This window comes from Cognatishimia coralii (genome assembly GCF_037478305.1).
Lineage (GTDB): Bacteria > Pseudomonadota > Alphaproteobacteria > Rhodobacterales > Rhodobacteraceae > Cognatishimia > Cognatishimia coralii.
The window spans coordinates 1-222,921 of sequence record NZ_JBBGAZ010000006.1; the positions used below are offsets into that span (position 1 = coordinate 1).

The 222,921-nt window shown below is 56.0% G+C and carries 235 protein-coding genes, 2 tRNA genes, 1 other RNA gene and 2 pseudogenes (1 of these 240 only partly in view); 137 read left to right on the forward strand and 103 right to left on the reverse strand.

Features of this window, described 5'->3' with window-relative positions; translation table 11 throughout:
- Positions 1–660: 660 nt before the first annotated feature.
- A complete protein-coding gene (locus WG622_RS11520) occupies positions 661–1,698 on the reverse strand; it encodes a LacI family DNA-binding transcriptional regulator (protein WP_339403722.1) in 1,038 nt (345 codons plus the stop codon).
- A 182-nt stretch (positions 1,699–1,880) separates the two neighbouring features.
- On the opposite strand from WG622_RS11520, the gene WG622_RS11525 reads away from it, so the two are divergent.
- Positions 1,881–3,116 carry an ABC transporter substrate-binding protein gene (locus tag WG622_RS11525; protein ID WP_209357472.1) on the forward strand — a complete coding sequence of 412 codons (1,236 nt, stop codon included), beginning with the start codon at positions 1,881–1,883 and terminating at the stop codon, positions 3,114–3,116.
- Here the strand turns inward: WG622_RS11525 and WG622_RS11530 are convergent.
- Positions 3,113–3,274 carry a hypothetical protein gene (locus tag WG622_RS11530; RefSeq protein WP_339403723.1) on the reverse strand — a complete coding sequence of 54 codons (162 nt, stop codon included), beginning with the start codon at positions 3,272–3,274 and terminating at the stop codon, positions 3,113–3,115. The two genes, WG622_RS11525 and WG622_RS11530, sit on opposite strands and share 4 nt — an antisense overlap.
- On the opposite strand from WG622_RS11530, the gene WG622_RS11535 reads away from it, so the two are divergent.
- The 8 genes from WG622_RS11535 to WG622_RS11570 are packed head-to-tail and all read left to right on the forward strand — an operon-like array spanning position 3,261 to position 11,942.
- Positions 3,261–4,130, forward strand: coding sequence for a carbohydrate ABC transporter permease (locus WG622_RS11535; RefSeq protein WP_438839169.1), 870 nt, complete (start codon positions 3,261–3,263; stop codon positions 4,128–4,130). The genes WG622_RS11530 and WG622_RS11535 overlap by 14 nt on opposite strands.
- Positions 4,123–5,061: a carbohydrate ABC transporter permease gene (locus WG622_RS11540; protein ID WP_339403725.1), complete on the forward strand. Its 939-nt coding sequence runs from the start codon at positions 4,123–4,125 to the stop codon at positions 5,059–5,061. Before WG622_RS11535 ends, WG622_RS11540 begins: the two co-directional genes overlap by 8 nt.
- Before the next feature lie 48 nt (positions 5,062–5,109).
- The gene (locus tag WG622_RS11545) at positions 5,110–6,213 is read left to right on the forward strand and encodes an ABC transporter ATP-binding protein (protein ID WP_339403947.1); all 1,104 of its coding nucleotides are present in this window, start codon (positions 5,110–5,112) and stop codon (positions 6,211–6,213) included.
- Between the two features lie 25 nt (positions 6,214–6,238).
- Positions 6,239–6,988: a sugar phosphate isomerase/epimerase family protein gene (locus WG622_RS11550; RefSeq protein WP_339403726.1), complete on the forward strand. Its 750-nt coding sequence runs from the start codon at positions 6,239–6,241 to the stop codon at positions 6,986–6,988.
- 9 nt (positions 6,989–6,997) lie between these two features.
- Positions 6,998–8,116 (forward strand): Gfo/Idh/MocA family protein, encoded by a 1,119-nt coding sequence (locus WG622_RS11555; RefSeq protein ID WP_339403727.1) that lies wholly within the window; start codon positions 6,998–7,000, stop codon positions 8,114–8,116.
- Positions 8,117–8,128: 12 nt separating this feature from the next.
- Entirely contained in the window at positions 8,129–9,769 is a 1,641-nt protein-coding gene (locus tag WG622_RS11560) for a glycoside hydrolase family 43 protein (RefSeq protein WP_339403728.1), read from the forward strand.
- Positions 9,757–10,818 carry a sugar phosphate isomerase/epimerase family protein gene (locus WG622_RS11565; protein ID WP_339403729.1) on the forward strand — a complete coding sequence of 354 codons (1,062 nt, stop codon included), beginning with the start codon at positions 9,757–9,759 and terminating at the stop codon, positions 10,816–10,818. Before WG622_RS11560 ends, WG622_RS11565 begins: the two co-directional genes overlap by 13 nt.
- Complete coding sequence (locus WG622_RS11570) at positions 10,815–11,942, forward strand: Gfo/Idh/MocA family protein (RefSeq protein WP_339403730.1); 1,128 nt, start codon at positions 10,815–10,817, stop codon at positions 11,940–11,942. The genes WG622_RS11565 and WG622_RS11570 overlap by 4 nt, the downstream gene beginning before the upstream one ends.
- 950 nt (positions 11,943–12,892) lie before the next feature.
- Here WG622_RS11570 and WG622_RS11575 read toward each other — a convergent pair.
- Positions 12,893–14,092, reverse strand: coding sequence for an ROK family transcriptional regulator (locus WG622_RS11575; protein ID WP_339403948.1), 1,200 nt, complete (start codon positions 14,090–14,092; stop codon positions 12,893–12,895).
- A gap of 196 nt (positions 14,093–14,288) precedes the next feature.
- Between WG622_RS11575 and WG622_RS11580 the strand changes: the two genes are divergently transcribed.
- The 5 genes from WG622_RS11580 to WG622_RS11600 all read left to right on the forward strand — a co-directional run bounded on the left by WG622_RS11580 (position 14,289) and on the right by WG622_RS11600 (position 19,073).
- Positions 14,289–15,299: a sugar ABC transporter substrate-binding protein gene (locus WG622_RS11580; protein WP_339403731.1), complete on the forward strand. Its 1,011-nt coding sequence runs from the start codon at positions 14,289–14,291 to the stop codon at positions 15,297–15,299.
- A gap of 109 nt (positions 15,300–15,408) precedes the next feature.
- Positions 15,409–16,470: an ABC transporter permease gene (locus WG622_RS11585; protein WP_339403732.1), complete on the forward strand. Its 1,062-nt coding sequence runs from the start codon at positions 15,409–15,411 to the stop codon at positions 16,468–16,470.
- Positions 16,446–17,240, forward strand: a complete 795-nt coding sequence (locus WG622_RS11590; RefSeq protein WP_438839166.1) for an ATP-binding cassette domain-containing protein — start codon at positions 16,446–16,448, stop codon at positions 17,238–17,240. The genes WG622_RS11585 and WG622_RS11590 overlap by 25 nt, the downstream gene beginning before the upstream one ends.
- The gene (locus WG622_RS11595; RefSeq protein ID WP_339403734.1) at positions 17,237–17,881 is read left to right on the forward strand and encodes a nucleoside/nucleotide kinase family protein; all 645 of its coding nucleotides are present in this window, start codon (positions 17,237–17,239) and stop codon (positions 17,879–17,881) included. The genes WG622_RS11590 and WG622_RS11595 overlap by 4 nt, the downstream gene beginning before the upstream one ends.
- 883 nt (positions 17,882–18,764) lie before the next feature.
- Positions 18,765–19,073: a hypothetical protein gene (locus WG622_RS11600; protein ID WP_339403735.1), complete on the forward strand. Its 309-nt coding sequence runs from the start codon at positions 18,765–18,767 to the stop codon at positions 19,071–19,073.
- Between the two features lie 560 nt (positions 19,074–19,633).
- Here the strand turns inward: WG622_RS11600 and WG622_RS11605 are convergent.
- Both WG622_RS11605 and WG622_RS11610 read right to left on the reverse strand, forming a co-directional pair.
- Positions 19,634–20,182 carry a methyltransferase family protein gene (locus WG622_RS11605; protein ID WP_339403736.1) on the reverse strand — a complete coding sequence of 183 codons (549 nt, stop codon included), beginning with the start codon at positions 20,180–20,182 and terminating at the stop codon, positions 19,634–19,636.
- Positions 20,182–20,817, reverse strand: coding sequence for a cation efflux transmembrane domain-containing protein (locus WG622_RS11610; RefSeq protein ID WP_339403737.1), 636 nt, complete (start codon positions 20,815–20,817; stop codon positions 20,182–20,184). Before WG622_RS11610 ends, WG622_RS11605 begins: the two co-directional genes overlap by 1 nt.
- A 73-nt stretch (positions 20,818–20,890) precedes the next feature.
- On the opposite strand from WG622_RS11610, the gene WG622_RS11615 reads away from it, so the two are divergent.
- On the forward strand, positions 20,891–21,307 hold the full coding sequence (locus WG622_RS11615; RefSeq protein ID WP_339403738.1) for a MerR family transcriptional regulator: 417 nt from the start codon (positions 20,891–20,893) through the stop codon (positions 21,305–21,307).
- Between the two features lie 24 nt (positions 21,308–21,331).
- Here WG622_RS11615 and WG622_RS11620 read toward each other — a convergent pair whose 3' ends face one another.
- Together WG622_RS11620 and merF are read right to left on the reverse strand one after the other, a co-directional pair.
- Entirely contained in the window at positions 21,332–21,556 is a 225-nt protein-coding gene (locus tag WG622_RS11620) for a GDCCVxC domain-containing (seleno)protein (RefSeq protein WP_339403739.1), read from the reverse strand.
- Positions 21,532–21,900, reverse strand: a complete 369-nt coding sequence (gene merF / locus WG622_RS11625) for a mercury resistance system transport protein MerF (RefSeq protein ID WP_339403740.1) — start codon at positions 21,898–21,900, stop codon at positions 21,532–21,534. Before merF ends, WG622_RS11620 begins: the two co-directional genes overlap by 25 nt.
- Positions 21,901–22,173: 273 nt before the next feature.
- On the opposite strand from merF, the gene WG622_RS11630 reads away from it, so the two are divergent.
- The 6 genes from WG622_RS11630 (at position 22,174) to WG622_RS11650 (ending at position 28,303) form a co-directional block, all read left to right on the forward strand.
- Positions 22,174–22,569: a MerR family transcriptional regulator gene (locus tag WG622_RS11630; RefSeq protein WP_339403741.1), complete on the forward strand. Its 396-nt coding sequence runs from the start codon at positions 22,174–22,176 to the stop codon at positions 22,567–22,569.
- 404 nt (positions 22,570–22,973) lie between these two features.
- Positions 22,974–23,732, forward strand: coding sequence for a hypothetical protein (locus WG622_RS11635; protein WP_339403742.1), 759 nt, complete (start codon positions 22,974–22,976; stop codon positions 23,730–23,732).
- 73 nt (positions 23,733–23,805) lie between these two features.
- The gene (locus WG622_RS19225) at positions 23,806–24,003 is read left to right on the forward strand and encodes a helix-turn-helix domain-containing protein (RefSeq protein ID WP_369077069.1); all 198 of its coding nucleotides are present in this window, start codon (positions 23,806–23,808) and stop codon (positions 24,001–24,003) included.
- 2 nt (positions 24,004–24,005) lie between these two features.
- Positions 24,006–26,171 (forward strand): VapE domain-containing protein, encoded by a 2,166-nt coding sequence (locus tag WG622_RS11640; RefSeq protein ID WP_339403743.1) that lies wholly within the window; start codon positions 24,006–24,008, stop codon positions 26,169–26,171.
- An 87-nt stretch (positions 26,172–26,258) separates the two neighbouring features.
- Positions 26,259–26,594, forward strand: a complete 336-nt coding sequence (locus tag WG622_RS11645; RefSeq protein WP_339403744.1) for a hypothetical protein — start codon at positions 26,259–26,261, stop codon at positions 26,592–26,594.
- A 470-nt stretch (positions 26,595–27,064) separates the two neighbouring features.
- Positions 27,065–28,303 carry a tyrosine-type recombinase/integrase gene (locus WG622_RS11650; RefSeq protein WP_339403745.1) on the forward strand — a complete coding sequence of 413 codons (1,239 nt, stop codon included), beginning with the start codon at positions 27,065–27,067 and terminating at the stop codon, positions 28,301–28,303.
- A gap of 435 nt (positions 28,304–28,738) precedes the next feature.
- Here WG622_RS11650 and WG622_RS11655 read toward each other — a convergent pair whose 3' ends face one another.
- Positions 28,739–29,080, reverse strand: a complete 342-nt coding sequence (locus WG622_RS11655) for a helix-turn-helix transcriptional regulator (RefSeq protein WP_339403746.1) — start codon at positions 29,078–29,080, stop codon at positions 28,739–28,741.
- Positions 29,081–29,202: 122 nt separating this feature from the next.
- Between WG622_RS11655 and WG622_RS11660 the strand changes: the two genes are divergently transcribed.
- Positions 29,203–29,826: a hypothetical protein gene (locus WG622_RS11660; protein WP_339403747.1), complete on the forward strand. Its 624-nt coding sequence runs from the start codon at positions 29,203–29,205 to the stop codon at positions 29,824–29,826.
- A gap of 203 nt (positions 29,827–30,029) precedes the next feature.
- Here the strand turns inward: WG622_RS11660 and WG622_RS11665 are convergent, their stop codons facing one another.
- From WG622_RS11665 to WG622_RS11675, 3 genes and pseudogenes are all read right to left on the reverse strand, one after another.
- Positions 30,030–30,500 carry a type II CBASS E2 protein gene (locus WG622_RS11665; RefSeq protein WP_339403748.1) on the reverse strand — a complete coding sequence of 157 codons (471 nt, stop codon included), beginning with the start codon at positions 30,498–30,500 and terminating at the stop codon, positions 30,030–30,032.
- Entirely contained in the window at positions 30,500–31,705 is a 1,206-nt protein-coding gene (locus tag WG622_RS11670) for a nucleotidyltransferase domain-containing protein (RefSeq protein ID WP_339403749.1), read from the reverse strand. The genes WG622_RS11665 and WG622_RS11670 overlap by 1 nt, the downstream gene beginning before the upstream one ends.
- Positions 31,702–32,754: pseudogene (locus tag WG622_RS11675) on the reverse strand (CBASS cGAMP-activated phospholipase). The gene WG622_RS11670 and the pseudogene WG622_RS11675 overlap by 4 nt, the downstream one beginning before the upstream one ends.
- A 367-nt stretch (positions 32,755–33,121) precedes the next feature.
- Here WG622_RS11675 and WG622_RS11680 point away from each other — a divergent pair.
- The gene (locus tag WG622_RS11680) at positions 33,122–34,039 is read left to right on the forward strand and encodes an ImmA/IrrE family metallo-endopeptidase (protein WP_339403750.1); all 918 of its coding nucleotides are present in this window, start codon (positions 33,122–33,124) and stop codon (positions 34,037–34,039) included.
- 107 nt (positions 34,040–34,146) lie between these two features.
- Here WG622_RS11680 and WG622_RS11685 read toward each other — a convergent pair whose 3' ends face one another.
- From WG622_RS11685 to WG622_RS19230, 3 genes are all read right to left on the reverse strand, one after another.
- Positions 34,147–34,836: an HNH endonuclease gene (locus tag WG622_RS11685; protein WP_339403752.1), complete on the reverse strand. Its 690-nt coding sequence runs from the start codon at positions 34,834–34,836 to the stop codon at positions 34,147–34,149.
- A complete protein-coding gene (locus tag WG622_RS11690) occupies positions 34,836–36,137 on the reverse strand; it encodes an AAA family ATPase (protein ID WP_339403753.1) in 1,302 nt (433 codons plus the stop codon). Before WG622_RS11690 ends, WG622_RS11685 begins: the two co-directional genes overlap by 1 nt.
- Positions 36,138–36,586: 449 nt before the next feature.
- The gene (locus WG622_RS19230) at positions 36,587–36,916 is read right to left on the reverse strand and encodes a GIY-YIG nuclease family protein (protein WP_369077070.1); all 330 of its coding nucleotides are present in this window, start codon (positions 36,914–36,916) and stop codon (positions 36,587–36,589) included.
- Positions 36,917–36,998: 82 nt separating this feature from the next.
- On the opposite strand from WG622_RS19230, the gene WG622_RS11695 reads away from it, so the two are divergent.
- Positions 36,999–38,354: a hypothetical protein gene (locus WG622_RS11695; RefSeq protein WP_339403754.1), complete on the forward strand. Its 1,356-nt coding sequence runs from the start codon at positions 36,999–37,001 to the stop codon at positions 38,352–38,354.
- 230 nt (positions 38,355–38,584) lie between these two features.
- On the opposite strand, the gene WG622_RS11700 is transcribed toward WG622_RS11695, so the two are convergent.
- Both WG622_RS11700 and WG622_RS11705 read right to left on the reverse strand, forming a co-directional pair.
- Positions 38,585–38,660: transfer RNA gene (locus WG622_RS11700), tRNA-Ala, on the reverse strand.
- Between the two features lie 87 nt (positions 38,661–38,747).
- Positions 38,748–39,071, reverse strand: a complete 324-nt coding sequence (locus WG622_RS11705) for a TIGR02300 family protein (RefSeq protein WP_339403755.1) — start codon at positions 39,069–39,071, stop codon at positions 38,748–38,750.
- Positions 39,072–39,177: 106 nt separating this feature from the next.
- On the opposite strand from WG622_RS11705, the gene WG622_RS11710 reads away from it, so the two are divergent.
- Together WG622_RS11710 and WG622_RS11715 are read left to right on the forward strand one after the other, a co-directional pair.
- Positions 39,178–39,867 (forward strand): M48 family metallopeptidase, encoded by a 690-nt coding sequence (locus WG622_RS11710; protein WP_339403756.1) that lies wholly within the window; start codon positions 39,178–39,180, stop codon positions 39,865–39,867.
- Between the two features lie 31 nt (positions 39,868–39,898).
- On the forward strand, positions 39,899–40,549 hold the full coding sequence (locus WG622_RS11715) for a GntR family transcriptional regulator (RefSeq protein WP_339403757.1): 651 nt from the start codon (positions 39,899–39,901) through the stop codon (positions 40,547–40,549).
- On the opposite strand, the gene WG622_RS11720 is transcribed toward WG622_RS11715, so the two are convergent.
- Together WG622_RS11720 and WG622_RS11725 are read right to left on the reverse strand one after the other, a co-directional pair.
- Positions 40,546–41,508 carry an acetyl-CoA carboxylase carboxyltransferase subunit alpha gene (locus WG622_RS11720; RefSeq protein ID WP_339403758.1) on the reverse strand — a complete coding sequence of 321 codons (963 nt, stop codon included), beginning with the start codon at positions 41,506–41,508 and terminating at the stop codon, positions 40,546–40,548. The two genes, WG622_RS11715 and WG622_RS11720, sit on opposite strands and share 4 nt — an antisense overlap.
- Before the next feature lie 76 nt (positions 41,509–41,584).
- Positions 41,585–42,178, reverse strand: coding sequence for a LysE family translocator (locus WG622_RS11725; protein ID WP_339403949.1), 594 nt, complete (start codon positions 42,176–42,178; stop codon positions 41,585–41,587).
- A gap of 73 nt (positions 42,179–42,251) precedes the next feature.
- On the opposite strand from WG622_RS11725, the gene WG622_RS11730 reads away from it, so the two are divergent.
- Complete coding sequence (locus WG622_RS11730; RefSeq protein WP_339403759.1) at positions 42,252–42,704, forward strand: Lrp/AsnC family transcriptional regulator; 453 nt, start codon at positions 42,252–42,254, stop codon at positions 42,702–42,704.
- On the opposite strand, the gene WG622_RS11735 is transcribed toward WG622_RS11730, so the two are convergent.
- Together WG622_RS11735 and WG622_RS11740 are read right to left on the reverse strand one after the other, a co-directional pair.
- The gene (locus tag WG622_RS11735; RefSeq protein ID WP_339403760.1) at positions 42,701–43,321 is read right to left on the reverse strand and encodes a hypothetical protein; all 621 of its coding nucleotides are present in this window, start codon (positions 43,319–43,321) and stop codon (positions 42,701–42,703) included. The two genes, WG622_RS11730 and WG622_RS11735, sit on opposite strands and share 4 nt — an antisense overlap.
- A 119-nt stretch (positions 43,322–43,440) precedes the next feature.
- Positions 43,441–44,403, reverse strand: a complete 963-nt coding sequence (locus WG622_RS11740) for an L-malyl-CoA/beta-methylmalyl-CoA lyase (protein ID WP_339403761.1) — start codon at positions 44,401–44,403, stop codon at positions 43,441–43,443.
- Between the two features lie 302 nt (positions 44,404–44,705).
- On the opposite strand from WG622_RS11740, the gene dgcN reads away from it, so the two are divergent.
- From dgcN to WG622_RS11755, 3 genes are all read left to right on the forward strand, one after another.
- Positions 44,706–45,707, forward strand: coding sequence for an N-acetyltransferase DgcN (gene dgcN / locus WG622_RS11745; RefSeq protein ID WP_339403762.1), 1,002 nt, complete (start codon positions 44,706–44,708; stop codon positions 45,705–45,707).
- 86 nt (positions 45,708–45,793) lie between these two features.
- Positions 45,794–46,759: an N-acetyl-D-Glu racemase DgcA gene (gene dgcA, locus WG622_RS11750; protein ID WP_339403763.1), complete on the forward strand. Its 966-nt coding sequence runs from the start codon at positions 45,794–45,796 to the stop codon at positions 46,757–46,759.
- 17 nt (positions 46,760–46,776) lie between these two features.
- Positions 46,777–47,640: a D-amino-acid transaminase gene (locus tag WG622_RS11755; protein ID WP_303957422.1), complete on the forward strand. Its 864-nt coding sequence runs from the start codon at positions 46,777–46,779 to the stop codon at positions 47,638–47,640.
- A gap of 49 nt (positions 47,641–47,689) precedes the next feature.
- Here the strand turns inward: WG622_RS11755 and WG622_RS11760 are convergent, their stop codons facing one another.
- The 3 genes from WG622_RS11760 to WG622_RS11770 are packed head-to-tail and all read right to left on the reverse strand — an operon-like array spanning position 47,690 to position 49,760.
- Positions 47,690–48,676 (reverse strand): aldose epimerase family protein, encoded by a 987-nt coding sequence (locus tag WG622_RS11760; RefSeq protein WP_339403764.1) that lies wholly within the window; start codon positions 48,674–48,676, stop codon positions 47,690–47,692.
- A complete protein-coding gene (locus WG622_RS11765) occupies positions 48,669–48,983 on the reverse strand; it encodes a DUF1244 domain-containing protein (RefSeq protein ID WP_339403765.1) in 315 nt (104 codons plus the stop codon). The genes WG622_RS11760 and WG622_RS11765 overlap by 8 nt, the downstream gene beginning before the upstream one ends.
- Before the next feature lie 27 nt (positions 48,984–49,010).
- Positions 49,011–49,760, reverse strand: coding sequence for an N-formylglutamate amidohydrolase (locus WG622_RS11770; protein ID WP_339403766.1), 750 nt, complete (start codon positions 49,758–49,760; stop codon positions 49,011–49,013).
- 121 nt (positions 49,761–49,881) lie between these two features.
- Here WG622_RS11770 and pyk point away from each other — a divergent pair, with 121 nt between their 5' ends.
- From pyk to WG622_RS11820, 10 genes are all read left to right on the forward strand, one after another.
- Entirely contained in the window at positions 49,882–51,327 is a 1,446-nt protein-coding gene (gene pyk, locus WG622_RS11775) for a pyruvate kinase (protein WP_339403767.1), read from the forward strand.
- A gap of 30 nt (positions 51,328–51,357) precedes the next feature.
- Positions 51,358–51,582 (forward strand): hypothetical protein, encoded by a 225-nt coding sequence (locus tag WG622_RS11780; protein WP_339403768.1) that lies wholly within the window; start codon positions 51,358–51,360, stop codon positions 51,580–51,582.
- Positions 51,583–51,698: 116 nt separating this feature from the next.
- A complete protein-coding gene (rpmI, locus tag WG622_RS11785) occupies positions 51,699–51,899 on the forward strand; it encodes a 50S ribosomal protein L35 (RefSeq protein WP_209357451.1) in 201 nt (66 codons plus the stop codon).
- A gap of 12 nt (positions 51,900–51,911) precedes the next feature.
- Positions 51,912–52,277, forward strand: a complete 366-nt coding sequence (rplT, locus tag WG622_RS11790) for a 50S ribosomal protein L20 (RefSeq protein WP_209357450.1) — start codon at positions 51,912–51,914, stop codon at positions 52,275–52,277.
- A 150-nt stretch (positions 52,278–52,427) separates the two neighbouring features.
- Positions 52,428–53,315, forward strand: coding sequence for a fatty acid desaturase (locus WG622_RS11795; protein WP_339403769.1), 888 nt, complete (start codon positions 52,428–52,430; stop codon positions 53,313–53,315).
- A gap of 204 nt (positions 53,316–53,519) precedes the next feature.
- Positions 53,520–53,870, forward strand: a complete 351-nt coding sequence (locus WG622_RS11800; protein WP_339403770.1) for a YciI family protein — start codon at positions 53,520–53,522, stop codon at positions 53,868–53,870.
- 6 nt (positions 53,871–53,876) lie between these two features.
- Positions 53,877–55,124 (forward strand): RNA polymerase sigma factor, encoded by a 1,248-nt coding sequence (locus WG622_RS11805; RefSeq protein ID WP_339403771.1) that lies wholly within the window; start codon positions 53,877–53,879, stop codon positions 55,122–55,124.
- Between the two features lie 70 nt (positions 55,125–55,194).
- The gene (pheS, locus tag WG622_RS11810) at positions 55,195–56,265 is read left to right on the forward strand and encodes a phenylalanine--tRNA ligase subunit alpha (protein ID WP_339403772.1); all 1,071 of its coding nucleotides are present in this window, start codon (positions 55,195–55,197) and stop codon (positions 56,263–56,265) included.
- A 112-nt stretch (positions 56,266–56,377) separates the two neighbouring features.
- A complete protein-coding gene (locus WG622_RS11815) occupies positions 56,378–57,313 on the forward strand; it encodes a dimethylarginine dimethylaminohydrolase family protein (RefSeq protein WP_339403773.1) in 936 nt (311 codons plus the stop codon).
- A 9-nt stretch (positions 57,314–57,322) separates the two neighbouring features.
- Positions 57,323–57,718, forward strand: a complete 396-nt coding sequence (locus WG622_RS11820; protein ID WP_339403774.1) for a hypothetical protein — start codon at positions 57,323–57,325, stop codon at positions 57,716–57,718.
- On the opposite strand, the gene WG622_RS11825 is transcribed toward WG622_RS11820, so the two are convergent.
- Positions 57,715–58,101, reverse strand: coding sequence for a GFA family protein (locus WG622_RS11825; RefSeq protein ID WP_339403775.1), 387 nt, complete (start codon positions 58,099–58,101; stop codon positions 57,715–57,717). The genes WG622_RS11820 and WG622_RS11825 overlap by 4 nt on opposite strands.
- A 101-nt stretch (positions 58,102–58,202) precedes the next feature.
- On the opposite strand from WG622_RS11825, the gene WG622_RS11830 reads away from it, so the two are divergent.
- The gene (locus tag WG622_RS11830) at positions 58,203–58,982 is read left to right on the forward strand and encodes a type 1 glutamine amidotransferase (protein ID WP_339403776.1); all 780 of its coding nucleotides are present in this window, start codon (positions 58,203–58,205) and stop codon (positions 58,980–58,982) included.
- 3 nt (positions 58,983–58,985) lie between these two features.
- Here WG622_RS11830 and WG622_RS11835 read toward each other — a convergent pair whose 3' ends face one another.
- Positions 58,986–59,480 carry an SRPBCC family protein gene (locus WG622_RS11835; RefSeq protein WP_339403777.1) on the reverse strand — a complete coding sequence of 165 codons (495 nt, stop codon included), beginning with the start codon at positions 59,478–59,480 and terminating at the stop codon, positions 58,986–58,988.
- Positions 59,473–59,826, reverse strand: a complete 354-nt coding sequence (locus WG622_RS11840; RefSeq protein WP_339403778.1) for an ArsR/SmtB family transcription factor — start codon at positions 59,824–59,826, stop codon at positions 59,473–59,475. The genes WG622_RS11835 and WG622_RS11840 overlap by 8 nt, the downstream gene beginning before the upstream one ends.
- Positions 59,827–59,961: 135 nt before the next feature.
- Between WG622_RS11840 and pheT the strand changes: the two genes are divergently transcribed.
- On the forward strand, positions 59,962–62,373 hold the full coding sequence (pheT, locus tag WG622_RS11845; protein WP_339403779.1) for a phenylalanine--tRNA ligase subunit beta: 2,412 nt from the start codon (positions 59,962–59,964) through the stop codon (positions 62,371–62,373).
- Here pheT and WG622_RS11850 read toward each other — a convergent pair.
- Together WG622_RS11850 and WG622_RS11855 are read right to left on the reverse strand one after the other, a co-directional pair.
- Positions 62,370–62,870 (reverse strand): GNAT family N-acetyltransferase, encoded by a 501-nt coding sequence (locus WG622_RS11850; RefSeq protein WP_339403780.1) that lies wholly within the window; start codon positions 62,868–62,870, stop codon positions 62,370–62,372. The genes pheT and WG622_RS11850 overlap by 4 nt on opposite strands.
- Positions 62,867–63,772 (reverse strand): LysR family transcriptional regulator, encoded by a 906-nt coding sequence (locus WG622_RS11855; RefSeq protein WP_339403781.1) that lies wholly within the window; start codon positions 63,770–63,772, stop codon positions 62,867–62,869. Before WG622_RS11855 ends, WG622_RS11850 begins: the two co-directional genes overlap by 4 nt.
- Positions 63,773–63,876: 104 nt before the next feature.
- Between WG622_RS11855 and WG622_RS11860 the strand changes: the two genes are divergently transcribed.
- Positions 63,877–64,509, forward strand: coding sequence for a class I SAM-dependent methyltransferase (locus WG622_RS11860; RefSeq protein WP_339403782.1), 633 nt, complete (start codon positions 63,877–63,879; stop codon positions 64,507–64,509).
- 68 nt (positions 64,510–64,577) lie between these two features.
- Entirely contained in the window at positions 64,578–65,027 is a 450-nt protein-coding gene (locus tag WG622_RS11865; RefSeq protein ID WP_339403783.1) for a YtoQ family protein, read from the forward strand.
- Positions 65,028–65,081: 54 nt separating this feature from the next.
- Here WG622_RS11865 and WG622_RS11870 read toward each other — a convergent pair whose 3' ends face one another.
- Positions 65,082–65,402: a DnaJ family domain-containing protein gene (locus tag WG622_RS11870; RefSeq protein WP_339403784.1), complete on the reverse strand. Its 321-nt coding sequence runs from the start codon at positions 65,400–65,402 to the stop codon at positions 65,082–65,084.
- Between the two features lie 57 nt (positions 65,403–65,459).
- A complete protein-coding gene (locus WG622_RS11875) occupies positions 65,460–66,161 on the reverse strand; it encodes a glutathione S-transferase family protein (RefSeq protein WP_339403785.1) in 702 nt (233 codons plus the stop codon).
- A 146-nt stretch (positions 66,162–66,307) separates the two neighbouring features.
- Between WG622_RS11875 and mscL the strand changes: the two genes are divergently transcribed.
- Positions 66,308–66,742 carry a large conductance mechanosensitive channel protein MscL gene (gene mscL, locus WG622_RS11880; protein WP_209357434.1) on the forward strand — a complete coding sequence of 145 codons (435 nt, stop codon included), beginning with the start codon at positions 66,308–66,310 and terminating at the stop codon, positions 66,740–66,742.
- Positions 66,743–66,855: 113 nt separating this feature from the next.
- Positions 66,856–67,650 carry a mechanosensitive ion channel family protein gene (locus WG622_RS11885; protein ID WP_339403950.1) on the forward strand — a complete coding sequence of 265 codons (795 nt, stop codon included), beginning with the start codon at positions 66,856–66,858 and terminating at the stop codon, positions 67,648–67,650.
- A 27-nt stretch (positions 67,651–67,677) separates the two neighbouring features.
- On the opposite strand, the gene WG622_RS11890 is transcribed toward WG622_RS11885, so the two are convergent.
- Positions 67,678–67,959, reverse strand: coding sequence for a DUF1330 domain-containing protein (locus tag WG622_RS11890; RefSeq protein WP_339403786.1), 282 nt, complete (start codon positions 67,957–67,959; stop codon positions 67,678–67,680).
- A gap of 79 nt (positions 67,960–68,038) precedes the next feature.
- On the opposite strand from WG622_RS11890, the gene WG622_RS11895 reads away from it, so the two are divergent.
- On the forward strand, positions 68,039–68,935 hold the full coding sequence (locus WG622_RS11895; protein WP_339403787.1) for a LysR family transcriptional regulator: 897 nt from the start codon (positions 68,039–68,041) through the stop codon (positions 68,933–68,935).
- Here the strand turns inward: WG622_RS11895 and ald are convergent.
- Entirely contained in the window at positions 68,932–70,053 is a 1,122-nt protein-coding gene (gene ald, locus WG622_RS11900; protein WP_339403788.1) for an alanine dehydrogenase, read from the reverse strand. The genes WG622_RS11895 and ald overlap by 4 nt on opposite strands.
- A 138-nt stretch (positions 70,054–70,191) precedes the next feature.
- On the opposite strand from ald, the gene WG622_RS11905 reads away from it, so the two are divergent.
- A complete protein-coding gene (locus WG622_RS11905; RefSeq protein ID WP_209357430.1) occupies positions 70,192–70,650 on the forward strand; it encodes an Lrp/AsnC family transcriptional regulator in 459 nt (152 codons plus the stop codon).
- A gap of 116 nt (positions 70,651–70,766) precedes the next feature.
- Here WG622_RS11905 and yghU read toward each other — a convergent pair whose 3' ends face one another.
- The 3 genes from yghU to rpsU form a co-directional block, all read right to left on the reverse strand.
- Positions 70,767–71,636 (reverse strand): glutathione-dependent disulfide-bond oxidoreductase, encoded by an 870-nt coding sequence (gene yghU, locus WG622_RS11910; RefSeq protein ID WP_339403789.1) that lies wholly within the window; start codon positions 71,634–71,636, stop codon positions 70,767–70,769.
- Positions 71,637–71,697: 61 nt separating this feature from the next.
- Positions 71,698–72,207: a ferritin gene (locus WG622_RS11915; protein WP_339403790.1), complete on the reverse strand. Its 510-nt coding sequence runs from the start codon at positions 72,205–72,207 to the stop codon at positions 71,698–71,700.
- A 170-nt stretch (positions 72,208–72,377) separates the two neighbouring features.
- Entirely contained in the window at positions 72,378–72,584 is a 207-nt protein-coding gene (rpsU, locus tag WG622_RS11920; RefSeq protein ID WP_005614280.1) for a 30S ribosomal protein S21, read from the reverse strand.
- A gap of 111 nt (positions 72,585–72,695) precedes the next feature.
- On the opposite strand from rpsU, the gene WG622_RS11925 reads away from it, so the two are divergent.
- Together WG622_RS11925 and WG622_RS11930 are read left to right on the forward strand one after the other, a co-directional pair.
- A complete protein-coding gene (locus WG622_RS11925) occupies positions 72,696–73,364 on the forward strand; it encodes a COQ9 family protein (protein ID WP_339403792.1) in 669 nt (222 codons plus the stop codon).
- Positions 73,365–73,388: 24 nt separating this feature from the next.
- Complete coding sequence (locus tag WG622_RS11930) at positions 73,389–74,369, forward strand: NAD(P)H-quinone oxidoreductase (protein ID WP_339403793.1); 981 nt, start codon at positions 73,389–73,391, stop codon at positions 74,367–74,369.
- Between the two features lie 59 nt (positions 74,370–74,428).
- Here WG622_RS11930 and WG622_RS11935 read toward each other — a convergent pair whose 3' ends face one another.
- The 4 genes from WG622_RS11935 to WG622_RS11950 all read right to left on the reverse strand — a co-directional run bounded on the left by WG622_RS11935 (position 74,429) and on the right by WG622_RS11950 (position 77,124).
- Positions 74,429–75,715, reverse strand: a complete 1,287-nt coding sequence (locus tag WG622_RS11935) for a PepSY-associated TM helix domain-containing protein (RefSeq protein WP_339403794.1) — start codon at positions 75,713–75,715, stop codon at positions 74,429–74,431.
- Positions 75,716–75,751: 36 nt separating this feature from the next.
- Positions 75,752–76,135, reverse strand: a complete 384-nt coding sequence (locus WG622_RS11940; RefSeq protein ID WP_339403795.1) for a hypothetical protein — start codon at positions 76,133–76,135, stop codon at positions 75,752–75,754.
- Between the two features lie 62 nt (positions 76,136–76,197).
- Positions 76,198–76,479 (reverse strand): hypothetical protein, encoded by a 282-nt coding sequence (locus WG622_RS11945; RefSeq protein WP_339403796.1) that lies wholly within the window; start codon positions 76,477–76,479, stop codon positions 76,198–76,200.
- Positions 76,480–76,488: 9 nt separating this feature from the next.
- Positions 76,489–77,124, reverse strand: coding sequence for a ribonuclease T2 family protein (locus tag WG622_RS11950; protein WP_339403797.1), 636 nt, complete (start codon positions 77,122–77,124; stop codon positions 76,489–76,491).
- 133 nt (positions 77,125–77,257) lie between these two features.
- Here WG622_RS11950 and WG622_RS11955 point away from each other — a divergent pair, with 133 nt between their 5' ends.
- Positions 77,258–78,025 carry a DUF1013 domain-containing protein gene (locus tag WG622_RS11955; protein WP_339403798.1) on the forward strand — a complete coding sequence of 256 codons (768 nt, stop codon included), beginning with the start codon at positions 77,258–77,260 and terminating at the stop codon, positions 78,023–78,025.
- A gap of 46 nt (positions 78,026–78,071) precedes the next feature.
- Here the strand turns inward: WG622_RS11955 and WG622_RS11960 are convergent, their stop codons facing one another.
- The 5 genes from WG622_RS11960 to WG622_RS11980 all read right to left on the reverse strand — a co-directional run bounded on the left by WG622_RS11960 (position 78,072) and on the right by WG622_RS11980 (position 82,493).
- Positions 78,072–79,196, reverse strand: a complete 1,125-nt coding sequence (locus WG622_RS11960) for an NAD(P)/FAD-dependent oxidoreductase (protein WP_339403799.1) — start codon at positions 79,194–79,196, stop codon at positions 78,072–78,074.
- Between the two features lie 22 nt (positions 79,197–79,218).
- Positions 79,219–79,596 carry a VOC family protein gene (locus WG622_RS11965; protein ID WP_339403800.1) on the reverse strand — a complete coding sequence of 126 codons (378 nt, stop codon included), beginning with the start codon at positions 79,594–79,596 and terminating at the stop codon, positions 79,219–79,221.
- Positions 79,597–79,658: 62 nt separating this feature from the next.
- The gene (gene recR / locus WG622_RS11970) at positions 79,659–80,249 is read right to left on the reverse strand and encodes a recombination mediator RecR (protein WP_339403801.1); all 591 of its coding nucleotides are present in this window, start codon (positions 80,247–80,249) and stop codon (positions 79,659–79,661) included.
- A 56-nt stretch (positions 80,250–80,305) separates the two neighbouring features.
- Positions 80,306–80,650 (reverse strand): YbaB/EbfC family nucleoid-associated protein, encoded by a 345-nt coding sequence (locus WG622_RS11975; RefSeq protein WP_209357417.1) that lies wholly within the window; start codon positions 80,648–80,650, stop codon positions 80,306–80,308.
- Positions 80,651–80,741: 91 nt separating this feature from the next.
- Positions 80,742–82,493: a DNA polymerase III subunit gamma/tau gene (locus WG622_RS11980; protein WP_339403802.1), complete on the reverse strand. Its 1,752-nt coding sequence runs from the start codon at positions 82,491–82,493 to the stop codon at positions 80,742–80,744.
- 214 nt (positions 82,494–82,707) lie between these two features.
- Here WG622_RS11980 and WG622_RS11985 point away from each other — a divergent pair, with 214 nt between their 5' ends.
- Complete coding sequence (locus WG622_RS11985; RefSeq protein ID WP_339403803.1) at positions 82,708–83,235, forward strand: protein-tyrosine phosphatase family protein; 528 nt, start codon at positions 82,708–82,710, stop codon at positions 83,233–83,235.
- Here the strand turns inward: WG622_RS11985 and ffs are convergent.
- Positions 83,235–83,333: signal recognition particle sRNA small type (gene ffs, locus WG622_RS11990), an RNA gene on the reverse strand. The two genes, WG622_RS11985 and ffs, sit on opposite strands and share 1 nt — an antisense overlap.
- A 46-nt stretch (positions 83,334–83,379) precedes the next feature.
- A complete protein-coding gene (locus tag WG622_RS11995; RefSeq protein WP_339403804.1) occupies positions 83,380–85,203 on the reverse strand; it encodes a 5'-nucleotidase C-terminal domain-containing protein in 1,824 nt (607 codons plus the stop codon).
- 182 nt (positions 85,204–85,385) lie between these two features.
- Here WG622_RS11995 and nudC point away from each other — a divergent pair, with 182 nt between their 5' ends.
- Positions 85,386–86,345: an NAD(+) diphosphatase gene (gene nudC / locus WG622_RS12000; RefSeq protein WP_339403805.1), complete on the forward strand. Its 960-nt coding sequence runs from the start codon at positions 85,386–85,388 to the stop codon at positions 86,343–86,345.
- A 65-nt stretch (positions 86,346–86,410) separates the two neighbouring features.
- Positions 86,411–86,884 carry an SRPBCC family protein gene (locus tag WG622_RS12005; protein ID WP_209357412.1) on the forward strand — a complete coding sequence of 158 codons (474 nt, stop codon included), beginning with the start codon at positions 86,411–86,413 and terminating at the stop codon, positions 86,882–86,884.
- On the opposite strand, the gene WG622_RS12010 is transcribed toward WG622_RS12005, so the two are convergent.
- Both WG622_RS12010 and WG622_RS12015 read right to left on the reverse strand, forming a co-directional pair.
- Positions 86,881–88,344 (reverse strand): sulfatase-like hydrolase/transferase, encoded by a 1,464-nt coding sequence (locus WG622_RS12010; protein WP_339403806.1) that lies wholly within the window; start codon positions 88,342–88,344, stop codon positions 86,881–86,883. The two genes, WG622_RS12005 and WG622_RS12010, sit on opposite strands and share 4 nt — an antisense overlap.
- Positions 88,345–88,361: 17 nt before the next feature.
- Positions 88,362–89,201 carry a prephenate dehydratase gene (locus WG622_RS12015; protein ID WP_339403807.1) on the reverse strand — a complete coding sequence of 280 codons (840 nt, stop codon included), beginning with the start codon at positions 89,199–89,201 and terminating at the stop codon, positions 88,362–88,364.
- Positions 89,202–89,317: 116 nt separating this feature from the next.
- Between WG622_RS12015 and WG622_RS12020 the strand changes: the two genes are divergently transcribed.
- From WG622_RS12020 to WG622_RS12040, 5 genes are all read left to right on the forward strand, one after another.
- On the forward strand, positions 89,318–89,845 hold the full coding sequence (locus WG622_RS12020) for a c-type cytochrome (protein ID WP_339403808.1): 528 nt from the start codon (positions 89,318–89,320) through the stop codon (positions 89,843–89,845).
- 235 nt (positions 89,846–90,080) lie between these two features.
- The gene (locus WG622_RS12025) at positions 90,081–91,973 is read left to right on the forward strand and encodes an extracellular solute-binding protein (RefSeq protein WP_339403809.1); all 1,893 of its coding nucleotides are present in this window, start codon (positions 90,081–90,083) and stop codon (positions 91,971–91,973) included.
- A gap of 7 nt (positions 91,974–91,980) precedes the next feature.
- Complete coding sequence (locus tag WG622_RS12030; protein WP_339403810.1) at positions 91,981–93,060, forward strand: microcin C ABC transporter permease YejB; 1,080 nt, start codon at positions 91,981–91,983, stop codon at positions 93,058–93,060.
- Positions 93,060–94,169 carry an ABC transporter permease gene (locus WG622_RS12035; RefSeq protein WP_339403811.1) on the forward strand — a complete coding sequence of 370 codons (1,110 nt, stop codon included), beginning with the start codon at positions 93,060–93,062 and terminating at the stop codon, positions 94,167–94,169. The genes WG622_RS12030 and WG622_RS12035 overlap by 1 nt, the downstream gene beginning before the upstream one ends.
- The gene (locus WG622_RS12040) at positions 94,166–95,746 is read left to right on the forward strand and encodes an ABC transporter ATP-binding protein (RefSeq protein ID WP_339403812.1); all 1,581 of its coding nucleotides are present in this window, start codon (positions 94,166–94,168) and stop codon (positions 95,744–95,746) included. The genes WG622_RS12035 and WG622_RS12040 overlap by 4 nt, the downstream gene beginning before the upstream one ends.
- 76 nt (positions 95,747–95,822) lie before the next feature.
- Here WG622_RS12040 and WG622_RS12045 read toward each other — a convergent pair whose 3' ends face one another.
- The gene (locus tag WG622_RS12045; RefSeq protein ID WP_438839167.1) at positions 95,823–97,199 is read right to left on the reverse strand and encodes a D-alanyl-D-alanine carboxypeptidase family protein; all 1,377 of its coding nucleotides are present in this window, start codon (positions 97,197–97,199) and stop codon (positions 95,823–95,825) included.
- A 188-nt stretch (positions 97,200–97,387) separates the two neighbouring features.
- Complete coding sequence (locus WG622_RS12050) at positions 97,388–98,095, reverse strand: HAD family hydrolase (RefSeq protein WP_339403813.1); 708 nt, start codon at positions 98,093–98,095, stop codon at positions 97,388–97,390.
- An 89-nt stretch (positions 98,096–98,184) separates the two neighbouring features.
- Here WG622_RS12050 and clpS point away from each other — a divergent pair, with 89 nt between their 5' ends.
- From clpS to hemF, 4 genes are read left to right on the forward strand one after another with little or no spacing between them, the layout of a single operon-like run.
- The gene (gene clpS / locus WG622_RS12055) at positions 98,185–98,523 is read left to right on the forward strand and encodes an ATP-dependent Clp protease adapter ClpS (protein ID WP_339403814.1); all 339 of its coding nucleotides are present in this window, start codon (positions 98,185–98,187) and stop codon (positions 98,521–98,523) included.
- A gap of 30 nt (positions 98,524–98,553) precedes the next feature.
- Positions 98,554–99,537, forward strand: a complete 984-nt coding sequence (locus tag WG622_RS12060) for a class I SAM-dependent methyltransferase (RefSeq protein WP_339403815.1) — start codon at positions 98,554–98,556, stop codon at positions 99,535–99,537.
- A 37-nt stretch (positions 99,538–99,574) separates the two neighbouring features.
- A complete protein-coding gene (locus WG622_RS12065; RefSeq protein WP_339403816.1) occupies positions 99,575–100,372 on the forward strand; it encodes an SDR family NAD(P)-dependent oxidoreductase in 798 nt (265 codons plus the stop codon).
- 14 nt (positions 100,373–100,386) lie between these two features.
- Positions 100,387–101,280 carry an oxygen-dependent coproporphyrinogen oxidase gene (hemF, locus tag WG622_RS12070; protein WP_339403817.1) on the forward strand — a complete coding sequence of 298 codons (894 nt, stop codon included), beginning with the start codon at positions 100,387–100,389 and terminating at the stop codon, positions 101,278–101,280.
- Here hemF and hemC read toward each other — a convergent pair.
- Complete coding sequence (gene hemC / locus WG622_RS12075) at positions 101,277–102,233, reverse strand: hydroxymethylbilane synthase (RefSeq protein WP_339403818.1); 957 nt, start codon at positions 102,231–102,233, stop codon at positions 101,277–101,279. The genes hemF and hemC overlap by 4 nt on opposite strands.
- Before the next feature lie 101 nt (positions 102,234–102,334).
- Here hemC and hemE point away from each other — a divergent pair, with 101 nt between their 5' ends.
- A complete protein-coding gene (hemE, locus tag WG622_RS12080; RefSeq protein WP_339403819.1) occupies positions 102,335–103,369 on the forward strand; it encodes a uroporphyrinogen decarboxylase in 1,035 nt (344 codons plus the stop codon).
- Positions 103,370–103,439: 70 nt separating this feature from the next.
- On the opposite strand, the gene WG622_RS12085 is transcribed toward hemE, so the two are convergent.
- A tRNA-Met gene (locus tag WG622_RS12085) sits at positions 103,440–103,516 on the reverse strand.
- A 199-nt stretch (positions 103,517–103,715) separates the two neighbouring features.
- Here WG622_RS12085 and WG622_RS12090 point away from each other — a divergent pair.
- The 8 genes from WG622_RS12090 to moaE all read left to right on the forward strand — a co-directional run bounded on the left by WG622_RS12090 (position 103,716) and on the right by moaE (position 111,447).
- Positions 103,716–104,648: an ABC transporter ATP-binding protein gene (locus tag WG622_RS12090; RefSeq protein WP_339403820.1), complete on the forward strand. Its 933-nt coding sequence runs from the start codon at positions 103,716–103,718 to the stop codon at positions 104,646–104,648.
- Positions 104,645–105,406, forward strand: coding sequence for an ABC transporter permease (locus WG622_RS12095; RefSeq protein WP_339403821.1), 762 nt, complete (start codon positions 104,645–104,647; stop codon positions 105,404–105,406). The genes WG622_RS12090 and WG622_RS12095 overlap by 4 nt, the downstream gene beginning before the upstream one ends.
- 123 nt (positions 105,407–105,529) lie before the next feature.
- Entirely contained in the window at positions 105,530–106,327 is a 798-nt protein-coding gene (locus tag WG622_RS12100; RefSeq protein WP_369077072.1) for a S49 family peptidase, read from the forward strand.
- Positions 106,328–106,501: 174 nt separating this feature from the next.
- Positions 106,502–107,470 (forward strand): calcium/sodium antiporter, encoded by a 969-nt coding sequence (locus tag WG622_RS12105; RefSeq protein ID WP_339403952.1) that lies wholly within the window; start codon positions 106,502–106,504, stop codon positions 107,468–107,470.
- Positions 107,471–107,842: 372 nt separating this feature from the next.
- Positions 107,843–109,717, forward strand: coding sequence for an excinuclease ABC subunit UvrC (gene uvrC, locus WG622_RS12110; protein ID WP_339403823.1), 1,875 nt, complete (start codon positions 107,843–107,845; stop codon positions 109,715–109,717).
- A 376-nt stretch (positions 109,718–110,093) separates the two neighbouring features.
- Positions 110,094–110,753, forward strand: coding sequence for a CDP-diacylglycerol--glycerol-3-phosphate 3-phosphatidyltransferase (gene pgsA / locus WG622_RS12115; RefSeq protein WP_339403824.1), 660 nt, complete (start codon positions 110,094–110,096; stop codon positions 110,751–110,753).
- A 2-nt stretch (positions 110,754–110,755) separates the two neighbouring features.
- Entirely contained in the window at positions 110,756–111,001 is a 246-nt protein-coding gene (gene moaD / locus WG622_RS12120) for a molybdopterin converting factor subunit 1 (RefSeq protein WP_339403825.1), read from the forward strand.
- A 2-nt stretch (positions 111,002–111,003) separates the two neighbouring features.
- Positions 111,004–111,447 (forward strand): molybdopterin synthase catalytic subunit MoaE, encoded by a 444-nt coding sequence (gene moaE / locus WG622_RS12125; protein ID WP_339403826.1) that lies wholly within the window; start codon positions 111,004–111,006, stop codon positions 111,445–111,447.
- Between the two features lies 1 nt (position 111,448).
- On the opposite strand, the gene WG622_RS12130 is transcribed toward moaE, so the two are convergent.
- The 3 genes from WG622_RS12130 to ubiA all read right to left on the reverse strand — a co-directional run bounded on the left by WG622_RS12130 (position 111,449) and on the right by ubiA (position 114,681).
- Positions 111,449–111,739 carry a hypothetical protein gene (locus WG622_RS12130; RefSeq protein ID WP_209357391.1) on the reverse strand — a complete coding sequence of 97 codons (291 nt, stop codon included), beginning with the start codon at positions 111,737–111,739 and terminating at the stop codon, positions 111,449–111,451.
- Positions 111,726–113,654 (reverse strand): OmpA family protein, encoded by a 1,929-nt coding sequence (locus tag WG622_RS12135; RefSeq protein ID WP_339403827.1) that lies wholly within the window; start codon positions 113,652–113,654, stop codon positions 111,726–111,728. The genes WG622_RS12130 and WG622_RS12135 overlap by 14 nt, the downstream gene beginning before the upstream one ends.
- A 61-nt stretch (positions 113,655–113,715) precedes the next feature.
- Positions 113,716–114,681 (reverse strand): 4-hydroxybenzoate octaprenyltransferase, encoded by a 966-nt coding sequence (ubiA, locus tag WG622_RS12140; protein WP_339403828.1) that lies wholly within the window; start codon positions 114,679–114,681, stop codon positions 113,716–113,718.
- Positions 114,682–114,693: 12 nt separating this feature from the next.
- Between ubiA and WG622_RS12145 the strand changes: the two genes are divergently transcribed.
- The 3 genes from WG622_RS12145 (at position 114,694) to WG622_RS12155 (ending at position 117,393) form a co-directional block, all read left to right on the forward strand.
- A complete protein-coding gene (locus WG622_RS12145; protein ID WP_339403829.1) occupies positions 114,694–115,452 on the forward strand; it encodes a 16S rRNA (uracil(1498)-N(3))-methyltransferase in 759 nt (252 codons plus the stop codon).
- Positions 115,449–115,958: a hypothetical protein gene (locus WG622_RS12150; RefSeq protein WP_339403830.1), complete on the forward strand. Its 510-nt coding sequence runs from the start codon at positions 115,449–115,451 to the stop codon at positions 115,956–115,958. Before WG622_RS12145 ends, WG622_RS12150 begins: the two co-directional genes overlap by 4 nt.
- Positions 115,959–116,022: 64 nt before the next feature.
- Positions 116,023–117,393 (forward strand): glutamate--cysteine ligase, encoded by a 1,371-nt coding sequence (locus WG622_RS12155; RefSeq protein WP_339403831.1) that lies wholly within the window; start codon positions 116,023–116,025, stop codon positions 117,391–117,393.
- Here the strand turns inward: WG622_RS12155 and WG622_RS12160 are convergent.
- The 6 genes from WG622_RS12160 to WG622_RS12185 form a co-directional block, all read right to left on the reverse strand.
- Positions 117,383–118,012, reverse strand: a complete 630-nt coding sequence (locus WG622_RS12160) for a hypothetical protein (protein WP_339403832.1) — start codon at positions 118,010–118,012, stop codon at positions 117,383–117,385. The two genes, WG622_RS12155 and WG622_RS12160, sit on opposite strands and share 11 nt — an antisense overlap.
- A 127-nt stretch (positions 118,013–118,139) precedes the next feature.
- Complete coding sequence (gene plsY, locus WG622_RS12165; protein ID WP_339403953.1) at positions 118,140–118,745, reverse strand: glycerol-3-phosphate 1-O-acyltransferase PlsY; 606 nt, start codon at positions 118,743–118,745, stop codon at positions 118,140–118,142.
- Positions 118,746–118,768: 23 nt separating this feature from the next.
- A complete protein-coding gene (gene pyrC, locus WG622_RS12170; protein WP_339403833.1) occupies positions 118,769–120,043 on the reverse strand; it encodes a dihydroorotase in 1,275 nt (424 codons plus the stop codon).
- A gap of 88 nt (positions 120,044–120,131) precedes the next feature.
- Positions 120,132–120,689, reverse strand: coding sequence for a hypothetical protein (locus WG622_RS12175; RefSeq protein WP_339403834.1), 558 nt, complete (start codon positions 120,687–120,689; stop codon positions 120,132–120,134).
- Positions 120,682–121,179, reverse strand: coding sequence for a hypothetical protein (locus tag WG622_RS12180; protein WP_339403835.1), 498 nt, complete (start codon positions 121,177–121,179; stop codon positions 120,682–120,684). Before WG622_RS12180 ends, WG622_RS12175 begins: the two co-directional genes overlap by 8 nt.
- Before the next feature lie 112 nt (positions 121,180–121,291).
- A complete protein-coding gene (locus WG622_RS12185) occupies positions 121,292–122,248 on the reverse strand; it encodes an aspartate carbamoyltransferase catalytic subunit (RefSeq protein WP_339403836.1) in 957 nt (318 codons plus the stop codon).
- A 149-nt stretch (positions 122,249–122,397) separates the two neighbouring features.
- Here WG622_RS12185 and WG622_RS12190 point away from each other — a divergent pair, with 149 nt between their 5' ends.
- The 5 genes from WG622_RS12190 to WG622_RS12210 all read left to right on the forward strand — a co-directional run bounded on the left by WG622_RS12190 (position 122,398) and on the right by WG622_RS12210 (position 129,395).
- Positions 122,398–123,174, forward strand: coding sequence for a uracil-DNA glycosylase (locus WG622_RS12190; protein ID WP_339403837.1), 777 nt, complete (start codon positions 122,398–122,400; stop codon positions 123,172–123,174).
- 4 nt (positions 123,175–123,178) lie between these two features.
- Positions 123,179–123,796: a LysE family translocator gene (locus tag WG622_RS12195; protein WP_339403838.1), complete on the forward strand. Its 618-nt coding sequence runs from the start codon at positions 123,179–123,181 to the stop codon at positions 123,794–123,796.
- Complete coding sequence (gene moaB / locus WG622_RS12200) at positions 123,796–124,344, forward strand: molybdenum cofactor biosynthesis protein B (protein ID WP_339403839.1); 549 nt, start codon at positions 123,796–123,798, stop codon at positions 124,342–124,344. Before WG622_RS12195 ends, moaB begins: the two co-directional genes overlap by 1 nt.
- A gap of 188 nt (positions 124,345–124,532) precedes the next feature.
- Positions 124,533–125,993 (forward strand): efflux RND transporter periplasmic adaptor subunit, encoded by a 1,461-nt coding sequence (locus tag WG622_RS12205; RefSeq protein ID WP_339403840.1) that lies wholly within the window; start codon positions 124,533–124,535, stop codon positions 125,991–125,993.
- A gap of 3 nt (positions 125,994–125,996) precedes the next feature.
- Positions 125,997–129,395: an efflux RND transporter permease subunit gene (locus WG622_RS12210; protein ID WP_339403841.1), complete on the forward strand. Its 3,399-nt coding sequence runs from the start codon at positions 125,997–125,999 to the stop codon at positions 129,393–129,395.
- Here WG622_RS12210 and WG622_RS12215 read toward each other — a convergent pair.
- Positions 129,383–130,168, reverse strand: coding sequence for a protein-disulfide reductase DsbD domain-containing protein (locus WG622_RS12215; RefSeq protein ID WP_339403842.1), 786 nt, complete (start codon positions 130,166–130,168; stop codon positions 129,383–129,385). The genes WG622_RS12210 and WG622_RS12215 overlap by 13 nt on opposite strands.
- Before the next feature lie 243 nt (positions 130,169–130,411).
- Here WG622_RS12215 and WG622_RS12220 point away from each other — a divergent pair, with 243 nt between their 5' ends.
- The gene (locus tag WG622_RS12220) at positions 130,412–130,927 is read left to right on the forward strand and encodes a YqgE/AlgH family protein (protein WP_438839168.1); all 516 of its coding nucleotides are present in this window, start codon (positions 130,412–130,414) and stop codon (positions 130,925–130,927) included.
- Here the strand turns inward: WG622_RS12220 and WG622_RS12225 are convergent.
- Positions 130,924–131,886 (reverse strand): L-threonylcarbamoyladenylate synthase, encoded by a 963-nt coding sequence (locus WG622_RS12225; RefSeq protein ID WP_339403844.1) that lies wholly within the window; start codon positions 131,884–131,886, stop codon positions 130,924–130,926. The two genes, WG622_RS12220 and WG622_RS12225, sit on opposite strands and share 4 nt — an antisense overlap.
- A gap of 107 nt (positions 131,887–131,993) precedes the next feature.
- Between WG622_RS12225 and WG622_RS12230 the strand changes: the two genes are divergently transcribed.
- From WG622_RS12230 to WG622_RS12250, 5 genes are all read left to right on the forward strand, one after another.
- The gene (locus tag WG622_RS12230) at positions 131,994–133,712 is read left to right on the forward strand and encodes an acyl-CoA dehydrogenase family protein (RefSeq protein ID WP_339403845.1); all 1,719 of its coding nucleotides are present in this window, start codon (positions 131,994–131,996) and stop codon (positions 133,710–133,712) included.
- A complete protein-coding gene (locus WG622_RS12235; RefSeq protein WP_339403846.1) occupies positions 133,709–134,749 on the forward strand; it encodes an MBL fold metallo-hydrolase in 1,041 nt (346 codons plus the stop codon). Before WG622_RS12230 ends, WG622_RS12235 begins: the two co-directional genes overlap by 4 nt.
- A gap of 18 nt (positions 134,750–134,767) precedes the next feature.
- Positions 134,768–135,217, forward strand: a complete 450-nt coding sequence (locus tag WG622_RS12240) for a DUF6173 family protein (RefSeq protein ID WP_339403847.1) — start codon at positions 134,768–134,770, stop codon at positions 135,215–135,217.
- A 95-nt stretch (positions 135,218–135,312) separates the two neighbouring features.
- Positions 135,313–135,447 (forward strand): aa3-type cytochrome c oxidase subunit IV, encoded by a 135-nt coding sequence (locus WG622_RS12245; protein WP_209357369.1) that lies wholly within the window; start codon positions 135,313–135,315, stop codon positions 135,445–135,447.
- 22 nt (positions 135,448–135,469) lie between these two features.
- Complete coding sequence (locus tag WG622_RS12250; RefSeq protein ID WP_339403848.1) at positions 135,470–136,087, forward strand: hypothetical protein; 618 nt, start codon at positions 135,470–135,472, stop codon at positions 136,085–136,087.
- 1 nt (position 136,088) lies between these two features.
- Here WG622_RS12250 and WG622_RS12255 read toward each other — a convergent pair whose 3' ends face one another.
- Both WG622_RS12255 and WG622_RS12260 read right to left on the reverse strand, forming a co-directional pair.
- Positions 136,089–136,415, reverse strand: a complete 327-nt coding sequence (locus WG622_RS12255; protein ID WP_339403849.1) for an AzlD domain-containing protein — start codon at positions 136,413–136,415, stop codon at positions 136,089–136,091.
- Positions 136,412–137,125, reverse strand: coding sequence for an AzlC family ABC transporter permease (locus WG622_RS12260; protein WP_339403850.1), 714 nt, complete (start codon positions 137,123–137,125; stop codon positions 136,412–136,414). Before WG622_RS12260 ends, WG622_RS12255 begins: the two co-directional genes overlap by 4 nt.
- Before the next feature lie 52 nt (positions 137,126–137,177).
- Between WG622_RS12260 and WG622_RS12265 the strand changes: the two genes are divergently transcribed.
- Genes WG622_RS12265 through WG622_RS12280 form a run of 4 tightly spaced genes read left to right on the forward strand, consistent with a single transcriptional unit; the run spans position 137,178 to position 140,426 of the window.
- On the forward strand, positions 137,178–138,065 hold the full coding sequence (locus tag WG622_RS12265; RefSeq protein WP_339403851.1) for a formate dehydrogenase accessory sulfurtransferase FdhD: 888 nt from the start codon (positions 137,178–137,180) through the stop codon (positions 138,063–138,065).
- Positions 138,062–138,676 (forward strand): molybdenum cofactor guanylyltransferase MobA, encoded by a 615-nt coding sequence (gene mobA, locus WG622_RS12270; protein ID WP_339403852.1) that lies wholly within the window; start codon positions 138,062–138,064, stop codon positions 138,674–138,676. Before WG622_RS12265 ends, mobA begins: the two co-directional genes overlap by 4 nt.
- Positions 138,673–139,173 (forward strand): molybdopterin-guanine dinucleotide biosynthesis protein B, encoded by a 501-nt coding sequence (mobB, locus tag WG622_RS12275; RefSeq protein ID WP_339403853.1) that lies wholly within the window; start codon positions 138,673–138,675, stop codon positions 139,171–139,173. Before mobA ends, mobB begins: the two co-directional genes overlap by 4 nt.
- The gene (locus WG622_RS12280) at positions 139,170–140,426 is read left to right on the forward strand and encodes a molybdopterin-binding protein (protein ID WP_339403854.1); all 1,257 of its coding nucleotides are present in this window, start codon (positions 139,170–139,172) and stop codon (positions 140,424–140,426) included. Before mobB ends, WG622_RS12280 begins: the two co-directional genes overlap by 4 nt.
- 49 nt (positions 140,427–140,475) lie before the next feature.
- Here the strand turns inward: WG622_RS12280 and WG622_RS12285 are convergent, their stop codons facing one another.
- On the reverse strand, positions 140,476–141,486 hold the full coding sequence (locus WG622_RS12285) for a hypothetical protein (protein WP_339403855.1): 1,011 nt from the start codon (positions 141,484–141,486) through the stop codon (positions 140,476–140,478).
- Between the two features lie 28 nt (positions 141,487–141,514).
- Entirely contained in the window at positions 141,515–141,985 is a 471-nt protein-coding gene (gene greA / locus WG622_RS12290; protein WP_209357361.1) for a transcription elongation factor GreA, read from the reverse strand.
- 288 nt (positions 141,986–142,273) lie between these two features.
- Here greA and WG622_RS12295 point away from each other — a divergent pair, with 288 nt between their 5' ends.
- Entirely contained in the window at positions 142,274–143,923 is a 1,650-nt protein-coding gene (locus tag WG622_RS12295; RefSeq protein WP_339403856.1) for an electron transfer flavoprotein-ubiquinone oxidoreductase, read from the forward strand.
- Positions 143,924–144,204: 281 nt separating this feature from the next.
- Here WG622_RS12295 and WG622_RS12300 read toward each other — a convergent pair whose 3' ends face one another.
- The gene (locus WG622_RS12300) at positions 144,205–144,678 is read right to left on the reverse strand and encodes a metal-independent carbonic anhydrase family protein (protein ID WP_339403857.1); all 474 of its coding nucleotides are present in this window, start codon (positions 144,676–144,678) and stop codon (positions 144,205–144,207) included.
- 134 nt (positions 144,679–144,812) lie between these two features.
- A complete protein-coding gene (locus WG622_RS12305; protein ID WP_339403858.1) occupies positions 144,813–145,415 on the reverse strand; it encodes a pyridoxamine 5'-phosphate oxidase family protein in 603 nt (200 codons plus the stop codon).
- A 157-nt stretch (positions 145,416–145,572) separates the two neighbouring features.
- On the opposite strand from WG622_RS12305, the gene WG622_RS12310 reads away from it, so the two are divergent.
- Entirely contained in the window at positions 145,573–147,285 is a 1,713-nt protein-coding gene (locus tag WG622_RS12310; protein WP_339403859.1) for a tetratricopeptide repeat protein, read from the forward strand.
- The gene (locus tag WG622_RS12315) at positions 147,275–148,141 is read left to right on the forward strand and encodes a 4-(cytidine 5'-diphospho)-2-C-methyl-D-erythritol kinase (RefSeq protein ID WP_339403860.1); all 867 of its coding nucleotides are present in this window, start codon (positions 147,275–147,277) and stop codon (positions 148,139–148,141) included. The genes WG622_RS12310 and WG622_RS12315 overlap by 11 nt, the downstream gene beginning before the upstream one ends.
- A gap of 50 nt (positions 148,142–148,191) precedes the next feature.
- On the opposite strand, the gene WG622_RS12320 is transcribed toward WG622_RS12315, so the two are convergent.
- Positions 148,192–149,193: a polyprenyl synthetase family protein gene (locus WG622_RS12320; protein ID WP_339403861.1), complete on the reverse strand. Its 1,002-nt coding sequence runs from the start codon at positions 149,191–149,193 to the stop codon at positions 148,192–148,194.
- A 55-nt stretch (positions 149,194–149,248) separates the two neighbouring features.
- On the opposite strand from WG622_RS12320, the gene WG622_RS12325 reads away from it, so the two are divergent.
- The 3 genes from WG622_RS12325 to WG622_RS12335 all read left to right on the forward strand — a co-directional run bounded on the left by WG622_RS12325 (position 149,249) and on the right by WG622_RS12335 (position 150,560).
- Complete coding sequence (locus tag WG622_RS12325) at positions 149,249–149,467, forward strand: putative signal transducing protein (RefSeq protein WP_339403862.1); 219 nt, start codon at positions 149,249–149,251, stop codon at positions 149,465–149,467.
- Entirely contained in the window at positions 149,464–150,219 is a 756-nt protein-coding gene (locus WG622_RS12330) for a tRNA1(Val) (adenine(37)-N6)-methyltransferase (RefSeq protein WP_339403863.1), read from the forward strand. The genes WG622_RS12325 and WG622_RS12330 overlap by 4 nt, the downstream gene beginning before the upstream one ends.
- A gap of 176 nt (positions 150,220–150,395) precedes the next feature.
- Complete coding sequence (locus WG622_RS12335) at positions 150,396–150,560, forward strand: YdcH family protein (protein ID WP_209357352.1); 165 nt, start codon at positions 150,396–150,398, stop codon at positions 150,558–150,560.
- Between the two features lie 42 nt (positions 150,561–150,602).
- Here WG622_RS12335 and yddG read toward each other — a convergent pair whose 3' ends face one another.
- Entirely contained in the window at positions 150,603–151,460 is an 858-nt protein-coding gene (gene yddG, locus WG622_RS12340; protein ID WP_339403864.1) for an aromatic amino acid exporter YddG, read from the reverse strand.
- A complete protein-coding gene (locus WG622_RS12345) occupies positions 151,461–152,399 on the reverse strand; it encodes a transcriptional regulator GcvA (RefSeq protein ID WP_339403865.1) in 939 nt (312 codons plus the stop codon). It lies immediately after the preceding gene.
- A gap of 110 nt (positions 152,400–152,509) precedes the next feature.
- Between WG622_RS12345 and WG622_RS12350 the strand changes: the two genes are divergently transcribed.
- A complete protein-coding gene (locus WG622_RS12350; protein WP_339403866.1) occupies positions 152,510–152,671 on the forward strand; it encodes a hypothetical protein in 162 nt (53 codons plus the stop codon).
- An 82-nt stretch (positions 152,672–152,753) separates the two neighbouring features.
- On the opposite strand, the gene phbB is transcribed toward WG622_RS12350, so the two are convergent.
- From phbB to WG622_RS12370, 4 genes are all read right to left on the reverse strand, one after another.
- A complete protein-coding gene (gene phbB / locus WG622_RS12355; RefSeq protein ID WP_339403867.1) occupies positions 152,754–153,476 on the reverse strand; it encodes an acetoacetyl-CoA reductase in 723 nt (240 codons plus the stop codon).
- A 183-nt stretch (positions 153,477–153,659) separates the two neighbouring features.
- Complete coding sequence (locus tag WG622_RS12360) at positions 153,660–154,838, reverse strand: acetyl-CoA C-acetyltransferase (protein ID WP_339403868.1); 1,179 nt, start codon at positions 154,836–154,838, stop codon at positions 153,660–153,662.
- Positions 154,839–154,997: 159 nt separating this feature from the next.
- Positions 154,998–155,831 carry an EAL domain-containing protein gene (locus WG622_RS12365; RefSeq protein WP_339403869.1) on the reverse strand — a complete coding sequence of 278 codons (834 nt, stop codon included), beginning with the start codon at positions 155,829–155,831 and terminating at the stop codon, positions 154,998–155,000.
- 68 nt (positions 155,832–155,899) lie between these two features.
- On the reverse strand, positions 155,900–156,466 hold the full coding sequence (locus WG622_RS12370; RefSeq protein WP_339403870.1) for a TlpA family protein disulfide reductase: 567 nt from the start codon (positions 156,464–156,466) through the stop codon (positions 155,900–155,902).
- Positions 156,467–156,487: 21 nt separating this feature from the next.
- Here WG622_RS12370 and argH point away from each other — a divergent pair, with 21 nt between their 5' ends.
- From argH to WG622_RS12395, 5 genes are all read left to right on the forward strand, one after another.
- Positions 156,488–157,879: an argininosuccinate lyase gene (gene argH, locus WG622_RS12375; protein WP_339403871.1), complete on the forward strand. Its 1,392-nt coding sequence runs from the start codon at positions 156,488–156,490 to the stop codon at positions 157,877–157,879.
- Positions 157,876–158,049, forward strand: coding sequence for a hypothetical protein (locus WG622_RS12380; protein ID WP_209357343.1), 174 nt, complete (start codon positions 157,876–157,878; stop codon positions 158,047–158,049). Before argH ends, WG622_RS12380 begins: the two co-directional genes overlap by 4 nt.
- 71 nt (positions 158,050–158,120) lie before the next feature.
- Positions 158,121–158,462: a DUF2834 domain-containing protein gene (locus WG622_RS12385; RefSeq protein WP_339403872.1), complete on the forward strand. Its 342-nt coding sequence runs from the start codon at positions 158,121–158,123 to the stop codon at positions 158,460–158,462.
- 90 nt (positions 158,463–158,552) lie between these two features.
- The gene (gene lysA, locus WG622_RS12390; RefSeq protein ID WP_339403873.1) at positions 158,553–159,818 is read left to right on the forward strand and encodes a diaminopimelate decarboxylase; all 1,266 of its coding nucleotides are present in this window, start codon (positions 158,553–158,555) and stop codon (positions 159,816–159,818) included.
- 45 nt (positions 159,819–159,863) lie between these two features.
- The gene (locus WG622_RS12395) at positions 159,864–162,431 is read left to right on the forward strand and encodes a TIGR02302 family protein (protein ID WP_339403874.1); all 2,568 of its coding nucleotides are present in this window, start codon (positions 159,864–159,866) and stop codon (positions 162,429–162,431) included.
- Here the strand turns inward: WG622_RS12395 and WG622_RS12400 are convergent, their stop codons facing one another.
- Positions 162,432–163,598 (reverse strand): zinc-ribbon domain-containing protein, encoded by a 1,167-nt coding sequence (locus tag WG622_RS12400; RefSeq protein ID WP_339403875.1) that lies wholly within the window; start codon positions 163,596–163,598, stop codon positions 162,432–162,434.
- Between the two features lie 147 nt (positions 163,599–163,745).
- Between WG622_RS12400 and WG622_RS12405 the strand changes: the two genes are divergently transcribed.
- From WG622_RS12405 to WG622_RS12415, 3 genes are read left to right on the forward strand one after another with little or no spacing between them, the layout of a single operon-like run.
- Positions 163,746–164,423 (forward strand): cell division ATP-binding protein FtsE, encoded by a 678-nt coding sequence (locus WG622_RS12405; RefSeq protein ID WP_339403876.1) that lies wholly within the window; start codon positions 163,746–163,748, stop codon positions 164,421–164,423.
- Positions 164,420–165,325: a cell division protein FtsX gene (locus WG622_RS12410; protein WP_339403877.1), complete on the forward strand. Its 906-nt coding sequence runs from the start codon at positions 164,420–164,422 to the stop codon at positions 165,323–165,325. Before WG622_RS12405 ends, WG622_RS12410 begins: the two co-directional genes overlap by 4 nt.
- Entirely contained in the window at positions 165,325–166,098 is a 774-nt protein-coding gene (locus WG622_RS12415) for a lysophospholipid acyltransferase family protein (protein ID WP_339403878.1), read from the forward strand. Before WG622_RS12410 ends, WG622_RS12415 begins: the two co-directional genes overlap by 1 nt.
- Before the next feature lie 228 nt (positions 166,099–166,326).
- Here WG622_RS12415 and lpdA read toward each other — a convergent pair whose 3' ends face one another.
- The 6 genes from lpdA to mdh all read right to left on the reverse strand — a co-directional run bounded on the left by lpdA (position 166,327) and on the right by mdh (position 175,844).
- Positions 166,327–167,727 carry a dihydrolipoyl dehydrogenase gene (lpdA, locus tag WG622_RS12420; protein WP_339403879.1) on the reverse strand — a complete coding sequence of 467 codons (1,401 nt, stop codon included), beginning with the start codon at positions 167,725–167,727 and terminating at the stop codon, positions 166,327–166,329.
- Between the two features lie 87 nt (positions 167,728–167,814).
- Positions 167,815–169,308, reverse strand: coding sequence for a 2-oxoglutarate dehydrogenase complex dihydrolipoyllysine-residue succinyltransferase (odhB, locus tag WG622_RS12425; RefSeq protein WP_339403880.1), 1,494 nt, complete (start codon positions 169,306–169,308; stop codon positions 167,815–167,817).
- A 5-nt stretch (positions 169,309–169,313) separates the two neighbouring features.
- On the reverse strand, positions 169,314–172,271 hold the full coding sequence (locus WG622_RS12430; protein WP_339403881.1) for a 2-oxoglutarate dehydrogenase E1 component: 2,958 nt from the start codon (positions 172,269–172,271) through the stop codon (positions 169,314–169,316).
- A 245-nt stretch (positions 172,272–172,516) separates the two neighbouring features.
- Positions 172,517–173,404 (reverse strand): succinate--CoA ligase subunit alpha, encoded by an 888-nt coding sequence (sucD, locus tag WG622_RS12435; RefSeq protein ID WP_339403882.1) that lies wholly within the window; start codon positions 173,402–173,404, stop codon positions 172,517–172,519.
- Positions 173,405–173,408: 4 nt separating this feature from the next.
- Complete coding sequence (gene sucC / locus WG622_RS12440) at positions 173,409–174,602, reverse strand: ADP-forming succinate--CoA ligase subunit beta (protein ID WP_339403883.1); 1,194 nt, start codon at positions 174,600–174,602, stop codon at positions 173,409–173,411.
- A gap of 279 nt (positions 174,603–174,881) precedes the next feature.
- A complete protein-coding gene (mdh, locus tag WG622_RS12445; protein ID WP_339403884.1) occupies positions 174,882–175,844 on the reverse strand; it encodes a malate dehydrogenase in 963 nt (320 codons plus the stop codon).
- Positions 175,845–176,011: 167 nt separating this feature from the next.
- Between mdh and WG622_RS12450 the strand changes: the two genes are divergently transcribed.
- From WG622_RS12450 to WG622_RS12510, 13 genes are all read left to right on the forward strand, one after another.
- Positions 176,012–176,749 (forward strand): sulfite exporter TauE/SafE family protein, encoded by a 738-nt coding sequence (locus WG622_RS12450; protein ID WP_339403885.1) that lies wholly within the window; start codon positions 176,012–176,014, stop codon positions 176,747–176,749.
- Entirely contained in the window at positions 176,746–177,183 is a 438-nt protein-coding gene (locus WG622_RS12455) for a GNAT family N-acetyltransferase (RefSeq protein ID WP_339403886.1), read from the forward strand. Before WG622_RS12450 ends, WG622_RS12455 begins: the two co-directional genes overlap by 4 nt.
- A gap of 88 nt (positions 177,184–177,271) precedes the next feature.
- Positions 177,272–178,126, forward strand: a complete 855-nt coding sequence (locus tag WG622_RS12460; RefSeq protein ID WP_339403887.1) for an HpcH/HpaI aldolase/citrate lyase family protein — start codon at positions 177,272–177,274, stop codon at positions 178,124–178,126.
- Between the two features lie 33 nt (positions 178,127–178,159).
- On the forward strand, positions 178,160–178,708 hold the full coding sequence (locus tag WG622_RS12465) for an NnrU family protein (RefSeq protein ID WP_339403888.1): 549 nt from the start codon (positions 178,160–178,162) through the stop codon (positions 178,706–178,708).
- A 4-nt stretch (positions 178,709–178,712) separates the two neighbouring features.
- Positions 178,713–178,916 (forward strand): DUF1737 domain-containing protein, encoded by a 204-nt coding sequence (locus WG622_RS12470; RefSeq protein ID WP_339403889.1) that lies wholly within the window; start codon positions 178,713–178,715, stop codon positions 178,914–178,916.
- Complete coding sequence (locus WG622_RS12475) at positions 178,916–179,947, forward strand: MaoC family dehydratase (protein ID WP_339403890.1); 1,032 nt, start codon at positions 178,916–178,918, stop codon at positions 179,945–179,947. Before WG622_RS12470 ends, WG622_RS12475 begins: the two co-directional genes overlap by 1 nt.
- 53 nt (positions 179,948–180,000) lie before the next feature.
- Complete coding sequence (locus WG622_RS12480) at positions 180,001–180,666, forward strand: DUF1194 domain-containing protein (RefSeq protein WP_339403891.1); 666 nt, start codon at positions 180,001–180,003, stop codon at positions 180,664–180,666.
- Positions 180,667–180,951: 285 nt separating this feature from the next.
- Positions 180,952–181,338 carry a succinate dehydrogenase, cytochrome b556 subunit gene (sdhC, locus tag WG622_RS12485; protein WP_339403892.1) on the forward strand — a complete coding sequence of 129 codons (387 nt, stop codon included), beginning with the start codon at positions 180,952–180,954 and terminating at the stop codon, positions 181,336–181,338.
- A 14-nt stretch (positions 181,339–181,352) separates the two neighbouring features.
- The gene (gene sdhD, locus WG622_RS12490) at positions 181,353–181,724 is read left to right on the forward strand and encodes a succinate dehydrogenase, hydrophobic membrane anchor protein (RefSeq protein ID WP_209357323.1); all 372 of its coding nucleotides are present in this window, start codon (positions 181,353–181,355) and stop codon (positions 181,722–181,724) included.
- 19 nt (positions 181,725–181,743) lie between these two features.
- Entirely contained in the window at positions 181,744–183,555 is a 1,812-nt protein-coding gene (gene sdhA, locus WG622_RS12495; RefSeq protein ID WP_339403893.1) for a succinate dehydrogenase flavoprotein subunit, read from the forward strand.
- An 18-nt stretch (positions 183,556–183,573) separates the two neighbouring features.
- Positions 183,574–184,455 carry a hypothetical protein gene (locus tag WG622_RS12500; protein ID WP_339403894.1) on the forward strand — a complete coding sequence of 294 codons (882 nt, stop codon included), beginning with the start codon at positions 183,574–183,576 and terminating at the stop codon, positions 184,453–184,455.
- Positions 184,456–184,525: 70 nt separating this feature from the next.
- Positions 184,526–185,308, forward strand: a complete 783-nt coding sequence (locus tag WG622_RS12505; protein WP_209357320.1) for a succinate dehydrogenase iron-sulfur subunit — start codon at positions 184,526–184,528, stop codon at positions 185,306–185,308.
- 92 nt (positions 185,309–185,400) lie between these two features.
- The gene (locus WG622_RS12510) at positions 185,401–185,604 is read left to right on the forward strand and encodes a hypothetical protein (protein ID WP_339403895.1); all 204 of its coding nucleotides are present in this window, start codon (positions 185,401–185,403) and stop codon (positions 185,602–185,604) included.
- Here the strand turns inward: WG622_RS12510 and deoD are convergent.
- Positions 185,584–186,288, reverse strand: coding sequence for a purine-nucleoside phosphorylase (deoD, locus tag WG622_RS12515; RefSeq protein ID WP_209357319.1), 705 nt, complete (start codon positions 186,286–186,288; stop codon positions 185,584–185,586). The genes WG622_RS12510 and deoD overlap by 21 nt on opposite strands.
- A gap of 52 nt (positions 186,289–186,340) precedes the next feature.
- Between deoD and WG622_RS12520 the strand changes: the two genes are divergently transcribed.
- Positions 186,341–186,871 (forward strand): DUF4329 domain-containing protein, encoded by a 531-nt coding sequence (locus tag WG622_RS12520; protein WP_339403896.1) that lies wholly within the window; start codon positions 186,341–186,343, stop codon positions 186,869–186,871.
- A 3-nt stretch (positions 186,872–186,874) separates the two neighbouring features.
- On the opposite strand, the gene WG622_RS12525 is transcribed toward WG622_RS12520, so the two are convergent.
- Both WG622_RS12525 and WG622_RS12530 read right to left on the reverse strand, forming a co-directional pair.
- Positions 186,875–188,845, reverse strand: a complete 1,971-nt coding sequence (locus tag WG622_RS12525; protein ID WP_339403897.1) for a protein meaA — start codon at positions 188,843–188,845, stop codon at positions 186,875–186,877.
- 93 nt (positions 188,846–188,938) lie between these two features.
- On the reverse strand, positions 188,939–190,108 hold the full coding sequence (locus tag WG622_RS12530) for an endonuclease/exonuclease/phosphatase family protein (protein WP_339403898.1): 1,170 nt from the start codon (positions 190,106–190,108) through the stop codon (positions 188,939–188,941).
- Positions 190,109–190,407: 299 nt separating this feature from the next.
- On the opposite strand from WG622_RS12530, the gene ccrA reads away from it, so the two are divergent.
- The 4 genes from ccrA to WG622_RS12550 all read left to right on the forward strand — a co-directional run bounded on the left by ccrA (position 190,408) and on the right by WG622_RS12550 (position 194,406).
- Positions 190,408–191,700 (forward strand): crotonyl-CoA carboxylase/reductase, encoded by a 1,293-nt coding sequence (gene ccrA, locus WG622_RS12535; RefSeq protein ID WP_339403899.1) that lies wholly within the window; start codon positions 190,408–190,410, stop codon positions 191,698–191,700.
- A gap of 150 nt (positions 191,701–191,850) precedes the next feature.
- On the forward strand, positions 191,851–192,051 hold the full coding sequence (locus tag WG622_RS12540; protein WP_339403900.1) for a hypothetical protein: 201 nt from the start codon (positions 191,851–191,853) through the stop codon (positions 192,049–192,051).
- Positions 192,052–192,151: 100 nt separating this feature from the next.
- Positions 192,152–193,675, forward strand: a complete 1,524-nt coding sequence (locus tag WG622_RS12545) for an ATP-dependent DNA helicase (protein ID WP_339403901.1) — start codon at positions 192,152–192,154, stop codon at positions 193,673–193,675.
- A complete protein-coding gene (locus tag WG622_RS12550; protein WP_339403902.1) occupies positions 193,672–194,406 on the forward strand; it encodes an SDR family oxidoreductase in 735 nt (244 codons plus the stop codon). Before WG622_RS12545 ends, WG622_RS12550 begins: the two co-directional genes overlap by 4 nt.
- 5 nt (positions 194,407–194,411) lie before the next feature.
- On the opposite strand, the gene WG622_RS12555 is transcribed toward WG622_RS12550, so the two are convergent.
- From WG622_RS12555 to trpS, 11 genes are all read right to left on the reverse strand, one after another.
- The gene (locus tag WG622_RS12555) at positions 194,412–195,176 is read right to left on the reverse strand and encodes a TIGR02186 family protein (RefSeq protein ID WP_339403903.1); all 765 of its coding nucleotides are present in this window, start codon (positions 195,174–195,176) and stop codon (positions 194,412–194,414) included.
- Positions 195,176–196,093, reverse strand: a complete 918-nt coding sequence (locus WG622_RS12560; protein ID WP_339403904.1) for a sulfite exporter TauE/SafE family protein — start codon at positions 196,091–196,093, stop codon at positions 195,176–195,178. Before WG622_RS12560 ends, WG622_RS12555 begins: the two co-directional genes overlap by 1 nt.
- An 86-nt stretch (positions 196,094–196,179) precedes the next feature.
- Complete coding sequence (locus WG622_RS12565; protein ID WP_339403905.1) at positions 196,180–197,145, reverse strand: ABC transporter permease; 966 nt, start codon at positions 197,143–197,145, stop codon at positions 196,180–196,182.
- Positions 197,145–198,242 carry an ABC transporter permease gene (locus tag WG622_RS12570; RefSeq protein WP_339403906.1) on the reverse strand — a complete coding sequence of 366 codons (1,098 nt, stop codon included), beginning with the start codon at positions 198,240–198,242 and terminating at the stop codon, positions 197,145–197,147. The genes WG622_RS12565 and WG622_RS12570 overlap by 1 nt, the downstream gene beginning before the upstream one ends.
- Positions 198,242–199,819, reverse strand: coding sequence for an ABC transporter ATP-binding protein (locus WG622_RS12575; RefSeq protein ID WP_339403907.1), 1,578 nt, complete (start codon positions 199,817–199,819; stop codon positions 198,242–198,244). Before WG622_RS12575 ends, WG622_RS12570 begins: the two co-directional genes overlap by 1 nt.
- An 8-nt stretch (positions 199,820–199,827) precedes the next feature.
- On the reverse strand, positions 199,828–200,826 hold the full coding sequence (locus WG622_RS12580; protein ID WP_209357306.1) for a BMP family lipoprotein: 999 nt from the start codon (positions 200,824–200,826) through the stop codon (positions 199,828–199,830).
- A gap of 184 nt (positions 200,827–201,010) precedes the next feature.
- Complete coding sequence (locus WG622_RS12585; RefSeq protein ID WP_339403908.1) at positions 201,011–201,427, reverse strand: GNAT family N-acetyltransferase; 417 nt, start codon at positions 201,425–201,427, stop codon at positions 201,011–201,013.
- Positions 201,424–202,011, reverse strand: coding sequence for a tRNA (adenosine(37)-N6)-threonylcarbamoyltransferase complex dimerization subunit type 1 TsaB (gene tsaB, locus WG622_RS12590; RefSeq protein ID WP_339403909.1), 588 nt, complete (start codon positions 202,009–202,011; stop codon positions 201,424–201,426). The genes WG622_RS12585 and tsaB overlap by 4 nt, the downstream gene beginning before the upstream one ends.
- Complete coding sequence (locus WG622_RS12595) at positions 202,001–202,564, reverse strand: NifU family protein (RefSeq protein WP_339403910.1); 564 nt, start codon at positions 202,562–202,564, stop codon at positions 202,001–202,003. The genes tsaB and WG622_RS12595 overlap by 11 nt, the downstream gene beginning before the upstream one ends.
- 100 nt (positions 202,565–202,664) lie before the next feature.
- Complete coding sequence (locus WG622_RS12600) at positions 202,665–203,120, reverse strand: universal stress protein (RefSeq protein ID WP_339403911.1); 456 nt, start codon at positions 203,118–203,120, stop codon at positions 202,665–202,667.
- Positions 203,121–203,426: 306 nt separating this feature from the next.
- Positions 203,427–204,461, reverse strand: coding sequence for a tryptophan--tRNA ligase (gene trpS, locus WG622_RS12605; protein WP_339403912.1), 1,035 nt, complete (start codon positions 204,459–204,461; stop codon positions 203,427–203,429).
- An 87-nt stretch (positions 204,462–204,548) separates the two neighbouring features.
- Between trpS and WG622_RS12610 the strand changes: the two genes are divergently transcribed.
- Complete coding sequence (locus tag WG622_RS12610; RefSeq protein WP_339403913.1) at positions 204,549–205,235, forward strand: rhomboid family intramembrane serine protease; 687 nt, start codon at positions 204,549–204,551, stop codon at positions 205,233–205,235.
- A 60-nt stretch (positions 205,236–205,295) separates the two neighbouring features.
- Here the strand turns inward: WG622_RS12610 and murJ are convergent, their stop codons facing one another.
- The 3 genes from murJ to WG622_RS12625 are packed head-to-tail and all read right to left on the reverse strand — an operon-like array spanning position 205,296 to position 210,770.
- Positions 205,296–206,834 (reverse strand): murein biosynthesis integral membrane protein MurJ, encoded by a 1,539-nt coding sequence (gene murJ / locus WG622_RS12615; RefSeq protein ID WP_339403914.1) that lies wholly within the window; start codon positions 206,832–206,834, stop codon positions 205,296–205,298.
- Entirely contained in the window at positions 206,831–209,638 is a 2,808-nt protein-coding gene (locus tag WG622_RS12620) for a [protein-PII] uridylyltransferase (protein WP_339403915.1), read from the reverse strand. The genes murJ and WG622_RS12620 overlap by 4 nt, the downstream gene beginning before the upstream one ends.
- Positions 209,598–210,770, reverse strand: coding sequence for a penicillin-binding protein activator (locus WG622_RS12625; protein WP_339403916.1), 1,173 nt, complete (start codon positions 210,768–210,770; stop codon positions 209,598–209,600). The genes WG622_RS12620 and WG622_RS12625 overlap by 41 nt, the downstream gene beginning before the upstream one ends.
- A gap of 113 nt (positions 210,771–210,883) precedes the next feature.
- Here WG622_RS12625 and rsmI point away from each other — a divergent pair, with 113 nt between their 5' ends.
- The 3 genes from rsmI to gshB all read left to right on the forward strand — a co-directional run bounded on the left by rsmI (position 210,884) and on the right by gshB (position 213,219).
- The gene (rsmI, locus tag WG622_RS12630; RefSeq protein ID WP_339403917.1) at positions 210,884–211,744 is read left to right on the forward strand and encodes a 16S rRNA (cytidine(1402)-2'-O)-methyltransferase; all 861 of its coding nucleotides are present in this window, start codon (positions 210,884–210,886) and stop codon (positions 211,742–211,744) included.
- A gap of 19 nt (positions 211,745–211,763) precedes the next feature.
- A complete protein-coding gene (locus tag WG622_RS12635) occupies positions 211,764–212,225 on the forward strand; it encodes a YraN family protein (protein ID WP_339403918.1) in 462 nt (153 codons plus the stop codon).
- A 61-nt stretch (positions 212,226–212,286) separates the two neighbouring features.
- A complete protein-coding gene (gshB, locus tag WG622_RS12640; RefSeq protein ID WP_339403919.1) occupies positions 212,287–213,219 on the forward strand; it encodes a glutathione synthase in 933 nt (310 codons plus the stop codon).
- A gap of 24 nt (positions 213,220–213,243) precedes the next feature.
- On the opposite strand, the pseudogene WG622_RS12645 reads toward gshB, so the two are convergent.
- A pseudogene (locus WG622_RS12645) lies at positions 213,244–214,149 on the reverse strand (YifB family Mg chelatase-like AAA ATPase); the annotation flags it as partial.
- 52 nt (positions 214,150–214,201) lie between these two features.
- Between WG622_RS12645 and WG622_RS12650 the strand changes: the two are divergent.
- Complete coding sequence (locus tag WG622_RS12650; RefSeq protein ID WP_339403920.1) at positions 214,202–216,028, forward strand: recombinase family protein; 1,827 nt, start codon at positions 214,202–214,204, stop codon at positions 216,026–216,028.
- 40 nt (positions 216,029–216,068) lie between these two features.
- Here WG622_RS12650 and WG622_RS12655 read toward each other — a convergent pair whose 3' ends face one another.
- A complete protein-coding gene (locus WG622_RS12655; RefSeq protein WP_339403921.1) occupies positions 216,069–216,665 on the reverse strand; it encodes a tyrosine-type recombinase/integrase in 597 nt (198 codons plus the stop codon).
- 356 nt (positions 216,666–217,021) lie between these two features.
- Between WG622_RS12655 and WG622_RS12660 the strand changes: the two genes are divergently transcribed.
- A complete protein-coding gene (locus WG622_RS12660; protein WP_339403922.1) occupies positions 217,022–217,381 on the forward strand; it encodes a hypothetical protein in 360 nt (119 codons plus the stop codon).
- A 62-nt stretch (positions 217,382–217,443) separates the two neighbouring features.
- Here the strand turns inward: WG622_RS12660 and WG622_RS12665 are convergent, their stop codons facing one another.
- The gene (locus WG622_RS12665; protein ID WP_339403923.1) at positions 217,444–217,764 is read right to left on the reverse strand and encodes an Imm53 family immunity protein; all 321 of its coding nucleotides are present in this window, start codon (positions 217,762–217,764) and stop codon (positions 217,444–217,446) included.
- Between the two features lie 132 nt (positions 217,765–217,896).
- On the opposite strand from WG622_RS12665, the gene WG622_RS12670 reads away from it, so the two are divergent.
- From WG622_RS12670 to WG622_RS12705, 8 genes are all read left to right on the forward strand, one after another.
- Positions 217,897–218,403, forward strand: coding sequence for a hypothetical protein (locus WG622_RS12670; RefSeq protein WP_339403924.1), 507 nt, complete (start codon positions 217,897–217,899; stop codon positions 218,401–218,403).
- 97 nt (positions 218,404–218,500) lie between these two features.
- The gene (locus WG622_RS12675) at positions 218,501–218,800 is read left to right on the forward strand and encodes a hypothetical protein (protein ID WP_339403925.1); all 300 of its coding nucleotides are present in this window, start codon (positions 218,501–218,503) and stop codon (positions 218,798–218,800) included.
- Positions 218,801–219,182: 382 nt separating this feature from the next.
- Positions 219,183–219,839 (forward strand): leucine-rich repeat domain-containing protein, encoded by a 657-nt coding sequence (locus WG622_RS12680; RefSeq protein ID WP_339403926.1) that lies wholly within the window; start codon positions 219,183–219,185, stop codon positions 219,837–219,839.
- An 83-nt stretch (positions 219,840–219,922) separates the two neighbouring features.
- Positions 219,923–220,621, forward strand: coding sequence for a hypothetical protein (locus WG622_RS12685; protein ID WP_339403927.1), 699 nt, complete (start codon positions 219,923–219,925; stop codon positions 220,619–220,621).
- A 293-nt stretch (positions 220,622–220,914) separates the two neighbouring features.
- Positions 220,915–221,391: a hypothetical protein gene (locus WG622_RS12690; RefSeq protein WP_339403928.1), complete on the forward strand. Its 477-nt coding sequence runs from the start codon at positions 220,915–220,917 to the stop codon at positions 221,389–221,391.
- 36 nt (positions 221,392–221,427) lie between these two features.
- Positions 221,428–221,868: a hypothetical protein gene (locus WG622_RS12695; protein ID WP_339403929.1), complete on the forward strand. Its 441-nt coding sequence runs from the start codon at positions 221,428–221,430 to the stop codon at positions 221,866–221,868.
- 57 nt (positions 221,869–221,925) lie between these two features.
- On the forward strand, positions 221,926–222,387 hold the full coding sequence (locus tag WG622_RS12700; protein WP_339403930.1) for a hypothetical protein: 462 nt from the start codon (positions 221,926–221,928) through the stop codon (positions 222,385–222,387).
- A 343-nt stretch (positions 222,388–222,730) separates the two neighbouring features.
- Positions 222,731–222,921: the beginning of a hypothetical protein gene (locus WG622_RS12705; protein WP_339403931.1), read on the forward strand. The gene runs 367 nt beyond the window's last position; the window shows 191 of its 558 coding nt (coding positions 1–191); its start codon is at positions 222,731–222,733; its stop codon lies off the right edge, out of view.

Sequence of the window (222,921 nt, forward strand, 5' to 3'; positions counted from 1 at the left end):
GTAAAACAAAGCCGCCTGCGCTTCTTGTCTCGGTCCCATCATCACTCAATCCCCCGTTCAATATGGAAATTGAATCAGTGACTTCGGCCTCGATCAAGGGTGAGTTTTTCAACAGAATACGCCCGTTTAGTATATGAATCAAATTTTTTAGCTGAGCAAACGATCAAGGTTGTCTCATCGCGCTTTGCGAGAATTTCGTGATGTGCTTTTGTCCTACGTGGACTCTGTTCGTCGGTAGTAAGTTTGGAATTTGATGCTTTATGAACTTTGCGGTGATGTCCTAGAGCTGGGGAGGCTTAACTGGAACTGCCTCGCAATCAAAGGTTTCACAGATTTAAGGCTTTTAGAATTCTGATTGAATAGCGCGTACACTTTCGGTGGTGCCGACTCTAATTGGCAAATGTGGAGGTATAATTGTCGGAGGGACACCTCACTCCAGAAAGCGGCCTATGCCTATGAAGAGCTAAAGGAAACCGCGAAACTAGCGGTATTGGCAAGGGGGTTAAATCCAAGATTATTGACACAGCGCCAAGTCGAGCTCATCGAGCGCAAGTATCCTGTCGACAAATGAGTGATGGCAAAGTGCTATGGGTGGACCGAGTCAATTTGAGTGCGGGTCGACCAAAATTTTCTGAGGCAATTTGAGATGTCTAAACGTCGTCAGTCGACTGGTGATGGTGCTAATACCGCGGTACTTTCGCGTGTCTGTATTTGAACGTCCAGCTGCAAGATTCTGTCTGGTTTGCCGACACGCGCGCCCATTTGTGAAAGTAATTGCTCTGCTGCGGCGCGTCCAAGTCCTACCCGATTTTGCTTGATCGTAGTCAGCGGCGGATCACAAAACTCTGCGATTTCAATATCGTCAAAGCCAACCACAGAAATGTCGTTAGGTACTGAGATACCTTCACGCTTTAGGCCAGAAATAAGCCCGATTGCCACCATGTCAGAGGCGCAAAAAACGGCTGTTGGACGATCGTCCATTCCTGCAATTTCTTGTGCCGCGAGGAAGCCAGAGTTCAGCGAGAAATCACCTCGTATTATCCATTCTGCACAGGTTGGGAGGTTCAACTTTTGCCGGGCCTGAAGCATTCCCTCGCGGCGCTCGCGCGTTAGAACGTTGCCTTCTGGTCCTGTGATGTGTGCGATCTTTCGATGGCCGAGGTCGTATAAGTGCTGGATTGCCAACTTCGCACCCATAGCATTGTTGCTTCGAACCGAAGGGAAGTCGACGAGAGGGCTCCATTCACAGGCAAATACAATCCTGTCGTCGACGGAGTGATGCTTGAACAATTCCAGTTCGGAAATCGAAAGGGCGCCATCCAGAGAAATCAAACCATCGATCCGGCGGTCGAGGAAGTAGTCGACAAGATTCAGATCACGTTCCGATGGATCAGATGTGTCGGATACCAAAATCGAGAACTCTGTCTCTGAAAATACGGCCGAGATTCCCTGAAGAATTTGCGAAAAGAATGGGTTTCCGAGATTCGGCACGAGAATCAGTACAGCACCTGCTTGCTGCTTTCGCAGGTTTCTTGCAGCTTTATTTAGTCTGTATCCGGTTGCTGAAATGGCGTTTTTGACAGCGGTACGGGCATCTTCACTGACTTTATTTGGGTCTGAAAGCGCTCGACTCACTGTCGCAGTAGATACGCCAGCAACTCTTGCAACGTCTTGTACTGTAACCGCTTTTCTATCCAATGCTCAAAGCCTTCATAACTTATTTTCACGACCAAATTATTATAGTGTTGACATAGGGGCTACCAGTTAGATTATTTTTGTAATCGATTACAAGCAATCGTTTGTTTTGCCATGTAATCGATTACAAAGTGTTGCGCTCTAAATTGAGCGCTGGACCCGTGGGTCCGAAAAGGGAGGAAAAAATGAACATAATCCGGAACATTCTGGTGGGAACAACAGCACTGTGCGCAGCGACCGCTGTGACAGCTGCTGATCTCGAAGTTACTCATTGGTGGACGTCCGGCGGTGAAGCCGCTGCGGTGTCTGAATTCGCTAAGGCGCTGAACGAAAAGACGGAGCACAATTGGGTGGATGGTGCGATCGCTGGCTCCGGCGGTACGGCGCGGCCAATCATCATCAGCCGTATTCTCGGCGGTGACCCAATGCATGCCACTCAGCTGAACCATGGCCGTCAGGCAGAAGAGTTGATCGAAGCAGGATTGCTTCTCGACCTCACCGATGTTGCCGAAGCTGAGGGATGGAAAGATATCGTAAACCCGTCTTCACTGCTGGACAGTTGTACCGTGGATGGTCGCGTTTATTGCGCGCCTGTGAATATTCACTCCTGGCAATGGATTTGGCTGAGCCACAAAGCCTACGCTGACGCAGGGGTCGACGTACCAAGCAATTGGGACGAGTTTGTCGCTGCAGCGCCCGCGCTTGAAGCTGCTGGCAAGATCCCACTGGCGATGGGCCAACAGCCTTGGCAGTCCTCAGGTGCCTTTGGCGTGATGGCGATCGCAATCGCAGGCATTGATGCCTGGACAGCCGTCAACGTTGACAAAGATGCTGCAGTTGCAGGTGGCGCGGACTATGCACGCGTATTTGAAGCAGCCGCCAACGCGCGGACATTTGCTGCAAACTCAAACGTTCAGGACTGGAACCAAGCGACCAACCTCGTCATTACCGGCCAAGCAGGTGGTCAGATTATGGGTGACTGGGCGCAAGGTGAATTCGCCGTTGCAGAACAGACCGCAGGCGTAGACTACACCTGTTTGCCAGGCTTGGGTGTGAATGAGATCATCTCAACCGGCGGTGACGCGTTCTACTTCCCGAAACAGAACGACGCAGACATCGAGGCCGCTCAGAAAGAGCTGGCTGCACTGCTTCTTTCTCCTGAAGTTCAGGTTTCCTTCAACCTGAAAAAAGGCTCGCTGCCAGTGCGTGGCGACGTCGATCTGTCTGCAGCGAACGACTGTATGCAGAAGGGTCTCGAGATCTTGGCCTCCGGCGCCATCCTCCCAAGTGGCGATCAGACGTTGTCTCCGGACACCTCAGGTCAGATCGAAGACCTGATGGTCGAGTTTTGGAATGATCCGTCATACTCCGCGGCTGACGCGCAAGAGCGTTTCGCGGCGATCATTGCAGACGCTGACTAATCCACCGTTGGGTTCAGCTTTTCGGAGCTGAACCCGCGCTGACCGCCAATGTGTGGTCGCTTCAATACGTAGGTAATTTTCATGTCGATCACCGAGAATGCGTCCGTGCGACAGGACAGAAGTTCGCGAAAGCCGCCCAACCGCATGTTCAAAAACATGACAGCGAAGATCGCATCCATCCCTATGGTGTTCACTGCCCTGGTGGTTTTTATCGGCTGTACGGTCTGGACGATCTATCACTCCTTTACCCGATCCCGCCTGCTGCCCGCGCCTGACAAATGGGTGGGTTTGGATCAATATGAACGTCTGTGGAGCACGCGGCGCTGGTTGGTTTCGATTGAGAACTTGGCAATCTATGGGATCTGTTCGATGATCCTTAGCCTTGTGATCGGCTTTACACTGGCGGCTCTCTTGGATCGCAAAATTCGAGGGGAAGCAGTATTTCGCACGATTTTCCTCTATCCTTTCGCGCTGAGCTTTATCGTAACAGGCCTTGTGTGGCAGTGGATCTTGAACCCTCAGTTCGGCATTCAATCTGTCGTGCAGAAACTGGGGTGGAGCGGGTTTGCTTTTGACCCTCTGAACAACCCGGACATCGTGATCTATGGCATTCTGATTGCAGGGATCTGGCAGGGCTCGGGCTTTATTATGGTGATAATGCTCGCGGGTCTGCGTGGCATTGATGAGGACATATGGAAGGCCACGCGCGTCGATGGCATCGCGACCTGGAAGACCTATCTGGTGGTGATTATTCCTATGATGCGCCCGATTTTTGTGACCGCTTTGGTCCTAATCGCCTCGGGTATCATCAAAGTTTACGATCTTGTGGTGGCCCAAACATCGGGTGGTCCGGGCATCGCCTCGGAAGTGCCTGCCAAATACGTTATCGAAAAAATGTTCCAGTCACAGAACCTCGGTCAGGGCTTCGCAGCCTCGACGATGATGCTCGTCAGCGTGCTCATTGTTCTCATCCCATGGGCATATCTGGAATTCGGAGGAAAACGTCGTGATTAATCCGTCGACACGCCTCGAGGGTCCACGCGGCCCAAAGCCACGCAAGCGGTTGTCGCCCGCCAACATCATGCTCTACAGCACCTTGTTTGTGGCTTCAGTTTATTATCTGCTTCCGCTCTACGTCATGATCGTCACGTCTTTGAAAGGCATGCCAGAGATCCGTCTGGGCAACGTATTCGCCTTGCCTGTGGAGGTTACATTTGAGCCTTGGGTGAAAGCCTGGTCACAGGCCTGCACCGGCATCAATTGTGAAGGTTTGTCGCGCGGTTTCTGGAACTCTGTACGTATCATGGTTCCGTCGGTGATTATCTCGATCATCATCGCTTCGGTGAACGGCTATGCACTAGCGAATTGGAAGTTCAAAGGGTCTGAAGTGTTCTTCACTATTCTGATCTTTGGAGCCTTCATTCCATATCAGGTGATGATTTATCCAATCGTTATCCTACTTCGTGAAACTGGCGATGTCATCGCAGCGGCAACAGGTACCAACTTTCGTCTGATGGGAACGCTCGGGGGGCTTGTGATTGTTCACTCGATCTTTGGTATGCCGATACTGACGCTCTTGTTCCGCAACTACTTCGCTTCCGTTCCTGAAGAGCTGTTCAAAGCTGCGCGCGTCGATGGGGCAGGGTTCTGGCGGATCTACTTTCAGGTCATGCTGCCGATGTCGCTACCGATCTTTGTTGTTGCGATCATCCTTCAAGTCACTGGCATCTGGAACGACTTCTTGTTCGGCGTAATCTACACCAAGCCTGAAATCTACCCGATGACAGTACAACTAAACAACATCGTGAATTCGGTCCAAGGCGTCAAAGAATACAACGTAAATATGGCCGCGACTTTGCTGACGGGTCTGGTGCCGCTGGTGATCTACTTCGTCTCTGGAAAACTGTTTGTCCGCGGTATCGCCGCCGGTGCCGTGAAAGGATAAGTCATGGGAAAAACAACAACGAATGGTATCGAGCTCGACCCTGATTTGATGAAACAGGCTAAGCCCGTGCATCAGGATCCCAGCATCGAAATCAAGAACCTACATCTAAGTTTTGGCTCTGTCGAAGTGCTCAAAGACCTCAACCTTGAAATTGGCAAAGGTGAGTTTCTAGTTCTCTTGGGGTCATCTGGCTGTGGCAAGTCGACATTGCTAAACTGCATCGCTGGGCTATTGGACGTCACCGATGGTCAGATCCACATCGGTGGTCGCAATGTCACCTGGGAAGAACCCTCGGATCGCGGCATTGGCATGGTGTTCCAAAGCTATGCGCTTTATCCGCAAATGAGTGTCGAAGGGAATCTTTCGTTTGGCTTGAGGAATGCGGGCGTGCCGAAGGCGGAAATCGCTGAGCGTGTCGCACGTGCCGCGAAGACTCTGCAAATCGAGCCTTTATTGAAACGCAAACCCGCCGCTCTGTCGGGAGGTCAAAGGCAACGGGTCGCGATTGGCCGAGCCCTGGTGCGCGACGTTGATGTCTTCCTATTCGACGAGCCGCTTTCCAACCTCGATGCGAAATTGCGTGCAGATTTGAGAGTTGAAATTAAGCAACTGCACCAGACCCTCGACAACACAATGATCTATGTGACCCATGACCAGATCGAAGCTATGACTTTGGCTGACCGCATTGCGATTATGAAGGGGGGAAAGATTTTGCAACTCGCAACCCCCAATGAGATCTACAGCCGCCCTGCAAATAAGTATGTAGCGGAGTTCATCGGTTCCCCAACAATGAACTTCTTTAGCGGTGACCTCTCCAAAGGCAGCTTCACGTGCTCGGCAGGCGACTTTTCTACCGCCGGATATGAATTTGGCACTTCATCAGCAGACAACGGTGCGGCGTGGTTTGGTATTCGTCCCGAGCATATTCAATGTGGTGAGGAAGCATCCCTCAGTCCGATCAAACTGGAAAGCAAAGTGCAATTGGTCGAGCCATTGGGATCGGACACATTGGCCCGCGTGCTTGTTGGAGAGCATCAAATCTGGGTTCGTCTGGACGGACAGGCCGAACTCAGAACAGGGGATCCACTGACCATCGGGTTCTCTGCCGCTTTGGCGAACATTTTCAGCAAAACAACCGAAGAACGCCTATAGGGGCGAAGTATACAGGAAGACAATTATGAGTTTTTCGTTCCAACTCTATTCTGCACGGAACTTCACGCCTTGGGCTGATGTCATCGCAAGCATTGCTAAATTGGGCTACACGCAGGTCGAAGGCTTTGGCGGGGTTTATGAAAACCCGGCGGAGTTTAAAGACCTGCTAGATCGGCATGGATTGACTATGCCAAGCGGTCACTTCTTTCCATTGGCAAGCTGCGAGGATGAGTTTGTGATCTCGATCGCAGCGGCGAAGACACTCGGGATCCAAAAGATCTTTTGTCCTGCCCCCGATCAAGAATTGCAAAACGGGGCAACGCGTGCAGATTGGATTGCCTATGCTGCTCGTTTGTCCGATGTAAGCAAGCGCGTACAGGATGCAGGCCTCGCGTTCGGTTGGCACAACCACCATTGGGAGTTCATGCCTTTGGCCGACGGTACGTTGCCGATGAACATCCTGCTGGAAAACGCGCCGGATATCGAGTGGGAGATGGACGTCGCCTGGGTCATCCGAGGCGGTCATGATCCGATGCAATGGATTGCCGATCACGGGGCGCGGATTACCGCTGCACACGTTAAGGACATTGCTCCCGAGGGTGAATGCGAAGACGAGGACGGCTGGGCTGACGTGGGTCAAGGTACAATGGATTGGGCGGCATTGATCGCTGCGCTGAGGGCCCATGGCGTGACGCTTTTTGTGGCAGAACATGACAACCCTTCTGATGTGACCCGCTTTGCGACGCGGTCCATTGAAGCTTTCCGCACTTATTAAGAGGCAATTATGAGCAAAACACTTGGAATAGGCGTGATCGGTTGCGGCAATATCTCGGCGGCTTACATGCGACTGGCCCCGATGTTTGCAGGTATCGAAATGCGCGCCTGCGCCGATATGAATATGGATGCTGCAAAAGCTCGGGCTGAAGAATTTGGCTTGCGTGCAGAAACCGTGGACCGGCTTTTGGCCTCAGACGACATAGATATTGTCGTTAACCTGACCGTACCAAACGCACACCACGAAGTTTCAACGCGCATTCTTAAGGCTGGTAAGCACGCTTATTCAGAAAAACCATTTGTCCTGACCGTTGAAGAGGGGCAAAGCCTAAAGGCTCTAGCGGATGCCAAAGGGCTGCGTGTTGGATCGGCTCCAGACACGTTTATGGGCGGCGCGCATCAGTTGGCTCGATCGCTGATCGATGCGGGTGCTGTTGGGAAAGTTACCTCGGGCACGTGTTTTGTGCAAAGCCCGGGCATGGAGATGTGGCACCCGAACCCAGACTTTTTCTTCAAGCCCGGTGGCGGGCCAATTCTTGATCTGGGGCCTTACTACGTCTCGAACCTTGTTCAGCTTCTGGGGCCAGTAAAGCGCGTCGTCGCAATGTCATCCAAAGGGTCCGACGAGCGCACAATCACAAGTGAACCTCGAAACGGTGAGAAAATCGCTGTCGAAACACCAACGACTATTCACGCGGTTCTTCAGTTCAAATCAGGCGCGCAAGTGACCTATTGCGCCAGCTGGGATGTCTGGCAGCACGGTCATGCCAATATGGAGCTTTACGGAGAGACAGGAACCCTGCACGTGCCGGACCCTAATTTCTTTGGGGGTGAGGTGCGCATGACGGACAAAGAAACGTTCGTAAACGTACCCGGCTGGGAGCATCCTTTGTCTGTCGCGAATGATGGGCCAAATGCGAACTATCGCGCAGCTGGCCTTGCCGATATGGCGCAAGCAATTCTAGAGGATCGTCCGCATCGCTGTTCACTCGAGTTTTCGTTGCACGTCGTTGATGTGATGACAGCCATTCTCACGTCAGGCGAAGAAGGTCGTTTTGTCGAAATGACAACAACGTGCGAGCGCCCCGCGGCACTGTCCGCAACCGCAGCCCAAGCACTGCTTGCATAAGCGGGAGCGCCGATGATTCAGAATCCAATTCTTCGTGGCTTTAATCCTGACCCCTCGATCTGTCGGGCGGGCGATACCTACTACATCGCCACCTCGACATTCGAATGGTACCCTGGCGTACAGATCCATGCGTCTCAGGATCTCGCGAACTGGGATCTGGTGGCGCGCCCACTGTCCCGTGCATCACAACTGGACATGCGCGGAAATCCCGACAGCTGCGGTGTTTGGGCTCCGTGCCTAAGTTTTGCCGATGGGCTATTTTGGTTGGTTTACACCGACGTCAAACGTTTGGATGGAAACTTCAAGGATGCGCACAACTACATTGTTTCGGCTCCATCTATCGAAGGGCCATGGAGCGATCCAATCTACGTCAACTCGTCAGGGTTTGACCCAAGCCTTTTTCACGACGAGGACGGCCGGAAATACTTCAGCAATATGCAATGGAACCATGTCTCGAATTCTGTGGGTGGTCATCCCAAACATCCCGCATTTGACGGCATTCTTCTGCAGGAATGGGATCCGGAGCAGGGTTTGATTGGCCCAGTCAAAAATATTTTCGCGGGCAGCGCGCACGGTTTGACCGAAGCGCCGCATATTTTTAGACGCGGCGACTATTACTATCTCACAACTGCCGAAGGAGGCACGGGCTACGAGCATGCTGTGACACTGGCGCGGTCTCGCGACATTTGGGGTCCGTATGAGTTACACCCCAATACCTTTGTTATGACGGCAAAAGATGCTCCAGAAAATGCAATGCAGCGCACGGGGCATGGTCAGATGGTTGAGACGCCATCGGGTGAAGTCTTTCATACCTATCTATGTGGTCGTCCGTTGGAAGGTCTTTTCTCACCATGTGGTCGCGAAACCGGGATAGCGAAATGCAAATGGGGCGATGACGGCTGGCTGTACTTGGCTGACGGCGGATTGGCACCGCCAGAGCGCGTGACACTCGCTGAACCTGTAATAGTTCCAAAGAGAAAACCGGTGTCTTACGATCTCAGCGCACCAAAATTACCTAAAGACTTCCAGTGGCTTCGCACTCCCGACCATAGTCGCCTGTTTGAGATGACTGGCGACGCTCTGCGTCTGATTGGACGAGAAAGCCTAGGCAGCTGGTTTGAACAATCTCTCGTGGCACGCCGCCAAGAGGATCACACGTATACAGCGACCTGCCAATTGCAGAGATTTGACCCAACGGCGTACCAACACGGTGCTGGGCTGACGACCTACTATAATCGCCATAAATTTCACGCACTCACGGTGACATGGACAGAAGAACTTGGTCGCGTCCTAACGATCTTATCCTGTGCTGGAGATTGGCCCGACGGGCAACTCAGCTTTCCGTGTGCGCCCGTTGGACTGGGTGATGATGCGATAGAGCTTGGCGTTGAGGTAAACGGCAAGATGCAGCAGTTCTATTATCGAACATCTGGCAGCTGGCAGTCCATCGGGCCAGAGTTAGACGCTAGCGTTATCTCTGACGAAGGTGGTCGCGGAGAGCATGCTTCTTTTACTGGCGCTTTCGTCGGAATGTTTGCTTTTGACATCACAGGACAAGCACGAACTGCAGACTTCACAGCATTTACATATACACCGCAGGATTTGGCAGCTGCGAACACCACGAAAAAGAGGAGTTTACTATGCCAGGATTGATTAAAGGCCCTGCGCTCTTTCTCGCTCAATTTGCAGGGGACGATGCTCCCTTCAACTCTTTGGAGGCCATTTCGAAATGGGCGGCGGGTCTTGGTTACAAGGGCGTGCAGATCCCGACTTTTGATAAGCGCCTATTTGATCTCGATTTAGCGGCGGAAAGCGACAGCTACTGCGATGAGGTGAAGGGCATTTGTGCGGATGCAGGTGTTGCCATAACCGAGTTATCCTCGCATCTGCAGGGTCAGTTGATTGCAGTTAACCCAGCTTACGACACAGCCTTTGACGCTTTTGCGCCTGAACATGTAAAGGGCAAGCCAGCAGCGCGTCAGGCCTGGGCTGTGGATCAAGTGACCAAAGTTGCCAAAGTCAGCCGTAAACTAGGGCTTGATGTTTCGGTCAGCTTCACAGGAAGCCTTGCGTTCCCGTACCTCTACCCCTGGCCACAGCGCCCAGCCGGGCTTATCGAAGAGGCTTTTGCAGAACTTGGCCGTCGCTGGACGCCGATCCTGAATACCTATGAGGATAATGGCGTAGACATTGGCTTTGAAATCCATCCGGGCGAAGACGTTTTTGACGGAGCAACTTTTGAGATGTTTGTCGATGCCGTCAACGGTCATCAGCGTGCTCAGATCAATTATGATCCATCACACTTTCTCCTGCAGCAGATGGATTATCTCAGCTTTATCGACATATACCACGAAAGAATCTGCGCCTATCACGTCAAAGATGCCGAGTTTAACCCGGACGGTCGGCAAGGCGTCTATTCTGGCTATCAGCCTTGGCTCAATCGCGCTGGGCGTTTCCGGAGCCTGGGCGATGGGCAAGTTGACTTCAAAGGCATTTTTTCGCGTTTGGCGACGCATGGCTATGAAAGCTGGGCGGTATTGGAATGGGAATGCTGTCTGAAGTCTCCGGAACAGGGCGCAGCGGAGGGGGCTCCCTTCATCCGCGATCACATTATAGAAGTGACGGACAAAGCCTTTGATGACTTTGCAGGAGGCGAGGTCAACAAGGCGCAGATTAACAAGATGCTGGGACTGAAAAAATGACAAGACTGAAGCTTGGCATGGTCGGCGGCGGGCAGGGCGCTTTCATTGGAGCTGTGCACCGGATGGCAGCACGTCTCGACGATCAATGGGAGCTTGTCGCCGGTGCGTTGAGTTCTGATCCTGAGCGCGCTTTGACTTCATCACGTCAGCTTGGAATTTCCGACGACCGCAGCTACAGCAACTTTGCGGCCATGGCCAAAGCTGAAGCGGAACGAGCTGATGGAATTGACGCCGTTGCAATCGTGACACCGAACCATGTTCACGCGGGTCCGGCGATTTCATTTTTGAACCACGGCATCCACGTCATCTGCGACAAACCACTGTCTGCAACTTTAGATCAAGCACGCGACATCGCACATGCTGTGAAAGAGTCTGGCAAGTGTTTCGTTTTGACTCATAACTACACTGGATATCCATTGGTTCGCCAAGCCCGACATATGATCGCCGCAGGTGAACTGGGTGACATTCGCGTTGTTCAAGTTGAATACGCGCAGGATTGGTTGGCCGTGGAGCTCTCTAATAAACAAGCTGACTGGCGCACGGACCCAGCCAAATCTGGAGCGGGGGGATGCATTGGCGACATTGGGACCCATGCGATAAATTTGGCAACTTTCGTGACTGGCCTCGAAGTGAAAGAAGTTGCCGCTGACCTTGACGCTTTCGTCCCTGGACGGGGCTTGGACGACAATGCACAAGTGTTCCTGCGCTTCGGAGGTGGGGCCAAAGGAATGCTCTGGTCTAGCCAGGTGGCTGTTGGCAACGAGAACAATCTCACTTTACGGATCTATGGGAGCAAGGCGGGTATCGAATGGTCGCAAGAGAACCCGAATGTGCTGCTATTCACTCGTTTCGGCGAACCAAAACAGGTTTTGACGAGGGGTGGTCCACGAACGTCTCCTGCCGACACTCGTATTCCGTCTGGGCATCCCGAAGGATATCTTGAGGCCTTTGGAACTATTTATGCTGATGCAGCAAAACTCATTCGTGCTCATGAAATGAAATCTGACGCACCGCAAAGTGGTCCACTTCCCGACATCAATGATGGTGTTTTCGGGATGGCTTTTGTCTCGGCCTGTGTGAAATCTTCGGAAAACAATAGTGCTTGGGTGAAGGTCGATTCTTAGCAACATGCTTGGACAACATCACGATCTATTAGCGGTGGATCGCGTCGAGGGCTAAGTGCGCGATGGTTGTTCATTCAACAGCCTATTTCGCTATGTATATTTGTTGAGGCAAATTGCAGCGCGGCAGCTTTGTGCCCATAGCTGACAGCCAACTATGCTCGGAATACGCCAGCGTGGCGATAGTCCGGTTTGACGAGCAGCACCGCAGCATTGGGTAAAACGCATGAATGTCCGCTATGAGCCGAATGCGGCCGATAGCCAATCCTTGTTCAGCATACAAAGAACGATACAAACGTGTGACACGACAGTGACCGCGGACTACTAACAATACGGTAACAAGACTGCCTGGAGGTAGCCGAGTACCGTGCAACCAATTGAAAATGATGTCGATTAATTTTCGGAGATTTGGTGGAGCCTAGGGGGATCGAACCCCTGACCTCTACAATGCCATGGGCGCGGTTGAATCGTAAGAAAAGTAGATGCAAGTCTAGGAAAAGAGAGAATAAGACACTTAAATAGAAGTTCTAAATTCATCGGCAGCGTCCAAATGAATCTTAACAAGTGTGGATTGAAGTGAAATCTGTTTGAAACAGGTAATAGTGACCGACTGGTGACCAAGCCGCAATCGGTCCATACCTAACCTTGATGGCCTAGTGAAGCGCTGCAGTGCAGCTTCCCCGGACCGGACATTCCCCGCGCCTGCGATGTTTACGCGTATCCCGAGGTTTGAAAGGCGGACAAATCTACGTTTGTCAACGTGCGGCATTCTCATTGCGCATTGTCGGCAATGACTGGGAAGCAGATTTGGGAAAACTTGGCGGCCGGACCAAGGTTAATATTTAACAGCCCATTGGACAGCTATTTCAACAAATGCGAAAGTGGTCGCTTTTGGCTGCACGCAAATCAAAGAAAATGAATTTTAGTATTTTAGCATGTTGCGTTCTGTCGACTTAAATCGCCGACAGTCCAGCATTGGTATTCAAGAAGAATTGTCCAAATATGGGGCCACTGGCCGCCCCAATGGCCCTCGCATTCTCTCCCACTGTTCCCGCTTGGACCTTGGGTTCAATAAGCCCTCGCTTGTCTTGGTGAACCAAATAACGTTGAACCCGCTCAACCAGTTCCGTTCTGATCGCAGGTGGAAAAGCACCGTCGATTATCACCGCTTGAAAATCGATTACCGAGCAAATCGACAGGCATGCCTTTGCCAACTCCTGCGCGGTTTCGCCTATCCATGGATCAACATATCTGGCCAGACCATTCCAGTCTTGAGGCTTTTCCCAAAGTTGGTCAGGATTTATGCCTGCCTCGATCAATCGCGCTTCGAGCAAATGGATCGAGGCAGTGTCTATCAATTGCTGACTTTCACCAAGAGGCCCAGTCGTTCGCATTGAACCCAATGCACCCGCATTTCCCTGATTGCCCTCAAATACGGTTCCATTCATGGCGATCCCACCACCAATAAATGATCCAATAAAGAAGTATGCAAAATCGCGGTAGTCGTTTCCGCTTCCATACAAGTGTTCAGCATGGCACGCCGCTGTGGAATCGTTGACAACATGCACTTGAAGGTTCGTGAACTTTGCGACCTCATCTGCGAAATTTATATCCTTCCAAGAGCTAAATTTTTCCGCAGCAGGTCCAGATAAGTCGTGCCATTTCCAGAGTTCAAACGGCGTTCCAATTCCGATTCCGCAAACCCTGTCACTGAAATTCCTCGGAAGGAGCCTCAGCAAGTCCTCGAGGCCACTTTTCAAGAAGCCAAAAACTTCATCTGGCATCGGATATTCGTAAGTCGTGTGGATTTGTTCGCGTACGGTGCCAGAAAAATCAATCAATAGTAAATCGGCGCTGCGTCTGCCGATTTTCAACCCGATGGAGAAAGCTCCATCTGCGTCCAACTGAATCGGAGTCGAGGGCTTGCCAACTTTGCCGCGTAGAGGTTCGCCGCGTTTGATCAGGCCATCTGACTCAAGGTTCCGCAAGATCGTGGAAACCGTTGGCTTTGAAAGACCAGTGCGACGCGCAAGTTCCGCTGCGGGAACCGTTTGGTATCGCTGAAGTACAGACAAGAGAAGGCGTTCGTTGTGATCACGAACACCGCGCTGATTAACGCCTGCGCCTTTTGCTATGATATTATCTCCGTCCATACTTGGCACAATAGTTTCCTCGTTCTGCAAAAGAAAGGTAGAGGTAAATTATTAGTTAGTAAAGTTAACAAACTAATTGACAGAGGCAGCAGAATCGGTGTTTTTTGGTTTCCAACCTGCAGGTTTTCGGATGCAGCGGGTTTGTGAGCCAAAAACTGGTTCGCAGAACAAGAATTGACATTTCTGGGAGGAAAACATGAAGAAATTAATGATGTCTTCAGCGATCGCCGTCACCGCTTTTGCGGGTGCTGCTTTTGCGGACACAAATGCATGTCTCATCACAAAGACTGATACAAACCCTTTCTTTGTTAAAATGAAAGAAGGCGCGACAGCGGCAGCCGAAGCGAATGGCATCAATCTTTCAACCTTCGCCGGTAAAATCGACGGAGACGTTGAAAGCCAAGTAGCTGCGGTGGAAACGTGTATCGCGTCCGGGGCAAAAGGCATCTTGATCACGCCAACTGATAGTCGCGCATTGACTCCTGTGATCAACCAAGCGCGTGAAGCCGGCGCACTGGTTATCGCACTGGACACGCCGTTTGAGCCAGCAAGCGTTGCTGACGCTACATTCGCGACTGACAACTTCAAGGCCGGCGTTTTGATCGGTGAATGGGCTGCAGCCAAACTTGGTGCAGATGCAGCTAATGCAAAGATTGCCCTGCTAGACCTGAATCCATCTGAAATCTCGGTCGACTATCTGCGTAATAATGGCTTCCTGCAAGGATTTGGAATCGACATTAAAGATCCAACCGACATCGGTGATGAAGACGATCCACGCATTGTTGGAAACGATGTCACCAACGGCAACGAAGAAGGTGGACGCACTGCGATGGAAAACCTTCTGCAAATCGACCCTGGCGTGAATGTTGTCTACACTATCAACGAGCCAGCAGCTGCAGGCGCATATGAAGCACTTAAATCGGTTGGGCGTGAAGACGATGTTCTCATCGTTTCGGTCGATGGCGGTTGCCCGGGTGTTCAAAACATTGCCGAAGGCGTTATTGGAGCGACTTCTATGCAATTCCCATTGCTGATGGCGTCTTTGGGCATCGAAGCGATCAAAACCTGGTCCGAAACTGGTGAAAAGCCACAAAACACTGAAGGTTTGGATTTCTACAACACAGGCGTAGAGTTGATCACGGACGAACCAGTTGACGGCATCCCATCCCTCACCTCCGCTGAGGGCATGGAGAAGTGCTGGGGCTAACGCTCTCCTAAAGTTTGGTGCCGAGGGTTTCATCCTCGGCACCTTTTTCATTCCCAACTCTTTGACCACACTCGGTGCCCTCGCTTAGGCTGGGGACGAGGAGATCTACATGACATCAAAAGCAGGCTATGAAAAAGTTCTCGACGGTAGCGACACCCGCGTTGCTCAGTTCGAAACTCGCCAACACTCGATGCTAGAACGCGTCCAGCATATTTTGCACAATAACCCGACATTCGTTCCGGTTATTGTATTGTTCCTCAGTCTGATGGCGTTCTGGATCATTGCAGGTGGCAGGTTCTTTTCCGCCTTCAATCTTTCACTCATTATGCAACAAGTCTCGATCATCGGGATGCTGGCAGCCGCTCAATCCTTGATCATCATTACGGCAGGAATCGACTTATCCGTTGCCGCGATCATGATTTTGATGTCCGTCATAATGGGGAATCTCGCCGTAAACCTGGGTGTTCCTGCTCCTCTGGCCGTTATATTCGGATTTGCAGGAGGTTTGGCTGCTGGTGCCATGAACGGGTTACTAATCACCAAAATAAAATTGCCTCCGTTTATCACCACACTCGGCACTTGGTCTATTTTCTTCGCCTTGAACCTTTGGCTGTCTGGCGCACAATCGATACGCAGCCAAGATATCGACGAGGTTGCTCCTTTCCTTAAGTTTTTCGGAAACGCCATCAATATAGGCAGCGCGCGCATCACCTTTGGCGTGATCCTTATGATCCTGATCTTCGTGGTGCTTTGGTATATGCTCAACAAAACTGCTTGGGGTCGCCACGTCTATGCGATTGGGGACGATATGGAAGCGGCTGAAATGTCCGGCATTCGCACGGAAAGAACCTTGGTGTCTGTGTACATGCTCGCCGGTTTGGTCTGTGCAATAGCGGGTTGGGCATCCATAGGCCGCGTTGGATCGATTTCGCCGCAATCCTTTTATGAGGGCAATCTACAATCGATTACCGCTGTAGTTATCGGAGGGATTTCCCTATTCGGCGGTCGCGGTTCGATTATGGGTGCGCTCTTCGGAGCCCTAATTGTTGGCGTATTTCAATCAGGCCTTCGTATGGCTGGAGTTGATGTGTTGTGGCAAGTCTTCGCAATTGGTTGGCTAATTATTATCGCTGTCGCAATTGACCAATGGATCAGGAGGGTTTCCGCATGACACCTGTTGTATCAGCCAAAGGCATCGTGAAACGCTATGGCCACGTTACTGCAATCGACCACTCGGACTTTGAGCTAAGACCAGGGGAAATCCTGGCGGTGATAGGGGACAACGGGGCTGGCAAATCTTCTATCGTGAAAGCAATATGCGGCGCGACCACGCCAGATGAGGGCGAGATACTGATCGAAGGCAAACCGGTTAAATTCAGTTCGCCTATTGAAGCGAGGGAAATGGGAATTGAAATCGTTTATCAAAACCTTGCACTTTCTCCCGCCCTTTCTATCGCGGACAATATGTTCACCGGCCGCGAACTTCGAAAAGAAGGGTTCTTGGGCAATTTCCTGAGAATGCTCGACAAGCCAGCTATGGAAAAGTTCGCACGTGATAAACTCACTGAACTTGGTCTGATGACGGTACAATCTATCAAACAACCGGTTGAGACGCTCTCCGGCGGTCAGCGCCAAGGTGTGGCGGTCGCACGTGCTGCTGCCTTTGCAACAAAGTTTATCATCATGGATGAACCAACCGCGGCACTTGGCGTTAAAGAAAGCCGCAAAGTACTGGAACTAATAAAGGATGTGCGCGCGCGCGGAATACCTATCATCCTGATCAGCCACAACATGCCTCACGTTTTTGAAGTGGCAGATCGGATTCACATTCATCGACTGGGTAAAAGGCTCTGCACGATTGATCCAAAGGACTACACAATGTCCGATGCCGTGGCCTTCATGACTGGAGCAAAGGAACCTCCCGCTCAGGACGCTGCATGAGCCAAGTCCTGACATCTGTACAGGCGTTGCCAGAGCTTATTCTCGCATCGCCTGCAACAGCTCGGCGCAAGCTTGTAGCTTTGGCGGGCCCCCCAGCCTCGGGGAAATCATCACTTGCAGAAAAACTAGCTGAAAAGCTAACGGCGCTTGGACATAAGACTGCAGTTGTTCCAATGGATGGGTTCCACCTGGACAATCGCGTGCTTTCTAGTTTTGGTTTGCTGTCGCGCAAGGGGTCTCCGCATAGCTTTGATGCACCGGGATTGCTACGATTGTTACCTGCATTGAAGTCAGACGAAGATGTTTTTTATCCAATATTTGACAGAAAATTGGACATGGCAATTGCGGGTGCCGGACATTTGCCTGGTGACTGTGACATTGTGATAGTCGAAGGAAATTATCTTCTTTTCGATGCCCCAGTTTGGCGAGACATGGCGGCGTTCTGGGACTTTTCCATTCGCCTCGACGTTCCAGTTGACGTGCTCGAATACCGGCTGCGCGAGCGATGGCGCTTTTTTGGGTTTTCTGGCGAAGAGGTCGAGGAGAAGATTTCAATCAACGATTTGCCAAATGCAAAGATCGTAGCCGAAAATACCTTGCCTCCGCATGTGGTTTTGAAAGATCAAAGAACGCGTACTTAGGTTGATGATAAGGCCACTATTGCGCGAATTGGAGGCCTTATTAACATGTTCCTGGATAGCCAAGACGAGATCAGAGTGACCTTGAAAGTCAACGTGCAAAAACTGGGTACCGTTGCAAATTTAAAGTAGTTTGTCTTAAATCTCAGTGGCCGCTTTTAAACTCTGAGGTTTTCCCGCGGCTGCAGCGAATGCTCGCTTTCCGACCTTTTTTACACCTTCCGCAAGCGTTGGAGCTACTATTTTTTACGCGTTTACGCGCAATAATCTCGCATTCTTCTAAACGTGGGTGATGCTTGGCTGAATGGTGGACCGAAAATCCCCTTAGCTCTACATCGTTTAGTAATTTTGGGTTGTTGACCGAGAATATGAACACAGGCCCTTCATCGTCCTCGCCGCGAAAAATAGCACGATGGAACCAAACGTGTTTTAGATTCAGTTCCGACAACGTTTGTTTCACACTTCCAGCTATAATTGCCTTTGGCCTCAACGTCGCGGTCCTCATTCTCGGATTAGACAAATAACCATTGGTGAAAACATGCCTCAGAGCCGCGTGGGTGGGGGCAAGAAAAGCGGCTCTGAGGCAATTTCTTGATGCGCACGACATTCACGTGCGAAATCAATTGTGTCAAAATTTAGCCCTGATGATCGCCGATTTGGAAACAGACGCCCGGAAAGCTGAAAACCGTTTCAATTTAGCGCTTCTGGATGCTCGTGTTGGAAAGACACAGCGGATAACTCAATTCTTCACTGCCCCATTTTCGCCTTCAAACCATGCGGAAAACTGCACTAATTAATCTGCACTAGGGATGGTCACGGCACAGGTGATTGGTGGAGAATTAGGCTGACCTATGTTCGCGTAGGTTCAGATTGGGGTTAGCGTATTGTGCAGGATGTTGTTTCAGACGAGCTTAGACAGCAGTTTCAATCTGAAGCGATTTCAGCGGTGACTGAATGCCTAGGAATTGATGTGAGCATCCATGACATTGCAGAGCGAGGAATAATTCGCTCACACTTGGATGGATGGGAAACTTTCTACTTTGAAGGTGTGGAGCTTCTGATGATTGGGCCAATAGAATTGAAATTCCAATCAAAGAACGGTAGATTGACCGCCTCTGCCACACGCGAATTCAAAAAGGCATATAGCGTCAAATCTGGAACAGTTCGGTCCATCGAACTAGCCAAAATCGCTTAAGGCTAGCCCCGAGAAACAGCGAACTCTATTGTTAGACAGTTGGTCGATGCCCTAGGGATCAAGCCGCTAGTTCTTGTGGAAGCTTGCAGAATTCCTCACCACCTAGGAGAGAGGTAACGAATTGGCCATCTTCGCGATATTTGATCGAATATCCGTATCCGCGTAGGCGATGTTTCCACTCGCGATCAGACAAAGAATGGCGTTGTTCACGCTCTACGATCTCCAGGATGCTTGCCGGTTTTCTTTCCATCGAAACTGTTTCCTTCTTGAGTTTAAACAAACTTTGAAGGAGTTATAGTTTCCGCAAATGGCAAAACTTCAGTTCAAACTTGGCGATTTCAGGGCAGGAGAGTTCAGGCAATTTGGTGCGTACACCGAGAGTTTGAACCCTAGAAGTTGCATGCGAATTACACTTACCGATATGAAAAGCCGACATTTGCCTTTTGGGAGACAGCCCAAAGCGGCCTTTTGTACACCTTGCGGCGAATAACCGGAGCGAGCCCATTTTGACCGATGCTGCGCGATGCAGGAACGTCCGCTTTGCAGATTTTGGCCCCATCTCAAAGGAAACGCCGCACGCGCGCTAAGTAATCTTCGAATGCAGTGCCGTATTGGTCTTTGAGCCAAGGCTCCTCGGAAAATGGAGCGGCAATAAGCACCGCTATTCCAGCCAGCCCGACCACCATGGCCCAAGGCGACGCTGACAAGATCATCCAGCCACTTACGATGCCTATGTCAGCCATATACTGCGGGTTCCGAGAGTAGCGATATATACCCTCAGTGCGCAATTTGCCTTTGGCTCCGCCCGTCTGTGGCACTCCAAAATGTGAGACTTCCATCCATACAACGACGTTACCTATCAGAATAAGAGGCAAGCCGACGCCAAACCGCAACCAACTTGAAATGCCTAGATCACTCCAACCCCAAACACCAAGCAAGATGAGAACCCCGAATAGCGTGAATGTTGGCACCCAGACAAGGAAAGGCGTGAGTGTCGTGTAGCGTTGTGGCGGCCATATCCGCCGATCTGGAAAGGCAATTGACCAGAAGATTGCTGCAAGGGTCATAGCAACAACCCCAAGACCCAGAATAATGAAAAAGCTCTGCATTATGCCTCCGCGTGTTTGTGGTCGATTATTTCGCGCCGCTCTACTAGGGCTTGGCGCACGATCTGGAAAGCGGACGACAGGAACAGTCCCGCCATGATTGTTGCCACAATCAAATCAGGCCAGCCGGTTGCTGTACCCCAGACGCCCAAAGCAGCGAACATGACGGCAATGTTGCCGATGGCGTCATTGCGCGAGCATAGCCAAACTGAACGCACGTTGGCGTCACCGTCCTTGTAGCGAAACAACAGCAACACGCTTGCCAGATTGGTGAGCAATGCCAGAAAGCCAACAACTCCCATGATCTCTGCTGTCGGAACGCCAACATAAAAGACGCGGTAGACGGTCGATCCGAAGACCCAAAGGCCCATCAACAAGAGGCTGAAGCCCTTAAACAGTGCCGCATTTGTGCGGGCGCGCAGTGACGCGCCAATAACGGCCAGAGAAATGCCGTAGGTCATCGCATCCCCCGCGAAGTCGAGGGCATCAGCTTGCAATGCCTGAGACTTCGCCAGATGACCCGCAGTCATTTCGACCGCGAACATTGTCGCGTTCAGCCCAATGACGATCCAAAGCCGTCGCTTGTAGTCGTATGATACGCCGTCGAACTTGGCGTCATGTCCGCAGCAACCTGCCATGGGAAATCCTCTTTCATCTGATGTTGATAATAGTGTAATGTCTCTAGTGACTAGAGGATCAAGAGGTATTTTCATGTTTTCTATTGGTGAGCTTTCAAAGCGCACAAAGGTTAAGGTTCCGACGATCCGCTACTATGAAGAAATGGGCTTGTTATCTGAACCTGAGCGTACAGAAGGCAATCAACGGCGCTATGACGCGGCAGGACTTGAGCGCCTAAGCTTCATCAAGCACGCGCGCGATCTTGGCTTCTCGATTGAGGCGATCACTAAGTTAATCGAGCTGCAAGGTCACCCGGATCGATCATGCCAGGCCGCAACGGATATCGCCGTTTCACAACTTTACGATGTCAGGGCCAAGATCAAACGGCTGAGGGCACTTGAAAAGGAGCTGGTTCGTATTTCGAAGGGCTGTGACGGTGACGGTGTGTCGGAAGACTGCTATGTGCTTGCTTCGCTCGCGGATCATCAGCTTTGCCGACACGAGCACTGATTGACCGCAGTCTTTACGGACCCATTACCCGCAGCATGAGTTGCCTTCCTGGATCGGTGGGCATGGGGCAGTTCCGTATGAGCAATAAACGCAGCAATCGCCCGGCTTGGGCTTCAGCACCACGTTGCAGGATTTGCATTCATAGAACCACTGACAAGCGTCGGTTGGCATCGTCTCTTCGACGGAGTGTCGGCATTCCGGGCAAGTGATCGTGGATTGATGTACTACTTTGTGCGTCTGCGTCGCCATAGAGCGTACCCCGTGAGAATGAGAAATCCGGCAAGGATGGGGAGCAGCACGTCGTCTCGATACACATATCCGAGCGCACCGCTGATCCCAAGAAGTGAAAACAGCCAGGGAAGCAGGGGCGTGAAGCAACAAAGAGCCGCCAATCCTGCGCCGCCTAGTCCCAAGGGCAATAACCAGCCTTTCATCGCGTCTGCCTCCACAAAGCCCACATAGTGCGGGCGGCATCTTCCTCCCAGAATGGAGAACTCGCAGCGAGTAGGAAGGCAAGCGTTGTGAAGCCGAGAACGAACAACGTAGATCGCCTCCGGCTGGCACAGCTCCATCGACACCAAAGTCGTACCCATCCCCAGGCCAAGACTAGCCCCACGACGACAAGAATTTCGACGCGGTAGGCTGCAAACGGCCCGAGCAACGTGAGCCAAGTGCCACCAAGGCCGATGATGGAAAGGCCGATTGGCAGAACGCAACAGGATGCGCTGAGAAGCGCGAGGAAACCCGCACCGCCAATTATCAAGCGGTTCGGCCCGTTGGTTTCATCGCGCAGGGTTTCGGTATTCGACATCATGTTTAACATATGCATCCTGTAGCCACTACAGGAGCAAGTGGAGAATGATCACATGGTCGCGATTGGAGAAGCGTCTCGACTGAGCGGCGTGTCGATTGAGACGATCCGATACTATGAACGGGAGGGGATCATCTCGAGGGCTGGACGAACGGCGTCTGGTCGTCGGACATATTCCGATACAGAGATTTCAGAGTTGCGCTTCATAAAGCGGTGTCGTGACCTTGGGTTTTCCATTCACGACGCTGTCGCGCTCCGCAGCCTCGCGAATGAACCTGCAGGTGCATGTGAGACTGTGGAACACCTCGGACGAAAGCATCTTGCTGATGTCCGGTCCAAACTTGCGGAATTGAAGCGACTGGAAAGCGCCTTGGCCGAACTCGTCGTGAACTGCGCTAAAGGGCAACGTGACTGCCCCATGCTCAGCTCACTTATGGGCCAAAACTCATAGGTTTTTGTCACGACCGTTTCGCCAATGCAGACCTTGGTGCGACCGCAGCGAATTGGTGCTTAGTCCGCATCTCAGACGTCTACGCAGCCTGCAGCGAAAGTCCGCTTTCCGCCCGTTTAGTATATGAATCCAAATATTTTAGCTGAGCAAACGAACAAGGGTGTCTCATCGCGCTTTGCGAGAATTTCGTGATATGCTTTTGTCCTGCTCGGACTCTGATTGTCGGTAGTAAATTTGGAATCTGATGCTTTATGAACTTTGCGGTGCTGCCCTAGGGCTGGGGAGGCTTAACTGGGACTTAGTCGCAATCAAAGGTTTCACAGATTTAAGTCTATTAGAAACCTGCTTGAATAGCGCGTACACTTTCTGAGGCACCGTCTCTAATTGGCAAATGTGGAGGAAAAATGTCGGAGGAACACGAAAACTCGGAACAGGTATGGTTGGCAAGTGTTTCTTCGCTAACAGACGAAGAACGTTGGGAGATCATAGATTGGCGTTTTCATGAACTATGCGATGTTATCAACACGGTTCGGCTTGAGAATAAGCAGCAGGCTATCCCGCAAAGGCAAGGCAACTCGAGTGTTGATCTAAGTGTTTTTTGGGAAGAGCCCGAAGCGGGGGTAAAAGTTCGACCTTGGCTACAAATTCCGTTTGATCCCAGCCGCGATGAACAACACTTTCATGAAATTTGGAGCAGGGCCGTAGAATGTGCGAAAAAGCTTAAACCAATGATTGCGGACCGAAAAGTTGATCTTGCTTTTGTTTTGACTTGGGGAAGTTTCGCCGAATGTGCCGGAGTGATTGAGCATGAGCTCCATCGAGGCAGACCGGACCTAAGGTACTTAAAAGGTGCTGAAAAGCTAAAACGAGAGCAACACAAGCGGTGGTATTCTCATGTTTCTGCGAGGCTAAAAAAGCCAGGCGAAACTCGAGAAAAAACAGACAGCAGTTTCATCGAATTCGTTCGAAGTATTTTAGAAACCGGCCGCTTCCCGCGCCCAGAATTCGATGAGACTTGGTACAGGGAGCTAATGTCAACAAACGAAGAACAGTTAACTAGCGCTCTAGTTCAAAAAAATTTGTCTCAAAAGAAAATGGATGAGCTTGCCACGTCCTCTCTCGAAGATTTACCTCCGATAGACGACGAAAGTTACCGCCCCTAGGGGGTGGGAAGCCAAAACGGTGCGGCCCCAATAGTCTCCGAATCAGAAGAACAATCTGAACAGGAGCGAAAAATTGGTAGACCCACAAGCTTCCGAAATCGAAGCATTTCTCACTATCCCAAAAGCTGCGGAGCGCTTGGGCATTCCAGCGTCAACGCTTCGGCGTGCCGTTAAATCTGGAGAGATTCCAAGCTACCGTCCATTTCAACAACGCATCCGTTTGCGTCTTTCGGAAGTCATCGCAAGCGTCGAGGCTCAGCGGAACCAATAGACATGGATAAACCACAGCCAGACCAGTCCCAAATCACACAGTTTCTCGAGTTCATGCCTTTTGCCGGACAAGTGCACTTGGCCGCCATAAAGGACGGTTCGCAAGTCGAATTCCGTACTTTCTTGATGAGCAACCGAGATGCGATTGTCGAGTGGGTGATCGACCGCAACGAAGCAGGCTACAACATCTACTTTCATGTTAATCCAACGAAGGATGGGATAACCAACCGCAAGGCACGGAAGGGCGATATCGCCGCGTCGGTCGCAGTGTATGTCGATGTTGATGATCCATCGCAGCAAGCCATTGAAGGAGTCTTGGAGTTTCCAGTAGCCCCAAGCCTAGTGGTTTTTTCCGGTAACGGTTGGCACTGCTACTGGTTTCTCAACCCGGTAGCCGACGATCTAGAACAAGCAGAGAAAGTAGGCAAAGGCCTGGCGAAAATGTTGGGTGGAGATGCATGTTGGAATCGAGATAGAATTCTACGTGTTCCAGGTACGGTCAACTACCCCAACAAAACAAAGCTAAAAGCGGGGCGCAAACCTTCGCTTTGTTCTATCGATTGGAAGCGGAGCCAAACAAAAAACCGCTACTCCCTCGGTGAGATCGAAACGCAGCTCAAAATGCCAGAACCACGGCAATTGCCAATTGTCGCATGGGAAAGCCCACCAGTAATCTATGGCCTCGAAGACATTACAATGGACGGGGATGATTGGATTAAGCCTGTGATTGAAACAGGTGATGACCCCGATGCTCCTCGAGGTTCGAAAGACCCTTTGTATCCGTCTCGCAGCGAAGCGGTCTTTGCCGTTGCATGTGAGCTCGTACGGGATGGTGTCTATCCCGACGTTATTTTGGGCATTTTGCTCAATCCGGATTTAGGGATTTCGGAGGCGATTTTGGACAAGGCAGATCCAGTTGCCTATGCGCGTCGTCAGGTGGAGCGTGCCATTCATGTGGTTTCTACAGACTGGCCCAAAGTCACCAAATCCGGCAAGCCGATAAAGAGCTTTGAGAATGCATTGGTGGCAATCTCACGCCTTGAAGTCGTACTTGAGCACGACCAGTTCCACAATCGCAAGCGCGTTGGTGGGAAGGTGATGCAGGAATTCGTCGGCGACTTGTCTGACGATATAGCCGTGGTTCTACGCAAAAAGATCGTAGAAGAGTTTGGGTTTGATCCAGGTAAGCAGAATTTGCTTGATGCAGTTCACGCGTTGTGTGTGGAAAGTGGTTCACACTCGATACAGGATTACCTGCGCGGACTTGAATGGGACAGTCAGCCTCGTCTTGACACTTGGTTGATCGATTATTGCGGTGCCGAAGATACGCCTTATGTACGCGCTGTTGGCAAAATGATGCTCGTTGCTGCAGTACGTCGTATTAAACACCCTGGCACAAAATACGACACGATGGTTGTCTTGGAAGGTCCTCAAGGTTCAGGGAAATCCACTGCTATTTGTATTTTAGCGGGTGATGAGAACTTCTCCGATCAGAATTTGTTTTCGCTCGATGACAAGGCTCAAATGGAAGCTTTGGAGGGTGTATGGCTTTATGAAGTGGCTGAACTGGACGGTATGTCAAAGGCCGAAGTATCTAAGATCAAAGCCTTTATCAGCCGGACTGAAGACCGTGGGCGTCCTGCCTATGCTCGTTTCAAAGAGCGTTGGCCACGTCAGTGCATACTCATCGGTACCACCAATGACGAATTCTATTTAAAGGACTCAACTGGCAATCGGCGTTTCCTTCCAGTCAAAACAAGTTCGATTGATCTGGATGCTCTGCGTCGTGATCGCGATATGCTGTGGGCCGAAGCGCGCGATCTAGAGAGTTCGGGCTTTTCAATTCAGTTGCCTGAGGAACTTTGGGCCACTGCGGCATCTGAGCAGGAAGCTCGCACGCAAGAAGATCCTTGGCTCGACGTTCTTGGCAAAGTTACCGGTGAAGAAAAAGGTGGGTTTGAGCGGGTGGCAACCGAAACCCTATTTTCGGAAGAGTTTCTAGCTATTCCACCATCCCATCGGCAGTCATATCACCCAAAACGTATAGCCATCGTTATGCGGAAACTGGGATGGGATGGCCCAAAGAAAATACGGATTTCTGGGAAAGCCCAGCGGGGCTACGAACGGCCTGTCGGAGATCAAGAAGCAACTAAAGGGCCTGAATTTTGAGAGCCTTAGAACGGACTGGTTCATGCCTGTCCAAGTTCCGTTGATGAAGCAAGCGACAGACAACTCAACGTAAAAAGGAGAACAGTTATGACAGCGAAACCAATCACCTTGGGAAGCACTCGCTTTAAAACGAAAACAGAAGCGACAAACCACTTTCGTAAGATGTTAAGTAAAGGTGGGCCCAATGACAAAATCCTTGACCCACTAGAAGTCGAGCAAATGAGCCTGTTGTTTTACAGCCGTGAGAAAAAAGTATCGGAATTAGGAGGGCGGACAATTGTTGGCTGGGGGCGGGAAAAAACCAGCCATGGACAATGTTTCGCTGCTTTGCTCAACACAGGTGAGAAGCTTCACTTCAGCTATTTGAAGAGCGTCTCGGCTATCAGTGCCCAAACGGAAGCACGGCACTCAATTTGCTTCTAGAACCGCTTATCGTTGGTTGCTCCGTTCCATCGTTCCATATGTTCCATGTCTCTTCTTAGATTTTTAGAGAAAGAGCAAAAGCCAGATCCGTCCAGTACATGTGGCGTGCGGAGGTGCTGGGTACCCGGAACATATGGTACACATGGAACGCAGCACAGAATGCTGCTCTGTTCCTAGTCTGGCGGCAGTGAGCCATGGCAAAGCACGGGAAATCGCAAAGTGTGGCGTGTAAGCAATAGGAATGTTGACCTCTAGTTGGGGCCGCGTGAAATGCCGATCCTGTTTGGCGGTCCTGCAATTACTTCGTGAAGCGCCCAAACTGTTTCCGAAGTATTTTCAATAGTGTCACACCTGCTGTTCTGGGTTGTTTGGTCCACTTTGTGTCACCTCGAGCATCGATTCTACGGATTTGGAAAATTGTGGCGTTATTTCCCGCGTGTTTTTTTGAGCCTTGTCGGAGGGAGTGTTGAATGCCTGAATTCAAAGCAAAAATTGGAATATGGAACCGTCGCCGTGCACTAGCGGGCGGGGGGACTAAGCATGAAAAAAAATGGGTCGTAAACTTTAAGTGCCCCGAAACCGGCGGCAAACGGCGTAAATCATTTGATACGAAGGCTGAGGCTGAAGATTACTTGCACGCCCTAACCACGGCCGTTCTGGGCGAAAGGTACTACAACCCCAACACTAACCCGACTGTTGCTGAAGCTGTCGAGCATTGGCGGCAAGTAAAAGCGTCTAATGTGCGCGCTTCGACAATGGGTGGATACGAGGCTCTGTTGAAAATAATTGTGGGACCTTTGTTGCAAGGGAGTCCAAAGGAACGTGTCCATTTTGCCTTGACCGGTGAAAAGCCACATCGAGACGCGAAACTTCTGCAGATGTTGGGCCCGTTCAAGGTAAGCGAACTTTCGACAGCGCAGTTGCGTCGCTGGCATGCGTTGATCAGGGTCGAAATCGGAACCTATACCGCCAATCGCGTCATCTCAGTCTTGAAATCGGTGTTGGCTTTGGCTGAGGAGGATTTTGGGGTGCGCGTCTGTTCGATGCCAACAAATCTAGCGCGACGCAAGAACAGGCCTAAAAAGGAAATCCTTTCGACTGAAGAGGTAGCCAAACTTTTAGAGTACGCGCGGCAGGATAAAGATCGCGGCATATTCTACGCGTTTCCCTTTTTGACGGGCGTGCGTGTTAGCGAACAGCTTGGTCTGCTGTGGGAGGATATCGATCTTGAACGCAATGTCATAACTATCAGGCGGGTTCAGAGCCGCGACGGCAGGCTTGAAGATCAAACAAAAACCGAAGCTGGGGAACGCGAAATTCCGATCTCGCCTATGCTGCGGACCATGCTTTTAGAGTGGCGTCTGAACTGTCCACGTCTGGATGGTATGCTCTATCGTGTATTCCCAGGTCCCGGAGTTGTGAGGCAGTGGCCATTGCCTCGGATTGGTGGCGGAGGTCCTATGCTTTATTCCAACTTTCTTAAGCGCTATTGGCGTCCGTCACTCAAGCGCGCCGGTGTGCGTTATGTGACGCACCACTCCGCGCGTCATAGTTTTGTCTCGACACTTCAAGCTCAGGGCGTCGAAGTGGGGCTTGTGGCGAAGCTTGCTGGTCACGCAAATCCAGCGGTTACTTTGGGCCATTACACCCAAGCCGTGCGCGGAGGCGCGCAAGCGATGACAGCCCTTGATGACGCCTTTACGGCGTAATTTTCGAATAGCGTCTCGGAGCCACGGGGAGGGCAGGCGGTGGGCCTGCACAGCCTGAGCTGTGTCCATGGGAGCTGAGGGCGCTACTGCGCTCCGTACCGCCTCCCGTGAGCGCGGAGATATATCTGCAGAGCGGGCTTGGGCAGACCGGCCCAGCAGGACGGCCAGAGATCTCGTCGAATAATTGTGCCAACCCATTTTGCCATGTTTTTCTGAGGTTTTTGGCGAAGCTTTAGAGGCAAGAAATGCATACGGTTTGGTTGATTTGCCGTGCGACGGGTGAACTGTTTCTCGTTGACACTAAAACCACAGAGCGCGTCGTGGGACTTGAGATCGGCTACCTTATCGAGACAATTGCCAGCGATGGTTTCTTTAAAAACGGGGATTGGCGTGTGCATCCATCATTGCCGGAATACGAACTCAAATTCGCCGATTTTATTCACCCAGCAAAGCCTCTATCTGACGAATAGAGATTCGCAGCTGTTCGTCGTCCATGCCGCGTATGAGCGAAGCCGCCTGAGCCTCTAGTCGGAGCCGATTGGCACTTAAAGTGTCGTCTAAGTCCCCTGCGGGGAAGAAGTCCCGAAGTGGCCGCTCCAATGTTTCCGACAGTGCTAGTAGAGTATCCAACGTTGGTGAACTGTTTGCTCGTTCGATATTCGAAATAGCTTCGGCCGTGCGTCCGATCTGTGCTGCCAGTTCTTCCTGAGTAAGCTTGGCGTCTTTTCGAAAGCTTCTCAGCTGTCCTGCCAAATAGGTTTTCAGAACATGTTCCATGGCTCGAATTAGACTTCGGCCCTTTGGTCAATAAACCGAGTGGGCTTCGAAATATTTTGAAAAATAGAACTAGGCTTCGTATTTATTGTCTCACACAGGGTTTTCCGAACTGGAGTTTGGATTTGGATGCGGCGGTTCTCAAAGAAAAATGCGTTATAGGCGCGGTCGATGTTGGCTCTCCGCGCAATATTGGTTGGGCAATTCTTGATGGAGTTCGTTCAGAACACGGCACGGACTTAGACGACTTTGTCGAGTGTTTCTCTAATCGCTCCAAAGGCAGACCGTCTGCGTTAGGATTTGAAGCTCCATTGTTCGTCCCGCACAACAGGGCACTCAGTAAGCTCACTGGTCAACGCAATGGTGAAAATGGCCGTCCCTGGTCTGCTGGGGCTGGAGCCACCGTCACCACGATTGGGCTTGTTGTTGTAAACCACGTCTTCCGAGAGATGCGGGCTCTCGATCCTGGAAGACAGTTTACACTCGATTGGGAACGATGGCCGGAATCAGACAAGACTTTAGTCTTTGAAGCGTTCGTGAGTGGCGACAATCATGCCGGTCCGGGTGAGCATTGGAAAGACGCCTTTAACGCGGCAAATGGTTTTGCCAAGGCAATTGGGAATCTTAGCGAGCAAAATGCTGTCGTTGAATGCGATGTTTTCTCGCTTGTAGGTGCTTGCCTGCTCCGTACTGGTTGGAGCAACGATCTGAGTTTGTTGCAGCAAAGTTGCTTGATAATCAGGCCTTAGTCAAAGCACGTGTCAGACCGAAAAGGGCGGAAAGTGTGAATTCGCCGCGACGCAGCGAGGACCAATGGAAATCGCCAAAGTGGACCTTCAAAATCGGGAAGCGAGGCCGGTCTTGTTTCGGGACAGTTCTTCAGGGAAGCAGTCATTCGTTGCGCGTCAAACATTTTTGAAACGATGGCGACAAAGCGGACCTCCGAGAACGCTCACAACCGGGCTACGCGCCGTCTGTTTTCGCGGTTCCCTTTGGGCTCCGCGACTTCGCCAGGGTGTTTGCCGCCGCCCTTCCAATCATCCGTGGCAAGCCAGTCCTCGAAGTAGAAAAGCCAGAGAAAAGTCCACGGGATGATTGTCTGATCAAGTCTCTTGCTACCGTGCCATTCCCCTGTTCCGGGCAGATACAGGCAAAGCCGGAGGGGGTTGAGATAGACGTGGGGTATCTCGCGATCACCGGCCAGCTCGGTGAGTGACGGATTGTCGACAAACACATCCGGCGTTTCACTCTCTTTAAGGATCAGACGCACCGTGTAGTCTCGGGCGAGGGGGGTCGGTTGTACTTGGGTGGTCCAGGTGAGCTTGTGGCGACTGACCTCGCCAGAGCCCCCAACGACGGGGTTTGATTTCAAGAAGAGAAGTTGCTGCGACAGCGTCATCTCTTGCTTGCCACCCCGCTGCATCACTGATCTCCGAAGAAGGTGTTAGACGGCACGGACGTTGGCGAGGCTGCGGCTTTAGACGTTGTGAGGCCAAGCGCGGGGGCGACAAGAAGGCTTCCGGATTTGCGCGCGCCGCCCAGGTTACCGAGGTGCTTTTCGAGAACCGGTTTTGTCACGCTGTCTCCAAAGGAGCGCTGCATATTCTGGGTCAGCACATCGTGCCCGACTCCGTCCCGGAGCGCTTCAAAATCTCTCAAAGCAGTGGCGTGCCACACGTCAAACGCTTTTGGTTTACGCGCATCCTTGTTCCAGCCTTCTGCAAAGTTCTCGCCGGAAGTGGTCTCGTTCCAGACCGCATATCCTGCCCAGCCATCGATGATCGGGTGTTCGATGAAATGCGGCATCATCCGGATTGTCTCAATGAGCACATCAAGCGCATCTTCGAAGACATGCCGCTTTACGCAGTAGGCGTAGGACTGCATGGCCAAGGTTGTGATGATGACGGAAATCGGTGCGATCTCATCCGTGTTGTTCACAAAGAAGACGTCCCGATGGCGCTTCAAGAGCTGAACCACGCGACGCAACACACCTTTGGCGGAATGATAGGCCGGGAAGGGCTCCACGCTAGCCTGGTCGCGCTTCATCGCCACCATTTTTTGGGTAAGACGGGGCTGTAGGGCGGCACGCGCATCAAAGAGCTTCTTGTAGGCTTTGGGATTGGTCGGATGCCAATCATGAAGCTTGCGGTCCGGGACCAGCTCTCCGCCGTTGTAGCAATGGGGGTTTGCGATAGTGGGAGAGAGGTCCAGATGGAAATCTCCGGCGTAGTTGAGACGCCAGCAGCGCTTTTTCTCCTCAAGGATCGCTGCGTAGGTTTTGTGTTCGCGCAGTCGGTTTCCGACGGCCGCCTTGAGCCTCTGAGGCGAGACGCCGAATGAGACAGCCGCACAGAAACAAATCAGGTCGATGTCAAACTCATCGCGTCCAATTGGCTTCACTGCCGTGCCAAGCGAGCTGGAGCCCTGAAGGTAGACCAGTGTCTTGACGAGCAGGGGGTCGGTTGACCCGGAGAGCCAGTCGCCCACAGCGTTGTAGCTTTGCTTAGCGCGCTCGAACTGCGATCGGGTGATGTCAAGGATGTCCCCGATCTCATCGAGCAGGGTGAAAACTGAAGCCCGGCGCCGGAGCTCGCCGTCGGTCAGAGGGGTACGAAAGGGAGAGTTCATGAGGCCACCTCTGGCAGCGAGTGGATAGGGGTGAACGGATGGGCGGCGTTCTCAAAGAAGAGCTTGCGCAGATGTGGTTTTGCGTTGCGGGCCGCAGAGATGCCCATGCCCTTAAGGCGTTTGATCTTTGTGGTGTCATCGAGCGAAAAGAACCCTGCCGGAACTGGGGGGGAGATCCGATGCAGACGCTCGTCTGAATATGGGTGGTCCAAGAGAAGCTTGGCCATCCCAAGCGCACCATGCGATTGCCCGTCACTGTAAAGCGACAGCAGCCCTAGATTGAGCTGGGCCAGTCCTGGTTCTTCGGGGAGCATGTAGACCTCGTCAGAGCACCCGAGACTGAGAACCTGAAGATCGTCGCGATGCCAGCCCAGGACGGTGATGGCTTCGACGACAGCGATGGCGACGGGGTTGTTTGCCCAGGTGCCCCCATCGGTCAACCCAACATCGTCCGAGGTGCGATGACGCCTAAAGTAGGTGGGGGCGGCAGCGGTTGCGAGCGCGGCATCAAGTGCGGGCTTGCGAAAGTCCGTCGCTAGCCGCTCATGATGGGCGGTCTTGTAGATGTAGGGGCGCCGGTGGTCGGGGTCCCAGGCCGGGATGACGAGGCGGGTTTTGGCGTCGCCAATCACGGCATCCTGAAGCACCGGCTTCAGTTCATTCGCGAGGACGTCTGCGTCATGCTTTGGCCCTGTGAAGTGGCGGCGCGTATCGCGGAACGACCGGAGCTTTCTGGCGAGCCAGGTTTCGGTGTCCGGATCGAGGTCTTCTTGACCAAATATCGAAGGGCCGCGCGTTTCATATAGGGTGAGGAGCTCTTCGGCTTATTTTCCAAGAGCGAGCCCGAGAGCGAGGATGCCGCCCGTAGAAGTGCCTGCAATGAGGTCGAAGTAATTTCCGATCTGATTGGGGAGATCGGTCTCAAGTTCTTTCAAGATCGCGGCAGGCAAGGTGCCTTTGATCCCCCCACCGTCAATGCAGAGAATTCTGCGTGGTTTGGAGGTCGTCCGTTCTAGTGAGTCATTCAACTTATCGCCCCCCAAGCTCATGGCGCTGTCTACCGTTCTTTGACAGTGGTGTTTGGGCTAGATTTGCCATGCTTGTTCGTCACGTATCGACCAGTGATGGCACTGCGGTACCGCTCACCAGAGGAACCGCTCTTTCCGGGCGCTTCCTTGACAGTCGTGCGCGGGTTCGATTTGCCCGCTCTTGCCGAAACATATCGTCCTGTTTTGGCGCTTCGGTATCCGCCACCCTTTCCAGGCATCAGGTTTCTCCTTTTGTCCTGCAGGCCACATTCGGCCGATTTGTGCGCTTGCTCGGTGAGACAGTATTGGCGCGTGTGCGAGCCTGTGCTAATCGCAAGTTATGGGAGGAGAGCGCACCGTGTCAAGGTGTGCGAAGCGCACAAAAAAGATGAGCACCGATAAACAAGCTTTGGTCCAAGCATTAAAGGACAAACGAGATGCCGAGGGTCTGAGCGTAAGGGCGCTTTCGGAGAAGATCGGCGTCAGTTTTTCATCTCTTGCCCGGATTCTGCGCGGCGAAGGTGAACCCGACAACAACTCCACGATTCGGATTCTTCAATGGCTTGGCCCGGATGCTGGCGACAGAAGCCTTCAAATGGATGGCGTAGCATTGGTCCATTTTCGGGCAGCCAAGAATGTTTCATCGAAGACAGTTGAGTGTTTGCTCAAAGCTGCCAACTCGATGAGAGAGGGAGACCAATTTGATCCGCAAAACTCTGATCTTGGTTTGGCTGTGTCGCTTTCGAAACCAGAGATGGAAGAGATAGCCAACGAGTTTCGCAGCGACCTGAGTCTAAATCGTGGGGATCCGTTGGACGCTCTAGATGTTCGGATTTCCGGTGTTGAAGTCTTTGCTGCGTCACGAGCCGAATTCCTTGATGAGACCTGTGCTCAATATCTACTGGGACCTGCGTCGAACGAATGGTCGGCAATGAGTGTGCCGCGCGACGTTACTGATGACACGTGGGCAATACTTCGTAACGACAGCCACTCGATCGAAAGACAAAGGGTGACTTACTTGGAAGAGTGCTGGCATATTTTGCTCGGGCACAAGCTAACCAGAATTGCGAAAGTAGGCGATGCCTATGGCAGGACGTACGATAGCTCAGAAGAGCATGACGCGTATTTCTTGGCGTCGGCTTGTCTTTTGCCGGAGGCCGACGTTCGAGAGCTCGTAAAGGCCGGCGAATCAGCAAAAGAAATCGCAGCCCAATTCGGGACTTCAATGGAGCTGGCCGAATACCGGATCAAACGCTTGGGCCTTTGGCGCGCCTACCAGAACCGTTCGATTGATCTTCAAGGCTGAAGTAACGCAAAGTTTATTGCTGCCCGCTTTTGGCCGGATGAGGTTTTCAGCCAGCGCCATTGGGCACAATCTGGACGAGCAGTTTAGGCATAACCACGAGGCGCATCTTACAGCCTCCCACCGGGTCGAGCCTGAGACTGGCCGTCTTCGTTAAAGCAGTCGCGGGCCGTGCCGGGAAATGCATCAATGAAACGATTCAGCATTTCGGGATGATCCGCAAAGACGGTCATCCATACAGAAAAGAAGCCTTTGGCGGGAGCAAGATGCTCAGCAATTAAGTCAGCGATGGTTCCGTCCGCCTGATATCGGCCTAGGACGTACGTAGCCACTTCCCAGACATCGCGTCTCAACTCGGCACGCTTGTCGCGTCTGGTTGGCCGATCTTGCGCTGCCGGTTCACTGGGGTGCCGGTGCAGCTTGATCAGTCTTACTGTGGCCGACATTAGCTCTGTTTGATCTTCCTCGAGCCCCATTTTTATTGAAATCTTGCCGTCCGAGTGAAAATCTAAACCTCTGAAGGTATTGTCCATGTCGGGGAAGCCCACCAAGGTAACGTCAACCGGTGTATTTCCCTTTACAGTGTTACAACTCTTACAACCAAGTAAGAAGTTCTCCCAACTGAACTCCAATCCTGCCTCCAAAGACTTTGGTTGAACATGTTCAATTTCTGGAGCGTGAGTTATGGGTTGCTCGCAATAGCTGCAGAACAAGCCAAGCTGTGCAGCCAAGTCGTCTAGCGCATCGCCGTAGGGCTTGTATTCGGGTTGCGGGGCAGGACCCTTTACTACCGGCCTCATTACTCGCCTCGCTTCGTCCGCGTTTGTCTCTCGATCTTCATAAGGGCTTCTAAACCTGGGTCCTGGAAATCGCGTTCCATTTGGTCCAGTCGTCTTTCTAGTTCTGCGCGCTCGGCCGGATTTTCGCTTTCTGCCATCCGTTCGACTTGACGAAGGTAGGACTCGGCTCCCTGCATCTTGTGCAAGTAGCTCTCGGATCTGTTCTGATTTTCGACCCCCTGTACATCCTCGATAATGTCAACGATGGGCAAGTTATGCACCCTGTCGTCAAGCTCCCTCTTGTCTAAATCCAGCATGACACCGTGGTTGAGTGATTGTATTACAAAAGGAGAATGTGTTGTTGCCACGAATTGTAACCCCGGGAAGGCAGCCAACAGGGCAGGAATAATCCGCCTTTGCCACGTCGGGTGAAGATGAAGATCGATTTCATCAATCAGGACAATGCCACGCGCATTGCTAATCGCCTCAGCGCCCAAGTGCGGGTTCAGAATAATTGCCTTGTATGCAATATCTCCAATCATCGACAGAATGTTTCGCTGCCCATGACTTAGGTTCTCGTAGGCGATTGTTTGATCGTTGCTTTCGAAAGTCACCTCAACTCGCTCGCGCGAAGGCGAATAAGTCACCGCCACTTGATCATCGAAACAGCTTTCCACGGCGCCGCGCCATGCCTTCAATAAGGGCGAGCTCCGCTCCGTCTCGAATTCGCTAAGGCGAAGACGCCTTAGCCAGTCAAAGAGATCGCCAGCGGAGACGCGCGGTTCATGACTGTTTCGATAGGCATCGAACCGCGAAGGCCGTTCTTTTTGAGCGATACGCTTTGGTTCGCCCCAAAGTCGCCCGGTGCCATAATAAGACAGAAGAGGTAGGGTCGGGTCTAGCCCATCGATTGCTGCAGCATAGGCCGTGTCTGACAACAAGCGAATTTCGCGCGCGTCCTTCACAGTTGTGCGCCCTTTGGGATTGTTCAGTTCCCGCTTCCAGACGAGGCTGTGGGATTGACCTGATAGTGGATCGAAGAGCGTTCCTTCCGCTTCTACGACTGCTGGATAGGCTGCTATGAAATCGAGGCTGTCGTCGAACTGGCGGGATGTTTCTCGCACCTCTCCTTTTTGGATGTGCCGGGAAGTAGCGTTGGGAATTCCAAGTAGGAAAGTACCGAATGCGACTGATAAAGCGTCAAGTATGCTCGACTTGCCGACGCCATTCTTGCCAACTATCAGCGTGAAACGCTTGTTTAAGCGCTGATCAAACTGCTCGAAACCTTTGAAATTGCGAAGTACGAGCCGGCTGATGTTCATCTAAGTGGTCTTCCCATGGTGGCCCGCCCTTGTCTATCCAAGCGGATTACAATTGCATTGCCTATCATTTGCTTCGCGCAAATGCAATTTTCCCAAGGCTGGTCTGTTAGCCATGTAGAGCGTCGGCTTTGATCTCGTGCCTCGATAGAGGATAGCTATTCCAGAGCTGCGACAATTGTTGGTTTTAAGGGTAAATGGCAGCGATGGGCCGGACGCCTTCGTTTGGGGCTCGTGATGAGCAGGCATATGACCACAACCAAGACAGAATTCGCCTGCTGGTCCACCTTAGCAATGGATAACTCCAAAGCACCCACGAGAAGGGCAAAGCTCAGCGACCTCAAGATCTAGCCATGCCGCTCCCCTCACAAAGCATGGAACACCAGACCGATCGTTGCTCTCGAATTCAAAGACGGCATCCGCAGGCGGTACGTAGGCCTTAGACCCCGCTGCTAACAGAACGGGGACGATGTCCTCTGCTTCGATGTTAAACCACTCTCCAGACACGCGCTTTGACAAAATTCCCGATGCAACTTTGCTTCGAGCCAAACCTCTTCTTCGGATTCAATATATCCAAGCAACCTTAGCTGAACTGGGTTCCCGGTCTGTAGCTCGGACATCCTGCGCTTGAGTGAATTGGTTCGCCCGATCTTAATCGGGCTCAGTTGCACTTCCCCATTGGCCAAAAAATATACTGGCAAGACCTGAACCTTCTCTTGCGAACCAGTGCCAAGTCTCGCACTTGCAGCGAATGGCGGCAATGCGGGCTGTGGATGCAGCATCTTGACTGGTCGGTGGACGGCAGCTCTGGGCCGGGTTTAACACTGTCCTTCCTGTTGCTATTGCTTACGAATGAATTTTTGCGTGAAATCATGGCAAGGGCGTCTTGCTGAAGCCTTAGAGAAATTAGAGATTGCGCAACGCCCATATCTTGAGCGGCATTGGCAAGTTCGAGGGTACCCACCCACAATTCATTTTAATGATGAAGACGTGACACCCTATCCACGCGACGATGTTCTTGAATTATATGACACTGTACTACGTGCAAAAAGTCACCGGGAGGTGGCATATTTCAACGACTTGCGATCTGCATTAGATCCCGTTCGAGGAGTCTTGAGGTCACACCCAGCTCTACAAAGAGCGCTGGGACATTTAGCGGGCCAAGATAAGTTTTTAATTGAAATCGCAAATGGTACATCGCTAACCTGGTTAACTGTCTTGGTTGTTGGCCTTATGGAGCGCGCAAGGGAACAAGCGGAGAAGGGTTTCGAGCAGGCAGCGACAGAGCTGGGTTTGCTCCTGAACAAATCGATCGCTTCCTCACATAGAAGCGACCCACTCGAATTAAGTTTAGGTTACGATGTTCTTCTGTTCTTTGGCCCCCAAATAGACCGGCAAATCGATATTGGACCGGATTTGATCGTCATGCCATTTGCCGCTGTGCAAGATTGGGTCGATTCCGAATGGATTCGAGATTTTGTCCCCGAGCAAGTCGACCGGCGTGATTGGCGGCAGATCGGAGCTATTGTCAGGCCGTTCGATTGGAAGCCTTACTTGCATCGCATGAACTGTCCCCGTGAAAGACCGATAGAAAAAAGGCCTAACTTTGAGCAAGATGCGATGAGTTTTCTTGAGTTGTTGGCTATTTCGAACCAAACGCCATTTATTCCGTTCGCATTTATCGATGACTGCATACACAGAGCCGCCCTTTTGTTGTTAGGCAAATTTCGAAACAGTGGAGGTACTCAACGAGTTGGAATAGTCGGTCGGAGACACGACCCCTTCCGGAGCCCTCCAAGGTTGCATCAAAACTCTGTTCGACAGGCACTAGGTGCTTTTGACTTGAGGCATAGTCCATCTTTTGAGCGACTGGCTCCAGTTCGTCGTCGATTAAGCGAGTCTTTGGCGCGTGATGGACGTTTTGTGCTCGATGATCGGATTTTGGACGTGTCTCAGTCGATTGAACTTATGTTTGAAATCAAAGGTACGAAAATCGGAAAACAGATCCAGCTCGCCATGTCAGACTTACTTGCTAGTGACGAAGTGCATGGCCAAGAAATCCGCAAGGCCACCAAAAAATTCTATGATGTCAGATCAGCTATTGTGCACGGTCCAAGCGACGAACATAGAAAACGCCTCATGCATGACCGAGTACGCGTCTTCAGGAGCGGGTTCAATCTTGCTCAGCAGGCATACTTTAAGCTGCTTCTAGAGGAATAGATGCTGGCCGCATCCAGAGCTGGATATTGCAGCAGTTACTGAAAAAATTGAACTAACAACGTTGCCACACTCCGTTGCACGACCTAGATCGGAAGGTGCGGTTTTGCGAGTTTACAAAGGGTGACACGACAGTGACCGCGGAGTTCTAGTACATTGGTGACACCATTGCCTGGAGGTAGCCGAGTACCGTGCAACCAATTGAAAATAATGTCGATTAATTTTCGGAGATTTGGTGGAGCCTAGGGGGATCGAACCCCTGACCTCTACAATGCCATTGTAGCGCTCTCCCAGCTGAGCTAAGGCCCCAAACCTGTTGGATCTATCGCGATCCCTGCGCGCCTAGTTAGGCGTTGGGAAAGGTGGGATCAAGTGAAAAATCCCACCTTTAATCATTTAAGAGTCGTCGTCCTCAGACGGCATGTCCGCGATCTCTTCGAGAGGCACGTTGTCGTCTTCGTCTTCGTCCAGAACATCATCATCCAGTTCCAGATCGACGGTGTCATCATCATCCAGCACATCTGCGTCATCGCCGTCGTTGGCTTTGGCTTTCAGTGTCGCCGCGTCTTCGCTATCGGCTGCGATCATGCGGCTCTTGCCGGTGTCCAGCTCGACGACTTCGCCGGTGTATGGGCTGACGATCGGGTCTTTGTTCAGGTCGTAGAAACGCTTGCCAGTGGTTGGGCACAGACGCTTTACGCCCCATTCTTCTTTGGGCATAGGTTTCCCCTTTAATCACGTGAGTCTTGTCGACAGTTCGGGCCAACTGCCATAAGTGGCGGAGATAGTCAAAGGGTAACGTGAAACAAGTGGCGCGGCGGGTGAAATGACTGAATTTTTTGTACCAGGCGCGCCGGATATTCCGATTGTGCTGCGACGCTCAGCCCGGGCGCGTCGGATCAGTTTGCGCGTGTCTCGGCTGGATGGGCGTGTGACGCTGACTCTGCCGAACCGAGTCCCTGAGTCCGAGGCGTTGGAATTCGCGCAGTCCAAGGCTGATTGGCTTGTGCGCAATATGGCGGCACGGCCTGAGGCTGTGCAGGTAACGCTTGGGACTGAGCTGCCGTTTCAGGGCGAGTTGCTCACTGTTGGGGCAGGACAGGGGCGGTCTGTGAAGCGTGACGGAGAGGCTCTGTTGGTGCCTTCCGGCACGCGCGTCGGGGCGCGGGTGCAGGCGTTTTTGAAAACCGAGGCCCGGAACAGGCTTGTTGAGGCCTGTGATGGGTATTCTCAGGCTCTGGGGCGATCCTATGCGCGCATTACTCTGCGAGACACGCGCTCGCGCTGGGGCTCCTGCAGCAGCGCAGGCGCGCTCATGTTTTCCTGGCGCTTAGTGTTGGCACCTGAGGAAGTGTTGCACTATGTGGCCGCCCATGAGGTCGCGCATTTGGCGCAGATGAACCACTCCAAGGCCTTCTGGGACGAGGTCCATACGCTCTTTGGCCCCCATAAAGCAGAACGTACCTGGCTGAGGCAGCATGGCGAAAAGCTGCATCGCTATAGATTTGAGGATTGACGGCCTCTAGGTTTGTGATCACATTTGCTGAATGTTGCCCACGACCAAGCCACTAGAGGCCTCGACCTCTGCCCATGATCGCGTTTACCGCGGCCTTCGCAGTCGCATTATGCATGGGGAGATATTACCCGGTGTTGCCTTGACCCTTAGGGGGATCGGCGCGGAGTATGAGGTCTCGATGACCCCAGCGCGGGAATCGGTGCGTCGCCTTGTGGCAGAAGGGGCGTTGACCATGTCTAGCTCGGGGCGCATTTCGACGCCAGAGCTCACCCCCGACCGGATCGAAGAGCTTGCGTCCTTGCGTGCGCTCCTTGAGGTGGAACTTGCCAGCCGAGCACTACCCCGCGCGCATATGGCGCTGATTGACCGCCTGCAGACCATCAATGGGCGTGTCGCCGATGCGGTATCGATGCGCGATCCGGTGAAATACATCCGAGCTAATCTGGATTTCCATCGTGCGCTCTACTTGCGCGCCCAGGCGCCTGCGATGTTGGCGATGGCAGAGACTGTCTGGCTACAACTCGGCCCGACGATGCGGGCGCTCTATGGCAAGCTTCGCAAAACCGAGCCGCCGCAATATCACCGTCTGATCCTCGCAGCACTCAAGGCCGGCGACGAGCCGGGATTGCGATTGGCGGTGCGCTCAGATGTGACGCAGGGTCTGAGGTTGCTCGCGAATTAAGCCGCGAGGCCTTTGCTGCCCAAGTCCAGGAATTTCTTGCGGCGCGCTGCGATCAAGCCGTCGCGATCCAGCTCGGACAGTTCTTTCAACATATCGCCGATCGCTTTTCCAACAGCCTCGATAGCCGCCGGACGATCGCGATGTGCACCGCCCATAGGTTCCGACACGGTGCGATCCGCCACACCCAGTTTCAGCAAGTCCTGAGCGGTCAGACGCAGGGCTTCCGCTGCTTCACGCATCTTCTCGGCGTCTTTCCACAGGATCGACGCGCAGCCCTCGGGGGAAATCACCGAGTAAACCGAATGTTCAAGCATCGCGACTTTGTTGGCAGAAGCAAAGGCCACAGCCCCGCCGGATCCGCCTTCGCCGATAATGATTGAAATCACAGGCACGCCGACCTGCAGGCATTTTTCTGTGCTGCGGGCAATGGCCTCTGATTGACCGCGTTCTTCGGCGCCTTTGCCGGGGTAGGCACCGGGGGTGTCCACCAAAGCGATGATCGGCAGGCCGAATTTGTCTGCCATTTCCATCAGGCGGATCGCTTTGCGATAGCCTTCAGGGCGCGCCATGCCAAAGTTGCGGGCGATGCGGGATTTGGTGTCGTTGCCTTTTTCGTGGCCGATCACGACGACCGGCTGGTCGTTGAACCGTGCCAGACCGCCCATAACCGCATGGTCATCGGCAAAGTTCCGGTCGCCCGCGAGTGGCGTATATTCCGTGAACAGCGCTTCGATATAGTCTTTGCAGTGCGGACGCTCTGGGTGTCGCGCGACCTGACATTTGCGCCAAGGGCTGAGCGTTTTGTAAAGCTCTTGCAGCAGCTCTTCGGCCTTGCGATCCAGCGCCGCGGCTTCGTCTGTGACGTCCATTTCCTCGTTCTGCCGAGCCATCGCGCGCAATTCTTCGGCTTTGCCTTCGATTTCCGCCAGCGGTTTTTCAAAATCGAGGTAGTTGGTCATCGTTCACTCCACGTCACCTTGACTGTGCTATATGACGACGCGGATCGGGAATTGCAACAGATCTGGGCGCGAAGTTCTAGCCAAAGAGCGCAGGAAGTGCTGAGGCCAGTAAGAGCAGGGCCATCGTCCAGTTGAACAGTCTGAGCCTGATGCTGTTGGTCAGGAAGCGGCGCATCTGTTGACCCAACACGGTCCAACTGCTGACGCAGGGCAGGTTGACCGCGCCGAAGGCCAGCGCGACTAAAAGCACCGCTGTGATGTCGCGGGTCGGCGCGTAAAGCGTGATCGCTGAGAGCGCCATGTACCACGCCTTTGGGTTCACCCATTGAAACGCCGCCGCCTGCAGAAAATTCATCGGGTTGGCGGAGGCGCCTTGGGTTTCTGGTTCGCCCGCATTGGCGAATTTCCACGCGAGCCAGAGCAAGTAGAGGATGCTCGCTGCCGTCAGGGCTTCATAGCTGTAAGGCACCAGATCGAAGATCTGCATCAACCCAAATCCCACCAGAGCGACCATGACCGTAAAGCCGATGCCGATCCCCAGCATATGCGGAATGGTGCGCATAAAGCCAAAATTGGCGCCCGAGGCCATGAGCATCAGGTTATTGGGCCCCGGAGTGATCGAAGTGACAAAGGCAAAGCCGATAAGGCCGGTGAGGATCTCGTAAGTCATGGAGGTGAATGTGGCGGAAAATTTGCGCATTTGAATTGCGTTCTTTGTCATTTTACATCTATTTTTGCAATCAATGGCGAAAATGGATCATATCAACGACAAGATATTGCGTGAACTCTCGCGTGATGGGCGCATCTCAAATCTAGAGCTTGCTGATCGTGTAGGGCTGTCGCCATCTGCTTGCCTGCGACGGGTGCAGGATCTGGAGCGATCTGGCGTCATTGCAGGGTATCGCGCGGTCTTGGATCGCTCGAAACGGGGCATCGGTTTTGTGGCCTACATTACGGTTGGGTTGAACCAGCACACGAAAGAGGCTCAGGAATCTTTTGAACGCGCGATTGCCCGCGCGCCTGAGGTGGTGGAATGCCACAATATCACAGGGTCTGTTGAATATCTCTTGCGCGTCGAGGCCACTGATCTCGTGGCCTATAAAGCGTTTCACACAGATGTCTTGGGCACTGTGCCTCAGGTCAATTCCATCACATCCTATGTTGTGATGGGCTCCCCGAAAGACGAGCGCGCTTAGGCCGACAGGGCCGCGCGCAAAGCACTTTCGGGAGAGGTCAGGACCGGTTTGTCCAGATCGGCCAGTAAAGGCGCAGCCGCGGCCATGCTGGCTTGTGCAAGGACGACGCATCCCACGTCATTGTGGGCAACCGCATCTTTGACCGCTCCGGCGACGCAGGCAGTAAAGGCTTCGACTTCGCCCGCTTCGAATAGCGGCCAGAATTGCCCGATGAACAGCGGAAGCACCTGCGTCTCTTGTTGCGCGTTCTGGAGCGCGGATTCCAGAAGTGCGAGGGACGGCTCAAAGGTGCTTTCCAGCGCATAGACCATTAGGATCGGCCCGCCCGCCCGCGCGGCTTCCGCCATCATCGGGGCATCAATACGGATCGCGCCAAGCGCGGCCGCCGCTTCGCCAAGTGTTGTGCAGGTACAGACGACGGGTCCGGGGGCTTGGTGGATGAGGCTCGCGATTTCGTCGATCAATCCCTGGCGCACACCATGTTTGCGCGCGCGGTCCAGCCAATCCGTGCGGACGTGTTGCACAAGCTCTGCCTCTGGTGCGATCCGGTCGCGCAGGGTTGAAAAGCTCGCGCGGTGGATTTCGGCTGTGTGAATCAGGGTGATGGGCTGGGTCATGTCTGGTCTCGTTCTAGGCACCGCAAAAGGCGCAGATTTGACCAAGAATGGCAACCCGGCAGGAAAGAGCAATCAACCGGGTTGCCAAGAGCGCGCCGCCCGAGGGAGCGGCACGCGACTTAGGCGGAGGCTGCGATCAACTCGGCTTGCGCCACAATCACTTCGGCCTGTTTGATGGATGCGATGTCGACCAGACGGCCTTTGTAGACGGTTGCGCCTTCTCCATTGGCTTTCGCTTGCTCCATGGCTGCAAGGATCTCGCGCGCCTCATTCACGGCTTCGTCGGATGGGGTGAAGACCTGATTGGCCAGTGCGATCTGTTTCGGGTGGATCGCCCATTTGCCGACCATGCCCAAGGTTGCCGAGCGCATCGCCTGCGCGATGTAGCCTTCGTCGTCGCTGAAATCACCGAACGGACCATCGACTGGCAGAACGCCATGTGTGCGACAGGCCGCGACGATCTTGGCTTGAGCCCAATGCCATGGGTCGGACCAGTATTTCTGATCTTCTCGCAGCATGTAGTAGTTTTCCTGCGTGCCGCCGATGCCGGTGGTTTGCATGCCCATAGAAGCTGCAAAGTCCGCGGCACCCAGGCTCATGGCCTGCAGGCGCGGAGACGACGCGGCGATTTCCTCGGCATGGGCGATGCCCGCCGCGGATTCGATGATCACCTCGAAAGAGATCTTTTTCTGACGGCCCTTCGCGGCCTCAATTGCAGTGACCAGAGCGTCCACCGCATAGATGTCCTCAGCGCAGCCCACTTTCGGGATCATAATCTGATCCAGCCGCTCACCAGATTGCTCCAGCAAGTCTACGACGTCGCGATACCAGTAGGGCGTGTCCAAACCGTTGATCCGCACGGAGAGGTATTTGTTGCCCCAATCGACCGTATTGATTGCTTCAATTGCATTGGCGCGCGCCATCTCTTTGTCGCTTGGCGCGACCGAGTCCTCGAGGTCGATGTTGATCACATCGGCCGCAGAAGCCGCCATCTTGGCGAAGAGTTTGGTGTTTGAGGCTGGCCCAAACAGCTGACAGCGGTTTGGGCGGGCAGGTGCGGCGGGTTGGATGCGAAAACTCATTTCGGTCTCCTGGAAAGGAAATTACGTCTAGTGTTGCGGTTTGGTTATTAAATTGCGCGCACGTTCGCAAGGTTCTTTTCGCAATTGCGGCATGAGATTGCTGCGACGCCGCGTCATAGGTCTCATATCGCGGAAAGTCGCAGGATCTTCGAGGATATTATGAGATGTTGGGATAATATTCGAATAACTTGGAAAATTCATAAGAAAATTACTTAACCAGCCCCGATGCGCCGTCAATTTGAGAGAAACTTGCGCAGATTTTCGGGAATTCTTGCGTGACTCGAATTCTGTGGGGCTTGGCTATGATTGAAACTCCTTATCTTCTGTTCCTGGGCGACGCGCCTGACATGTTGGCGGCGAAAGTGGCGATTGGTATTCGCGATTGGCGTCCGGAAAACGCGGTTGGGCAGATCAGCCTAGAGGGCTGTGGCGCTGACCTTGGATTGACCGAAATGACCCTGGACGAAGGCCTCGCGGCCGGCGCGCGTACCTTGGTGATTGGCGTTGCAAACCGTGGCGGCGTGATTTCCGAGAAGTGGAAAGCCGTGCTGATTTCAGCGTTGGAAAAGGGTTATGATTTGGCGTCTGGCCTGCACAACCTGCTGCGCGATGAAGGCGATCTGGTTGCGGCGGCGCAGACAAACGGTCGGACGTTGCATGATGTACGCGTGCCAACCGTGGCCTATCCGATTGCAACTGGTGTGAAGCGCAAAGGAAAACGCTGCTTGGCGGTCGGGACCGATTGTTCAGTGGGTAAAATGTACACGGCGATGGCGATGGATGCAGAGATGCAGGAGCGCGGGTTGAAATCGACCTTCCGCGCGACAGGTCAGACCGGCATTCTGATCACTGGCAGCGGCGTGCCTCTGGACGCCGTGATTGCAGATTTCATGGCCGGGTCCGTGGAATATCTGACGCCAGACAATGATGAGGACCACTGGGATATGATCGAGGGGCAGGGCTCCTTGTTCCACGTGTCTTATTCCGGCGTGACCATGGCGCTGGTGCATGGCGGGCAGCCGGACGCTCTGATCCTCTGTCACGAACCGACCCGTGATCACATGCGGGGCCTGCCGGGCTATAAGCTGAAATCCCTTTCCGAGTTGCAAGATGTTGCCCTGACATTGGCGCGGGTCGCCAATCCTGATGTGGTTGTCGCCGGTATTTCCATCAACACTCAGCATCTGAGCGATGAAGACGCTTTGGCCTATTGTGCCAAGGTTGAGGCCGAGATGGGCTTACCGACGGTCGATCCCTACCGCCATGGTGCGGGTCGTCTGGTGGACGCGCTGGCCGCGATCTGATCTAACCTCGTCTGGAGGCGTTTTGGGCGATCTGGGATGCCTCCGGCGGGAGTATTTTAGCAAGATGAAAGCTGGGAGCTGAGCTTTTGGACATAAGAGTATCGCGCGATGTGTTTAAGCTGGCGCAGGTCTTTCGAATTGCGCGGGGCGCGCGGACAGAGGCGCAGGTCTTGACGGTCAAAGTCACCAAAGACGGCGCGACCGGTTGGGGCGAATGCGTTCCCTATGCGCGCTATGATGAGACGCTTGAGACCGTGACCGCAGAGATCGAAGGCCTTCCCGAGGATTTCACACGGGCAGAGTTGCAAGAGCTATTGCCCGCAGGGGCTGCGCGCAATGCAGTAGATTGCGCCCTTTGGGATCTAGAGGCAAAGCTGGCGGGAAAGCCCGTTTGGGAGCTGGCGGGCTTGCCGAAGCCCGGGCCAGAGATCACGGCCTACACCCTATCGCTTGATACCCCAGAGGCGATGGAAGCGCAGGCGCGCGAGAACGCGTTTCGGCCCTTGCTCAAGATCAAACTGGGTACGCCCGATGATATGCCGCGTCTGGAAGCTGTGCGGCGTGGCGCGCCGGATGCAACCATCATCGTGGATGCAAACGAAGGCTGGTCAGCGGATGTCTATGCCGATCTGGCGCCGCATTTGGTGAGACTGGGAGTCGCTTTGGTCGAGCAACCCATTCCAGCGGGTGAAGATGATGCCTTGCTGGGCATGGAGCGCCCCGTGCCAGTGTGTGCGGATGAAAGCTGTCATGATCGTGCAAGCCTTCCGGCGCTGAAAGGCAAATATGATGTGGTGAACATCAAGCTCGACAAAACCGGCGGCCTGACCGAAGCGTTTAAACTGCGCGAGGCGGCTTTGGCTGAGGGCTATGACGTCATGGTCGGCTGTATGGTCGGCTCCTCGCTGGCCATGGCCCCCGCCGTGCTTGTCGCGCAGGGTGCGCGCGTAACAGACCTTGACGGCCCGCTGCTTCTGGCAGAAGACCGTGACCACGCATTGAGATTTGATGACTCTGGGGTGCATCCGTCCACGACGGCGCTCTGGGGTTAGGACTTACGGAGACCAACATGACCCGCACCGTTTTTGTAAATGGCGAATATCTGCCAGAGACTGAAGCCAAGATTTCCATCTTTGATCGCGGGTTCCTGATGGCCGATGCAGTCTATGAGGTGACCTCGGTTCTGGGCGGCAAGCTGGTAGATTTTGAAGGCCATGCGGTGCGTCTGGAACGCTCGCTCAAAGAGCTGGATATGAAGGCACCTTGCACCAAGGAAGAGCTGCTGGAGATCCACCGCAAGCTGGTGGAGGTCAATGAGATCGACGAAGGTCTGGTGTATCTTCAGGTCTCTCGTGGCTCAGATGGGGATCGCGATTTCGTGTTCCCTGATCCTGAAACCACCGAGCCGTCTTTGGTTCTGTTCACCCAGAACAAGCCGGGTCTGGCGGATAGCCCGGCGGCGAAAAAGGGTGCCAAGATCATTTCGATTGAGGACATCCGCTGGGGTCGTCGTGATATTAAAACGACGCAGCTTCTGTACCCATCCATGGGCAAGATGATGGCGAAGGCGGCTGGTGCGGATGATGCGTGGATGATCGAGGATGGTCACGTGACGGAGGGCACTTCGAACAACGCGTATTTCGTCAAAGACGGCAAGATCGTCACGCGGCCTTTGTCCAACGACATCCTGCATGGGATCACCCGTAAAGCGGTTCTGCGTCTGGCCGAAGAGGCTCAGATGCAGATTGAGGAACGTCTGTTCACCATCGATGAGGCCAAAGAGGCGGATGAGGCCTTTACCACGTCGGCCTCGGCCTTTGTGATGCCGGTCGTTGAGATCGACGGAGTTGCTTTGGGCGATGGCACACCGGGTGCCCTAGCGAAGCGTCTGCGCGAGATTTATCTGGATGAGGCGCGCGCGAAAGCGATCTGAACAGCGATTGATTGCTACGAAAAGGCGCTCGAATTCGGGCGCCTTTATTTTATGAGAAACGGAATTGGCTGTGGTTTAGATAGGTCTCGCCGGGCCTAAGAACCGCATTCGGAAAACCCGGCTGATTTGGAGCGTCTGGCCAGATTTGCGGCTCAAAGGCGACGCCGCAAAAAGGTCCATAGGGCGTGCCAGCGTGCCCGTTTTCGGGGGTCTGCATTTGCGCGGCATTGAACACCTGAAGCCCGAGTTGATTTGACAGTACCGTCACAGATCGCCCCGATATGTGACTGGTAAGCCGCGCGTGCTCTTGCAGTCCCTGAGATGTATCAAAGCAATAGCTGACATCTAGGTTCGCGTTATGCGCGGGGCGCGGGCTACGAAAATCCATGGATGCGTCAGAGGATTCGATACGCCCAAACGGGATGCCTGCAGCGTCGACCGGCACGTAGTGCGCGCTATTGATCTGCAACTGGTGATTGGTGACATCCGCGTGCCCATCCAAGTTGAAATAGCAATGGGGAGTCAGATTGCACAACGTCGCTGCGTCGGTCTGGGCGGTGATTTGGATGTCTAACGTGGCATTTGGCATCACACTGTAGCGACACGCGATGTCCAACTGGCCGGGAAACCCCATATGCCCATCGGGCAGCGTCAGCGTCAGCGTGACAAAGTCATCGCCTTGCTCTGCGATCTCCCAAATTTGCGCCCAAGCACCTTGAGACCCGCCGTGTAAGGCGTTGCCATTGTCGTTCCGGTCAACCTGAAACCGCTGACCATCGATCTGAAACTGGCCATCTTTCAGACGATTGGCATAGCGCCCGACGATAGCCCCAAGAAACCCGTGATTGGTGACGTAGGACGCGACGTTCTCGTAGCCCAGCACCACCGAAGGCTCGTGGCCTTCAAGTTTCAGCTCTCGAACGACGGCCCCCAACGTTAGGACTTTGGCAGTCAGCCCATGACCGCGGAGAGTCACCTCTTGCACGTCGCGGCCATCGGACAAAACATGGGTTCTATTGGGGAGCGCTTTATCCATCCTTGCCGACGTTCTCGTCGAAACTCTTTTGAAAATCGGCCTGCTGCTGAGGGCTCGCGTCGGTCTGATAGTTGGCTTTCCACTCGTCCATGGTCATGCCGTAGAAAATCTCGCGCGCTTCCATTTTACCCATCTCGATGCCACGCACGTTGGCGGCTTCTTGGTACCAGCGGCTGAGGCAATTGCGGCAGAACCCTGCGAGGTTCATCATGTCGATGTTCTGCACATCTGTGCGCTTTTCCATCAAGTGCTCGCGCAGGGTGCGGAACGCTGCGGCTTCAAGTTCGATGCGGGTTTGGTCGTCCATTTGGGTCTCCGGTCGATTTGGTCAGGCTCAGAGCCCGCTTATGGTGAGGGCTTCGGTTAAAACGGGCGCGAGACGCTGGGCCCAGGCCTCTTGGTCAGCTTCGGTAGCAATAAGATCCTGTCGAACCTCGATCAAGCAATTCACAAGGCCGGGGGTGACGGCATGGCGGTCGACCGCGTCTCCGGGGAGGTGACCGAAATAGGGTTCGTTGTCACCAACTGTCAGATCGGTTTCCTGCGCGAGCCGTTTGATCACATGGGGTCCAAAGTTGCGGCGGTCATAGCCATCCGCATGTAGAATTGCGACCTCCCATGGGCGCGGGGGGCGACCCTTGAGCTGCGGAGAGAAACTGTGGATTGCCAGAACGACAGGGTCGTCGCGCTGGGCCAAAACTCCGGCAACAGCCTCGTGGTAGGGGCGGTAATAGGCCTCGATGCGGCGCGCTTCTTCTGCGTCGTCGATGTCGCCATTGGCCGGAATGATCGTGCCATCGTAAAGCCGCATGATCAAAGTTGGGTCAATTTCGCCCCGGTTTGGGTCAATAACGAGACGTGAAAAATTCGATGAAATGACCGGTGCGTTTAGCAACTCGCCCAAGCCCAAAGCCACGCCATTTGCCCCAATGTCATAGGCAATATGGCGGTTCATATCTTCGGAATTTAGGCCCAGATCTCCCCTATTTACCTCTTGTGGCACTGTATTTGTCGCGTGATCCACGGTAATGACCCAACGCGACGCCCGATCCGCACCTGTGATATGAAATGGTTGATATGTCATGTGGCTGTTGTTTCCTTCCGCTAGCTGTCTAGGCGCCGCGCGGCTAAATTGGAATTGCGTATTGTCGCATTGCGATATAGTTAGCGGTAACATTTGACCGCTGCAAGATAAGAGAGCCGGTATGAGACGTCAGAGAAATGTGAAAATCGTGGCCACTTTGGGCCCAGCTTCGAGCACCTATGAAACCATCAAGGCTCTGCACGAAGCCGGCGCGGATGTCTTCCGCCTGAACATGAGCCACGGCAGCCATGACGAGATCGCCGAGCGTCACAAGATTATCCGTCAGATCGAAGACGAGCTTTCGAGCCCAATCGCGATTTTGGCCGACCTGCAGGGGCCGAAACTGCGCGTGGGTACCTTTGCCAATGAGGCGGAGGATCTGGTCGAAGGCGCGAAGTTCCGTTTGGATCTGGACGAAGCCCCCGGCGACATCAACCGCGTGTGCCTGCCGCATAAAGAGATCTTTGCGGCGCTGAAACCTGGTGCGAACCTGCTGGTGAACGACGGCAAGATCCGTTTGCAGGTCGAAGACTGCGGCGACGATTATGCAAATTGCGTCGTGACCACTGGCGGTACGATTTCAAACCGCAAGGGTGTGAACGTGCCTGACGTGGTTCTGCCTCTGGCGGCGCTGTCGGCCAAGGATAAGAAAGACCTCGAGTTTGTGTGTGAACTGGGCGTCGACTGGCTGGCTTTGTCTTTTGTGCAGCGCCCAGCGGACGTTCTGGAAGCCCGCGAAATGGTGCGTGGCCGCGCGTCTGTTCTGTCCAAGATCGAGAAACCTGCCGCGGTGCAGGACTTTGATGCGATCCTTGATGTATCTGACGGCATTATGGTCGCGCGCGGAGATCTGGGCGTTGAGCTGCCCGTTCAAAACGTGCCTCCAATCCAGAAACGCCTGATCCGGCGCTGCCGGCGCGACGCGAAGCCAGTGATCGTGGCCACCCAGATGCTGGAAAGCATGATCGAAAGCCCGATGCCGACGCGGGCCGAAGTCTCTGACGTCGCCACCGCGATCTATGAAGGCTCGGACGCGATCATGCTCAGCGCGGAATCCGCGGCGGGGGAATACCCAATCGAAGCTGTCACCACCATGAACAATGTGGCCATCGAGGTGGAAAACGATCCGACATATCGCGAAGTCATCGAAGCGAGCCGCCATGTAAAAGGCGAAAGCGTTGCGGATGCCATCGTTGCCGCGGCGCGTGAAATCGCGGAAACCACTGAAATCAGCGCGATTTGTTGCTTCTCTCAATCTGGCACGACCGCTTTGAAAGTCGCGCGTGAACGGCCGCGGGTGCCGATTGTGGCGATGACCAGCCGCCGTGGAACCGCTCGCCGTCTGGCGCTGACTTGGGGCACAACAACTGTGATAACCGAGGAGTTCAACCGGTTTAAATCCTCGGTTCTGGCCTCTGTTGGCGCGGTCAAACGGATGGGGCTTGCAACCGAGAAGGATCAGGTCGTCGTGACAGCGGGCGTGCCGTTCAACATTCCGGGCACCACAAACATTGTCCGTGTTGCGCCTTGTGATGAACGTTTGATTTACGCCAGCGAGCCAGAATAAACTCCGAAAGCAATTCATTTCGGAGTGACGATGAACCCGGATCTGTTCCTGACACTTGGGTTGTGTCTCGCAGTTTTGACCGTTCCCATGTTTCTTTCAGCCTTGGCGGACAGCCGTTCGCCAAGGCTTGCGGTTCTATCGGCAATCATCGCGGCAGGCTGCCTCGCCTATGCGCTGACGACCAAGCCAATGGGCTATACATTGCAAGAGGTTCCGGCCGTCGTCATTGATGTGCTGGCAAGCCTTGTAAAATAAGCGCATTACCCCCTTGCCCTATACAGATTCGCCGCGTATACGGCGCCTCTATCGCGTGGCCGGCTGGATGGCATGCCGAGTCGCGTCTGTACCGACGACTTAAGAAGGAGACGGAAATGCCTAAGATGAAGACCAAATCGAGCGCCAAAAAGCGCTTTAAGATGACGGCAAGCGGCAAGGTCAAGGCTGGCCAAGCTGGTAAGCGTCACGGAATGATCAAGCGCACCACGAAATTCATTCGTGATGCACGCGGCACCACCACCCTGTGTGAGGCCGACAGCAAGATCGTCAAAAAATACATGCCGTACGCACGCTAAGGAGCCTGAGATATGTCCCGCGTTAAAGGTGGTACCGTAACCCACGCCCGTCACAAGAAAATCGTCAAAGCGGCAAAAGGCTATTACGGCCGACGCAAGAATACCTTTAAGGTCGCGTCCCAAGCGGTCGATAAGGCAAACCAATACGCAACTCGCGACCGTAAGAACCGTAAGCGCAATTTCCGCGCGCTGTGGATCCAACGGATCAACGCAGCTGTGCGTGCCCACGACGAGGCTCTGACCTATTCCAAATTCATCAACGGCCTGAACCTGGCTGGCATCGAAGTAGACCGCAAAGTCCTCGCAGACCTTGCAGTCCACGAGCCAGAAGCGTTTGGCGCGATCGTTGACCAAGCAAAAGGCGCGCTGGCAGCGTAAGCGCCGCGACAGCCGAAAGTATAAAACGCCGCGTTGGAAACAGCGCGGCGTTTTTGCGATTGGGGCCGGATTTTTGTGTCCTCGCAGAAAGACGGCCACCCAGATCAAACAATCCGTGATTTACCAGATCGACGCGCCTAGTGTTCCCATATGGATCACAAAACATTTGTCGCTCAGCTTGACCGAGAAAAACTCGCGGACCTACAGGTTCGGCGTGATCGCATGGGGCTGTGGCATCTCTTTAGGCACATTGGCATCATTGCTGTTTTGGCTGTTTTCGTGGCAGTGGGTTTTACCTTCTGGCCGTTGGCGGTGCTTCCGCTGGGAATTGCTCTGGTTTTCCTTTTCACTCTCGAACACGAAGCCACTCATAAGACTCCGTTCAAGTCAGAATGGCTTAACGAGGTCGTCGGCCATGTCGCGGGCTTCCTGATCCTCCAACCCTTTATATGGTTTCGCTACTTTCACCTCGCGCATCATCGTCACACCAATATCCAGGGGAAAGACCCAGAGCTCTTGGCCGGACACAAACCCGAGACTTGGCGGGCCTATGTCTGGCACGTCTCTGGACTGCCGTATTGGATTGGCATGGTAAAACAGATTTTGGGAAACGCAGCGGGGCGCGATCCCGGGGATTATGTTCCGGCGTCCGCACACGGAAAAGTCAAACGAGAAGCGCAGAGGTTGCTTGGACTCTATGCTCTGGCGCTGACAAGTTTCGCCTTCACGGATCTGCTGTTGTGGATCTGGATTTTGCCACTGCTCGTCGGCATGCCGTTTCTAAGGCTCTACCTTTTGGCCGAACATGGCCGCTGTGCCTTTGTGGCGAATATGTTTGAGAACACGCGCACCACATATACCAACCGGATCGTTCGGTTCTTAGCCTGGAACATGCCCTACCATGTAGAGCATCATGCGATCCCTAATGTCCCGTTCCACCGGCTTCCAGATTTGCATCAAGAGATGAAAGGCCACCACAAAGTAACGTCCCAAGGCTATTCCGAGTTCACGAAAACCTATGTGAAAGACCTAGGGTAACGCTCTCTTTTGAGCGCGGTGAAAATTTTTCCAAAAAATTTTGGCCCGCGATGTCGATTTCGTGGATCGTCAAACGTCTGGTACACAGAAAGGCAATGAAACCTTTCCTTAACTGCATTTACCAAAGCGCCAAGTCTGGTGGGTGGATGTGACCAGTAACACGTTCGTCGCCCAAGAGTTCGCGACATTTGAAAGGAAGAACCGATGCAATTCATGTGCTTGATTTACAACGCGGAAGACAATGGCCCTCAGCCGGGAACCGAGGAATTTGGCCCTTATATGCAGGGCTATATGGATTTCACCGAAGAAGTGCGCGAAGCGGGCAAATTGCTCGGCGGTGAAGCGCTGCAATCTGTTTCGACGGCTACAACGGTCTCTGTGCGTGGCGGCAAAACCGAGGTAGTGGATGGTCCATTCGCCGAAACCAAGGAACAACTCGGCGGGTTTTACATCCTCGATTGCAAGGATCTCGACGAAGCGCTGGCCTATGCGGCCAAGATCCCAGATGCCGCCTATGGACGTGTAGAAGTGCGCCCTGTCATGATTTTCGACTGACCCTAGATGCTGCCCCCAGTTCAAACGCAATCACTCGTCGCGCGGCTGATCCGCGAAGACTGGGGGCGCATTCTTTCGTCGCTGGTGGCCTCAACCGGAGACTTTGCTTTGGCCGAGGACAGCTTGCAGGACGCGGTAGTCTCGGCGCTTGAGGTCTGGTCCAAAGATGGCGCGCCCCGCAATCCCGACGCTTGGCTGATCACCGTTGCAAGGCGCAAGGCACTGGATCGCATTCGCCGCAGCCAAGTGGCGGATCGCAAATCGAGTGAGCTCGCTCTGTGGCTTGAGCAGCATCACTCTGATCCTGAGGATCGCGAGATGACTATCCCAGATCACCGGCTGGAGCTGATTTTCACATGTTGTCACCCAGCGCTTGAAGAGAAGTCGCGCGTGGCTTTGACCCTGCGCGCTCTGGGCGGGCTCAGTACCGAGGAAATCGCGAACGCGTTTCTGGACAAGCCAGCAGCGATGGCCGCGCGGTTGACGCGCGCCAAGCACAAGCTCGGTGCGGCAGGCGTTGCGTTCAAATTACCTGATCCGCAGGATATCGCAGAGCGCACCGATACAGTTCTGAGCGTGGTGTATTTGATCTTTACCGAGGGATGCCACGCGACAAATGGCGAGATGATGCGGGAAAACCTCGTTCAGGAAGCGATCCGTCTAGGGCGCATCCTGACCTCTTTGCTGCCAGACCATGCCGAGGCCAAAGGCCTGCTGGCGTTGATGCTACTGTCAGACAGCCGGCGGCTTACGCGGCGCGGCGACTCTGGGGAGTTCGTACCACTTGAGGCGCAGAACCGCGCGCGATGGGATCAGGCGCGGATTTCCGAGGGGGTGGCGCTGACCGAGGCCGCTTTGCGTCACGCGCCTGCAGGTCGCTATGGCCTGCAAGCGGCCATCAGCGCCGTCCACGCGCAGGCCAAGAGTTTCAAGGAAACCGACTGGCCGCAAATCGTCGCGCTTTATGATGTGCTCTACGGCCGCTTTCCCAATCCGATCCTGCGGATCAACCAAGCGCTGGCGCTGTCCTATGCCAACAGCCCAGAGGCCGGTCTGCGCCTGCTGGCCTCTGTTGAAGGGGAAGGCAAACTTGCAAGCTATCAACCCTTTCACGCTTGTCGCGCAGACCTTTTGGCGCGGTTGGGCCGTCATCTTGAGGCTGCCGAAAGCTATCGCGCGGCCATCGCCCTGTCCCGCGCGCCCGAAGAAGCCAGTTTTCTGGAAACCCGCCTCAGCGCCCTGCGGCTGAACTAGACGCGCAGCAAAGCTTGCCATTCCCCATGCATTTCGCTAGCTGGATGTCGTGCGAATTAAAGGGGCCGACATGGACGATCTCAGAGAAAAATATATCGCTTTGATCGCGGATGCTGCAGACGAAGCATCCATAGAAGATCTGCGCGTTCAGGCCGTCGGCAAAAAGGGCGAGATCGCCCTGAAAATGCGCGAGCTGGGCAAGATGACGCCCGAAGAGCGTCAGGTCATGGGTCCCAAGCTGAATGCGCTGAAGGACGAGATCAACTCGGCGCTCTCAGCCAAGAAAGCCTCCTTGGCAGATGCCGCTCTAGAAGAGCGTCTGCGCAGCGAGTGGTTGGACGTGACCCTGCCGGGCCGTGGCCGTCGTCAGGGCTCGATCCACCCGATTTCTCAGGTCACCGAAGAGGTTTCTGCGATCTTTGCCGACATGGGCTTTGCCGTTGCCGAAGGCCCTCAGATCGAGACCGATTGGTATAACTTTGACGCGCTGAACATTCCGGGCCACCACCCGGCACGCGCGGAAATGGACACCTTCTATACCCACCGAGCCGAAGGTGACGAGCGCCCACCACATGTGTTGCGCACGCACACCTCTCCGGTTCAGATCCGCTCGATGGAGAAAATCGGCGCGCCGATCCGTATTATCTGTCCGGGCCGCGTTTATCGTGCCGACTACGACCAAACCCACACGCCGATGTTCCATCAGGTCGAAGGTCTGGCGATCGACAAAGATATCTCGATGGCGAACCTGAAATGGGTTCTAGAAGAATTCTTCACAGCCTTCTTCGGCACCTCCGTCAAAACCCGCTTCCGCGCGAGCCACTTCCCCTTCACGGAACCATCCGCTGAGGTGGACATCCAATGCAGCTGGGAAAATGGCTCGGTCAAAGTGGGCGAGGGCGACGATTGGCTTGAGGTTCTGGGCTCTGGCATGGTGCATCCAAAAGTGCTGGCTGCGGGCGGCATTGATCCGAACGAATGGCAGGGCTTTGCTTTTGGTATCGGCATCGACCGTCTTGCTATGTTGAAATACGGCATCCCTGATCTGCGCGCCTTCTTTGACGCGGATCTGCGCTGGCTGCGCCACTATGGGTTTGCGAGCCTCGATCAGCCGACGCTGCATGGCGGGCTGACACGCTAACGTCTGAATTTTAGGCCGCTTCGGGAAACCTGAGCGGCCTTTTTCTTGGGCAGACTTGACTCGCGGCCCACAAAGCTCAAGCTCGTCGCCATTGACGATAAGGAGCTTTGATATGGCCGACGGAACCCAGACCGATAGTTTTTCCCTGCGCGTGCGGCGCGACGGCGGCGGGACGCCTGAGTTGAACACTTGGGGTGCCAATAGCGATTACGGCACGCTGCGTTCGGTGCTTTTGGGGCCGATTGAGAATTATCAGTGGCTCAAGACCTCTAGTCTTTCCAAGAAATCCCTACGGCGCGGTGTCGAGTTTGATCCGAAGGTCGCCCAAGCTCAGCATGCTGAAATGGTCGACGCCTATCGATCCGCGGGTGTCGACGTGCATTTTCACGCGCCTGATCCACATTTGCCCTATCAGGTCTATGCGCGTGATAGTTCCGTCATGACGCCCTATGGCGCGATCATCACCCATATGAGCCAATTCTGGCGGCGCGGCGAAAACTTTCGCGCGATTGAGACCTACCAGAAGCTGGGCATCCCGATTTACGACTATGTGACCGCTGGTACCTTTGAGGGCGGCGATTTCAACGTCATCGAACCCGGCGCCGTTCTGATTGGCTGGGAGGGCGACGAGGGCCGTTCGCAGGAGCAAGGTGCAAAACAGATCGCGGCATGGATGGAGGCCGAGGGCTGGGAAGTCATGCTCGCCGACATCGATCCGTACTATGTGCATATCGACCTCATGGTCGTGATGCTCGCGCCGAAACTGGCGGCGGTTTGTTTGGAATGCACGGATCCGAAGGTGATCGATTGGCTCAAGTCAAAGAACATCGAGCTGATCACGGTGCCGTTCCAGGAAACCATGGCTTTGGGGTGCAACGTGGTGGCCTTGGGCGAGGATCGGGTCTTGCTGCCGGCTGCGTCAAAGACCCTGAAAGAAAAGGTCAAAGCGCATGGATTTACGGTCTTTGATCCCGAGCTTGATATGATCACGCAGGGCGGCGGCGGCGTGCATTGTATGTGCCAGAGCCTTGTCCGCGATCCGGTTTAAGGAGGCGAGATGTTAAAGAAACTCGCTCTATGTCTGGCTCTCGTCGCTCCACCATTGGCGGCGGACGAAGCTTGGGACAGCGACATGGGCCTTATCGTTTATGAGGCCGAGGAAAACGGGGCCGCGCTCTTTTCCTTTGTGAATGTAGACGCCTACCCTGCGACGCTCGTGATTCCGGGACTGGCTGGGAACTACAACACCCGAGGCGTTCATGACGCCTATTGGGTTGGCACCGGGGCAGGGGAGTGTCCTGCTTTTCTCGCGGCTCCTGGGTCTGAGGCGACGACCAATTGGGGGCGGGCACTGATCAGTTTTGACCGACCTGCATTCCCGACGTCGTTCACGTTGACGCTTGGCGATTGCTTCGGGCCGCTCACATATGCGATCCGCGCCGAGGCACCCTAGTAGGTTTCCAAAATCTCGACGGGATCGTTGATGTCGTAGTAGCAGCCTTTGTCTTTGGTGAAGATGTGCTTGGCGATTTTGAAATCATCCGGCGGGTTGTCGAGACAGCCAGCCGCGATGCCAACACCCGTTTCGTCTTTCATCTGATAGAAAAGGCTCGAGCCGCAGGCAGAACAAAACCCGCGGCGCGCCCATTCTGAAGACGTATACCAGGTCAGGGTCTCCTTTGAGGTAAAGCGCAAATCTGCGAATTCCGTGCGCGTGGCGGCCCAAAGATGCCCGCTTGTTTTGCGGCATTGGGTGCAGTGACAGACGGTAATTTCCTTGCGTCCGGTTGCAAATTCGAACCGAACTTTCCCGCATTCGCAGCTGGCTTTAATCATGTCACACTCCTGAACTGATGTCGCGTTCGAGCTTGCATGCGTTCTGAAACGAGGCAAGAGTTTCTTGACTTTGCTCTGCCATCAAATGCCGAACTGCCGCCATGACCAAAATTTTAATTATTGAATCCAACACCCCAGAAATGAATGCGGTTGGCGGAATCGCGTGTGGCGGTTTTCTTCGGACAATTCTCGGTTTGCGGCCTACGACCGAGGTTCATGTCGCGTCTCCTTATGGGGGCAAGCTGCGGCGAGGCGTATTTGATGACGTGGATGGGGTGATCTTTAGTGGCTCGGGCGTCGCATGGTCCACAGATGCACCCGAGGCAGCGGGCCTTCGTAAGGCGATGGAGGCCGCGTTCATGGCGGAGCGCCCCGTGTGGGGATCCTGTAATGGATTGCAGCTTGCTGCCGTCGTGCTGGGTGGCAAGGTCGGTGAATCTCCCAAAGGTCACGAAGTTGGCCTTGCCCTGGATCTGGCCATGACCGAGGCCGGAGGAGCGCATCCCATGATGGCAGGGCGCGATGCCAATTTCGCGGTGCCCTGCGTGCATCGCGATGAGGTTCAGGAATTGCCGGAAGGCGCCGTGCTCTTGGCGTCAAACGATCATTCGCCCGTGCAAGCTATGGTCTATGAGAAAGATGGCGTGGATTTCTGGGGCACGCAGTATCATCCGGAATTGTCAGCCTCTGAGGTTGGGACTTACCTCAATCGAGGGATTTTTGAAGGCCACCGCCATATGCAGCGCGATCTTTTGTCGGCGGATTTCGACCCGCAGGCCGCCGCGCGACTTGGCGCACCCGAAGGCGCACTAACCCTAGACACACGGGCGCGCGAATTGCTGAACTGGCTGGACCATGTCGAGGCAAAACGCGCGGCTTAGAGGTTAAGCCGTAAGATCGGCCAAAACCTCTTCGAGGATCTCCATACCCTTACCCCAGCCATTGCCCATCTGATCCATAGAGGCGGCAAAACATGCGATTTCAGCCTCTGAAGCCTCATGTGGTACCCAGGTCAGCACCATCTCGCATTTGTCGCCTGACGCTGTGAAGGTCACGGTTGTTGTCAGCCAGCGTGGCCAGTCTGGCATCATCGGGTTGGCCATTATCTGCCAGTCCGCATCCGTATTGCCGTGCAACCAAACCAGCTTCGCGTTCTGCGCCACCTCGGTGTAATCCGCCCGCTGGTAGTTGGAATTGCCGCCCCACTGCATCTCGTGCAGCCACTCTCCGCCTTCGCGCACGTCCATCTTATGCACGATCGAGGTCACCCCGGGCCCATACCAGCGCTGCACCAGTTCGGGTTCCGTCCAGGTGCGCCAGACCAAAGAGGGGGGCGCGTCAAACAGGCGTTTTAACTCGTACACGGGTAAATCAGTCATTCTTTTCCTCCTGTTTCAATTCGTTAAGCAGGTCATCGAGCTGGTCGAAGGACCCGGTCCAAAAGCGTTTAAATTCCTGAAGCCACGCCACAGCGTCCTGCATCGGGGCCGCTTTCAGGCGCGCAGGGCGGCGTTGTTTGTCTATGGCGCGTTCAATCAGCCCCGCGTTTTCCAGCACCTTGAGGTGCTTGGATACCGCAGGCTGGCTCATCGCAAACGGCTGTGCCAATTCGTTCACAGATGCATCCCCTCGCGAGAGTTTCGCAAGGATCGCGCGGCGGGTGGGGTCGGCCAGCGCGCCAAAGACCGCATCCAAGTTCGCATTTTCATAACCAAGTGATTCCATAACTAAATGGTTATATAAATTTCCACCTGCGTCAACCCTGTCGAAAACCGCGAGAAACGGGGCCATAGTGCTTCCCCCTCTCGCGCATATCCGCTAAAGCCCTTTTGACCCGACGATGACTGACGGAATTGACCGATGAAATTCACGCTTTCCTGGTTGAAAGACCACCTGGACACAGATGCTTCTCTTGACGAGATTCTGGACGCCCTGACCGACCTTGGTCTTGAGGTAGAAGGGGTTGCGAACCCTGCCGAGCGCCTGTCTGAATTTACCATCGCAAAGGTCAATGCGGCCGAGAAACATCCCGATGCGGACAAGCTGAAGGTTTGTCAGGTTGAGACCGATGAAGGCGTCAAGCAGATCGTCTGCGGCGCGCCTAACGCGCGCGAAGGCATCACCGTCGTTCTGTGTAAGCCGGGCGCCTATATTCCGGGTCTCGATATCACCATCAAGGTTGGCAATATCCGCGGCGTAGAGAGCCACGGCATGATGGCATCCGAGCGTGAGCTTGAGCTGTCTGACGAGCACAATGGCATCATCGAACTGCCTTCTGGTGAGGTGGGTCAGAAGTTCGTCGATTGGCTGGCCGAGAATGACCCAGCCAAGGTTGATCCCGTGATCGAAATCGCGATTACACCGAACCGCCCTGATGCTTTGGGCGTACGCGGTGTGGCGCTGGATCTCGCGGCGCGGGGCCTCGGCAAAATGAAGCCTGCGAAAACGGCTGATGTGACTGGCACATTCGACAGCCCGATCTCTGTCACCATCGACGAAGACACCCGCGAAAACGGATGTTTCGTGTTCGGCGGGCGCCTGATCAAAGGCGTGAAGAACGGTCCAAGCCCTGAGTGGTTGCAGGATCGCCTTAAGGCCATCGGCCTGCGTCCGATTTCCACTTTGGTCGACATCACCAACTTCTTCACCTACGACCGCAACCGCCCACTGCACGTCTTTGACGCCGATAAGGTCAAAGGCAATCTGCGCATTCACCGCGCCAAAGCGGGCGAGACCCTCGTGGGTTTGGACGAGAAAGAATACACCTTCGGCGACGGTCAGGTTGTGATCTCTGATGATGATGGCATCGAGAGCATCGCGGGGATCATGGGCGGTCTAGAAACCGGCTGTACTGAGGACACCGTGAATGTGTTCCTTGAGGCCGCCTATTGGGATCACATTCAGATCGCGACCACGGGTCGGGCTCTGAAAATCAACTCTGATGCGCGTTATCGCAACGAACGCGGCATCGACCCGGGCTTCAATATGGAAGCGCTTGATTTGGCAACCCAGATGATCATGGATCTCTGTGGCGGTGAGCCGTCTAACGTTGTCGTTGCCGGCGAAGTGCCGGACGTAAGCCGCGCCTATAAGCTCGACACCGACCGTGTGCAATCCTTGGTGGGCATGACCATTCCGGCCGAAGAACAGCGTGCTACACTCGAAGCGCTTGGCTTTACGCTGGATGGCGATATGGCCAATGTGCCGAGCTGGCGTCCCGATGTTCTGGGTGAGGCCGATCTGGTCGAAGAAGTTGCGCGGGTTGCGTCCCTGACGAAGCTTAAAGGCAAGCCGCTGCCGCGTATCTCTGCGGGCATTCCAGAGCAGATCCTGACCCCGATCCAAAAACGCGAACAGATCGCGCGTCGCACGACAGCGGCGCTGGGCTACAATGAATGTGTGACCTATAGCTTCATTGACCAATCCGCGGCCGAGCTATTTGGCGGTGGGTCTGATGCGACGATGCTGGAAAACCCGATTTCCTCGGAAATGAGCCATATGCGCCCGTCCTTGCTGCCGGGTCTTTTGCAAGCCGCAGCACGCAACCAAGCACGTGGCTTCATGGATCTGGCGCTCTTTGAATGCGGGCCAGTGTTCCACGGCGGAGAGCCCGGCGAGCAGGAAAACCTCGTCACAGGTATTCTTGTGGGTCGCACCATGTCCAAAGACATCCACGGTGAGAGCCGTCCGGTTGATGTGTTTGACGCCAAAGCCGATATGGAAGCCGTGCTCGAGGCACTGGGCGCGCCGGCCAAGCTGACGTTCAATCGCTCGACCAATGGGTGGTGGCATCCAGGTCGCTCGACCAAAGTTGGTCTGGGTCCGAAAAAGATCCTCGGCGCTTTTGGCGAGTTGCATCCGAAAACCATCGAAGCGATGGACGTCAAAGGCCCGGTTGTTGCCTTCGCGATCCATATCGCCGAGATCCCAATGCCGCGCAAATCCGGCGCGACGCGTCCGGCGTTCAGCGTCAGCGATCTGCAGGCGGTCGAGCGTGACTTTGCCTTTGTGGTCGACAGCTCTGTCGAAGCGATCAATCTGGTGAACGCCGCGGGTGGTGCCGACAAAGAGCTGATCGATTCCGTGCGGGTCTTTGACGAATTCACTGGCGAAAAGGCCGAAGCGCAGATGGGCGAAGGCAAGAAATCCATCGCTGTGACCGTACGCCTTCAGCCGTCTGAAGCGACCTTGAAAGAAAAAGACATCGAGGCAGTCTCTGCCAAGATCGTCGCCAAGGTCGAGAAAGCCACAGGCGGAACGCTGCGCGGCTAAGGTTTTGGATCGAAGGCCGGCGCGAATGTCAGCTGGCCTTCGGGATCCTGTCCTGACAAGGTTTTGAATTGCACGACCTCTGGCGGCACCTCGCCATAGGTCAGCCGCTTGTTGCAGCGAAATCCGAGTTTCGAGTAAAGCGCAGGATCGCCGATCAGCGCGCAGCCGGATGCACCTCTCTGTTCAAGGATGCTTAAACCGGCGTCCACCAATTTACGCCCGATGCCCTGGCGTTGCCGTTCAGGCGCAACTGAGATCGGGCCAAGACCGAACCAGCCGCAGTCTATGTCGTTGATCCGCACGGGTGAAAAGGCCACGTGACCGACAATCGTTCCCTCGTCTTCTGCAACCAAAGACAGGGTCAAATCGCCGTCAGACCGCAGGGCGTTCAGAAAACGCCCTTCCGAGCCGTCGCTGTAGGGCATTTGTGAAAATGCGCGTTGCGTGAGGGTAAAGAGTATTTCGGCATCTTCTGATGCTTCGGGCCGAATGATCATGGGTTCCCCCGATACGTTCGTTTCAGATAGTCCGACAACATATCAAACACCAAACGGATTCGGCGGCTGGTGTGGAGCTCTTGGTGCGTAGCCAACCATACCGGATATTTCAGCAGCTCCTCTTGCGTCACAAGGCGCCGCATGAAAGGCAATCTCTGTGCAACAAGATCATCCATGATGCTCAGGCCAAAGCCTTCGAGCGCGTATTGCCATGCGACGAGGCCATTTTCCGACCCGATGTGGAAATTGTCATCGGTGATATGGATGTCGAGATCTTTCAGATACTGCAGCATGACGGCAGTGTCGCCGTAGGAAATGAATCGGTGATCCTTTAGGTCTTCGCGCGTCGTCGGCGTGCCGTATCTCTGCAAATAACTGTCCGCGGCATAAAGCGAGGCATTGGCCTCGACCACCAGTTTCGCAATGAGGTCAGGTTGCTCGGGACGGACATGGCGAATGGCGATATCAGCCTCGCGGCGCAAGAGGTCGCGGATGTCATTGGCCGCAATCACATCGATTTTCAGGTTGGGCGCGGTGTCTTCTAACTCGCGCAGGAACTGGGGCAGGATATAGGCGGACATCATGTCAGAGGCCGTAATCCTGACCTCGCCCTCAATGGATTGGGACTGACCCGACGCGGTGAGGGCGAAAAGGTTCGCGGCCTCTCCCATTTGTTTCGTGTGATCGAGTAGCTCGACTCCGGCTGAAGTGAGCTCCAGCGTTCTGCCGACCCGCTCAAATAGTAGGATGCCGAGATCCTCCTCAAGGGCAGCGACCTGGCGGCTGAGCGTCGGTTGGGTCAGGCCAAGCTGTCGCGCGGCAGCGGACAGCGAGCCCGTTTCCGCAGTCGCCAGAAAGGCGCGGATGTGGTTCCAGTCGGGGGTTTTGGGCGCGTTACTCATGCGTTTATGTATATATTTCTTGCGAAATTGGGCAATTCTATTCGCAGTCGTTGCGTGTATTTTCCAGAGCAAGACGAGTTTTTAGAGAGTGACGAGATATGGCAATGGCAGATGCAGCCCAGTTCTGGAACAAGATCGCGCCGAAATACGCGCGTGATCCGATCAAGGATATGGAGTCCTATGAGATAACGCTGAATAAGACGCGCGGCTATCTGCGCTCCGATCATGCTGTGCTTGAGATTGGGGCGGGAACCGGGTCTACGGCCTTGTTGCTAGCAGGGGAGTGTGCTCATATCAATGCTACTGACCTGTCCGAAAAGATGCTTGAAGTGGGCCGCGAGCGGGCTTGGAATGACGGCGTTGGCAATATTTCTTTTGAGGTCCGCAGTGCCGAAGATATGCCTGATGGGCCGTATGATGTGGTGCTTGCGCATAACATCCTGCATCTGGTCGAAGATTTGCCTTCGGTTCTGGCGCGGGCGCACGCCGTGCTGAAGCCCGGCGGTGTTCTGGTGTCCAAAACCTTTGTGAAACCCATGTCTGGTCTGCATTTGGAATATCGCGTGATGAAACTCGCGCTTCCGATCATGCAGTTTTTTGGCAAAGCTCCCTTTGTGGCGTTTCACACACGCGCGGCTTTTGAGGCGGCCTTTGCAGACGCCGGATTTGAGATCGTTGAAAGCGGGCATTTCCCCGCAGGCCAAGAGCGACTTTATACTGTGGCGCGAAAGACCTAGTGCGCCGGAACGGTGGACATTTCCTAATGGCCGCGCATAGTGCGGCGCAGGAAATGCGGAGAGAGCACATGGCACTGAACGTTTATCTGTCAGGAGAGATCCACACCGATTGGCGCGAGCAGATCATTGAAGGCGCAGCTGGGCTGGATGTCAGCTTCAACAGCCCCGTGACAGACCATGCGGCCAGCGATGACTGTGGCGTTCGCATCTTGGGCGCTGAGGATCAAAAATTCTGGCACGATCACAAAGGGGCCAAGCTGAACGCGATCCGCACCCGCAAGGGGATCGAGGATGCGGATGTGGTCGTCGTGCGCTTTGGCGACAAGTACAAACAGTGGAACGCTGCCTTTGATGCAGGGTACGCTGCGGCGCTGGCTAAGTCGCTGATCGTTCTTCATGGCCCGGATCATCAGCACGCGCTGAAAGAAGTGGATGCGGCGGCTTTGGCCGTGGCAGAGGAGCCCGCCCAGGTGGTTCAGATGCTGGCCTACGTTTTGAACGGTGTTCTTCCGTCCTAAACGTCGCGCAGGCTGTGCAGGGCTAGCCTGAGTATTTTTGGCAAGATGAACGTCTTAAGGTTTTAAAAACCTGCGCCGTGCGTCCTGTTCGATCGCGAGGTGCATGTCCAGCTCCGCCAATTTCGCCATCGCGGCTTTGCGTTCAGCGGGATCGGACAGGCTTGCTAGGTACTTCGCCTGAGCGTCGCGTTCCGCTTTCAGGGTAAATTCGCGTGGAACAGCGCCAGCTTCCGCCATGATGCGAAAGCCCGCTGTCTCCGCGGCATCGCCGTAACCGGCATGCGGCAGTGGTTCACCTTCCCCTTTTAGGCCAGTCAGCTGGCCTTCGGCTTTGGCCTTGAGGATTTGACGTTCTGCGAGGTCTTTGAAGCGCATGTTCACCCCTTTTCGTCTGACCCCAATATAGGGTCAGACAGGGGTTTTCCAAAGGGGTTACCCTTGTGGGTTCGGGATCGTGCGTCCCTTTTGAACCGCCGGACGGGCCAGGAAACGCTCCAGATAGGCGTTTACATTTGGCAGTTCATCCCAGCCGACCAGGTCTTTGGCTTGATAAAAGTCCAGCGCAGCAAGCCATGGCGCGATGGCGATGTCGGCGATGGAATATTCACCGGCGATCCAGTCTTTGTCCGCGAGTTCTTTTTCCAAAACCGCTAGTAGACGCTTGGCTTCACTGACATAGCGCTCGCGTGGGCGTGGGTCTTCGATTTCGGACCCAGCGAATTTCACGAAGAAGCCCATCTGGCCAAACATCGGACCCAATCCGCCCATTTGGAACATGAGCCACTGGATGATCTTGGCTTTCTCGGAAGGGGTATTGCCAATCAGCTTGCCAGTTTTCTCAGCCAGATAAATCAAGATGGCTCCGCTTTCAAAGAGGCCCACCGGCGCGCCGTCCGGGCCATTGGGATCGATGATTGCGGGGATTTTGTTGTTCGGGTTGAGCGACAGAAACTCGGGACTTTTGACGTCCGCATCAGACAGGGTCACAAGGTGGGGTTCATAAGCCAGACCCATCTCTTCGAGCGCAATGGAAACTTTCACGCCGTTGGGGGTTGGGAATGAAAACAGCTGCAGGACGCTTGGGTCCTTAGGAGTCCATTTTTCGGTAATTTTGAATTGAGAAAGGTCGGACACGTTTATCTCCTAGGTTGATTACGGGGAAGATAGGCAGTTTTTCCCATAATTTTAGGTGAAAAACGGTGCGTATTTGGGCAGGGTGTTGTGCATAGACGCAAGTCGTCTGTGTATAACTTAAGAAATAGCAGCAGAGGGGACAGTTCATGTTGCAGGAATTCAGAGACTTTATTGCCAAAGGTAATGTCATGGACATGGCCGTTGGGATCATCATTGGCGCGGCTTTTACGGCCATTGTGAAATCCATGGTCGGCGATTTGATCAATCCGATTATTGGCCTGTTTTTGGGCGGTGTTGATTTCACGAACTCTTACATCGTGCTTTCCGGCGAAGTGGCCGCTGGCGCGAGCCTTGAGGCCGCGCGCGAAGCAGGGGCTGCGGTCTTTGCGCATGGGGCGTTTATTATGGCGGTGATCAACTTCCTGATCATTGCTTTCGTCGTCTTTATGCTTGTGCGCTACGTGAACAAGGTCAAAGACGCGGCCTCCAAGAAGGAAGAGGAAGCGCCCGTCGAGGAGGCTCCGGCGGGACCAACCGAGCTGGATATCCTGATGGAGATTCGGGACTCGCTGAAAAAGTAAGGGCTTGTCGCCTTTTCATCGAAAATGTGCTGCAGTATGGCAGGCACAGCAAAAGGGCCGGGATCTCCGGCCCTTAAATATTGGGAGACAATATCGTGACTTGGGACAGCGTGATGGCTTTCGTGGGGCAGTATTCCAACATCGTAACCGATACGATTACGGCCCTGATCGTATTGATAATTGGCTGGACAATTGCCGGCCTCGTGGCGCGCATGATCCGTCGTCGGGTCTTCGCGAGCGAGACGCTTGATGACACCATCGGCAGTTTTGCAGCGTCGATTGCACGCTGGATCATTTTGTTGATCACAGGCATCGCGATCATGGGGCTGTTTGGTATTCAGGCGACCAGTCTCGTGGCCATCATGGGTGCCGCGACTTTGGCGATTGGTTTGGCACTGCAAGGCACGCTGAATGATCTGGCCGCTGGGTTCATGCTGATTATCTTCCGCCCCTATAAGATCGGCCAATATGTCGAGGTCGGTGGAACTGCGGGGACGGTGAAGGACATCAACCTCTTTGTCACTGAACTGGCGACGCCGGATAATGTGCAGATCATCGTTCCCAATGGTCAGGCCTGGGGCTCTGTCATTACCAACTATTCCCACCACACGACCCGCCGGATCGATCTGCTGTTTGGCATTGACTACAATGACGATGCTGACAAGGCGATGGCGATCATTCTGCGTGTTGCCGAGGAAGACGGTCGCATTCTGAAAAGCCCTGAGCCTTGGGTGAAAGTCACGGACCTTGGAGCAAGTTCCGTGGATATCACAGCGCGGCTGTGGTGTTCGGCTGATGACTATTGGAACGCGAAATTCGAATTGACCAAGGCGATGAAAGAAGCCTTTGACGCCGAAGGTATCTCGATCCCATATCCGCATGTGGTGCAAATTCGCCGCGAAGGATAATTGGAAGGGGCCGTTGAGGCCCCTTTTTTACATCAGAATAATGTTGGATGTGCCGGCGCCTTGGCGCAGGGCGTGGGTGCTCGCGAGTTCCGGGTCATTGATCCAGCCAAGCGCGTGGTCACGGTCTGGGAAGGTTAGGATCACAGTCACATCCGGGGCCGATGTGTCGCCCTCGATGATTTGAGCCTCTTGAGAAACCGCTAGCGGTTCGGCTTTGTATTTCGCCAAAGCCGCGCCTGCTTTTTCACGGTAAGAGGCGAGGGTCTCTGGGTCTTTGATTGAAAGTGTAACGATGGCGTGGGCAGTCATGGTTTGGCTCCTGTGTTTTGAACTGGTTGAGACATAGCGTGCCAAGGGGTGATCAAAAACGATCATTGATGCGCATCATATGCGCATATATTATCAGGCCATGTTGGATTGGAATGACCTTCGCTTTGTTCTGGAAACCGCGAGAAATGGCGGCACCAGCGGAGCTGCGCGGGTCTTAGGGGTAAACCACGCCACTGTTGCGCGGCGTATTACGGCGGCCGAAGAGGCGCTGGGCGAAAGGCTGTTTGACCGCTTGCCCAGCGGCTATGTGCCAACAGAGGCAGGTCGAGAAGCTGTGCGAACAGCCGAGGCTATGGAGCGGCTCGACTCGGAACTGGATCTGAAAATCGCGGCACGGGATGACCGGATCAAAGGTCGGCTGCGAGTGACGGCGCCGCAGTTGTTTATTCAACGCGTATTGGGCGGCATTTTGGCCGAGTTCACCGAGGCCTATCCCGAGGTGGATCTAGAGTTGGTCGCGACCAATGACACTCTGAACCTCGCGCAGCGCGAGGCGGATGTCGCGATCCGCTTTTCCAAGGATCCTCCCGAGACTTTGGTGGGGCGCAGGTTCATCGACCAAAAAGGCGCGGTCTATGCGACGCCTGAGTTGATTGCCGGAGATCCGGGCGGCGAAGCGCCCCTAGACTGGGTCAAGTTTGCCCACTGGCCGGGGCCTCCAGCCGAGATCAAAGCCGTGCGCCCGAATTTGCGGGTGCGGTTGACGGTGGACGACATGGCTGCGGCGATCGGGGCCGTGCGGGCCGGGATCGGAGCGACGCGGATGGCGTGTTTTCTGGGGGATACGGATCCGGCCTTGGTGCGGGTGCCGGGGATGCCTCGGTTTGACTATTTACCGCTTTGGCTTTTGACCCATGCAGATCTGCGTCATGTGCCGCGGATCAGGACATTCATGGATTTCACCGCAGCTCGCTTGGGCAAGCTGCGGCCGGTGTTTGAAGGCGCCGCGCCTTAGGCTGCTTTCAGCGCCAGTTGCGGCGACAGCACGTCGATACCAAGCGCCTTGCCAACTGCAAAATAGGTCAGCTTTCCGGCGTGGACGTTGAGGCCGTTCAGCAAATGCGGATCGTCGTCACAGGCTTGCTTCCAGCCTTTGTCTGCCAGGTTCAGCAAGAACGGCAATGTCGCGTTGCCCAGAGCCTGTGTCGACGTACGTGCAACGGCCCCCGGCATGTTTGCCACACAGTAGTGCATGATGCCGTCGACCTCATAGATTGGATCGGCATGTGTGGTGGCGCGCGAGGTCTCGAAACAACCGCCCTGATCGATGGCAACATCCACCAAGGCCGCGCCCGGTTTCATGTCAGACAGCTGCGCGCGGGATACGAGCTTGGGGGCCGCCGCGCCGGGGATCAGAACCGCTCCGATCACCATGTCGGCGGTATTGACCAATTCTGCGGTCGCACCTGCGGTTGAATATTGGTTCTTGAAGACATTGCCGAAGACGTCATCGAGGTACTTCAGACGGTTAAGGCTGCGGTCCAAGACGGTCACATCTGCGCCCATGCCCGCCGCGATGCGCGCAGCGTGGGTGCCGACGACACCGCCGCCGATAACGACGACCTTGGCCGGCGCAACGCCCGGGACACCACCCATCAGAACACCACGCCCGCCATTGGCCTTCTGCAGGGTCCATGCGCCGACCTGTGGCGCCAAGCGGCCCGCGACCTCGGACATAGGCGCAAGGAGAGGCAGACCTCCGTTCGCGTCCGTCACGGTCTCATAAGCGATGGCCGTGCAGCCGCTGTCTAGAAGGTCGCGGGTTTGGTCTGGATCGGGGGCGAGGTGCAGGTAGGTGAACAAAAGCTGGCCTTCGCGCAGCATCTTGCGTTCGACCGCCTGAGGCTCTTTGACTTTGACGATCATATCGGCGGTGGCAAAGATTTCTTCGGCGGTATCAAGCAGAGTAGCACCGGCGGCTTCATAGTCCGCATCCGTAAATCCAGCACCAGCGCCTGCGCCTTTCTGGATAACAACCGAGTGGCCATGATTGACCGCCTCGCGCGCGGCATCCGGCGTCATGCCGACGCGAAATTCCTGTGGTTTGATCTCTGTTGGGCACCCGATTTTCATGAGCTTGTCCTTAGGTTTGCGTTTCCTAAGTCTGACCGCTAAACAAGGCGAAAGTGCTGCTTTTTTAGGCAGAATAAAAACATGCATATCGAAGAATCTTCGAATAATGTAAGAAATGCTGCAAGGAGGTTCGCAGATATGGAGCTTGATCAAACGGATCGTCGCATCCTGACGGTGCTGCAAAAGCGTGGGCGCATGTCGAATGCGGATCTTTCTGAGGAAGTAAACCTTTCGGCTTCGGCCTGTCATAGGCGCGTTCAGAGGCTGGAGAGCGACGGGTTTATCAAGGATTACGTGGCGCTGTTAGATCCGCGCAAAATGCGGGTGCCGACCACGGTGTTTGTCGAGATTACGCTTTCGGGCCAAGCAGATGAGGTATTAGAGGCCTTTGAGAAGGCCGTCGCGCGGATCCCAGATGTTTTGGAGTGTCATCTGATGGCGGGCACCGCGGACTATCTGTTGAAAGTTGTGGCTGAAAACACCGAGGATTTTGCGCGTATTCACCGCCAATATCTGGCGCGCCTGCCGGGGGTGGCACAGATGCAGAGTTCTTTTGCTTTGCGCACCGTGTTTAAAACCACAGCTTTACCGGTTTAGGGGTGGGGCGGTGCCCCCTTGGTTTGCGCCTTGGGCTCCGCCCGTTCGATCCTCGAAAGCGCCTCGAGCTTCTACGAGACGGGTCTCACCCCCCAAAGTATTTCCGGCAAGATGACTTAGCTGTCTTGCAGCTTATCTTGCGTTTTCGTGTCAAAGTCGGACGCATCATGGCGTTCGTGCAGTTGCATGGACAGGTCGTCGCCAAAAGCGCGGTTGACCATGCGACCGCGTTTGACCGCTGGGCGTGCGTCGATGGCTTCGGCCCAACGCATCACGTTTTTATAGCTGGCGACGTCTAGGAATTCAGCGGCGCTATAGAGGCGGCCGAGGACCAGTTGCCCATACCAAGACCAGATCGCGATATCGGCGATCGTGTAGTCTTCGCCCGTCATAAAAGTATTCTCGGCCAAATGGCGATCCAGCACGTCGAGCTGGCGCTTGGTTTCCATGGCGAAACGGTTGATCGGGTATTCCCACTTTTCCGGCGCATAGGCGTAGAAATGGCCAAAGCCACCGCCCAGATACGGCGCGCTGCCCATTTGCCAAAAGAGCCAGGACATCATTTCAGGGCGTTTCGCAGGATCGCTTGGGAGGAAGGCGTTAAATTTCTCGGCCAGATGCAGAAGGATCGCGCCGGATTCAAAAATCCGTGTGGGCGGCGTGGTGGAATGATCCATCAGCGCGGGGATTTTCGAATTGGGGTTCACGTTGACAAAACCCGAGCTGAACTGCGCGCCTTCTCCGATATTGATCAGATAGGCGTCATATTCGGCTTCGGTATGGCCCGCGGCCAGAAGCTCTTCGAAGAGGACTGTGACTTTGACGCCGTTGGGCGTTGCCAGTGAATAGAGCTGGTGGGGGTGCTTGCCGACCTCTAGCTCTTTGTCGTGGGTCGGGCCTGCAATGGGGCGGTTGATATTGGCGAATTGGCCGCCATTGTTCTGTTCCCAAGTCCAGACTTTGGGTGGGGTATAGGTGTCACTCATGAGGATCCTCGCAGGCTGTTTGAAGGGAATGTAGTCATTTGACCTGCGAGGTCCAAGGGGGTTAGGCCGTCGCGGGCGCAGCGGCCTGAGTGGCGACCTCTTTGTCCAGGGTGATGAGGTTCCAACGGTCGGTTTCAGCGGCCTCGGTTTGGATCAACAGCGTGCGGAAACTGTCTTCTTCTTCGACCTGTTCGTCGATGAACCACATCAGTTGAGTCTGGGCCGCGTAGTCGTTTTTCTCTATTGCCAGCCCGTAAAGCGCGTGGATGCTTTGGGTGACGGCTTGTTCCATCGTCAACGCGGCGCGGATGGCGGCAGAGGGCGACTGGAACGTAGTGACCGGAGCCGGAATGTCTGAAAGGGTGACGTCGCCATCCCGGCGCAGAACAAAATCAGACAGGCGCGCGGCGTGCTGGCTTTCCTCTGCGGATTGCGTACGGAAGAAGGCGGCAAAGCCCGGCAAATCCTGACTTTCGAAATAAAACGCCATCGCAAGATAGCTATGAGAGGCTGCCAGCTCTGCGTTCACTTGCGAGACAAGAGCATCGGCCAAAGTTGTGTCGAGGGTCATATGTGATCTCCTGAAAATTTGAAACGGCTGGCATCTCGCTGGCACAGCCCCAATCTAATTTAGAATAATTCTAAATCAAGGGGAATACTGGGGTAGAAACGACAAACCCCCGCGGTTTTCACCTCGGGGGTCGTCAATTCTTATAGTATCCAAAGCTGGAACAAAGGTGCTTAGAGCAGACCTTCGCGCTGGGCTTTCTTACGTGCCAGTTTACGGGCACGGCGGATCGCTTCAGCTTTCTCGCGCGCTTTTTTCTCGGACGGCTTCTCGAAATGTTGCTTAAGCTTCATTTCGCGGAAGACACCCTCACGCTGCAGCTTCTTTTTCAGGGCACGAAGCGCCTGATCGACGTTGTTGTCGCGAACACTAACCTGCATGTGGTTTTCACCACCTTTCTAAGTTTGAGTTGCAAGGATTTGCAGGAGCCGCCCCTATAGCAAAGCTCTTTTGATCTGTCTAGTATGGGGCAATGCGGTCAAGAGGTGGTCATGAGCCAAGATCTTAAGTCGAAATTAGTGGATGCGGCGCTGGCGCATGTGGCCTTTGATGGCTGGTCCCCCGCGACATTTGAGGCTGCGGTTGCGGATTCGGGTGTGGACCCTGTTGTGGCGCGTGCGATCTGTCCGCGTGGCGCGGTGGATCTGGCCGTGGCCTTTCATGAAAATGGCGATGCGGCTATGATTGCGGCCTTGGAAGGTGCGGATCTGGACGAGATGCGGTTTCGTGACAAAGTAGCCTTTGCGGTGCGCAAACGGTTGGAGTTGTGTCCTGACAAAGAGGCTGTGCGGCGAGGATCAACGCTCTTTGCCTTGCCGCACTACGCGCCAACTGGCACGCGGCTGATTTGGGGCACGGCGGATGCGATCTGGAATGCTCTGGGTGACACGTCGCGCGATTTCAACTGGTACAGCAAACGCACCACACTCAGTGGGGTCTATGCGGCGACAGTGCTGTTCTGGCTGGGGGATGAGAGCGAAGATCACGCGGATACCTGGGCCTTCTTGGATCGCCGGATCGAGAACGTCATGCAGTTTGAAAAGGCCAAGGGCGCGTTTCAGAAAAGCCCTTTGGGCAAGGCTTTGGAACGTCCGCTATTGTCCCTAGGCCGGATGCGGGCACCAAAGACGGCCTCGGGTTTTCCCGGTCGCTGGCGCTAATCACACAATAACGGAGAGACGAGCATGAGCGACGCAATGCGCGCCATTGAAATCACGGCGCCCGGGCGGCCGGATGTTTTGCAATTGACCGAACTGCCAATCCCGCAACCGGGCCACGGAGAGGTTCTGATCCGCTTAGCCTATGTCGGCGTGAACCGTCCCGACGCATTGCAACGCGCGGGGCTTTATAATCCTCCTCCAACGGCCAGCCCTCTGCCTGGTCTTGAAGGCGCCGGCATCATTGCCGCTGTTGGACCGGGTGTGACGGAATGGGCTGAGGGCGACAAAGTCTGTGCTCTCTTTCCGGGTGCGGCCTATGCCGAATATGCGCTGACACCTGCCGCGCATTGTTTGCCGATTCCCGAGGACATGCCTCTGCGTGAGGCGGCGTGTCTGCCCGAGACCTATTTCACCGTCTGGTCTAATGTCTTTGAACGTGGAGGCCTGAAGGCAGGCGAGCGGTTTCTTGTGCATGGTGGGTCTTCGGGTATCGGGACGACTGCGATCCAACTGGCCGAGGTCTTTGGGGCTCGGGTCTTTGCCACAGCGGGCTCAGAGGCCAAATGTGCTGCATGTCTGCAGCTCGGGGCAGAGCGTGCAATCAACTATAAGTCTGAGGATTTCGTCGAGATCCTGCGCAAAGAGGGCGGCGCGAATGTGATCCTTGATATGGTCGGCGGCGACTATATCCCGCGCAACCTGCGCGCTTTGGACGAGGACGGGCGGCTGGTGCAGATCGCCTTCCTGCAAGGCCCAAAGGTCGAGGTGAACTTTGCCTTCCTGATGACGCGGCGGTTGACCATGACCGGGTCTACCTTGCGGCCGCAAAGCGACTTGGAAAAGGCTCGGATTGCAGGTGAGCTGCGCGAAAAGGTCTGGCCGCTGTTGGACGCGGGTCGCATTGCGCCGGTGATGGACAAGGAATTCGCGCTTGAGGATGCTTCCGCTGCGCATTCGCGCATGGAAGGTGGAGACCACATTGGGAAGATCGTTCTGAAGGTTTGAATGAGCTGATACCAAAGGATTTGGCCCGAGCCTCAAAACCGAGGCTCGGGCCTTTTTTATTACCGCAATCGGCGCAGGTTCGCCCAATCAAGAATAAGCGCTACGATTAGCGATGCACCAACCAGAGGGAAGAGGATCGACAGTACCACGACCAGCGCGATCATGCCCGGGCTCAGTGCCGCGTCTGGCGCATTGGGCACGCCAAGGCTTCCGGCAGGGTGGCGTTTCCACCAGGCGACAAAACCCGTAACCGACAAGAGCAGCGCTAGGATTGCAGCCACCGTGTTCTGGATCAGATTGGTGAGCCCATAGAGCTCTCCTTGGTGGAACGAGATGCCATAGGACACGGTTTTCGCGACCGCTGGGTTGTCCTTGAAATCGAGCCGTTTCAGGATGTCGCCGCTGTAGCGGTCGATCACCAGTTCGGTCTGATCATTGCGGTTGGTTGAGGCCGAACGGATCCAATAGGCCGAATTGGCCTTGCGCGGCGGGCGCATTTCGTAAGGCGCTTTCAAGCCTTCTTCGCGGGCGATGGCAAAGACGTCCTCATAAGCGATCGTCACTCCAGAATCGCTCGTGGATTTCGGCGCGCCGCGGAAGCGCATGGATTGCGAATTCTGCCCCGTCGCCTTCTGGATTTGGCTGAGGCCGCCGCCCCAGACGTCGGTCCATGGCAGTCCGCTCACAAGGATTGGCGTGACCAGAACCACCGCAAGAAACCCGGTGAACAAATGAGTCTCACGCCACCAGCTGCGGCCTTTGGACGGCCCGCCTTTCGGGGGCGCCACGGCCTGAGACAAGGTGCGTTTGCCGCGTGGCCACCAGAGGTAAGCGCCCGTGATAAACATGACGATGGCCCAATGGGCCGCGAGCTCTACGAATTTGGTGCCGGTCTTTCCCAGAAGCAACTCGCCATGGAACTTCTTAAGCATGCGCATCGGCATTTCGTCGCGGGCGACTGTGCCTAGGACTTCGCCGGAATATGGGTTCACCCAGGCGTAGGAGCGGACCTTTTCCGCATCGTTATATTCGATTTTGGTCGAGCGGGTCGGGTCGTCATACTGCGTGATCCCGCGCAAACGGGTGATGCCATGGGTCTCGCGCAGCACATCGACTTGGATCTCAAGCGGCAAGGCCGCGCCGGTCTGTTCGACATGCATATAGTCGGCATAAAGCCAGTTTTCGATTTGCGGTTTATAAAGGTAAATCCCGCCGGTCAGCGCCAGCATTGCCATAAAGGGCAAGACATAAAGCGAGGCCAAAAAGTGCCATTTCCAGACGAGACGATAAAGTGCGCCGCCGCTTGCGTAAGATGCGGGGGACGCCGGTGCGGTTGCATCGGTCATAAGTATTCCTGTGTTTGATCAGAGTGAAAGAGGGGCTCAGATCAAGGCAGGCGGGGCGCGGGAGGGTTCTAGGGTCTTGAGGATCTCGCCCGATGGGGCAGGGTGCTCATGCAAAGAGAAAGCAAAGCTGTAGTCGCGGGCTAGTGTTTGCCACGCGGGAGTTGCGGTCTCGGTGACATCCAAGGCCAACGCGCGCAAACAATCGCTGTCCTGCGTCTCGTGGACTTCGACGGGGGTGCCGTCCTCATCAAGCGAGACCTTCACATATTCCGATCCCGTACAGATGATCACAACGTCTGCGCCGGGGATGAATTCCACCACCACCGCCGAAATCCGCGGCAATAAGAGCGCGACGATCAACACAAAGAGTGCAACCGTAGTCTCGTAGATGCGCAGGGCGGTGTGGAGGCGGGTGGTCATCTGGCTTCTTTAATTAGTATTTGGCTTGCTTATTAATTAGAAACCGGTGAAACTGACACGTGTTAAACTGTCGCAAGCCGCAGGATGAGCGGCAGGGCTGTTGACAGCGCTGGGCTGCTCAGTAGCGCAGCGCAGGCGAGATTGGCAATGGATAAAGCCCAGATCCAGCGGCTGTAATCAGGTAAAGCCCTTGCAATACGCGCGTTGCCGACGGCCATCAGGAACACACAGCCGAAAAAGACCACTTCGTTTAGCAGCAGAGAGCTTTGGATCGGCAGAATCAGCGATACGATCCAAGGGAGCAGGACGTTGATGCCGATCAGTGCGTTAAAGAGACGAGACATAAAGATACCCTAGCGGATCGGATCAAACAGCGCATCGTCGAGGCGACAGTCTTTGACAACGTCGCGACCGCAGGGCACGGGATCAAGCGACTTGGACAGGCAAATGCGCGCTTCTTGGATATAGCCCTGTTTGCAGGTGATGGTGATGCCATCAGGCTCGAGCTCTGGGTTGTCTTGCAGGAAGGCCTGTTCGATCAAAGTCGCGGGCAGAGAAATCGGGTCCTTCAGCTTTCGTAGCACCTCCGGACGGGTCACACGCCCATAGGCCTCACGCGACAGCGCGAAAAAATCAGCGGCTTCCAGCCCCGCACAGGTGCCATGTTTCTTCCACTGATGCCACGCGAGTCCCGAGGTGCCCATGATATCGGCCATCTCGGCGGTCATGCGGCGCGAAGGGGCGCGTTTTGTGGTGGGGCAATAGCTTGGCCAGCCTTGATGATACTGCGGCCAAAGCCCGTGCAGAATCCAGCCGTGGTCTTTATCCGCGTCGCATTGCTCGGACCCTTTCGCGTCCCCCTCTAGGCGGCACCAATTCGGCGACCAGCTCAAGGCCATGACGTAGTAATCAAACTCCCCGGACCGCTCGCCCTCGGCCAAAACCGGGGATGCGAAGACCAAAACCAGCAAGGCTACCACACGCTTCATTCACTCTTTCCTTTTATGCCAATCCACTCTATATCGGGCGTAAGTTCCCCCGAAAAGGTAGCCCGCATCCCCAAAAAGGATGCCGTCAGACCGAAAGTCTGGCGAGGGGAAAACTATGCGTTAGGAGGCCGATATGGCAAAACCGATTATGGCGAAGGCCACCGCAGTGTGGCTGGTGGACAATACAACGATCAGCTTCAAGCAGATCGCGGATTTCGTAGGCATGCACGAGCTTGAGGTGCAGGGCATCGCGGATGGCGACGTTGCGACCGGTGTCAAAGGCTTTGACCCGATAGCCAACAACCAGCTGACGCAAGAAGAAATTGATGCGGCGCAGGAGAGCCCTCTGCATAAGCTGAAACTGAAATTCAACGCAGCAGCGGTGGGCGAAGAGAAGCGTCGCGGCCCGCGTTATACGCCTCTGTCCAAGCGTCAGGATCGTCCGGCGTCTATTCTGTGGCTCGTTAAGTTCCACCCGGAACTGTCTGACGGTCAGGTGTCTAAACTGGTTGGCACCACGAAACCAACCATTCAGGCGATCCGCGAGCGCACCCACTGGAACATCGCGAATATTCAGCCGATCGATCCGGTTGCGTTGGGCCTGTGTAAACAGTCTGAGCTGGACGCAGCGGTTCAGAAAGCAGCGGCGAAGAAGGCGGCTGAAGGCGGCGTCATGAATGATGATGAGCGTCGCAAGCTGGTGTCCACCGAGCAATCTCTGGAGATGGACGCGGAACCACGTATGCCATCCAATATGGAAGGTCTTGAGGCCTTCACGCTTGGCGACACGCCTGCGGATGCGGGCCTAGAAGAAGATCCCCGCGGTGACGATGATTTCGCGGATGCGGACAGCTTCTTTAACCTGCCTGAGTCTGGTGACGAGGACGAACAGCCTTCGTAAGGCAAGCACTGAGAGACAGGAAAGAGGGGCCAGCACGGCCCCTTTTTTATTGGCTTGCCCAAGCTGGTAGCTCGCGTCCCAGCAAGGTTTCCGCCCCGAGCCGCCCAAGCTCATCGCTGCATTTCGCCCCCGCGCCGCAGCCGGCGACGGCCAATGAAATACGGTCGGAATGGCGTGTGATCAGTGGTCGGCCGGTGTCGGTGAAAGTCGTGACGCAGGCATTTGTCGTTACGCTGTCTATTTGCAAATCAGGCATGCGCGCCCGCATTTGTGCCTCTAGATGCGCGCCAACCTCGGGGTTCCCCCAGCTTTGAAACCACTCTGTCATCTCAAGAGGCGCGAGATGCCGGTCGTCTGGATCTCCGCCCAGCTTGAGATAGACTTTACCATCTGGATATCGAATAGGCGGCAAAAGGTAGGGGTCGTTTCCGTCCTGATCCAGATAGATCATTGAAGGGCAGCCTTGCAGGCGCCGGGCCTCAGCCTCTGAGACCTCGAACAGGGCGACGGTGCGGGCATAGACGCGTAGGTTCAGGCCTTCGATCAAGTTTGGTGCAAACCCCCCGGTCGCGATGAGCACCTGATCGGCTTCGATGTCGCCGGACGTGGTCTCAATCACGAGGCCCGACGGGGTTTCACGGAGCGCCTGCGCTTCGGTTCGCAACGCTTGCGCCCCATGCGCGACGGCCAGTTTGATCTGTGCAGCGACGAGCGCGCGCGGGTTGATTGTTCCAGCGTTCTTGGCTTCGAAATAGCCAATGTCATCCTCTGAAAAAGCAAAGAACGGAAAGCGATCCTGCATGTCTTTCTGCGAAAGGTGCTTTGCGTCGATATGAAGGCCTGCCGCGACGCGCCCGACATCTTGCAAATGCGAGGCATCCTGTGGTCCGGCCAGAAGGCAGCCCACGTCGTTGTAAAACGATATGCCACTGTCGGCTTCGATCTGGCGATAGCGCGCAATAGAGGCCAAGGAGGCCTGTGCCCAAAAGGGATCTGTTGCCAAGCCGCGGGTGATACGGCCTGCGTCATAGTGGCTGGCAAAAGCGCCGCTGTGCTTGGACTTGTCGTCAGGTTCACTTGGGCCAATCAAAATCACGTCATGCCCCGCCTCAGCCAAGTGACGCGCAGCCGCCGACCCAATCATCCCCGCACCGATGACAGCGTAAACCATGCTTGATCCTCCTGGCGCGAGCTTAGATGGGGGCGCAGATCTCGATCAAGAAGCCATTTGGGTCAGAGACATAAGAGATCACCTGGCCCCATGGCATTTCTGTGGGTTCTTGTATCGGGGCAGCCCCAGCCGCGACCGCGCGGGCGAAATCTTCGGCGACGGTTTCGGTCTCAAAAGCCAATTCGAAACTGGGTGCTTTGGGGTCTGCGTCTGACGGCGTCTTGCCGATCTCGCGCATCAAGGATTTGGCCGAAAAGGCGAGCTTCGTGTCGCCGGTGACCAACTCGCCATAGTCTTTGCCTTCGTGCAGAAAGCCTGTCTCAAAGCCAAAGGCCTCTTTGTAAAAGGCAAGCGTGGCGGGCACGTCGTCGACGTAAAGAATGCTGTATCTGAAACGCATTGTGGATCTCCAATATCAGTTTGTTGCCTATCCGAACGTGCTGACAGTTTTTGACAGGGATCTTAGATCGATTTCCGCGCACGAAGAGCGGCCGAGATCGTGCCTTCGTCCAGATAATCCAACTCCCCACCAATCGGCACACCTTGGGCCAGAGAGGTAAGCGTAACCTGACCTTCGAGCTGATCAGCGATGTAATGGGCGGTGGTCTGACCATCGACAGTAGCGTTAAGCGCAAGGATGACTTCACTCACGGCTTCGCTGGTCACACGGTCCACAAGACGCGGGATCGAGAGCTCTTCGGGGCCGATGCCATCCAAAGCTGAAAGCGTACCACCCAGAACATGATACCGGCCTTTGAACACACCAGCGCGCTCCATGGCCCAGAGGTCGGCGACGTCTTCGACGACACAGATTTCGCCTGTGGCGCGGGTGTCGTCTGCGCATATATCACAGATGTCAGAGGTACCGATATTGCCGCAGTTCAAGCACTCGCGCGCGGTGGCGGCGACGTTTTGCATGGCGTCACTCAGCGGCGTCAGCAAAAGCGCGCGTTTGCGCACCAGATGCAACACAGCGCGGCGCGCAGAACGGGGACCGAGGCCCGGCAGGCGGGCCATCAGATCGATCAAATTTTCGAGGTCGTTGCTGCTCATGGCCACCCCTTGCTTTTGAGTATTTCTAGCAAGATGAAAGCCGTTTGTCGCCCCACTTAGAACGGCAGTTTGAAGTCTGCTGGCAGTCCCAGACCTTCGGTGATCTTGCCCATCTCGGATTTGGCGCGGTCGGCGGCTTTGGCTTGCGCGTCTTTGATGGCGGCGAGGATCAGGTCTTCGGCGACTTCTTTTTCGCTGGGGACAAAGATGGACGGGTCGATATCCAGGCCGGTCAGATCGCCTTTGGCGGTGGCGGTGGCTTTGACGAGGCCCGCGCCGGATTCACCCGTCACGATGATGCTTTGCAGGTCGTCCTGCATCTGCGCCATCTTGGTCTGCATCTCTTGCGCTTGCTTCATCATTTTGGCCATATCGCCAATGTTGCCTAGACCTTTGAGCATCTCTGTCTCCTGAATTTGAGTTGCCCGCTAGATAGGGCGCGGGGGATGAAACGACAAGAGCAACGCGGGTCCGAAAGGGACCAAGGCGCGCCTAGTCTTCTTCAAAGGGATCCCATTCGTCTTCGACTTCGGGCAGGGCTTCGGCCTGTGCCTCTTGGGCGATCTCTTTTTGGGTTTTGATGTCGGTGATCTTGGCCTTTGGGAAGGCGTCAAAGACCGCTTTGACCAATGGGTGCTTGCGGGCCTCGGCCCTGAGGGCTTCGTTTTCCGCATCTTCGACTTCGAAGATCGACGGCGCGCCGCCTTCGTTCACAAGGATCACGGCCCAGCGATTGCCAGTCCAGCGTTGCAAGGCGGAGCCGAGACGTTGAGACAGGTCTTGAGGTGCGTTTGGTGCGGGGACGAATTCGATGCGACCTGGTTGATAGGCAGCCAAACGGACGTATTTCTTGACGTTGTTGAGCAATAGCCCGTCGCGGTTCTTTTGGATCAGGTCGACCACATGATCGAAGGTCGCAAACCGTGCGAGCGCTTGATCGGCTTGTGGCGCAAGGGCGGTGACAGTGCCACCGGGGCCGCCTGCGACTTGGGCAGTGGCATAGGCCTGCGTCGCGCCACCCATTTGCGGTGTGTTCATGCCGCCGCCTCCGCCGGGAGGGCCGGGAGGCGGGGGTGTATCCTGAAGTTTCTTGACCAGCTCTTCGGGGCTGGGCAGGTCGGCCACATGGGTCAGGCGAATGATCGCCATTTCGGCCGCCATCATGGCATTGGGTGCGGCGGCGACCTCTTCGAGCGCCTTCAGCAGCATTTGCCACATGCGGGTCATCACGCGCATCGGCAGTTTTTCCGCCATAGCCTGGCCACGGGCGCGTTCGTCGGGTGAAATGGTTGGATCGTCCGCTGATTCCGGCGTGATTTTCACCACGGAGACCCAGTGCGTGATTTCCGCCAAATCGCGCAGAACCGCCATCGGATCAGCCCCATCGGCATATTGTGCCGAAAGTTCATTGAGCGCGCCACCCGCGTCTCCGCGCAGGATCATGTCATAGAGGTCGAGCACTCGGCCGCGGTCAGCCAGACCCAGCATCGCACGGACTTGATCGGCGGTGGTTTCGCCTGCACCGTGCGAGATGGCCTGATCCAAAAGCGAGGTTGCGTCACGCGCCGATCCTTCGGCGGCGCGGGTGATCAGGGCGAGCGCGTCGTCGGCGATTTCTGCACCTTCCGAGGTCGCAATTTTGCGCATCAGCGCGATCATGACTTCGGGCTCAATCCGGCGCAGGTCGAAACGCTGACAGCGCGACAGAACCGTGACCGGAACCCTGCGAATTTCTGTGGTCGCAAAGATGAATTTCACATGCGCGGGCGGCTCTTCGAGCGTTTTCAGCAGCGCGTTGAAGGCGCTGGTCGAGAGCATGTGAACTTCGTCGATGATATAGATCTTATAGCGGGCCGAGGCCGCTCGGTAATGCACCGAGTCGATGATTTCGCGGATGTCGCCGACCCCTGTGCGCGAGGCGGCGTCCATTTCCATGACATCGACATGGCGGCCTTCCATGATGGCGCGGCAATGCTCGCATTTGCCGCAAGGCTCGGTGGTTGGACCGCCAGTGCCGTCTTCGCCGATACAGTTCATGCCTTTGGCAATGATCCGGGCGGTGGTGGTTTTGCCGGTGCCGCGAATACCGGTCATGATGAAGGCTTGCGCGATCCGATCCGCGTCAAAGGCGTTTTTCAGTGTGCGCACCATGGCGTCCTGGCCGACCAGATCGGCAAAGGTCTCGGGTCGGTATTTGCGGGCGAGAACCTGATAGCCGGTGGTCTGGGTACTGTCGTCGCTCATCTTGTGCCTTTGGATTCGGGATCGCGTCCACGTTAAGGCCAAGGGGACGGCGCGTCTACCGGATAGGCCGTGCTGGAAGATACGCGTTAAGATCCTCGGGCGGTTCCTGAAAACACTATGCCTTGCCTTTTTTGACGTCCGTTTAGATTAGAGGTTATGGATGTAAAATTTCGCGCTAAGGTTGAAGTGCGGTGAGGTAGACGCGGGCTTTGGGATGTCAGACTTTGCAATTTATTCTTTAGACGCAGGCAAAGGCCTTTTGGCCTTGTCGCCCTGTCCGGGGTTAACCGGCGACTACGAATTGGATGCCGATCAAATTCAGGCGTGGCGACCATCATTTGTGCTCACCATGACGCCGCTGGCAGAACTTGAGCAGCTGGGTGCCGCCAAGTTCATGGCGGATGTCCCCACTTTTGGGGCGAGGTGGTTGCATTTTCCGGTCAAAGACTTCGGGTCGCCAGACGCCGCTCAGTCTCAGGCTTGGGCAGAGATTTCTGAAAAAATACGAAAGGCCTTGTTAGGCGGCGGGCGCGTTCTTGTGCATTGCCGTGGAGGCTGCGGGCGGTCAGGAATGGCGGTTTTGCGGCTTTTGATAGAGATGGGCGAACCGGTAAGCGATGCTTTGACCCGACTACGCTACGTCCGCCATTGCGCGGTTGAAACCGACGCGCAGTTCGACTGGGCGGTTGCCGGTCAATCTGCGGGTGTCGGAGAAGAAACGCCAAGTTCATCTGGCGTTTAAGGTGAGAGGCTGAACATCGACCCAAGCGGGACTCGTTACGGCTGCTTCCTTCCGGATCTGACCGGGTTGGCGAGGTGCTTGCCCGCGCCAACCTCTCAAATCGCTACATAAGCTTTGGAAAAACGGATTGCAAGCTGTGTTCCCCTAGAGGGACAGGCGAAATTTTCGATAGCCGCCAGCTGTCTCGCCCAAGTCTGTCAGGCGTTGCTTTAGATTGCTTGGGATGAAACGCAACGCGTCCGAGCCCGTTTTAAAAATTGCTGACGTTCCCGCCATAGGCGCGAATTGCCAGGAGGGCGCGGGTAGATAATTTTCGGTGAGACCTCGCGAAAAAAGCACCTGCATCCACGCGCGTACGTCTCGAAAAGGCAGGGGAATCCGGTTTCGGCTTGAGATATGGGGGAATTTACCACCTCCGCCTCCACGGTAGGCGTTGGTGACCAGGATCATTTCTGCATGCGGGTCCAAGGGCTCTCCGCTCAACGACAGATCGCAAATTCGGCTGCATGCTGCCTCTGAGAGTCGACGCCGATCGGGGGAATAAAGAGCGGGCTTTGACAGATCGATCTGGTAGCTAACGCCCAACAGGCTATCAAACTCATAGGTGGGAAACTGGTGATTCCACAGAGGCTGGTCTGGCTGATCAGGCAGTAACTGAAAAAAACCGCTGACAGAGGCTTCTAGCCAGTCTCGCGCTTGAGCTCCGGTGATTTTGAACGCGTCGATCGCGTTGAAATAGGGGTAGATATCATAGATTTCGCTGAGCGTGACAGGGCCAGCGGGCACGGCAGTGTAGCACTCTGGCCCGTCATGGCCCGCGCGAAACGGGCTAGCGGCGGTGACAACCGGTAGATCCATATAACCTAAGACCTCTAGCAACGGGGCAACGGCCATCTGTTTTGCTGCTGCCGCGAGCCGCGTGGCGGGGTCGCATTGAATGGCCGAGAAAAACGTGCCGATGTCGATCTCAGAGCTACCAACCTCGGCGGCAAGCGCGGTTTGAGCCCGCGTGATCCATGGTGCGGCGATCTCCAGGACATCTGGGTTTGCGGTTTCTGACACTTCGATATTTCGACATTCCGCGGTGACCCATGTCCAACCGCGTGGGCTCTTTTGCAGTTTCAAGTCAATGCAGCCGACGAATTTCCCTCGATCACCTGGCAGGACAAGCGGCATCACGCTGTCTTGGGATTGGCTTGGGTTTCTGGCACATAGTTTCCGCTCGCCGGGTTTTGGCGAAACGCTATGGGTGTGCCCGCAAATCACCAGATCTAGCCCCGGAATGGACGTGATGTCTGTGGCTAATGGATTCTTGGCCGCCTCGGCCTCTGAGGCCGTATCGCCCGCATGGCACAAGGCAAAGACCAAATCCGCGCCGCGAGACCGTAGTGACGTGACGCGCTCTACGGCGGTTGCTTGAAACTCATAGGCACGCGCCTGACCTTCTAGGTGAACCCTGCACCAGTCCAGCACCTGCGGCGGTATCAGTGAAAAAACGCCAATGGTGAGCTTGTGGGGCTGACCTAAGCTGTCGGTGAGCGATTTATTGATCAGCAGATCTCGCTCCCAGACATTTTGGTCGGTTTCTAGGTTGCTGCACACCAAAGGAGCTGTGGCACCAGACAATGCGTCTCGCAAGAAAGGGAGGCCAAAGTCGAATTCGTGGTTGCCCAGTCCGATTGCATCATAACCCATCTTGTTCATCACCTGGATCACGGGGTGATTTTCAGCGGGACCCAAAGCGCCGAAGGCCATCAGGTCGCACAGGGCTGTGCCTTGCAGGAAGTCCCCATTGTCAAAAAGCAGATGGTTGCTGTTCTCGGCCTTCAACAGGTTCAACGTCTTAGACACAAAGGCCCAGCCCGTCGTCTGACCACAGCCGCCTAGGTGGCCATGCATGTCAGTTGTTGCCAAGACTCGGAGGTCAATCGTTGGTTCAGACTGAGTTGACGTTGGGGAGGGGGTCAAAGTCGTATCGAAGGTTTGTTAACTATTTGATAATCAAATGAAGTAATCACTTCTTGAACCATGGCATGACACGCAAAAATCCCAAAGCGAAACTTTGGGTCAAGTCGTATTTCTCTGGATTTTCCGTTTGCTACGCCTCTCAGAATGCCTAGTTTGGCTCAAACGACGGGCAGGATCATTTCATGCAGCTTTTTGACAGTGTTACGTTTGGACCTTCTGGTTTAGATCGAGTCGCGCATTTGCGCACCGCAGAGGTTATAGCCGAGGCGTGCAACGGCGAACGTAAAGCGCACGCGATATGTCTGTGGCGCGGTAAACCCTTGATGTCCGGCGAGGATGCGCGCCGCTTGGTGCGGATTCCGACGGATCATCCGGTTTTCGAAGGAAATGCGTCGCCGATTGTTTTAGGGCAAGAAGATGACGGGCTTTGCCTGGCTTTCGACCTGTCTGGCTGGACGCCCGATCAAGACGTGGATCAGAGCTTTGTCGACCTGTCCGAACAACAGCATCCGGCCTTGCCTGCGGATCAGGTTTTCGCGGATTTGCGGGCTAATATGACCCGGCTAAATGCTCGCGACGCCGAGTTGGCCTCGACCGCGAAAGCCCTCTTTGAATGGCACCGTAGCCATCGGTTCTGCGCGGTATGCGGTCATAAAAGCGAGATGTCACAGGCCGGGTGGCAAAGAACATGCCCCTCCTGTGGCGCGCCGCATTTCCCGCGCACGGATCCCGTGGTGATCATGTTGATCACGAAAGGCGACTCCGTTTTGATCGGGCGCAGTCCCGGCTGGCCAGAGGGCATGTATTCTCTTTTGGCGGGCTTTGTCGAACCCGGAGAAACGCCAGAAGCCGCCGTGCGGCGTGAGGTGTTTGAGGAGGCCGGGGTCTCGGTTGGGCGTGTGGACTACCTTGGGTCGCAGCCCTGGGCCTTCCCAAATTCGCTGATGATGGGGTTCCGCGGCGAAGCGCTTGGCACGGATTTGAACATCGACCCAAACGAAATCGAGGATGCGATCTGGGTGCCTCGAGACGAGATGATGCAGGCCCTCGCCGGAGAGCACGCGTTTCTAAAACCCGCCCGCAAAGGCGCCATCGCGGAGTTTATCTTAAGACATTGGGTTGCGGATCGACTTGAAAGATAAAATGCGCCATACTGCGCGCATCATATCGAATACCCCACGTAAAAACAGATGGGACGCGAGCAGTCATGAAGTTTGAAACGATCGAAGATCTTGAGATCCCGCAGGCCGCAGCTTTTGAAATGCTGTCTGATTTTTCCTTTTTTGAACGCATGGCCATGCGCCGAGGTGCAGAGGTCACACGGCGCAATGGGGACGGGGCGGATGGCCTAGGATCTGCCTGGGATCTGAACGTGCCCTGGCGCGGCAAGACTGTGAAAATGCAGGTCGACGTGAGCCGTTTTGAAAAGCCCGAAGCGCTTGGTTTTCAAGCGGATGCGCCCGCCATTGAGGTGCAATTGGATATCGAACTGGTGGCGCTGTCTAATCACAAGACCCGTCTTTTGATGAAAACCGATATCTCTGCGAAAACCCTGACTGGACGCCTTCTGTTGCAATCTATGAAGCTGACGCGAGGCAAGATCGAGAAACGCATGGCGTCTCGTATCTCTGAACAATCGCGCAACCTCGAAAAGCGTTATCGCGAGACGCAAGCGGCTTAAAGTTCGGATAAATCATCTCTTTCAGTGCGCGCTTGCTCGTTAGGCGTGGGCGTGTGGTTGAATTGATATCCTGTTAAGCACGCTTCCTCCCCGCCGAGCTCGGCGATCCGCGCCTTTTGGTCGGCGAAGCATTGCGCGTTGACGGCTTCGGGATCGCAAATGATGCGCAAGCGTTTTTCGCCTTCTTTCAAGGCAGCAAGCGTTTCTGGGTGATTTGGCCGTTCGGTCGCAAGGTTTTGCAGCTCGTTCGGATCCTCCTTCAGATCGAACAACTGCGGGTCATGCCCGACGTAGTGCACATATTTCCAGCGATCCCAGCGGATCATGAAGGTGCCGGTCGTAGAGCCTCCGTCGTGATACTCACTCAGGACAGTTCTGTCGGGATCGTCCGGCTGATTGGCGATCTCGCGCAATGACACGCCGGGACATGCGCGGTTGTGCGCGTCGTTTTCAAGGCCGATGACGTCCACCGCGGTCGCCGCTAAATCGAGCAGGGACGTGGCTGTATTCACACGATGTCCGACCGGCACGCCCGGACCTGCCATGATCATCGGCACGCCTGCCGATTGCTCGTACATCACCTGTTTGGTCCAAAACCCCTGATCGCCCATCATGTCTCCGTGGTCCGAGACATAAATGACCACGGTATCCTCGGCCTGACCGCTGGCTTCCAGAGTGGTCAGAATGCGCCCCACGCAATTATCCATGAAGCTGGTGAGGCCATAATAGGCGGCCTTCGCCTCGCGGGTTTTCTGTTCGTCGAAATAGCGGTCGTAGTCAAAAAATTCCGCGACATTCTTGAGTTCGCTGTGCTCGGGGGGATTTCGGTTTTCATAGCCCACCGGCAGGTCGACTTTGTCCGGGTCATACATCTCATAAAATTTTTGGGGGCAGGTCAGCGGGTAGTGTGGGCTGACCAAGGATACAAAAGCCGCCCAAGGAGACTTGGACCCGGCTTTGTTTGCAAGCCAGTTTTCAGCGGCGGCGGTGATGTCGAGATCATAGTCGGTATAGCTGCTGTCGCCGACGCCGACATCTGCAGCCAGTTCGGATGCGGCGTCATAAGGCGGCAAGTTTTCCCGCAAAAGCCCGATCGTCCAACCGATTCCTCCGACCACATGCATCGGCAGAATCTCTTGCGAGAAGCCGTTGTCATCCTCGCCAGAGCGGAAATGTAGCTTGCCGATAGAAACAGTATCGATGCCGCTGTCTCGCAATTGGCGCATCCAACTGCGTGGCGTTCCGTCATAGGGCGTGGCGCTGTCCCAATTGCGCGTTTTGTGAACGTAGTCCCCTGTCGCAATCGCCGCCCGCGTTGGCACGCACATGGGCGAGGGCGTGTAGGCATTCCCAAAGAACGTCCCACGGGCCGCAAGTGCGTCCAGATTTGGAGTTTTGACAATCGGGTGGCCCGCACATCCCATCGCGTCTTTGCGATGCTCATCAGAGATGATGATCAATATATTGGGCGCCGATCTCACGTATGGCGCGACTGGGCAGCGGGATAGACGCCGAGGATATTCAGATAGCTCGTGAAATATCCCAGCTCATCCAAGGCCAGTTTCACGTTTTCATCCTCTGGATGGCCTTCCACTTCGGCGTAAAACTGAGTCGCCGTGAAGGAGCCATCCACCATATAGCTCTCGAGTTTGGTCATATTGACGCCATTGGTCGCGAATCCCCCCATCGCTTTGTAAAGCGCGGCGGGAATATTTCGGACCTGAAAGACAAAACTCGTGACCATGCCCTTTGGCGCGTCCCGACGTTCGAGTTGGGCCTCGGGTGACATGATCAGAAACCGGGTCGTGTTGTTGTCGTGGTCCTCGATGTGACGGGCGAGGACATCCAAACCATAGATCTCTCCGGCCAACTCGCTGGCCAAGGCAGCGTGGGCCTTGTTTCCCGCTTCAGCCACCTCGCGCGCAGCCCGCGCGTTGTCAGGGCTGACGCGTCCGCGAATGCCGTGCTCGGTCAGGAACCCTGCGCATTGAGGCAATAAAACAAGGTGTGAAAAGGCTTCTTCGATGTCTTCGATCTTCGCGCCCGGCACCGCAAGAAGGCTGATGTGAACCCGCACAAAGGCTTCATCAATGATGTGCAACCCGCTTTGAGGCAGCAGGCGGTGGATGTCCGCGACGCGCCCGTAGGTCGAGTTTTCAACCGGCAGCATTGCCAAAGCCGCTTCGCCGTTTTTGACAGCAGCAATGGCCTCTTCAAAGGTCGCACAGGGCAACGCCTCCATGTCTGGACGCGCGTTGCGGCAGGCCTCGTGGCTATAGGCGCCGGGCTCTCCTTGAAAGGCAATGCGTTGGGTCATGTTCAAAATTCCACTTTTTTCGCAAGAAGGGCGATTGGTCGCGGTAAGTATAGCTTGCGCAAGGTAGAAGGAAGCGGATAGATAGCCGTCAAACGCCACGAGACGGATAACGTAGCATGTTCGACACTATGACTTTGACCAAAATTACCGGCGCTTTCTGCGGTGCTCTGCTGATCTACCTTTTGGGTGGTTGGGCTGCGGAAACCATTTACCACATGGGTGGCGGCCACGGGAAGCACGGCGAAGAAGCCAAAGTTGGCTATAAGATCGAAGTTGCCGCGGCGGACAGCACTGCGGTCGTCGAAGAAGGCCCCTCTTTGGAAGAGCTTCTTGCAGCGGCAGATGTCGACAAAGGTGCGAAGGTCTTCGGCAAGTGTAAAGCGTGTCACAAGCTGGATGACGGCGCAAATGGCACCGGTCCTCACTTGTTCAATGTCGTTAACCGCGCGGTTGGTTCCGCAGACGGCTACGCCTACTCCGGGGCGATGGTTGCGGTCGCGGAAACTTGGACCCCAGAAAATCTGGACGCTTTCCTGACTAGCCCGAAAGGCTTCGCGCCTGGCACCAAAATGAGCTTCTCTGGTCTGAAGAAACCTGCAGACCGCGCAAACCTGATTGCCTATCTGCAGGGCGCGGGCAGCTAAGCTCAGCTTTTATAGATTTTCGGGAAAGGTCGGCGCCCTCGGGCTCCGGCCTTTTCTTTTGCGCGATTGGTGGGGGAACTTGGACAATCGCGGCGGCTTTGGGCGACTTAACGCGCAAATGCCGAAGATTTCATCGCAAGTTTATCATTCTCGGCTTGAGTCTGGTCGAGTCTGCAAATTACGTTACATTCCAAGAAATGCATGGAGACAGCCGTAAGCTGGGAGGATTTCGCAGATGACATCAGGTGCCAAAACCAAGGCCGTTTCGTGGGATTGGAAATTCTGGACCGCGAGCGCCAGTTTGATCGGGGTCGTCATGGCGGCCAGTTCTGCTTTCGCAGATGAGAATATCACCATCAGCCACGGCTATAACTTTTTTGGCGACCTGAAATACCCAGCCGACTATCAGCAACTGAACTATGTGAATGCTTCCGCGCCCAAAGGCGGAGAGATCGCGATCTGGGGCATGGGTACCTTTGACAGCTTTAACCCCTATACGCGCAAAGGCCGCGCAGGCGGCAGCCCGACGATTGGTCACGAGGATATCCTCACCACATTTGCCGATGATCCGACCGCCAGCTACTGCTTCCTTTGTGAAACCATGGAATACCCAGAAGACCTAAGCTGGGTCATCTTTAACCTGCGCGATGATGTGACATTCCCAGACGGCAAAGGCTGGAGCGCCGAGGATCTGAAGTTCACCTTCGACCTCTTTATGGAGCAAGGCCTGCCCAGTTTCCGCGCAGCCTTTGGAGCCTTTATCTCGGACGTCGAGATTCTGGACACGCACCGCATCAAATTCTCGTTCAACGCAGACAGCCCGGAACGCGACCGCATTGGTCTTGCCGGTATCTTCCCCGCCTTCTCTAAGGCGTGGTTTGAAGAAACTGGAGCGCGACTGGATGAAAGCTCTTTGGTGCCGATCATGGGCACGGGGATCTATGAGCTCGATAGCTACGAGATCAACCAGCAAGTCGTCTACAAGCGTCGCGATGACTATTGGGCCGAGGATCTGCCGGTGTCCGTCGGGCGCTACAACTTTGATCAGATCCGCGTTGAATATTTCGCAGACAGTGCCGCGGCTTTTGAGGGCTTTAAAGCCGGCGAATACACGTTCCGCAGCGAGAACAGCTCTAAATCTTGGGCGACCAGCTATAATTTCCCAGCGCTTAGCGACGGTCACGTCATCAAAACAGAGCTGCACAACGGCAACCTCGCGCAGGCACAGGGCTATGTGTTCAACCTGCGTCGCGAGAAATTCCAGGACAAACGCGTCCGCGAAGCCATCGGTTTGATGTTCAACTTCGAATGGTCCAATGAGTCTCTGTTCTTTGGCCTTTATGAACGCGTGAACGGATTCTGGGGCAATTCCGATATGGAAGCCCTTGGCACGCCGTCTGACGCAGAAATGGCTTTGTTGAAACCGCTCGTGGACGAAGGCTTGCTAAATGCGTCGATCCTGACGGATGAGGCGATCCTGCCGCCGGTGTCTGGCGCGCGTCAGCTGGATCGTGGCAATTTGCGCAAAGCCTCTGCATTGCTTGACGAAGCTGGTTGGGTTGTCGGCGATGACGGTATGCGTCGCAAAGACGGCGAAGTTCTAAGCGTCGAGATCCTTGATAGCTCGCCCGCCTTTGACCGGATCCACAATCCGTTCATTGAAAACCTGAAACGTCTGGGTGTTGATGCCGTGCTGAACCGTGTGGACCCTGCGCAGGAAACGGACCGCACACGCAGCTATGACTTTGATCTGACCACCCACGTCATGACACAGGGGCTGGAGCCGTCTACCGGCCTTGAGCAATGGTTCGGATCGGAAGCGCGCAACGAAAGCTCGCGCAACCTGATGGGTCTGAATAGTCCAGCTGTTGACCGTTTGATCGAGAACATCGTTGGTGCGACGACCAAAGAGGAAATGCGGGTCGGTGTTCGCGCCCTAGACCGCGTCCTGCGCGCGGAAGTCTTCTGGGTGCCTCAGTGGTTCAAAGACGTCCACACCGTCGCCTTCTATAATCAATACGGCTACCCAGATCCCTTGCCTGACTACGCGCGCGGTGAGCTTGATTTCTGGTGGTTTGAAGCCGACAAAAATGCTGAGCTTGTCGCAGCAGGTGTACTGGCGCGGTAAGACTTAAATGGGCGCGTATATTCTCCGGCGTTTGTTGTTCGTGATCCCGACTCTCTTTGGGATCATGGTCATCAACTTCACTCTTACGCAATTTGTCCCGGGCGGGCCGATCGAGCAGATCATTGCTCAGGCCCAAGGGGGTGGGGATGTGTTTGAAGCGATCTCGGGCGGAGGCTCCGAGGTTGCCGAGAGCGCTGGGAATGACCGCTATGTCGGCGCGCGGGGGCTGCCGCAGGAGTTCATAGACGAGCTCGAGCGTGAGTTCGGCTTTGACAAGCCGCCGGTCGAGCGATTCTTTACGATGATCTGGAACTATATGCAGTTCGATTTTGGCGAGAGTTATTTCCGAAAGATCGGCGTGTTTGAACTGGTGCTGGAAAAGATGCCGGTCTCGATCACGCTGGGCCTCTGGTCGACCTTGATTGCCTATATCGTCTCGATCCCTCTGGGCATCCGCAAGGCGGTCAAAGACGGCACGCCTTTTGATACCTGGACCTCGGGTGCGATCATTATCGGCTATGCGATCCCAGGGTTCCTGTTTGCGATCCTTCTGGTGGTGCTCTTTGCGGGCGGCTCTTATTGGCGCATTTTCCCGCTGCGTGGGCTGGTGAGTTCCGGTTGGGAAGACCTCAGCCTCTATGGCAAGATCATCGACTATTTCTGGCACATCACTTTGCCGGTTTTGGCCAGCACGATCTCTGCTTTTGCGACCCTCACTTTGCTGACCAAAAACTCGTTTTTGGACGAAATCAAAAAGCACTACGTCATGACCGCCCGCGCGAAAGGCCTGTCTGAAAGCCGCGTGCTTTACGGGCATGTTTTCCGCAACGCCATGCTGATCGTAATCGCGGGCTTTCCCGCGGTGTTCATCGGCGTCTTCTTCGGAGGCTCGCTGATCATCGAGACCATCTTCTCGCTGGATGGCCTTGGGCGGCTCGGTTTTGAGGCAGCCGTTGCGCGAGACTATCCGGTGATCTTCGGGACCCTCTTCGTCTTTGGTCTCATCGGTCTTGTGGTCGGGATCCTCAGTGACCTCATGTATGTCTTCATTGACCCGCGTATCGACTTTGAGAGGAGGGAAGGCTGATGTTCAAAATGTCCCCTCTGAACCAACGGCGTTGGCGCAATTTCCGCCGCAACCGCCGCGCCTTTTGGTCGCTGATCATTTTCTGTGTGCTCTTTGGCCTCAGCCTGATGGCCGAGTTCATCGCCAATGAAAAACCGATCCTCGTGCAATATCGCGGCGATCTCTATACGCCGATCTTCAAGTTCTATCCCGAGACGGCCTTTGGCGGGGATTTCCAAACCGAAGCCGGTTATCGCGATCCCGAGGTGAAATGCCTCATCGAGACCGGAGGGCTTGAGCTCTGTTTTGACGATCCCGAAGGCTATATCGAAGACGCCCAAGACGGCGTGATCGACGGCGAAGAGATTGAGAAAGGCTGGATGATCTGGCCGCTGATCCCTTATTCCTATACGTCTTCTGTCGAGCGCCCCGGCGCGGCCCCTCTGCCGCCCAATGCGCAAAACTGGCTTGGCACCGATGACACCAAGCGAGACGTCATGGCGCGGGTGATCTATGGCTTCCGATTGTCGATCTTTTTCACCCTGATCGTAACGACCTGCGCGAGTATCATCGGCATAATCGCCGGTGCGATCCAAGGCTATTTCGGCGGCTGGGTCGACTTAATCTTCCAGCGTGTGATCGAGATCTGGGGCTCTACACCAAGCCTATATATCATCATTATCCTCTTCGCGATTTTGGGACGAAGTTTCTGGCTCTTGGTGTTCTTAACCGTGCTCTTTGGCTGGACGGCTCTTGTTGGCGTCGTACGCGCGGAATTCCTACGTGCAAGGAACCTCGAATACGTCCGCGCCGCCAAAGCCTTGGGCGTCAGCAACTGGACGATCATGTTCCGCCACATGCTGCCTAATGCGATGGTCGCGACGCTGACCATGCTGCCGTTTATCGTAACAGGCACGATCTCGACCCTCGCGGGACTTGATTTCCTCGGCTTTGGTCTGCCGTCCTCGGCGCCCTCGTTAGGTGAACTAACTCTACAAGCGAAACAGAACCTCCAGGCCCCGTGGCTCGGCTTCACCGCCTTCTTCACCTTCGCCGTTATGCTGTCGCTTTTGATCTTCATTTTCGAAGGAGTGCGCGATGCCTTTGACCCACGAAAGACCTTCTCATGAGTATCCTAGAGGTCAAAGATCTGCGTGTTGGCTTCCGTCAGGACGGTCAAACCTTTGAGGCGGTCAAAGGCGTGTCCTTCTCTCTGGATCGCGGAGAGACGGTGGCTTTGGTCGGGGAATCCGGGTCTGGTAAGTCCGTCACCGCGCTGTCGACCGTTGCGATGCTGGGTGAAAGCGCCTCGGTGTCTGGGTCCGTCACCTATGATGGTCAGGAAATGGTCAGTGCTGACGAAAAGCTGCTGCAAAAAGTGCGTGGCAACGACATCAGCTTTATCTTCCAAGAGCCGATGACCTCGCTCAACCCGTTGCACACATTGGAAAAGCAGCTCGGAGAGTCCCTTGCGCTCCACCAAGGTATTGTCGGAGACGACGCACGCAGCCGCATAGTGGATCTGCTTGTAAAAGTCGGAATCAGAGACCCTGAAGAGCGTCTGAAAAGCTATCCGCATCAGCTGAGCGGTGGGCAGCGCCAACGCGTCATGATCGCCATGGCCTTGGCGAATAAACCTGACATCCTGATTGCGGATGAACCGACAACGGCCCTCGATGTGACCATTCAAGCCCAGATCCTCGAGTTGCTCGCAGACCTCAAGAAATCCGAAGGCATGGGGCTGTTGTTCATCACCCACGACCTCGGCATCGTGCGCCAAATTGCCGACCGAGTCTGCGTCATGAAAGACGGAGAGATTGTCGAAGCTGGCCTAGTCTCAGAGATCTTCGCCAACCCGCAACACGACTACACCAAGACGTTGCTGAGTGCCCGAGCAGTCGGTGCGCCTGATCCTGTGTCGGACGATGCTGATGTGGTCGCCCAAACCGACGAGCTGCGCATCTGGTTTCCTATCCAACGCGGCCTTTTGCGTCGCACTGTTGGCCATATCAAAGCAGTCAACTCAGCTTCGGTGACCGTCAGGGCAGGCGAAACGCTCGGCATTGTGGGCGAAAGCGGGTCGGGCAAAACAACGCTCGCGCTTGCGATCATGCGTCTGATCGGCTCGGAAGGTCCAATTCGCTTTCAGGGTAACGACATACGCAACCTGAAAACCCGTGAGCTCCGCGCCTTGCGCAAAGACATGCAGATCGTTTTCCAGGATCCTTTCGGAAGCCTCAGCCCGCGCATGACCTGCGAACAGATCATCGCCGAAGGGCTTGGCGTACACGGAAAACCCGACGGGCGCGACACGCGCGTGTTGGTCGGCGAAGTGATGGAAGAAGTTGGGCTCGATCCCGCCACGATGGATCGCTACCCGCATGAGTTCTCAGGCGGCCAGCGCCAACGCATCGCCATTGCTCGCGCCATGATTTTGCGACCGAAATTGCTGGTGCTGGATGAGCCAACCTCGGCATTGGATATGACGGTGCAGGTTCAGATCGTGGACCTCTTGCGAAACCTGCAAAAGAAGTACGACCTTGCCTATCTCTTCATCAGCCACGACCTCGATGTGGTGCGCGCAATGAGCCACAAGATCATGGTGATGAAACAAGGCGATGTGGTGGAAACCGGCACGGCGTCCGAGATCTTTGAGGCGCCCAAAACCGACTACACCAAAGAGCTTCTCGCGGCGGTGCCAGCCTAGGATTTGAGTACTTGGGACAAGATGAAATCCGCCTCTTTCTCTTGCCAAAAATATCCAAATAGCAACGCGTGGGCGCTCAGCTTGGCCCGATCATGAAGCAAGAAATTTGCCGCGCTTGCAGGCGGCGACAGGCGAGGTCTGCGGTTTCGCGGGACAGGCCCATGAAGTTCGCGTCAAACCCCCGGCTCGACTTGACCACTTTGCGCAGGGATCCATCCAGTGTGTTGATCTCTGACAGGGCCGTCTTGAGCAGCATTTTCTCGGCGGCGTAGCGGCTGGTGTAGCGTCCGACGTTGATACCCCAATGGCGACCGCCAGATGTGGTTAGGCGCGTAACAACCTGAGGCTCCTGATCCTCAACAATAAGCGGAGCAGGGCGTGTTGGTTCTTTGTTCACCAGCGATGCGCTTTTGGCTTCTTGAAGCGCGTCTTCGATGCCTAGGTTGATGGCATTGGGATCCACCTCCGCAATCAGAGGCGCAGCGGCGGGTGTTGCGGCTGATCCGGGGCGCAGCTTAGGGCGCAGGCTTTTCTTGATAGCGGTCGCGACGCGCACGGTTTTGCTACCTACGGATTGGTTCGGGGACCCGTTATAGACCGGCAAAGCGGGCTTGCGCAGGGCGACGCGGCTTGGTGCACGTTTGAAGCCCAGGTCCAGAAGTTCCGCCACGCGAGCATTCCGCGTCGCTGTGGAGCGACCGCCGAAGACCGTCGCGATGATACGCTCACTACCGCGTTCAGCCGAAGCTACTAGGTTGAAGCCAGCCGCGCGGGTGTAGCCTGTCTTGATACCATCAGCACCGCGATAAGAGCCCAGCATGCGACGGTTGGTATTGGCAACTTCGCGCACGCCGGCATAGGTCGAGGTGCGTGAGAAGAGGTTGTAGTACTGCGGATAATCATAGAGCAGATGCCGCCCCATGGTCGTCATGTCACGGGCAGTCGACAGGTGACCGGATTCCGTCAGGCCATGTGCGTTGCGAAATGTGGTGTTGGACATGCCGAGTGCTTTGGCCGTGCGGTTCATCCGGCGGGCAAAAGCCGCTTCAGAGCCGGAAATCGCTTCGCCAATTGCAGTGGCCGCGTCATTTGCCGATTTCACTGCTGCTGCGCGCACCAGATAGCGCAAGGCAATGCGTTGACCGGATTTCAATCCGAGTTTCGAAGGGGGTTCCGCCGCCGCGTGCTTAGACACGCGCACCTTGGTGTCCATGGTGATTTCGCCGTTTTTGACCGCTTCAAAGGCAATGTAGAGCGTCATCATTTTGGTCAGAGAGGCCGGGTGCAGTCGGGTGTCAGCGTTGCGAGAATGCAGGACTTCGCCAGAGCGCGCGTCGATCACCATCGCCGCATAGGGTGCTGCGATAGCTGGGGTCACGAACCCCAAAAACAACAAGAGTGACGCAAGAATCGCCAACCCGCGATGGGTCGGACTGCTGCTCCGATCCTTCACTGCTTCTGCCTTTACTGCCTCGATGCCGTTTCTTCGGCGAATTTTATTGAGATCAATCTACCACAGAGCGAGAATCGAATAAACCCTTTGATTCATTTACTTTTCTGGAAATTAAAGTCCGGTAAATCCATATTTAGTGGTGAGCTTGAAGCCGGATACCATATGGGCGAAATTGCCTTGGCGCGTATTTACGCTTTCGAAATCTCATCAACCAAGGCTGGAAGCCCGTTCAGCGCCTCAATCTGCCGATATCTTGAGTGACCGTCCGGCGGAGTGGCCACTTCGAGAGCCCAGGTTAATCCATGCGGAACATGAATGCCCCATCCGCCTGCGTCGACCATCGGTACAACATCGGATTTCATCGAGTTGCCGACCATCATGCCGAGATCGGCACCGTCTCCGTGACGAGCAAAGATGTCTTCATAGACGGACTGACGTTTGTCCGAGACGATTTCAACACCGTCAAACAGATCGCCAAGGCCTGATTGCGCGAGCTTGCGTTCCTGATCCAAGAGGTCTCCTTTGGTGATCAAAAGAACGCGATGGTTTTCCGCACAATGGGCGACGGCTTCGGCGGCATGGGGCAAAAGATCAATCGGATGGTTAAGCATCTCGCGTCCGGCTTCCATAAGTTCAGCGATCACTGCGGCGGGCACACGTTCTTCTGTGACCTCAATCGCGGTTTCGATCATCGAAAGAACAAAGCCTTTCACGCCAAATCCATAGTGACCTAGATTGCGTTTCTCGGCCTCCAAAAGCCGTTCTTCGAGGTGATCCTGTTCCGCAAAATCCGCCAAAAGCTCTGCGAATCGGTCTTGGGTCATGCGGAAAAACCGCTCGTTGTGCCAAAGCGTATCGTCTGCATCAAAGCCGATAGTTGTGAGTTTTCCGCCCATAATGCCCTGCAATTGCTGCCCAACCTCTTTTCTAAACGGAATGTTAAGCTATATACAGCCTTCATCATCTGGGACGGATAGATTTGACCATGATTTTGGAACCGCTGCGCATGTCTATGAACAGTGACGACGATGCCGATACAGGCGTCGCGGTCAAAACCCGTGCCAAAACCAAACGCCCACCTTTGTATAAGGTGCTGCTGCTCAATGACGACTACACGCCGATGGAGTTTGTGGTTCAGATCCTTGAGCGGTTCTTTGGCCTGACCCACGCCCAAGCGTTTGAGATCATGCTGACGGTTCACAAAAAAGGCGTCGCCGTTGTTGGCGTGTTCAGCCACGAGATTGCGGAAACCAAAGTGACTCAGGTCATGGATTTTGCCCGCCGCCATCAGCACCCGCTGCAATGCACCATGGAAAAGGAGTGATCTGAGCCCGCGCGCTCGGATCAGAGTCGGATGGCAAGTGAACGTCTTACGCTCGCGCTTGAGTCGGGGCAGGTGGTTTTGCCTGATGAAGGTCAGATTGCCGTCTTTGGGCCAAGCAATTTGGCGGATATCGCTGAGATCCCCAAAGACCGTGCTGTGATTTTGCAGCCGTTAAAACCGGCCCATGATGTTTTTGCGGCGGCGGGTTATGACTGTGCCATAGAGCCCGATGGTGATTTTGCAGCGTCAGTTGTTTTCCTGCCGCGTGCCAAGGCGTTGGCGCAGCTGCGGGTTGCGCAGGCCGCCGCGCTGGGTGGGCCTGTTTATGTCGATGGCCAAAAGACCGATGGCATCGACAGCATGTTGAAGGCCTGTAAGAAACGCGCCGATGTCGCCGGAAGTTTTTCCAAGGCGCATGGCAAATTGTTCTGGTTCGCGGGCGGTGATTTTGCGGACTGGCAGAACGACGCCCCTTCTGAAGTCGACCAAGGCTTTCAAACCCGCCCGGGTGTGTTTTCCGCGGATGGGATTGATCCGGCGTCTAAGGCGTTGGCGGCGGCACTGCCTGAAAAGCTTGGCAAACAGGTTGCCGATCTGGGTGCGGGCTGGGGCTATCTGTCTCGCACAATCCTGACACGCGGCGAGGTCGAGGACCTCTATTTGATCGAAGCCGATTACGCGGCCCTCGAGTGTGCCAAGGCCAATGTCACCGACCCGCGCGCTTCATTCCATTGGGCCGATGCGACCACGTGGGAACCCCGAGCGCGGATGAACACGGTGGTTATGAACCCTCCGTTTCACACAGGGCGTGCGGCGGATCCTGATCTGGGCCGCGCCTTTATCGCGGCGGCGGCACGTATGCTCGCGCCGACGGGTCAGCTCTGGGTGGTAGCCAATCGGCACCTGCCCTATGAGGCAACGCTTGAAGCACATTTCGCCAAAGTCGAAGAGGTAACCGGCGACAATCGGTTCAAAATCCTGCGCGCCGAACGGCCCGCTCGCGCGCGGCGCTAATTCCGCGTAAGTTTTCTCAGAATCAGAGGGCGAGGCCATGTCTTTTTCTATCGCGGGTAAGACCGCCATTATCACCGGCGCAGCCAACGGGATCGGCCTCGCGGTGGCGCGGGAATTTGCGGATCGCGGTGCGAATGTCGTGATGGCGGACATGGATGACGAACAATTGTCCAAAGAGGTCGGAGACTTTCCCGACAGCTCCAATGTCATTCACTTCGCCGGCGACCTGCGCGAACGCCTCACCATCGCGAATCTTCTTTCGGCCACCGTCGATGCCTTTGAGCGTGTCGATATTCTGGTCAACGCCAGCCGCCAGATCCTGATGACGGATCCTTTGGACATGGATGACGACTCGGTTGAGACCATGCTGAGCCAAAACCTCATGACCTCGCTGCGGCTGTCACAAGCGGTGGCCAAGCGCATGATCAAGCAAAATGAGGATGAAGAGGGTGCGGCAGGGGCCATTGTGAACCTCTCGTCTATTGCGGCCTGCCGGACGCAGCCCAACCTGATGGGCTATTCCATGGCAACAGCGGCTCTGGATCAGATGACGCGGGGACTGGCGACGGCACTGGCAGAACATCAGATCCGTGTGAATGCGGTGGCAATCGGCTCGGTCATGAGCGCGAGCATGCAAAACACGCTCAAGGAACATCCCGAGTATCGCAAGACCATCGAGGACAACACGCTACTTGGTCGCATTGCCCCTGCCGCCGAAGTCACCGATACCGTGCGCTATCTGGCGTCCGACGCGGCGGGATTTGTCACCGGTCAGGTGATTACGGTCGATGGCGGGCGCACTTTGATTGATCCGGTGCAAACTCCGGTTCACTAACCTAGGAGTCCCCGATGTCTGAGGATCTGTCTCAAGAAAAAGCACGCGCGAGTGCCTGGTTTCGCGAGCTGCGCGATACGATTGTCGCTGCGTTTGAAGGTCTAGAAGACAGCCATTCCGAAGGGCCTTTCGCGGATCAGCCTGCGGGGCGGTTTGAAGTCACTGAAACCAAACGCTCTGCCGAGGATGGCTCGGACGCGGGCGGAGGCCTGATGTCCGTGATGCGCGGCGGTCGCGTGTTTGAAAAGGTTGGTGTGAACGTCTCGACCGTCTACGGCACCTTGGGTGAACGTGCGCAGAACGCGATGGCAGCGCGCAAGGGCATTCCTGGGATGAAAGAGGACCCGCGTTTTTGGGCCAGCGGCATTTCCCTCGTGGCGCATATGCAGAACCCGCATTGTCCGGCGGTTCATATGAACACGCGGATGTTCTGGACTCCGCATGCGTGGTGGTTCGGCGGCGGCTCTGATCTGAATCCTTGCCTTGAGTATGATGAAGACACGGCGCATTTCCACGCGGTGCAAAAGGCCCATTGCGACCAACACGGAGAGGCGCATTACCCGCGTCTCAAGGCCTGGGCGGATGAGTATTTCTTTGTCCCGCATCGCGGTCGCGCGCGGGGTGTTGGCGGGATCTTTTTGGATGACCATTGCACCGGCGATTGGGAAGCTGATTTTAGTTTCATCCAAGACATTGGCCGTGCGTTTTTGCCGGCCTATCAGCCTTTGGTCGAAAAACGTCGGGGCGATGATTTCGGAGAAGCCGAGAAAGATGCGCAGCTTGTGCACCGTGGGCTCTATGCCGAATATAATCTGGTCTATGACCGGGGAACTAAGTTTGGCCTAGAGACGGGTCATGACGCCAATGCGGTGCTCATGAGCCTGCCGCCTTTGGCGAAATGGGTCTAGCGCCAGCTAAAGAAATCTGACGGGGCTTTGGCGAGGATCTCTTCGCCAAGCTTTGTGCCTAAGTCGACGGCACCAGCCACAGGCGCACGACCCTCGGCGGTCAGCCGTTCTGATCCGTCCGGTTGCAAGATCTCTCCGCGCAGTTGGATTTCATCACCTTCAATCACTGACAACGCGGCAATCGGTGTTTCACAGGACCCGTCCAGTTTCGCAAGGAACGCGCGTTCGCAAGTGACGCGGGCTGCGGTTTCGGGGTGGTGGATTGCAGCCAGCATGTTTGCGGCACGTAGATCGTCCGCGCGATGTTCGATCCCAATCGCGCCCTGTGCCACCGCTGGCAACATTTCATCGGGTTCAATTGCGGCGGTCGCGCGGTCTGTCATACCCAGACGGGTCAGCCCGGCCATCGCCAGAAACGAGCAATCCGCCACGCCATCTTCGAGTTTTTTCAAGCGTGTCTGAACATTGCCGCGAAACTCGACCAGCTTCAGATCAGGGCGAATTTGCGACAGCTGCGCACGGCGACGCAATGACGACGTCCCAACAATCGCTCCCTCAGGCAGCTCGGAAATTGATTTATATTTCAGAGAGATAAACGCATCCCGCACGTCCTCTCGTGGCAAAAACACATCTAGCACCAGACCCTCAGGCTGCACCGTCGGCATGTCCTTGGTCGAATGTACCGCGATGTCGATATCACCGCGCAGCATGGCCTCTTCGATCTCCTTGGTGAAAAGTCCCTTGTTGCCGATCTCTTTCAAAGGGCGATCCGCGTCGATCATCTGGCGATTGTCACCGGTGGTTTGAATGACCACGATCTCAAAGGCTTCTGCCCCCAAATCATGCGCAGCCATCAGCCGATCCCGCGTTTCATGGGCCTGTGCCAATGCCAAAGGCGAACCACGGGTGCCGATTTTCAACGGCGCGTCAGAGGAAGGGAGTTTGATCGTCATGGCCGAACCTCTACCCGCGTCCCATTGTCCTGACAAGCACCGCTGCACTTGACATCTTGTCGCTGGCGCTAGACCTAACCAAAGACTTTGCGAGGTGAACTATGGCGCAGCAAAAAACAATTCTACGAGCCCTGGCGGGCGAGACCCTGCCAACCCCTCCAATCTGGATGATGCGTCAAGCTGGGCGTTATCTGCCGGAATACCGCGCGACGCGTGCGCAGGCCGGGGATTTTCTGTCGCTCTGCTATAACTCCGAGCTGGCCGCCGAGGTCACGTTGCAGCCGATCCGTCGCTATGGTTTTGATGCGTCGATCCTCTTCGCGGACATCTTGCTCTTGCCGCAGGCCTTGGGTGCGGACCTTTGGTTTGTGACCGGCGAGGGTCCACGTTTGTCCACGATCGACAGTCAGGCGGACTTCGACAAACTGCTGCCAGTGGATGCAATCCACGATACGCTGAACCCGATCTATGAAACCGTGCGGATCCTGCGCCGGGAATTGCCCACGGAAACAACGCTCATTGGTTTCGCCGGAGCCCCTTGGACCGTTGCGACCTATATGATCGCTGGTCGAGGCACACCGGATCAAGGCCCGGCCCATGCTTTGAAAGACACGAACCCCGCACTGTTTGATCAGGTGATCGACCGCCTGACAGAAGGCACGATCCTCTACCTGTCCGAACAGATCAAAGCAGGCGCCGAAGTGGTGAAGCTCTTTGACAGCTGGGCAGGATCGCTCAAAGGCGCGGATTTTGACAAATACTCGCTGGACCCCATCAAAAAGATCATCGCGGCATTAAAAGCGATGCACCCTGAAACGCCCATCATCGCTTTCCCGCGTGGGGCAGGCGAACGCTATGCGGGCTTTGCCAAAGCCACCGGCGCGGATTGTGTGGCCTTTGATGACGCGGTGACGGCGGAATGGGTTGCGCAGAATGTGCAGACCGACGGCTGCGTGCAAGGCAATCTTCAATCGTCCCATATGGTGACCGGTGGGGATGATCTGGTTTCCGAGACGCGCCGCATCTGTCAGGCGCTGTCCAAGGGGCCACATATTTTCAATCTCGGCCACGGCATCACGCCTGACGCGGACCCCGAGAACGTTCAGCTCATGATCGACACAGTGCGCGCAGGCTAAACCTGCGCCACAACGTACAATGACAGGCATCGCATTTTTGCGGTGTCTTTTTCGTATCGAAGGGGGAAAGTGGTGGCGTGGGGGAGACTTGAACTCCCGACCTAACGATTATGAGTCGTTCGCTCTAACCAACTGAGCTACCGCGCCACGGGTAGCGGGGGATTAAGCCAGCCCAAGGGGAGGGTCAAGAGGGAAATCAGCCTGAAAGTGCGATTGCGCGCGGTTTTTGTTTCCGAGGTCTCTCTTGCCTTTGTGCGCGCATCCATGCAGTTCTGTATATCCGCTATGCGGGGCTTGGTTTGCGACAGGGATACGCCTATGTCGCAGGCAAGAAAGAGGGACAGCCATGACGTCAATTCTTGAAATCAAAGACCTTGTGAAACGATACGACGGGGGCTTTGAGGCCCTTAAGGGCGTATCTCTGAATATCGAAGCAGGCGAGATCCTTGCTTTGCTCGGGCCAAACGGGGCCGGCAAAACGACCCTGATCTCGACTGTCTGCGGAATCACCACAGCGACCTCTGGGTCTGTGTCGGTCGACGGCAACGACATCAACGACAATTTCCGCGCAGCGCGCACGATCATCGGCTTGGTGCCGCAAGAAGTGAACCTTGAGCCGTTTGAGACCGTCCTCAACACGGTGACCTTCTCGCGCGGCCTGTTTGGGAAACGTCGCGATCCGGCCTATATCGAAAAGATCCTGCGGCAATTGTCGCTCTGGGACAAAAAGGACAACGCGATCCGCACGCTGTCCGGCGGTATGAAGCGCCGTGTCCTGATCGCCAAGGCCCTTAGCCACGAACCGAAAGTGCTGTTTCTGGATGAGCCGACTGCAGGTGTCGACGTCGAATTGCGTAAAGACATGTGGGATATCGTGGCGGATCTGAAGGCCAGTGGAGTGACGATCATCCTGACCACCCACTATATCGAAGAAGCCGAAGCCATTGCCGATCGCGTGGGCGTCATCAACCAAGGCGAGCTTCTATTAATCGAAGAAAAGACCGCCCTCATGAAACGTCTGGGCCAAAAGCAACTTAACGTCGAGTTGCAAGAGCCGATCTCAGAGATCCCCGCGGGGCTTGCGTCTTATGACCTCGTTTTGGGCGAGGACGGCAGAACGCTCACCTATTCCTATGACACCAAGGCGGATCGCACTGGTATCACCTCGCTCCTAGGTGACATCGCCGCCGCAGGGCTGACCCTACGCGATCTGCAAACCGAGCAAAGCAGCCTCGAAGACATTTTCGTTGGCCTCGTTCACAAGGAAGACGCCGCATGAACTGGACAGCTATCCGCGCCATCTACATGTTCGAGATGGCCCGCTTTTTCCGCACATTGGCCCAGAGCTTCATCTCACCGGTCATTTCAACGTCGCTCTATTTCGTGGTCTTTGGCGCAGCCATCGGCAGCCGGATCCAGGAAGTCGAAGGCGTGTCCTATGGCGCCTTCATCGTGCCGGGCCTCATCATGCTCTCGATCATTACGCAGAGTATCTCGAACGCCTCTTTCGGGATCTATTTCCCGAAATTCATCGGCACGATCTACGAGCTGCTCTCGGCACCCGTGAATTTCCTCGAGATCGTTGTGGGCTATGTCGGCGCAGCCGCGACCAAGTCGATGTTCATCGGCATCGTGATCCTCGCGACGGCGGCCTTGTTTGTAGACATTCAGATCCAGAACTGGCCTGCGATGATCGCCTTTATGGTGCTGACGTGCCTAAGCTTCTCGCTGTTTGGCTTTATTATCGGTATCTGGGCGAGCAACTTTGAACAGCTTCAATTGGTGCCTTTGCTGATCGTCACGCCTTTGGTGTTCTTGGGCGGCTCGTTCTATTCGATTTCGATGTTGCCGGACTTTTGGCAGATCGTGACTTTGTTTAACCCGGTGGTCTATCTGATCTCTGGTTTCCGCTGGGCCTTCTTTGGGCTTGCGGACGTTCCAATCATGATCAGCCTCTTTGCCATCGCCGGTTTCACCACGCTGTGTTTGGTCGCGATTTGGTGGATCTTTAAGACTGGATGGAAAATTCGGAACTAGTTTCTCGAAAATGTCAAAAAATGGGACTTTGCGTCCCATTTTGGCAGAAAAATTCACGTAAACATCGCGATTTCAAGCGTCAAAAACCTTGTTATCAAAGGAGGCGAACTCTACATGGCTCTCATGGCCCGATTGAACCCATTTTCCAAGCGTCCGAACACTGTCGCCGTTTTGCGACTTTCGGGGGTGATCGCGGCTGGCTCTCGTGGTGGGCTCAGTGATCAAGGTCTCGCGCCTTTGATCGAGAAAGCCTTTCGGCGTGGCAAACCTTCGGCGGTGGCGTTGATCCTGAATTCTCCGGGCGGGTCCCCTGTGCAAAGCGCCCTCATTGGCGCGCGTATCCGGCGTTTGGCCGAGGAAAAGAACGTTCCGGTTTATGCCTTTGTTGAGGATGTGGCAGCTTCTGGGGGCTATTGGCTGGCGGCGGCGGCGGATGAGATCTATGTGGATCGCTCTTCTATCGTGGGCTCGATCGGTGTGATCTCTGCGGGGTTTGGCGCACAGGACTTTATCGCGCGCCACGGTATTGAACGTCGCGTGCATACGGCTGGTAAATCCAAGTCCATGATGGATCCTTTCAAGCCCGAGAAGGAAGAAGACGTCGCGCGGCTGTCCGGCATGCTCGAGCAAATCCACGAGGTCTTTATCGATCACGTCAAAACCCGACGGGGCAGCAAGCTCGCCGAAGGCGAAGACCTGTTCACTGGCGAAATCTGGGTGGGCGAAAAGGCCATTGAGGCCGGTCTCGCGGATGCAGTCGGACATCTGGTGCCAACTATGAAAGAGAAATTCGGCGAGAAGGTCCGTTTCCGCCGCTATGAACAACGCCGCTCGATGTGGCAACGGTTCGGAGCGCGTGTCACTCAAGATGCGCTGGCCGGCCTAGAGGAACGTGCGACCTACGCACGGTTTGGCCTCTGACATGATTTTTAAAGCTGTCTCGATATTCCTCGTTTTCATCGCAGTCCTCGCGATGTTCGGGAAATTCACCATTCCGGGACAGAAACGATTGCAGAGTGCGAGATGCGCCAAATGTGGGCGCTTTAGGATCGGCAAGGGCCCCTGCGCTTGCCAGAGCAAGAAGGGCTAGAACGCATGCTCGTATGGCTGACCGCGGCTTTAGGGCTGGTGATTTTGTTGCTGGCAGGCGATGCGCTGGTGCGTGGAGCTGTAAACATCAGTCTGCGGCTTGGTATCCCCGCTTTGATCGTCAGCCTGACCATCGTGGCTTTTGGCACCTCAGCCCCCGAGCTCTTGATTGCGATCAGCGCGATTGACGATGACGCCCCGGGTTTGGCTTTGGGGAATGTGATCGGGTCTAACACGGCAAATATCCTTTTGGTGCTTGGCATCCCTGCGATCCTCAGTCGGCTGCAAACCAGCGAATGCGACACGCGCAAAAGCTATTTCATTATGATGGCGTCTACCGTGCTGTTCATGGGGCTGGCCTTTGTTGGCATTTTCACTTGGGTGAGCGGCATCATCCTATTGGCGGTGCTTGCCGTCATCCTTTGGGACGCAGCGCGCTCAGCGATCGCGCATCGCAAGTCCGAGGACGGTACCTGTGCAGTCAGCTCTCCAGAGGACGAAGAAGACCTGGAGGGCCTGGATCCAGAAGCCCCTTGGTGGAAGATTTGCGTCTTCTTGGTTCTGGGCCTGATTGGCTTGCCCCTGGGCGCGGATCTATTGGTCGACAGTGGCATCGAAATTGCACGCATGTTCCGCGTCCCCGAGACCGTGATTGGCCTCACGCTGATTGCCATTGGCACAAGTTTGCCCGAGCTCGCGACAACTGTGATGGCGGCCCTGCGCAAACAGGCGGATGTCGCGTTGGGCAATGTAATTGGCTCTAACATGTTCAACCTTTTGGCCATTATCGGAATTGCGAGTTTCGTTGGGCCGATTCCCGTCGCTCCAGGTCTTCTGCATTTCGATCTCTGGGTGATGCTGGGCGCGAGCTTGCTTCTGCTGCCGTTCGTTGTCTTTAGGAAAGACATCACCCGTCGGTGGGGTGTTCTGCTGACGGCGGCCTATGTTGTTTATCTGTTGGCTGTCTTGACCTAAGGCTAGGTAACTCTCCTTATGCGTGTGCATTTGAACGGTACGCAACCAAACCTCTAAACCTTTGTTAATACGCGATTTGTTTAGGGCTTCGCCAAAGTTGTGCACTTTGTCACGCTAAGTCACACCACTGTTACATTTGAGGCTCTGAAAAGAGTAATCTTCAAGAAAGAAAAAAAGTTTTATTTAAAATCAATGGCTTAAAATAGTGCCTATTTTTTAGGCAATTCGTCGAGCCTGCATAAAAACAAGGGAAATCGCTTGGTCAGAGAAAGTTATATCCAGACTTATCCACAGAAATCGTGGACATGTTTTCCCTTGTCAAACCTGTGTGGTCATTGCAGCGAGACACAAAGAATCATATTTCATTAATCCATGACCGAAAGCCCCCAAGTTTCGCCGGACTCCTTAACCGGCCATGCCCGAATTCAGGATTATCTGAAGACGCTGGATGGCTCACCGGGCGTCTATCGCATGCTCGATGCGCAGGCGCGGGTGCTCTATGTGGGCAAGGCGCGCAACTTGCGTGCGCGGGTGTCCAATTATGCGCGACCGGCGGGGCACACAGGGCGGATCGCCCGGATGATCAGTGAAACCGCGTCGATGATGTTTCTGACCACCAAGACAGAAACCGAAGCGCTCCTGCTTGAGCAAAACCTGATCAAACAGCTCAAGCCGAAGTACAATGTGCTGCTGCGCGACGACAAAAGCTTTCCGAATATTCTGGTCAGCAAGGCGCATGAGTTTCCGCGCCTTCAGAAGCACCGAGGCGCCAAGAAAGAAAAGGGAGCCTATTACGGCCCTTTCGCCAGCGCTGGGGCGGTCAATCGTACGCTCAATCAACTGCAAAAAGCCTTCATGCTGCGCGATTGTTCGGATGCAAGCTTTGAGACCCGCACGCGTCCATGTCTGCAGTATCAGATCAAACGCTGCACTGCGCCTTGCGTGGGCAAGATCAGCGCAGAGGATTATGCGGCTTCGGTGGCGGATGCAGAACGCTATCTGTCCGGTCGGTCGACCGACATTCAGGAAAAGCTCGCAAGTGAAATGCAGGCCGCCAGCGCAGAGATGAACTTCGAGCGCGCGGCGGTGTTGCGCGACCGGATCCGCGCCCTCACGCAAGTTCAGAGCGCGCAGGGCATCAACCCCCGCGGTGTTGCCGAGGCCGATGTCATCGCGCTTTATATGGAGAACGGTCAGGCTTGCGTGCAGGTGTTTTTCATCCGCGCCAATCAGAACTGGGGCAACCGCGATTTCTACCCGCGGGCTGGTGCCGATATCGCGCCGTCTGAGGTGTTGCAGGCCTTTGTGGGCCAGTTCTATGACACCAAGGAACCCCCACGACAGTTGATCCTGTCGCATGGGATCGAAGACACGGATCTGATGGTGCAGGCGCTTTCGGAAAAGGCCGGACGTAAGGTCGAGATCGTGGTGCCTCAGCGCGGAGAAAAGGCAGAGCTGATTGCAGGCGCGACCCGCAACGCGCGGGAATCCTTGGGTCGCAAGATGAGCGAAAGCGCCACGCAGGCGAAACTCTTGGCGGGTGTCGCCGAGGCCTTTGATCTGGACGCACCGCCTGAACGGATAGAGGTCTATGACAACTCGCATATTCAGGGCACCAATGCGGTGGGCGCGATGATTGTGGCAGGTCCAGATGGGTTTGCGAAAAACAGCTATCGCAAGTTCAACATCAAGGGCGACAGCCTCACGCCGGGCGATGACTTCGGCATGATGAAAGAGGTTCTCACTCGCCGTTTCAAACGCCTCTTAAAAGAAGATCCCGACCGCGAGAACGGTCAATGGCCTGATTTATTACTGATCGATGGGGGTGCCGGACAGGTTAGCGCCGTGGCCGAGATCATGCGGGAATTTGGCGTCGAGGACGTGCCCATGGTTGGCGTCGCGAAAGGTGTCGACCGCGATCAGGGCAAAGAGGAATTTCACCGCGTCGGCAGCCGACCCTTTGCGTTACGCCGCAACGACCCGGTCCTATACTTCATCCAACGCATGCGAGACGAAGCCCACCGGTTTGCAATTGGGACGCATCGCGCCAAACGCGCGAAATCGGTCGGGGCAACGCCGCTGGACGATGTACCCGGTGTCGGCGCGACGCGAAAACGCGCGCTCTTGGCGCATTTCGGCAGCGCTAAGGCCGTTAGTCGTGCCAACCTCGCGGACCTTAAGGCTGTGGATGGCGTGTCCGACGCATTGGCCGAAACGATCTATGGGTTCTTTCACGAGGGGGGCTGAAAATAAGGGACTAATGCCCCGAGCCCTGCCGTCTTTCAAAGCCAAGGTTAACGAATAAGTGCGCACCTATCCGTTCGGGTAGCCAATAAGCCGAAAGTGATCTGGGTTTATCCCTCATTCCCTTATTTCCTTGAGTAGATTCAATCTAGAATGAATCGACGGAGAAACACCTATCGTCTTGGGTTTGCATTTCGAAAGCACGCGTCCCAGATTGCTGGAAGAAATGCCGCCAAAACCCAGGCCTTTTTGAGATCTAACAAGTCTTTAGGCATTGTGGGAAGGTCGAGCATATCCCAGTGCTCGGCCTTTCGTCATTTTGATGTGTTTTACCAAAACCGCGCTTTTCCTGACGGGCGGGACAGGCTAGGGATGTGGCATGAACTGGAACGTCCCCAATCTACTGACCGTCCTGCGCCTTCTCGCGGCGCCAGCGATCGCTGTTTTCTTTTTGTTGATGCCGCGGCCTTTCGCAGATTGGGCTGCTTTGGCGGTGTTTATCTGCGCGTCGCTGACGGATTATCTTGATGGCTATTTGGCACGGCGCTGGAAGCAGGTTTCAAAGCTGGGCGCCATGATGGACCCGATTGCGGATAAGGCGATGGTGGTGATCGCTCTGGCTGTGATGGTGGTCTTTTCATCCCTATCTTTGTGGATCCTCTTTCCAGCGACCTTGATCCTGTTTCGCGAAGTTTTCGTCTCTGGGTTGCGCGAATTTCTGGGCGATGTCGCAGGGACTTTGAAAGTCACGAAACTGGCGAAATGGAAAACAGCGACCCAGATGGTCGCGATCTCTGTTTTGATCATTCAGGGGCTGTTTGAGCATTATTTCGGCATGTGGACCTGGGGCATGGATTACCAGATCGTGCAGGATATCCTGGCCGGAAACGGAGAGGATCCGCTGGGTGTGCGTCACCTCTACAACGGGATGATCTGGTCGACCTATGGCGCGATTGGCCTAATGTGGATCGCGGCGGTTCTGACGGTGATCACCGGTTTTGACTATTTCCGCAAAGCCGCGCCGCATTTGAGGGATTGATCATGCAGGTTCTTTATTTCGCATGGGTGCGCGAACGCATTGGCCTTCCGAAAGAGGTGGTCGACACCACCGCTGTTTCAGTTATGGATCTGGTGGAGGAACTGCGCGAGCGAGAAGAGCGTTATGCCTTGGCATTCTCAGATCTCGGTGCGCTTCGCGTGGCGTTGGATCAAGAGCTGTCTGATTTTGATGCGCCACTAGAGGGCGTGCGCGAAGTGGCGTTTTTCCCTCCAATGACCGGAGGCTAACCATGCGCATTCTTGTGCAATCAGAGTCCTTTGATGTGGGCGCGGAAACTGCCCAGTTTGCCCAAGGCCATGAAAACGTTGGCGCTCTGGTGACTTTCACAGGCATCGTGCGCAACAACGACGCCGGCACGCTGACCGAGATGCAAATCGAGCATTATCCCGGCATGACCGAGAAGGCTTTGACGACGATTGCCACCGAGGCGCAGACGCGGTGGAAGTTGCAGGATGTGCTGGTGATCCACCGCCATGGCGATCTTGCGCCGGGTGAGATGATTATGATGGTGGCCACAGCTGCGCGCCATCGCAAGGCCGCCTTTGAAGCGGCGGATTTCCTAATGGATTACCTGAAGTCCCGCGCGCCGTTCTGGAAGCGCGAGATCACGTCAGAGGGCGCGGAATGGGTGGCCGCCAAAGATGACGACGAAGAAGCGCTAAAACGCTGGTAGATCAGCCCAGCTGCGCCCGCGCGTCCCGCAAACCTTCCATCGCTGCGGCGAGTTCCGCTTCGGTCTGGCTAAGCTGATTGGTCAGCTCGGCTTCGCGCTGCTGCAGGTAGACAATCGCTTGATCGCGGGTCTCTTCGGCCTCATGCAATTCCTGGCTCATGCGTTCCAGTTCATCCACGTCAGACTGTGCCACGCGCGTAAAGCGATGCACCAGCCAATTGGCGAACCATCCAAGGCTGAATGCGATAAAGAGAACGATCGCGGTGGCGATGATAAACTCAGTTCTGGACATTCTCAGTCTCCTCTTCGGTGGTCTCGCCTTCGGCGGCCTCGTCGGTGTCCTCAGTGGCCTCAGTCGATCCCTCCTCGGTCTCTTCTTCGGCCTCTTCTTCCTCTAGGATCACGAATTCGATCCGGCGATTGGCCTCTCGGCCCTCTGCGGTTTCATTGTCCGCAATGGGCTGGCTCTCGCCAAAGCCTACCGCTTCGAAATTGCCCGTCAGAACGCGACGCTCGCGCAGGGCGGCTAGAACCGATTGCGCGCGGTTTTGGCTGAGCGCCTGGTTCATGCTTTCGCGGCCCTGACTGTCGGTATGACCCTGGATTTGCAGGCGGATGCCGCCGCAGGCTTTTAGGATCTCTGCGATTTGATCCAGAATCGGACCCGCGGTTTTGTCCAAAGTGCCAGAGCCTGACTCAAACAGGATTTTGCTATCAGATTGCGTCGCCTGAATATCCGCCAGACATTCCTCTGGCGTCGGAAGATTGGCCAGCGGATTAAGCGCGTCGTTGTAAGCAATATTCAGGGCAAAGAGTTGGGATTCGCCGAGTTTGGTGTTCAAAACCTGACTGATGCGCGTGCCCGCGTCCTGACGCCCGGATTGGCCGCGCACATCCACCACATCTGGGGTCACCGTCATCGATCCATTGTGCAACTCAGACAGCGCATCCAGCCCCGCCATCACGCGATTGGCCCAACCCACCGGCAGTGTGTCTGTCAAACGGGTCGCATCATAGATGCTGTCGCTGCCAAAGCGCGCCTGCGCATAGCTGCGGATCGTTGTGCGGCTGAGCTCGGATCCCAGTTTGCCACGCAGTTGCACCAAGCCTTCTGGGCTGAGCGTTGCGCTGAACTCGGGGATCTGTACTTCGCCGTCTTCGATAATCGGCAAAGTGGCATGCAGCGTAAAGACCTCTGGCAGAGCCTTTTTGGTTTCCGCAACCACACGGTCAAACCGAGCAGCATCCATGTTCGGCAAGGAAATCAGCGAAATATCCGCGTCCGTAATGGTGACCGAGCCACCGCCCAGATCCTTGACCGCTTTGATGGCGACCTCAGCGGCGTCCGCCCATTTCGGTGTTGGAACTCCCAAGCCAATGGTGCAATCTGCGTCACCAACCATGCCCGCGGCACGTCCCGCGTCCAAAATCCTGTCACGCGCCTGAACCGTGTCTGCGGAACAGGCGTCAAACTCAAAGCTTTCGCCTTCAAAGGTCGCGCGCAGCGTGAAGGGCGTGATCACCGGCAGCGGCGATGAGATCGTAAGGTCGACATCAACACTCGACGGCGCATTGCGCATGATCCGCGATTGCAGGGTGATTTTCTCTTCGGGGCTGTCGGCCATCGCGGTGATGGTCACCTGACCACTTTCCACCGAGACTTTTGCGCGCGGCAGGTCTTCGAGGCTTTCAATCGCAAAACCCAGCGCTTGTGACCAGCCGCTTGGAACAGGGTGTTCGGCAACTTCCATAAAATCGCTGAGGTTCTCGGCCCCACCGGCGATCTTTGTCATGCTACGCAGAATGACCTGACGGTTGTTTTCCTCTGGCACCAGGCCGATCAAGGAAATGCCCGCATCATTGCGCAGGATCTCAATCGAGAATTTAGGCGGTGCCAAAGCAACCGAGGCCTGAACGTCCATATTGTCGATCACGCGCGCCGCATCCACGACGGTGCCCGCGACGCTGAGCGCAATAAAGCGGTCTGATTCCTGTGGCGCGATGCCAGTCAAAAATACATTGAGGCCTTCTGCGTGGACCTCGACCCAATCCATGTTCTTGGCTTCGAGCGCCTCAAGGACACCGTCCTCTGACACGTCTTCGACTGCCAAGGCCGTGAAAAACGCGGCCACGACGCTGAGGGCAGCGGCTAAGAGGAAAGTTCCAACCATCGGCAGGTTGAACGGAAGATTCACAGGCAAACGCATTGAAGAGATCGTGGATCGTGAGTTTGCCAAGGTGTTACGCCAATTCATGGTGTTCTTTCAATCAGACGAAATAGGCGATGGCAAAAAACAGCAAAGGGATGAGCCCGGCATCCCTATTGGCGCGAAACAGTTTCAGCAGGTTGTCAGGATTGTCCATCTCCATAACCCTAAGCTGCCACGTCAAATGCCACCCCATCGCCCAAGGGCCTGCCAAAGCGATCACCAAGGACAGCGGGCTGCGATCCAGCGTGACCAGAATTACGGCGGCTCCCATCAGGGAGACCGTTGCAATCAGGAAGCCCAGCATCCATTTCGGCGTGGCCTCCATAAACAGCCGCGCCGTGGATTTCACGCCAATCAGCGCATCGTCTTCTTTGTCCTGATGGGCGTAGATCGTGTCGTAAAAGAGCGTCCATGTGATCCCAGATACGTAAAGCACCAGGGCAGGCCAGGCCAAAGATCCGGTGTGCGCGGTCCAACCCAGCAAAGCGCCCCAGTTAAAGGCGATGCCCAAAAAGACCTGCGGCCACCAAGTGAAGCGTTTTGCGAACGGGTAAACGAGCACGGGCACCAAGGCCACAGCGCCTAGGATGATCGCGTTTGTGTAGAATGTGAGCAGGATCGCAAAGGCCAAAAGCGCTTGGATCAGCATCCAGATCACCGCGCCGCGCACGCTGACTTGTCCTGACGGGATTGGACGCGACTTGGTGCGTTCGACCTGCCCGTCGAAATTTCTATCCGTGATGTCATTCCACGTGCATCCCGCGCCGCGCATCAGGAAAGCTCCGGCAAAGCAGGCGACAGCTGTCCATAGGTCATGCAACGTCAGAATATTGTCGCTGAGGATCGCAAGTGAAAGCCCCATAAGGCATGGCAGGAACAAGAGCCACGTGCCAATCGGACGATCCGCGCGGGAAAGTCTGAGGTAAGGACGGGACCAAGCAGGCGCAGTGTGATCCACCCAATTGCCTTTGACGGCGTCAGAAACCTGACCTTCTGGCTCTGGTGCTCGCGGCGACTCGCCCATATGTAAGTCCTCATGAAGGATGCAAAAGTCAGACTGTATGTAGATCACCCTTTGGGGGCAGGGCAATCGGTTCCTCTGGATCGTGATCAGGCGCATTATCTTTTCGGCGTAATGCGGCTGACGGTCGGGGCGCAGGTCTTGCTGTTTAATGGCGTGGATGACGAGTTTCGGGCCGAAGTTGCGAGCGCGGGTAAGCGCGCAGGGGAACTGATCTGCCTTGAGCTGACGAAGCCGCTGCAGCTGCCGCCAGATCTTTGGCTTGTGTTCGCGCCGATCAAAAAAGCCCGCACGGATTTCATCGTTGAGAAAGCCGCCGAAATGGGTGCTGCGCGGATCGTGCCTGTACAGACCGAGTTCACCAATTCCGAACGCGTGCGGCAGGATCGCTTGCAAGCCCATGCGGTCGAAGCCGCAGAGCAATGCGGCGGGACTTTTGTGCCTGAGGTGGCAGATCTGCAGAAGTTTGATCGCCTACTTGCGGACTGGCCTTCTGATCGACGGATCATGTTTTGTGATGAAGCAGAGGTGGGACGCGCGTCGCTGTCGCTCATCACTGCTGGGGCCGAGGACGGGCCGGACGGGACCGGACGAGGTACGCCTTGGGCGATCTTTATTGGTCCTGAAGGTGGGTTCTCTGATCGGGAACGTGAACGGTTGAAAGCCATGGAGGGCTCTGTGACCGTGTCGCTCGGACCGCGTATTCTACGGGCGGATACGGCGGCAGTCGCAGCGATGGCTTTGTGGCAGAAAACGCTTGGGGATTGGGCATGAGCTTTATCCGTCCCGAGGCTCAGCTTGTCCTAGCCCGATGGCGCGAGGCGATCCTAGGTGTGCTTGTCACGATGCTTGGGCTCTATTGGACGACCATTCCGGGCCTACTTCAATGGGTCGGCGTGGCCGTTGCCCTAGCAGGTGCACTCCTAGCCTTTACAGGCTTGCAACGCGCACGATTTCGCACCGGAGCAGGCGGTGCTGGCGTCGTGACTGTTGATGAAAGCGAAATCAGCTATTTCGGTCCATTCAACGGAGGGTCAATGTCGGTTCGGGAGCTCTCGATGCTAAGCCTTGATCCCCGGTCCAAACCACCAGTTTGGGTGCTCAGCCAGTCGGGGCAGGCGGACCTTTATATCCCTGTCAACGCCGAAGGGTCTGACCAATTGTTTGACGCCTTCGCAGCCTTGCCGGGGATCCGCACAGATCACCTTTTGGCTGCCTTGAACAACGGTGCTGATGACGTGGTCGTGATCTGGGCAAAACGGCCGACTGCGCTGCATTGACACTGCCGCCGACTCGCGTCACAGCTTGTGACCCAAGCGTTAGCGATTTCAGCCGGAGCGCCATATGTCGATACCTCAATCCGGTGGCGGACCCATCGAAAGCCACGATCAACTCGCGGAATATCTGGCCTCGGGCTGTAAGCCCAAGGAAGATTGGCGCATCGGCACGGAACACGAGAAATTCGGCTATTGCAAAGACACGCTGAAGCCTCTGCCCTATGACGGAGAGCGTTCGATCTTGGCGATTTTAGAAGGGCTGCGTGATCGGCATGGGTGGTCTCCGGTGATGGAGGCGGACAAGCTGATCGGCCTGGAAAAAGAAGGCGCGAATGTCAGTTTGGAACCCGGCGGGGCACTTGAGCTTTCCGGCGCCGCACTGGAGACAATCCATCAGACTTGTGACGAGGTGAACGTCCACCTGCGCGAGGTCCAGGATATTGCCGATGAGATCGGGGCGAAGTTCATCGGTCTGGGTGCGGCTCCGATCTGGTCGCATGACGAGATGCCGTTGATGCCGAAAGGCCGCTATCGGTTGATGAACGACTATATGGAGAAAGTCGGCACGATGGGCCGCGCCATGATGCGTCGGACCTGTACAGTGCAGGTGAACCTGGATTTCGGATCTGAGGCCGATATGGTGCAAAAACTGCGTGTCGCTTTGGCGTTGCAGCCGGTTGCTGTTGCGCTGTTTGCGAACTCGCCCTTCTTTGAGGGCAAGGTCAACAATCACAAATCCTGGCGCAGCTATATCTGGCGTCATCTGGATGACGCGCGCACCGGCATGTTGCCGTTTGTCTTTGAGGACGGCATGGGGTTTGAACGCTATGTGGACTATGCGCTCGATGTACCGATGTATTTTGTCTATCGCGATGGCAAATATATCAATGCTTTAGGTCAGTCCTTCCGTGACTTCCTGAATGGTCAGCTGCCTGCGTTGCCGGGCGAAGTGCCGACCCTGTCAGATTGGGCAGACCACCTAACGACAGCCTTCCCCGAGGCGCGTATTAAGAAATACATGGAGATGCGCGGCGCGGATGGCGGCCCGTGGCGGCGGCTCTGTGCTCTACCTGCGTTTTGGGTCGGGCTGATGTATAATCAGAGCTCGCTGGATGCTGCGTGGGACCTCGTGAAAGGCTGGGATGCCGAAACACGCGAAGCGCTGCGCGTTGAAGCGAGCGTTCACGGCCTGCAAGCCAAAGTCGGTGACATCAACATGCACGACCTCGCGCGCGAGGTTCTGACAATCAGCGAAGCAGGACTAAAGGCGCGCGCGCAAGCGGGTGCGGGTGGGCTGGTGCCGGATGAGACACACTTCCTAAATGCACTGCAAGAAAGCATCGACAGCGGTATGGTTCCGGCAGATGAACTCTTGGCGAAATACCACGGTGATTGGGCAGGGGATCTGACCAAGATCTACGGAGAGTTTAGTTACTAAGGTCTAAGCTGTCCCAACCGCAGGCGCTTTGGATCGGAGCAATAGCGTTCGACAGCCCAGTCGTGTCGAAAAACGCAACGAATGGCTCGTCTGAATAAGGTTTGATTTTGGCCGCCAGAAGCTCGCTATTCATCAAAGATTGGATGAAGGGAACAGAATCTTCTGACTCCCACAGCCCCATTGATCTGTTGTCATCGCTTTCTGAAAACCGCAGCGTTTTCACGTCGGATTTGTCGACGCGATACGTCACATCGCCATAGTCATCGTAGACACTAGTGGAAATCCGACAATGTGTTTCGAACCGCGCGATCGTTTTATTATCGCGACATTCCATAACCAATTTGGGGATCTTGGTTCCCCAGCGGCATTTCACCGGTTTGGACGCTGGGGTCGAGACCGAAACAAGCACTTGATCGGAAAACACATCCTGTGTTGCCGTGACGGTCCAGTGCGGCAATGGTTTCTTCGAATTCGCCTTCCTGTTTGGGGAACTTTCTTGTGCGACAGCGGCAATGATCACGTCGTCTTGGCTTGCGTCACATTGCGCTGATCCGCAGTCCAATGCCTGGGACGCGCTCGCAAGCATTAGCAATACGGCATGTAAGAAGACGAGTTTCATAGGTGCCCCGTTCTACAATCCAACGCATTGCCTTTGACGAGCACGGCAAAACGAAAATGAGTTTGATGTAAGGAAAGTACCTAATGATTTATAAATGATTTACGGGAGTATAAAATAAACCTTCGGTCTATTTGCGTCCGATACGCGACTCTTTCCCAACGGCAATACGCGCAACATTGTCCTTGTGGCGCCAAAAGATCACCAAAGTCATCAAAATCGCAGCCGCGATGAGCGAAGGTTGACCCAAAAGGCTCAACCAAATCGCAGAACTAAACGCCGACACCAAAGCCGAGAGGGACGATATCCGCGACACAACTGCCGTCGCGAGCCAAGTCAAACAACAGGCGATGCCCACAGGCCAGTAAAGCGCCAGCATAAGGCCAAGGAACGTGGCGACTCCCTTGCCACCCTGAAACCGCAGCCACACCGGAAAACAATGGCCGAAAAAAGCCATCACTCCGGCAATCTGAGCCGCGTCTTCTCCGATCCATGCCCGTACGGCGAAAACAGCGGCAGCCCCTTTGCCTCCGTCCAAGATCAACGTCAGAGCCGCTGCGGTTTTGGATCCGGTACGCAAAACATTGGTCGCTCCGATGTTGCCTGATCCGATGTCGCGCAGGTTGCCCAAGCCCATCACCCGCGCAAGCACCATGCCAAAGGGGATCGACCCAAGCAGATAGCCAAGCAGGGCGGCAAGGGCCAAAAGCGAAGGGGCTGTGGTGAAGTCTGGCATTGTCATGCTCCGTCTTAGGGGCGTCAGTTCTGATAAACCGCCTGTCCGCCAACATAGGTCGCGCGTGTCTTGCCCTGCAATCGTTGTCCGTCAAACGGCGTATTTTTGGATTTGGATTTCAATTTGAAACGATCCAGCACGAAGGGGGCATCCGGATCAAACAGCACCAGATCGGCAGGGGCTCCGGCCTCAAGGCGGCCGCTAGCAAGCCCAAGTCTCTGGGCGGGATTGAAGGACATCGAGCGGAACAATTCTTGCAGCGTCATCAGGTCAGAATGATACAAACGCAGCGCCGCGGGCAGGAGTGTCTCTAACGCGACGGCCCCGGAGGCGGCTTCTTCAAATGGAAGGCGCTTGCTCTCTTCGTCTTGTGGCGTGTGCATCGAACTGATCACATCGATCAAGCCTGATTTCACAGCGGCAATAATGGCTTGCCTGTCGTCCTCGCTCCGCAGAGGTGGTTTGACCTTAAAGAAGGTCCGATAGTCGGCAACGTCCAGCTCGTTCAACGTCAAATGATGGATCGAGGTGCCCGCTGTAATGTCCAACCCATTGGCCTTGGCGCGCTCCAACGCAGGAAGCGCACGCGCGGCAGTGATCTGATCCGCGTGGTATTTCGCGCCGGTGACTTCTACCAAGGCGATGTCGCGATCAAGCCCCATGCGCTCGGCAATTGGGGACACCGCTGGCAGACCGCGCAAAGACGCGAATTTGCCCGACGTCGCAGCAGCCCCTTTGGACAGACCCGGATCCTGAGGATGCGCAATGACCAGCGCCCCGAGGCTGCGCGCATATGTCAGCGCGCGGGAAAAGACTTTGGTGTCGACCACAACATGGTCGCAATCGGTGAAGGCCACAGCGCCTGCGTCCATCAGAAAGCCGATCTCTGTCATTTCGCGGCCCGCGCGGTCTTTGGTCAGCGCTGCCATCGGGACAACATTTACCGGAGCGGCTTCATTGGCACGGCGGGTGGCAAATTCCAGCGTTTCGGGCGTGTCAATCGCCGGGCTCGTGTCCGGGCGCGTGACGATCGTGGTGACCCCGCCTGCCGCCGCCGCAAGCCCTGCCGATCGATAGCTTTCTTTGTGACGCTCACCCGGTTCGCAAACCTTTACGCCGATGTCGACGATGCCCGGGGCAAGGCAGAGTCCCTCACAATCCACAACCTCTGCCGCGTCGGGTACCGAAATATCCGCCCCAATCGCCGAGATCACGCCGTCTTCGACCAGAAGGCTGCCGACAAGGTCTTGCTCTGATGTGGGGTCAATCAGCCGTGCATTGATGAAAATTGTCTTCATGTCATCTCTTTCTGCAGGTCTTGGCGCGTTTGACGCGACATGCCCTCTCTGGCTTCGGGCGTCAACAAATTTGCTTGGGCGTGGCTGGTCATCGCATCAGGCCCCATAGCACTGCGCCGAGGATCAGCGCCAAGATCGGCAAAGCCAATATCGCCACCAGAACTGTCAGATGCGGGCTTTGCGAGGCAGGCGCTGAGGTGCCCAAAGTGCCCTCGGAGGCTTGGCTTTTTAGGGGTTCAAAATGGACCGGCGTCGTTGCTTCCGACAGATACAGGACCGGCGTTACATTTGCCGCGGGCCTCAAGTTTTCGGTGTCACTTGCGAACCCACGCGCAAAGACGATCAAAAGAGTACCTTTTAGGCCATCAAGCAAAGCGCGATGCGGCATTAGGTCTTTTTCAGAAACGCCCGCCCCTTGGCCGAGAAAGCCCACAAGGCCCAAATCATCCAAGTCCGAGACATCAAAAAGCTCCGCGTGATCCGGATCGATCCAGTCAATTCCCAGCAAGGCACCAAGCGCCGCCCCCGTGGGCGCTGTATCAGGCTTGGGATGAAGGATCTTGTGTCGCGCGCTTGCGTCCATGTCGACCGAGAATATCCGGATAGTCCCCCGCTCGCCCGGTGCAATGTGCAAAAGATCAGCCATCTGCATTGCCGTCTTTCGCGTTCATTATGCGATCCCTCAGTCTACGATCTGGTCGCACGTAGCTCATGACGGTCGCCCGCCCGTCACGCGCCCTGATCCGAAGGCTCCACCAAAAGACAGGCCGTACCGACTGAATATCAGACAGGTTCCACCAGCTGACGCTATCGTCCTCTCGCAGATTAACCAAAAACAATCGATGGTTGGTCAGGATCCACAGATCGTCGCCACGATCACGCCACTCTTGCCATTCGTCAAAGACAAAGAACCAGAGCACCACGACGATCAGAGCCAACACCACCTGCGCGGCGAAACTGATCGAGAGGCCTGGCACAAGGGCGAACCCCAAGGTGGTTAAAATCCCGATCACCAGACTACGTTGCAGGAAGGACAGGAAATTCGGGCGAAAGGCATCCAAAACCTCTTCGCCGCCATGAAGATCAAACCCCTGATCCATCAGCGCCTTGATCCCAATGTCCCGATCCTGCGCCACAACCGATCCTTTATCCGCCAACCCAGACCATAAGGCCCACAATGGCAAACATCACCAAAAGGGCGACGGTGGCCACGCGGCCGCTCATTTTCGGATCTTTCGGGTCTTCCATCTATACCTCCACCGGAGCATTGGCGCGGGCCTCACGCAGGTTGCGCGCCAAAAGGTCCATCGCGGCCATGCGCACGGCGACCCCCATCTCGACTTGTTCCTGAATGACCGAGCGGTTGATATCGTCCGCAATCTCTCCGTCAATCTCGACGCCGCGGTTCATGGGGCCTGGGTGCATGACAATCGCATCATCTTTGGCGTGGCTCAACTTTGCAGCGTCCAGACCATAGCGATGATAATATTCGCGTTCCGATGGGATAAAACCGCCATCCATCCGCTCGCGCTGCAACCTAAGCATCATGACAACGTCGACGTCCTTCAGCCCCTCAGCCATATCCTCATAGACCTCAACGCCAAATTCGCCAATTTGGCTTGGCATCAGGGTCGGAGGGCCGACCAAGCGCACACGGTTCTCCATTTTGCCAAGCAAAATCAGGTTGCTGCGCGCCACGCGGCTATGGGCGATGTCACCACATATCGCGATGTTCAACCGATGCAAACGGCCCTTCGCTCGGCGGATCGTCAAGGCATCCAGCAAGGCCTGCGTCGGATGTTCATGCTTGCCGTCGCCCGCATTCAACACGGCACAATTCACCTTCTGCGCCAGCAGGTCGACCGCGCCAGAATGCGGGTGCCGCACCACCAGCAAATCCGGATGCATCGCATTCAGCGTCATCGCCGTATCAATCAGCGTCTCGCCCTTTTTGATCGAGCTCGCCTGCATCGCCATGTTCATCACATCAGCCCCCAGACGCTTGCCCGCGAGCTCAAAACTCGCCTGCGTGCGGGTCGAGTTCTCGAAGAACATATTGATCTGGGTCAGCCCGGTCAGCGCGTCGGAATGTTTCACATCGCGCCGGTTCAGATCGACATATTGATCGGCAAGATCCAACAGGCTTGTGATCTCGTCAGGCCGCAACGCCTCGATCCCCAAAAGATGCTTTTGGCGAAAACTCATGGACGGCTCCCTTGTGGTGATCTTCGCCGCTTATAGAAACCTTGGTGCAGCACGACAAGCCACCCTGTTTCTCTTGCTGAAAATATCCCCACCGGAGGCGCACGCTTATGTGGTTTCCGAAGGGTGCCGCAAAGGATAGGCTCGCAGTCATGGAATCAGCGATGGATTATCATACGGCGCGCGCATTGTTGGAATGGCAGGTCGAGCTTGGCGCGACCGAGGCCATTCTGGATGCGCCGGTCAATCGCTATGAGGCCCCTGCGCAAAAGCCAAAACCTCAGGCTGAGGCGCCTGTCGTGCCTGTCAAAAAGCCCGAGGTCGATCCGGTGCAGGTCGCGCGATCCTTGGCGCAGGCCGCGGGTGATCTTGCGGCGTTGAAATCCGCACTCGAAAGCTTTGACCATTGCGACCTTAAACGCGGCGCGCAGTCTCTGGTCTTCTCAGACGGCAACGCTGAGGCAAAACTCATGATTATTGGCGAAGCGCCAGGCCGTGACGAAGACCGCGAGGGCCGTCCTTTCGTGGGACGTGCAGGCCATCTGTTGGACCGGATGCTCGCGGCCATCGAGTTGTCGCGCGGATCTGAGTCTCCTCAGGACAGTGTCTATATCACCAATATCCTGCCGTGGCGTCCTCCGCAGAACCGCGATCCAAAGCCCGATGAAATCGCCATGCTGATGCCCTTCGTGCAGCGCCATGTGGAACTCGCGAACCCAGATATTCTAGTTCTCATGGGCAATATCGCCTGCCAGGGCGTGCTTGGAAAACGCGGCATTACCCGACTGCGGGGTGAATGGGCGGAAGCCTTCGGTAAACCTGCGCTTCCCATGTTCCACCCCGCCTATCTCTTGCGCAGCCCACATGCCAAACGCGAGGCCTGGGCGGACCTTTTGGAGTTGAAATCTCGTCTCAGAGACAAAGAGTGACCCGATGGATTTCTATCTGTTTCTCGCCTTCATTCCGGCCGCGATTGCGCTGAACCTCACCCCCGGGGCGGATATGTTGTTCTGTCTGGGGCAGGGGCTGCGCTCTGGACCCAAACAAGCCTTTGCCGCCAGCGCGGGCGTCTCGATGGGGTCGATGACCCATGTGACAATCGCCGGCTTGGGCCTTGGCGCTGCGATGTCCGCTTTTCCTTGGATTTTTGATGTGATCCGCTGGATCGGTGTGGGCTATCTTTTGTATTTGGCTGTCACCGCCTTGCGGTCCAGCACGCAGTCCGGTGAATCGGTCCGGCTGACCTCGCTGCAGGCCTTTCGGCAGGGGTATTTTGTGAACCTCAGCAATCCCAAGGTGATCCTCTTCGTGCTCGCCTTCATCCCGCAATTCGTAGACCCAACGCAGGGCAGCGTTTTCGTGCAATTTCTCATGTATGGTGCGATCATTGCCATTAACGGCTTCCTCGTGAATGGCCTTGTCGGAGCCTTCGCAAGCGGGCTCGGCCAAGCCATGGCGGGGTCTAACAAATTCCAACGCGGCATTGGCTATGTCATCGCCACTATCTTCACCGCCCTCGCGTTGCGACTGGCCATTCTGGAGAAAAGCTGATGGGCCGCATTGACGACACTCGCCCGTTTATTCCGGTTAATATCGCCGTCCTCACCGTCAGCGACACCCGCAAAGCCGCCGATGACAAAAGCGGAGACACTTTGGCGAAGCGTATTGAAGAGGCGGGTCACAAAATCGCGGATCGCATGATCCTGCAGGACGAACGCGCCGAGATTGCCGATCAATTGCGGGCGTGGTGCGCGCGTGAGGACGTCGACGTGGTGATCTCGACCGGCGGGACGGGCCTTACCGGTCGGGACGTGACTGTTGAGGCACATCGTGACGTCTATGAAAAAGAGATCGATGCCTTTGGCACCGTCTTTACGATGGTCTCGATGCAGAAAATCGGCACGTCCGCGGTGCAAAGCCGCGCGACAGGCGGCGTGGCGCAGGGGACATATCTGTTCGCGCTGCCGGGTAGTCCGGGGGCCTGCAAGGATGCCTGGGATGAGATCCTGAAGTATCAGCTCGATTACCGCCATATGCCGTGTAATTTCGTGGAAATCCTGCCGAGACTCGACGAACATCTGGCGCGGAGCAAAGGGTAAATCCCGCAACATTTCACGAAAAAATCGATTTTTTCTTGAAATTTCGCCGCGCTGCACAATTTCTCAAACTAGTTTAGACGGAAATGCTGACCACGACCGTATAACTTACGGGTGATTGGTAAATGTGCCCCATCTGAGCGATAATTCATCGCTGTTTGAGTGGGATAGCCGCACAAGGAAGGGTTAGGATGCGATTTCTGAGACAAAGTCTGGCTGGGCTGTTCCTCTTAAGCGCGACGGTTGCGCTTTTGATGATGGCAGGCAATCTGATCCGTGGTGCGGTCGAAGAACGCATGTCGCAGGAACCGCGCACACCACCGCAGCGGGAACGCGTCTTTACCGTCAATGTTGTACCCGCAACGCCCGCTGATATCGCGCCTGTTCTGACAGTGTTTGGCGAAATCCAAAGCCGCCGCACGCTTGAACTCCGGACCGCTGCGGGAGGTGCGATTGTAGAGCTTTCTGAGGACTTCGAAGAAGGTGGGCAAGTCGCGGCTGGCGATCTGTTGCTGCGGATCGATGATGCCGATGCACGCGACGCTTTGGCTCGCGCCCAAACAGAATGGCGCGAAGCGGAGGCCGAGGTACGCGACGCGGATCGCGGATTGCTCTTGGCGCAGGACGATGTGTCCGCTGCGATGGAGCAGGCAGAACTGCGCGCCAAAGCGCTAGCGCGTCAGCAGGATCTTGAGGCGCGCGGCGTTGGTACAGCGGCAGCGATTGAAGCCGCTGAGTTGAACCTCGCCTCGGCCCGCCAATCTACCTTGTCCCGTCGGCAGGCGCTTGCAAATGCCGAAGCCCGCGTTGATCAGGCCGCGACCTCGCTCGAGCGCGCAGGCATCGCTGTGGCCGAAGCCGAACGCAATCTCGAGGATCGCATGATCCGCGCCGATTTCACGGGCACGCTCGCCGAGGTCTCTGTCGTGACCGGAGGCTTGGTGACAGCCAATGAACGCATCGCCCAGCTTATCGATCCAAACGCCCTCGAAGTGGCCTTTCGGGTGTCCACAGCGCAGTATGCAAGGCTTCTGGATGAGAATGGCCGCCTCAATGCCTCGGACGTGACCGTTGCGCTGAATGTCAGTGGCATCGATCTGACTGCGACAGGTAAAATCAGCCGCGACAGTGCAGCCGTGGGTGAGGGTCAAACCGGACGTCTGGTCTTTGCCACTCTGGATGCGCCTAGGGGTCTTAAGCCCGATGACTTCGTGCAAGTCTCGGTTCAGGAGCCTGTCCTGAACAACGTGATTGCCATCCCATCATCAGCCCTGACGCCGCAAGGCGATGTCTTGGTGCTGGGCGAAGGGGATCGCCTCGAAGCCCTGCCCGTGCGCATGTTGCGTCGACAAGAAGATCAGATCATCGTGCGCGGTCGCGAGCTCGCGGGCCGCGAAGTCGTCGCCCGCCTGTCTCCGGTTTTGGGTGTTGGGATCAAGGTGAAGCCGATCCGCGAAGGGGCCAAGATCGAAGCGCCTCAGGCGCCGGAAATGGTTGCCCTAACGGATGAGCGCCGCGCAAAACTGGTGGCCTTTGTCGAAGCCAACAACCGGATGCCCGCCGAGGCCAAACAACGGGTTCTGGGTCAGCTTCAGGGCAATGAGGTACCCGCGCGGCTGGTCAATCGCCTCGAACAGAGAATGGGGGGCTAAGCCATGGCGTCCCGCGTATCTGACTCAGCCAAAGGCATCCTGTCGTATTTCGTGCGCCACGGCACAGCAGCAAACCTTCTTCTGGTCATCCTGATCATGGCTGGCTTTTCGGCTGCGCCGCAGATGCGGGCGCAATTCTTTCCGGATGTGATCATCGACAATGTGACCGTATCCGTAAACTGGGATGGGGCAGGGGCCGAGGACGTCGATAGCGCCATTGTGCAGGTGCTGGAACCGGTATTGCTAAGCGTCGAAGGCGTGGAAAGCACCGAGGCGCGGTCGACAGAAGGGCGCGCCTCGATCACGATGGACTTTGAGCCCGGTTGGGACATGGCGCGTGCAGCGGATGATGTGCAGACCTCGGTGGATGCGATTTCCACGCTACCTGAGGATGCGGACGATCCGAATGTCCGGCGCGGCGCGTGGCGAGATCGTGTGACCGATGTGGTCATCAGCGGCCCGCTTGATGCGGAACAACTCGGGCGTTTTGCGGATGAATTCGTGACGCGGCTGTTTGCCGAAGGCGTCACGCGCACCACGATCCGAGGCGTTGCCGCGCCGCGCACCGTGATCGAAGTTCCCTCGGCCAATTTGATCACCCATGACATCTCGATGGCCCAAATCGCCGAAGCGATTGCGCAAGAGGTCGATGCAGACCCTGCCGGAGACGTTGCAGGCGCGAATGCGCGCGTGCGTACAGGCGTGGCAAAACGCAGCGCCGCGCAGATTTCCGATATCGTTTTGCGCAGCAATGCGGATGGGTCTTCGCTGACTGTGGGTGACATTGGCACGGTGATTGTCGAAGGCGCCGACCGCACCCGCAGCTATTTTGTCGGAGACCTCGCGGCGATTTCCGTCCGCGTGGACCGGTCTGAAAAAGGCGACGCGATTGCCATTCAAGAGCAGGTGCAAACCGTGGCCGATGCTCTGCAAGCCACTCTGCCGCAAGGCGCGAGCATCGAGTTGATCCGCACCCGCGCTGAAGCGATCAGCGGGCGTTTGAACCTCTTGTTGGACAATGGATTAATGGGGCTCGGCCTTGTTTTGATGCTGTTGTTCCTGTTCTTGAATGCGCGCATCGCCTTTTGGGTCGCAGCCGGGATCCCCGTCGCCATGTGTGCCGCTGTGGCATTGATGTATTTGGCAGGCATCACGATCAATATGATCTCTTTGTTCGGGCTGATTATCACGCTCGGCATTGTGGTGGATGACGCTATCGTGGTCGGAGAACACGCCGACGCGCGCGCCAGACGGCTGGGCGAAGCCCCCGCCGTCGCCGCCGAGAATGCGGCACGTCGGATGTTCATGCCGGTCTTTGCGGCGACGCTCACCACTGTCATCGCCTTCTTTGGCCTGACAGCCGTTGGCGGGCGTTTCGGCGATCTGATCATCGATATCCCCTTCACCGTGATCGTGGTGCTGATCGCCTCGCTTGTTGAGTGTTTCCTGATCCTGCCCAACCACATGCGCCACGCGCTTGTGCATAGCGCGAAAGAGCATTGGTACGATTGGCCAAGCCGAGTCGTGAACCACGGCTTCCGCTGGTTCCGCGATACGATATTCCGCCGTATTATGGCCTTTGTAATCTGGGCCCGTTACCCGGTTCTGGCGGGGACGATCACGCTTTTGGCCACTCAGATCAGCGTTTTCATGACGGGTGAAGTGCAATGGCGTTTCTTTAACGCCCCGGAACGGGGATCGGTCACGGGCAACTTCCTGATGTCCTCAGATGCGACCCGCGAGGATTCGCTGGCCATGATGCGTGAAATGCAGCGGGCGACAGAGGCCTTGGGCAAGGAATACGAAGAACGTCACGGTCGTAACCCGCTAGCCTTTGTGATCGCCGAGGTCGGAGGCAACTCTGGCCGAGGTTTGGCAGGCGCGGATCAGCGGACGGCGGATCAGCTGGGCGCGATTTCGATTGAATTGATTGACGCGGATCTGCGGCCCTATTCCAGTTTCGCCTTTGTGGCCGACCTGCAGGATCGCGTGAACCGGCATCCTTTGGCTGAGACGATCAGCTTCCGTGGTTGGCGATCTGGTCCCGGTGGGGACGCCTTGGATGTGATGTTCTACGGCGCCGATGCGGAAACGCTCAAAGCTGCCTCTGAGCAGTTGCAAACAGCGCTTTTGCGGTACCCCGAGGTGTCTGCGGTCGAAGACACGCTGCCTTATGACAAAGAAGAGTTGATCCTCGAGCTTACCCCACAAGGGCAGGCGCTTGGCTTTACGATTGACGGGCTTGGGCGCGTCCTACGTCATCGTCTAAACGGGCTTGAGGCAGCGACCTATCCTGACGGGGTGCGGACGGCCTCAATCCAGATCGAACTGCCGGACGGAGAACTGACGTCCGATTTCCTTGAGCGTTCCATGATGCGCACGCCGGACGGGAACTATGTCCCCTTGGCCGATATCGTCAGCGTGGACCGCCGCACCGGCTTTTCGACCGTGCGGCGCGAGAACGGCATCCGCGTGATCTCGGTGACCGGCGACATTTCCGAGGACAACGCAGATCAAGCGACGGAGATCCAACGCGCCTTGCAAGAAGAGATCTTGCCCGAAATCGCCAGTGTACAGCAGGTGGAATGGCGTCTGTCAGGTCTGGCAGAGCAGGAAAACGAGTTCCTCAACGACGCGCGTACCGGCCTGATCCTGTGCCTGTCTGCGATATATCTGGTTTTGGCCTGGGTCTTTAGCAGTTGGACGCGGCCTCTGGTTGTGATGGCGATCATTCCGTTTGGCTTGGTCGGCACGATTTGGGGCCACAATTACTGGGATGTGCCTCTGTCGATGTTCACCGTGGTGGGCCTTTTGGGCATGACGGGGATCATCATCAATGACTCGATTGTTTTGGTGACGACGATTGATGAACACGCCAAAGAGCGCGGATTGGTGCCCTCGATCATCGAAGGCACAGCGGATCGGTTGCGGCCCGTGATGTTGACCACATTGACGACGGTTTTGGGTCTGACGCCTTTGTTGTTTGAACGCTCTGTTCAGGCTCAGTTCCTGAAGCCGACGGTGATCACGCTGGTCTATGGCCTTGGGTTTGGCGTTCTGCTTGTGTTGATCGTGGTGCCAGCGCTTTTGGCGATGCAGCAGGATGTGGCACGCCAGTTCACCGCGCTGCGACACGCGATGAAGGCACGCGCGACTCAGTTAGTGATGGTACCGTTGAGTTTGGCGATCGCGGGGTGGCTGGTTTTGACGCTCGGGTGGTCACTGGTCTACCAAACCCTGCACCCGCTTGTTGCGAATGCTTTGCCAGGCTGGGTTCCTCAGGACGGAGATTTCGCGGCGATGGGACTTTTCTTGGCAGGCGTTCTGGTGCTGGTGATTGTCAGCTACGCGATTGCTGGTCTTGTTCTGGCGCTGCGCAGGCGGGGGCGTCAGCCCGCCTGACACCCTTCAATTTCGACCGCATAGTCCGTGCCGATCACGGTGATCGTCATGTCACTGCGCTGCAAAAAGAACGGCGCTTGCTCGACATGGATCACATCGCTGGACACCGTCAACTGAGACCCGTCGCGGGTGACAACGGCCTCTTGCACCCAAAGCTCTGGGTTCGTCGTTTCAATGATCGCAAACTCGCGGCCACCTGTGGATGGCATGTCGATGAGGGCACTGACCGCCAGCCCATCATCTGACGGAGCAATACGGCAGCTGACCTTGCTGACCTGAGCTTCTTTTGGGGAATAGGGCTGTTCAGCCATCGCCGCGGCAATGGGTGCGACGATCTTGGTTTGAGATGGGTCCAGAGATCCGCTGACATCCAGCGAATATGGGATACAAACCTCTTTGCAGACTCCAATCTGCAAAAACCCGTTCAGTTCGACATCACGACCATCTTTGCGAGGCGTGACAATCAGCGGGAGCATCAACTCGTCGACAAACCCAAAGGACGTCATACCGTTATCAACGAAAACCTCTGGTGCAGGCCAAACCGCCGACATGCCCTTCAAGTTCCGCGATTGAGACCAGTCCATGCGAGGCGGAATGCCGCCATCGCCCGGCGTGCGCCAATAGGTCTTCCAACCGCCTGCCATCGAAATACGCAATGCGCCGATCATACTGCCGTCAGCACGGGTCCAGCCCTGCACGATTTCCGCCGTGATATCAGGCAGGTGCAAATCCGAGCCCTGCGCCGCAATCGGAGCAGACAAAAGGACTGTCATAAATGAGGCGCTAAGCGCAAAACGTGTGGTTTTCATACATAGAGACATGCGCGAGTGCGTGGTAAATGCCAACTCACTTTCAAGCGATTGCGTGTTACATTTGTAAACTAAAGGAAATTGCGCTTGAACCTTTGAGCGTCAGACTCCACTTTAGAAATCAGATATTTTAAGTTTCCGGACCTTTTCGTGCCTTTTGATGAAAATTCTGACCTTACCGGCAAGTTGTTAGTGGCTATGCCGAGCATGGCAGACCCTCGTTTTTCCCGTTCCGTCGTCTTTATGTGTGCGCATAGCGAGGAGGGGGCGATGGGTTTGATCGTGAACAAATTCCTCGGATTTATGAAGCTGTCCGAGATTTTGGCCAAGCAGGATGATAATCAGCCCGATGATTCCCATCGTTTGCCCGTGCATTTTGGCGGACCGGTCGAGCGGGGGCGCGGGTTTGTGTTGCATTCGTCAGACTACAATTCTGAGGGGGCGTCCCTTAAGGTGACGGACTCGTTTTCGATGACAGCCACCTTGGATGTTCTAGAAGAAATCAATCGCGGGTCTGGACCAGAATTTGCCATCCTTAGCCTTGGTTACGCTGGATGGGGGCCGGGCCAGCTTGAAGATGAAATCAAAGAAAACAGCTGGCTGATTGCGGAACCGGATCAACATCTGATCTTCGTCGAAGAGGACGAACACAAATGGGACGGTGCGCTGAAACAGATCGGCGTTGATCCGCAGCTTTTGTCGGGAACAGCCGGACGGGCCTAAAGATCGCGTGGTGCAGCGGCGCGGCTTAGGCGATCATTTATGGCAAGGCCAAGCCCATGATTAGGCACCGGCGCCACTGCGATCCCTTGTGCGCCCATTTTGTCCAAACGATGCAAGTGGTGAAAAAGATTGGCCGCCGCCTCTCGAAGGTCGCCAGAGGCTGAGAGTGTCAGATCTCCGGCGATATCGCCAAAGCCCAACATGACTTCGCCGTCATGGGCCTGAGTTGCGTTCAAGCGCACCTGCGCACCGGGCGCATAGTGAGAGGCCAGTTGCCCGGGCGCTGTCAGGTCATCATTTGCGATTTGGCCTGAAAGCGTCTTGAGGGGAGTGCCAATCGCGGCCTCTATAGCCTCAAGAGGCAATCCACCGGGGCGCAATAAAGTCGGGGCGTCAAACAGGCCAACGATTGTGCTTTCGACACCCACATCACAGGCGCCGCCGTCCACGATACCATTAACGCGCGTGCCCAGCCCTTCGGCGACATGTGTGGCCTCGGTTGGGCTGATCCGTCCTGATGGGTTTGCCGAGGGTGCGGCGATTGGGCCCTGGAAGGCCGCCAGCAAAGCCTGCGCGACCGGATGGGCTGGCATACGCACAGCAAGCGTGTCTTTTCCCGCCGTCACCAGTGGCGAAATGCCCGCCGAGTCTTTCAACGGTAAAACCAAAGTCAGAGGTCCGGGCCAAAAGGCCTGCGCCAGCCGATCCGCGTCGTCGTTCCAATGAACCAGTTCCTGCGCGGCGGCGATCGACGCGACATGTACGATCAAAGGGTTGAAGGTCGGGCGCTCTTTGGCTTCAAAGATCTTTGCAACCGCCAAATCCTTGCGCGCATCCGCGCCAAGCCCATAGACCGTTTCGGTGGGAAACGCGACCAAACCGCACGATTTCCAAAGGTCCGCAGCCCGCGCAAACCCGGTTTCATCCGCCGAAAGCATGATTTTCGTAAGGTCACTCATCGTCCTGACGCCGCGTTTTAATGGCTGGTTTCCCGTTGCCGATTTACCTTTGGGATCAAAGCCCAATACAAGCCCCGCTAGCTAAAGCCAACCGAATAGAGACCGAAATGCCGTATCGCTCCCCTGTTTCCGACTATGAATACATCTTTGAGAACGTCGTGCCTTTGACTCAGGTCACGAGCACTGAGAAGTTCTCCGAAGCGGATGCTGATACCGTTTCTGCTGTTCTCACCGAGGCGGGGCGCATGTGTGATGAGATCATGGCGCCGGTCCAACGCAATGGGGATCTGACGCCAGCCTATCTGGAAAACGGCAAGGTGCGCACCTCGCCGGGCTTTGGCGACGCGTATAAGGCAATTGCGGAAGGCGGCTGGGTGTCCAGTTCCGCCAGCCCAGAGTTCGGCGGTATGGGCTTGCCTCTGTCGGTCACCCACGCCGTGAACGAGATGATGGCGGGCGCATGTTTGTCCTTGCAGTTGAACCCTCTGATGACCCAAGGCCAGGTCGAAGCTCTTGAGGCGCACGCAAGCGATGAACTGAAGGCGACATACCTGCCGAAATTAGTGTCTGGCGAATGGTGCGGCACCATGAACTTGACAGAGCCGCATGCGGGATCGGACGTGGGTGCTTTGTCCTCTAAAGCGGAACCAAATGGCGACGGAACTTACTCTGTCACAGGTCAAAAGATCTATATCAGCTGGGCGGACAATGATTTCACCGAAAACGTGGTTCACCTTGTTTTGGCGCGATTGCCCGATGGAGGGCCTGGCACAAAAGGCATCAGCCTCTTTGTCGTGCCGCGCAACATCCCTGATGAAAACGGCGACCCCGGCATCGCCAACAGCCTTAAGGTCGTGAGTCTTGAGCACAAAATGGGCCTGCATGGCTCTCCGACCGCTGTAATGCAGTTTGACGGCGCGAAGGGCTGGCTCGTTGGCCAAGAACATGACGGTATGAAATGCATGTTCACCATGATGAACAACGCGCGTTTGGGTGTCGGAGCCCAAGGGATCGGGGCCGCCGAAGGGGCCTATCAGCACGCTTTGGCCTATGCGCTTGACCGCAAGCAGGGTCGCAGCCCGATTGAGGGCGGCACTGGCACTATTCTGGATCATGCGGACGTGCGCCGCATGCTGACCTCTATGAAGGCAGACATCTTTGCAGCGCGTTCCATCGCGGCAGATTGCGCGCTGTCCATCGACATGGGCCACGCAACCGGCGAAGCAGAATGGAAAGCCCGCGCGGCCTTCCTGACGCCGATTGCCAAAGCGTTCGGGACGGATGTTGGTATCGATGTTGCCAATTCTGGAGTGCAGATCCATGGCGGCATGGGCTTTATCGAAGAAACCGGCGCAGCCCAATATTCCCGTGATGTGCGCGTGACCGCGATTTACGAAGGTACCAATGGCATTCAGTCTATGGACCTCGTGGCGCGCAAGCTGATGGATGGCGGCGAAGCGGCCTATCGGTTGGTCGATGATATCGAAAGCTTTGCTGAAAGCATCAAAAGCTCTCACCCAGAGCTGGCGGAACCTGTGTGGCAGGCGTCCGAGACACTGCGCGAGGCGACCGAATGGATGGTGGGTCAAGGTGAGCTGAATGAACGTTTCGCAGGCGCGGTTCCGTTCCTGCGCGGCTTTGCCCGCGTTCTTGGCGCGCATTACCACTTGAAGGCTGCGGTGGCCGAAGCTACCGATGGTCCTCGTACGAAAATGGCGCGGTTTTATATCAAACGCTTGCTGCCGGAACATGTGGGGCTCTTCGCCCACGCTATGGCGGGCGCAGCGGATCTCTACGCGCTGAGTGAGGAAGACTTAGCGTCATGAATGCACCAACCGGACTAAGGTACCCCTGGCCCGAGCCTCCTGCCGAAGGAGAGGCCATCGAAGTCGCAGAAGGGGTGCTTTGGATCCGGTTGCCTTTGCCGATGGCGCTGGATCATGTGAATGTCTATGCGCTGGATGATGGTGACAGCTGGACCATTGTCGATACCGGGTTCGCCTCCAAACGATCCCGCGCGATCTGGGATAAGGTTTTGGCTGGCCCATTGGCTGGAAAACCTGTTGGGCGCGTGATTGTCACCCACCACCATCCAGATCACGTAGGCTTGGCGGGTTGGTTTCAGTCCGAGCATGGCGCGACGCTTTGGGCCACCCGCACCGCTTGGCTGTTTTCACGTATGTTGCAGTTGGACGAACAGGCGGTGCCCGCGCAGGAAACCGTGGCCTTTTATCAATCCGCTGGCATGGATCCCCAGATCCTTGAAGCCCGCCGCAACGAGCGGCCCTTCAACTTTGCTGATGTCGTCCACCCCATGCCGCTTGGGTTCAAACGCATCAAAGAAGGCGATGTGATCCGCATTGGTGGTCGCGACTGGGACGTCCACATCGGCAACGGCCACGCGCCCGAACACGCGACCTTCTGGAGCCGCGATGACAATCTGGTGCTGTCAGGCGATCAGATCCTGCCTTCGATCAGCTCAAACATTGGTGTTTATGCCACCGAACCCGAAGCTGATCCGGTGGGCGATTGGATGGAGGCCTGTGAACGGCTCAGCCAATATGCGCGCGAAGATCATCTGGTCTTGGGCGGACATAAAACACCATTCACAGGTCTGCCGCTGCGCATGCGCCAGTTGATCGACAACCATCACGGTGCGCTCAAACGCCTTGAGGATTTCATTGCAGAACCCCGGGTCGCAGGCGACTGCTTCCCGCCGCTGTTCAAGCGAAAAATCGGTGCCGGCGAATATGGGCTTGCTTTGGTGGAAGCATTTGCCCATCTCAATCACCTGTATCAAACTGGCAAAGCCAGCCGCACCATGCGCGAGGACGGCGCTTGGGTCTGGCAAGCCAAGGCTTAGTGAAAAGGGTGACGCGACATGAACAACGATATCAAAACCTCTGCAGAGGCTTTGGAAGCCGCGGCCCTGCCCAAGCGCTATGAGGCGCATGCCAACGGTGAGGCCGAGACGGATCTGCCAACCACCGTCGCCGAGAAACCGCTCGAACAGAAAAGCGCGGCCGAATGGGCCTATGAGCGTCTGATCCTCTATATCCAGAATTTCGAGAAGCAGCTCGACAATGAACACGAAGTCGCCATGGGCTTTGCCGGCGGCGATGTCGGTGTTCTGCGCATCGAAGGCATGGGCTATTTCGATCCGGACATCGTGACCTTTTACGGCACAGACGACATCGGCGCGAAAACCCAATTGGTGCAACACGTCAGCCAGCTCAACGTGATGCTGCGTGCGTTACCCAAGCCCAAAGAGCTGCCAGAGCCCAACCGCATAGGGTTTCGGCTGGCCCAAGACTTGCAGAAAAACACCTAAAGCGCGATTCTTCGCCGCGCTGACACGAAGGTGTGGTGACAGTATCTCGGGAATCCAGTATCCAGCCCCTAACACCAGATACAAGGACATCTCTCATGGCTGAACATGAACACGGTTCGATGAACATTGAAGTACAGGAAAAAGCTTTCGCGGGCTTTATCAAAGGCTCGACCTGGGTCGCAGCTGTTTCCGTCGCGCTTCTGATCTTTATCGCGATTGTAAACGGCTAAACCCGTTTCAGGAGTAAGTGGTATGGCGCGTTTTTTTAAGGCCGTAATTCTTCTTGTGTTCCCGCTTTTGCTAAGCGCCTGTACGGTGCCCAATCAAGGCGGAGCAACGCTCGAAGAGGTCCAGCGTGCTGCCTATACCCATAATGGGCCACCCAAGCTGACGCTGTTTACAATGTTGTCAAACCGCAGCGGTTCTGGGGCACATACCTCTATTTTGATCAACGGCAGCCAACGGGTTGCCTTTGATCCGGCGGGCTCTTTCCGCCACCCTCAGATCGTGTCGCGTAATGATACGGTCTATGGAATGACCCCTTATCTCGTTGATCAATACACCCGTTTCCACGCACGCGAGACTTATCACGTCGTGATTCAGGAACTGGTCGTCTCGCCTGAAGTGGCTGAAATGGCATTGCAATTGGCGGTCAATCATCCTGCTGTGCAGCAATCCTATTGTGCAAAATCCACCTCGGCTCTGGTCGGTCAACTGCCCGGATTTGAGGATGCACCACAGTCGTTCTATCCGCGCAAGCTTATGGATTATTTCGCCGAGAAAGGCGCCACCTTTGAGCGTCTCTACGAATACGACGGCGACGACAAATCAAAAGTGCTCGCAGAATTCGTCCCTGAATACGAACGCTGATTTAAGCGATCAGATACAGCATCAAAAACAACGTGCCAGCTCCGGTCACGATGGCCAAGAGCACGCGTTTAAAGATCATCGCGACGCCCAAAGTGACCACTGCAGCCGTCAGGCGGGCCGGATCGATCTGCCCGTCCGTTGCACTGGGCCACAGAACCAGCGGCGCGACCAGTCCCGGCAAGACAGCCACCGCCGCATAGCGCAGATGCCGCAGGATGATTGCGGGCATCGACCAGGATCCCAAAAGCCCCGTGAACATGAAGCGCAGGCCAAAGCTGCCTAGCCCAAGGGCCACTATGATCAGCCAGAGATCCGGATGTTCGCTCATGTTTTAGATCTCCGCTCAAGAAAGGATTCGCATTGCACAGCCGCGACCATAGCGAGGAATGCGGCGATCAAGAGGCCAAGGTTGAACGGAACCCAGGCAAAGCCGAGTGCCGCTGCAATGGACACCAGCGCTGCCGTCAAATGGGGCAGGGTGCGCAACATCGGCCCGATCATGGCTAGGAAACACAGTGGCACCGCGAAATCGAGTGCCCATGAGTCAGGTACGGCCTTGCCACCCAAAGCACCGACGACAGTGAACCCATACCAAAGCGGTAGCACTGGTACCAAACAGCCCGAAAAATAGGCCAGACGTTGGGCCGTGGTCATGTCAGGTTCGTTCTCGTATTTCGCGGCTGACAACGCATAGCTTTGATCGACCGTACCATAGGCCACCAGCGCGCGTTGCCAGATCTTGGCATCACGTAGATAGGGCGCAAGCGAGGCGGAATAGATCGCCATCCTGAGGTTCACAGCCAAGGCCGAGAGGATCACAATGATGGTCGGCGTATTGTCCATCATCAGTTGCACCGCGGTGAACTGCGCAGCGCCTGCGATCACGACAACTGAGAAGGCCAGCGTTTCATAAACGTTCAATCCAGCCTCGGTCGCGACCACTCCGAAGAGCGCCGAAAACGGGACGATCACCAGAATAAACGGCAGCCCGTCGCGCAATCCTTGCCAAAATGACGATTTCGTGGTGGTCGTACTCATCCAAAATGCCTAGTTTTACCAACGCATAACGCCTAATCCCGCTCAGTGAGTCTTGCAATTGGCAAAGTTAAATGACCACACGTATCTAATCGCGCCGAACCCCTCGGGGGCTGGCTTGTCGCGGTCTGTCGCCGGTGTGGATCACAACGGTCAGCCGGTGGACACGTCGGTGGTCGAAGAACGCCCTCTGACGATCTACCTCAACAGCCAAGAGATCGTGACCGCGATGACCATCGGGGATTACCCCGAGTATCTGGCGCTTGGTTTTCTGCGCAATCAACGGATGTTGTCTGACACGGACCAGGTCACAGCCGTGCAATTTGACGAGGAACTCGAAACCGTCGTCGTGCGCACCGCGCAGGAAACCAACCACGAAGATAAGCTCAAGAAAAAGACCCGCACCAGCGGCTGCGCCGTGGGCACGGTTTTTGGCGACATGATGGAAGGGCTTGAGGATCTTGAGCTGCCGTTGCTGTCCATCCGTACAAGCGACCTTTATCAACTGTCCTCCATCATCAACCGAACGCCGTCGCTCTACCTTGAGGCGGGCGCGATTCACGGCACCGTGCTCTGCGAAGGCAACCGCCCGTTGGTCTATATGGAGGACGTGGGCCGCCACAACGCCGTCGACAAAATCGCTGGATGGATGCTCGAGACGCGCACATCTCCGGACAATAAGCTGCTTTATACAACCGGTCGTCTGACCTCGGAAATGGTGATCAAATGCGCCCTCATGGGCATCCCTGCGCTGGCTAGTCGTTCTGGGTTTACGGCATGGGGCGTGGAAATCGCTCAGCAGGTTGGTTTGACGCTGATTGGCCGCCTGCGCGGCGCGCGGTTTATCTGCCTGTCGGGGCAAGAACGTCTGACCTATGACGCGGACCCTTCCTCGGTCGCCGACGACCCCAAGAAAAGCCGCCGCAAAGGGGCAATCACATGAGTGCCCCGCTCGGAGTGATCCTCGCCGGCGGACGTGCCACGCGCATGGGCGGCGGCGACAAGGGGCGGCTGATGCTCGGCGATCAAAGCCTTCTGGATCTGGTCATCGCGCGGCTCACACCGCAAGTCAGGGGTATTGCTCTGAACGCGAATGGCGATGCCGCCCGTTTCGCAGATACAGGGTTGTCCGTGCTTCCCGATAGCCTCGCAGGCCATCCGGGCCCCTTGGCGGGTGTGCTGGCGGGTCTCGACTGGGCCGCAGAGCAGGGTGCCGACAGCATCGTCAGCGTGGCCGCCGACACGCCGTTTTTCCCAGAGAATTTGGTTGGCAAACTTCAGGCCGCTTCAGGGAGCATGCCGCTCGCACTGGCCGCAAGCCGCGACGATGACGGCAAGCTCTGGCGCCAGCCAACATTCGGACTTTGGCCAGTTGCCTTGCGCGAAGAGCTACGCCAAGCTTTGACCGACGGGCTGCGCAAAGTGGTTATGTGGACCGACACGCATGATGCGGCCACGGCCGAATTCCCGAACACCGATTTCAATCCGTTCTTCAACGTGAATACTCCCGAGGACCTTGAAGCCGCTCGTGCGATCTATGAGGCGATGGCATGAAACGCTTTGGGATCACCGGCTGGAAGAACGCGGGCAAAACCACGCTGACACAACGTCTTGTCGCAGAGCTCACTGCCAAAGGGATCACGGTCTCTACCGTCAAACGCACCCATCATTCGGTGGATCTGGACCCCAAAGGCACCGACACCCATAAACATCGCATGGCCGGAGCCTCACAGGTCATGCTTGCCTCAGATGCGCGCTATGCGATCCTGAAAGAGCACCGTGGCGCGCCGCCGACACTGGACGATCTGATCGCCCGTCTCGCGCCGGTGGATCTGGTTCTGATCGAGGGCTTCAAGGCCGAAGACCATCCGAAAATCGAGGCGCATCGGGCCGAAACCAGCCAAGGGCTTATCGCAGCCAACACGCCCTCCGTTGTGGCTTTGGCAACTGACGCACCCGTCTCACTGGATCGCTTCATTCCGCAGTTTGACCTCGATGATATCGCAGCGATTGCGAAATTCATCACGCGCCATTTGGATCTTGAAAAATGACCAGGCCGCCGCCCTTAAAGAACGACTGTTTTGCCTTGCCACCCGGGGTGCATTGGACACCGGTGGATGAGGCCTTGGCGCTTTTGCAGTCTCGTATGTCAGGCGTCACCGAAACAGAGGTTTTGCCAGTTGCGGACGCGCTTGATCGGATCTTGGCAGAGCCTGCGGTGGCCGAGCGGTCCCATCCACCTCATGCGAATTGCGCAGTAGATGGCTATGCGCTGACCGGCGCGCAGTACAAAGAGGGCGTGCATCGCGTGCCATTATGCGAAGGCCGTTCTGCGGCAGGGCAGCCTTTTGACGGCAGAGTGCCAGACAGCCACGCTTTGCGCGTTTTAACCGGTGCAAATTTGCCTGCGGGTACGGATACGGTCATCCTGCAAGAAGACGTCCAACTCGAAGACGGCCATATCGCTTTTCACGGCCCCCTCAAAATTGGGGCCAATGCGCGCAAAGCGGGCGAAGATGTGCAAGCGGGCGAGACGCTCTTCCCGGCCGGTCATCGCTTAACCCCCGCCGACCTCGGGCTTCTGTCAGCCACGGGCGTTGGGCGCGTGACGTTTCACAAGCCTCTGCGTGTGGCCGTGATCTCAACCGGGGATGAGTTGACCGAGGCGGGGGCTGCCGCCAGCGATGATCAGATCTACGACGCCAATCGCCCCATGCTTTTGGCGGCAATCAAGAAGCTTGGCCACGAACCCATCGACATGGGACGCATGCCTGACCAGCGCGACGTTCTGAAGGATGGCCTCACCCGTGCGGCCCAAGAGGCGGATGTTATCCTCACCTCAGGCGGGGCCTCTGCCGGAGACGAGGACCACATGTCCGCGCTTCTGAATGAAACCGGCACCATGGCGCTTTGGCGGATCGCGATCAAACCGGGCCGGCCTTTGGCGCTGGGTGTGTGGGAAGGAACTCCTGTATTTGGTCTTCCGGGCAATCCGGTCGCTGCGATGGTTTGTACTTTGATCCTTGCGCGCCCTGTGATGCGCTTGATGGCCGGGCAAAGCTGGGACATTCCCCAGGGCCTTATGCTGCCGGCTGCTTTCTCCAAATCCAAAAAGGCAGGGCGTCGCGAATACCTGCGCGCGCGCGTGAGGCAAGGACAGGTCGAAGTCTTCCCCTCTGAAGGATCCGGCCGCATCTCGGGTCTAAGTTGGGCGGAAGGGCTTGTTGAGCTGTCCGACGAAGCGCAGGACATCACGCCTGGAACCCCAGTGCGCTATATCTCCTACGCGGATTTCGGGCTCTGACGCCCAATTCATCTTGCCAGAAATACTCAATCTTCGGGCGCAGCCCCAATCAATCAAAGATGCCCGCCACACGGCCTAACAGCATAAAGGCCCGAGCTGTCCGTGTGTCGCCCAAAGCGGCAATATCCGCGTCACTAGCGGTTTTCTCAAAATCCACGAAAGACTGATCAAACCGGCGCAGGAAATGATGTACCGCGTCGCGGAAAATCGGATCCTGTTTCATCCGTCCAGCTGCAAGCGCCAGCGAGGAACGATCCCGCACGCCGCCAAGCGAAGCGATCTCGCGCCCGCGTTTACCTTCCGCAAACATGCGCCAAATCTCGGGGCGCGCCAGATCAGGGCGCAGGTCATCCATATAGATGCCGTCCTGACTAAGCAGCGTCAGCACATCCTGCGCCGCTTGCACAAGCTGCGAGACCTGACGATCTTTCAGAGCACGCCGCAGAGCATTGAAGCCCGACTGGTCCTCCGCATTCTCAGGGAAATGCAAAGCGCGGATAAAGTCGTCTTTCTCAAGCGGCGGCGTGATATCTTCCGCGGTCGTCCCCAAAGCCAGAAACCCCTGATCTTCTAGATCCACTTCAGGCGCAGTCTCTGCAATCGGACGCGCCGCCTGAACTGCATCCCGCGACGTCGAGAACATCGCAATGGCCGATTCCGTCTTGCGTTGCGCCGCGGCGATTTCATCGAGCTTCTTGGCGATCGAAGGCTCTAACCCGCGTCCAGACGCCTGAACCTGCCCCGTGTAATTCTGCCGAAGCGCGTCAATCGACACCTGCAAACGACGTCCCTCTTCGCGCATCACGCGGCTAGAGCGCGCAACAAAGGCCGCAACCCAGATCATCGCAACCGGCATGAAAACCGCGAGCATCGTCATCACGAAACGCAGCGAATCCAATCCGGAGGCGTCGGGGTCGAGAACCACAAAGAACACCACGCAGGCGGCGATCCAAACCACCGTCAAAGCAACGGCGACAAGTTCCACCCCCGTCACGCTCGGTGCGTTTGGACGGCTATACAGGCCAATCGGTGTTGGCTGGCTGTCTTGATCATCGGCCATGAGGCCCCCGGTTCACCCTGTGCCGAGCTTACACGTAGGCAATCTCGACGATCTCGTAACTTTTCACACCACCCGGCGTGCGCACTTCTACACTGTCGCCTTCTTCCTTGCCGATCAAGGCACGGGCGATGGGGGATTTGATATTCAAAAGACCCTGTTCCACATTGGCCTCATACTCGCCAACGATCTGCCAGGTTTTTTCTTCGTCGGTGTCTTCATCGGCGACGGTGACAGTCGCGCCGAATTTGACAGAGCCAGAAAGGGACGCAGGGTCGATGACCTCGGCCAGCGAAATGATGCCCTCAAGCTCTTTGATGCGACCTTCGATAAAGCCCTGCTTTTCGCGCGCAGAGTGATATTCCGCGTTTTCTTTGAGGTCGCCCAATTCGCGGGCCTCGGCGATGGCTTCGATAATCGCGGGGCGTTCCACGGATTTCAGCTGCTTCAGCTCTGTTTCCAGCGCGTTAAATCCCTTGCGCGTGGTGGGGATCTTGTCCATCGGTCGTCCTCAGAAAGTCTCAGGGGGCAGGCCAGCGGCGTGCCCAGTGATTTGGGGTTAAAATAAGTGACCCAAATGGGTAAGGGAATGCAAGCCAAACCGAGCAACAGGGCATGTTTTCCTGAAGTTTAGGGCAATCCGTTTCGGCCAAGGCCTAAAAATCAGAAAATCCATTCGTAACACTACGTTTCTGAGCTAATTCCCGTCGGGTTCTGATTGACGTTTTCTGTAAACTCGGGCTAGCAACGGCGAAACATTATTACTCTAGCCACGCAAGGAGTGAGCCAGATGGCGGAAATCGAACGCGAAGCAATGGAATATGACGTTGTCATCGTCGGCGCAGGCCCAGCGGGTCTGTCTGCAGCGATCCGTCTGAAGCAGCTGAATGCAGACCTTGACGTGGTCGTGCTGGAAAAAGGCTCAGAGGTCGGCGCGCATATTCTGTCAGGGGCTGTTCTGGACCCTGTTGGTCTGAACAAACTGATCCCGGATTGGAAAGAAAAAGGCGCGCCGCTGAACGTGCCGGTCAAAGAAGACAACTTCTATATGCTGGGCGAAGCGGGCGAGATCCGTATCCCGAACGCGCCGATGCCGCCTTTGATGAACAACCACGGCAACTACATCGTCTCGATGGGCAACGTCTGCCGCTGGATGGCCGAGCAAGCCGAAGAGCTGGGCGTCGAGATCTTCCCCGGCATGGCATGTTCCGAGCTGGTTTACGGCGATAACGGCGAAGTCAAAGGCGTTGTGGCTGGTGTCTTTGGCCTAGAGGCGGACGGATCCTATGGCGAGAACACCGAGCCTGGCATGGAGCTGCACGGCAAATATGTCTTCCTGTCCGAAGGTGTGCGCGGCTCGCTCGCGAAAGAAGTGATCGCGAAATACGACCTGCAGCAGGGCAAAGAGCCGCAAAAGTTCGGCGTCGGCATGAAAGAGATCTGGGAGATCGACCCAGCCAAGCACAACGAAGGCGAAGTGACCCACACCATGGGCTGGCCTCTGGGCAGCAACGCGGGCGGCGGATCGTTCGTCTATCACCTGGACAACAATCAAGTGTACGTCGGTTTCGTGGTTCACTTGAACTACAAGAACCCGCATCTTTTCCCCTACATGGAATTCCAGCGCTTTAAGCATCATCCAAAGATCGCCGAACTGCTAAAGGGCGGCAAACGCGTGGCCTATGGTGCGCGGGCGATTTCCGAGGGTGGCTATCAGTCTATGCCCAAGATGGTCGCACCAGGTGTGGCCCTGTTGGGCTGTTCTGTTGGCATGGTCAACGTGCCGCGCATCAAGGGTAACCACAATGCGATGCTCTCTGGCATGGCGGCGGCTGAGGCTGCTTATGCGGCGATTCAGGATGGCCGCGCCTCTGATGAGCTGAACGATTACGAAACCGAAGTTCGCAATGGCGCGATTGGCAAAGACCTCAAGAAGGTCCGCAACGTCAAGCCAATGTGGTCCAAATGGGGTCTCACCGCCTCGCTGGCGCTGGGCGGCTTCGATATGTGGTGCCAGACGCTCACTGGGTTCTCGCTGTTTGGGACGCTCAAGCATGGCAAAAACGATGCGGACGCAACCGAGTCTGCGGATAAGCACAAGCCGATTGACTATCCAAAGCCCGACGGCACCCTGTCTTTTGACCGTCTGACCAACGTCAGCTTTGCAGCGACCAACCACGAAGAAAGCCAGCCGTGTCACCTGCGTCTGGCCGATCCAAACCTGCCGATTGCGACCAACCTGCCGAAGTTTGACGAACCTGCGCAGCGCTATTGCCCGGCCGGCGTTTATGAGGTCGTGGAAAAAGACGGCAAGCCAGAGTTCGTGGTCAACTTCCAGAACTGCGTGCACTGCAAAACCTGCGATATCAAAGACCCAAGCCAGAACATCACCTGGGTCACGCCGCAAGGCGGAGACGGGCCGAATTACCCGAATATGTAAATCAAAAAAGCCCGCCGATCTGGCGGGCTTTTTTTTTGGACAGTCAGCGACGGAAACTTCTGAGCCACTCGTAGTACCACAAACAAGATATGTGGGACGTGTCGATGGTTCAGAAAATACTTCCAGTCGGTTTTCTCGTGGGGCTTTCCTGCCTGCTGGTTTCAGCGGCGGCTACGTCTGAAACGCTTTGGGGAACTTGCGGTCTTTTTTGACGCCTGTTGTGCTAAAAGATGTACCCACCGCCATTTCATACAAACTACGGTGGGTGCCTCTGTAAGGTTTTATGGCTCGAAAGGCAGCGAAGAGTGGTGCAGGACAATGCGCACAGAACCCTCTTCGTCTTTCTTATAGCCAAAGGTTTTGTTCACGGTAACGACGTTGCCGTCTTTGTCCGTGAATTTCGCCCAGCCCATCCACATGCCGACATCGCCATCGATGAAAAAGGCAGAGCTGTCGTAGTCGACCGAACGCCAACCCTTGATGCCAAAACCGCCATCCAGCGGGTAGTTCTCGTCATGGCCAACAAAATAGGCCAAAGCGCCGTCTTTTGTCGGGCGGAACGTCTTTTCGCCGCTTGCCAAAGTGGGTTTGAACAACACTGGGCCAAGGTTATATCCATAGGCCGCATCCAGAATATCACTGGCAAGTGCGCGCGCTGCGTCGATACCGTCATCTTCATAGGTTTTAGAGATCGAAATAAGCGCGTCACCCCAAGCGGTGCGCGCCTGCAAAAGGTCTGCTTCAGTAATAGACATCCAGTTTTCCCTTCTAACAGCACACGGGCTACGCCAGACGGTGTCATAGCCTTTTAACGTCCACGTCCTCTCGTCAAGTTAACCGAAAGTCAACTTGAAACCGGACGTTCAAAGTTTGGAAACGCGACGAAACACTACCAAAGCCGCGTTTGCGCGTACTCAGGGTAGCTTTTGTCGTAGCCTTCGGCGTCAAAGTCCTCTTTGACTTCGCGCAGGAAATCTCCGGCGCTCGGGGTCTTGTCGCTCTCGTCTTCACCTGCCCAAAGCCGGGACCGCATCAACGCTTTGGCGCATTGGAAATAGGCCTCGCCGACCTTCATCACGATGACCGAGCGGGGCAGGATGTTCTTCTTTTCAAACCGCGCGCAAAGCGTTTCATCGGCTGTCACGATGGCTGTGCCATTGACGCGTACAACATTGGTGCAGCCAGGTACCATGAACATGAGGCTGACGCGCTCGTCCCGTACAATGTTCTTCAGCGAATCCAGCCGGTTGTTCCCGCGCCAATCCGGCATCATGATCGTGCCGGGGTCTGCGATATGCACCACGGGATCCACGTCCCCGCGTGGGCTGGCATCCGTGCCTTCTGGTCCGACCGTGGACAGCACCACGAAACGCGAGGCATTGATCCATTGCTGGTACAAGGGCGTCAACTGTCGTGCGACTTTCTCGATGGAAAGCGGGTTCACCACGTCATAAAGGGCTTCGAGATCGGAAATCGAGGAAATAGCCTGCATAAGGGGGCTCCATATCGCAGAGAATGAGCAAATATGCGCCACCTCTAGCAAGATCGCAGCGACAAAGCCACGGCTCACGCGAATGCGAGCCGCCGCCCATTGCCCCCTTGCGTTCTGCCCGATAGGCTACCTCTGCTGAATGGATCAAGGACATCTCGTGCGTTTCACCCTGCTAAAGTCATTTGTCATCGCGACCAGCCTACTGGTCACTTCGGTTCCGGCCTCAGCCCAAGGGCTTGCAGGCAGCTATCTTGCAGGGCGCGCAGCGGCCAGTAGCTATGATTATGAGGCCGCATCGATCTATTACACGCGGCTCTTGGTTGCCAATCCTAGCGATCCGTTTCTGCTGGAAAGTCTGGTTCTGGCCAATCTGTCTTTGGGCAATATGGACAAAGCCATTCCGATCGCGCGTCGTTTAGATGCGATCGATGATGTGTCCAGCCAACTGGCCAATATGGCGTTGATTGCGGATCTCAGTGCGCGTGGCCGTTTTGATGAGGTCATGACACGTATTCAGGCCGAAGAGGGTATTGGCCCCTTAGTCGACGGGCTGATCCTGGCTTGGGCCGCATTGGGGGATGGCGATATGAACGCCACCGTGGCGGGCTTTGATGCTGTGGCTCAGGAACCGGGCCTCGCGGGGTTTGCTCTCTATCACAAAGCGCTGGCGATGGCCTCTGTGGGAGATTTCGCTGGGGCCGAGGATATCTATTCCTCCGAAGGCGCGCTGGGCATGCAACTGACCCGGCGCGGGGCCATGGCGCAGATCGAGATCCTCAGCCAGCTTGATCGCAATGACGACGGCCTCGAAATTCTGGACGCGCTTTTTGGTAAAGATCTGGATCCCCAGCTGCGCCAAGTGCGCGCGGATCTGGCCGATGGAAAACGCCTGCCTTTCACCCATGTGCGCAGCGCGAGTGAAGGTATTGCCGAAGTCTTCTATTCCCTCGCCGACGCGTTGCGAGGCGAAGCGGATCCCGATTATGCATTGCTGTACACCCGCACTGCAGAGTTCCTGCGCCCCGATCACGTAGACGCGCTTTTGCTGTCTGCGGAACTCTTGGAAGACCTGGAGCAATATGAACTCGCGACGCAGGCTTATCGGTCTGTCCCGGCCGATCATATCTCTTTCCATGCCGCAGAACTTGGCCGCGCAGAGGCGCTGCGTCACAGCGGCCGCATCGACGCCGCCATCGAAGTTCTGGAACAACTCGCCCGCACCCACGGAGACCTGCCAATCGTTCACAACACATTGGGCGATGTCTTCCGCCAGCAACAGGACTACGCACGGGCGGCTGAGGCCTATGACAAGGCGCTGTCGATGATGACGGATCCAAGCGACGGCAAATGGTTCACACTCTATGCGCGCGGGATCACCAATGAACGCCTGGGCGATTGGCCTGCTGCCGAAGCGGATTTCCGTGCGGCGTTGGAGCTCAATCCGGACCAACCGCAGGTGCTGAACTACCTTGGCTATTCCTTGGTCGAAAAACGCATCAAGCTGGATGAAGCGCTTGGCATGATCGAACGCGCCGTCGAAGCGCGCCCTGACTCAGGCTATATCGTCGACAGCCTTGGCTGGGTGCTCTATCGCCTTGGCCGTTTTGACGAGGCCGTAGATCCAATGGAACGCGCCGCCGCCCTGATGCCAGTCGATCCGATTGTGAACGATCACCTTGGGGACGTCTATTGGAAGGTGGGCCGCAAAACCGAAGCCCGTTTCCAATGGCACCGCGCCTTGTCCTTTATCGACGAAGACAGCGCACCCGAAGCCGATCCTGACCGCATTCGCCAGAAGCTGGATGTCGGATTGGACGCTGTTCTGGAAGCCGAAGGCAACGACCCGGTTCAGGTGGCCAATGACGGCTAAGGTCACGGCCTTCGCCCCGGCGAAAATCAATCTGACATTGCATGTGACCGGACAACGCACCGACTGCTATCACCTGCTCGATTCTCTGGTTGCTTTTGCGGATATTGGCGACGAGATCGAAGCGCGTGCTGCACCCCAGTTATCGCTGACTGTTTCAGGCCCGATGTCCGAGGGCGTCCCTTCAGACAGTCGCAACCTCATGCTCAAGGCCGCAAAGCTTTTTGACCCCTCGGGAACGGCAGCTCTGTCTTTGACAAAACACCTGCCAGCCGCCTCCGGGATCGGAGGGGGATCGTCAGATGCAGCCGCCACCCTACGTGCCTTGGCTGAACTCTGGGACCTGCCGCTGTCGCAAACCGAAGACGTTCTCCCTTTGGGCGCAGATCTTCCGGTCTGTCTCTACCCAGCACCGCAGCGCATGTCCGGCATCGGCGAAAAGCTGGAACGCCTCCCTGCGCTCCCACCTTGCGATATTTTGCTGGTCAATCCGGGTATCGAGGTGGCAACCTCTAGCATTTTCAAGGCTCTGACATCTCGCGACAATGCGCCAATGCCGGACGTCTTGCCCAATTGGCACTCTGCCAAGGATCTTGCCAATTGGCTTCACACACAACGCAATGACCTAGAACCACCGGCCTGCGGTCTCGCCCCCGAGATATCCGAAGTCCTGACCGCCCTTGAGGCAACCAACCCACTGATCGCGCGCATGTCAGGATCCGGCGCGACCTGTTTCGCGCTCTTTCCCGCAAACAGCGCCAAAACAGACACCGCTCTTGATGCCATCCAACAAGCCCACCCCAATTGGTGGGTAAAATCAGGCGCGTTCTTTTCTCTTGTCGAAAATATCCCGGGGTGAATGGGAGGGATTGCGCGCAATCCCGCACAGAAGGGCAGCGCCCCTACGCCTTAGCTAATCCGTGCAACGACGTAATCGGCCAGATCAATCAACAGCGTTTTGATCTCGTGGTCTGGCAAATCGGCCAAAGCATCCTTCGCGTCTTGAGCCCATTTCAAAGCGTCCTGACGGGTGTCCTCTAGCGCGCCATGCCGATTGAGCAGCTCAAGCGCGGTCTCGAGGTCTCCGTCCTCTTGCTTGCCCTTTTCAATCGTGCGCACCCAAAAGGCCCGCTCTTCGGTGTCCGCTTTGGCCACGGCTTTGATCAGCGGAAGAGTCAGCTTGCGTTCACGAAAATCATCGCCGACGTTCTTGCCAGTCGCAGCGGTATCGCCTTGATAATCCAGCAGGTCATCAACGATCTGGAAAGCAATCCCCAGCGCATCCCCATAATCAAACAGGGCTTTGACGTGGGCTTCATCCGCCCTCGCGATCACGCCACCAACTTCGGTGGCCGCTGAAAACAAAGCTGCTGTCTTGCCACGCACAACCTGCAGATAAATACTCTCATCCGTCGCCAGATCCTGCGCCGCCGTCAGCTGCAGGACTTCGCCCTCGGCAATCGTCGCCGAGGCGTTGGCCAGAATGTCCAAGACCCGCAGCGATCCAGTTTCGACCATCAACTGGAAAGCGCGGGAAAACAGATAGTCGCCCACCAAAACCGAGCTTTTGTTGTCCCACAAAAGATTGGCCGTCGGACGTCCACGTCGCTGCGCGCTCTCGTCGACCACATCATCATGCAGCAAGGTCGCCGTGTGAATGAACTCGACCGTCGCGGCCAGATGGACGTGATAGGGACCCTCGTAGCCGCAAAGCTGTGCTGTCGCCAAAGTCAGCAACGGTCGCAACCGCTTGCCGCCCGCACCAACCAGATGCGCTGTGACTTCAGGAATGCGAGGCGCATGCTCGCTTGCCATGCGCGCCGCAATCAGGTCGTTCACACGACCCATGTCGTCCGCCAAGAGCGCCGCCAGCGCTTCATGTGGTTTATGTGCTGCCTGATCCAGACTCATAACGTTCCCGTCACTAGGGTCGACAAACCCCGGCCCTTGGCCTTACATCGCTCGTATGAAAGAGCTTTTACGGACCACGGATCCAACGATCATCGCTTTCGCCTCGGCCCTTCTTCAGGGGGAGGGTATAGACTGCTTTGAAATGGACGTAAATATGAGCGTTCTTGAGGGCGGTATTGGTATTTTCCCGCGCCGTTTGATGGTGCGCGACGACATGATCGAGCGCGCCGAACGGGTGATGCGCGACAATGAGATCCCTTTGGGGCGCCCGTGACTGCAAAAATCTCGGAGAATGAATACCTTGGCGGCCGTGTGCGGATCTGCCAGCCGGTGAAAGGGTATCGCGCTGGCGTTGATCCTGTGCTCTTGGCGGCCTCGGTGCCTGCGCGATCCGGGCAGACAGTTTTGGAGCTTGGGATCGGCGTGGGGACGGCGGCACTTTGTCTCAATGCTCGTGTGCCGGATCTGAGTCTCACGGGGGTGGAAATCCAGCCGGATTATGCGGATTTGGCGCGCGAGAACGGCGCGCTCAATGAAGCGGATCTTAAAGTGATCGAGGCGGATCTTGAGGCGCTGCCGGATCAGGTGAAATCAACACGATTTGACCACGTTATCGCCAATCCGCCCTATTTTGACCGCGCCGCAGGCCATGCAGCAACCGACTTAGGGCGCGAAACGGCCATGGGCGAAGCCACCCCTTTGAAAACATGGCTCGAAGTCGCCGCTCGGCGGGTTGCGCCAAAAGGCTATGTCAGCTTCATCCATCGGGCGGAGCGCATACAGGATCTGCTAAGGTATTTGCCCAGAACACTAGGTTCTGTTCAGGTTCAACCGCTTCAGCCGCGCGTAGGGCGCGATGCACATCTGGTTATTTTGCGCGCGCGCCACTCTGGCAAGGCGCCTTTAAGGATGCATGCGCCGATTCTGATGCATGAAGGGCACGCGCATACAAGCGATGCCGAGAGTTACACCGCTGAAATCAAAGCGGTTCTACGGGATGGCGCATCGCTAGGAATGCCGGACTAACCCCGCTCTGCGGGCTTGCCTTCGGCGAGAGTATTTTAGGCAAGATGAATGGGGGCCGCGTGCCGGATCGGCGGAAACTGACTTTCTTGTGAGTTTTTCGCACCTGCAGCGTGACAGGTGACCGTATCTGTGCTGCACTCTGAGGCCTACATATACATCAAGAGAGGAGGGCTGCCATGAGTGTGAGCTCGCATTTGGAAGAACTGAAACGGAAACACGAAACCCTCTCCCAACAGGTCGAACAAGAGCAACGCTCCCCCGGCTCCAGCGATTTTTCCATCGCGGAAATGAAGAAACAAAAACTTAAGCTAAAAGAAGAAATTACACGGCTTCAGGCGTAAGCCGATTTCCCATAGGGCGACGGGCCCTCTGGGCCCGGACGCCTAAGTGTTCGCGCGGGCGGCGATAATGGCGCCTCCTGTGATCAAAAGTGCTGCGGCACCAAGTGACCAGCTAGGTTCTGCAACCCCTGCGAGAATCAGCACGACGGTCGACAGCAGCGGTGCGGCATAAGAGCTGGTGCCCAAAAGCTGTATATCCCCCTGTTTGACCCCAATGTCCCAAACATAAAAGGCCGCGCCCACGGGGCCGAAGCCAAGGGCGAGCACCGAAACCCATCCAATTTGCGTTGTCGGCCATTGCGTCGTCTCTAGGCTCAGATGCAAGCCGAACGATAGCACTGCGCTGGCGAGGCAAAAGACGGCGACGGAGGCCGTTGGCACTGATCCCAGGCGTCGTGACAACACCGAATAGCTGGACCAAGTCAAAGCACAGGCGATGGCGAGAGCAAAGCCGGGCAGGTTCTCTGGTGAGAAATTTGCGCCGCCTCCGAGAATGATCAGAGCAGCTCCGGCAAACCCCAGCACACCTCCGAGCATATGGCCGCGGCGCAGGTGCTCTCCGGGCAAGAGGCCAGAGAAGAGCACAATCAAGAGCGGCCAGAGATAGGCAATGAGGCCTGCTTCGGCAGCGGGGGCGAGGCGGAGTGCCGAAAAATAGAGGGCGTGATAGCCAAAGATGCCCAGCGTGCCAAAGGCGTAAACGGTCCAGCGAATTTTTCGCAGCTGGCCAAGGCCTCCGTTAAAATGGGTCCAGATGAGGCCGAGGCCGCCGCCAATGCCAAAGCAGATTGCGTTCAGTTGCAAGGGCGGGACAGGCGCTGAGCCAACCGTGAAGAGCGCCAGAAAACTCCAGAGCAGCACGGCGATAAATCCAATTGCGGTGGCGCGTTGGCGGGTCATTCAAAGCTCCGTCACGGGGGTGATTTGCATGTCGCCCCAAATATGCGCGGTCTTTTCGATTTCGGCGAGGTACCAATCCCTGAAATCGCGAATATGAGGTCGTTTTTCTGCCCCTTTCAGACAGACAAAGTGAAAGCGGGCGTCGGTCTCGATAGCTTGTTTGAAAGGGACAACGAGTCGGCCGTCGAGCACATCTTTGATCATCAATGGGCGGCGGCCCAAAACCACTCCAACGCCAGTGCAGGCGGCTTCGATGGCGTGATCTGCATTGGAAAACGTGATGGTGCGGCTGGGTGTGTAGTCGATACCGATCGATTTAAACCAATTGTTCCAATCGCAAGGCGGTGACAGGAATTCAATCGAGCTGTCCACAATCAGAGGCGCGTCTTTCAGGCTTTCGGGCGTTGGGTAATCTTCGGCCATGGCGGGCGTCATGGCGGGGGACATCCATTCCTTGCGGGCCGGTACGGAATAGAAATCTTCGCCACTGTCATAGCCAAAGCGTAGGGCCACATCGACTTGATCACGCCTGAGGTCGATCCGCTTAAGGGTTGCTGAAATGCGCAGATCGATGTCCGGATGGCTGCGCGCAAAGTCCAGCAAACGGGGTGCGAGCCATTTGGCGGTAAGGGAAGGGCCTGCTGATACCGTAAGCGTGGTATCGTCGCTCAGACGGCGCGTTGAAGTCCAAGCTGCAATCAAGGCTTGAAACCCTTCGGTGGCCCCGGGTGCGAGGGTTTTGCCCGCGGGGGTCAGCTCTACGGCGCGGTTTAGACGGATGAACAGGGGCTGACCCAGATGCTCTTCCAGTGACTTGATCTGAAACGACAGCGCGGCTGGCGTCACATTCAATTCATCCGCGGCCTTGGCAAAAGACATATGGCGGGCGGCGGCCTCAAAGGCACGTAGGGCAGTTAAGGGGGGTAGGCGATCACTCATGTCAGTTAAATAAAACTAAATTGAAGCTATGAGAAGTCTCGTTTGTCACCATATCTGGAAAGGCGCATATTGGCATCAGTTCAGAAATGCTTAGCCCAAAGGAGGCCGAAATGATTGAGACAGCAACCACTCCCCGCCAGCGTCAGGCCTTTGACGCAGCCCATGAAGCGCGTGGCGCAGTGTTGCGTGATGGGTTGCGCTGGGTTTTCTCTCACCTCTATGTGCCGCTGCGTTTTGATGCGTTCAGAACACTTACGGCACCGTCCCGCTGACCCTTTCCACCAAGGGACTTACGAGACGCAAAAAGGGCTGGTCGCAGGACCAGCCCTTTCGTTTTTCGGTCTGAAAACCGGCTTAGACGAAGAATTGTGCGCCGTTTGCAGAGATTGTAGAGCCATTGACAAAGCCCGCGTCATCAGACGCCAGGAAGGCCACGCAGCGCGCGATCTCTTCTGGCTCGCCCAAACGGCCCGCTGGGATCTGAGCGATGATGGATTCGCGCACCTTCTCAGGGACCGCCATAACCATTTCGGTCGCGATATAGCCCGGGCAGACTGCGTTGGCGGTGATGCCCGCACGTGCGCCTTCTTGCGCCAAGGATTTCACGATACCCAGATCGCCCGCCTTAGTCGCTGCATAGTTGACCTGTGCGAACTGACCTTTCTGACCGTTGATCGAAGAGATCACGACGATGCGGCCGAACTTGCGCTCGCGCATGCCTGGCCAGACAGGGTGGATCGTGTTGAACACGCCGGTCAGGTTGGTGTTGATCACGTCGTTCCACATGTCTGGTGTCATCTTGTGGAATGGTGCGTCGCGGGTGATGCCAGCGTTTGCGACCACGATGTCGATCGGGCCGAGGTCTGCTTCGACCTGAGCGATGCCTGCTGCAGAGGCCTCGTAGTCAGCAACGTTCCATTTATACGTCTTGATGCCGGTTTCAGCGGTGAATGCCGCTGCTTTTTCGTCGTTGCCAGCGTAGGTTGCTGCGACGGTGCAGCCCTGTGCTTGCAATGCTTTAGAGATCGCTTCGCCGATGCCGCGGGAGCCGCCGGTGACAAGTGCAACTCTTCCCATGATAGTCCTCCAGTAGTCTTTACTTGGTAATGCTGTTACAATTTGGGTTCAGGATTTGCAATATTATTTCGTGACAAATCCGTGTGTGACGCGGTGTTTCGCAACACCCGCAGGTCCTGTTGGTATTAAAAAAGGCGCCCCCGTTCGGGAGCGCCTGATATGTGTGCATTCTGCACATTGTACTTAAGGGCGCTCAACGCAGAGGGCGACGCCCATGCCGCCGCCGATGCAGAGCGTGGCGAGGCCTTTTTTCGCGTCGCGGCGCTTCATTTCAAACAGCAGAGTGTTCAGAACGCGGCAACCGGATGCGCCGATTGGGTGACCAATTGCAATCGCGCCGCCGTTGACGTTCACGATGGATGGATCCCAGCCCATGTCTTTGTTCACAGCGCAGGCTTGCGCAGCAAAGGCTTCGTTTGCTTCGACCAGATCCAGATCGGAGACAGACCAGCCTGCTTTGTCCAGCGCCTTGCGGGACGCATAGATCGGGCCAACACCCATGACGGATGGGTCCAGACCTGCGGTCGCGTAAGATGCGATGCGGGCCAGCGGTTCGATGCCGCGCTTTTCGGCTTCGTCTGCGGACATCAGCAACGCTGCGGCTGCGCCGTCGTTGAGACCAGAGGCGTTTGCCGCTGTCACGGTACCGCCGTCACGCACGAATGCTGGGCGCAGTTTCTGCATGCTTTCGATGGTCGCGCCGTGGCGGATGTATTCATCTTTGTCGACCACGATGTCGCCCTTGCGGGTTTTCACAGTGAAGGGTGTGATCTCATCGTCGAACTTGCCGGCCTTCTGTGCGGCTTCGGCTTTGTTCTGGGATGCCAGAGCAAATTCGTCCTGCATGTCGCGCGAAATCTGCCACTGTTCAGCAACGTTTTCAGCGGTCTGACCCATGTGATAGCCGTTGAAAGCATCCCACAGACCGTCGCGGATCATAGAGTCGATGTATTTCATGTCGCCCATTTTGTGACCTGCACGCAGGTGTGCCACATGGGGAGAGAGGGTCATGTTTTCTTGACCGCCGGCCGCGACGATGGAGGCATCACCCAGTTGGATGTGCTGAGCGGCCAGAGCGACCGCGCGCAAGCCAGAGCCGCACACTTGGTTGATGCCCCAGGCAGAGCTTTCTTTTGGCAGGCCTGCATTGATATGCGCTTGGCGAGCTGGGTTTTGGCCCTGACCTGCGGTCAGAACTTGGCCAAGAATGGTTTCAGAAACCTCTTCTTTGGCGACGCCCGCGCGCTCTACGACGGCTTCGAGGACAGTTGCACCCAAGTCGTGGGCCGCGGTGTTGGCAAAAGACCCACCGAAAGACCCGACAGCGGTACGGGCGGCGGATGCGATAACTACATTTGTCATGTGATCTCCCTCAAATGCATTCGTCGATGAGGCTGCATGGCAAAAGTAGTGCCCAAAGCTTATGCAGCGCTGCAGCAATTGCTTATAAGATTTGCCGCATTGCGGCAAGCGATGCAATGTCGCGGGTAGTATTACTTATGGGAGTTGGCGTGTTTTCAATTAAGCCATCGTAGGGGAGGGCTGCACCGGATCCCAGGGTGGAGAAACGGTTGGCGCAGAGAAATAGAAACCTTGAAGATAGCTGAATCCGAGGCTTCTCATCATGCGCGCTTCTAATTCAGATTCAACTTTCGTCGCGACGCTATGAATACCCAAACGTCCCAACATGGTCGCGACTGTATTTGCGAGGATTTGCTTTTCCTGGCTTTCGTGGACCCGCTGCGTGTAGCTGCCATCCAGCTTCACAAACTCAAAATACCGGTCGTACAATATCTTAAATGACGTATGCTGAGAGCCATAGTCGTCCAAACAGAATGACACGCCGCGATTTTGCAGGTCCGGCATGAAATCCGCGACGAGTTCTGGCATTTCGACGACCGAACCCTCTGAAATTTCGAGGATAAGTCGTTTGTTGATATCTGGATAGACGCGCAGCGCGTTGTTCAGAGTATCCATCCAAGGGCGATATCCGATCGAGCGCGCCGACATGTTGACCGACAAACAGAGGTTCGGGTGTTTGACCAGACGCTCCAAGCTGAGTTTAAGCGCAAGGCGGTCAAGCTCTCGCGCGATTTCGCCATGCTGAACGAAGGGTAGAAATTGCGCGGCCGGGATGATGCGGCCGGTTTCATCTAGAACCCTGATGAGGCTTTCATAAAAACTGGGCTGCTTCGGGTTTTTTCGCCCAAAGATTGGCTGAAAAGCCAGCGTGACTTCTTGATGGAAGACGGCCGCTCGCACCATTTCAAGAATGGACATGTCGCGAAGCTTCACCGCTTCGTCCAGAGGGTTGCTGAGCCTTTCGGCCCTGAATGCCTTGGTTCGGATATCCATCACTGCCTCCTTTGTCGCAAAAGGAAGCATTCAGCGAATCTCTGAAGATCCGGTTAAGTCAAAGCGATTCAGCTGCCCTCGGCACCGGCGCCGATCAATGTAGACAGCACAGCCTTCGCACTGTCGCTTGACCAATCCGCATCGCCTTGCAGTCGCGCGATCTCACGGCCTTCGGGATCAATGATCACAGTTACGGGCAGACCAAAGACGCTCATGTCCCGCGCGACATCCATTTTCGGATCGCGATGTTTGGGCAGGTTGTCGACCTCGATATCCTTGAAGAACTTGTCGATCGCGACGGGCATGTTGCGCCCTGTTGCGATGGTCACGACCTCGAAATCATCACCGCCCAATTCTGTTTGCAGCTCTGACAACATCGGCATTTCTTTGCGGCATGGAGCACACCATGTGGCCCAGAAGTTCAAAAGCACATGTTTGCCTTCGAGGGCGTCCAAGGTCATGTCGCCCTCGGCTGTCACAAAGGTCGCGTCACTGATGTCGCGGGCCTCGTTGTGAAAGACGAGCTTCTTCATGTCGCCTTCACGCAGGCCATTCGCGGTTTCGATATCTGCGAAAGCTGTATTTGCGCTTAGGGCCAAGGCCATATAAAGCACGCTAGAACGTAAAATACCCATAGATCCTCCAAGGGCGACGACATGACTGACAAGACCTCGAACCAGATGTGGGGCGGCCGTTTCGCCGCTGGACCTGACGCGATCATGGAGGCGATCAATGCCTCGATCGGGTTCGATCAGCGGATGGCGGCGCAGGATATTGCCGGTTCAAGGGCCCACGCGGCGATGCTGGCCAAGGCGGGCATCATTACGGATAGTGATGCCGAGGCCATTCGGGAAGGGCTGCTCACGGTCTTGTCAGAGATTGATAGCGGAAGTTTCAATTTTTCTACGGCTTTGGAAGACATTCACATGAATGTCGAGGCGCGGCTGAAAGAAATCATCGGAGAGCCCGCAGGGCGTTTGCACACAGGTCGGTCGCGGAACGATCAGGTCGCGACGGACTTTAAATTGTGGGTGCGGGATCAGTTGGATGCCACCGACGGGGCGCTCGTCGCTCTTATTAAAGCGCTTCTTGCTCAGGCAGAGCAGGGCGCGGATTGGGTGATGCCGGGGTTCACGCATTTGCAGACAGCGCAGCCGGTGACTTGGGGCCATCACATGATGGCCTATGTGGAGATGTTCGGCCGCGACCTCAGCCGCATCCGCGATGCGCGCAAGCGGATGAACGAATCGCCTCTGGGCGCGGCGGCGCTGGCGGGCACGTCTTTCCCGATTGATCGGGATATGACCGCAGAGGCGCTGGGCTTTGATCGCCCGGCCGCGAATTCGCTGGATGCAGTGGCGGATCGTGACTTCGCACTAGAATTCCTAGGAGCGGCCTCGATTTGCGCGATGCACCTCAGCCGTCTTTCCGAGGAACTGGTGATCTGGTCTTCGGCGCAGTTCCGTTTTGTGACCCTGTCGGATCGATTCTCCACGGGCTCTTCGATCATGCCACAGAAGAAGAACCCCGATGCAGCGGAATTGATCCGGGCCAAAGTGGGCCGGATCTTTGGCGCGAATACGGGCCTGATGATGGTCATGAAGGGTCTGCCTTTGACCTATTCCAAAGACATGCAGGAAGACAAAGAGCAGGTCTTTGATGCGGCCGACAACCTGATGCTGGCCCTGGCCGCGATGGAAGGTATGGTCAAAGACATGACCGGCAACCGCGAGAGCCTTGCGGCTGCGGCGGGCAGCGGATTCTCGACCGCAACCGATCTGGCCGATTGGTGCGTGCGCGCGCTGAATATGCCGTTCCGCGATGCGCACCATGTCACGGGGTCTCTGGTGGCGATGGCGGAATCTCGCGGCTGTGATTTGCCGGATCTTTCCCTTGAGGATATGCAATCGGTACATTGTGACATAACTGACGACGTCTTTAGCGTTCTGACTGTGGAAAATTCCGTGGCCTCGCGCACCTCATACGGGGGCACCGCGCCAAGCCAGGTTCGCAGCCAGATCGCTCGCTGGAAGGACATATTGGCATGAGAGTGATCGCGGCCCTGACCACATTAGCATTCCTCGCCGCTTGCGGCGTGGACGGCGCGCCTTTGCGCCCAAGCGCGAATGTTGGGATCGGGATCGGATCCAATGGTGTCAGCCTTGGCGGTAAGGCAAGCGTCGGCAAGGGGCCGGTGACTGTCTCGGTTGGGCTTTAAGTCGCGAAAACTTCCCCTTGCTTGACGGCTTTGCCTTTTGTCTCATGTTCTGAGCAAAAGGGAGGACCTCAATGCGGGATCGTTTCACATTTATGGGTGTCATCTTTTTGGGTCTCGCCATTTGGGGCGCGATCCATCCGATGGCTTATTTCCTGAGCTGGTTTGAGGAACATGGCTACGACCTGAGCCTCATGATTGATGCGTGGTATGTGAATGATGCGACGTCGGGGCTGGTCTGGGACCTGACGATTGCGGCGATTGCGTTGACGGTTTGGATTTTAGCGGAATGCATCTACGAGCGCCGCTGGCTTGGCCTCTTGGCGATTCCCGCGACATTCATGATCGGGGTCAGCTGTGGCTTGCCGCTCTTCCTGTTTCTGCGCGGCCCGCGGCAGGCAGGCCTTAGATTCTGAGTATTTTGGGCAAGATGAATGCCCTTTGATTGCAAGCGCTCTCGCTTCTGCCTATGAGAGGCGAAACTGTTTTGATGCGAGGGCGCTGGCATGGATCATTTTCTCTATCGCGACGGCAAACTTTTTGCCGAAGACGTGCCGGTTTCTGAAATCGCGGCTGCGGTGGGGACGCCGTTTTATTGCTATTCCACAGCGACATTCGAGCGTCACTTCCGGCTATTTGATGAGGCTTTGGAAGGGACCGAGCATCTTGTTTGCTATGCGATGAAGGCCGCGAGCAATCAGGCGATCCTGAAAACCCTTGCGGCGCTAGGCGCGGGCATGGATGTGGTTTCGGGTGGTGAGTACGCGCGGGCGAAGGCCGCAGGTGTTCCGGGCGAGCGGATCGTGTTTTCCGGTGTTGGTAAGACACGGGATGAGATCCACGCGGCGCTGACCGGTGGTCTGCGGCAGTTCAACGTGGAATCAGAGCCTGAAATGGCGGTGATTAACGACGTCGCGCTGGAACTGGGCGTGGTGGCTCCGATTACAGTGCGCGTCAATCCGGATGTGGACGCGAAAACCCATGCCAAGATCGCGACGGGCAAGTCCGAGAATAAGTTCGGCATTCCGATCAGCCGTGCGCGCGAGGTTTATGCGCATGCTGCGTCCCTGCCGGGTCTGAAAGTCATTGGCATCGACGTGCATATCGGCAGCCAGTTGACCCAGTTAGAACCTTTCCGTCTGGCCTATCGCAAGGTGGCAGAGCTGACCGAGACGCTGCGTGCCGACGGGCATGACATCCAACGTCTGGATCTGGGCGGCGGTCTGGGCATCCCTTATGAGCGGTCGAATGAGGCTCCGCCGCTGCCTGTCGAATATGGCGCCATGATCAAAGAAGAGCTTGGCCACCTGGGATGCGAGATCGAAATCGAACCGGGCCGCCTGATTGCAGGCAACGCGGGGATCATGGTCAGCAAGGTGATCTACGTCAAAGAAGGCGAAGACCGCGAGTTCATGATTGTGGATGGCGCGATGAACGACCTGATCCGCCCTGCTATGTATGAGGCACATCACGACATCATTCCGGTCGTTGAACCAACTCCGGGCGAAGAGCCTGCGGCCTATGACATCGTCGGTCCCGTCTGTGAAACCGGCGATACATTTGCGAAATCTCGCACCATGGCCAAGGTTGAGGCAGGCGATCTGATCGCCTTCCGCTCGGCGGGGGCTTATGGGGCGGTGATGTCCAGCGAATACAACACACGGCCGCTCATTCCTGAGGTTCTCGTTAATGGCGATCAATTTGCGGTTATCCGCCGACGTCCGACCTTTGACGAAATGATAAATCGAGATACCATTCCAGAGTGGCTCTAGGGCAATCCCGCCCGCGATCTTCGCAAGAGCCACCGGATTGAGAGCATGACCGCACCAACCGGGCCAATGGCGAACCAACCTGCCAGACTGCGTTGGGTCCTCGCGCTAACGCGTTTGGGCCTTGCGTCTGAACGGCTTGTGCGCGCGTTCTGGCCGCTTTGGACTTTGGGGTTTGTCGTGCTCGCCAGCCTCTTGATGGGGCTTCAGGACATATTGCAACTTGAGTCGCTTTGGGCGCTGGCCGTGGGGTCGGTTCTCTTTGCGTTGTGGCTCGTGGTGCGCGGAATTTGGCGCATGCGCTGGCCCAGTCAGGCCGAAGCGCTGGCGCGATTGGACGAAACTTTGCCCGGACGCCCTGTGCAGGCGCTGATGGACGCGCCTGCGATGGGGGATCAGGATCCCGCGACGCAGGCGCTCTGGGAGGCGCATCAGGCGCGGATGGCAGAAAAAGCCGCCGAGGCGCGGCCTCCAAAGCCAGACCTGCGAGTTGCGACGCTTGATCCCTATGGCTTGCGCTTTGTGGCGGCGGTCTTTCTGTCCATCGCGCTGTTGTTTGGCAGTTTCGGACGCCTCAGCAGCCTGTCTGACATGGCCCCGGGCCCTATCGCGCCCAGCATCGTGGGAGCGAGCTGGGAGGGATGGGTTGAGCCGCCAAGCTATACCGGGCTGCCCACACTGTATCTGAACGACCAAGAAGCTGGCGCTCTGCGCGTGCCGATCAACAGCCGCGTGATCCTGCGCCTTTATGGCGAGATTGGCGCGCTGACGGTGCAAGAAACCGTATCCGCTCGTGTCGGCGAGCTGCCAAGCACCACAGAGGCGGCGCAGGAATTTCAGTTGCGCCAGAGTGGGACCCTAGAAGTTGCCGGACCGAACGGGCGTCTGTGGCAGGTCGATTTGATCCCAGACGCGGTGCCAGAGGTCGCAGCAACTGGTGCTGCAACAGTGTCGGGACGCGGCGAGATGAGCCTGCCGTTTGAAGCACGCGATGACTATGACCTCTTGGGGGGCACCGCGCAGATCACATTGAACTTGGATCAACTTGATCGGCGCTATGGTCTGGCTGCCGCGCCCGAGCCGCGCGAGGCAATTGGGCTGACATTGCCTCTGCCTGTCAGCGGCCCGCGCGATGCCTTTGAAGAAACCTTGATCGAAGATTTCAGCGCAGATCTTTGGGCGCATCTTCCGGTGACGCTTACCTTGCAGGTCGAGGACGCGGCGGGTCAGAAAAGCGCGCCGGTTGATGTGACCATGGACCTGCCTGCACGACGGTTCTTTGACCCGCTGGCACATGCCTTGGTCGAACAACGGCGAGACCTTTTGTGGACGCGCGACAATGCACGACGCGTCGCGCAGATTTTGCGTGCGATCAGCCATCGCCCGGACGACTCTCTGTTCCGCAAGAACGCCGATTACCTGCGCCTGCGCACCATCTTAAGGCGGTTGGAATTCCAGACGCGCCAGGGGCTTTCGCTTGAGCAGCGCGACGAGATTGCGCAAGAGCTTTGGGAACTGGCCCTAGCAATTGAGGATGGCGATCTGGACGACGCGCTTGCCCGTATGCAACGCGCGCAGGAACGCCTGTCTGAGGCCATGAAGAACGGCGCAAGCGATCAGGAAATCGCCCAGCTGATGCAAGAGCTGCGTGAAGCCACACAGGACTACATACGCCAGCTTGCTCAGCAACAACGTCAGAATGGCGATGAGAACCAAGAGTTCTCGCGCGATCAGCAAAACACGATGGAGCTGTCTCAGAACGATCTGCAACGCATGATGGACCGCATTCAGGAACTTATGGAACAGGGCCGGATGGCCGAAGCCCAGCAGGCGTTGCAAGAGTTCCAGGAAATGATGGAAAACATGCAGGTCGCTCAAGGGGGTGAGGGCGGAGAATCCCCAGGGCAGCAGGCCATGAACGAACTTGGCGAAACCCTGCGGGAACAGCAGGGCCTCTCGGATCAGGCCTTCCGCGACTTGCAGGAACAGTTCAACCCGAATGCGCAAGCGGGTGAGTCTCAGGGCAACGAGGGCCGCTCTGGCGGCGCAGGGCGCGGTCAGTCGCATGATGGTACCGGCGGCCAAGGAAACGCCGAGGGCGAGGGCGGAGGTGAGTCCGGTGAAGGGCTTGAGGGCGCATTGGCCGACCGCCAGCAGGCTCTGCGCCAAGAGTTGGGCCGCCAGGCACAGAACCTGCCAGGACAGGGCACACCTGAGGGCGATGCCGCGCGCGAGGCGCTAGGGCGTGCTGGCGAGGCCATGGATCAGGCGGAAGATGCTCTGCGTCAGAACGAATTGGCCGAGGCGATTGACCGACAGGCCGATGCGATGAACGCCCTACGCGAAGGCATGCGCAATCTCGGCGAAGCGCTGGCGCAGAACGAGCAACAGGGCGGCGAGGGCAACCAACAGAGCGGCATTACGCCAAGCCAAGACCCTCTGGGGCGCAATCCTGGCAGCACGGGGCGCGTTGGCAGCGATGAGCAACTCTTGCAAGGCGAGGACGTCTATCGCAGGGCACGAGATTTACTGGACGAGATCCGCAAGCGTTCGGGTGAAGCGGATCGCCCGGAACAGGAACGCAACTATCTGCGCCGTTTGCTGGACCGGTTCTGATTACGTATCGGCGGTGCCGTCATCTGACGCCATGCTATCCAGCCAGAGCATCAGTTTTGTCATCTGAACATCCAACCAGATCCGACCGTCATCCACAGTGTTAACGTAGCCCGAAACCGCCGGTGCGAACTGAGGGAATTGCGCCGTGACCGCTCCGGGGCGGGCATAGACAAACATCAAACCCGCAATCAGGATCAGAGCCGCGCCAAATCCAAGCCGGCTCGCGCCTCGGCGGCGTTGGGTTTGCGTAGGGCGGCCGTCGGGCAGTTCTTCCGGTGTGCGATCCTCTGTGGCGCGCAGGGTGGAATTGATTTCCTCGATATCCGGTAAAAGATTGCGGCGAGATCCCCCGACATCGGGGTCTGGCTCTGCGGAAACCTGAGGATCCGCAGACAGCCCCCGCATTCGCGCCATACGCGCGCGGGCCTGACCGGCGCGACGTGCGGATTCGTCTTCTTCGGGGGTTTCGAGACCGAATTCTTGCTGGGTCTCGATTGAGGTTTCTTCGGCTCGGCGGGCTTCGGCTTCGTGGTTGGCCTCTTCGCGCAGGATATCGGCAACCGCGGGGTCCACCTCGCGGCGACGCCGCGCACGACCGCGGGCCGGATCAGCGGCAGCGGGGGCAAATAGCGGATCTGACTCATCCTGGGCTGCTTCTGCTTCAAATTGTGGCTCTGGGTCCGGTTCCGGCGCATAGAAGGGTTCTGGTTCTGGTGCGGCCATGGGCTCCGGTTCGGGCGCGGATTCAGGCTCTGAAACCTCGGCTTCGGGCTCTGCGTCCCAGCTCACGTCTTCCGCAGTTGCCAATTGCGCATCAAGCTCTGCTTCAAAATCCCCGAGCGGGCTTTCGTCGAGCCGGGATTCCACCTCTTCGGCAATAACCTCTTCGACCTCTTCGGGCATCTGCGCCCGCACAGCTTCCTTCAGGGTCTCTTGCAGCGATTCCGAGGACTCAGCCGCAGCGGGTTCCTCAGTTTCGGCAGGCGCAACCCATTGGTCTTCGGCCTCTGGAATATTCAGTTCCAGATCCGGTTCCGCGTCATGATCCGGATGCGCCTGAAACCAGGTGATCCCGCAAGAGGAACACTGGACATCGCGGCCCTCGGCCGGAATCACATCGATGGGTACTTCGTATTGCGCTCCGCAATTCGGGCAGTTCAGCCTCATTCGCCCCTCAAACCTCAAGAAAGCATGCTCTGGGGACAACATATGGTGTTTAGGGCGTTCATGAAAGGGCAAAGCTTGCGTCTGAAAGATTGCAACTAGGACGTGCCTGCGGCACAAGAGTGCAAATGACCGGATGAGGCCCAACCCGTGATCGAGCTCGACAATGTTGCCTATAGTTATGGCGGTGGAGAATTGCTGTCCGAGGTCAGCCTTGCGCTGCAGCCTGGCAGCTTTCATTTCCTGACCGGGCCGTCGGGGTCGGGCAAGACGACTTTCCTTAAGCTGTGCTACGGCGCATTGACGCCGACGGCGGGGCACGCGCGTCTGTTTGGGCAAGACGTGCGCGGGATGAGCCGTGACGAGGCGGCGGTGATGCGCCGCCGGATTGGCGTGGTGCATCAGGATTGCCAGTTTCTGGATCACCTACCGGTTGCTGATAATGTGGCTCTGCCCCTGACGGTCTCCGGGCGGGACAGTCTGGAGCAGGTGTCTAATCTGAAAGAGCTGTTGAACTGGGTGGGCCTGCGGGATCGCGCCAAGGCTTTGCCGCCGGAATTGTCTGGTGGCGAACGTCAGCGTGCGGCCGTGGCACGCGCGGTGATTATGTCACCCGACATCGTTTTGGCCGATGAACCGACGGGGAATGTCGATTGGGAGATGTCCCAGCGGGTTCTGCAATTGCTGATCGAGCTCAACAAAATGGGCAAGACCGTGATGATCGCGACCCATGATATGAATCTGATCCGAGCGGCGAAAACCAAAGTGCAGACGCGCGTTCTGCGGATCGCGAACCGGCGGGTTCAGGCCGCGGGGGCGGATCTATGAACCGGCTGCTTGGTAATTTCTTGTCTCTGTTTTCGCGCGACGCACAAGCAGATCGCATGGTGCCGCCAACAGGGTTCACTGCGCGGTTAACCTTGTTTTCGGCAGCTGCGATGGCCTTTCTGGTGGTTTTTGCCTTGGCATTGTCCATGGCCACTGGCCGCTTGGCGCAGCGGTGGGGTGAAGAACTGGCGAACGGCTCAACCTTGCGGATTTCGGCACCTTTAGCGCAGCTTGAGCAACAGACCGCCGCGGCTCTGAATGTGTTGGAAACCACACCTGGCATCGTGGGCGCGCGGGCTCTGACCGCGGATGAGCAACGCGCGCTCTTGTCGCCTTGGTTTGGGCCGGACTTGCCGATCGAAGATCTTCCGATCCCTCAACTGATCGAGATTTCCGAGACCGAAGAGGGCTATGACGCTGCCGGTCTGCGTCTGCGTCTGCAAGCTGAGGTACCAGGCGCCATTCTTGACGATCACAGCCGTTGGCGGAAGCCTCTACAACAAGCCGCGACGCGGCTGCGGATGCTCGGCTGGCTCGCGATTGGCGTCATCGCAGCCGTCACCGGCACAATGATCACGCTGGCTGCAAACGCAGCGCTTGCGGCGAATTCCCAGGTGATCGCGGTCATGCGTCTTGTAGGCGCGCAGGACGAATATATCGCCCGCGCCTTTGTCCGCCGTTTCACCCTACGCGCCCTGATGGGCGCGGCCGCCGGCACGGTGGCGGGATATGGCGCAGTGTTGCTCTTGCCGTCGGCACAGGGCGCAGGTGGCTTCCTGACCGGGCTCGGGTTTCAAGGCTATGGCGCGCTTTGGCTGGCTCTGGTGCCATTTGCCGCTGCAGCGGTTGCCTTCGTGGCGACCGGCGTCGCCGCCCGTAAATCTCTGTCGGAGTTGAGCTGATGGGATATGCCCTGCAATGGATCCGCTCGCTGCTGTTCAGCATTCAGATGTATGTGATGATGTTCCTCATGTCGCTCTATTTCACGCCGCTGGCGGTGTTGGATCGCAAATGGGCCTATGCGGGCGTGCGCACCTATTGCCGCTATGTGCGCTGGTCTGCGGCCTGGATGATCGGGCTGAAATCTGAAATTCGCGGCGAAGTTCCTCAGGAAGAGGTGCTGGTCGCGGCCAAGCACCAGAGCTTCTTTGACATCATTATGCTTGTGAGTGTGCTGCCAAAGCCCAAGTTCATCATGAAAGCGATCCTGCGCTATGCGCCCATTCTGGGCTGGTATGGCATGCGAATTGGCTGTGTGCCTGTGAACCGGGGAAAGCGCTCTGAGGCGATCAAGAGCATGATGAAAGCGGTCAAGGATGGCGATGCACCCGCGGGCCAATTGATCATCTATCCGCAAGGCACGCGCGTCGCGTGGGATGGGTATCTGCCCTATAAAATCGGCATCAACGTACTTTATCGCGAGACCGGCCAAACGGTTGTGCCTGTGTCTGCCAATGTCGGCGTTTTCTGGCCACGTCGCGGGGTCTATCGCAAGCCCGGATTGGCCGTGATGGAGTTCCTCGACCCGATTGAACCGGGCCGTTCAACGGAGGCCTTCATGCAGGACCTTGAAACGCGGGTTGAGGCTGAGTCCATCGCCCTCATGCGCGACGCGGGTTTCGATCCGGTTTCGGGCATCGAAGCGGCCAAAGCCGCCGGCAAGACACGCCGTTAACACATCATCTACACATAGCCGTGAACGCCTCTGGCAGTGCGCAGGGTGCGCACATAGGTGGAGTTCGTAAGCAAGAGACTTGCCACACTCACCCCATGTGACGTGCCCAACGTCACCCCCGTGACGGCGCAGCGGCCAGTACCCCCGATCCCCCTCAAGGCCTCTGCGCTGTCACGAAAAAAGCGGCCCCGAAAAGGGCCGCTTTTAATTTTCCGTGTCGGTGAATCCTTACGCGTGGATCGGACCGTCGCCGCAGGCCAAAGCTGCCTCGCGGACCGCTTCCGAATAGGTCGGGTGTGCGTGGCATGTGAGAGCGATATCTTGGGCCGAGGCACCAAATTCCATCGCCACACAGATCTCGTGGATCATGTCGCCCGCCGCCGGACCGATGATGGCCGCACCAAGCACACGGTCGGTTTCCTTATCTGCGATCAGCTTCACAAAACCATCCGCCTGACCTACGGCTTTCGCGCGGCCATTGCCCATGAACGAGAACTTGCCGACCTTGATCTTGTGACCTGCGGCTTTCAGAGCATCCTCGGTTTGGCCCACGGTCGCCACTTCCGGCGTCGTGTAAACCACGCCCGGAATGACGCCATAGTTCACGTGGCCATGGTTGCCCGCGATCACATCCGCGACCGCCATGCCTTCGTCTTCGGCTTTATGCGCCAGCATCGGGCCTTCGATCACGTCGCCGATGGCATAGATGCCCGGCACGTTGGTGGCCCAATGGGCGTCGGTTGCGATCTGGCCGCGCTCGGTCAGTTTCACGCCTAGGGCGTCGAGGCCCAGACCTTCGGCATAGGGCTTGCGGCCTGTCGCCACGAGGACCACATCGGCGTCAATGGTTTCGGTCGCATCAGGCGCTTTCTTAAGCGCGTAGCTGACCTTGGCTTTGGTCTTGGTGGTCTCAACACCCGACACCGCCGCGCCCATCACAAAGTTCAGACCCTGCTTCTCAAGAATCCGCTTGAAGGTACGCTGCACGTCTTTGTCCATGCCCGGGCAGACCGCGTCCATATATTCGACCACAGTCACCTCAGAGCCCAGACGCGCGTAAACGGAGCCCAGTTCCAGACCGATAACGCCCGCGCCAATCACGACCATCTTTTTCGGGATTTTGCCCAGTTCCAGTGCGCCTGTGCTGTCGACCACGAGGCCTCCTTTGTCGTTGTCGACCTCAACACCTGGCAGGGAGGACGGCACAGAGCCTGACGCGATCACGATGTTCTTGGTTTCATAGGTGGTGTCGCCCACGGTGACTTTGCCCTCAGCAGGGATAGTCGCCCAACCCTTGAGCCAGTCGATCTTGTTCTTTTTCATCAGGAATTCAACGCCGCCAGTGTTCTGGCCGATGACCTCGTCTTTGTAGGTCAGCATCTGTTTCCAATCGACCGAGGGGCTTTTGCCCGTAAGGCCCATAGACGCAAAGTTATGTTCTGCTTCATGCAGCATATGCGTCGCGTGCAAGAGCGCTTTGGACGGGATACAGCCCACGTTGAGGCAGGTGCCGCCAAGGGTCTCGCGGCCTTCGACGATGGCGGTTTTCAGACCCAGCTGGGCGCAGCGCACGGCGCTGACATAGCCGCCGGGGCCGGCTCCGATGATGATGACGTCATATTGGGACATTGGGGTGTCTCCTGAAATTTCGGGTGAGGCGGGCTGAAGCCCGCCCTACAGGGTTGTCCGTAGGTCGGGCTTCAGCCCGACACCGCATTACAGATCCATCAACAGGCGACGTGGATCCTCAAGCGCTTCTTTCACGCGCACGAGGAAGGTCACCGCGCCTTTGCCGTCTACGATCCGGTGGTCATAGGACAGCGCCAGATACATCATCGGACGGATCTCGACCTTGCCGTTGATCGCCATCGGGCGGTCCTGGATCTTGTGCATGCCGAGGATGCCAGACTGTGGTGGGTTGAGGATCGGGCTGGACATCAGAGAGCCATAGACACCCCCGTTCGAGATGGTGAACGAGCCGCCCTGCATTTCCGCCATGGACAGTTTGCCGTCCCGCGCGCGCGCGCCTTTTTCGGCAATCGCTTTTTCGATGGCCGCAAAGCTCATCGCGTCCGCGTCGCGGATCACAGGGACCACGAGGCCGGTTGGTGTGCCCGCCGCGATGCCCATGTGGACGTAGTTTTTGTAGACGATGTCGGTGCCGTCGATCTCGGCGTTGACCTCAGGCACTTCTTTCAGCGCATGGACACAGGCCTTGGTGAAGAAGGACATAAAGCCCAGTTTGACGCCGTGTTTCTTCAGGAACAGGTCTTTGTACTCGTTCCTAAGCGCCATCACCTCGGTCATGTCGACCTCGTTGTAGGTGGTCAGCATCGCGGCGGTGTTCTGAGAATCTTTAAGACGTTTCGCGATGGTCTGACGCAGACGGGTCATCTTCACGCGCTCTTCGCGAGACGCATCCTCTGCGGCCACTGGGGCGCGAGGGGCTGCGGCCGGAGCAGCAGGGGCCGCTGCCGGAGCGATAGCCGCTTTCAGCACGTCTTCCTTCATGATGCGACCATCGCGGCCAGAGCCTGCGACATTTGCCGGGTCGATACCCTTTTCGGCCATCAGCTTGTTGGCGGATGGGGCGTTCTCAACGTCTTTAGACGCCGCTGGGGCAGGTGCCGCTGCGGCCGCTGCAGGCGCTGGGGCTGCTGCGCCGCCAGAGCCGGAAATCACCGCAAGTTTCGCGTTTGCGTCTACGGTTGTGCCTTCTGGTGCAATGATCTCGGCCAGAACACCTGATGCAGGGGCAGGGACCTCGACAGACACTTTGTCTGTTTCCAGCTCACAGAGCATCTCGTCCTGCGCGACGGTATCACCAACCGCTTTGAACCATGTTGAAACAGTCGCCTCGGTCACAGATTCACCCAGCGTTGGCACCATCACGTCGGTGCTACCCGCGTCAGCATCTGCAGCCGCCGCAGGAGCCGCGCTTGCCGCAGGCGCTGGGGCCGGGGCGGCGCCTTCGCCGGCCACGATGGTCGCGAGCAAAGCGTCAACACCCACGGAGTCGCCTTCGGCTGCGACGATCTCGCCCATGACGCCCGCTGCGGGGGCAGGGACTTCGACCGTCACCTTATCGGTTTCCAGTTCGCAGAGCATTTCATCCACGGCGACCGCATCGCCTGGTTTTTTGAACCAGGTCGCGACGGTGGCTTCGGTCACGCTTTCACCAAGTGTAGGGACACGTACTTCGGTCGTCATTTCATTCACCCTTCAATGGTCAGCGCTGCATCCACGAGCGCCGCTTGTTGTGCTTTGTGTTGGCTTGCAAGTCCGGTCGCCGGGCTGGCAGATGCCGCGCGGCCCGCATAGATCGGACGAGTGTGTTTTGCTTTGATGCGGCTGAGGCACCATTCGATGTTTGGCTCAATGAAGGACCAAGCACCCTGGTTCTTGGGTTCTTCCTGACACCAGACCATCTCGGCGCCCTTAAAGCGCTCCAGTTCCTTGACCAGAGAGATCGCCGGGAACGGATAGAATTGCTCGATCCGCATCAGGTAGACATCGTCGATGCCGCGCGCGTCGCGTTCTTCGAGCAGGTCGTAGTACACCTTACCCGAGCACATCACGACCCGTTTGATCTTGTCATCCGCCACCAGTTGCGTGTCGGAATTGCCGTGTTGCGCATCATCCCAAAGAACGCGGTGGAAGCTCGATCCCGTCGTGAACTCTTCGGTCTTGCTGATCGCCAGCTTGTGGCGCAACAGGGATTTCGGGGTCATCAGGATCAGCGGCTTACGGAAGGTCCGGTGCAGCTGACGGCGCAGGATGTGGAAGTAGTTGGCCGGCGTTGTACAATTCGCCACGATCCAGTTGTCGCCACCGCACATCTGCAAGAAGCGTTCCAGTCGCGCAGAAGAGTGCTCTGGGCCTTGGCCCTCGAACCCGTGCGGCAAAAGCACGGTCAGACCGGACATCCGCAGCCATTTACTTTCGCCAGAGCTGATGAACTGGTCAAACATGATCTGCGCGCCGTTGGCAAAGTCGCCAAACTGCGCTTCCCACAAGGTCAGCGCGTTCGGTTCCGCCAGCGAGTAGCCATATTCAAAACCCAGAACCGCATATTCAGACAGGGCCGAGTCTATGACTTCGTATTGTGCCTGACCCGCGCGGATGTTGTTCAGCGGGTAATAGCGGCCCTCAGAGTCTTGGTTCACAATACCCGAATGACGCTGTGAGAAGGTCCCGCGTGTGGAGTCCTGACCCGCCAGACGTACCGGATAGCCTTCGGTCAAAAGCGAGCCGAAGGCGAGCGCCTCGCCGGTGGCCCAGTCGATACCTTCGCCGGTTTCAAACATCTTTTTGCGTGTCTCAAGGAAGCGACCAATGGTCTTATGCACCGGATAGCCTTCGGGCAGGGTGGTCAAACCACGGCCGACCTCGTCAAAGGTCTCGGGCTTAATCGCAGTCGCGCCGCGCTGATAGTCTTCGTCCTGTTTGTCCAGATGAGACCACTTGCCATCCAGCCAGTCTGCTTTGTTCGGCTTGAACTCTTTACCGGCCTCGAACTCTTCGTTCATCTTGGCCTGGAAGGCGGCTTTCATATCCTCGATCTCGCCTTCTGGGATCAGACCGTCTTTGACGAGGCGATCTGTGTAGAGGGTCAGAGTCGTTTTGTGACCCTTGATCTTTTTGTACATCATCGGGTTGGTGAACATGGGCTCGTCGCCCTCGTTGTGACCAAAACGGCGATAGCAGAAGATGTCGATGACCACGTCTTTGTGGAACTTCTGGCGGAACTCGGTCGCAACTTTCGCTGCGTGCACCACAGCCTCGGGATCGTCGCCATTCACGTGGAAGATCGGGGCCTCAACCACCAGAGCGTTGTCTGTCGGATATGGGCTCGAGCGGCTGAAGTGTGGCGCAGTTGTGAAGCCGATCTGGTTGTTCACAACGATATGCACCGTGCCGCCCGCTTTATGGCCGCGCAGACCGGACAGGGCGAAACATTCTGCAACCACGCCTTGGCCCGCAAAGGCCGCATCGCCGTGCAAGAGGATTGGCATGACCCTAGAGCGGTCTTCGTCCTTGATTTGGTCCTGCTTCGCGCGGACCTTGCCCAGAACCACAGGGTTCACGGCCTCAAGGTGGCTTGGGTTTGCAGTCAGCGACAGGTGCACGTTGTTGCCGTCAAACTCACGGTCACTGGACGCGCCCAGGTGATATTTCACGTCGCCCGAGCCATCCACGTCCTCTGGTTTGAACGAGCCGCCCTGGAATTCGTTAAAGATCGCGCGATACGGTTTTTGCATCACATTGGCGAGGATGTTCAGACGTCCACGGTGCGGCATGCCGATCACGATGTCCTGCACACCCAACGCGCCGCCGCGTTTGATGATTTGCTCCATCGCAGGGATCAAGGCTTCGCCGCCATCAAGGCCGAACCGCTTTGTTCCCATGTATTTTACATGCAGGAATTTCTCAAAGCCCTCGGCCTCGACCATCTTATTGAGGATCGCCTTCCGGCCTTCGCGGGTGAACTGGATTTCCTTACCAAAGCCCTCGATGCGCTCTTTCAGCCAGCTCGCTTCTTCGGGGTTGGAAATGTGCATGTATTGCAGCGCGAAGGTGCCGCAATAGGTGCGCTTCACAATGTCCACGATCTGGCGCATGGTTGCGATCTGCAGGCCCAGAACGTTGTCGATAAAGATCGGGCGATCCATGTCAGCAGATGAGAAGCCATAAGACGCCGGATCCAGTTCCGGATGCGGCTCCTGGCTGCGCATGCCCAGCGGGTCGAGGTCCGCTGCAAGGTGACCGCGGATACGATACGCCCGGATCAGCATCAGCGCGCGGATCGAATCCAGCACCGCCTGTTTGACCGCCTCATCCGAGACCTCAACCCCTTTTTCGGCCGCTTTCGCTTTGATCTTGTCACCAGCACCTTTGGCTTCCGCAGGTGCAGGCCATTCCCCGGTCAGCGCCGCCGTAAGATCTCCGCCCGGCACTGGAGGCCAGTCATTGCGCGCCCAGCTCGGGCCAGCGGCCTCGGCTTTGACGTCCAGCTCCGCATCGCCCAGCTGGCGGAAGAAGTCCTGCCAGACCTCATCGACCGCGTTGGGGTCATTGGCATAACGCGCATAGAGCTGTTCCAGATACTCTGCGTTATGTCCCTGCATAAAGCTGGATGCATGGAAGATGTCGTTAGGGGACTGATCGGTCATTGGTGCACCTCATTTGGGTTGGGACCGGATGAATTGAGACCTGTGTGATAAGTAAACAAAGCCGCTTCGTCGTCGCAGAGATTGACCCTGCGGCACTTGAAAGGGGCGGGACATTTCATCCCGAGTTTTTTCTCGCTCACGATCACTTTGGTCTTCTTGTTGTTAAAGCGTCGGGAAAAACTGCGCGCATGCAGCTTGTCGCGAGGCTTTAAGGCGGGCCGTTTCCAGCCCGCCTCAAAATTCGTTTAGCCGATCTCGATCGCTTTCAGCACGGCTTCACCCAGACCTGCTGGGCTGTCCGCCACGATGATGCCCGCAGACTTCATCGCTTCGATCTTATCGTCCGCGCCACCTTTGCCGCCGGCAACGATTGCGCCGGCGTGGCCCATGCGGCGGCCTGGAGGGGCTGTACGGCCCGCGATGAAGCCAGCAGTTGGCTTCCAGCGGCCCTTTTTCTTTTGCTCAGCAAGGAACTCGGCTGCTTCTTCTTCTGCGGAACCGCCGATTTCGCCGATCATGATGATGGACTGGGTCTCGTCGTCATCCAGGAACATGTCCAGCACGTCGATGTGCTCGGTGCCTTTGATCGGGTCGCCGCCGATGCCCACAGCTGTGGACTGGCCCAGACCTGCGTCTGCAGTCTGTTTCACCGCTTCATAGGTCAGCGTACCAGAACGGGACACAACGCCCACAGAGCCACGCTTGTGGATGTGACCTGGCATAATGCCGATCTTACACGCGTCAGGCGTGATGATGCCCGGGCAGTTTGGGCCGATCAAACGGCTGGAAGAGTTTTCCAGCGCGCGCTTTACTGCCATCATGTCCAGCACTGGGATGCCTTCGGTGATACAGACGATCAGTTCCATCTCTGCGTCGATGGCTTCCAGGATGGAATCCGCCGCGAAGGGAGGAGGCACATAGATCACAGAAGCATTGGCTTCGGTCTTGGCCTTGGCTTCATGCACTGAGTTAAAGACCGGCAGGCCGAGGTGCTCGGAACCGCCTTTGCCGGGGGTCACGCCGCCGACCATCTGTGTGCCGTATGCAATCGCTTGCTCGGAGTGGAAGGTACCTTGAGAGCCGGTCAGACCCTGACAGATGACCTTGGTGTTTTCATCTACGAGAATGGCCATTATCTTATCCTTTAACCGCTTTAACGATTTTCTCGGCGCCGTCAGACAGGTTGTCCGCAGCAATCACGTTCAGGCCAGAGGTGTTGATGATCTCTTTGCCTTTTTCGACGTTTGTGCCTTCCAGACGCACGACCAGAGGAACCTCGAGGCCGACTTCTTTCACCGCCGCCACAACGCCCTCTGCGATCACGTCACAGCGCATGATGCCGCCGAAAATGTTCACGAGGATGCCTTTGACGTTTGGATCAGAGGTGATGATTTTGAACGCCTCGGTCACTTTCTCTTTGGTCGCGCCGCCGCCGACGTCGAGGAAGTTGGCTGGCTCTGCGCCGTAGAGTTTGATGATGTCCATTGTGGCCATCGCCAGACCCGCGCCGTTCACCATACAGCCGATTTCGCCGTCCAGAGCGATGTAGTTGAGGTCGTATTTGGAGGCCTCAAGCTCTTTGGGGTCTTCTTCGGTGGTGTCGCGCAGTTCTGCAACATCCGCGTGGCGGTAAACCGCGTTGCCGTCAAAGCCGACTTTCGCATCCAGAACTTTGAGGTTGCCGTCGTCCGCTACGATCAGCGGGTTGATTTCCAGCATCTCCATATCTTTCTCGATGAAGGCTTTGTAGAGCTGACCCATCAGCTTGACGCATTGCTTCACCTGCGCGCCGGTCAGGCCGAGGGAGAATGCGATGCGGCGACCGTGGTAGGCTTGGTAGCCGGTCGCTGGATCGACAGAGAAAGACAGGATCTTTTCAGGGGTCGCGGCTGCAACCTCTTCGATGTCCATGCCGCCCTCGGTGGAGCAGACGAAAGACACGCGGGATGTTACGCGATCTACGAGCAGCGCGAGGTAAAGTTCACGCTCGATGCCGGAGCCCGCTTCGATATAGATGCGGTTTACTTGCTTGCCCGCTGGGCCGGTCTGGTGCGTCACCAGCGTACGGCCGAGCATCTTCTTGGCTTCTTCTGCGGCTTCTTCCACAGATTTTGTCAGACGAACGCCGCCTTTCTCGCCAGCATCGGCTTCTTTGAAAGAGCCTTTGCCGCGTCCACCTGCGTGGATCTGAGCCTTAACGACCCAAAGAGGCCCGTCCAGTTCACCGGCTGCAGTCTTGGCATCTTCTGCCTTCAGAACTGCACGACCTTCGGAAACTGGGGCGCCGTAAGAGCGAAGCAAAGCCTTCGCCTGATACTCATGGATGTTCATGAAGCTGTCCCGTGTTAGATACGATTGCGAATGTTATAGACGCACAGATTCCATAAAACTAAGCGCTTTTTGTCCGTTTGCCGTATTTCTACGGAAAATTCCGACATTTGTGATCACACGAAAAAATACTGTGATCACAAATTAAAGAAATGTTCTTTTCCTAAATCGAGTCGCATGTGGAATCCGACTCGTCGCGCCTGATAGAAGTTTGCGCAAACATTCATGAAGCAATAAAAAAGGCCCGCGAAATGCGGGCCCTTCTGAAACTCTTGAGGTGACTTAAGCCAGCGAGCTGTCGATGCCTTTGCAGGCCTCAACCAGGCCTTTGACCGCATTCACAGAGGTGTCGAACATCTCTTGTTCTTCGGCGTTCAGCTTGATGTTGACGATTCGCTCGATGCCACCGGCACCGATCACGGTTGGAACGCCCACATACATACCGTCCAGACCCAGAGCACCATCAACGTATGCCGCACATGGCAGAACGCGCTTTTGGTCTTTGAGGTAGGCTTCTGCCATTTCGATCGCAGAAGTGGCAGGCGCGTAGAACGCAGAGCCGGTTTTCAGCAGGCCAACGATTTCCGCGCCGCCGTCACGGGTACGCTGGATGATCGCGTCCAGTTTCTCTTGTGTGGTCCAGCCCATTTCCACCAGATCTGGCAGAGGGATGCCTGCGACGGTGGAGTAGCGGGAGGATGGCACCATGGTGTCGCCGTGGCCGCCCAGAACGAAGGCGGTGACGTCTTTCATGGACACGTCGAACTCTTCGGCCAGGAAGTGGCGGAAGCGCGCGGAGTCCAGAACGCCCGCCATGCCGCAGACTTTCTCGTGTGGCAGGCCAGAGAATTCACGCAGCGCCCAAACCATCGCGTCCAGCGGGTTGGTGATGCAGATCACGAACGCGTCTGGCGCGTTGTCGCGGATGCCTTCGCCAACGGACTTCATGACTTTCAGGTTGATGCCCAGAAGGTCGTCGCGGGACATGCCTGGCTTACGAGGAACACCTGCGGTGACGATGCAGACGTCCGCGCCTGCGATGTCCGCATAGTCTTGGGTGCCTTTCAGCTTCGCGTCAAACCCCTCAGATGGGCCAGATTCCGCGATGTCGAGAGCTTTGCCCTCTGGGGTGCCTTCTGCGATGTCGAACAGAACAACGTCGCCGAGTTCTTTAAGTGCTGCGAGGTGGGCAAGTGTGCCGCCGATCTGACCTGCGCCGATGAGGGCAATCTTGGGTCGAGCCATTGGAAATTCTCCAGTGCGGTTGAAATTGGGGGTGTGCCTACGGCGAAAGCGGCCTCTGTGCAAGGGTTTTGCGCTGCAGCGCGGCAGTGCTATAGATGTCGGGCGGGGGTTGAATGGGGTGTATACCTTGGTATGCAAGGGTTTTATCATCCCTTTTGAGGTGAGAGTTGGACTTTCAGTTTTTTGTGATTTTGAGCCTCGCGGTGCTTTTTGCGGGGATCTCCAAAGGTGGCTTTGGTGGGGGCGTGGCCTTCGTCAGCTCTGCGATTCTTGCGATCATATTGCCGCCGACGATGGCCATCGGGATCATGTTGCCGCTGTTGATGGTGATGGATGTGGCCAGCGTTGGCCCTTTTTGGAAACGCTGGGATCCCGAGGCCGCGAGGGTGTTGATCTTGGGCGGCATTCCGGGCGTCTTTGCTGGCGCGGCTTTCATCACCTACACCAACGACGACGTCCTCAGGTTTCTAATCGGGGCAATTTCTTTGGGGTTTGTCCTCTGGAGCATGTTGCCCAAAGCCGCCGTCGCGACGCGGCGATTTTCGGCCAAAGTCGGCTATGGCGCCGGCTTCGCCTCTGGGTTCACCAGTTTTGTCTCTCATGCTGGGGGGCCACCAGCGGCGATGTATCTCTTGGGGCAGCGATTTGACAAAACAACCTACCATGCCACGGCAATCGTAGTTTTCTGGGCAATCAATGCACTCAAGGCCATTCCCTATGGGTTCTTGGGCTTCTTTACCTTGGAAACCCTGACGCTCGACCTATACATGATCCCCTTTGCTTTGGTTGGCGTTTATCTTGGCGTCAAGGCGCACCACATGGTGTCAGATCGCGTCTTCTTTGGATTGACCTATCTTTTGCTTGCTGGGGCGGGGTGCAAATTGATTTGGGACGCGTTGACATGACCGTGCGGGTTTTAACGGAACAGGACTGGCCTGCAGCAGCGCGGCTTTATGCACAGCTGAATACGAAGGCCTCATTTGTGGCGGATGCCAAGGCGCAGGCTAATTTTGCAAAAGTCTTGAGGCATGATGGGACTTTCATCTACGGCGCGCATCTGAACGGAGAGGTGCAGGCAATGGCCACGCTGCATCTGATGCCGAATGTCACCTATGGGGGTCGTCCCTATGGCCTGATCGAAAACGTGGTGTCTGACAAAGCCGCAAGAGGACTGGGACTAGCACGTGCCGAAATGGAGGCCGCGATTGAGGAGGCGTGGCTGGCAAACGCCTATAAAGTCATGTTGCTTACGGGGCAGCAAAACGAAGCCGTTGGGTTCTACGAAAAGATGGGGTTCTCGAGTGACGATAAAATCGGGATGATCCTGCGACGTCCCTAGCGTCATTTTCTGCGATGCAGAAAAACCGCTTGCGTTCTTTCCGTAAAAATAGTCAAAGCTATGCGCAACATTATTGCGAGAGGAAATCATGACCCAGCGCGCGCACCCATATCGCTCTGTTCTTTACGTTCCAGCGTCCAACGCCCGGGCCATGGAGAAGGTAAAGACTTTGGCCATCGACGCCATCATATTTGACCTCGAAGACGCCGTCGCACCGGATCAAAAGGTTCCTGCGCGTGACACGCTGGCCGCGGCATTGGCTGAGGGTGGCTATGGCAACCGTCAACGCATTGTGCGGATCAATGATCTCTCGACCGAATGGGGCGTTGCAGATGCCGAAGCCGTCGCGAAACTGGACTGCGACGCCGTGCTCTTGCCCAAAGTCGAAAGCGCAGCGCAGGTTAAAGCGCTGGCCGACATCACCGGAGATCTGCCAATTTGGGCCATGATGGAAACGCCTCTGGGCATGCTGAATGCCGCTGAAATCGGCGCGCATCCGAAACTTGAGGGCATGGTCATGGGCACCAATGACCTCGCCAAGGAACTGCAAAGCCGCTTCCGTCCCGATCGTCTGCCAATGCAAGCGGGGCTAGGTCTCTGCCTGCTCGCGGCCAAAGCGCACGGTGTGACCATTGTGGACGGCGTCTACAATGCCTTCAAAGACACCGAGGGCCTTGCAGCGGAATGTGAACAGGGCCGCGACATGGGCTTTGACGGCAAAACCCTGATCCACCCTGCACAGGTCGAGGTCGCCAATACAGCTTTCGCCCCGACCGACGCCGAGATCGATCTCGCCACCCGCCAGATCGCCGCCTTTGAGGAAGCCGAAGCCGCTGGAACCGGCGTCGCGGTCGTCGATGGCAAGATCGTTGAGAATCTCCACGTCGTCACCGCGCGTGAGATTTTGTCGAAAGCGGATGCAATCGCGGCTCTAAGCGCCTAACTCTTAACCCGTACCAAAAGGGGAGGGTTAACGATGACATTGCTGATACTTGGCGTTCTGCTCTGGAGCTTTGCGCATTTCTTCAAACGGATCGCGCCGGGTGCGCGTGCGTCCATGGGCAATCGCGGCTCGGGATTGGTCGCGCTGACCTTGCTTGTGTCGATCGTTCTGATGGTCATAGGTTATCGCGGCGCAGACAGCACATTCCTGTGGGATCGCCCAAGCTGGGGTGGTCCGGTCAATAATCTGCTGATGGTCATCGCGATCTATTTGGTCACGCCCGGCCCCAAACGAGGCGCTCTGTTTTATCGCATGCGTCACCCGATGCTGACTGGCTTCCTGATCTGGACCGTCTCGCATCTTTTTGTCAACGGCGACAGCGCCTCCTTGGTCTTGTTCGGAGGCCTCGGCCTTTGGGCCTTGGCGACCATGCGCACCATCAACCGCTCTGAACCCGATTGGACGCCCAATGAAAAAGGTGCGCTCTCCAAAGACATCATGTTCTTTGCCGTCGCCATCGTCCTGACCGGCCTTATCGGAGCGGTGCATTCCCTCTTTGGCCTGACCCCATTCGGAGCATAACCCCATGAAACTCTATCGCTTCCTGTCTGAAGACGACACATCTGCCTTCTGCCACAAAGTGACCGCTGCCCTAAACAAAGGCTGGGAACTGCAGGGCGAGCCCGTTTACGCTTTCGATACCGCGCGTGGTGTCATGCGCTGCGGGCAGGCTGTCGTCAAAGAGGTAGAGGGCACCTACACGCCAGAGACCAAACTCGGAGACCACTAATGGCCAAGACCAACGCCGGACGCTTTTTCGAAGACTACAAAGTCGGGGACGTCATCCATCACGCAGTGCCCCGTACTGTGTCGGGGGGCGAGCGCGCCATGTATCACGCTTTGTACCCTGCGCGGCATGCTCTCTATTCTTCAGACGAATTCGCGCGGGCTTCTGGTCTTCCGGCGTCGCCAATCGATGATCTGGCGGCGTTTCATGTGGTCTTCGGCAAGACAGTGCCGGATGTGTCGCTGAACGCGGTTGCAAACCTTGGCTATGCCGAGGGCCGTTGGCTGAAACCGGTCTATGAAGGCGACACGCTGCGGTCCACCTCTGAGGTGATCGGGGTCAAGCAGAACTCTAATGGCAAATCCGGCGTGGTCTATGTCCGTACGCGCGGCCTGAACCAGCGCGACGAAGTGGTCATGGAATATGTCCGCTGGGTCATGGTGCGCAAAAAGGATCTGGATGCACCAGCGCCCGAGACCTTGATCCCAGAGCTGTCCAAAGTCATCGACCCCAAGGATTTGGTCATCCCAGAGGGGCTCGATTTCACGGGTTATGATTTCACGTTGGCGGGCGAGGCCCATCGCTGGGGCGACTATGAAGTCGGCGAGACCATCGACCACGTCGACGGCGTCACCATTGAAGAAGCCGAACACATGATGGCCACGCGCCTCTGGCAGAACACCGCCAAAGTGCATTTCGACAGCACCGCGCGGCCCGATGGCACGCGTCTGATTTATGGCGGTCACGTGATTTCCATGGCGCGGGCGCTGTCATTCAACGGTCTGGCCAACGCGCAGATGATCGTGGGGCTCAATGGCGGCGCGCACGCGAACCCCTGTCTGTCTGGCATGACCGTTCGCGCTTGGTCCGAAGTTCTGGATAAGGCGGAGACCTCGGCACCTGGTGTCGGGGCGATCCGTTTGCGTCTTGTGGCGACTAAGGGCGGCACGCCGTTTGAGCTGAAAGGCGAAGATGGCAAATACCTGCCTGACGTGCTTCTGGATCTGGACTATTGGGCCTTGATGCCGATCTGACCGATCACGAAAAGTTTTCGCCGCAAAGTTCGGATGCCCGCTAGGCTCTGACTATGCGGCGAGCCTTAGCGACTTTCATCACCTGCCTTCTTGGCTTTACGTCTCAGGCGAAGGCCTGCGATGTGGCGTTGCTTTTGGCGGTGGACGTTTCGGGTAGCGTCGACCCAAGTGAATACCGGATACAGATGGGCGGTCTCAGTGCCGCCTTGCGCGATGGTTTGGTGTCCGAGGCCCTTGTGGTCGGGCAGGCCAACGTTGCCCTCATGCAATGGAGCGGCAGCTCGCGGCAGGAAATCTCTCTGCCATGGTTCGCGATCCGTGATTTTGAGGATGTCGAGAGTTTTGCACGCATGGTCGACGAGACCCCACGCCTTTGGCGGAATTACTCCACGGCCATTGGTGAAGCGCTTTTGCTTGGTTTGGAAACAATGCAAACCGCGCCGGACTGCGATCGACTGGTCATCGATGTGTCCGGCGATGGCGAGTCAAACGAGGGCGTGGTGCCGCAGGACGTAAAACCTTTGATGGCGCGTGCAGGGATCACGGTGAATGGCTTGGTCATCGACACGCGCAATGAAGGTATCCTTGACTACTACAGGTCCAACGTCATCACGGGGCAGGAGTCCTTTGTTGTGTCTGCCAATAGTTTTGACGAATACCCCGACCGAATCCGCGAAAAGCTGATCCGTGAGCTCACAAAACAATTTGCTGCTCGGTAGTTGTCTTGTTTGTGATCACATAATCTGCAAAATTAGATGCGTATAAATACTGTTTAAAATATGAGATTTGGCGTTGGTCTCCTGTAGTATTTGTGTCGGGAATTGAGAGTGCAGGCTATTTGTGATCGCATTTAAAATGTGCGTGATCACAAAATGACGGATTTCGCGCCTAATTTTGATTTTTTAACCAAACTCTAGCGCTAACCGTTAAAAAACGACGCCTCGAAACGTGACTCCGGCGCAAATTTCGCTAGAACAGTCCCAAAGGACCTGAAAGGAGTCACCATGGCAGATGTGAATCGCGGCAATCGCCCGCTTTCGCCCCACCTTACGATCTATAGACCCCAACTGACGTCCGTCTCTTCGATCATGGTGCGTATTACCGGCATTATCGCTCTGGGCGCGGCTCTGATTGTTGTGGCGTGGCTCTTGGCAGCGGCAACCTCTGAAAGCGCGTTTGACGTGATGGAGGATCTGCTGGACAGCTGGATCGGAGCCGTGGTTCTGCTCGGTGCCACCTGGTCGCTGTTTTACCACATGCTGGGCCGTCTGCGTCACGTGCTCTGGGACTTCGGCTACTGCCTTGAGGTCTCTGTGTCCGAGAAACTGGCCATCGGCATGTTTGCTCTGGCCACCATCCTGACCGCGCTTGTCGCTTTGGTCATCTGCTAAGCGAGGGATAAATCATGCGGTATTTGACAGATAGAAAACGCGCGCAGGGTCTTGGCGCTGGTCGTGAAGGCACGCATCACCATTGGCAAGCGATGGTCAGCTCGATCCTTTTGGTCTTTTTGGTTCCAGCTTTCGTGATCACCTTCGCCATGGGGCTCGACAGCGACTACCAAGAGGTCATCGCCTTTTACAGCCAACCTCTGCCAGCGCTGATCACCGGCATTTCGCTGGTCGTCATCGTGTTGCACCTGATGAACGAGGCCAATGTGGCGGTCGAAGACTATGTCCACGGCGTGGCTGAAAAACTGACCCTCATCGCCGTAAAGGCATTCTCTTACACGCTGATCGCGGTGGGCCTTTTCGCCCTCGCTAAGATCGCACTCTAAGTCACCGGAGTTTCAAACGATGGCAGCATATGAATATGAAACCCACGAATATGACGTCGTGGTTGTCGGTGCCGGTGGCGCGGGTCTGCGCGCGACGTTGGGCATGGCAGAACAGGGTCTGCGTACGGCCTGTGTGACCAAGGTTTTCCCAACCCGCTCGCACACTGTTGCAGCGCAGGGTGGCATTGCGGCGTCCTTGGGCAATATGGGCCCGGACAGCTGGCAGTGGCACATGTATGACACGGTCAAAGGCTCTGACTGGCTGGGCGACACCGACGCGATGGAATACCTCGCGCGCGAAGCCCCCAAGGCGGTTTATGAGCTGGATCACTATGGCGTGCCGTTCTCGCGGACTGAGGAAGGCAAGATCTATCAGCGTCCGTTTGGTGGTCACACCACTGAATTCGGCGAAGGCCCAGCGGTTCAGCGGACCTGTGCGGCCGCCGACCGGACTGGACACGCGATCCTGCATACGCTTTATGGGCAGTCTTTGAAAAACAACGCGGAATTCTATATCGAATATTTCGCGATCGATCTGCTGATGTCTGATGATGGCGAATGTCAGGGCGTTGTCTGCTGGAAACTGGACGACGGCACCATGCATGTCTTCCGCGCCAAGATGGTTGTTCTGGCAACCGGCGGCTATGGCCGTGCCTATTTCTCGGCGACCTCTGCCCACACCTGCACCGGCGACGGCGGCGGGATGGTTATGCGCGCAGGCCTGCCGATGCAGGACCTCGAATTCGTTCAGTTCCACCCAACCGGCATCTATGGCTCTGGCTGTCTGATCACCGAGGGCGCACGCGGCGAAGGCGGTTATCTGACCAACTCCGAAGGCGAGCGTTTCATGGAACGCTATGCACCAAACTACAAAGACCTCGCGCCGCGCGACTACGTCTCGCGCTCCATGACCATGGAGATCCGCGAAGGCCGTGGTGTGGGTGCAGAGGGCGATCATATCTTCCTGAACCTCAACCACCTGCCAGCCGATGCGCTGGCGGAACGTCTGCCGGGCATCTCTGAATCGGCCAAGATTTTCGCGGGTGTCGACGTCACCAAAGAGCCGATCCCGGTTCTGCCGACGGTTCACTACAATATGGGCGGTATTCCGACCAACTATTGGGGCGAAGTTCTCGACCCAACCGAGGACAACCCAACCAAGATCGTTCCCGGCCTGATGGCAGCGGGCGAAGCGGGCTGTGCGTCTGTTCACGGTGCGAACCGTCTGGGCTCGAACTCTCTGATCGACCTCGTGGTCTTTGGCCGAGCCGCCGCGATCCGTGCCGGCCAAGTGGTCGACCGCGACGCGCCGGTGCCTACGCCGCCGCAGCATCAGATCGACAAGGCGTTTGAACGCTTTGACGCGCTGCGCTATGCGAAAGGGGCGATCCCGACCGCCGATCTGCGCCTTGAGATGCAGAAAACCATGCAGCGCGACGCAGCCGTTTTCCGGACCGCCAAGACCATGGCCGAAGGCGTCGAAGCCATGACCGAGATCGCGGGCAAGATGGGCGACCTCAAAGTCACCGATACCTCGCTGGTGTGGAACTCGGACCTCATGGAGACGCTGGAGCTGACCAACCTCATGCCATCCGCGATTTCCACGATCGTGTCGGCTGAGGCGCGTAAGGAAAGCCGCGGAGCGCACGCGCACGAGGACTTCCCTGATCGTGACGACGAAAACTGGCGTGTGCACACTGTCAGCCGCGTCGATGAGAGCGGCACCAAAGTCGATCTGTCCTATCGCCCGGTGATCACCGATCCTCTGACCACCGAGGACGAAGGCGGCATCGAGCTTAAGAAAATCGCGCCCAAAGCGCGGACCTTCTAAGCGAGGCCGACGGACCCCATGCGCGACCACGCGGATATCACCCTCTTTGAAAAGCTTGGCTACACGCCAAGCCGGGTGATCCGTGTGTTTGGCATGCGCCGCTCTGGCAACCATGCGCTGATCAATTGGCTGATGCGTAATGCGCCAGAGGTATCTGTCTTCATGAACAATTGTGCGCCGGGCAAATGTCCGGCGGACACCGCCAAAGCGCTTGAAATCGGAGAGCTGGGGCTGCCTTTGGGTGAAGCCTCGGTGGCCGAATACTGCGCCGAAGTGGATGACGGCGGCGTGCTGATCATCTCGTATGAGGACTTCATGCCAGACCCGCATGAGCCTCTGGCTGCGGTGACCAAGGGCTTGCCAGACGACGTCGAGTGTCTGGACCTGGTCTTGTTCCGTGGCTTTATGAACTGGTCCGCGTCCTTGCTGCGCAAGCTGCAGAACAACGACGTCCACGACATGTTCTCGCGCCTTCGGACGATGATCAATGCGATGGATCGTTACACCGAAGGTCTTGAGCTGGTTCAGGAAACTCCTGCGCGGATCCGTCCGGTCAGCTATGACCGCTGGGTCAGCCGTGCGAAATATCGCGCCAGCATCCTGCGAGCGCTCGGCTTTGAGCAAAAAGACAACAGCCTCGGGGCGGTGCAGCCCTATGGCGGCGGGTCGTCTTTCCAGAAGGACGTGAAGGCGGCCAAAGACCTCGCCCCGCATGAGCGCTGGCATCTGATGGTCAACAACGCTGAATATCAGTTGCTGCTTTTGACCGCGTCCCAGCACAACGAGTTGGTCGAGCTGATGGTTGATCTCATGCCGCAGGACGCGGCACTTCTTAAGGGGTATCTGGCGCAGGCCCGCTTCCCCTATCATGTACAATTGGCCGAAGGTGACGAGACATGATCCGCATCTTGGCATTCCCCCTTTCCACCAACGCGCGTCCCGCGCCGCAGGCAAGCTAAGGAGACGACTGATGGTCGAATTTGCGCTCCCAAAGAACTCCCGGATCACAACAGGGAAAACCTGGCCCAAGCCAGAAGGCGCTAAGAATGTGCGCAAGTTCCAGATTTACCGCTGGAACCCGGATGATGGCAAAAACCCATCGGTCGATACCTATTTCATCGACATGGACAATTGCGGCCCGATGATCCTGGACGCGCTGATCAAGATCAAAAACGAGATTGACCCGACCCTGACGTTCCGCCGTTCCTGCCGTGAAGGCATCTGCGGCTCTTGCGCGATGAACATCGGCGGGATCAACACGCTGGCCTGTATCTATGGCATCGACGAAGTCAAAGGCGGCACGGTCAAGATCTATCCGCTGCCACACATGCCGGTGGTCAAAGACCTGATCCCTGATCTGACGCATTTCTATGCGCAGCACGCATCGATCATGCCGTGGCTGGAAACCAAGACCAACCGTCCGGCAAAAGAGTGGAAGCAGTCGATTGAAGACCGCAAAAAGCTCGATGGCCTGTATGAGTGTGTGATGTGCGCAAGCTGCTCCACCTCTTGCCCAAGCTACTGGTGGAATGGTGACCGTTACCTCGGCCCAGCAGCCTTGCTGCATGCCTATCGCTGGATCATCGACAGCCGCGATGAGGCGACGGGTGAGCGTCTGGATGAGCTCGAAGATCCGTTCAAGCTCTATCGCTGCCACACAATTATGAACTGCGCGAAAACCTGTCCAAAGGGTCTGAACCCAGCGGGTGCGATTGCGCATATCAAGAAGATGATGGTGGATCGGGCTGTTTAACGCAGATGCGGGGGCCAGCCCCCGCGCCCCCGGGATATTTCTGGCAAGAGAAAAATGGGCGCGGTTTAGCGCCCTTTTTTGTGAGGTGAGAGATGCATATCGCGATTGGTTTGATCGTTGCCTTTGTGCTGGTCGCGCTGCTCAGCAATCGCAAAACGCGCGCCTGTCGGTGGCGCGCGGATCGTCGTCAGGATTCTGTGCAGGGGAGTTTTTACCGCTGTATGCATTGCGGGGCAGAGACGCGGAAGGCGGATGGCCGCCCGCCGAAAATCTGCTTACGCGAAGGCCGCCTCTAGGGCGATTTCGACCATATCTCCGAAGGACTTCTCGCGCTGATCGCTGGGCAAAGCGTCGTGCGTAATCAAATGATCTGAGACCGTCAGCACTGCCAGCGCGCGGCACCCGTGGCGGGCGGCAAGATTGTAGAGTTCGGCGGCTTCCATTTCCACGCCCAGGATGCCGTGGCGGATCATCTGCTCGTTCAGATCGGGGCGCTCGTCATAGAACACATCACTAGAATAGATGCCGCCGACGTGGGTAGCGGAGCCTTTGGAGGCAGCGGCATCCGCGGCCGCGCGCAAGAGGCCATAGTCGGCACATGGTGCGAAGTTGATTTCCTTAAAGATGCCGCGCGAGGGGGTTGAGAGCGTGGTTGCCGTCATCGCAAGGATCACGTCCCGGATCGCGACTTTTTCCTGCATCGCGCCGCAGGAGCCGATGCGTATCAGCGTTTTGGCGCCGTAGTCCTTGATCAGCTCGTTCACATAGATCGACAGGCTCGGCATCCCCATGCCAGAGCCATGGATCGTCACGCGGTTGCCCTTCCACATGCCGGTAAAGCCCAGCATGCCACGTACTTCATTGACGCAGGTGACGTCAGTCAAAAAGGTCTCTGCTGCCCATTTCGCGCGATAGGGATCGCCGGGCAATAGGACGGTTTCTGCGATCTCGCCGGGCTTTGCGCCGATGTGGATTGTCATGGATGCGCTCCTCTGGTCTTATAGACGCGTATTAGTGCAGGAAGTTAGCCCCATGAAAACCCCCATTCGCGCCGTGATTGGCCTTGCTTTGGCAATAAGTGCTTCGCCTGTTGATGCGGATTCAAAGGCCGAGATCGCCTTGATGAAAAAGGTCTTTGCTGAAATTCAGCCTCTGTCGTTCAAACGCAACCGCGAGTATTGCGGCTATATTGGCTATGATTTTGACGGCAATCTGGTGGCGTCTGAGGCGCGGCGGGGGCGGAAATCGAGCTGCCGTCCGCGGGATCCGGTCGAGATCGAGGTGATCATCGCGTCCTATCACACACATGGGGCCTATAATAACGACGAAGGTTCTGAGGTGCCGAGTGTCGAGGATATGGAGGGTGATGAGGCTGAGGGCATCGACGGCTATGTCGCCACGCCGGGCGGGCGCATGTGGTATGTCGATAGCGAGGATATGGTGATCAGCCAGATCTGCGGGGTTGGGTGTCTGGCTCAGGATCCCGACTTTGTGCCCTATGGCGATGTGGGGATTGAGACCAGCTACACCTATGACGAGCTGGTCTCTTGGTTTAACGAATAGCTTTTATTCCGCTGCCACCGATTGCGGATCGGCAAGGGTGACGATGTCGCCCATGATCGTGTTGAGCTCGAAGTCTTTCGGCGTGTAGACACGCGCAACGCCCATGGCGCGCAGGCGGTCTGTGTCCTCGTCTGGGATAATGCCGCCCACGATCACGGGGATATGGCCCAAGCCTTCGTTGCGCATCCGCGCCATGAGGTCTTCCACCAATGGGATGTGGGATCCAGAGAGGATCGAGAGACCCACCACATGCGCCTCATCTTCGCGTGCCTTAGAGACGATCTCTTCAGGCGTCAGGCGGATGCCATCGTAAGAGATATCCATACCTACATCGCGCGCACGGCAGGCGATCTGCTCGGCGCCGTTAGAGTGGCCATCAAGGCCCGGTTTGCCGATCACGAACTTGAGGCGGCGTCCGAGGCGGTCACTGACGCTATCCACGGCATCGCGCAGGTCATCGAGGCCTTCGGTCATATTCGACGGGTTCAAGGACACGCCAGTCGGGCCACGGTATTCGCCATGGATCGACCGCATCTGAGCTGCCCATTCACCGGTTGTGACGCCCGCTTTCGCGGCCTCAATCGAGGCTGGCATGATGTTTTTGCCCGCCTTCGCATCTTCGCGCAGCGCTGCCAACGCCTTTTCCACGCGCTCCGCGTCGCGACCCGCACGCCATTCGTTGAGGCGGTCGATCTGTTCTGCCTCGACTGCAGGGTCAACGACCATAATGCCGCCATCGCCGGTCATCAGAGGGCTGGCCTCGCCTTTTTGCCATTTGTTTACGCCGACAACGACGGTTTCACCCGCTTCGATGCGGTTGAGGCGGGCGGAGTTGGATTCCACCAGACGGCCCTTCATGTAATCGATGGACTCAATCGCGCCGCCCATGGATTCAAGGTTCGCGAGCTCGTGACGTGCGCCGTCTTTGAGTTCAGCCACCTTGCGATCCACCGCTGGGTTGTTGTCGAAGAGGTCGTCATACTCCAAGAGGTCGGTCTCGTAAGCCATGATTTGCTGCATGCGCATAGACCATTGCTGATCCCAGGGGCGCGGCAGGCCTAGGGCTTCGTTCCAAGCGGGCAGCTGTACCGCACGGGCGCGGGCCTTTTTGGACAGAGTCACCGCCAGCATTTCGATCAGAATGCGGTAGACGTTGTTTTCAGGCTGCTGCTCGGTCAGGCCCAGAGAGTTTACCTGTACACCATAACGGAAGCGGCGGTGTTTGGGGTTTTCAACGCCGTAGCGTTCCTGACAGATCTCGTCCCACAGTTCCACGAAAGCGCGCATTTTGCACATCTCGGTGACGAAGCGGATGCCTGCGTTCACAAAGAAGGAAATGCGGGCCACCATCGGGCCGAAATCCTCGGCAGGGACGCGCGGTTTCAGCGTGTCCAGAACCGCCTGCGCGGTCGCCAGAGCGAAGGCCAATTCTTGTTCTGGAGTCGCACCCGCTTCTTGTAGGTGATATGAACAGACGTTCATCGGGTTCCATTTAGGCACGTTGGAATAGCAATATTCCGCAACGTCCGCGATCATCTTAAGTGACGGTTTTGGCGGGCAAATATAGGTGCCGCGGCTGAGGTATTCCTTAATCAGATCGTTCTGAACCGTGCCCTGCAGCTTGCTGACATCCGCGCCCTGTTCCTCTGCGGTCGCGATATAAAGCGCCAAGAGCCATGGGGCCGTGGCGTTGATCGTCATTGAGGTGTTCATCTGTTCCAGAGGGATCTGGTCAAACAACGTCCGCATATCACCCAGATGGCAGACGGGCACGCCCACTTTGCCGACCTCGCCGCGCGACAGCACATGGTCGCTGTCATAGCCGGTTTGCGTGGGCAGGTCGAAAGCGACGGAAAGGCCGGTCTGGCCTTTCTCGAGGTTCGAGCGATAAAGCGCGTTGGATGCCTTCGCAGTGGAGTGTCCAGCGTAGGTACGGATCAACCAGGGGCGGTCGCGGGTGGGTGTCTCAGTCATTTGGGCCTCGGCAATAAAATTGCGTTGCGGACCACTTATGAGAAATTTCGTACCGTTGTCAATCGCTGCATCGCAGCAGAACGTGGCGTCGTGTCATTCGGGTATTTCTACGTCGATCCAGACGAGGCGATGGTCCGAGGTCGGAAACTCTGCGAGCTTGAAGAGTGGATCTGTGTTGGGCAGCCAATAGATCCCCGAGTCTACGATTTTCAGGGTTTTGGAGGGGAGAACATAGTCCACACGCAAGTTGCCGGGAGTACGGTCGGTGCCGGGGTTGTCGCGATCAAAGCCGAAGTCTGCCGTGTCGAAAGCTGCAGGGCCCCGGTGGCGCTTATTGGCCCCTCCCTGCCGGTCGGCGGCCTCTGCGCTACCATCGCTTGATGGGGCTTGGGTCGCGGAAGCCTGGATCAAAGGGTGGTCGAGCAGCTGCAATATGGCTTGATTGGTTGAGTCGCCGTCGAATGGATCTGCGTTGAGGTCACCTGCGATCACGAAATGCGCGCCATCGCCAAGGCTACCTTTCGTTCCCGCATCGTCATAAATATAGGACGCACCCTCTACATAGTCGGCCCAAAACCTGATTTCATCATGATTGCGACGGCCATTGCGATCCTCTGGCCCATCAAAGACCGGAGGGGTCGGGTGGGCGGCTAATAGATGCACTTCCGTGCCATCAGCGTCGAGTGTCAGGTCCCAGTGGCTCTTGGAAGACAGGCGGAAAATGCCTTCTGCGGCAGAGCTATAGAATTCATTGGGCATTAAGTTCTTTGGCATATCCTTCCAGAGAAAGGTCTGAAACGTCCGCGCATTTGTGATCGGGAGGTTAGACAGCACCGCCATGCCGTATTGGCCAGGAAAGAACCCAAACCCATAGGCATCGCCGGGGCCGCCGATCTCTTGGTTGCCATCCAGATCATAGCCAGATGGAACGCCGGTATTGACGGGTGCACGAAAGGCCTCGGTATAGGTGATGGGCTGCGCGGTCCCATCACCTGTCGTGTTCTGCCCCGTCTGCAGAAGTGTTTGGAACAGAGCCAAAGCGGCAGGGTCATCGTCAAATTCATTCAACAGCAGAACGTCAGGCCGCACCCGCTGAATGATCTCGGCAACTGCAGCGACCTGAGCGTCGCTGGCCTTGATATCCGCACGCAGATCCCCCGCATTCTGGCGATTGAGCGACGCATTGAATGTCGCGATCCTCAGAGTGTCGGCCTGAGCTGATCCTGCGAGTGCCAGTGCGAGGGTTAGAAAAATGGGTTTCATAAAGGGCCTCTCGGTCTTGAAATAATCTTGCGCACAACGTCGCGTCACATGTGACTCGTGCTTTGCAACGACCCGATGAAAATCCGGTAAAGATTTTCTTAACGCACCAAGGATTTCGTTAAGGCTTTGAAAAACAAAATACTTTCGTAGATTTTGCGTACGCAGCGACATTTCTGCATTCGCAAAGTAATAAAATTACATATAATGCAAATAATTGTTTGATATCTTGCGCGCACGATTGTATCTCTCTGGTTAAACGCGATTCTGCATCGCGGCATTTTTGAAGCAAGGAGACGAACATGGCTCTGGACACACAAGCCGGCCAGCCGAGCTACACGGCGCCTGAGAAAGACCTGTATGAGCTGGGGGAAATCCCTCCGATGGGCTATGTGCCCAAAGAGATGTACGCTTGGGCGATCCGCCGCGAGCGTCATGGCGAGCCTGAGAAATCCTTTCAGGTAGAGGTCGTGGAAACCCCTAAGCTGGATTCCAACGACGTTCTGGTGCTCGTGATGGCAGCAGGCATCAACTACAACGGTGTTTGGGCGGGTCTCGGCAAGCCGATTTCCCCGTTTGATGGCCACGGCGAGCCCTATCACATCGCGGGCTCTGACGCCTCTGGCATCGTTTGGGCCGTTGGTGACAAGGTGAAGAACTGGAAAGTGGGCGATGAGGTCATCATCCACTGTAACCAGGACGACGGCGACGACGAGGAATGCAACGGCGGCGACCCGATGTATTCCAACAGCCAGCGGATCTGGGGCTATGAGACCCCGGACGGCTCTTTTGCACAATTCACCCGTGTACAAGCCCAACAGTTGCTGCGCCGTCCAAAGCACCTGACCTGGGAAGAGGCGGCCTGCTACACGCTGACGTTGGCGACGGCATACCGTATGCTCTTTGGCCACGCGCCACATGATCTGAAGCCAGGTCAGAACGTTCTGGTTTGGGGCGCATCCGGCGGTCTGGGCACCTATGCGGTGCAGCTGATCACGGCGGCTGGCGCGAATGCGATCGGTGTGATCTCTGACGAAAGCAAGCGTGACTTTGTAATGGGTCTGGGCGCGAAAGGCGTCATCAACCGCAAGGACTTCTCTTGCTGGGGTCAGCTGCCTACCGTGAACACACCAGAATATGATGCGTGGTTCAAAGAAGCGCGCCGGTTTGGCAAGGCGATCTGGGATATCACCGGCAAAGGCAACAACGTTGACATCGTATTTGAACACCCAGGTGAGACCACCTTCCCAGTGTCCAACCTGGTTTGTAAAAAAGGCGGTATGGTTGTGATCTGTGCGGGCACCACCGGCTACAACCTGACCTTTGACGTGCGCTACACTTGGATGCACCAAAAGCGTCTGCAGGGCAGCCACTTTGCGCACCTGAAACAGGCCGCAGCAGCGAACCAGATGATGATTGAAAAACGCATCCAGCCGTTTCTGTCTGAGACCTTCACGTGGGAGACCATCCCTGATGCGCACACCATGATGATGAACAACCAGCACCCTCCGGGCAATATGGCGGCTCTGGTTCAGTCCCCTCAAAAAGGTCTGACCACGTTGCAAGAAGTTCTGGACGCCGGTCCGAATTCCTAAGGTCTAACGACTTTTCCTCGGAGCTCGCCCGGGTGATCGCAAGATCGCTCGGGCGAGTTTACTTTTAGGAAACCAGTGACCTGCTAGGCTTGTGCCGCCAGAGCTTTGTGGCGATCAATTTTGACGCCCCCCTTGAGCGAGGGTCACCAAATGGCACGCATTGCCCCGCCTGTTGATGACAGGACATATGATTGGATCATTGACGTTCTTTCCGACCTAAGGACGTTTTCGCATGCCAATGGGCTGCACAAATTGGCGTCCGAACTCGAAGATGTGACGCTCTTGGCCGCTGCGGAAATCTCGACGCGACAGGCCAGTGACATGGGGCGGCGGGCGACCACGCGACACTAGGACATTTGGCGGTCTGCGGAACGGTGTTGTACGCAAATCTTCACCTGCTGTTAACGGCTTCGCTCTGGCGGTTTCACACAGCAGCGCGTAAGTTCGCGCCATGACCACGACGGCGCTCACGCTTTCTTCCGATCAGGCCGAGGCCTATGATCAGATATCGACCATTCTCAAGGGCGCGGGCGTCGACCTTGATGAGAGTCTTTTGCTGCCTCCGCAGGGCGGCAAACTTTCAGTTGCGGCCGTTATGGGAAAAGCCGGATCTGGCAAAACCCTGTTGCTGGCCGAGCTGGTGAACGCGCTGACCGAGGCAGGCCTGAAGGTTGTTTCCGGCGATTTTGAGGGCCGCAAAAGCAAGGACTCACGCACCCTTGCGGTCCTTGCGCCGACCAACAAAGCCGCCAGCGTGTTGCGCAACCGCGGCGTTCCTGCGACCACCATTCACCGCATTCTCTACAGCCCGGTCTATGATCCCGAATACGAAAAGATCGCCGAGTGGCTGGCCGAAAACGGAGAACGCCCTCAGATCGAAGGTCTTACGGACGAGGCCTTGGATCGTGCCCACGCTTTCTATCAACAAAACAAATCCATTCCCGGCGCCCTCGCCGCTGCGGGTTTGCGGGGATCTGATTTCATCACCGGATGGAAACGCCGCGATGATCCGCTGGATGTGGGCCTCGTCGACGAGGCCTCGATGCTGGATGACAAACAGTTCGAAGACCTCAAAGAGATCTTTCCGACCCTCATTATGTTCGGAGATCCCGCCCAGCTCGCCCCGGTCAATCAATCGGGCTCCATGGTCTTTGACAAACTGCCCGAGAAGGCGAAATTTTCGTTGGAACGGATTCACCGTCAGGACGCGGATAACCCGATCCTCGATCTGGCCCATGCTTTGGCCGATCCCGCGCTAGGCTTTGAAGATTTCGAGCGACTGGTTGAGGAAAAATCCCGCCAAGACGACCGTGTGGTCTATGCGCAACGGGTCGAGGTCGACCTGATGGCGCGCTCTCCGGTACTGGTCTGGCGCAACGCCACGCGTGTGCGTTTGATCAATGCCTTCCGCATGGTGCAAGGCGCGCCTGAGGATATGTTGCTGGAAGGCGAACCGCTGATTTGTGACGGCATTGAGCTGCCAATGAAGCACCGTAAAAAGCGGCTGGATCTTGAGGCACGCGGCCTGATCAAAGGCGCGCAGGTCGTCTACCTCGGCCCGGGCCGCAAACCCGGATTTTCGCGCCTGCATGTGATGGGGGCCGAGGATCCGCAGGTCTCGGCCGCCTCTATCGTGAAAATCGAAAAACCGGACGAAGAAGAGCCCTTTATCCCCTATGCCGCCCGCATGGGCGCGACTTTTCTGCATGGCGCCGCCGTGACCATTCACAAGGCGCAGGGCTCGCAATGGGAAAACGTGCAGGTCTTTGCCCCTGACCTTTTTGTGGCCGCCCGCATGGGGCGGGTTGAGGCCGGCCAGCCTTTGTGGAAACGTCTGGCCTATGTTGCGATCACCCGCGCTCAGGAACGGCTTTACTGGGTTGTGCGGAACCGTTTGGCGAAACCGACAGAAGCCCTACGCATTGACGATCTGGCCGTGGCGCCGGTGCCGCTGACTATGGAGGAACAGACATGAAAAGCATCCTGATCACGGGCGCAAGCTCGGGCATTGGTAAGACCACGGCTGAGGCCTTTCTGGAGCAGGGCTGGACCGTCGGCATGATTGCGCGGCGGGGTGAAGTGCTGATGGATGTCGCCAAGCGCAACAAACACGCGGTGGCATTGCCTGTGGATGTTACTGATGCTGCGGGCATGAAAGCGGCCGTTGAACGGTTCGTCAGCTTCACGGGTCGCATCGACGTTCTCTTCAATAACGCGGGCACTTTTGGTCCAAGCGGGGAGATTGATGGCGTCGACTTGGATGAGTTCGATCATGTGCTGAACGTCAATGTCCGCGGCATGTTCATTGCGGCGCAGCTCGCCTATGCGCAGATGAAATCGCAAAATCCCAAGGGGGGGCGGATCATCAACAACGGCTCGCTCAGCGCCCACAGCCCGCGCCCTGGGTCGGTGTGCTACACGACCAGCAAACATGCGATCACAGGCCTAACGCGGAGCCTCGCTCTGGATGGGCGCGCGCATGACATCACCACCAGCCAGATCGACATCGGCAACGCGCGTACGGAAATGGTCGCTGACCTCAATGCCCGTGCTCAGGCGGAAAATCCGGATGCAGAGGTCATGCCCTCTATGGACCCGCAGGACGCCGCGCGTTTGGTGCTGCATATGGCGGAATTGCCCGCCGAGGCGAATGTGCAGTTCATGACGGTGATGGCCAGCAAGATGCCCTTTATGGGCCGAGGCTAAGCGCCCTAGGAACCTTGCCGCACAAAGCGGAAGAAAGCCGAAGCACCCCACCCTGCGGCAATCGCAATCGCCAGGGACAACAGCCCATAGATCAGCGGTTGCTGGCGCGAGAGGTTATAGAGGAACCGCTCTAGCCCAACTTTGCGCACGTCGATTTTGGTCTCATAGGCCGCCACCACCTGCTTGTCACGCAAGAGGAACACGCGGGTGGCATAGTCGCCTTCGGTCAGGTTCGCAGGCATATCAATCGATGTGCGGAAGAGCGTCTGCTCGGCCACATCCACGGTGCCCTCGCGCAGGGAATACAGCCCGTTGTTCTCTCGGATACGGGCAACGGCCTCTGCGAAATCCTGAGCGTCTTTGATGTTCATATCCGCCCCAACTGACCGGATCGACTCGCGGATCGAGATTTCGTGCCGTAGGTCTTCGACAGAGCTGATGATCTCGTCAAACGGTCCGCTGGTGGCTACAGCATAAAAGCTCGGCGCTTCGTCCACCGTGACGGAATCTGTGTTCACCCAGATCCCGAACCGCTTTTCTTTGCGGCGCACCACAATAGGTTCCTTGGGACCCGACGCCGTGACGATAACTTCGATGGGTGGGCCATCTGGGATCGCTTCTTCACGTTTCACTGCGCCAAAGACGAGGATCTCGGACCCGTCGAAATTCGCAGTGATCGCCACGCGGTTCTGGCTGAGGCCTAACACCACGCCCTCTTGCGCCTTGGCGGGCAGGGCGAGGCAAATCAAAAGGCTCACTAGACGCAACATCAGTGACCTCCCGCCGCGCCAAGGGTGAAGAGCTCGCTTGGCATGACCAGCAAGTCAAAGGCCAGCTTGCCGCAGACCACCAGTACAAGGATCGCCAACAGGATCCGCAATTGCTCTGCCTTCAGGCGCGTGCCGATGACCGCGCCGACCTGTGCGCCAATGACGCCGCCGATCAGCAAAAGCACGGCAAGGGCCATATCGACCGTATAGTTTGTGGTGGCATGCAGCAGCGTGGTGAAGGCTGTGACGAAGATGATCTGGAACAGTGATGTTCCGATCACAACTTTCGTCGGCATGCCCAGCAGATAGATCATCGCAGGCACCATGATAAACCCGCCGCCCACGCCCATGATCGCCGAAAGTACGCCAACCAGCAGGCCCACCAAAAGGGGAGGGATCACCGAAATATAAAGCCCCGACACGCGGAACCGCATCTTAAACGGCAGCCCATGCACCCAAGTGTGGTTCTTGCGTTTGACTGGCGCTGCATTGCGACTAGAGCGGCGCAGGGCGTTCAGGCTCTCGACAAACATCAGGCTGCCGATGATGCCCAGGAAAATAACATAGCAAAGCTGCACCAGCAGTTCGACCTGCCCCAGCGATTTCAGATAGTTGAAGATCACCACGCCCAAAGCCGCGCCGGTGAGGCCTCCGACCAAGAGCACGCAGCCCATTTTCAAATCCACCGTGCGCCGTTTGAAATGCGCGAGCACGCCCGAGAAGGACGAGGCCACGATCTGGTTGGCTTCGGTCGCCACGGCCACCGCCGGAGGGATGCCTATGAAAAACAAAAGCGGCGTCATCAAGAAGCCGCCGCCTACGCCAAACATTCCGGAAAGCACACCCACCATGCCGCCCAATCCAAGCAGCAGGAAAGCGTTCACCGAGACTTCAGCAATGGGCAGGTAGATTTGCATGGCGCGTGTGTGCGCCTGTGTTCTAGGAAATGCAACCAGCCCGAAAGGAATTTTCGGGCTGGTGCGGTAATTTTAGGAAATTGGCCCTATCTTTCCTTCACATAGGGCTCGCCACCGGCTTTCGGTGGGATCGCGCGGCCGACGAAACCGGCAAGGATCACGACGGTCAGGATGTAGGGCAGGGCCTCCATGAACTGAACCGGAATGGTGATTCCCCCCAGATCGATGCTCTGATAGCGGATCGCCACGGCCTGAAGCAGACCAAAGAGCAGACAGGCCCAGAGCGCATACCACGGCCGCCATTTCGCAAAGATCAGAGCGGCAAGGGCGATAAAGCCACGACCTGCGGTCATGTCTTTGATGAAGCCCGCCTGCAGGCCGGTCGCCAGATAGGCCCCTGCGACACCGCAAAGCACGCCACAGATCATCACCGCCGTATAGCGCAGACGGATGACCGAGATACCGGCGGTATCCACGGACGCGGGGTTTTCCCCCACCGCCCGCAGGCGCAGGCCAAAGCGTGTGCGATACAAGATCCACCATGTCAGCGGCACAAAGGCGATAGCGACATAGACCAAAAGGCTATGGCCGGAGATGAGCTCGGAATAGGTCTGACCAAAGAACGGAATGCCCGACAGGCTTTCAGAGAAGGGCAGGGAAATCGGATCCCAACGTCCGCCATTGCTGAGGGACGGCGTGCGTCCCCCTTGGCGGAAAAGATCCTGCGCGATAAGCACCGTGATCCCAGCGGCAAGCATATTGATCGCCACACCGGAGATCAGCTGATTGCCGCGGAAGGTGATCGAGGCCAGCCCATGCAAAGCCGACATCACCAAAGACGCACCAACACCTGCCAACAGACCGACCCAGACGTTGCCACTGAGGGCCGCGAAAGCGCCAGCCGCCATGGCCGCTGCCAGCATCTTGCCCTCAAGGCCGATGTCAAAGATCCCGGCGCGCTCGGAATAGAGACCCGCTAGACAGGCCAACAACAGTGGGATCGCCAAGCGAACGGTACTATCGAGTACCTGAAGAATGGTCACGAAATCCATCAGTTCGCCTCCTTCTTACCAAGCGCCAGAAAGACGCGTTCCAGTGGCATACGCACCATATTGTCGAGCGCTCCTGTAAAGAGGATCACGAGAGCCTGGATCACCACGATCAGCTCACGCGGGATGCTGGTCCAGAGTGCCAGCTCTGCACCGCCTTGCTGCAGGAAACCAAAGAGCAAAGCCGCCACAAGGATGCCCACCGGGTGGTTGCGCCCCATAAGGGCCACCGCGATCCCGACAAAGCCCGCTTGTTCAGTGAAGTTCAAAACCAGCCGCTCGCTTTCACCCATCGTGGTGTTGATCGCCATCATGCCCGCAAGGCCACCAGAGATCAGCATCGCGATGACGGTGATTTTGACCGGCGAGATCCCCGCGTATTTTGCCGCCGTTTCCGAATGTCCAAAGCTGCGGATCTCATAGCCAAGCCGCGTGCGCCAGATCAGAAGCCAGACGCCCACACAGGCCGCAAGCGCGAGGAAAAAGCTCACATTCGCAGGGGCCGAGCGGAACAGCCGCGAGCCTTCCGGCGCGAACATGTCGTGGAAGCTCGGCAGGTGCGTGGCTTCTGGGAACGTCGCGGAAGCTGGATCCATGGACCCCGCAGGGCGTAGGACTTCGACCAGCAGGTAGGCCAGCACCGAGAAGGCGATATAGTTAAACATGATCGTGGTGATCACGATGTGGCTGCCGCGCTTGGCCTGCAGGATCGCAGGCACATAGGCCCAAGCCGCTCCAAACGCCGCTGCAAAGAGGCTCGTGCCGATCAGAGCCACTGTCCAATGCGGCCAAGGAATGTAAAGACAGGCCAAAGCCACGCCCACACCACCCAACATCGCCTGACCTTCGCCACCAATGTTAAACAGACGCGCATGGAAGGCGACCGCTACGGCAAGGCCGGTAAAGATATAGTTGGTCGTATAGTAAAGCGTGAAACCCCAGCCATCGGAACGCTTTAGCGCCCCATCGACCATAAGATTAAAGGCTTCGATCGGGTTTTCCCCGATCCCCATAATCACCAGTGCACTGACGATCGCCGCCAGCAACAGGCTGAACAGCGGCACCAGAATGGCGTCCGCCCAGAGAGGCATTTTACCCATTACGCGTCCTCCCCGGTCACGCCCGCCATCAACAGGCCAAGCTCGCGTTCGTTTGTTTCACTTGCTTTGCGTTCGCCCATGATCTGGCCGTCAAACATCACGGCCACGCGGTCAGACAGCGACAGGATCTCGTCAAGTTCGACCGAGACCAAAAGGATCGCTTTCCCCTGATCGCGCAGTTCCACGATTTGTTGGTGGATGAACTCAATCGCGCCGATGTCGACGCCGCGTGTCGGCTGACCGATCAGCAACAGGTCCGGATTGCGTTCGATTTCCCGCGCCACAACGATCTTTTGCTGGTTGCCGCCAGAAAAGTTCTTGGCCGAGAGGTTGGCATTGCGTGGACGCACGTCAAAGCGTTCCATCTGCTCTGCCGCTTTCGCCTGAATGCCTTTGTTGTCCATCAACATGCCGGACTGGAATTCAGGTTCGTTGTGGTAGCCAAAGACCGAGTTTTCCCAGGCCGCAAAATCCATGATCAAGCCTTCGCGCTGACGATCCTCTGGCACATGGGCAATCCCCGCCGCGCGTCGCGCCTGACCGTCAGAGCCTGCGCCCGACAGCGGCAGTTCCGTGCCGTTCAGTTTCACGGACCCCGTACCATCGGCATAGCCGCCAAGCACTTCCAAAAGTTCGGACTGACCATTGCCCGCAACGCCCGCGATCCCAAGGATCTCGCCTGCCTTAAGCGTAAGGCTCACGTCCTTCACACGGCGCACGCCCTGTTCGTCGACCACATTCAGCCCGCCGATCTCCAGTACATTCGCGCCCGGCGTCGCGGGTTTCTTATCGACCCGCAGCAGAACCTTACGACCCACCATCAGCTCGGCGAGTTGCTCGGGGTTGGTCTCGGAGGTCTTGACAGTCGCGGTCATCTCACCACGGCGCATCACGCTAACGGTGTCTGTATATTCCATGATCTCGCGCAGTTTATGCGTGATCAGAATGATCGTTTTGCCCTCAGAGCGCAGACGATCCAGAATGCGGAACAGCTGGTCTGCTTCGGCAGGCGTCAGAACTCCGGTGGGCTCGTCCAAAATCAGGATCTCGGCCTGACGATAGAGCGCCTTCAGGATCTCGACACGCTGCTGGTGGCCCACCGAGAGGTTCTCGATCACCTCATCAGGGTCCACGTTCAATTCATATTCTTTGGCCAGATGGGCCAGTTCCTTGCGCGCTTTGCCAAGGGATGTGTTCAATAGGGCGCCGTCTTCGGCCCCAAGGATTATGTTTTCCAGAACCGAGAAATTCTCGACCAGCTTAAAGTGCTGAAACACCATGCCGATGCCCGCCGCAATCGCAGCCTGACTGTCTGGAATGACGGTTTGTTTGCCGCCAATAAAAATCTCGCCCTTATCGGCCTTATAGAAGCCGTAAAGGATTGACATCAAAGTGGATTTACCCGCGCCGTTCTCGCCGATGATGCCGTGGATCGTACCCGGCTGAACGGAAATCGAAATATCTTTGTTCGCTTGAACCGGCCCAAAGGCCTTAGAGATCCCACGCAGTTCCAGCGCAGGGGCTTGATCGGGAAGGGCGGCCAAATCAGGCCGCCCCTTTTGAGTATCAACAGACATGTGAGGAATTAGAATTCCAGAACAGAGCAGGACTCGGAAGCTGCATAGTTCTCAACGGTGATGGAGCCAGAAACGATGCCATCGGTTGCCGCTGCAACAGCCATTTTCATGTCGTCATTGACCAGTGGTGCGTTGTGCTCGTCAAAGGCAACGCCAACACCTTCGGATGCCAGATCCATCATGATGAAGCCGGTTTCCAGTCCGTCTGCGCCCGCTTTCAGAGCGTTGTAAACAGTGTTGTCTACGCGCTTCAGCATCGAGGTCAGAACCTGACCGGAGTGCAGGTAGTTCTGGTTGCTGTCCACACCGATGGACAGGATGCCTTCGTCCGCCGCGGTTTGCAGAACACCAACGCCGGTGCCGCCTGCCGCTGCATAAACAACGTCCGCGCCTTCAGCGATTTGCGCTTTGGTCAGCTCGGAACCTTTAACAGGGTCGTTCCATGCTGCTGGAGTTGTGCCGGTCATGTTGGAAATGACGGTCGCGTCTGGGTTCACAGATTTTACACCTTGGGCGTAGCCACATGCGAACTTGCGGATCAGAGGAATGTCCATGCCGCCGATGAAGCCAACGGTGCCGGACTTGGAGGCTTTCGCCGCCATAACGCCTGCAAGGTAGGAGCCTTCGTGCTCAGCAAAAGATACGGTCTGAACGTTTGGCAGGTTGGCCCAGCCGTCGATGTTCACGAACTTGGTGTCAGGATATTCTGGCGCAACGGTCTCGATTGGAACAGTCATCGCGAAACCCATGGTGATGATTGGGTTTGCGCCCGCTTCTGCGAAACGACGCAGAGCTTGCTCACGCTGTGCTTCAGAGGACAGCTCGATCTCGCGGTAGGTGCCGCCGGTTTCATCCGCCCAACGCTGCGCGCCGTTATAGCCTGCTTCGTTGAAGGATTTGTCGAATTTGCCGCCAAGGTCAAAGATCAAGGCTGGCTCTGCGGAGGCGAGGCCCGCGGTCAGAGCGAGTGCCGCGGCGGCGCCGAAAAGATGTTTCATACTGGTCATGAGGTTCTCCCACTTTTTAATGGTCCAGCGTTTCGCGCATGGACTCGTTGTTAAGTTACCCAAAACTGATCGGACGATTAGGTCTTAAGGTACAGACTTCGTCAACAGCTGTATTTTCAAACGACAGGTAGGGGAGCTTCAACCTAAACTTGATAGAAAATCCAGAAAAAATCTGACCGAGAGGTCAAAAAATTAGAGATTTGCGAAAGATCAGAGCGTCTCGTCTCGCGCCGTCTGTCGTTTCGTAGTAATTCTGGCGATGCGATATTTGGGAATAACCACTTGTTTTGTATAAGCTAATGGCCGGAGAGTTGTCCGCTGCTACTTCGAGGAAGCTCTCTTCTGCACCCCGAATTTGCGCCGTACTCTCAAACTGCTCAAGGCATATGCGCCCCAAACCTTTACCCTGGGTTATGGGGTGAACTGCTAGCGTTAACAGCTCGGCTTCGGGGCCGATAACGCGTCCAAGGGCGAAAGATTCGTCATTTGTGACCAAAAAACAGAGCGGGGATTCGAGAAAACTGCTGAATTCGGAGGCAGACCACGGGCGTGTTTGGTTAAATGCGGCCTCGTGAATCGCTTCGAGCTGTTCGGGAGTCATAGGATTTGTGGCGGTAAATCCCGCGCAGGCGCTGCATCAGCGGCACGAATATAAAGCGGCGCGGGGCGCGGCGTGTCGCTTCCAAACCGCGCTGCCGCAACGCGCGCGATGTTCTGCGCCAATGTTTCGGACACGGGCGGCATGACGATGTCTGAGGCGGCTTCGTAGGGCATCGTGGTTAGAAATGGACCTTCGGTATTTGCCGGATCGCTGATGTAGATTTGGTCGCGCGGGGCCGACACACCTGCGACAGCCGTGTCAGACATATCAACACGGCTCGCATCAAACGTAGACACCCCGATGGAGGGGATGCCTAGCCCCAGGGCCAACCCTCGCGCAGCAGAGACCGAAATTCGAATGCCAGTGAAATTGCCCGGGCCGATCCCGACGCCAATCGCCGAAAGGTCTGCCCAAGTGGCTGCGCCGTCGCTCAGAACCTCTTCGAGCAGGGGCATCAGATGTTCCGCCTGACCCCGCGCCATGTCAACGGCGCGAGAGGCAATCACAACGTCCCCACGAACCAAAGCGGCCGCGCAATGCGCGGCCGATGTGTCAAATCCCATGATCAGGGGCTCAGACGCCAACAGGACGTACCTCTGTCACTTCAGGAATATAGTGGCGCAGCAGGTTCTCGATGCCCATCTTCAGAGTGATGGTCGAAGAAGGACAGCCCGCGCACGCGCCCTGCATGTGCAGGTAGACCACACCACGGTCAAAACCATGGAAGGTGATGTCGCCACCGTCTTGCGCGACAGCCGGACGCACGCGGGTGTCCAGCAGCTCTTTGATCTGATCGACGATCTCACCGTCTTCGCCGGTGTGTTCCGCATGACCGCTGGCCGCAGCACCGGTGTCGCCCATGACAGGCTGGCCGGACTGGAAATGCTCCATGATTGCGCCAAGGATCGACGGCTTCACATGGTCCCACTCGACATCGGCGTCTTTGGTCACCGTGACAAAGTCATTGCCCAGAAAGACACCGGTCACGCCACTCAGGGCAAAGACGCGCTTGGCCAGAGGCGAGGCCTCGGCTGCTTCGGCTGAAGGGAAGTCCGCGGTGCCGACCTCAAGTACGGTTTGGCCTGGCAGGAATTTCAGCGTGGCAGGGTTAGGCGTGGATTCAGTCTGAATGAACATGGAACGGTCCTTTTCGTCGTGAAATGGATATGCGCCCGCAGGGGCGCGATGTCAAGTTTTGGAATGATTCTAAATTGCCGCAGCGGGTGCAACGTGCGCCCTAGGTGATGGCTTCGAGCTTTTCCTTGGACAGATCACCCGGGACGATGGTGATTGGCACGGGTAAGGATCCAGAGCTTTTGGACAGTTTTGTCACCAAGGGACCTGGCCCCTTCTTGTCCGTGCCCGCTCCCAAAACCAAAACGCCGACTTCGCTGTCTTCTTGGATCTGCGCGAGGATTTCCGTGACCGGCTCGCCTTCACGAATGACCAGTTCTGGGTCTACGCCCTGCCTGTCACGCATCCATTTCGCAAAGACTTCGAAATGCGTGTGAATACGCTCGCGCGCCTCTTCGCGCATGATGTCACCGACGCCGATCCAATGGTTGAACTCGTCTGGTGGGATAACCGCCAGCACTTCGACCCCGCCTTGTGTGTTCTTGGCACGCATTGCCGCAAACCGCATGGCGTTCAGACATTCTTTGCTGTCATCCAGCACGACCAAAAACTTACGCATTGGGGTCTCCTTTTCGGGGCGATCATGACGCATGGCGTTGGCAGAGGCAATGCGGGATCGGCTGCTCCACCCAAGATCGGACGTGCAGAAATACCCGAGGGCTGTCGCCCTCGGGGAGGTGCTAAAAATGTATTTTCAGCCTAGGGCCAAATAGGGTGCCTTGCCCGCCACATATCGGGGAGACAGGTCGGGGCAAAGCCTCTTGCGGTGATCAAGAACGTGAAACGCCCAAGACTCATTTTTGTGACTCTTGAGCGTAAGTTTTGTGACAATGTGTCGATGTTTCGTAGACTAACGCGAAACGCTTTAGCTGCCGACCATACCGACAATCTCATAGGTGCGTTTCAGCACAGGTGCCGCGATCTCGCGCGCTTGTGCCGCGCCTTTGGCAAGGATCTCGTCGATTTCGTCCTGATGCTGCATGAGCCGCGCCATCTCGCCCGAGATCGGCGCGAGTTTCTCGACCGCCAGTTCCGAGAGCATCGGTTTGAACTCCGAGAACTGCTTACCGCCAACGTCCGCGAGCACCTGATCCACGCTCTGCTCTGCAAGAGCCGCGTAGATGTTCACCAAGTTGCGCGCCTCTGGGCGCTCCTCCAGGCCTTTGGCCTCAGAGGGTAGCGCCTCGGGATCGGTTTTTGCCTTGCGGATCTTCTTGGCGATCGTATCCGCGTCATCGGTCATATTGATGCGGCTGGCGTCGCTTGGATCAGACTTTGACATCTTTTTGCTGCCATCGCGCAGGGACATCACCCGCGTGGCCGCGCCTTCGATCACTGGCTCAGTGACTGGAAAGAAATCCACACCATAGTCATTATTGAACTTGATCGCGATGTCGCGGGTCAGCTCGAGGTGCTGTTTCTGGTCCTCGCCCACTGGCACATGGGTCGCGTGATAGATCAGGATGTCCGCGGCCATCAGGGCAGGGTAGGCAAAGAGGCCCAGCGAGGCGTTCTGCTGGTTCTTGCCTGCCTTGTCTTTCCATTGGGTCATGCGCTGCATCCAGCCCATGCGGGCGACGCAGTTAAAGATCCAGCCAAGCTGCGCATGTTCAGGCACCTGGCTTTGGTTGAATAGAATGGATTTCGCCGGATCGAGACCCGCCGCAATGAAGCCCGCGCAAAGCTCGCGCGTCGCGTGGCGCAGTTTTTCGGGGTCTTGCCAGACGGTGATCGCATGCAGATCGACCATGCAATAGAGCGTCTGATACTCTTGTTCCTGCATATCGACAAAGCGCTTCATCGCGCCCAGATAATTGCCCAGTGTCAGCCCGCCGGAGGGTTGGATGCCCGACAAGACGCGTGGGGTAAAGGAAGAGGACGTTTGGACCGCCTCGGTCATGGTGATGTCTCCGTTCATTGAGGTGGCTGGAAATACAGCCGAGGTTGGAGTAACCGTGAGCCCAAGGGTCGTCAAGGAGCGCGAGACATGAGTGAAGAGCATAACGTCAGCCCGTTTAACGCCGTGCCGCCGGTTGTGGTGGCTTTGGCCGTGTTCATTCTGGGCATCGAATGCGTGTTTTACTTGGGTTCCGAGGGCTTTGTCGGCGGGCCAACGGCGGTCGGCTGGCGCTTGGCGGCGTTTCAGCAATATGCGTTTTCGTCAGAGATCTTTTTCTGGATGGCAGAGACGGGGCGCTGGACGCCAGAGCATCTGCTGCGCTTTGTGAGCTATCTGTTTTTGCACGGGAACTTCATTCATGCAGCCTTCGCGGCTGTCATGGTTTTGGCACTGGGCAATATGGTTGGCGAAGTGTTCTCGGGCTTTGCGACTTTGATCGTTTTCGTAGTTCCGGGGATCGTCGGGGCTCTGGTCTATGCTTTCGTCTGGCCGTCCTCAGTGACGCTAATCGGGGCCTATCCGGGTGTTTACGGCTTTATCGGGGCCTTCAGCTTTCTTTTGTGGGTGCGCCTGCGCAGCACGGGTGACAATCAAATGCGGGCCTTTGCGCTGATTGGCGGGCTGATGTTTATTCAGTTGGTTTTTGGTCTGCTGTTTGGCGGCACTGGCGACTGGATCGCCGATGTGGCTGGTTTTGCCACGGGCTTTGGGTTGTCGTTCTTTTTGGTGCCTGGCGGTTGGGCGCGTATTCGCGAGATGATCCGGCGCGGGTAGGGGCTTTGCCCCTCGCAGGCTTTGCCGGCTCACCCCAGAGTATTTCAGGCAAGATGAACCCTAGGCGCGCCCGCCGCGGCGGAGTTCTTTGAGGTTGATGCCGCCGATGACATGCGCGGTGCCGAAATAGATCGCCATGCCTGCAAAGACCAATCCCGCAAGCGCCAGATAGCGGATGCCATCCGCTATGAGCGCAGAGCTGAGGGCCTCAGCGAGAGCGAAAATCGCCACGCCCATGATCAGGGACGCCAGCGCGATCCGCCAGAGTTTGGATTTAAACCGCGCATCAAATCGGGTGACTTCTCCGAAGCGACGCGCGCCCAGAGCCAGTTGCAGCACCATGATCCAAGCGGCGGCGGTGGTCGCGACCGCTGGGGCCATCCAGCCGATGTAAGGATGGAGGCCAAAGGCAAGCGCTGCGTTGATGACCATGGCCCAGACTGCATAGCGGAAGGGGGACTTGGTGTCTTCGCGGGCAAAGAACAGTGGTTGCAGGGTTTTTTGCAGCACAAAAGCGGGCAGGCCGAGGCCGTAGATGGCTGTTGCCCAAGCGATGGCTTGGGTGTCTGCTGGCGTCATGGCACCCCGTTCATACATGACCGAGACCAGTGGCAAAGGAATGACCAGAAGCGCAATGGTACTTGGGAGGGTCAAAGCCAACGCGAACTCTGAGGCGCGGGAATAGGCATTGCGCGCGCCCGTGTCGTCTCCTGATTTCAAACGACGCGACAGATCCGGCAGCAGTACGATGCCCACAGCAATGCCAATCACGCCGAGGGGCAGTTGATAGAGGCGGTCTGCCGCGAAAAGCCAGCTCACCGCGCCTTCGGTGCGGGAGGCCACGAGTTGGCCGACGACGAGGTTGATCTGCATGACGCCTGACGCAAGGGCTGCTGGCACAGCGACCTTTACCATCTGAGACATATCCGGTGTCCAGCGCGGCAGGCCGGGGCGGATTCTAATACCGGCGCGGCTGGCAGCGGACCAAACCAGAGCCAATTGCGCAACGCCTGCAATCGGGATCGTCCAGATCAGCCAGGTGATGACCTCTTGGCCCATCGCATAGGCCAGCGCCATCGCGGTGACGGCGAAGATGTTGAGCAACACCGGCGCGGCGGCGGCGACGGCAAAGCGCCCCGTGGCATTCAGAACACCTGAAAACAGCGCGGCTAGCGACATGAAAACGATGTAGGGGAACACGATCCGTCCGTAGCCCACGGTCACGTCAAAACGCGGGTCGCCATAAAACCCTTCGGCTGTGGCCCAGACCAGTGCAGGCATGGAGATCATCGCCAAGGCGGTGAGGCTCAGGACGGCAAAGGCCAGCCCGTTGAAGGCGTCCGTTGCGAATTTGGTTGCGCCTTCGTCCGCCTCATATTTCTTGGAAAACATCGGCACAAAGGCCGCGTTAAACGCGCCTTCGGCAAAGAAACGACGGAACATATTGGGCAGGCGGAAGGCCGCCACAAAAGCGTCCATGCCGCCAGCCGGACCGATCAGGCCAAGGATCAGGATCTCTCGGGCAAAGCCTAAAACGCGGCTCATGAGGGTCCAGAACCCGACGGTCAGAAACCCGCGTATGAGCCGGATCGGCTTCATGCATTGGCCCTTTCAGAACCTTTGTCGATTGCGTCTTTCAGGCGTTTCTCAAGCGTCTTGAGTTTGCTTTCGGTGTGGAACTTCAACCCGAACATGTCTTTGACATAGAAGGTATCCACGACCTGCTCGCCATAGGTCGCGATCACGGCGGAGGCGATATAGATATTGCTATTGGCCAGGGTGCGCGTCAGGTCAAACAAGAGGCCCGGACGGTCGCGGGTGTCGACCTCGATGATGGTGTAGAGTTCTGAGCCGTCATTGTCGAAGGTGATCGTGGTCGGCACCTTAAAGGCACGCTCACGCTTCTTGAGCACATCGCGGGATTTCATCGCCTCGGAGGTGACCACTTCGCCTTTCAGCGTCTTGTGAATCGTGCGCGACAGGCGATCTAGGCGGTTGGCCTCATACGGGTGGCCTTCGGCATCCTGAATCCAGAAAGCGGCCGTCGCGTAGCCGTCCTTGGTTGTATAGGTCCGTGCGTCGACCACATTGGCTCCGACCAGCGCCAAAGCCCCCGCGAGGCGCGAGAAAATTCCGGGGTGGTCTGCAATGGCAAAAAGAACACGCGTCGCATCGCGATCGGTGTCAGGGTGCAGATCAATCCGGATCTCATCATCGCCCAGATCCTGCAAGAGGGTGGCAAAGACAGTTTGCGCTTCCAGCGGCAGACCCTGCCAATAGGCGTCGTAATGGCGTGACGTTTCCTGTTTGACGACCTTGGGATCCCATCCCGCTAATGCCTTGCGCAGTGCCTTGCGCGCTTCAGCGCCGCGGTTCGTCCGGTTGATCGCTTCCATACCGTCTTCCAGCACCGTCCGGGTCAAACCGTAAAGCGAGCGGATCAGCGTGGCTTTCCAGTTGTTCCATGTATTCGGTCCGACGCCGCGAATGTCACAGACGGTCAGAACGGTCAGCAGATCCAACCGCTTGACGCTGCCCACCGCTTTGGCGAAATCACGGATCGTGCGCGGGTCAGAGAGGTCGCGTTTCTGCGCCACATCCGACATCAACAGATGCGAGCGCACCAGCCATTCCACCGTCTCACAGTCGTCTTTGTTCAGACCTAGGCGCGGTGCGACTTTCTTGGCAATCTGTGCACCCAAAATCGAGTGATCGATTTCGCGCCCTTTGCCGATGTCATGCAGCAATAGTGCTACGATCATGACCTTGCGGTTGATACCTTGCCGCAGAATGCTGGAACTCAGTGGAAGCTCTTCTTCCAGCATATCCTGCTCGATTTTAGTGAGCTGCGAGATCACCTGGATCGTGTGCTCGTCCACTGTATAGCTGTGATACATGTTGAACTGCATCATCGCGACAATCGGCTCGAATTCGGGGATGAATGCGGACAAGACACCCAGTTCATTCATCCTTCGCAAAGCGCGTTCAGGGTTGCCGTGTTTAAGCAGCGTATCCAGAAAGATCTTGGCCGCCTGTTTGTCTTTGCGGAAGGCATCGTCGATCAGATTCAGGTTCGCTGTGACCAATCGCATCGCGTCCGGGTGGATCAAAAGGCCAGTTCGCAGCCCCTCTTCGAACAGACGCAATATGTTCAGCTTGTCGGTCAGGAAGGCTTTGTCATTCGCAATCGCAAGACGGTTGTGGATGACTTTATAGCCATCCTTGACCTTGCGTTTGCGTTTGAAAATCCGCTCCATCAAAGCAGGCGCCTTGGCGTGGCGCGCTTCCAGTTTGGTCAGCAAAATGCGGGTTAGATCCCCCACGGCCGTCGCGTGACGGAAGTACTCCTGCATAAAGATTTCGACCGCGCGCCGTCCGGCTTTGTCCTCATAGCCCATGCGCTCGGCGACCATGACCTGCATGTCAAAGCTCAGCTGCTCCATCGGTCGTTTCGCCAAAAGATGCAGATGCGCGCGGGTCGCCCAGAGGAAATTCTCGGCGCGGGCAAAGAGTTCGAATTCCTCTTGCCGGAACAGACCAAGCCCAACCAATTCGCGCACGTCATTCACATGATAGACGTATTTCGCGATCCAAAAGAGCGACTGCAGGTCGCGCAAGCCCCCTTTGCCTTCTTTGACGTTGGGCTCCACCACATAGCGCGCACCCTGTTTAACGTGACGCGCATCGCGTTCTGCCAGCTTTGCTTCGATGAATTGTCGTTCGCTGCCTTTGAACAGGTCAGCTTCCAATTTGGCAGGCAGCTCTTGGCCCAAAGGCGCGAAGCCCGCCAGAAAGCGCTGCTCTAGCAGGGCGGTGCGAATGGTGAAATCCTCGCCGCCAAGGCGCACACAATCTTTGACCGTCCGCGAGCTGTGCCCGACCTTGAGCCGCAAATCCCAGAGCATATAGAGCATCGACTCAATGACGCTCTCAGCCCAGGGCGTGATTTTGTAGGGCGTCAGAAATAGCAGATCGACGTCGGACTGTGGGGCCATTTCGCCACGCCCATAACCACCAACGGCAAACAGAGCGATCTTTTCGCCTTCGGTCGGCGTGGCCAAAGGATGCAGGTAGGTGATCGCCACATGGTGGGTCGTAGTCACCATGCAATCCGTCAGCCAAGTATAGGCGCGTGTCAGCGGGCCGGCATTAAAAGGGCGGGTCTCAAACCCCGCCTCAATGGCAGCCCGTCCGGTTTTCTGCACGTCGCGCAACAGGGAAACCACGCCATTGCGGATCTCTTTCGCGTCTTGCGTTGAGGCACATAAGTCCGCCAAAGCCGCGCCAAGTTTGGCGCGGTCGACGATGAGATCTGGATCGCAGATCAGGTCTTTGGGCGGGTTCGGAAGAAACCCAGCGGATTTAGAAACCTGTTCCGGCGAAACTTCTTGGAGCTGGGTCAAGGATAACAACCTGTTTGTCACGCACAGTGGCCACTGCCAGCCCGCGTTCGTTTGTTCCATCTGCACGCAGACGGAAAATTCCGTTTACACCCTGAAAGCCCGCGCCTTGGGTCAGCGCATCGGTGGTCAGAGCATTGCTGCGTCCCTCTGCCACAAGAGCTCCGATGGCTGCAACACCATCATAGGCCAAACCGCTGATTGCGTGGGGCTTGCCGCCAAATGCATCGGTGTAACGGCTGTTGAACTGGCTGGTGAGCGCAGGATCAGGTAGCGCAAACCATCCCTCTTGTACGCCCTTGAGCGCCAGAGTCTGCGGTGTCGCGTCCCAGCGGGTCAGGCCCATGTACTGGACTTTTTCAGCCGTAATCCCGGCTTCGGGCATGAGTTCCGCGAGGAACGGCAAAGCACCAGAGGCATCGGCGGTCAGGAAAAGCGCGTCGGCTGCGGTGTCTTCGACCAGATCGCGCACTTCGTTTACGGCCTGAATCGCACCCTGTTGCGAGAATTGATAGCTCACTGCACCGGAGTTGACCGCGCCATTTGCGTTGACCGCATTGATAATCGCATCACGCCCGGCTTCGCCCGCGACGTTCTCGGCGTGCACCGTCACATAGCTGTTCTTGCCATTTCGGGTCGCGAACTCGACCAAACGATCTGCTGTGTTCTGGAAAGTCGCACCCAAAACAAAGACGTTGCCGCCTGCAATCGACGGGTTGTTCGAGAAGGACAGTACATTGATACCAGTCCCTGCCATGGCCAGACCCACCGCATTGGTTGGCGCAGAGCGTACCGGCCCCAGAATGATCTTGGCTCCATCTTCGACCGCTTGACGTGCCGCGTTCTGCGCGGTCTGCACATCGCCTGCGGTGTCATAGACGCGCATATCAATCTGCACTCCCTGCAGATCCGCAATCGCCAGACGCGCCGCGTTCTCGAGGCTTTGCGCGAGCGTCGCATCGCCTGCCGCTTCAGAGGTCTTTGGGACCAACAGAGCCACGGGCACAGGCGCCGTGGTATTGATCGAAGGCCCTCCACCCAAGGCAATCGGTTCGCAGGCAGCGATGCCGACGGCAGTTGCAAGCACAAGTGCCCCTTTCACAAAGCGGCGACGAAGCTTAAAAGCGGAACCCATAGAACTATCCTCATTCCTAGCCTAAGCGGGATATGTGGCTTGGTTGCCTGTCCCGCCGGATTGGTTGCCCCCAATGAGGCGAATAATAAACGTGCACGCCGGAGGGTCCAGCGTTGAATTATGAAATCAAACGGTTGACCCCGGGTCTCTACTTTGTGGCGACCCCGATTGGCACCGCCCGAGACATCACCTTGCGTGCCCTGGACGTGCTGGCAAGTGCAGATGTCATCGCCGCCGAGGATACGCGATCTTTGCGCAGATTGCTCGAGATCCATGGGGTGCCCTTAAATGGGCGGCAGGTTCTGGCCTATCACGACCATTCCAGCCCAGGTGCGCGCGCGAAACTTCTCGATTTACTGGCGGCGGGCAAATCGGTGGCCTATGCGAGCGAGGCCGGAACGCCTCTGATCGCAGATCCCGGATATCACCTGTCCAAAGAAGCCGCCGACGCGGGCCATCAGGTGACCACAGCGCCGGGCCCCTCGGCCGTGATCAGCGCGCTCACGCTGGCAGGGCTGCCGACAGATGCGTTCTTCTTTGAGGGTTTCCTGCCAAACAGCAAATCGGCACGCCGCAACAAGCTGGACAGTTTGCGCGAAATTCCGGGCACGCTGGTGTTTTATGAAAGCCCGAAACGATTGGCGGACATGTTGACAGATGCAGCAGACGTTTTGGGCGCGACCAGATCTGCAGCCGTGTGCAGAGAAATCACCAAGAAATTCGAAGAAGTGAAACGGGGACCGCTGGGTGATCTGGTTTCGGATTTGGAAAAATCTTCCGTTAAGGGTGAGATCGTGGTCCTGATCGACCGCGCCTCAAAGCAAGAGCTCGGGCAAGACGATATCGAAGCGGCGGTGCGCAAAGCGCTTGAAACCATGTCGGTTCGCGATGCCGCGGAAACGGTGGCCCAAGCCACCGGTCAAAACAAACGGAAAATTTACGCATTGGCCCTAAACCTAAAGTCATCCGTCTAAACCGACCTCAGGAAACCCAATGTTTATTGACCGACCCAGCCATTTTGCCAATGCAAAGCCCGTTCAACTTGAATTGAATTTTGATGCAGGATCGGATGAAAATCCCGCCTTGCAAAAACGCCAGGTACGTGGCCGGCGCGCCTATTTTGCGGGGCAAGCCGCTGAGGCAACCGTGGATCGTCTCTATCAACAAAGGGGCTATGAAATCCTTGCTCGTCGCTGGCGCGGTGGCGGCGGCGAAATCGACTTGATCTATCGCGACGGCGGCGGTTGCGTCTTTGTCGAAGTGAAACAAAGTTCTGATTTTGATCGCGCGGTTCAGTCATTGCGCCCGGCGCAGATCCGCCGTTTGATGCAAGCGGCCAGCGTGTTTGTGGCGGGTGAACCAAAGGGGCAATTGACGGATATGCGGTTTGACGTGGCTTTGGTGAATGGACGCGGCGAAACAGAAATTCGTGAAAATGCGCTCTGGGCGACCTAGCTGCCATTGCAAGCTTTAGGCCTCTGCGCCATGTAAAGGGCAGTGAATTTGAGGACTGCCCATGAAAATCGCCTTCCAGATGGACCCGATCACCGGCGTTGATATCAACGCCGACAGCTCGTTTCGCCTTGCAGAAGAGGCGCAGGCGCGGGGGCATGAGTTGTTCTTTTATGGGCCCGATCAGCTTGCCTATGAAGAGGGTCTGATAACCGCCAAGGGCCACCGGATGACTGTGCGGCGCGAGCAGGGCAATCACGTGGATCTTGGGCCGTTGGAACATGTTGATCTGGCGAGTTTCGATGTGATCTGGCTGCGTCAGGATCCTCCATTTGACATGCACTACATCACATCGACGCATCTGCTTGATCGTCTGAAAGATGACTTGCTGGTGGTCAATGACCCGTTTTGGGTACGCAACTATCCCGAGAAACTGTTGGTTCTTGATTTCCCGCAATTGACGCCGCCGACCACAATTGCGCGGGATCTGGAGACAATCAAAAGCTTCAAAGCCAAGCATGGCGATGTGATTCTCAAGCCGCTTTATGGCAACGGCGGCGCTGGGGTGTTCCGGCTGGATGCGAACGACCGCAACCTGACGTCTTTGCACGAGCTCTTCACGGGGTTCAGCCGTGAGCCGCTCATTGTACAGAAATTCCTGCCCGACGTAAGCAATGGCGATAAACGCGTGATCCTGGTGGATGGCGAACCCGTGGGGGCGATCAACCGCGTTCCAGCTGCGGGCGAAACGCGCAGCAATATGCACGTTGGTGGCCGCCCCGAAAAAATCGGCCTCACGGACCGCGACCTCGAAATTTGCGCTGCGATTGGCCCTTTGCTGCGTGAAAAAGGGCAGGTCTTTGTCGGGATCGATGTGATTGGCGACTATCTGACCGAAATCAATGTAACGTCGCCAACCGGCATTCAGGAACTCGAGCGTTTTGACGGCGTGAATATTGCCGAGAAGATCTGGCAAGCGATCGAGGCAAAGCTCTAAGTCTTGTTTGGCTTGCGTCTCCGATTACTCGTTTTCGCGAACAATCCGATAGCTTAGGGCCTCAGCAACATGGGGCCCCAACACCTCGGGGCTTTCGTCGAGGTCAGCAATGGTGCGCGAAATACGCAGAATGCGGTGATAGCCGCGCGCCGTGATGTTGAATTTTTCAGCCGCCATCAGCATCAGCTCACGCCCTTCTGCATCAGGTGTTGCGACCTCTTCCAGTTGTTTGCCTTGCAAGTCTGCATTGGTGCGTAGGTCGTCCACACCGGCAAAACGCTTGGATTGAAACGCGAGGGCGCGGGCGACACGTGCGGCAACGGTGGCCGAGGTCTCGCCATCTGCGGGTCGGTCGAGGTCTTGGAATTCCACGGGTGGCACTTCGAGGCGCAGGTCGAGGCGATCCATCAACGGGCCAGAAATGCGGTCGAGGTATTCTTTGCCACAGACCGGTACGCGGGCACAGGCTTGGGCGGGATCATACATGAACCCGCAGCGACAGGGGTTTGCTGCCGCAATAAGGGAAAATTTGCAGGGATAACTCACGTGCGCATTGGCGCGGGACACCAGCACACGCCCTGTTTCAATCGGTTGTCTCAGGGTTTCCAAAACATTCCGCGTGAACTCTGGAAATTCGTCCATAAAGAGCACGCCATTATGCGCGAGGCTGATTTCACCAGGTTGCGCGCGCCGTCCGCCTCCGACAATCGCGGGCATTGAGGCTGTGTGATGCGGTTCGCGAAACGGACGCGTTCGGGAAATGCCGCCTTGATCGAGCAGTCCTGCGATGGAATGGATCATGCTGGTTTCCAGCGCTTCTTCTGGCGTGAGGGGGGGCAGAATGGAGGGCATGCGCGCCGCCAGCATGGATTTGCCAGACCCCGGCGTACCGATCAGCAATATATTAGGTCTAATTAAAGCCACTATTTGCGATCGCTTATTTTATGATAAAAACTAGATATCGAACTGAGTTGGGGAAATTATGAACGAACGTAGAAAAGCAATTTCCTACATCAGGTTGTCCACTGAGGCCCAGCTAAAAGGCCATTCTCTCGCTAGACAGAAAAAACTCGCGGAAGAATATTGTTCTTCCCAAAATCTCGAACTTGTAGAGGAACTTCGTGACGTCGGAGTATCGGGATTTTCCGGCGTGCATCGAGAAAAAGGAAGATTGGGGCTTTTCTTCGAAAGTTTGAGAAGCAATTCCTTAGATCACAAAGCAGTTTTGTTAGTGGAAAACCTAGACCGACTCTCTCGACAAGATCCACTGACGGCTATGTTGCAGTTCGCTGAGATCCTAAAGTATGGGATCGAGATTCATACTTTATTTGACGGTCAGATTTACACGAAAGACAAAGTTAGCTCGGACATGGGGCTACTCATGCTTTCTGTGGGTCAGATGATGCGAGCTTACGACGAGTCAAAAACGAAATCGAGAAGGCTGAGTGCGGCGTGGGAAAAGAAGAGAAATGACAGATCAAGAATTCTTACGTCAAAATCTCCAAGTTGGATTAAACCGACTCGAAATAGCGAGGGTGTTGTTTCAAGTTTCACTTTGATAGAGGCTCAAGCGAACGTTGTAAGATCGATTTTCGAACTGACAATTGAGCGAAATATGGGTTCTTATGCGATTACCAGACATCTGAACAGTAACCCAGGACGCTACCCAAAGAGTGACAAAGAATTGCGCAGTGGGTCTAATGAATGGAGCGAGTCATTTGTAAAGAAAGTTTTGAAGTCTCCTACAGTATTTGGCCAGTTTCAACCAATGAAAATGGTGGATGGACTACGAATCCCGGCCTGCGACCCCATCAACGATTACTACCCTGCAGTCATTTCAGAAGCAGACTTTAAACTTGCCCAAGAACGAATTCATCAAAGAACAATAAACGGCCGAGGTCGAAAAGGTAAGAGATTTCCAAACCTATTCACTGGATTACTCAAATGTTCTAAGTGCAAATCTTCGTTACGATACAGAGATCGCGGAACTGGTCCCAAAGCTACCGTAACACTTCAATGCTCAGCAGCTCTACAGAACAGAAAAAAATGCAATGCCAAAGCAGTTAAGTACCAAGCCTTTGAAGATCTATTCTTTTCTGTAATTTCAGACCTAAGTTTGACAGCTTCTTTGGAAAGCCAAACAGCCAAGGATCATGTCCGAAAACTGGAATTGAAGGTTGTCGACGAAAAAAGCGATCTTAAGCGACTGACAACTAAGCTAGACTTGCTTACCGACGAACTACTCGACCCTGGCCTTTCAAACAGCATCAAGACACGATTGAGAGACAGACTAAACCAATTAGACAAGCAGATTGGTCAAGCCGAAAACGCTGTAGAGGCAGCACAAGCCGAGCTGGAGAAATTTAACTACCAGTCCAATTCACAGATAAGCTCAGACCTAAAAACCAAATCTACCGAGCGAGCAGATTTAGATCGAGGATCACAAGAAGCTGCGGATTTTCGTCGAGACATGAACCATACACTAAAAAAAATTATCGATGTGATTTACGTCGACAATTCCCCTTCATTTCACATAGAAGACATCCGCGAAGAATTGTATTCCGAAGATGACCTTTCCGATGATTTCTTAGACTGGTTTAAGGCAAACAAAAATGAGCGGTGGAAGTATCAATCAGCAATTGAATTTGTTGCGTCAGAATACGGGTTTCAAAAGCACCAAGAGTTCATGCTTAAGTTCTACATTCACTTTAAGAACCTTGAATTGAGGGGAGTTCTACATGACGGTTTGTTCTTCAGAATTGACCGAGAAACCGGAAAAGATCTCCATCGCAGTATAGGTGTGAATTAATTTTAGCTTTGAAACTAAGCCAAAGCAGTACGTAACAAGGTCAAATAATATCTACTAACTTTTGTCGAGCCTTCTCGGAGTATTCGATATACCGCTCGGTAGTTTGCAAAGATGAATGACCAGCTAGGTACTGGACATCCCTAAGCGAACCATTGACCATTGCGATCTTTCTTGCGGCGTTTGTGATGAATGTCCGCCTTCCGCTGTGAGAGGAGCAACCGACCAACCCGAGGTCGTTATACCATTTGCTAAACAAGTTTACGATTACTTGAGGCGAAGTTCCATTCGAACGCTCTGTACGGATGACGAAACTATTTGATGTCTCACTTGATACATAGTCGGCATCAACGAATAGCTCTGCTAGTTTCGCCTTAAGTATTCTGTTTATTGGAATTTTTCGACCAGAGATGCCTTTGGAAGCAACATTGACAAGCCCAATCTCGTTTGAGAGAGAACCGTCTGAGTTCATAACCATTTCCCACTTGAGGTTGGCGATTTCCTTAGCTCGCAAACCAGCTTTAACCGACAGCAGAAACACGACTTGGTTTCGGAGTGCGTTTCGCCCGTTCCCCAGATACTCAAGTACAAATTTTATCTGCTTCTGGTTTAAGGTTTTAGCTTGCTTAGAAAGAGCCATCGAAAACTCATTATGATTGTTTCAAATGGATTTTAAAATAATCTGATTCTCCAGTACACAACTCAAGATCAGTAAAATATAGTTATTTTACAACAGTTTATACAAACTGATTATATAATGACAATTCTATAACAAGTAGAATTTAGAAACGTTTGATTTCTTTTGAATGCTCTCGCTTAGCAGACCCAGTTTGACCGTAAGTACTTTGTCGAAATAGGTTCATATTTTGCAGTGGCTTCAGAATTGTGTCGCCGGAAACAAAATGCGTTTTAGCAGCCGCTCGAAAGTTTATAAGAGGGTCAGTGACTATAAGCTGCTGAACCCAGAAGACCCAACGGATGATAGGTAGGTACCAAATGGCTGAACACTCGATAGTCTCGGACCCAACAATTTTCCAGCTTATTGTTGTTGGCGCCGTGGGTGGTGGCGTGGCCGCTGTTTCCGCAACGGCTGTCACTTGGATTAGTAGATTTGCAATGGACCGCTATTTGATGGGCAAGATCTACAATTGGCTAAAAGCCAATTGCTCTGAAAAGCAAAATAGCAATAATCGTTATAGATCCACCCGAGCCATCGCGAGCTGGAACAACCTCACAGAAGATCAGGTCCGTGATCTTTGCTCTCGATACGGGAAAATACACCTTTCAACTGGTTCACGCGAAGATATGTGGGGAGTGCATGAAAGAGCGCCTCTCAATCCGAATAGACTCTACTGAGTCCACCTAAGGAGCAAGGGGGCGGCAATGCGAAAAAGTGGGATTTCGCCAACACATTATTTCTATTCACGAGGCTGTAGCCATTCCGCCACAAGGACAAGCATAGTTTCCAGTTCTAGCGGCCCGCAGGCACCTTTGAGTTTTGACCCTTCTTTCGAAACGACTAACCATCGAGTTTTGTGTTCATAGTTGATCTTACTTTCAGTGAAGTCCTGATCTTCCTGATGCGTTTCATCCAGATCGACTGTGATGGTCCATCCGGGGTTGTCTAATGTTTCTAGCTTGAAACCGTAAGTATGCTCCCAGTCTCCATCGCAGTTTGACACGTACCAATTTTGCAGTTTGATAAGTGGAAGGTCGATGTTCATTTCCTTAAATTTCATTTGGTCTCGCAACTTGTACTTCAATTATGGGTTAAATAAGACACCCGACTGTTCAGCGAGTTTTGACAAAAAATACATAAAAGGAGCAAGATATTGGTTTTTTTTACGCCCGTTGATTTGAGGTGATCGTCGATGAACTCTAAGAAACTAATCGGAAAAATTGTGGAGTTAAGGCTCCCCGAGTACTTTGTTTATGGCATTTGCACTCACGATCAAAAGGAAATGGGGCAGATTGTCTTCATGTTTGACCAGAAGTTTCACACTAGACTAACTGCGATGCAGGAATTACTTGATCTTCGAAAATACAAAACTCATTTCCGGCTTCCTTTAAAGTACATCTTGAATGAACCAGAGATTAACATAGTCGCGGAAAGGGAACTGACGGAACTTGAGGCGATCCTCCCAACCTTTCGACAGGCAGGAATAAAGGGAATTGACGACCCGGAGGAAGGTTGGTGGTTAGTCAAAGGACAACAATCGATTTGGATTAGTAGTCTAAAAAAAGAAATGGCTTCATTCCCACCAGACGGCTTTCCTAGCTTAAGCGTTATCACGGATTGGTATGATCAAAACATTTATCCTCATTCTCCAAGCGAACTCAAAAAGGGACCATTAGACTTCAAAATTGTACTCCATTGACCATGTTAGTTTCTGTAGTTCAAAGGATAGAAAACCGAGTTTGAATTGATGTACTTTTGTTGTTCCTTTGAAAGTCCAATTAAGGAGCAAAATCTCAATGACCGCAATTGATCTTCAAGAGATTGCCTCAAAGGTGGAAGACTTCCCTGCTTTCCTAGCTTTCTTGGAGGCCATGCGCAAAGATTGGGCAAATACATTCGCTTCGGCGGGCTTACAGAATCCCAATACCTATGGAGCGGATTGCGGCTGGGAAAACACAACAATAGATTCTTTCCTTGAAGCTGCTGTGGCTGGCGCGCGAGACAACAGGCTTGGTGATCCTGACGGAACGCACTACGGCTCCAATCCTTGGAAGCTTGCTACCGAAGTCCTCTTGCTCGGAAAATTATACGAATAAAATCCATCTAAGGTGCGCGTTTTGGGTGATCGAATAATTGGTTCTATATTCTACTTATTGGGAATTGGCATCATTCTCTGCACTGGATACCTTGCTCTCGCCGTAGTCACCTACGCTCATATGATTGGCTTGGAAAACACTAGCGCACTCCCGATTTTCTTCCCGGGTTTACTATTTGGCGTCGTCATTGAAGAGTTTGGGCGGAGGCGACTGCCCGCCCGTAGCGTTTACATAATCATTGCAGGAGTAGCTGCGTTGGTTTCGGCAGCGATGTTGATTTGGTTTTACCCTTAAGCATATGAGTCCATAAAAGGAGCAATCATGCCAAACTCACGAATCCATTATTGGGCGCGCAGTTGTTCAGTGTAATCGGGTTGATTTTATGTTCCGATCTTCAGAAGAGACACAATATCAAATAATTGACCACGAACACGTTTCAGGGAAGGTTTTTATCCTTCAGTCATCATGGCAACAAAAGTTTGCTGTTATGATGCGACAACAACGTATATCGGCTTTGCGTGTTCCATCGCCCGGTTTTGGGTGCAAAGCGCAGCCGTTAGATTTCATCGTGGACTTACAGTTTCTCAAGAGCGTGGAAGTGTACCACGACGGGATTGAAGACATTTCTCCGTTGGCCGAGCTTAGCAACGTAGAAATCCTCGGTTTGCAAGTAAGCAACACCAGAGGATTGTCGAACTGGCGTCCGCCTCTCCGAGTATTGATGGCTCGTTGGAGCAAACACATAGCTCCAATGCTTTCCATAGATACCTTGGAATACGTCAACATACAAAATTATCCATTTGAAAACCTGCGGCACTTTCGGACGCCGCGCCTACGCCGATTGGCCTTAACTTCTAGAAGGCTTCAAACGCTAGCAGGTGTTCATAACCTTCAGAAACTCGAGGAAGTAAATTTCTATAACTGCCCAAGCCTTGGATCGGTTACTGAACTCGATGAATTAAAAACAATGAGAACTCTGAAGGTGGCAGCATGTCGTCAGATATCTTCAAAACCCATTGAAAAACACTTTCCGGCGTGACGGTTCATGAAGCAAACAGAGGCTATCAGCTTTGAGTACAAAGGTTAAATTAATCCATCAAAGGAGCAGCGAGAAAGCTTGAAATGTATATCGAAGAACCCTTCAAAAGGACTGTCGAGCAACTACTAGACTTTTGGTATTTTTCAGCGTCGACAAGCAACTCAAAGTCACTGGAGCTATGCGATGCCGTGGCGCGATTGGTCTTGGGCCAGTTTGAAGACCTCGACATGACCCCGAGAGAGCTCGGCTTTGCTGTCGCAAAAAATCGAGCATGTGTGGAGTCTGAATTACTCAGCGCAGCGATTATAGGAGCCTACAAAAAAGCAGCTTTCTTGGTATTGCAAGAATTTCATTGCATGCACGAGCCAGCTTTGGACCCGGATTTCGTGTCATTTTCTTTTGAGAGGGCCGATACCGTCGTTCAGAGCCTGTTGACCAAGCTTGATCTTAAGGAAGCCCTGATTGCCAAACATTATCAGGATGGCGAGTACATGTTTCAGATGTCCAAAGAGTTTGGTCACGCGAAAGATTTCTCCTTAAACATGTCGTTATACGGAAGAAACTGTGCGAACCCTACACTTCTCGGTACAATCGTAATTGCAGATAGCGCGGGAGAAGCAGCCAGCTTTAGTCTAGGGAAAATTTTGGGTATTGGCTTGTGGAAACCATGCAAAAACAACCAAACCGCGACTGACAACGAGCTAGTAGATAGCTTCTACGAACCAATGTTTCTTTTCGAAAAGCTATACGGTTTTCTAGAAAACGCTGAACCTCAATTTTAGGCGTTATGCCAACTCCCATAGAGTTTTGGAAAAAGTCCATAAAAGGAGTAATGACCTTGCAGATACTGCATTCAATCTGGGCAATATCTCCGGTTAAAGCGCTGGTTGTTTGGATTGTCTCTATTCCTCTGATGGTGTTGTCGACTCAACTGTCAGAGGGACTGTTTCTCTGGGCATTCTTTCTTTCAGGTTCGGCGTGGGGCTGTTCAGGTATTGTTTTATTTTGGCACTTGGTTCGCGCGATCTTTAGGCTCGCAACAAAACTGACGAAAAGTCCATAAAAGGAGCAAGTTTTGAGAGCCGACGACTTCTTAAAGATACTGGAAAATGACCATGAATATCAGTCTTTGATGGCTAAAAAGAATGCTCGTTTCGAGGAAAGTCTAGTAGAAACTAGAAAGGCCGAAAAAAAAGTCATTCGTGACCTCGAAAAGTTAGGGATATTTGTGAAGTCAGTTGGCGAATTGATGAATTTGCCCTGTAGCTACTATGAAAATGGTTTCCCTCTGATTGCGGATCACTACTTCGATACCGCGAATGCACGAAGTAAGGACTCTTCATTGAGAGCACTAATGTGCCCTTGTGTGCCAATCGACATTTTGCAACGACTTGAGGCGCATCTAAAAGAGAATTCAAACGACAGGAGAGTATTGGAAATTCACTTTGTTTTGGAGGAAAACAACTTCAAAACTCGACCCAGCCTAAAAATGAGACTCGCGAAAGATCGTCTAAAAGCATTTCTTAATCGGATTCCATTTGTGAGATTATAGCTGTCCATCAAAGGAGTCATTGATTTGAGAATAGTCGTGTATCATAAAGACCCCGGCCCACCCAACGGTTGGAAGTACAGGCTTCTGGCTTGGTATCAATATGATTTACCCAAGCTCGTGGTCGCATTCGGGTTTATCTCATTCGGAATCCTTGTTGCGGGTCTCGCTTTGGATTTTTCGCATTCGACTCCTGAACTAGACTTTACATGGTTTCAACGCTCCGGCGCAGTTGTGGTCGGATGGAGCCTTTTCATTGGTATTCTGGAGCGGTCTACGGCTACGCATCGTTCTGAACTGAAAGGCATACCTCAAACGCCCGAATTAGACTTGCGCCCGTTAATTGCCGAAAAGAGATCGCAGGCTTTCCGGTTGTCGATCGTGGAAGCGGCGTCATTGCTCTTCGGAACTCTAGTTTGGGCTTTTGGTGACATGATAACGAACCGCTTTTTCCACTGTGGTGAGTGGCTGTGTGGCTAGGAGTCGGGAGACTACCAGTATGAGTTTGTCCAACTAAGGAGTATTGAGGATTTCAAAATGCTCAAATTTAGAGTTTTTTTCATATTTTTTCTGGCTTTTCCCAACCTTACGCTCGCAAACGACAGCAAGCCGAAAGCTCCTGACCTGATCGAGTGCCTCAAGGTCATTGAGCCACTAGAATCTCGGTACAGAGGTTGGATGCAGCAGTCTTGCGTTGGAACAGCTGGAGACATTTGCGTAGGCGATCTTTCAGGCGATTGCTTGTCTGAGTTGAGCAGTTCGATGCGTACATTTTACGGCCAACTATTTCCAAAGCTTCCTGCCAGTATCGAGCCAGATACCTTTGGGAAGAGAAGCTATGAAAAAGCCCTAAGAAGGATTGCGAGTAGTTTTCGCGATGTCTCACAATGCACGGAATTGAAGGGGCGCGAACTTCAAATCTGCGAATACCTTGAGTTAGCCGGTGCCACCGTCGATCTTATTTACCGGGCTAGGCAAGCTGAGGTTTCATTGCCTTGAACAAACGTCCAACTAAGGAGCAAGGCTTGTTGAAAGTGTTTATCTTTAGAGTAGCTGTCTTCCTTGCGTTTTGGAGTGCCCCGTTTTGGATTGGGTACGCGCCAGAACCAACGCCACAGGTCTTGCTAATTTGGGGGGCGTTCTGTGTATCGGGTGTGTTCTACGAGATAAAGCGCTATCTTTGGCGACGAAAATTCTCAGGGAAGTCTTCGGACTCGTCCAACTAAGGAGCAAAGCCGGTCAGGTAGCCGTATTGGTTTCGGCAGCGAGTTTGAATTTACATCCTCTCAATTGCAGCAAAGTAAAGATATCTTGAAGACTCTGTGTGCCGAAAATGTGTGTAATGTCTGAAATTATTGAACTTCTGGAGTTGCGGAAACTTCCCGATTTCTTGCAGGCAAGCGGTGGGGTATCCGCAGTATTACAAGAGCGTTTGGGATTAAAGCGAAGGTGGGTTTCTGTAAACGCTCCAATGAACTCAAAGTACTTTGGCGAGCTTGTTGAGTTTGCAACCCCAGTGCCGGGCGAGATTGT

Coding starts and splice junctions, on each gene's coding strand:
- WG622_RS11525 (WP_209357472.1), top strand. CDS start 1,881: ATGAACATAATCCGGAACATTCTGGTGGGAACAACAGCACTGTGCGCA.
- WG622_RS11535 (WP_438839169.1), top strand. CDS start 3,261: ATGTTCAAAAACATGACAGCGAAGATCGCATCCATCCCTATGGTGTTC.
- WG622_RS11530 (WP_339403723.1), bottom strand. CDS start 3,274: ATGTTTTTGAACATGCGGTTGGGCGGCTTTCGCGAACTTCTGTCCTGT.
- WG622_RS11545 (WP_339403947.1), top strand. CDS start 5,110: ATGAAACAGGCTAAGCCCGTGCATCAGGATCCCAGCATCGAAATCAAG.
- WG622_RS11550 (WP_339403726.1), top strand. CDS start 6,239: ATGAGTTTTTCGTTCCAACTCTATTCTGCACGGAACTTCACGCCTTGG.
- WG622_RS11555 (WP_339403727.1), top strand. CDS start 6,998: ATGAGCAAAACACTTGGAATAGGCGTGATCGGTTGCGGCAATATCTCG.
- WG622_RS11560 (WP_339403728.1), top strand. CDS start 8,129: ATGATTCAGAATCCAATTCTTCGTGGCTTTAATCCTGACCCCTCGATC.
- WG622_RS11565 (WP_339403729.1), top strand. CDS start 9,757: ATGCCAGGATTGATTAAAGGCCCTGCGCTCTTTCTCGCTCAATTTGCA.
- WG622_RS11570 (WP_339403730.1), top strand. CDS start 10,815: ATGACAAGACTGAAGCTTGGCATGGTCGGCGGCGGGCAGGGCGCTTTC.
- WG622_RS11575 (WP_339403948.1), bottom strand. CDS start 14,092: ATGGACGGAGATAATATCATAGCAAAAGGCGCAGGCGTTAATCAGCGC.
- WG622_RS11580 (WP_339403731.1), top strand. CDS start 14,289: ATGAAGAAATTAATGATGTCTTCAGCGATCGCCGTCACCGCTTTTGCG.
- WG622_RS11585 (WP_339403732.1), top strand. CDS start 15,409: ATGACATCAAAAGCAGGCTATGAAAAAGTTCTCGACGGTAGCGACACC.
- WG622_RS11590 (WP_438839166.1), top strand. CDS start 16,446: ATGGATCAGGAGGGTTTCCGCATGACACCTGTTGTATCAGCCAAAGGC.
- WG622_RS11595 (WP_339403734.1), top strand. CDS start 17,237: ATGAGCCAAGTCCTGACATCTGTACAGGCGTTGCCAGAGCTTATTCTC.
- WG622_RS11605 (WP_339403736.1), bottom strand. CDS start 20,182: ATGCAGAGCTTTTTCATTATTCTGGGTCTTGGGGTTGTTGCTATGACC.
- WG622_RS11610 (WP_339403737.1), bottom strand. CDS start 20,817: ATGGCAGGTTGCTGCGGACATGACGCCAAGTTCGACGGCGTATCATAC.
- WG622_RS11615 (WP_339403738.1), top strand. CDS start 20,891: ATGTTTTCTATTGGTGAGCTTTCAAAGCGCACAAAGGTTAAGGTTCCG.
- WG622_RS11620 (WP_339403739.1), bottom strand. CDS start 21,556: ATGGCGACGCAGACGCACAAAGTAGTACATCAATCCACGATCACTTGC.
- merF (WP_339403740.1), bottom strand. CDS start 21,900: ATGGGTACGACTTTGGTGTCGATGGAGCTGTGCCAGCCGGAGGCGATC.
- WG622_RS11630 (WP_339403741.1), top strand. CDS start 22,174: ATGGTCGCGATTGGAGAAGCGTCTCGACTGAGCGGCGTGTCGATTGAG.
- WG622_RS11635 (WP_339403742.1), top strand. CDS start 22,974: ATGTCGGAGGAACACGAAAACTCGGAACAGGTATGGTTGGCAAGTGTT.
- WG622_RS11640 (WP_339403743.1), top strand. CDS start 24,006: ATGGATAAACCACAGCCAGACCAGTCCCAAATCACACAGTTTCTCGAG.
- WG622_RS11645 (WP_339403744.1), top strand. CDS start 26,259: ATGACAGCGAAACCAATCACCTTGGGAAGCACTCGCTTTAAAACGAAA.
- WG622_RS11650 (WP_339403745.1), top strand. CDS start 27,065: ATGCCTGAATTCAAAGCAAAAATTGGAATATGGAACCGTCGCCGTGCA.
- WG622_RS11655 (WP_339403746.1), bottom strand. CDS start 29,080: ATGGAACATGTTCTGAAAACCTATTTGGCAGGACAGCTGAGAAGCTTT.
- WG622_RS11665 (WP_339403748.1), bottom strand. CDS start 30,500: ATGCAGCGGGGTGGCAAGCAAGAGATGACGCTGTCGCAGCAACTTCTC.
- WG622_RS11670 (WP_339403749.1), bottom strand. CDS start 31,705: ATGAACTCTCCCTTTCGTACCCCTCTGACCGACGGCGAGCTCCGGCGC.
- WG622_RS11680 (WP_339403750.1), top strand. CDS start 33,122: ATGAGCACCGATAAACAAGCTTTGGTCCAAGCATTAAAGGACAAACGA.
- WG622_RS11685 (WP_339403752.1), bottom strand. CDS start 34,836: ATGAGGCCGGTAGTAAAGGGTCCTGCCCCGCAACCCGAATACAAGCCC.
- WG622_RS11690 (WP_339403753.1), bottom strand. CDS start 36,137: ATGAACATCAGCCGGCTCGTACTTCGCAATTTCAAAGGTTTCGAGCAG.
- WG622_RS19230 (WP_369077070.1), bottom strand. CDS start 36,916: ATGCTGCATCCACAGCCCGCATTGCCGCCATTCGCTGCAAGTGCGAGA.
- WG622_RS11705 (WP_339403755.1), bottom strand. CDS start 39,071: ATGCCCAAAGAAGAATGGGGCGTAAAGCGTCTGTGCCCAACCACTGGC.
- WG622_RS11710 (WP_339403756.1), top strand. CDS start 39,178: ATGACTGAATTTTTTGTACCAGGCGCGCCGGATATTCCGATTGTGCTG.
- WG622_RS11715 (WP_339403757.1), top strand. CDS start 39,899: ATGTTGCCCACGACCAAGCCACTAGAGGCCTCGACCTCTGCCCATGAT.
- WG622_RS11720 (WP_339403758.1), bottom strand. CDS start 41,508: ATGACCAACTACCTCGATTTTGAAAAACCGCTGGCGGAAATCGAAGGC.
- WG622_RS11725 (WP_339403949.1), bottom strand. CDS start 42,178: ATGACTTACGAGATCCTCACCGGCCTTATCGGCTTTGCCTTTGTCACT.
- WG622_RS11730 (WP_339403759.1), top strand. CDS start 42,252: ATGGCGAAAATGGATCATATCAACGACAAGATATTGCGTGAACTCTCG.
- WG622_RS11735 (WP_339403760.1), bottom strand. CDS start 43,321: ATGACCCAGCCCATCACCCTGATTCACACAGCCGAAATCCACCGCGCG.
- WG622_RS11740 (WP_339403761.1), bottom strand. CDS start 44,403: ATGAGTTTTCGCATCCAACCCGCCGCACCTGCCCGCCCAAACCGCTGT.
- dgcN (WP_339403762.1), top strand. CDS start 44,706: ATGATTGAAACTCCTTATCTTCTGTTCCTGGGCGACGCGCCTGACATG.
- WG622_RS11755 (WP_303957422.1), top strand. CDS start 46,777: ATGACCCGCACCGTTTTTGTAAATGGCGAATATCTGCCAGAGACTGAA.
- WG622_RS11760 (WP_339403764.1), bottom strand. CDS start 48,676: ATGGATAAAGCGCTCCCCAATAGAACCCATGTTTTGTCCGATGGCCGC.
- WG622_RS11765 (WP_339403765.1), bottom strand. CDS start 48,983: ATGGACGACCAAACCCGCATCGAACTTGAAGCCGCAGCGTTCCGCACC.
- WG622_RS11770 (WP_339403766.1), bottom strand. CDS start 49,760: ATGACATATCAACCATTTCATATCACAGGTGCGGATCGGGCGTCGCGT.
- pyk (WP_339403767.1), top strand. CDS start 49,882: ATGAGACGTCAGAGAAATGTGAAAATCGTGGCCACTTTGGGCCCAGCT.
- WG622_RS11780 (WP_339403768.1), top strand. CDS start 51,358: ATGAACCCGGATCTGTTCCTGACACTTGGGTTGTGTCTCGCAGTTTTG.
- rpmI (WP_209357451.1), top strand. CDS start 51,699: ATGCCTAAGATGAAGACCAAATCGAGCGCCAAAAAGCGCTTTAAGATG.
- rplT (WP_209357450.1), top strand. CDS start 51,912: ATGTCCCGCGTTAAAGGTGGTACCGTAACCCACGCCCGTCACAAGAAA.
- WG622_RS11795 (WP_339403769.1), top strand. CDS start 52,428: ATGGATCACAAAACATTTGTCGCTCAGCTTGACCGAGAAAAACTCGCG.
- WG622_RS11800 (WP_339403770.1), top strand. CDS start 53,520: ATGCAATTCATGTGCTTGATTTACAACGCGGAAGACAATGGCCCTCAG.
- WG622_RS11805 (WP_339403771.1), top strand. CDS start 53,877: ATGCTGCCCCCAGTTCAAACGCAATCACTCGTCGCGCGGCTGATCCGC.
- pheS (WP_339403772.1), top strand. CDS start 55,195: ATGGACGATCTCAGAGAAAAATATATCGCTTTGATCGCGGATGCTGCA.
- WG622_RS11815 (WP_339403773.1), top strand. CDS start 56,378: ATGGCCGACGGAACCCAGACCGATAGTTTTTCCCTGCGCGTGCGGCGC.
- WG622_RS11820 (WP_339403774.1), top strand. CDS start 57,323: ATGTTAAAGAAACTCGCTCTATGTCTGGCTCTCGTCGCTCCACCATTG.
- WG622_RS11825 (WP_339403775.1), bottom strand. CDS start 58,101: ATGATTAAAGCCAGCTGCGAATGCGGGAAAGTTCGGTTCGAATTTGCA.
- WG622_RS11830 (WP_339403776.1), top strand. CDS start 58,203: ATGACCAAAATTTTAATTATTGAATCCAACACCCCAGAAATGAATGCG.
- WG622_RS11835 (WP_339403777.1), bottom strand. CDS start 59,480: ATGACTGATTTACCCGTGTACGAGTTAAAACGCCTGTTTGACGCGCCC.
- WG622_RS11840 (WP_339403778.1), bottom strand. CDS start 59,826: ATGGAATCACTTGGTTATGAAAATGCGAACTTGGATGCGGTCTTTGGC.
- pheT (WP_339403779.1), top strand. CDS start 59,962: ATGAAATTCACGCTTTCCTGGTTGAAAGACCACCTGGACACAGATGCT.
- WG622_RS11850 (WP_339403780.1), bottom strand. CDS start 62,870: ATGATCATTCGGCCCGAAGCATCAGAAGATGCCGAAATACTCTTTACC.
- WG622_RS11855 (WP_339403781.1), bottom strand. CDS start 63,772: ATGAGTAACGCGCCCAAAACCCCCGACTGGAACCACATCCGCGCCTTT.
- WG622_RS11860 (WP_339403782.1), top strand. CDS start 63,877: ATGGCAGATGCAGCCCAGTTCTGGAACAAGATCGCGCCGAAATACGCG.
- WG622_RS11865 (WP_339403783.1), top strand. CDS start 64,578: ATGGCACTGAACGTTTATCTGTCAGGAGAGATCCACACCGATTGGCGC.
- WG622_RS11870 (WP_339403784.1), bottom strand. CDS start 65,402: ATGCGCTTCAAAGACCTCGCAGAACGTCAAATCCTCAAGGCCAAAGCC.
- mscL (WP_209357434.1), top strand. CDS start 66,308: ATGTTGCAGGAATTCAGAGACTTTATTGCCAAAGGTAATGTCATGGAC.
- WG622_RS11885 (WP_339403950.1), top strand. CDS start 66,856: ATGGCTTTCGTGGGGCAGTATTCCAACATCGTAACCGATACGATTACG.
- WG622_RS11890 (WP_339403786.1), bottom strand. CDS start 67,959: ATGACTGCCCACGCCATCGTTACACTTTCAATCAAAGACCCAGAGACC.
- WG622_RS11895 (WP_339403787.1), top strand. CDS start 68,039: ATGCGCATATATTATCAGGCCATGTTGGATTGGAATGACCTTCGCTTT.
- ald (WP_339403788.1), bottom strand. CDS start 70,053: ATGAAAATCGGGTGCCCAACAGAGATCAAACCACAGGAATTTCGCGTC.
- WG622_RS11905 (WP_209357430.1), top strand. CDS start 70,192: ATGGAGCTTGATCAAACGGATCGTCGCATCCTGACGGTGCTGCAAAAG.
- yghU (WP_339403789.1), bottom strand. CDS start 71,636: ATGAGTGACACCTATACCCCACCCAAAGTCTGGACTTGGGAACAGAAC.
- WG622_RS11915 (WP_339403790.1), bottom strand. CDS start 72,207: ATGACCCTCGACACAACTTTGGCCGATGCTCTTGTCTCGCAAGTGAAC.
- rpsU (WP_005614280.1), bottom strand. CDS start 72,584: ATGCAGGTTAGTGTTCGCGACAACAACGTCGATCAGGCGCTTCGTGCC.
- WG622_RS11925 (WP_339403792.1), top strand. CDS start 72,696: ATGAGCCAAGATCTTAAGTCGAAATTAGTGGATGCGGCGCTGGCGCAT.
- WG622_RS11930 (WP_339403793.1), top strand. CDS start 73,389: ATGAGCGACGCAATGCGCGCCATTGAAATCACGGCGCCCGGGCGGCCG.
- WG622_RS11935 (WP_339403794.1), bottom strand. CDS start 75,715: ATGACCGATGCAACCGCACCGGCGTCCCCCGCATCTTACGCAAGCGGC.
- WG622_RS11940 (WP_339403795.1), bottom strand. CDS start 76,135: ATGACCACCCGCCTCCACACCGCCCTGCGCATCTACGAGACTACGGTT.
- WG622_RS11945 (WP_339403796.1), bottom strand. CDS start 76,479: ATGTCTCGTCTCTTTAACGCACTGATCGGCATCAACGTCCTGCTCCCT.
- WG622_RS11950 (WP_339403797.1), bottom strand. CDS start 77,124: ATGAAGCGTGTGGTAGCCTTGCTGGTTTTGGTCTTCGCATCCCCGGTT.
- WG622_RS11955 (WP_339403798.1), top strand. CDS start 77,258: ATGGCAAAACCGATTATGGCGAAGGCCACCGCAGTGTGGCTGGTGGAC.
- WG622_RS11960 (WP_339403799.1), bottom strand. CDS start 79,196: ATGGTTTACGCTGTCATCGGTGCGGGGATGATTGGGTCGGCGGCTGCG.
- WG622_RS11965 (WP_339403800.1), bottom strand. CDS start 79,596: ATGCGTTTCAGATACAGCATTCTTTACGTCGACGACGTGCCCGCCACG.
- recR (WP_339403801.1), bottom strand. CDS start 80,249: ATGAGCAGCAACGACCTCGAAAATTTGATCGATCTGATGGCCCGCCTG.
- WG622_RS11975 (WP_209357417.1), bottom strand. CDS start 80,650: ATGCTCAAAGGTCTAGGCAACATTGGCGATATGGCCAAAATGATGAAG.
- WG622_RS11980 (WP_339403802.1), bottom strand. CDS start 82,493: ATGAGCGACGACAGTACCCAGACCACCGGCTATCAGGTTCTCGCCCGC.
- WG622_RS11985 (WP_339403803.1), top strand. CDS start 82,708: ATGTCAGACTTTGCAATTTATTCTTTAGACGCAGGCAAAGGCCTTTTG.
- nudC (WP_339403805.1), top strand. CDS start 85,386: ATGCAGCTTTTTGACAGTGTTACGTTTGGACCTTCTGGTTTAGATCGA.
- WG622_RS12005 (WP_209357412.1), top strand. CDS start 86,411: ATGAAGTTTGAAACGATCGAAGATCTTGAGATCCCGCAGGCCGCAGCT.
- WG622_RS12015 (WP_339403807.1), bottom strand. CDS start 89,201: ATGACCCAACGCATTGCCTTTCAAGGAGAGCCCGGCGCCTATAGCCAC.
- WG622_RS12020 (WP_339403808.1), top strand. CDS start 89,318: ATGTTCGACACTATGACTTTGACCAAAATTACCGGCGCTTTCTGCGGT.
- WG622_RS12025 (WP_339403809.1), top strand. CDS start 90,081: ATGACATCAGGTGCCAAAACCAAGGCCGTTTCGTGGGATTGGAAATTC.
- WG622_RS12030 (WP_339403810.1), top strand. CDS start 91,981: ATGGGCGCGTATATTCTCCGGCGTTTGTTGTTCGTGATCCCGACTCTC.
- WG622_RS12035 (WP_339403811.1), top strand. CDS start 93,060: ATGTTCAAAATGTCCCCTCTGAACCAACGGCGTTGGCGCAATTTCCGC.
- WG622_RS12040 (WP_339403812.1), top strand. CDS start 94,166: ATGAGTATCCTAGAGGTCAAAGATCTGCGTGTTGGCTTCCGTCAGGAC.
- WG622_RS12050 (WP_339403813.1), bottom strand. CDS start 98,095: ATGGGCGGAAAACTCACAACTATCGGCTTTGATGCAGACGATACGCTT.
- clpS (WP_339403814.1), top strand. CDS start 98,185: ATGATTTTGGAACCGCTGCGCATGTCTATGAACAGTGACGACGATGCC.
- WG622_RS12060 (WP_339403815.1), top strand. CDS start 98,554: ATGGCAAGTGAACGTCTTACGCTCGCGCTTGAGTCGGGGCAGGTGGTT.
- WG622_RS12065 (WP_339403816.1), top strand. CDS start 99,575: ATGTCTTTTTCTATCGCGGGTAAGACCGCCATTATCACCGGCGCAGCC.
- hemF (WP_339403817.1), top strand. CDS start 100,387: ATGTCTGAGGATCTGTCTCAAGAAAAAGCACGCGCGAGTGCCTGGTTT.
- hemC (WP_339403818.1), bottom strand. CDS start 102,233: ATGACGATCAAACTCCCTTCCTCTGACGCGCCGTTGAAAATCGGCACC.
- hemE (WP_339403819.1), top strand. CDS start 102,335: ATGGCGCAGCAAAAAACAATTCTACGAGCCCTGGCGGGCGAGACCCTG.
- WG622_RS12090 (WP_339403820.1), top strand. CDS start 103,716: ATGACGTCAATTCTTGAAATCAAAGACCTTGTGAAACGATACGACGGG.
- WG622_RS12095 (WP_339403821.1), top strand. CDS start 104,645: ATGAACTGGACAGCTATCCGCGCCATCTACATGTTCGAGATGGCCCGC.
- WG622_RS12100 (WP_369077072.1), top strand. CDS start 105,530: ATGGCCCGATTGAACCCATTTTCCAAGCGTCCGAACACTGTCGCCGTT.
- WG622_RS12105 (WP_339403952.1), top strand. CDS start 106,502: ATGCTCGTATGGCTGACCGCGGCTTTAGGGCTGGTGATTTTGTTGCTG.
- uvrC (WP_339403823.1), top strand. CDS start 107,843: ATGACCGAAAGCCCCCAAGTTTCGCCGGACTCCTTAACCGGCCATGCC.
- pgsA (WP_339403824.1), top strand. CDS start 110,094: ATGAACTGGAACGTCCCCAATCTACTGACCGTCCTGCGCCTTCTCGCG.
- moaD (WP_339403825.1), top strand. CDS start 110,756: ATGCAGGTTCTTTATTTCGCATGGGTGCGCGAACGCATTGGCCTTCCG.
- moaE (WP_339403826.1), top strand. CDS start 111,004: ATGCGCATTCTTGTGCAATCAGAGTCCTTTGATGTGGGCGCGGAAACT.
- WG622_RS12130 (WP_209357391.1), bottom strand. CDS start 111,739: ATGTCCAGAACTGAGTTTATCATCGCCACCGCGATCGTTCTCTTTATC.
- WG622_RS12135 (WP_339403827.1), bottom strand. CDS start 113,654: ATGCGTTTGCCTGTGAATCTTCCGTTCAACCTGCCGATGGTTGGAACT.
- ubiA (WP_339403828.1), bottom strand. CDS start 114,681: ATGGGCGAGTCGCCGCGAGCACCAGAGCCAGAAGGTCAGGTTTCTGAC.
- WG622_RS12145 (WP_339403829.1), top strand. CDS start 114,694: ATGAAGGATGCAAAAGTCAGACTGTATGTAGATCACCCTTTGGGGGCA.
- WG622_RS12150 (WP_339403830.1), top strand. CDS start 115,449: ATGAGCTTTATCCGTCCCGAGGCTCAGCTTGTCCTAGCCCGATGGCGC.
- WG622_RS12155 (WP_339403831.1), top strand. CDS start 116,023: ATGTCGATACCTCAATCCGGTGGCGGACCCATCGAAAGCCACGATCAA.
- WG622_RS12160 (WP_339403832.1), bottom strand. CDS start 118,012: ATGAAACTCGTCTTCTTACATGCCGTATTGCTAATGCTTGCGAGCGCG.
- plsY (WP_339403953.1), bottom strand. CDS start 118,745: ATGCCAGACTTCACCACAGCCCCTTCGCTTTTGGCCCTTGCCGCCCTG.
- pyrC (WP_339403833.1), bottom strand. CDS start 120,043: ATGAAGACAATTTTCATCAATGCACGGCTGATTGACCCCACATCAGAG.
- WG622_RS12175 (WP_339403834.1), bottom strand. CDS start 120,689: ATGGCTGATCTTTTGCACATTGCACCGGGCGAGCGGGGGACTATCCGG.
- WG622_RS12185 (WP_339403836.1), bottom strand. CDS start 122,248: ATGAGTTTTCGCCAAAAGCATCTTTTGGGGATCGAGGCGTTGCGGCCT.
- WG622_RS12190 (WP_339403837.1), top strand. CDS start 122,398: ATGGAATCAGCGATGGATTATCATACGGCGCGCGCATTGTTGGAATGG.
- WG622_RS12195 (WP_339403838.1), top strand. CDS start 123,179: ATGGATTTCTATCTGTTTCTCGCCTTCATTCCGGCCGCGATTGCGCTG.
- moaB (WP_339403839.1), top strand. CDS start 123,796: ATGGGCCGCATTGACGACACTCGCCCGTTTATTCCGGTTAATATCGCC.
- WG622_RS12205 (WP_339403840.1), top strand. CDS start 124,533: ATGCGATTTCTGAGACAAAGTCTGGCTGGGCTGTTCCTCTTAAGCGCG.
- WG622_RS12210 (WP_339403841.1), top strand. CDS start 125,997: ATGGCGTCCCGCGTATCTGACTCAGCCAAAGGCATCCTGTCGTATTTC.
- WG622_RS12215 (WP_339403842.1), bottom strand. CDS start 130,168: ATGACAGTCCTTTTGTCTGCTCCGATTGCGGCGCAGGGCTCGGATTTG.
- WG622_RS12220 (WP_438839168.1), top strand. CDS start 130,412: ATGGCAGACCCTCGTTTTTCCCGTTCCGTCGTCTTTATGTGTGCGCAT.
- WG622_RS12225 (WP_339403844.1), bottom strand. CDS start 131,886: ATGAGTGACCTTACGAAAATCATGCTTTCGGCGGATGAAACCGGGTTT.
- WG622_RS12230 (WP_339403845.1), top strand. CDS start 131,994: ATGCCGTATCGCTCCCCTGTTTCCGACTATGAATACATCTTTGAGAAC.
- WG622_RS12235 (WP_339403846.1), top strand. CDS start 133,709: ATGAATGCACCAACCGGACTAAGGTACCCCTGGCCCGAGCCTCCTGCC.
- WG622_RS12240 (WP_339403847.1), top strand. CDS start 134,768: ATGAACAACGATATCAAAACCTCTGCAGAGGCTTTGGAAGCCGCGGCC.
- WG622_RS12245 (WP_209357369.1), top strand. CDS start 135,313: ATGGCTGAACATGAACACGGTTCGATGAACATTGAAGTACAGGAAAAA.
- WG622_RS12250 (WP_339403848.1), top strand. CDS start 135,470: ATGGCGCGTTTTTTTAAGGCCGTAATTCTTCTTGTGTTCCCGCTTTTG.
- WG622_RS12255 (WP_339403849.1), bottom strand. CDS start 136,415: ATGAGCGAACATCCGGATCTCTGGCTGATCATAGTGGCCCTTGGGCTA.
- WG622_RS12260 (WP_339403850.1), bottom strand. CDS start 137,125: ATGAGTACGACCACCACGAAATCGTCATTTTGGCAAGGATTGCGCGAC.
- mobA (WP_339403852.1), top strand. CDS start 138,062: ATGAGTGCCCCGCTCGGAGTGATCCTCGCCGGCGGACGTGCCACGCGC.
- mobB (WP_339403853.1), top strand. CDS start 138,673: ATGAAACGCTTTGGGATCACCGGCTGGAAGAACGCGGGCAAAACCACG.
- WG622_RS12280 (WP_339403854.1), top strand. CDS start 139,170: ATGACCAGGCCGCCGCCCTTAAAGAACGACTGTTTTGCCTTGCCACCC.
- WG622_RS12285 (WP_339403855.1), bottom strand. CDS start 141,486: ATGGCCGATGATCAAGACAGCCAGCCAACACCGATTGGCCTGTATAGC.
- greA (WP_209357361.1), bottom strand. CDS start 141,985: ATGGACAAGATCCCCACCACGCGCAAGGGATTTAACGCGCTGGAAACA.
- WG622_RS12295 (WP_339403856.1), top strand. CDS start 142,274: ATGGCGGAAATCGAACGCGAAGCAATGGAATATGACGTTGTCATCGTC.
- WG622_RS12300 (WP_339403857.1), bottom strand. CDS start 144,678: ATGTCTATTACTGAAGCAGACCTTTTGCAGGCGCGCACCGCTTGGGGT.
- WG622_RS12305 (WP_339403858.1), bottom strand. CDS start 145,415: ATGCAGGCTATTTCCTCGATTTCCGATCTCGAAGCCCTTTATGACGTG.
- WG622_RS12315 (WP_339403860.1), top strand. CDS start 147,275: ATGACGGCTAAGGTCACGGCCTTCGCCCCGGCGAAAATCAATCTGACA.
- WG622_RS12320 (WP_339403861.1), bottom strand. CDS start 149,193: ATGAGTCTGGATCAGGCAGCACATAAACCACATGAAGCGCTGGCGGCG.
- WG622_RS12325 (WP_339403862.1), top strand. CDS start 149,249: ATGAAAGAGCTTTTACGGACCACGGATCCAACGATCATCGCTTTCGCC.
- WG622_RS12335 (WP_209357352.1), top strand. CDS start 150,396: ATGAGTGTGAGCTCGCATTTGGAAGAACTGAAACGGAAACACGAAACC.
- yddG (WP_339403864.1), bottom strand. CDS start 151,460: ATGACCCGCCAACGCGCCACCGCAATTGGATTTATCGCCGTGCTGCTC.
- WG622_RS12345 (WP_339403865.1), bottom strand. CDS start 152,399: ATGAGTGATCGCCTACCCCCCTTAACTGCCCTACGTGCCTTTGAGGCC.
- WG622_RS12350 (WP_339403866.1), top strand. CDS start 152,510: ATGATTGAGACAGCAACCACTCCCCGCCAGCGTCAGGCCTTTGACGCA.
- phbB (WP_339403867.1), bottom strand. CDS start 153,476: ATGGGAAGAGTTGCACTTGTCACCGGCGGCTCCCGCGGCATCGGCGAA.
- WG622_RS12360 (WP_339403868.1), bottom strand. CDS start 154,838: ATGACAAATGTAGTTATCGCATCCGCCGCCCGTACCGCTGTCGGGTCT.
- WG622_RS12365 (WP_339403869.1), bottom strand. CDS start 155,831: ATGGATATCCGAACCAAGGCATTCAGGGCCGAAAGGCTCAGCAACCCT.
- WG622_RS12370 (WP_339403870.1), bottom strand. CDS start 156,466: ATGGGTATTTTACGTTCTAGCGTGCTTTATATGGCCTTGGCCCTAAGC.
- argH (WP_339403871.1), top strand. CDS start 156,488: ATGACTGACAAGACCTCGAACCAGATGTGGGGCGGCCGTTTCGCCGCT.
- WG622_RS12380 (WP_209357343.1), top strand. CDS start 157,876: ATGAGAGTGATCGCGGCCCTGACCACATTAGCATTCCTCGCCGCTTGC.
- WG622_RS12385 (WP_339403872.1), top strand. CDS start 158,121: ATGCGGGATCGTTTCACATTTATGGGTGTCATCTTTTTGGGTCTCGCC.
- lysA (WP_339403873.1), top strand. CDS start 158,553: ATGGATCATTTTCTCTATCGCGACGGCAAACTTTTTGCCGAAGACGTG.
- WG622_RS12395 (WP_339403874.1), top strand. CDS start 159,864: ATGACCGCACCAACCGGGCCAATGGCGAACCAACCTGCCAGACTGCGT.
- WG622_RS12400 (WP_339403875.1), bottom strand. CDS start 163,598: ATGAGGCTGAACTGCCCGAATTGCGGAGCGCAATACGAAGTACCCATC.
- WG622_RS12410 (WP_339403877.1), top strand. CDS start 164,420: ATGAACCGGCTGCTTGGTAATTTCTTGTCTCTGTTTTCGCGCGACGCA.
- WG622_RS12415 (WP_339403878.1), top strand. CDS start 165,325: ATGGGATATGCCCTGCAATGGATCCGCTCGCTGCTGTTCAGCATTCAG.
- lpdA (WP_339403879.1), bottom strand. CDS start 167,727: ATGTCCCAATATGACGTCATCATCATCGGAGCCGGCCCCGGCGGCTAT.
- odhB (WP_339403880.1), bottom strand. CDS start 169,308: ATGACGACCGAAGTACGTGTCCCTACACTTGGTGAAAGCGTGACCGAA.
- WG622_RS12430 (WP_339403881.1), bottom strand. CDS start 172,271: ATGACCGATCAGTCCCCTAACGACATCTTCCATGCATCCAGCTTTATG.
- sucD (WP_339403882.1), bottom strand. CDS start 173,404: ATGGCCATTCTCGTAGATGAAAACACCAAGGTCATCTGTCAGGGTCTG.
- sucC (WP_339403883.1), bottom strand. CDS start 174,602: ATGAACATCCATGAGTATCAGGCGAAGGCTTTGCTTCGCTCTTACGGC.
- mdh (WP_339403884.1), bottom strand. CDS start 175,844: ATGGCTCGACCCAAGATTGCCCTCATCGGCGCAGGTCAGATCGGCGGC.
- WG622_RS12455 (WP_339403886.1), top strand. CDS start 176,746: ATGACCGTGCGGGTTTTAACGGAACAGGACTGGCCTGCAGCAGCGCGG.
- WG622_RS12460 (WP_339403887.1), top strand. CDS start 177,272: ATGACCCAGCGCGCGCACCCATATCGCTCTGTTCTTTACGTTCCAGCG.
- WG622_RS12465 (WP_339403888.1), top strand. CDS start 178,160: ATGACATTGCTGATACTTGGCGTTCTGCTCTGGAGCTTTGCGCATTTC.
- WG622_RS12470 (WP_339403889.1), top strand. CDS start 178,713: ATGAAACTCTATCGCTTCCTGTCTGAAGACGACACATCTGCCTTCTGC.
- WG622_RS12475 (WP_339403890.1), top strand. CDS start 178,916: ATGGCCAAGACCAACGCCGGACGCTTTTTCGAAGACTACAAAGTCGGG.
- WG622_RS12480 (WP_339403891.1), top strand. CDS start 180,001: ATGCGGCGAGCCTTAGCGACTTTCATCACCTGCCTTCTTGGCTTTACG.
- sdhC (WP_339403892.1), top strand. CDS start 180,952: ATGGCAGATGTGAATCGCGGCAATCGCCCGCTTTCGCCCCACCTTACG.
- sdhD (WP_209357323.1), top strand. CDS start 181,353: ATGCGGTATTTGACAGATAGAAAACGCGCGCAGGGTCTTGGCGCTGGT.
- sdhA (WP_339403893.1), top strand. CDS start 181,744: ATGGCAGCATATGAATATGAAACCCACGAATATGACGTCGTGGTTGTC.
- WG622_RS12500 (WP_339403894.1), top strand. CDS start 183,574: ATGCGCGACCACGCGGATATCACCCTCTTTGAAAAGCTTGGCTACACG.
- WG622_RS12505 (WP_209357320.1), top strand. CDS start 184,526: ATGGTCGAATTTGCGCTCCCAAAGAACTCCCGGATCACAACAGGGAAA.
- WG622_RS12510 (WP_339403895.1), top strand. CDS start 185,401: ATGCATATCGCGATTGGTTTGATCGTTGCCTTTGTGCTGGTCGCGCTG.
- deoD (WP_209357319.1), bottom strand. CDS start 186,288: ATGACAATCCACATCGGCGCAAAGCCCGGCGAGATCGCAGAAACCGTC.
- WG622_RS12520 (WP_339403896.1), top strand. CDS start 186,341: ATGAAAACCCCCATTCGCGCCGTGATTGGCCTTGCTTTGGCAATAAGT.
- WG622_RS12525 (WP_339403897.1), bottom strand. CDS start 188,845: ATGACTGAGACACCCACCCGCGACCGCCCCTGGTTGATCCGTACCTAC.
- WG622_RS12530 (WP_339403898.1), bottom strand. CDS start 190,108: ATGAAACCCATTTTTCTAACCCTCGCACTGGCACTCGCAGGATCAGCT.
- ccrA (WP_339403899.1), top strand. CDS start 190,408: ATGGCTCTGGACACACAAGCCGGCCAGCCGAGCTACACGGCGCCTGAG.
- WG622_RS12540 (WP_339403900.1), top strand. CDS start 191,851: ATGGCACGCATTGCCCCGCCTGTTGATGACAGGACATATGATTGGATC.
- WG622_RS12545 (WP_339403901.1), top strand. CDS start 192,152: ATGACCACGACGGCGCTCACGCTTTCTTCCGATCAGGCCGAGGCCTAT.
- WG622_RS12550 (WP_339403902.1), top strand. CDS start 193,672: ATGAAAAGCATCCTGATCACGGGCGCAAGCTCGGGCATTGGTAAGACC.
- WG622_RS12555 (WP_339403903.1), bottom strand. CDS start 195,176: ATGTTGCGTCTAGTGAGCCTTTTGATTTGCCTCGCCCTGCCCGCCAAG.
- WG622_RS12560 (WP_339403904.1), bottom strand. CDS start 196,093: ATGCAAATCTACCTGCCCATTGCTGAAGTCTCGGTGAACGCTTTCCTG.
- WG622_RS12565 (WP_339403905.1), bottom strand. CDS start 197,145: ATGGATTTCGTGACCATTCTTCAGGTACTCGATAGTACCGTTCGCTTG.
- WG622_RS12570 (WP_339403906.1), bottom strand. CDS start 198,242: ATGGGTAAAATGCCTCTCTGGGCGGACGCCATTCTGGTGCCGCTGTTC.
- WG622_RS12575 (WP_339403907.1), bottom strand. CDS start 199,819: ATGTCTGTTGATACTCAAAAGGGGCGGCCTGATTTGGCCGCCCTTCCC.
- WG622_RS12580 (WP_209357306.1), bottom strand. CDS start 200,826: ATGACCAGTATGAAACATCTTTTCGGCGCCGCCGCGGCACTCGCTCTG.
- WG622_RS12585 (WP_339403908.1), bottom strand. CDS start 201,427: ATGACTCCCGAACAGCTCGAAGCGATTCACGAGGCCGCATTTAACCAA.
- WG622_RS12595 (WP_339403910.1), bottom strand. CDS start 202,564: ATGTTCATTCAGACTGAATCCACGCCTAACCCTGCCACGCTGAAATTC.
- WG622_RS12600 (WP_339403911.1), bottom strand. CDS start 203,120: ATGCGTAAGTTTTTGGTCGTGCTGGATGACAGCAAAGAATGTCTGAAC.
- trpS (WP_339403912.1), bottom strand. CDS start 204,461: ATGACCGAGGCGGTCCAAACGTCCTCTTCCTTTACCCCACGCGTCTTG.
- WG622_RS12610 (WP_339403913.1), top strand. CDS start 204,549: ATGAGTGAAGAGCATAACGTCAGCCCGTTTAACGCCGTGCCGCCGGTT.
- murJ (WP_339403914.1), bottom strand. CDS start 206,834: ATGAAGCCGATCCGGCTCATACGCGGGTTTCTGACCGTCGGGTTCTGG.
- WG622_RS12625 (WP_339403916.1), bottom strand. CDS start 210,770: ATGGGTTCCGCTTTTAAGCTTCGTCGCCGCTTTGTGAAAGGGGCACTT.
- WG622_RS12635 (WP_339403918.1), top strand. CDS start 211,764: ATGTTTATTGACCGACCCAGCCATTTTGCCAATGCAAAGCCCGTTCAA.
- gshB (WP_339403919.1), top strand. CDS start 212,287: ATGAAAATCGCCTTCCAGATGGACCCGATCACCGGCGTTGATATCAAC.
- WG622_RS12650 (WP_339403920.1), top strand. CDS start 214,202: ATGAACGAACGTAGAAAAGCAATTTCCTACATCAGGTTGTCCACTGAG.
- WG622_RS12655 (WP_339403921.1), bottom strand. CDS start 216,665: ATGGCTCTTTCTAAGCAAGCTAAAACCTTAAACCAGAAGCAGATAAAA.
- WG622_RS12660 (WP_339403922.1), top strand. CDS start 217,022: ATGGCTGAACACTCGATAGTCTCGGACCCAACAATTTTCCAGCTTATT.
- WG622_RS12665 (WP_339403923.1), bottom strand. CDS start 217,764: ATGAAATTTAAGGAAATGAACATCGACCTTCCACTTATCAAACTGCAA.
- WG622_RS12670 (WP_339403924.1), top strand. CDS start 217,897: ATGAACTCTAAGAAACTAATCGGAAAAATTGTGGAGTTAAGGCTCCCC.
- WG622_RS12675 (WP_339403925.1), top strand. CDS start 218,501: ATGACCGCAATTGATCTTCAAGAGATTGCCTCAAAGGTGGAAGACTTC.
- WG622_RS12680 (WP_339403926.1), top strand. CDS start 219,183: ATGTTCCGATCTTCAGAAGAGACACAATATCAAATAATTGACCACGAA.
- WG622_RS12685 (WP_339403927.1), top strand. CDS start 219,923: ATGTATATCGAAGAACCCTTCAAAAGGACTGTCGAGCAACTACTAGAC.
- WG622_RS12700 (WP_339403930.1), top strand. CDS start 221,926: ATGCTCAAATTTAGAGTTTTTTTCATATTTTTTCTGGCTTTTCCCAAC.